Source organism: Halobacteriovorax sp. XZX-3, from assembly GCF_043196495.1.
Lineage (GTDB): Bacteria > Bdellovibrionota > Bacteriovoracia > Bacteriovoracales > Bacteriovoracaceae > Halobacteriovorax_A.
Genome location: NZ_JBEBMO010000001.1, coordinates 1 through 230,686 on the forward strand (window position 1 = coordinate 1; position 230,686 = coordinate 230,686).

Genomic DNA, 230,686 nt, shown 5'->3' on the forward strand with positions numbered 1-230,686 from the left:
CGCTTGCGCCGAAGGTAGTGCCAGGGTCACTTGGTGTGAGACTAGGAAGATGCACCTTCTATATAAAAAGCCAGATCAATGATCTGGCTTTTTTTGTTTGTGGGTAAAAAAAAATAAGTCACACTACTTCAAGATTGAATTTACCTTTTCAAGTACTTCCTCAACAGTAATAAGATTCATCATATCATCTTCTTTTATACGAAAGCGCCAAGGGACATCGTTCTCTGTTTTATGAAAGTAGTGTTCTAAGGCCCTAGGATAGGCATTAATACAGTTTTCTATTTGACCGAATGGTCCAGTGTATTCTGGAGGTACGGCCGTATATAAACCTATTACCGGTGTATTTAGCGCTGCTGCCATATGGGCAGGTCCAGAGTCTGGAGCAATCACCATTATAGCTTTTAAAAAGACATTCTTAAGTCCATTAAGAGATGTTTTTCCACATAGGTTTATGATATCGGCTTGTGATTCTTGTTCAATAGAATCACATATATCTTTATCGCTTGGAATTCCAGTTAGTACAATTGGTATATTATGTAGTTCTTTTATTTTGTTTGAAAGCTCGATGTAGCGCTTTGTGGACCAAGTTCTTTGAAGTGAAGAAGCTTTTGGATGTATAACGATAAAGTCTTTTGGAGGAAGTTGTGAAACTTCTTCAGTCGTAAAAGGTAAGTTGAATTCGATTTCGTTTGAATTGATTCCTAAGTAATCAGCGAAGCCTAAAAAAGCGTCTACAGAATGCTCCTTCTTGAAAGGGATTGATTCATTGATGAATATTTTTTGTAGATCACGTCCTCTTTTTGAGTCAAAGCCAATTTTTCTCTTAGCTTTTATAAATGGGTAGATAAAATTAATTCTAAGGTTTGCCTGTGTACATAGAAGTACATCAAAGTTGTAAGGGGCAAATACACTTTTTAATTTAAAGTAGTCTTTTAACTTCTTTGGCTTATCAATTCTTATAAGTTCAATATCCTCAATTCCTTCGATTAAAGGGGCAAAGGTATTGCTCGTTATAAAATATATCTTAGCTTTTGGAAGGGCCTTGCGAATGCGATTAAGCATTGGAAGTGTCCAAATAATGTCCCCAAGGGCAGATGTTCGCATAATAGCGATTGATTTAATTTGATCTAATTTCATGTGGTTATTATAGTGATTTTTTGTGAAAAAGAAAGGCCCACTTTGCGTGGGCCTTAAAGTATTTAGCTAATAATTAAAATTAGAATTTTAATTGAACACCAGCTGCTGCCATTGATGCATCATTTTGTGTTGCACCAGTATCAACTTCATATGTTAGGTAAGTGATATTGAAGTCAATATTCTTATTAAGCATATATCTGTAGTGAGCTGCAATTTGAGTGTAGTCATTATTAAGATCTTTCTCATCACGATTTTGGTAAGTAACAGAGAAAACATTCTTATTTAGCATATAAGTGATACCAGCAAGAATACGATTAATTTCGCTATCAGCTACTGTCGTGTCGTTGTTTTCGATACTGTAACCAAGGTTGATTTTGAAGCTTCCTAGTCCAAGATTTACACCTGCTAGAGTGTAGTTGCTATCTTCAGTTGAAGCACTTGCCCATTGGTCATAACCAGCGTAAACGTCTAGATCTACCTTATCCATTTTTCTTTGGTATCTTACTAGACCTGAGTAGTGTGTATCGCCGTAGTTAGCTGTTGGGTCGTTATCATTTCCATTTCCACGATCTGTTGAAAGAGCGATTGTAAGACCACCCATACTTGGTGTTTCGTAAGAGAACATGTCTGTTCTTGCACGGTATCTAAAACCAAGACCACCTGATGCTGCTCCGTCAATTCTAGCACTAGTATCAGAACCGGCCATTGAAGCTACTGTTGAGCTTAGTGGATCTGATTTTAGCATTACATAATCAAGTGGAGTATATGTTTGACCCATCTTGAATGTACCAAAAGAAGTCTTTGCTCCAACTGCAGCTTGACGCATTCTGATTCTGTAATCATTACCAGAGTTTGATTTACTTGAGTTAAGGCCCATTTCAAGTACGTAAGTACCTTCAATTCCTTCTGTTCCCCATTTTCCTGTAGCTCCTAGTCTAGACTCAGAAGAATCAACGTCTACAAAGCCAGAAAAAGAAGTTCTGTTTGAGTTTTCGTTGTCAGTGTAAAGTGCAACTCTGTTTAATTTTCCGTAAATTGTTGGCGCATCAATTGTTGCTGTCGCCGCGATTGCTGGAATTGCAACTAGCGTAGCTGCAACTGTCATTAGTTTTTTCATAATTCTCTCCATGAATAAATAATCTAATATAAATATTAAAACGAGAGGTTACAAAATTGGCAAGTTAAATACCTGAAAAATATAATGATGATTTAATGAAGAGAGCATGGTATAAGGCAGCATGAAGAAAAATTTAGAAAATATGGTTTTACTTGGTACGGCAACTAGGCCTCATGGAATTAAAGGTGCTTTTGTTTTTAATCTTGAAAATAAAGTGAATAGTGTCCTTGAAAATGGCTCAACTTTTATAGCTATGCCTTTAAGCGGAAGTAAAATAAGTAAAGATGGCGAAGAGAAAGAGATTAAAACAATTTCTTTTGGTAATAAAGTCATCGCATATTTAAGTGGTGTTGATAATCGTAATATTACAGAAGATATGCTTCCTTTTGAAATCTACGTAAGTCGAGATATTTTTCCTGATATTGAAGATGAGGATGAGTTTTACATGTCTGATATTGTCGGTCTTGATGTTTATGACTTAGAAAAAGAAGCGGTAGTGGGTAAAGTTGATAAGTACTTTGATAATGGAGCTCACATTGTTCTAGTGACAAAAGTAGGTGGCAAATTTGTGGATATCCCATTTGTTGATCATTTTGTTAAATTAGTTAATCTAGAAGAGAATCGTGTGGAATGCTATATTCCGCATCTAATGTAAATGAAGAAAGTTTGGGTCCTTACATTATTTCCACAATTTTTCACTGCCTTTAAAGATAGTGGAGTCATTGGTAAGTTCTTAGGTAGTGAAGTTGAGTTTAACCCTCTTTACCTTGGAGACTTTTCACCAAAGAGTTTTAAAGGTGTTGATGGAGCTCCGTATGGCGGAGGGCCTGGAATGGTTATTCGCGCAGATGTTTTAGAGCGTGGAATTAATCATATCCTAGAGACAGAATCTCTTGATAAGTCTCAGTTAGAGATTATTTATACTTCTCCTCGTGGTGATGTTTTTAATAACGAGGAAGCCAAGTTGTTAGCCAAAGACTTTCAACAAAATAATAAGCAGTATGTTTTTATTTGTGGGCGATATGAAGGGATTGATGAGCGCTTCATTTCTCAGTATGTAACTAAAATAATTTCTCTTGGAGATTATGTGTTATCTGGTGGAGAGTTGGCCGTCATGACTATTGTTGATGCTATGATGAGGTTTTTGCCTAAAGCTCTTGGAAATGAAGATAGCGCAATTCTTGATTCTTTTGAAGATGGACTTATTGAAGGTCCTGTTTATACAAGGCCTTCTGAGTTTAATGGCATAAAAGTTCCCGACGTTTTACTCGAGGGAAATCATAAGTTGATTGATGAGTTCAATCAAAGTAAAAAACTAGAATATACAAAGAAGTATAGGCCAGATTTGTATAAAGCCTATATGAGAAATAAAGATTAAGGATATACCAAAGATGAAAGATAATATTTATCTAGGCTTAGTACACCACCCAATTAAAAATAAAAGAGATGATATTGTTACGACTTCAGTAACGAATCTTGATATACACGACATCGCAAGAAGTTGTCGTACTTTTGGGATTAAGAACTACTTTATTGTAACGCCACTAGAGGCCCAACATAAGTTAGTTAATAGAATCCTAGGACACTGGGAAGAAGATGATGCAGGAGCTTATAATCCTGATCGCCAAGATGCACTTGCCATTGCACGCCTAGTAAACTCTGTTGAAGAGGGAATCAATAAAATCAAAGAGATAGAAGGTGTTGATCCTTTGGTCTGTGTTACTGGAGCAAATTTTGAATCAAATAACGGTGTAGAAACTGACCTAATCAATAATGCGCGCCTTGACAAAAAGCCTATCTTCCTGTTATTTGGTACAGGATGGGGTCTTCATGCACAAGTACTCGAACGGGCACATTTTGCGCTTGAGCCAATTTTTGGTGGAAGTGCTGATGGGTATAATCACTTGTCTGTTCGCTCGGCAGTTGCCATCTATTTAGATCGACTGAATAGTGCCTCTGAGACCATGAAATAGAACTTACTTAAGAACAACACGGTGTTGGTCCTCTGAGAAGTTCAAGACGTTAAAGTAGGAGTTCGTAATGAATTTAGTAGACGTTGTAAATGAAAATTACAAGAACACAAACGTAGAATCATTCCCAACATTTAAAACTGGGGATACAGTTGCTGTTCACGCAAGAATCACTGAAGGTCAAAAATCTCGTATTCAGATTTTCCAAGGTGTAGTTATTGCAATGAAAGAAGCTGGAAAACTTACTGGTCACTTCAGAGTTAGAAAAGTTTCTTCTGGAATTGGTGTTGAAAGGGTATTCCCATTCCATTCACCAAACGTAGAAAAGATTGAGATCGTTCAAAGAGGTAAATCTAGAAGATCGAAACTTTACTACCTAAGAGATCGTTCAGGTAAATCTGCTCGTATCGCAATTGACTACGATAGAAAATAATCAAAACTATTTAAGTCATAGAAGGGCCCCTAGAAATAGGGGCTTTTTTTATTTTAGGGTCAAAAATGTTTGAATCACAGTTTGTCGATAACCATAAATTTATCTTAGCAACAGATGAAGTAGGTAGAGGACCTCTTGCTGGCCCTGTTGTAACCTGTGCTGTAAAGGTATCAATTGATAACTTGAAGTCTCTCGTCGAAAGGCTAGACTCAGTTGGTGTGACAGATTCTAAAAAATTAACACTTAAAAAAATGGAGAGTATTCTCAAAGAATTGGGGGTAGAGAAGTTTTCAAAATTCAATGAACATGAACTATTTCAATACAGTGTTGAGAAAGTTGCGCCAAAAAAAATTGATGAACTCAATATCTTTCAGGCGAGTTTATTTGGAATGAAAAAAAGCTGTCATAATCTTCTTTGTGATTCAAGTTCAGTCGTTCTTGTTGATGGAAAGTTTCCATTCTCTTCAAAAAAAATTAACGATATTCATCCGATTATTAAGGGTGACTCAAAATCATCACTCATTGGACTTGCTTCAATCATTGCAAAAGTGTGTCGTGACCACCTTATGATAAGAGAGGCGAAAAAATATCCTCATTACGGATTTGAAAAAAATGCTGGTTATCCAACGGCCGTCCATCGCAAGGCCATAGAAGATTATGGTATCACCCCGATTCATCGAAAATCATTCAAAGGGGTAAAAGAATTTGTCACTCAGGAAAATAGCTAAAGGAAGTTCATTAGAACTTAGAAAGTCTCGACTTGTTCACTCTGAATCTGTTCCTCTTTTGGTTTGTTCGACAATGCTTCGTAGGCATGGTTGTGGGCAAGTCGATATAGCAGGTATTTATAAGCTAAATGGAGAGTTTCTCATTAAGCTGTTTGAAGTTAAATCGAGCGGTTTTATGTCAGAGTCTCAAAGGTTGAGGTTATTAAATAGTGCTCATTTTATCTCTTCTTATTTTGAAATATCGTGCATAGTGTCGCTAGTTTGAATAACATTTACCTTGCATCGAACGAGGCCTTCTTTTACAATTTTCATATGGTTAAAAAATTATTCTTAATTACTCTTTTTATTTCAACAACTTTTACTAGCTTCCAAGCAAAAGCAGATATGGATCCTCGTGTGAAAATCGTCGCTTTAAATGCGGGATATGGAACCGTTGGAGGAGCTCTGCTCGGTACTGCTGCCATGGCATTTGGTTCTTCGGGACGCTCAGTTGCAATTGGTGCATCTCTTGGTCTTTATGCTGGATTAATTTTTGGTGGGTATATTGTAGGAAGCCATGAGTACAGAAAGAATGATCGTATGCAGCCTAGCCAAGAAAATTATTATTATCCAGATACGAATGATAGTCCTTATCAAGATTCTCGCTACCAGGGTGGTGGTTATAATTACCAGGGATCAATTAATCAGGATGGCTTCTCTTTAGAAGGCCCGGCCGAAATTGGTTTTAAACAAGAGCGCCCAGGCCAAGATTTTTATGTGAATCTTTTAAATTATCAGTTCTGAAAAGTACGTTTTCTCTGACCGTAGAATTGTGAAAGCTCTGTATCGTCAGTTTCGAATTCGTTAATTAGAATATCCATTGCATCAAAGTTATAGATTTTGAAAACTTTTAAAAACTCTGGCGCAACATTTGAAAGTCTAACTTGATCACGTCTTTTATTTAATGCTTTGATTGTATCAACGAATACACCAATTCCTGAAGAGCCAACAAAGTTAAGGGCCGTCAGGTCAAGAGTGATTAATGAAGTAGGGTGAGTGTTAGTGATTGTAGCTAACTCTTGCTTAAGAGGAATGATATTTTCATAATCCATTCCACCTTCGATATGGACAGTGATATTTCCTGTTGAATCTGTACGTACTCTTGCTTGCATTGTCATTTAAACTCCTTCTTCTACAAAATAACAGCATCTAATAATTATTGTAACGCATTGCGTATTAAGATTTTAGATGGAAGTTATTTCTTATGTAAGTTATAAATAAGGGGAATCATTAAATATTAGGACTAACTTTGAAACTGACTCTAGTAACAACACCAATAGGAAACCTTGGAGATATAACTGAGAATATGCGTCAGGCATTTGTGAGTTGTGATCTCGTTTTGGCCGAGGATACTCGTGTTTTTCGCTCACTCTTATCAAAATTAGAAATAGAGCGTTCAGATTTAAAAGTTGTCTCATTTAATGATCATTCACAGGATCGTCTTAAGTATTTTCTTGATTTAATCAGATCGGCACAACACCCAATTCTTGTCTCTGATGCTGGAAGTCCTATCATTTCTGATCCAGGGCATATTCTAGTGAAAGAGCTCATTAATGAAGGCGGTGAGGTTACATCAGTAGCAGGGCCTAGTGCAGTTACTGTTGCACTTGAGTTAAGTGGAATGGCACCAAATCCATTCTGTTTTTATGGATTTCTTCCACGAAAAAAAGGTGAGATTTCGGCAAAATTCCAACAAGCATATCAGACAAATGTAACATCTTTATTCTTCGAATCACCACATCGTATTCATGGGACACTAGAGCAATTGTCACAAGAATTTCCAGAAGCGCAGGTAAGCGTTTGTCGCGAATTAACAAAGAAGTTTGAAGAGTGTGTACGCTTTAAAGCACAAGAATTTAAAACTGATTTGATTAATGCAAAAGGTGAGTTTGTTTTGGTTGTTTCATGGCCTAAGCTAGAAGCTGGAGCAACAGCATCTAATGAAGAATTTGAAAAGTTGGCCCAAAATTATCTCGGTAAGCAAACGCCGAAAAACCTTGCAAAACTTCTTTCAAAGATTACAAATCGAAAAACACAAGAGATTTATCAAGAGCTTACTTCTAAATAAACCTATTTTTTCAGTATCTTATTACTAGTAAAAATTTCTAATCCAAGTTAAAATTAAATAAATTGGAGTTAGAATGATCGTTAAAGTCATTGGAGGCCACGGTGGGGTCTCACCACAGTGTCGGGCCACATCGTACTTGGTGGATGATAAATTATTAATTGATGCAGGATCTGTTGCAACAGGTATCAGTGTAAAAGAACAGATAAATATAGATAATATACTTATCTCACACTCTCATCTTGATCATATTTCTGACTTAGCATTTTTGGCCGATAATTGTTTTGGTTTAAAAGATGACCCATTTTATATTTGGACATCTAACGAGGTTCAAACAAGTATTCAAAAGCATCTTTTAAATGATGAAATTTGGCCGGATTTTACTAAGCTTCCAACTAAAGATGATCCAACTCTTAAGTTTTCAAATATTGAAAATGGTGAAACAAAGAAAATTGGAGAGTATACAGTTCACGCAATTAAAGTGAATCATTTTGCAGGCTCTCTTGGCTTTATTATCGAAAAAGGTGATTGTGCAATCATCTTTACACAAGACACCGGGCCTACAGATGCAATCTGGCAAAAGGCCAAAACAATCAAGAATATTAAAGCAATCTTTTCTGAGGTTAGTTTCCCTAATTCTTATGATCAGTTGGCCAAGGATAGTCGTCACCATACTGCGCAGACGATGGGGCTTGAGATCGCAAAGATGCCTAAAGATATTCCAATTTACTTAGGGCATCTAAAGCCAAATTACTTAGACCAGTTAACGAAAGAAATTGAAAAAATTAATACTCATGGACGAATTAATATTATTGGTTCTGAGAATAAGAGCTATCAATTTTAATAGATTTTTATAGTCAAAAATTTCTTTTCGTGAGATATCTCTTGCCGTGAAAAATACAGATAATTTCCAAAGTCAAAAACTTGAAGAGTCATTTCTAAAACGTCTTACACTTTTATGTGGAAAGGAGAGTTTTAGACCTAAGTTAGATCATATCAGAGATTTTCTTTCTCAAGACAGACGCGTTATTGAAGCAAGGTCTAAGGTTATTATCGTAGGTGGTACTAATGGGAAAGGTGAAACTTCCCATAGCTTAAGTTACTTATATGAACGTGCAGGGTTTACAAGTTGTCTATGGACTTCTCCGCATGTTTTATCAATCACTGAGCGCTTTAAATTGAATGAAAAGAATATTTCGATTGAAGAGCTAACAGAATTATTAGATGAGAATGAAGAAGTCATCAAAAGTTTAAAGCTCTCTTTTTATGAAGCACTATTTGTTCTTTTCATTAAATTTGCACTTAAGCATGAAACTGACTTTGTCATTCTTGAGGTAGGCTTAGGCGGGCGCTTTGATGCAACAAATATCTTCACAAGGCCAATTGCTGCTATTACATCAATTGGATTAGATCATACAGAAATTTTAGGCAACACATTAAAAGAGATTTTATTTGAAAAATATGGAATCACTCGTTTTGGTGGAAAACTTTTTGAAAATATTGAGCAGACATTTCTAAAAGATATTCTTTCTCAGTGGTGTGAGCGCGATGATATCACTTTAACTTCTGTATCTAAACAAAGTGATTTACCATATTTTGAAAGAAATAGGCAGATGGCCGTTGCGCTATTTGAAGAATCAACTCAGCAGAGTCTTGATAAGGATTCGTTGAAGAAAATTGAGTGGCCTCTTACACCTGGACGTTGGGATAGTATGCTGGTTGGAGATAGGGAGTTTGTTTTTGTTGGAGCTCATAACCAATTAGGCCATAAAGTACTTTTAAAAAGTATTTCAGATTGTCAGGGCAAAGAGTCATTTGATGTACTGATGAGTTTCTCCACAGGTCGTGAAGATCAAATTAGTAGTACGATTAAGCTCTATAATACTTATCCTTGTATTATTAAATCAGTGAATATTTTAAGCTTTCAGCACGAGAGAGCAATAAGTAAGGAAACACTTCAACAAAACTTAAAGACTGGCACAAAAGTGTATGAAATACACGATTTTCTCGATACAATATTAAGTACTAATGAGGAAATTGACACAGAAAAACAATCAAATATCGAATCACTTAGATCTGGTTCCAACAAACTTCTTGTTGTGGGCTCTTATTACTTTATCGCTTGTATGCAAAAGTATCTTCGTACTAAGTATTCAAAATAATATCTACGCAGATACTCCAAAAGTTTTAGCTTTTGGAGAAAATGATGAAGTCCAAATTCTTTCTGATAAAGCCTATCGTAAAAGTAGTGATAACTCTTATGAAGCTCACGGCAATGTTATTATCAAGCTTGGTACAGATACAATCTATGGTGAAAAGGCCAGCATCTCTCTTGCGACGAAAATTGGTAAGATTTGGGGAAATGTTCGCTACGCCGGTGCCAAATTTAATCTTTATGGAACACAGATTTCATACTCTCTTCAAAAGGCTGAGTTTTCGGTACAAAATGCAAAACTAGTTGATGAAAACTTTGTCCTAAGAGGTAAGGAAATTGTTCGTCATGATAGTGGAGTTTTTAAAGCGATTGAGGCGGAGTTTACAACATGTAAAGATTGTCCTGAGTCTTGGAGTATTCAAGGGCAAGAAGTCACAGTTGTGCCTGATGATTATATTAGTCTAAAGCATGCATTTGTTAAGATTAATGGTGTGATTATTGTTTATATCCCATATGTTTCACTACCTATTAGAAAGGTTAGAGAGTCAGGGCTCCTTTTTCCAACGATCGGTCTTGATTTTGATGAGGGCTTCTACTTTAAGCAACCAATTTATTGGGCAATTAATGATAATAGTGATGCTACTTTTTCACCGACTGTTTTTGGTAAGCGTGGAAATGGTCTAGCTCTTGAGTATCGTAACTCTCTTGGTAAATATTCTAATATCGAATTTGATGGGAAAACTGTAAACGATAAAATTTGGCAGCCAGGTAAGCTCGATCTTGAACCAAGTGGCAAAGATGAGATTAGGGGGGCGTACAAGTTTAACTATTTTTATCATCCAAATAATAAATTATCATTTTGGGCAAACTCTACTTATTTAACAGATCTTGATATTCAAAGTGATTATGAGGAGTACTTCGAAAAAAATATCTATATGGGTAGTGAGAAAGGCTCTCGTATTTCTACTGATTATATGGGTGATTCAGTTATCGCAAACTTATACTCTAGTTTTATGAGCAATAGTATCTTCAGTGATCCCGAAGGTTTCGATACTGATTATGTACAAAATACTGTGAGACTAGGATTAGGACATAGACCTTTTAATATTTTTAATTCGAAAGGTGTTCTATCAAAAATAAACTTTTATCAAAATCTAAAGTTTGATTACTTTAAACAAGATGTTGTTAACGAAAATCTCTATTATAGAAATATTCAGCGTTTTGACTATAACCCTTCCTTAGAGTTTGTTTTAAGGCCGATCTCTCATATTAATATAAAAATGGAATCGGGTCTCGATGCTCAATACTATGTACTTCCTACAGAGAAACTTGAGAAGCAAAACGGTTATAAGTATGGGAACTATGTTAATACTTCAATGTGGGTCGATATCGAAAAAATTTATGGACGTGCTTATATTCAAGAAGAGATTATCAAGCCTGTTTTAATCGAAGATGAGGAAAGAAACTTAATTGCTAAAATTCCACGTACCGAAAAAGAAGAATTAGACGTAAGAAAGCTTTATCGTTCTTCGTATAAACATAGTTTAAAATTCGGTGTGAACCATTTTTATTACAATGCTCAAAAATATCGTGGAAATAAGAGACTAGGGGATCAATTCGCTCTTCTTGAAGACAATGGGCGTTTTGATGAAAGAGATATTATTAGAGGTCGAAATAATACACTTCAAGATGTATCGACTCGTACTGATTTACCTGAATCAAATACGATTGAATTAGTGTTTAACAATAATATTTTAAAGAAAACACCTAAGCCTAATTATCAGATGTTTAAGAATTTTAATTATCAACTTGATAATTATGAATATTCCAAAATTGCTTATTTCAATATCTCTCAAGGTTTAATCCTAGAAGATAATGAAGAGTCAACGATTGATACTGATGATAGGCTGACAAGGCTTGCAATTTTAAGTGGTCTTAACTTTAATAACTTTTCGCTTAATTTATCAGAGTATTATTTCCATACAGAAAGTAAGCATATTACTTCATTGACAATGAAGCATGATTTGAAAAGATTTCAATATGAACTAGGCTTCAACTACGACTCTTTCTCTGAAGATCGACGTTATTTTACTATTGATGTTGATTTTGAATTAAATGATATCTTTTCATTTAGAACTGGTTATTACTATGACTTCGAATTAGAAAGGGTATATGAATCTTATCTTGGAACTCGTTACAATCCACTTAATAATTGTTGGGTATTTGATATTGAATATCGTCAAAAGGATGAGTTTGTTAATAATAAATTAAATCTTGATCAATCAATCTCATTAAAGATTTTAATTAACTACAATGCTAAGAATTTTGATTCAGTCTTTGGGGTAACTTTGTGAGACTAGTCTTTATCGACTTTGAAGATAGTTTTACAAATAATATTCTCTCTTATTTTGATCAGTTTGATTTTCATATTGATATCGTAAACTTTCGAAATCTTTCTAAAAGCAATATTTCAGACCTCCTAGAAAATCAACTAGTCGTTTTAGGGCCAGGCCCTGGCCACCCAGAGGAATATTTAAAATCCTTTGTAAGTGTTGGTGTCAACTTTAAGGATGAACTTTCAAAGGCCAAGCGGATCATAGGGATATGTCTTGGTCATCAATTAGTTCTTAATATTTTTGATGAACTTCGAGTTGTGAGAAGCTCTAGGCCAATGCATGGTCAGGCCATTACGATGAAGCTTGAAGAAGATGAGGATCTATTTGATTGTTTTAATCGAGAAGATAGGACTGAGCTAATTCATGCTAGGCTTCAGCGCTATAACTCTTTAAAAGTAGAAGTTGATAGTGGAGAGTATAAGTCTGGTAATAAGGAGAGTCTGACTCAATTCATTTTCGATAATAACGATGAATTATTAATGGCATACCGCCCGAACTTCTTTTTTACGATGCAGTTTCATCCTGAATCAGTTGGTACCTCATGCAATAATATCCTCTTTGAAGCAATGAATAAGTTTTTAATGTAGAATTATTAGGATGAGATTTGTACTAGAAGGTATATACGACAAAAGAGGATTTAAATTTGCCAATGAAATGGCAAAAGGGGCCTATGGTTTTGATTTTAGACCTAGGAGTTTTAATTTTATCCAAGGTTATGTCATTGAAGAACTTTTAAAAGAATCACTTCTAAAGCTTGAAGATATTATTGAATTACATTTTGAAAATGATGCTCCATTTGTAGTGGATTCAATTATCGAACAAGTTGCAAAAATTCATCCAAATATCAGAATTAACTATGGTACTAGTGGACTTCACACTAAAGAAGAGTTGGAAAGATCTGGTAAACCTTTTTCTATTATTTTTGATATCTCTGACTCACAAGTTTACGAAAAAATTCAGTCTCACTTATGTCAAAGTGTCGTTTTCCTATATGATGATATTCATCAGATGGCGCAGCAGGGACAATTAAATAGCTTCATTGTTAATTTTTATACAAAGGTTATGTCTTCTAAGAATGAGAAGTTTGAATTAGGTATGAAACTAAACTGGGATTCAAATCTTTCAATTGGAATTATTGAGCAACTAGATCCTGACTATATTAAGTTTGAAATCTCATCTCAAGTTGAACGCTGTTATCGAAATATTGATGTTCCTAAGTTATCAGAATACTTTGGTGCTACGATAAAGGCCCTTGCTATTTAATAGCTTTTGATTAATAAGTAATCTATGAATATTTTACTCTCAAATGATGATGGATACTCTGCTGAAGGAATTCAGTGTCTTTATGAAAGTCTAAAAGATATCGCCAATGTTGCAATTGTCGCTCCTGATAAAGAGCGCTCTGCTACATCTCAGGCCTTAACTCTTCATGACCCAATTCGCGTAGAAAAAATTAATGATTACACATTTAGTTGTAATGGCTATCCGGCCGATAGTGTATTAATTGGAATAAACTCTGTTTTAGACTTTAGGCCAGATTTGGTTATTTCTGGAATCAATCACGGGGCCAACCTTGGACAAGATATCTATTATTCTGGAACAGTTGGTGCTGCAAGACAGGCCGTATTTCAAGGAATAAGGGCCATTGCTGTTTCTACTGTTATGAGATCATCTGATGATGTTAGGCACTTTCAGACGGCCGCTGGAGTCGTTAGAGAGCTCGTTGAAAAGAAGTCTGAAGCATTACTTGCAATGCCTGAGTGCTCACTGTTGAATATTAATGTACCAAATGTGTCGGCCAATGAAGTTGGAGAGATCGTTTGGACAACTCCTCAGATGAGAAGATACAGTGAAGAAGTCTATGAAAGGGTAGATCAAATGGGCCGTCAGTATTTTTGGATTGGTGGATCTCCTTTAGAAATCGATCCAGACACGACATCTGATCACCATGCCATAATGAACGGAAATATTTCGTTTTCTTTCCTAAACCTTTTGAATTTTTCGTCCGATGTATTCCATGAATGGGCGGCAAAAATTTCCAAATAATTTGAAATAATTGATCATTTTTGTCCTCATTTGAAAATTAAACGAATGAGGACGAATGAAGAAGTCATTGCTATTTCTTATAACATTAATGTCGCTACTTAGTTGTACGACCCTTAAAAATGGGCGCTATATTAAGTTAACGGATAATTATAATGCTAAGAAATTAGCAGAGATTTTTAGTATCCCTGAGTGGCAAATCGAAGAGTTTAATAAAGGTGCTGCCTTTAAAAAAGGTGATACGATCTTTCTACCTTATAAGAATGGTATTTTATATAATCGTGTTGAAGGACGATCTATTTCTTCTATTAACTATCAAAAGCTTCGTCAAAGCTCTCGCTTCCTTTGGCCTGTGCCATCATCTAATCGTGTAACTTCAGGTTATGGGCATCGCTGGGGCAGACCTCATGAAGGTATTGATATTGCTGCCCGTAAAGGGACATATATCGTTTCGGCCGATTCTGGTGTCGTTGTTTATAGTGGTAGGAAGTCAGGTTACGGTAATATCACAGTCGTTTCTCATATTGGTGGATTCTTCACTGTCTATGCTCATGCACATAAGAATTATACGAGAAAGGGACAAAAAGTTGCTCGTGGCCAAGTTATTGCTTCAGTAGGAAATACTGGTAAATCAACTGGTGACCACTTACACTTCGAAATTCGACATGACTCTAAGGCCTTTGACCCTCTAGAGTTTTTTCACAAGCACTAGGTTTAATAACTTAAAGTACATTAGAGCAGTGTTAACAGCATCTTCAAGTGCCGTGTGAGCAACATCACCCATATTTAAAAACTTCATAAGTTTTGAGCCTGACTCACATTCTGCTGGTATGATGTCCATATCAATGAGTCCGTAGGCAATACATGAAAGATCAAGTTGACGGTGCTCAAAGTAAGTTCTCATAAAATCCCAGCCAAGATCTCTTGTCATAAAAGGAAGATCAATCGCACTCATCGATTTTCCAAATAGTGTGATTTTTTTATTTCCAAAGTATTCTTTAACTTCTGGTGATTCAAAATATTTAATAAGCTCTTGTTTGAAGTCTTCAATTGCAACACCTTCAGAGTGGGCCTTTTCAATAAGTTCTTTATTATGATCAATAACCCATTGGTTTAGATTTGGCTTTAACTCTTCAAAGCTTGGGCATTTTATATAAAAATGTTTTTGAAGTTCTTTATTAATTGTTTTTGTTTTTGCACAAAAGGGAACCATTGCAAATTCGATGATTAAATCTTTTTCTTCAAGTCCAGTAGCTTCAATATCGAATGATAAGTAACGCATAGTTTTTCCTTTTTTATATAAGTTTATAAATATGAAATAGTAATATTAGAATTATACTTTTGAATGATATCTTTTACTAGTAGGCCACATGCCAATTGATCTTCATTAATTAGGCAGAGTCTACATACTTCTTCACCATCACAACTAGATGCAACAGGTATGTTATGTTTTCTTAGGAATTCAAGAACTGTTAGCTCAAGTTCTGACTCGTTGACCTCTAGGGACCAACTCTTTTGTGAGGCATCTCCCTTGAGTGTTAATTGCATGTAAGTTGACCGTTTCTTGGATCTTTATATGTACTTAATCCATTATTGAGCTCAAGTACCGTAAGCTTACCAAGTGCAGGCGTATAGTATTGTGCCGTACCTTGTTCGTTCTTAGTCGTTCCATATATTTCAGAGATTGTTCTTTTTGGATTTTGAAGAACTAAAGATCTTTTTGTATTCATATACTCTTGCGCCGAGGAAACACTTGGAAAGTTATTAATTAGTTCTGTTAATACTTGAGCATTATATGTGATTCCATTCATGAGTAGGATATAGCGTCTACCTTGCTTTAATTCACTCATACAAAGTGCTGTGTAATTATCATTTTCAAAATTCGATAGTAGAACATCTTTGATTGAATTATTAATCTCAGGTAGGGAACTTGTAATCCCAATAATATAATTATTCTGGTCTTTATAATGAGAAAAAGTATTGTAGTAAGATTTCTTAGGCCTTTTTAAGATGGCCATTTTTGAGTCATGAAGTTTTGAATCAAATGAGCAACTATAATTACCTCTTCTAAACAGGTAGTTGGAGTTGTAGCTATTTATACTATTATGATCTTTAGCAAATTTTGTTAATTTACTTAGTCTTTTTACATAACTAAGTCTTGCAAATAATTCATTCTCACGTACACCTTGAGCACCTCTAAAATACAATCTTTTCAAATCTTTATTCTTAAATAATTCGGCCTGATTATCTTTAATAAATTGTTCCAAAGAGTTTGAGGCGTAGATGTATTCACTAATGTTCTTTTCGATAAGCGTTAGTCGATTTTTGATTGCGAGCGGTTTTTTATAGAAATTTGCCATTTGAGAAATGGCATTCAAAAAAGCGAAATCATTTTGTTTTTGTGGAATACTGTTAATGAAGAAATCTTTTCCTGCAACCTTTGCAATCAATAAGGTATGAGAGTTGAGCGTAGTCGCGTGCGGAGAGAAGTATAATTGAGAGAGTGTAAAATTTAATATCTGATTACGATAGCTTGAGTTTGTTGATTTCGAGCTAATTATCTTACTAATCTCGGGTTCATTTTTTTCGTTATCTAATAAAATATTATTTTTCTTTTCTACAATAGGACAAGTATGGTTAATACTTTGAGAAGTATTTAACTGCTTTTCAACTTCAGAGCATCCGATAAGAGGGATTAATCCTAGGAGTATAATTAAAGTTTTAAATTGATTTGTATTAAGCTTTGTAATTATCATCTTTATGAAACTCTTCATTTTCTTCGTAATAAATCTCAAGCTCTGAATCACTCTCTGTACTGTAACTCGAATTAAAGGAATCATTTAGCTCTTGAATTAATTTTGTAACTTCTTTTTGTTTTCCAAAAATCTCAATTATTACCCAAAGGCCTTTGTCATTAACAGCAGTATGAGCAATATGATAGGCCATCTCTTTTGCATTTAAGAACTGAGTAACTTGATCAAATGCTTTTTCTTGATATGGTGTCGATCTGGCCGGTGGGGAAGGAATAAAATATGTAAATGTTTGTTTGTATTTTTGAGACTCAAAAGCATGAGTGCTATTATTTGCCGCTTTATTCCTGTTGAAAATACTCATCTATTCCCCGTAAGTTTTTGTGATTACGTTTAATTATAAACGTGCTTCAAGGTAAATGGAAATGTTTACCCATTTATTTTTTTTCTGCATTTTTCATTATTGTGCGTTATAATTTAATTGATCGACAGGATGTCGTAGCAAGAGATAGGCATGAAGCCGAAAAAATGGAGGGCCAGTTGCAGGGCCCTCTTTTTTTTACTCAAAAATCTCGTTATCAAAATTCTTATTCAATTCTTTAATAGTTAATCCATTGGCCATATTTAAAACTTTAAATTTTCCATCTTCAATTTTAAAGCTTCCACATTCAGTTACAACGTAATTAACGACACTTTTTCCAGTGAGAGGGAGAGTGCACTCTGGTAATAGTTTAGGCTCACCAGTTTTGCTATAGTGACTCATCATAACAATGATATTTTTAGCGCCATTGACTAGGTCCATAGCTCCACCCATTCCCGTGATTTTCTTACCTGGGATCTTCCAGTTTGCAAGTGAGCCTTGTGTATCAACTTCCATTCCACCAAGGACACAGAAATCGATATGGCCACCTCTAATCATTCCAAAGCTCATCGAGCTATCAAAAAAGCTTGCACCTTTTTCAACCGTAATAGTTTCTTTGCCTGCATTAATTAAAGTAGCCGATACTTCGGCTTCTGTCGGGTTGTCACCTACACCAAGAACACCGTTTTCACTATGAATGATATAGCTATGATTCTTAGGAAGTTGTGATGGGATTATTGTTGGTAGTCCAATTCCAAGATTAATCGTAGAGTTCTCTGTAAAGAGAGTTGTAACTTCTTTGGCCATCTGCTCTTTCGTCCACATTATTATGACTCCCTCGTTTTTAAAAATTCAATAGCATTTTCATAATTTGAACCTTGATAAATTCGCTGAACAAAGACTCCTGGTATATGCACATCTTCAGGTTTGATATCTCCAAGTTCAACTATTTCTTCCACCTCAACGATCGTTGTCTTTGCTGCCATTGCCATAAGAGGGGAGAAGTTTCTAGCTGTTTCTTTAAACCATAGATTTCCATATGGATCTGCTTTTTGTGCTTTGATAATTGCAAAGTCTGCGTGTAGTGCTTCTTCTAAAATACATGGACGATCAAATTCTTTGACTTCTTTACCTTCGGCCACTTCTGTCCCATATCCTGTTGGAGTATAGAAGGCACGAATTCCCATACCTGCCGCTCTAATTCTCTCACTTAGCGTTCCCTGAGGTACTAGTTCGATTTCTATTTCATTTGCAAACATGGCCGCTTCTAGGTCTGGATTGCCTCCTACATATGAACAGAATCCTTTTGAGATCATTTTCTTTTTCAAAAGTTTTACAAGTCCTCGTCCTGAGTTTCCAATATTATTTGAAACAACTTTTAAATCTCTTAGTTCCATTTGAGCTAACTGATTAATTGAGTTTTCCGGGATTCCACAAAGGCCGAATCCGCCACTCATTATCGTTGAGCCACTTGTTACATCCTTGAGCGCTTCTTGGGCACTTGGGTAAATCTTACTGTACATATGAGTCCTCGATTATATTTAATAAATTATTTAAGCAAGCTTCTAGTTCTTTTGGTGCGTAATTTAGATACGGACAAAGGATTAGAGAGCGGTTTGTGATATTAATGAAAAGACCATTTGAAAGTAATTTGTTCCATAATAGAGAACTTTCTATGATTACATCACTAAGGTCAATGGCCATGAGAAGGCCAATATGCCTGATGGACTCTATCGCATGAGAGTTTTCTAATTTGATCTTAAATTGATTTAAGAGCTCATAGTTCTGGTTTCTTATTTTAATAAAATCATTCGATTCAATTAATGACATAACTTCATCAAGAACTTTTAATCCGATAGGGTGTGCAGCATTTGTAAGTCCACAGCTTAGTATATTGTCATCAAAGTAAGCTGCATTATCTTCACTGACAAAGACTGCTCCAAATGGAAAGAATCCACCAGAGATATTTTTTGCAAGACTAATAAAATCAGCTTCTAAATTTGTATAATTTTGAAAACCAAAATTAGTCATTGTTCGACCAAATCCACACACGACCTCATCTAAAATGAGTTTGATTCCATTTTTCTTGCAAATTTTCATGATTTCATCATAGTAACTTTGTGGGGGAATGAAGACGCCATTGCCACCTGTTATAACTTCGATACAAATCGCTGCAATATCACTACTTCCAATGTCTTGAATGACTTTTTTTGTTTTCTCTAAGTCTGGATCATTAAAGAAGTTTGGAATGAAAGCGTGAAACCTTGAAGGAACACCCGCACCATCTCGGCGCCAATCTCCTGTCAGAGCAAGAGCACCCAGTGTCGCTCCATGATAGGAAGTTTCACATGATAGTATAAATTGGCGCCCTGTAATTTGCCTGGCCATCTTTATGGCATTTTCATTTGATTCGGCCCCTGAAGTTGTATAGAAGATTCTTCCGTCAAGACCTATTAGGTTAACGAGCTTTTGCGATACAGTCTCTTTAAGTTCAAATTGACATTTTGGGGTTGCCATTGGCATTGACTTGATTTGCTCAATCATTGCCTTTTCTATTTGAATATTTCTATTGCCGAATGACTGATGATAACTTCCTGAAGAAAGGTCATAAATCTTCTGATTAGAAGATGTAATATAGCCCCATTCAAAAGTATTTTGGATATCGATTTTCTTGGCCTGGTTTTGTTTTGTCCATGTGTGAAAAAAAGGTAGGTGGGCCATAAACTCTCACTTTAAAATCTAATTTCTCATAAAATTAGGGGTAGATGAATTTCTACATATTCAAAATTTTTGTCATATTTTTTGCAGCCTCTCCAGGCCTTAAATATTTGTGTTTGATAATTATAAAGTGCGCCACCACATGTTTGAGAAGGATCACTTGCTCCCTCTGGAGAGTAGTGTGAGCAAATTGATAAAGGATGGCCATCGTGAGACATAAGAAGTTTCATAATAGATGCTTCATCCTTAAGTTCACTTCTATACTTTTCGACAAGATCAAACCTTGCATGTGTCGTTTTACTAATATTGTTTCGATCTTCTACTTTTCTAACTGTGCTACCAAGACAGTGATTTGTATGGAAGATTAGACCTTGTGGGTTTGTATTTAAAATTTCTTTTTGTGTAGGAGTGATCTCATAATTGAAGGCACTTTTTCCATCGCTTATAAGATAATTATGGCCTGATGTAATGGGAGCTTCCATTAGTAATTTTCCCATATCATTGAGGCTTTTTTGTTTCGCTGCTTTTCTAATTAATGCAGGCCAGATAATTCCATTTATTCCATCTAGGACATTAATATTGTTAACACCAATGAATTGACCATGGTTATTTACGGCCATTAATCCTAAACAGCCACAAACTGTGTAGATAAGTTCTTTTGTACCATTATCCTTATCGTCAATTTCAATTAGCATGAGATAATTTTTTGCACTTTGATGCATATCCCATGTCTGAGCAGCGATGCTATTTTTATCATCGATATATGAGACCGATGTACACCCTTCGTCTTGATTCTCACTATCGAGTTGAATATCTCTAAAGTCAGTGTAGTTATTTAGGATAATAATGTCTTTGATTGAAGTTTCACTGCCTTTCGCTATCCCTTCAATCTCTTGTGCTAGACTTGCATCAAACTTCATGGTTTCTTTAAACTGTAAGTTTGCAAACTCATCAAGTTTATCTTTCAAATGCGGTGATCTTTTAAGAAGAAGGCCAGTTCTAATCTCTATAAGTTCTTGTATTGCTTCTTTAAAAGTTTCACCGTGCTTAAGCCCATTTTCGTATGGGCCACAAGCATCGTATTTGAATATAGGTAAATTTAAGTCTGTCATTAACATGTAAAATACCACTTCTTACTTGTTTGGTTACCAAAAATACTTGGCGCTTTTAATGTAAAAGCGTAAGAAGTGTCGTTAATAATTTTAAATTCTTTTTTAGCGTCAGCAGGTGACTCTAAATATGATACAGCTTGAGAAAGAGCATAAGCGTCACCATCCCAAGTTGAGATCATCATTAGAGGCCTTGACTCATAGACTTCTTCTTGCAGCATACAAATACCAATTTGTCCTGCGATGTGAATGTAGCTAGCATCCGGAATAATTCCATGGTCTTTTGAAAAGAGTTTCTTTTTATTATGAAAATAAACACTTTCGTTAAAGACAACTTTTGTTCCGTTGTCATGTGCGATTTTTATAATTTCTTTTAGTTCTTCATTAGTAAAATTGACTAAAAGATCACCAATGAAAAGAGCTAAGTAATCTTTGGTCGCAAGTTTTTCTTTTAGTTGGCCAATCGTATCTACTTTAGAGTTCGGATAAAAGTCTAAGACGCCTGAAAGAGTAGCGGACATAAAGCTTTGCTTACCAAAATAGTCATGGTTAAAAGATATTACTTTTGTTCTTTCTTTTTGGTTTTTGATAAGAATCGATTTGAATATTTTTTCTACACACTCACTATGTCCACTCGCTGTAAAAAAGTGTTGTAGTTCTTTAGGTGCGATATCTTTGAAACGCTTAAGATTTGCCATAAAACTTTCATCAATGAAGTTTGAAAGACAGATCTTGTTTACAAGTGTTGGCATACTCTCGAATGAAGCAGCATTTAAGATAGGGGAAGTTGAGTACTTTAATTTCTCATTACTCCATCTCAGGTTTTGGCGATAGATGATAACATCGCGATGCTCTTCATCATCGAGATAATTCTCTTTAAGTTTCATCTCAATGATGGCCCCAAGAGAACAGTTTATAGAAAGCATTGCTCCTGCGTGAATATCACGGTTTCTTCCGTAGATATATTCGTTGCCATTGGCACTTGCAATAAGTGTTAGCGCATACTTTAGGTATTTTCCCATTCCTTGTGATTGCTCCATATTTATAATTGTTGTATCGAGCATATAAAGAGTTTTTGGACTATTGAAATACTTAACTAAGCGTAGTCCACTCTCATGAGGGAAGTGAGTAATTTTACCTGCAAATGAGATTCCTACCAGTTGTCTTGTTTCGCTTAGTAGGGCCATCGCAATTGAATCTTTACAATGAGCAATTTTTTCGAATTTCTCAATGCTTGTTTGTCTCGTTGGCTCATATGTATGACGTTGGATTTCTTCAATCTTGTGCTTGTAATAGTCGAAGTTTTCACCATCAATTTTAATTAATTCTAAGTTAAATTCTTCATTAAAGAATTTTTGGGCAAAGCTAAATGCCGCTTTGTCTTGAAGGTTCCCACTGAAGGCTTCCACTAATTTTGCATGCCATAAGTATTCATTGGGAGAATTTACTTTAGTCTTTGGAGTATATTCTAGTTTATTTGTTTCACCTTTATAAATTCGGTTAGCAATCTCGTTAATTGCGTCGAATAGATAGTCGATATCTTCGTTAGTCCAGGCCGTATTAAGTCTAAATCTTAGTGTATTATCTCCAGCTTGATAATAGAGTAGTCCTAGGTCAAAGCGGTTTGAGATAAAAGGTGCAATATCTTTTGCATCCGATAGATCAAAAGCAAATGCGACACCAAAGCATCTAGGTGATGAAAGCTGATCCCACTTACTTATAAGTTGATTAAGTTTATTTCTTGTATATTCTTCGATTGTTGCAATTTTGTAGCGAAGTTGATCGATTGCTATTGCTTGATAGTAACCTCTGATAACAGAAGAAGTTTGAAACTCATTATTCTCCCAGCATGGATCTTGTGTCAGTACAATTCCACTTTGGGCTTTCTTTGCACATGTAATATACTCAGGATTAATTTGATTTCCTTGTGAATCTTTTAGATCAAATGTTCTGTGCCAGAAGAAGTCACGTCCAAGTCCAAACCCTGTTTGAACCTCATCATAGATAAGTGCAACTTGATAAGATTTTACGATCAAATTAAGGGCCACATGGAAGCGATTTGTTGAATAGCGATCACCACCTTCGCATTGCATTGGCTCAACTAAAATTGCAAAGTGAGTATTCTCTTTTAGAACTTCATGAAGTTGCTTTAAAGAGGCGATTTCTGATTTAAGTAAATCATCAGCTTTACTTTCAAATTCTTTTAAATTTGCTTCAAAGCTTGGTGAAAATGGATTCTCCCATAATCTAATCCACTCTGGATCTATATCTAAAATAAATTGATCATTCTTTGTTTCAGGATAATCGATGAAAGTTGTTTCATGTCCTTCGATTTGATATGGCTCTCGCTTACTTGGATTCCAAGTCGAGAAAAGTGTTGATAGGAAGCGTCCGTGAAAACTGCCTTCAAAAGCTATGATTTTGTTTGCACCAGTATGGGCCCTTTTCATATAGGCCATAATAAGGGCCGCTTCATTGGCTTCCGCTCCAGAGTTCACAAATACTGGTGTAAGTTTGTCGTTAGAAGCTTTCTCTCTTAGAAGAGTTTTAAAAGACTCGGCGATTTCGATAAAAGTTGAATCGAGATAGTTTCCTGTCCATGCACTTTCATGCATTGTTGTTCCAAAAAGGGCCGTTGCATTGAAACCAAGTCCTAGTGTGGCTATCTGTGAAGCAGCATCGAGGAGAAATTCTGGAGAATTTTCATCTCTTGTTTCCATCGCAAGGTATGCTCCTTGTGAAAATTTATGATGAGGAATATATTCTTTCTTCTCTGCAGAAGTGAAGTTATCCTTGTACATTGTTGCTAGCTTTTCTTTAGCGTGTTCGTGACTGTTTTTACCAATTAAGTTGATTTCCATCTCTTTAACCCTTAAGTGTTTTATATTATCTAACTTCTTTTTGAATCTTCTCTTTTAGAAAATCACTAAATTTGAGTCCTGTGTTTTCTAGCATTTTTGGAAACATTGAAATACTTGTCATACCTGGAAAAGTATTGATTTCATTTAAGTAGATATCCCCATCGCTTAAGAAGAAGTCTATGCGTGACAGATGTCTTAGCTTTAGGCATTTGAATGCTGTCTTAGCTATAATTTGCATTTGAGAGATCTGTTCATTAGTTAACTCTGGCGCCTCAACATAAGTTTTAGCTTTTGATTGCTCACTATATTTTTGCTCATAATCATAAAATTCATCACTTGCATTTACGATTTCACCAGGTTTAGATGCGTGGAGATTTCCTTCTTGCTCAAATACTGCAATTTCTAGCTCACGCCCTTTAAGTGTTCTTTCAATGAGAATATCATCGCTATACTCGAGTGCTTTATTGATTGCATCCACCAAATCTTCTCTATTTGTTACGTGGTAGCAACCTACTGAAGAGCCCTGACTAGCAGCCTTGATGAAAACGTCATTATTTGATTTTTCAAAAAAATCCACAACTTCACTTCGTTCATAAGGTAAATCTTTGTGAATCGACATCCACTTCGTATTTGGTATACCTAGATGATCAAACCATAACTTTGTCGTTACCTTGTTAAAACAAATACTACTTCCTTCATGGCGTGGGCCAAGGTAGGGAAGCTTATGCATTTCAAGGAAGCATTGTATTTCTCCAGTTTCTCCTGGAGGTCCATGAATAACTGGAATGACATAATTGATATATGGCCTTTCTGTTGCCGTTTCTAATATCTGTCCATTTAGGCTAACTTTTTGACCGTTTAAAGTAAGATCCCCCGACTTTGTCATTTCAACGACAATAGGGTTGAACTCTGGATTGATGGCGACTTGCTCTTTTATATATTGAGCAGAGCGAAGAGACACTTCATGCTCAGTAGACCCACCACCACATATGATTAAGATATTTTTCCTTTCCATGGAAACCTTCTTTTAAAGTGAATATATAAAAAACCCTAAAGCTTATGCTTTAGGGTATTTTAAACTATCTAGTGCCTTAAGTTTCTCAAGCATTTCTGCATTCGTCCAATTGAACGAACCTTTTGCTCCATGCTTTCTAACTGCTACGGCATTGTTTTCAATTTCACGATCACCAACAACGAACATGAATGGAATTTTAGACTTTTGAATTTGGCGAGTCTTATATCCCATTGTTTCATTACGATCATCTACGCTTACACGATAACCTTGCGCAAATAATTGCTCTTTAAGTTTGTGAGCAGCTTCCCCGTGTGCTTCATTATTAACTGGAACAATAACGATCTGCTCTGGTGCTAGCCAGAAAGGGAAAACACCTGCAACGTGCTCAGTGTAAACACCAAAGAATCTCTCAAGTGATCCAAGTAGGGCACGGTGTACAACAACTGGTCTTTCTTCGCCACCGTCTGCCGTCGTGAATTTAAGATCAAAACGGTCTGGTAGTTGGAAGTCTAGCTGAATTGTCCCAAGCTGCCACTTACGTCCAATTGCATCTGCAACCTCAATATCAATTTTTGGTCCATAGAATGCACCGTCACCTTCTTTGATAACATAATTGTGACCAGAAGCTTTTAGTGCTTCTTCAAGTGCGTTCTCTGCAATATCCCAAGTCTTATCATCACCAGCTTTCTTTTCTGGACGAGTTGATAAATTAACAGTGATATTATCGAAACCAAATAGCTCGTAAGCTGTGAAGATCATCTTCATTGTTCTTTGAATTTCTTCTTGAACTTGATCAAGTGCTAAGAAGATATGGGCATCATCTTGGCAGAATGAACGCACGCGAGTTAGACCTGCTAGTGCACCTGCTTTTTCATTTCTGTGAAGACGGCCAAAGTCCGCATAACGAAGTGGTAGGTCACGGTAGCTATACTTATAGTGCTTGAACATTAGCATGTGACATGGGCAGTTCATTGGTTTTACCGCATATTCACGATCGTCAATCTTTGAAAAGAACATGTCGTCTTTGTAGTGCTCATAGTGACCAGAAGTATGCCAAAGAGAGCTATCTAAGATTTGAGGCGTGATAACTTCATCGTATTCATAGATACGGTATAGTCTTCTAATATAGTTCACAAGTTCGTTAATAACGATTGTTCCTTTTGGCATAAAGAAAGGAGCACCTGGAGCAACTGGCTCAAAGTGGAATAATTCTAGTTCTTTTCCTAACTTTCTGTGATCACGCTTTTTTGCTTCCTCAAGCATCATAAGATGTTGCTTAAGTTCTTTCTTATCTGAGAACGAAGCAGCATAAATTCTTTGCATAACTTCACGCTTTTCATCACCACGCCAGTATGCACCCGCAATGCTAAGAAGCTTAAAACCTTGTGGTAGGTCAGTTGTATTTTCTACGTGTGGCCCACGACAAAGGTCAATGAATTCACCTTGTGAATAACAGCTAACTTCTTCGTCTTCAGGGATTGCTTCAATAAGTTCTACTTTAAGTTCCTGACCTTGCGACTTGAAGAATTCAACAGCCTCAGTTCTAGTCATAACTTTTCTTTCGATTGGTAATTTTTCTTTGATGATTGTTTTCATCATATCTTCAATTTTTGGAAGATCTTCCTCGCCCAGGGTTCGATCCATCAGAATGTCGTAGTAGAAGCCATTTTCAATAACAGGTCCAACGCCAAATTGAACGCTCTCATTAGGATAAAGTCTTGAAATTGCTTGCGCCATTAAGTGGGCGCTCGAGTGTCTGATTGTGTCTAAATCGTACTTGGGCATGTAATCTCCATAAAATTTTGGAATAATTCCTACTTTAAAGGCCCATAATATCAAATAATTAAAGGGTTCATCAATATTTTGAGTGTAATTATTTTAGTTATTATAAAGAGTTTTGACGGGCAGCGTGATGACATGTTATGAACATGTTGTGGTAAGATTCCACAAAATTCTCACAGCGGAATAGAAATAGGGAGTTGATATGCAGATTGTCGGGGGACAAGAATCTGGAAATAGTGTAAACAGCGGCTTTAAGACTGAGGTTTTAGGCTTTCTTGGTCATGGTGAAGGGCTTATTCCTTCACAAGATATTTTGACTAAGTTAGAGGTTGGTAAGGCTTATTACCAATTAGGAAAACTTCATTATGATAAAGCCGATCTTAATAAGGCCGAAGTAAACTTTTTAAAGGCCATCGACTGTGCTGAGTGTCCTCAGGATAATTATCGCGTTTTAAAAATTCTAAGTTTTCTTATTAGAATTGCTGCTGAAAAGCTTGAAGATGAAAAAGCCGCTAAGTATGTAAATCAGAGTGAGAATATCATTAATGACTTACAAGTAAACCTTGGTAGTCTTTCTGCTGAATACTTCTATTATGCAGGTTTAATCAAGTCGTATCGAAATGATTTTGCAGGTGCATTTAGCGACTTAGAGCTATCTTATAATAAATCTAAAGAAGAAAATGATCCTGATCTTCACTCAAAGTGTTTATTGGCCCTAGCTAATAATGCTTATAATAGAGGTGAATTCGACCTTTCTCTTGATTACATGGCCCAACTGGATAACTTATTAAAGATTATTAATAAGGAATATCTTGGTGGTTCGATGCATATGACTTATGGAAAAATCCTAATTGCCAAAGGTGATGTGGAGGCTTCTTTAAAGCACTTCAATCTTGCTAATATTACACTTCAGAATAAGAAGTGTTGGAATCTTTATGGTTATATTCTTTTAGGAATTGGTCAGGTTGAAAAAGTGAAGGGTGATTATGATAAAGCTACTCTTTACTATAACCTTGCAAAGCAAGCAGTTGATTCAACAACGTTTAAGCGTCTAACTAATGTACTTGATGCTGAAATTCATGAAGTTAATGATTCAAGTGTTGATATTTACCTTGATCGCAATAATAGAAAAGTGAAAGAAAAGAATATTGGTGTTATCGACTTTAAGCACCGTTTTGTTCTTCTTGAAATTCTATTCTTGTTAGCTAAGAACCGTGGTTCTTTTTATGACAAAGAAGATCTGGCACGTGAGATTTGGAAGGACGAGTACAATCCACTAATTCACGACAAACTTATTTATACGTCAATCTCTCGTCTAAGAAAGCTTATCGAGCCGAAAGACAATAGTAATACGAAGAGAAAGTACATTATCCGTGGTAAAGATGGATATACTTTCAACCCAGACGTTAAGATTCGTTATCAGATGGAGACAAAACTTACTGCAGGTAAAGCTGTAGCAAACGTTGACATTAGTTCTCCAGTTTAATTAGCATTATACTTAATGCGATTTATTCTAGTTTCAATATTTTTAATGAATACATGGGCCCTCAAAGATAGGGCCCTTTTCTCTGTAAATGGCCAAATCTATTTCGGTCAAAACACAAATGATCTTTTAAAGGCTTACAATCAAAGTTTGTGCCTGATAGGGAAAAAGAACTATATTGCTAAGTTAACTGGCCTAGCTCCTGCTCTTGAGCAAGTTACAATTGCGCCAGAGTCCCTTAATGCAAAACAGAAAGACTTAATAAAGAGAGTATTATTGCTCTCAAAGTCTATGGATTTAGAAAGTGAGTACGCTTCGTATCCAAAGTTTGGCACTTGTAAAATAAGTAAAGAGCTAACTAAAAAAGTGGTTCAGATTTATAACACAAATTACGAATTGAAGAAGAGATACCAAAATTTTCTAGAAACTCATAAATTAGATAATGGCCCTTATATAGATGAGGAATATAAAGACTTCGTTTTAAAGAATGTTGACTCAAGGTTATTCTTATAAAGATGAAAGAATTCAAAATAGACTTAATAAGTAATATTGACGAAGAGATACTGTCGAATTTATGCGATTTTGAAGCTGCATTTTTCAAATGGCCTTGGTCAAAAGAAAATTGGCAACAATTGGCATCCTCTGGTCGAGACATTTCATGTATCTGGGCCGAAGATGATGAAGTTGTGGGAATTTGTGTGTTTGAGGTGAACCAACCAGATTTTTGTCATTTATATAAAATTATCGTTCACCCTGACTTTAGAAGACGCTCAATTGCCAAAAAGCTATTTGAAGACATGCTGAGTCATTGCAAGAGTGTTTTTAATGGCCAAATATTTCAAGTTTATCTTGAGGTGGAGGCTTCAAATGAGGGGGCCATCAGGTTTTATGAGAGATTGGGCCTTGAAAAAATTCATCTAAAGAAGAATTTCTATGCAGATGGGAGTAGTGCTGTTATAATGCAAGAAGTCGTAAGCTGAAGTTGTTTTCATAAGTTATCAATGACAAACCTTGACAAGATTTCAAAATCTTTGATAATTAATAAGTACTTAGAAATTAGAAAGTTTTTTTCAGGTTTTTGAGTAAATAACGATTAGTTAAATATTTAACAAGATATAATCGGGTAGACTTTTAGGGCTACCCTTTTTTTTTATTTTTATAGGCTTTTTTGTAAAAGCATATGGGATGCGTTTTAATGGATTTAGATATCTCTTATTCAGGTATGGAACAAAAATTTTTCGAACTTGCTACTGAAGTTGTAAGTGGGGAAGGTTACCTTCTTTATGATATGGAGTATATCAAAGGTTCTAAAACTTTACGCGTCTACATAATGAATAAAGAGACAAGAACAGCTGTAATCGAAGATTGTGTGAACGTTGACCGCGCTTTTAGTGAGCCAATGGAAGCACTTGATTGGATTCCAGATGATATTGTTCTAGAAGTTTCTTCTCCAGGAATGTTTAGAAAAATTAAAACAAGAGAGCACTTAGAGTTAAGTATCGGCGAGCGTATTCTTGTTCAACTTAATAAGAAATTTGGGGATCTTTTCCCAGGTGAAAAGTTTGATAAGAAAACAGCAAATGCTAAGAAAGTTATTTGTAGCTTAAATAGCTACGGAGACGACTATATCGACGTGACTCTCGATAGTGATTTTGATTTAAAATTAAACTTAAATGATATTAATAAGATCGCACTTGAACCAGAAGTGTAATTGTTTGAGGTGAAAAATGAGTTTCTCAGAATTAAGTAAAATTATTGATGTGTTAGGTAAAGACCGTGGTATCGATAAGGCCATTATCGTAAACGCAATTGAACAAGCTTTCTTAGTAACTGCTAGAAAGAAGTTTGGAATTCAAGGTGAATACGAAACTCGTTATAACGAAGATGACGATGATGTAGAGATCTTCCAATATAAAAACGTTGTAGATGAAGTAAGAGATTCAATTATTGAAATCAATCTAGGTGATGCTAGAGAGCTTGATGAAGATGTTGAAATCGGTGACCAATTAGGGATCAAAATTGAAAACCCTAACTTCACACGTGTTGACGTACAAACTGCGCGTCAGATTATTATGCAAAAAGTTCGCGATGCTGAAAGAGAAATCCTATTCTCTGAGTTTAAGCACAGACAAGGTGATCTTGTAACTGGTATCGTTAGAAGATATGAGCGTGGAAACGTGGTTGTTGATCTTGGGAAGGCCGATGCTGTTCTTTCAAGAAGAGAGCTAATTCCTGGTGAGCAATTTAACCCTGGTGACAGAGTACAAGCTTACTTAACTGAAGTAGTTATGACTAACCGTGGGCCAGAAATTAGACTTTCAAGGACTTCACCAATGTTCCTTGTTAAGCTTTTTGAAATTGAAGTTCCAGAAATTCAAGATGGAACAATTGAAATCAAATCAGCTGCACGTGAGCCAGGTCAAAGAGCTAAAATCGCTGTTCAATCAGTAGATAAAGATATTGATCCAGTTGGTGCTTGTGTTGGTATGAAAGGATCACGAGTTCAAAATATTGTTAATGAACTACAAGGTGAAAAAATTGATATCGTAAGATGGAATGATGATCTAGCTACATTTGCTATTGCAGCTCTTGCTCCATCTGAAATTGAAAATATTTCTATTGATCATGATTCAAAATCAATGGACGTAATCGTAGAAGAAGATCAGCTATCACTTGCTATTGGACGTCGTGGACAAAACGTTCGTCTTGCAGCAATGCTATCTGGTTACAATATTAACATTATCTCGAAGTCTAAACTTCAAGAAAAAGTTAATAAGTCAGTTGAGAACCTGCTTCAAATCCCATCTGTTACAGATGCAATGGCACAAGTACTTGTACAAAATAGCATCATGGCAATTGGTGACTTCATGGCAACTCCTGCGGATGAAATTGCTACTATGACTGGTGTTGATGCTGCTACAGCACAAACTGCAATTGATGAAGCTGCAAAGTTAGTTGAAGAAGGAACAATTGAGCTTCAACCAGAAGGTGAAGAAGAATTAGTATCTGCTTCTGCAGTTCCTAAGTACCTAGGTATTATTAATAAAGAAGGTGCTGAGCAGGAAGATGAAGGTTCAGACAAATTTAATGAAGCAGAAAGAAGATTAAGAGAAGAATTAGCTGCATTTAAAATTAAGTAATTTTAAAATAGAAAAGTGTAGTCATACTACGGAGATAAAATGCCTAAGAAAATATTTGAATTGGCCAATGAACTCGGAAAGAAGCCATTAGACCTCGTAGAAGAGCTGAAGTCACACGGATTCTCAGTAAGAAACCACATGTCGGTATTATCTGATGAAGATATTACTAAGTGGGAATCACTTACTGGAGGAAGTGCTGGAGATGCACCTGCTGAGAAGGCGACAAAGAAGAAAACGGTCAAAAAGAAAGCTGCAAAAAAGGCGACTGTAAGAAAGAAGTCTGCGGCACAAGCTGACGATGATAGTGAGGAAGATAAACCTGCTAAGAAGACAGTTACTCGTAAGAAGAAGACTGTTGTACGTCGTAAAGCTTCATCAAAATCTTCGGAGGCAACTTCTGATGATGAAAACACTGAAGCTATTGTTGAATCTTCTGAAGATATTGAAGTAAATGCAGAAGAGACTGTAAGTACTCCTGTTGCTGAAGAAGCTCACGCTCCTGAAGTAGAGGAAGAAAAAGAAGTTGAAGCTAAGGAAGCAAAAGAAGAAGTTGCTGTCGAGGCTAAGACTGAAGAGAAAAAAGCTTCTGAAGAAAAAGAAGAGAAGAAAGAATCGACGACTCTAGATGGAAAGCCATTTGGTCTAAGAATTGTTTCAGCTCCAACTAAAGAAGATAAAGAGAAAGCTGCTGCTCGCAAGGCAAAGAAAGCTGCTACTAAGGACGAAGAAGTTCAAGATGATATCAACACTAAAGCAGGTGTTGTTGAAGGTGATGAAGATCGTACAGCTAAGAAGGATAAAAATCGTCTAAGTGGTCTTGCTTCTATGTTAAGTGCTAAGAAGACGGTTAACCGTTCACAAGCTCTTAACGAAGAACGTGCAACTTCAGAGCTTAAGTCTTACTCTTCACTTCAAGGTACTGGACGCCCAATGTATACTCAAGTTAAGAGAAAGCGTCAGTACTCAGGACCTTCGAAATCAACTGAGATTACAGAAGTAAAAGAAGCAAAGAGAATTATTAAGCTTCACGGTGGTGCTTACGCTGAGCAATTAGCGAAGAAGCTATCTATTAAGCTTAAAGATATGATCGATAAGTGTCTTGACCTAAATCTACTTGTTAGAAATGGTGACTATATTGGTCTTAAATTAGCGGGACAAATTGCGTCTCTTTACGATTATAGAGTAGAGGATCAGACTTTTGATGAGGATGCGGCACTTGGGAAAGAATCTCTTTCTGAAGAGCAACTAAATAAGCTTCCACTTCGAGCTCCTGTTATTACAATTATGGGTCACGTTGACCACGGTAAAACAACTCTACTAGATTATATTAGAAATGAATCGATTGCTGCTGGCGAAGCTGGTGGGATCACTCAGCACATTGGAGCTTACTCGGTAGATGTTAAAGACTCTAAGCTTACTTTCCTAGATACTCCAGGTCACGCGGCCTTTGGTGCTATGAGACAGCGTGGTGCTGATATTACAGATATTGTTATTTTAATTGTTGCTGCTGATGATGGTGTTATGCCTCAGACTGTAGAGTCAATTAAATACATTCAATCTGCAGGTAAGCCTTTAATTGTAGCGGTTAACAAAATGGACCGTGAAGGTGCTAACCCAGATCGTATTAAACAAGCTCTAACAGAATTTAATATCACTCCTGAGGAATGGGGTGGGGAAACTCAATTCTGTCATATTTCTGCACTTAAAGGTGATGGAGTTGATGAACTTCTTGAAGCAATTGCACTTCAAGCTGAAATCATGGAGCTTAGAGCTGAACCTAAAGGGCCAGCTGAAGGTGTTGTTATTGAATCAAGAATTGAGCACGGACGTGGTCCTGTTGCAACTGTTCTTGTTCAAACAGGGACACTTAAAAAAGGTGACTCAATTGTTGTTGGAGAAACTTTTGGACGTGCAAGAAGTTTAACTGACCATAAAGGTGTTCAACATAATAAAGTTGGGCCTTCGATGCCAGTACAAATTATTGGACTTGCAGAAGCGCCATCTCCAGGAGATAGCCTAAACGTTGTTAAAAACGAAAGAGAAGCAAAGAAGATTGCTCAAAACCGTATTGATGAAAGAATCAGAATTGAAACTGCAGCTCAGACTCAAGGGCCAAAAGTTTCTCTTGAAGACTTCTTTGCAACTGCTGTATCAGATGAGGGACAAAAGAAAGATCTTAACCTTATCATTCGTTCAGATGTTCAAGGATCTTTTGAAGCGATTAAATCTGCTATTGAAACAATTTCAAATCCAGAGGTTGAAGTTAAAGTTATTCGCGGTGGTGTCGGTCAAATTAGTGACTCAGACATTGAACTGGCAAATACTTCGGGTGCCTTTGTTCTTGGATTTAATATGAGACCATCAACTTCTGCACGTAAGCTTTCTGAGCAGTATGGAATTGATGTTAAGACTTACTCAATCATCTATGAACTAATCAATGATGTGAAACTAGCTGTTGAAGGTCTTCTCGATCCTGAGTTTACTGAAGAGTATATCGGGCGCGCGGAAGTACGTGATACATTCTCTGTTCCTAAAGTTGGAACAATTGCTGGTTCAATTGTTGTTGATGGTGCCATCCAAGTTGGTTGTAACGTACGTCTTCTTAGAGAAGGTAAGATCATGTTTGATGGTAAGATGTCTTCTCTTAAGAGATTTAAAGATGATGTTAAAGAAGTTAAAAATGGTTACGAATGTGGTGTTGGCCTAGAAAATTACAACGATGTAAAAGTTGGCGACCTATTCGAAGCATATAAACTGAAAGAAAAGAAACGTAAGCTTGAGGATGTTTTAACAGCAGACTCACCAATTCTTTAATTCGGTTGGAGATGTCATGAGTGGCAATAAGAAAAAACTTCAATATGAAGAACAAATTAAAAATGAAGTAAATCAATTACTTCGTCGTGGACTAGATAACTCTGCGTTCACATTTTGTTCGATTACTAAGGTTGAGATAAGCCCAGACTTTTCTACGGCAAAGTTATATTGGGATACATTCGATCCTTCTAGAAGAGGTGATATTGCTAAGGCGATGGATACTTCTCTAGGTAAAATTAGAAGTCACCTTGCTAAGACTTTACAAGTAAGACACACACCTTCATTAACTGCTGAGTATGACTCGCAATTTGAAGATGAGCAGGAAATTGAAAAACTACTGCAATCTGAAAAAGATAAAGGAAAGTCTTTCTAATGGCTTCAAGAAATAAGAAATTTAAGGGCCCAATCTTTGGGCCTTTCTTTTTTAAAGTTGATAAACCAAAAGGGATAACTTCCTTTGATGTTATTAGGCGCTTTAAAAAAAACCTTCCTAAAAATATTGGTAAGATCGGACATTTTGGAACTCTTGATCCATTTGCAACTGGTCTACTTGTTATTGGTATTGGACCTGCAACAAGATTAAATCAATACACTCAAATTGATTCAAAAGAGTATATTGCGACAGGAATTCTTGGTGTTAATTCTCCAACAGGTGATTTTGATACTGAAGAAGGTACAATTGAAGAATTAGAGTTTTCTGACGTAAGCTTCGATGAGGTAAAGAGTCAGCTTGAAACTTTTATTGGTCCGTATATGCAAAGCCCTCCCGCTTTCTCAGCAACTAAGCACGAAGGCAAGGCGCTTCATGAGTGGGCACGAGAAGGTGTCTTTATTGAAAAGCCACCTGTTGAGCGAACAATTCATGAAATTGAACTATTAGAGGTTCAGGGCCGTAAGATCGTCTTTCGTGTTTGTGTTTCTTCTGGAACTTATATCCGAGTTCTCTTTGATGACCTTGCTAAGAAATTAGGAACAAGAGGTGCTCTGGAAGACTTAAGACGAACTAATTCAGCAGGAATTGATTTAGAAAATAGTATTGATTTGGCAATCTTTGATGATGAGAATTTCAGCGCTAATGATTTTTTATTGAATTACACAAATCCGATAACTGAACTTATTGGATTTGAAAAAATAGAATTAGACGAGGCCATGAGCCTACGTTTTGTTAATGGCCAAACATTAAAAATGGATGTGGCCGATGGCCACTATTGGATGAGATCGCAAAATCAAACACTTGGACTCGCGGCCGCAAATGGTGGACTACTTAAGAGTTGCGTGGGCTTTAGTCCAGCTGCGTTAGATAAAATCGATTTAACTATGTGTAATTCCTTAGACGAATAATTTTAATTCGTGCTATACTCTAGGAAATTACAAGTGAAATTTAAGGAGATAAAGTGAATACTACTTTAATTGCATTAGCCATTGCATTATTAGTTGTAACAGGGATGGTTGTCCAACTAGGTGTTTTAAGCCTTCTTTCAGGTTCATTCTTCTTCCTATTTGGGAAGTCGAAGTTTGAAGTTCTAAAATCTTCAGATGATGAAAGTTTTGCTTTTGGTTACCGTTGGAATAATTCTAGGCAGCCTGCTAAGTTTAACCACGTTACGGTAAGGCTATTCAACCCATTTGGTAAGAAAACTCAAGTAACTGTTTCAAGTGACTTTGCTGTTCAAGATTCTGACTTTGGTATTGAAGTTAAAATGGGACCGGCTTTTAAAGATATTTTAGAGCTTGAAAACCTTGATTCTTCAACAGTTGAAATCGAACTTAAGTCTAAAGACGGTGTTACTCAATCTCGCACAATGAAGGGACGCAAGTTTATTGAAGCATTCCGTGGTGCTGAAAATACTGTTGAAACATTTAATGAAAAATATGGTTACGTAAAACCAAAGATGTTTTATCACCAAACAACTCGTTCATTTATTGCAGATGCCATTCCACAAGGTGATATTCCTGTAGGACTTAGAATTTCTGCAAACCCACAGTTTGCTGGTGAATTCGCTGGTGCTGCTGGTGCAGGAGCTCCTGCTCAAGAAAACTTTGCTGTTTCTAAGGTATGGATTGAAGAAGGTTGTATTGTTTGTAACGCTTGTGAAGGTATTTACCCTGAAGTATTCGAAGTTACAGATACTAACTGTGTGATTCGTCCAGATGCGCCACTTGATAACGGACTTTTAATTCTTGAAGCTGCTGAAGCTTGTCCAACTGAAGTTATCAAATTCAATAAAGCATAATTCAGATTTTAAATTTTGATATAAATAAGGCCCTCGAAAGAGGGCCTTGTTGTTTCTATTTTCTGTTATAATTATTAAATGGAAGTAGATAAATATTCAACACTCTTATCTCCTGTTGATAACGAGCATTTTAAACGCCGTTTTTTCTTAACTGGAGAACCAATTAACGAATCCCTTATAACCAATGTTTTCTTTGTTCCTAGGGCCGGTGACAAGTGGCTATACCTTGTTAAAGACAGTGGTAAGCTTGACTATCCTGGAGGAGAATTAAGAGAAGGGGAAAGCGTTATTTTTGGTTTAGAGCGAATGCTAGGTCTTGAACTTGGCATTAGTATGAAAAGTATTAACAAACTTGGGCATTGGATCTTAGAAGATAAATACGAGACGCCCTTGCGAGAGCATTTTTCTCATCCTATCTCAGCTGCTGTCGTTTTCACTGGAGATGCAAATTTCGTTAACTCTAATAATTTAAAATCAGCTACCACTGAAGAGGTTTGCCGACTTCTAAAGTCAGAAAACCGCCATTTACAAGCAGATATTTACTTAGCTTGCGCTGAGTATTTAGAGTCTTTGGATTAATTTAAGACGAAGGGGATACATGAATAGAATTACTCTAAGATATTTAACTCATGAGGATAAGGATGAATTCTTTGCTGCTTTCCATGAGGACTGGGAAAACAATTTTGACTTTGTTCATTACTGGGAAACTCTAGCTAATAGAGAGTTTGAGAAATATGTTTCGATAGCTCCGGAGTTTGCAAGGGGAATTCATATTCCAAAAGAGCACGTAGCTGCCGCATTACTTTTTGCCTTCAACGAGGACGGGAGAATAGTAGGCCGTACATCAATTCGTTTTGAATTAAACGATCATCTTTTAAAGGTTGGTGGCCATATTGGTTATGGAGTATGCCCCAGTTTCCGCCGTCAAGGATATGCGACTCAAATCCTTGCTGAGTCCTTAAACTACGTTAGGGCCAATATTAAGGGCCTTAAAAAGGTTCTTGTTACTTGTGATGAAGGTAATATTGGATCTGAGAAGACAATTCGTAAAAACGGTGGCCAGCTTGAGAATGTTATTGAGGTTGATGGTGTGAAGAAGATGAGGTTTTGGGTCGAGTTGTAATTTTTTAGGGACTTTAATTCAATGAGTAGTAGTGTGGTTTTTGAAGTTGGTTACCCGAAGGCTCCCTTTATGTTCAGGAAGAATTGTATGCCTGCAAGAGGCAGGAGCCGAAGCAGGCTGTGGTCGCCTCTGGGTTGTTCGGCATCATTTTGCCATCGTGGTTTTAAATTATAACATTCTTTAATTCAATGAGTAAGTAGTGTGGTTTTTGAAGTTGGTTACCCGAAGGCTCCCTTTATGTTCAGGAAGAATTGTATGCCTGCGAGAGGCAGGAGCCGAAGCAGGCCGTGGTCGCCTCTGGGTTGTTCGGCATCATTTTGCCATCGTGGCAAATGACGCCTCCAAAAAAAGAAACCCGCCTGGACAGGGCGGGTTTCAAATTTAAGAACAATTTATCGGTAGATGGTTCGGATTATTTTCCTTCCATCGGATTAATTAGTCTGAAGTATAATCCAAGAAGTTTTACGTTTCTCTTCATATCTCCGTAGAAGCTATCTACATCTTTAGTAACTTTCATTTTCGTCATCGCTTCACCAACTAGCTGATCCATTTGCTGAATCTGAGCGAAGCTGTTTTCTTGGATATCTCTTAAGAAAACATCTCCTAACTTGATTTGCTCGTTATTATTTAGACCTTGGATGATCTTTGTAATAACTGGTGCGAATAGCTCAACTTGACCTTGCTCGTTCACAGAAGGCATTGAAAAGTTGTTCAGAAGGTTAGTGATCTTATTGTCTAAGTAAGTATCCTTGTTTCCAGTCTTTGCCATTTGAATCATATCAACTGTTGAACAGTATTGCTCAGAAAGACGACATGCTTCAGCTTCAAAAGCGATTGGAGCGATTGCCTGGCTAAGTACTTGGTTAATGTATTCAAGTGACACACCTTCAAGACCAATCTCATTCATCATTGTTGTAAATTGTGCTGATACAAAGTATGAACCAGCTTGTTTTACAAGTGCTCTTTGAGCAAGGAATCCTGCAATCATCTCTTTTTGATTTTGTGAAGCAAGAAGAGCGTTGATCTGAGCGAAGTATTTCTCCATCTCTGATTTAATTGCTGTTGCATCACCAAGAGCTGCTGCCATATCAAGCTCTGTCTTTTGAGCTTTCATTGTATCTTCAGTTGCACCTTGTGCCGCTGGAGTTTGAGCAAGTTGAAGTCCTGCGATTTGTGCCTGCTCCCATTCTTTAAAGAATGTTGACCAACGCTCATCGTGAGAGATTAACTGCATCATACTCGCTTTCTTAATAACGTTACCAGCTACATATGAATCTTGTGCGTAAGGTACATATGCTTTTCTGATATCAGTTTTCTCTGCTACATAATCCTCTGGGATTTGGTAAGTTTGCCCTTCGTGCTCAAAAGTCTCAGTAAGTAGGTCGTTTTGAGAAATGTGGTTTACCCAAAATGCACGAGCAGGGTTAGCTGTTTGTTCAAAAGTATCAATGTTACCGTAAACTAGACCACCGATAGCAGCATAGTTAGTTTCAACTTCACCAACTTCAACTTTAAAAGCTCCGTTAGTTAGTGGGATATTACGTCCAGTTTCTGGGTCATATACTAGTGGTGTAACTTGACCAGAAAGAACTTCTCCAATTGTTGATTGTACAATTGAATCTTTAATATCAATTCCAAATAGGTACTGCTCTAGTAACTGGTATGGAATTCTTAAAGAGTTTGAACGGTACTTATAAGAGTACGACTCTGACTCTGTAAGTGCTACAAGAGCTGCAGCCTTATCATATTCAACACCACGGTTTTTAGCTCTGTATGAATCACTATCTAGTGAGATTGCCTCATTCCACTTAGTTTCAACAACCATTGGTTTTTGCGTTGCTACTTGTAGAACTGTTCCATCTTCAGCTGTTACTTCAGTTTGAGATGGTACAAGAGTCGAAACAAATCTCTTGTTTCTTTGTGCTTCAGTATCAAGTCCAGCACCTGGAGTGATATCTGGAGTTGCAACTACCGACTGTAGGAAGAATAGTGATTTAATTACACCATTAACTAGGTCGTTAGTTGTTGCATCATGAGTTGCTTGATCTGCTTGAGAGTACAACTCTGGAGTATAAATTAGGTGGTAGAATACCTCTTCATTCATCATTCTTAGCTTGTAGAACTTGTCCATTAGCCAACCAAATGCTGCTCCACCGTAGAATTCCTTACGCTTACCTGGGAAGTAGATATACTCATACATCTGACGGTAGTCAGCAATTTGGTAATCTACGATTTCTTCAAAAGATGAACCAAAGTCGTGTCTGTTACACTGAGGAGAGTTTCCAGCGTCCTCATCTGAACAGAATCTAATTCTCTTAAGACCAGCTTCCGCCATAAGTCTATGCTTAGAGATATTTGATGGGTTTCCGTTTTCTCCAACTAGTGCATCAACAACATCTTTAATTCTTACTAGGTGATAGTATAGACCTGGTTCGAATTCAGACTCTACAGAAGATACCTTAACGTCAACACCGTTGATCTCTACAGATTTCTTTCTTGAGTTTGTGTAACCTTCAAGTTCAACCATCCCTGTATAAGCTGCACGTAGTGCGTATACATCGTATGGAGCTAGACCATCGTAAGTAGCGTGGTCATCAATTGTATAATCCATAACAGAAGATGAAGTTCTCTTAGTTTCTTTTTCTCCTGGGAATACCCAGTTCTTCTTATCAAATGATCCAACGAAGTTGTGACGTAGACCAAGGTTGTGTCCAATTTCGTGAGCAAGAGTCGGCATCCAAATATCAATTAGGATATCGTTCTTACCTTCGTCAGTTTGTGCCATCTTTAGAACATCGTAGTTCTTAGCAAGATTACTTAGAGCAAACTCAGCTGTTTCGTGGTTACAAATTGGGTTTTTATTACCTTTTGCATCGTACTCCATTGAGTGCTTGATCTTCGCTTGAAGGGCCTCAATTGAGTTGTCACCATGAATCGCAGCTTGTAGTGCAACATCATCTTTATTAGCAATTGCTTGCCAAGCAGCATGTACTGCTTTTGCTTCTTTTTGGTTAGCTCTTGTGAAGTTAGAAAGAACTTCATCTTTATCAAATGAGCTAGCTCTAAAGTCGTTCTTCATTAGACGGTGAGCATCTTTGATTTTCCCCATCTGTGAAGCGATATTTGGACGCTTAATTGTGTTAAGTAGGCTGCTCTTTAAGTTAGTATGAGCAACACCATGACGGTGAGATTTCATCTCAGCTTTCTTTGTGCTTTGAGATACTGTTTCACCTTCAATTTCAACTTCAACTTCATCAGAGTCAGCAACTTGTGTATTTTGTCCTGCCGCTTGAGTCTTTGCCTTGTGCTCAGCTAGAGCATCTTCAATAGCTTTCTTATTAAGCTCATCAGCAAGGTTTTTAAGCTCTTTAGTTGGAGTAATATTCTTAATAAAGTTCTTCTCTGCGATGGCCTTATCAACCATCCAGTTAATTGAAGACTTCATGTTACCACCGTATAGGTAAACAGAAGCTGATTCAACAACACCATTTCTTGGGTTAAATGACGGTCCACCAAGTCCAATGATTGAACTTGAAGTTGCTTTTTCTACCCAGTAGATGTGGTTACGTTGTAGATCACCAAGGTGAGTTTTTTCTACTACCTCGATATTTACTGAACGTGACTCACCATCAAGATTGTGAGTAAGAGAAAGATTCTTCGTTCCTGCTGGAATTGAATCATCTTTTTCTATTTTAAGAGTGATAATATCACCACGTCCTTCATATTGTGTACCTTTGAAAGCACGCTTGAAGCCTAGGTTGATATCATCAACAACTTTTTGAGAAGAAACGATAATCTTATTTCTTAAATCAAGTTCTGTTTGAGTCAGTTTTCTAATTAGCTTCCCATCTTTATCATATTTATTTGATGGAATACCTGTAAGTACGTACTCGATATTTTTACCATTTCTGATATCAAATACCATTGGTAGATCTACCGTTGTATCAAAGTCACGAGTTTGCTCAGTGTATCCTTTTGGTACTAGCTTAGAACCAGTGAATAGACCAAAGTTAAACTTCTTTTGTACTTCGTAAGAAAGGTTTTGCTCTGGTTCTTCGAACTCTTGATTATACTTCATGAAAGTAGTTCTTTCTTTGAAAGTCATTGTTTCATTCTGTTGTCCCCAGTAATCTCCACCGAAGTCAGCACAGTTAAAGAAGTTTCCTTTCTTATAAGTTGATTGAGTAGAGAAGTTAAGGAATTCATCTCTTCCGTCAACTACTTGTACGATGTCACTTACTTCTGTAAGACCATGGGCCTTACCTCCACCACAAACGCTCATTAGGTAAGGGTCTAGTGACGTAAGAACATCACCAATTTGATCGTTTCCAAGATTAACTACTGCAATTGCTCTCTCATCATTGTGACTTGCTGGAACGTAAACGATTCCACCTTTGTCATTCTTACTTTCACGGAAGTATTCTGCTTCAAAAGCTAGTAATGGTTCAGTGTCAAGATCAGTTGATCCTGTCTTATCAAGTAGTGGTCTTGATCTTTTTACTAGAACACGATCTGGCTCAAAGTGGAACTTAACGATTTCAACGTGGAAAGTCGCTTTAGAACCTGCAAAACTGTAGTTAAAGATATTTGGAGAGTCTTCTAATACTCTTCTAAAAGTGAATTCTTGATTCTTAAATTTTTCAAGTTTTAGCCAAGCTGTCGATAGCTCTTCTCTGATCTCAGTTGGGTAAATCTCTTCTGGTTGAGAGTCTTTTTCTAGTTGAATGAATTTTGCATCTTCAGCAACTGTACTAGAAGAGATTTTCGTCTCAGCTAGGATCTCATCATTATCATCGATATCGTACTTGAATTTAACGTACTTAATTTTTTCAGAAATTTCTGAACGTAGGAAACAGTTATCAAGAGCGATTCTAGCTCTCTTTGCTGTATCAGCGTCACATCTAGAAAATAGTAAGTTAAATCTTTCTGCACGAACTAATTTTTCTTCGTTATCAGTTAGGTCTTCTTTCTTGATAACACGAGCAAAGTAAGCTTTGCTTTCATTGTCATCAAGAATAACCTTGATTAGATCCTTGTTTTCAAAAACATGACCATCATGCTTAGACGTTGTGAAAGCATTTTCGTTATTAAGGATTCGGTCTTCAAGTTGTCCTACTGTGAATAGGTTATTTTCAACCTTGTCACGACGGTAGATTGTCGCGATTTCTTTTTGATCCATTCCGAAAACACCTGTGTAAGTTCTGTTTTCGATTAGGTAGTCAACTTTATAGTGAGTTGATTCCGAACGGTCCTTCTCAACATATCTGATATGTCTTGTTTTCTCATCAAGATCATTCTTTACATTTTCTCTTTGGTAGAAATCAACACCGTATTGAAATAATGGAATACGATCAAGCTTTGAAGCTTTAACTGGAAGAACATCGCGAATGATTTTATTAGAAGCGCTAAGAGTTTGTGCACTAGCATTTACTGGAGCAATATACGCTACTAGGTAGTTTGTTGTAAGATCAAATGTAATCTCAAATTTCTGACCTTCTTTTTCTGCGAAAATAAGAAGATCTTTTACAAGAACATTATAAGTCTTATCATTAGAACTAACGATTTGAGTTGAGTAAAGAGTCTTTGCTTCACTTCCAACACTTGTGTCGATTAGGTCTGTTGAAATTCTGTTTTTAGAAAGCTCTTCTTGAGTCGCAACTGCTTTTGATTCAATAACTAGCTTAGCTGAAGTAACAGAGTTCTTAGTACGGTAACTTTCTTGTGCAAAATCAGGCTCTTTGTCCGGAAGAGTCTTTGCACAACTTGAAAGGATCGCTGCCAATGCGAAAGCATGTGTAAGGCCTCTGAGCATTCCAAACTTGTTTTCATTTTTGATTTTCATTTTTTCTTCTACCTTTGTTCTTTTTGTCATTTGTTCTTCTTTCTCTTTGTCTTCGTTATGTGTGTTCTATATTTTTATTGTTAGTGATGCATAAACTGATGAATCTCTTTCATCAAATAGGTCGATCACAACCTTTTTCCCATCAGGTGATAGGGGAGTTCCTCCAAATTCATGACCTACCTCTAGGTTGTATTTAGGGCCAAAGCTATAGCCAATGGCCTGTGAGAACGAATAAGCATCTTTAGTATTATTCTGGTATGTCCAACCCTTCATATACGTTCCTCCAAGTGATAGGTATAGCGCATCCGACACGCTGTATGTCAGATATGCAACTGATGAAAGACTATATGAAGTATTTGAGCTTCCAGTCATTGTTGTTTCATACTCATGGAAGTTCTTGGATGCACCAAGAATAACTAATGCAGATAGGTCCTTAATCCCAATAACACTATCGGCTATTGATAGGCCTTCACTTAAGCTAATTCCTGCTTGAAGCTTAGAATATTTTCTAGATACCTTACTTGTTGGAAGTTTTAACGATGCCGTACCAAATGAAACAACACCATCAAATGGCTGAGAAGCCTTTCTAGTAAAGGATACTGACGTATCGCTGATTCTACTTTTTCGCTCATCAACAAAGTCTTTTGATACTGTTGTTTTAGCGGCGAAACTACCTTTATCTGTAATAATATTGAAACGAAATGAGTTATACATTCCACTATAGTGGCCTGCCTCAGATGTCTTTAATAAATCTCTTGAAACTGTCGTATCAACTCTAGCTGACCAATTTCTAGTCGCACCTGGTGCTTTTTTGACACCCTGGATATTACTAGTGCTACTTTGGGCAACAACAGATGTTGTTGTAAGCGCAAGTAAAATTAATGAGATACACTTAAATGGTGTCACTCTGTCTCCTTTTTTCGTTCCTGAAAATGAAATTCGTTCAATACTTGATGCAAACGGTATGCCATTTGTTCATCTTCGGACGAGTTCGCATTTGAAGTAAATATATAACAATAGGAGTACGAAGACGCTGACTTTGGAAAATCTACAGGGTTGTTTAGTGAGTTGACGATTTTTGAGGGAAGTATAAAGGGAGGCCGTGGGACGGCCTCCGATTACACCTAGGCCCAAAAGAGAGAGGGATTATGAGGGATATTGGGGCCTAAATGATATTTATACCAAAATATAAACATGGGCGCCGCGATGCAGCACTCTCATTTTGAATATGCCTTATTAACGGATTTAGCGCTATCGAAGATAAGTTAATTTTGTTTAAGAAGAGTAAATTAACCTTTAGAGGAATCGTTTCAGAATTCCTGATGTGATCATTTCTTTGAATCCGACTTCATTTTCTTGCCACACTTCTTCAACAGTTACACCAGTGTCTACTGTTGGGCATTCAAATGTAAGTACAGGTGCTCCAAGCTCAACACTTCCGTAAGTTCCGAGTGAGCCAGGAGTTGGGTAGCCGATATCATCTGCAATTGGATAATTATTGTGTTTGGCCAAAAGCTGCGCAACATCCTTACAGTCACCATTGTAATTTACAATTGGTTTCCATGAGTGAATTGATAAAATAAAGGCCGGTGGATACTCAATAAAGAGCTTATTTAGGAATTGGTTTTCAGGCTCACTTAATGGAGCACTTCCTGGATTGTACTTATCTTCTTCGAATTCACTTTCCCAGCTTTGAGTAGGTAAGTTTCGATTAAGATCAACTCCATTAGCATTAACGCGGGTTCCTGCATTAACACCATCTTTATTGACGATAGGAATAACGACTAGAGGTAGATCTGTTTCAACTTCAGTCTTAAGCCATGAAAAGATTTCTTTTAGGCAGTGAACTCCCTCGATTTCATCTCCATGAACTCCTGCCATCAGATAGATATAGCGAGGTGAATCAACTTTATTTTTAAAAGCTTCGATTTCAAGGTTGTTAACTGTTTTTCCAGACTCTAGTTTAATAAATTCCATAAAGAAATTGTGGTGGAAGTTTCCTTTTTTGTAAATGAAGTTTTATACTTATGACTTTAAAAAGGAATACTTAAGTAATGAAAAAGAAAAACATACTAAAAACTTTAGAATATTTAGAAAGCGTACTTGATACACAAGATGATCATGATGCAATTGCTCAGCTTCGTGAAAGCGTCGAGCTCCTTGAGGATGTCGATAATGGCGTTGCAAGTGGCAATGGACACTTCAGTATACCAATGGAGGCCATGGGAGCCTATACTGTCTATAGTGACGGTGGATGTCGTGGGAACCCTGGACCTGGAGCGTGGGGGGCAATGGGACAAAATCCAGATGGTGTCGTTTTCTTTGAAAGCTCTGGCTTTGAGTATCAGACAACTAACAATCGAATGGAGCTTACTGGTGCCATTGAATCATTGAAGTCACTAGAGAATGAATTGGAAGAGATGGGGCTAGATCATGGACATGCCGCTTTCCTTTATAGTGATTCGAAATATGTTGTTGATGGAATTACGAAATGGGTTCCTGGTTGGAAGGCACGTGGTTGGAAAAAAGCCGACAAGAAGACTCCAGAAAATATTGAGCTGTGGCAAAGTTTTGATGAAGTGGCAGGACGTTTTTCTAATCTTCAGTTTCGTTGGGTAAAAGGACATAGTGGTCATCCGCAAAATGAGCACTGCGATATGTTGGCCAATAAGGCAATGGATGAAAATATTTAAGGCTTGAAAAGCAGACCAAAGCACTTTAATCTATTTATATAAATATTAATTAGTAAAAAGACTTCAATAAATTTAGACAAAGGATGTTAAATGAAGAAACTACTAGCAACAATGGCAATCGCGCCATTACTATTTGTTTCATGTGGTAAGAAAGAGGAAGTAAAGCCTGAGACTGAAAATGATAAAATCTTCTATTCAGTTGGACATGTTTACGGAAAGAGATTTAAGGATTTCAAACTTACTGAAAGAGAAATGAATAACCTTGTTCAAGGTGTTCGTGACGGTATGACTAAAGATGCAACTGATATTGATACAAGACAATTTGCATTTAAATTTAGAGATATCGTAAACCAAAGAATGAGCGAAGTATCTAAAACAGAAAAAGATGCAGGTGCAAAATTCCTAGAAGAATTTGTTGCTAAAGAAGGTGCTAAGAAGACTGAATCTGGTTTAGCTTACAAGATCATTGAAGCTGGTTCTGCAAAGAAGCCAACTGAAACAGATACTGTAAAAGTTCATTACAAAGGTACTCTAAGAGATGGAACTGAGTTTGATTCTTCTTATAAGAGAAATAAGCCAATCGAATTCCCTCTTAACAGAGTTATTAAAGGTTGGACTGAAGGGATGCAACTTATTGGTGAAGGTGGAAAAATTAAGCTAGTAATTCCATCTGAGCTTGCTTATGGTGATCAAGGTGCTCCTCCATCAATTCCTGGTGGTGCAACACTTACTTTCGAAGTTGAACTAATCGAAGTTCTTCCAGCTGCAAAGAAATAATTCTTAATCGAATTAATCAAATAAAAAGTCGATAAAGTATAGGCCTTCTTAAGTTATCTTAATGAAGGCCTATTTTTTTTCACATCAAATGACATTCAATTTTCGTTATGCTTTCCTTTTAGTATTGTTTCTAATTAGGGAGGAAAGATGAAAGTAATTCTACTGATTGCCTTATTGTTACAACCTATCTCTGAAGCTTCTTTCTTTAAGCATAAAAGAGAGAAAGAATCATTCTTTGCTTATATTATTAGGATATTGATTAAGCCTTCAATTCCTCATGATGGTGAAGGTGATACTTAAAAGGCATATCCAACAGATAGGCCAAACATTGTTTGATCTGTCGATTGTTGGAAGCCATCTGCGAATTCTTCATCAGTTTGGATAGCATCAAAATTAGCTTTGAAAATAAGTGATTGAGAAGTTGAAACCTTATACTCAAGACCTAAGCTGACTGATGGAAGAAGCATTGCGCTTCCAACTCTAACTGTATCTTGGATACTCGTTTCAGAACGGCCAAAGCCTGCGCCTAGTGAAATAAAGTAGCTGAAGCGATAACTCCAACTATTATTAAATGAAATTTTTAAGGCCGCTGTCCCCATCATTCTTTTGGTTTCCTGCTCAACATTTGGATTTAGAAGTGTCAGAAGATCTAGATCGTAGCGAAATCCTATGATTGTTTGAAAAGTTTGATTAATAGGGATGGCGTAGTTAAATTGAAACGTGTCACCAGTTCTCGTTCCATCATTATTAATACTAGAACTTGTCGATTCACTTAAGCCTTGATTCTTCCCGTAGAAAAATTCAAATCGATTATCATAGCGTTGAAATTGTTTTTCTCTAAGAGACATCTCTTCTTCTGCTAGCATCTGTTTGTATTTTGCATCTCCAAGAATTTTAGGGATTTCTAACCATACTCGCTCAGGAGAGTAGTTAACTGTAACAATTTGACCTTTTTCAAAAGGCACGCGCATATTATTATCAGTCACAATCCACTGAGAGTATTCTTTCGTTATGGAGATAGCACGGGCCGTAAAAGAAATCTTCTTCGAAGAAAATAGAGAGACTTGTCCCTTTACAATATTATCAACTCGTCCTTTTCGAATAACAAAAGACATTCCATCATTAGCAATATTTTGAATAACAATTAGGTTTGTATTGAGGTCATACTTTTCGGCAAAGGACGCTGTGGCCAATGATAGAAATGTAATTGTGACTAAAAGAGTTTGCAAAAATCTTTGAACGCTATTCATATAAGTATTTTATAACCAATGACAAGTTTAAGAAATCATTGGCAAATACTCCTTATTTGCAATTGATAACCAAGTGCTTTGGTATAGTAATATTAATAGTTTAACTTTATTTATTAATCTCCGATATGAAATTAGGGATTTATGGATATGAAACTTAATAATGCATTTTACATTCTCTTCGTTGTACTTTTTGTCGCGTGTAAGCCGGTGAGTAATACCGCTCGCAATAACGTTGATTCATCAGACACTTCTGATATTACTAAAAGACATCAGATTACACTTATTGAAGTTTCTTCAAATCAATTGATTCTTAATGGGACAAACCTTTCAACAATAAGTGCTGTTAAAACAAAGAATGGCCCACAAGTTATTAATTTAAATATTTTATCAAAGTCAGCAAATATGGTGAGGTTAGGAGTACCTAATGGTTTAAAGATCGTTGGTGGCTTTATTTATGACCTTATTGTTACAGATGCCTTTGGACAAACAGTGACATCTGTAAGTTTTGATGTCCAAAATAGTTCGATTTCTACAAGTAAAATTCAAGATGGAGCAATTACGAATTCGAAATTGAGTTCTCTTGGTGCATCTAGTGCAGGACAAGTTCTACAGTATAATGGATCAGCTTGGGTTGCTGTTGATTACCTTGGTGGCTCAAACTACTTAGGTCGATTAATTCTTGATGCTGGAGGAGGAGTTACACCACCTTCTGTAGCAGGAGTTAATAATGGTGACTTCTATGTTGTTAATGATGCAGCACCAGTTGTCGGTGATCTAAATGGTGATGGAAATATTGAAACCTTCACTGCAGGGGACATCATTCGCTTTAATGAATCGACTAATAAGTGGGATCTGCAATTAAGTAATGGTAGTTATGCTGGCCCTTGGGATATTAGTGGTTCACATATTAGACGAGTAGGTTCAGGTGGAAAAGTTACAATTTCTGATGATCCTTATGAAGGCCCTTCAAAATTAACTGTAAGTGGAAATATTGCAGGCCCTACTACTGCTGAAGAAAGTATTCTACTGCATGTTGGTGGAAATGTTAGTTCTGGTTTAGGATCTAGTTGGGCAAGGGCATTATCATTTGGTTTAAGACAAGAGCATAATGCCACGATGGGAGTATACGGAAGTAACACTAATGTCGGTGGGATGAATTACTTCTTTATCGATGTTGATGGAGACGGAGATAGTTTAACTTCATCTTTTTGGAATTCTGCTGAATTCTATATCGACTCTTCAGGGAGAACTTCTGTTGGTGGTATTCCTAATCCACTATATCTGTTCTACGTTTATGGTAACTCGGGAATAAATGGAAACTTTAATGTTTCATCGACTGTTACAGCTGCTGCATTTGTAGGGGACGGTTCTGGGATTACAAATATTAATGCTATCAATATGACTAATTCTGGAACGACGACAATAACGGCCGGTAGTTCTGGACCTGGTGATATTGCATTTCAATCTGAATCTTCAGATTTTGCTCTCTACGATGCAAATGGTTTTCTTTCATTTGGGCACACATCAAATCTTGGAACATTCAATGCGACAGCTCAAATTGATGTTCGTAGTGACTCTGGAGATGCGAGTGGACAATTCTATTCTTATGGTGGAAATCAGTCATCAATTAATCTTGCAAGTTCACAAGGTCTAATCACTGCACCTTCGATGACAACAACTAACGATGTTCTAGGTCTCTTAAACTTTGGTGGAGATACTGGTAGTGGAATAGTTAATACTGCAAGCATTCGCTCAACTGCGACAGAAAATTTTAGTGCGACAAATCTTGGTACTGAATTGAATTTCTATACAACTGCAAATACTTCTAATACTCAACAAGAAAATATGAGACTGACAAATAATGGAAGGCTATTAGTTGGTAGTTCTGCCGTTTCCAATACATCGGGTTACCAGATGGTTGTTGGTGGAAGTACTCAACTTGCAGGCAATCTGAATGTTACAGGTATTTCTCAGTTAAGTAGTACTGTTGTTTCTGGAACACTTTCTCATACCGGAAATTTATCAACAACAAATTTAACAGCAAGTGGGACAATTCAAGGAAATGGAATTACTTCAACAGGTGGCCTTGTAAATACAGGCGTACTTACAAATAATGGAAATGCTGTTGTAAATGGAGCTCTACAGGTTACGGGTGCCGCTACTTTTGACAGTGATATTACTGTCACTGGTAATGTGGATTTTGGAAATATTTCTGTTAATACGATTGCAGGTGATGCAACGACAAGTTCAGCATTCTTTGGTCAAGTTACTTCAGCACAAAAGATTATTTCTCAAGGTGGAATTGATAATGTTGTTTTTAAAGGTGGAACGCTTAATAATTTTGAAGTTCTTGTAGATAATGGAACTGGTATAAAGCTTGGAAATATGAACTCAGCAGGAGCAGTTGGCTCAAGCCTTCCTGTTACAATCACTACAGCAAATACTGATCGTATGACTGTTACGGCAGCAGGGCGTGTTGGAGTTGGAACAACGACACCTTCAGAGCAATTTCATGTCGTGGGCAATCTAAGAGTTCAAGGTGCAACAGACTGTACGCTTGGAGGTGGTGCCGGTGCCACGAACTGTACATCAGATGAAAGATTAAAAGATAATGTTGTCGAAATTGAAAATGCACTTGATAAGATTAAGGCACTAAAGGGGGTTGAATTTGATTGGAATGAAAAATCACTTTCTCCTGGAATGCACTCAATCGGTGTAATCGCTCAAGATGTTCAAGCGCAATTTCCAACGGCCGTCATTGAGAATGCAGATGGATGGCTATCTGTGGATTATGCAGTCTTAGTGTCGCCACTTATTGAAGCTGTAAAAGAGCTAGATAAGAATATTTCCATGTATAAGCTTATGAGTGAAGGTGTTGAAGTTCAGTTGGCAACAAATACTCGTGAGATAGCTACACTAAAAGAAGAAAATAATAAGCTTAAAGAAGAAAATGAAGAAATGAGGCAAGCACTTTGCTCGCTTAATCAAAGTTTCAAATTTTGCAAATAGAAGAGAGCGCCTGTCAGTTATTTAAGGCGTTTTCATTCTTTAGTGCATATCTAAGTATCCATAATTACATAAATATAGAGGCGGGATCAGCTATCTTCTATAATATTGAAATAACATAAGTGTTTGTTTGTCTTTATTTAAAGTTAAGAAATATTTTGGCGATAAGTTATTGGGATACTTGGGAAAGATAATGAATCGTTTACTTTTATTTACAATATTTTTAAGTGCTTTCATCGGTTGTACACCGCAGATGAATTCTTTGAAGCAGGCAAGCTGTGATGATGGACACTATTTCGATGAGATCACAAGAAGTTGTGTTCTAGATGTATCTCCCAAAGCTCCAGTTATCACGACAACTTCAGTCTCTATGATGGAAGATGCGCTTAAGACAAGTTTTCCAATTTCTTTTACTGATCAAAATGGGGGAATCCCAACTTCATGTACGATCGTCAATAGCTCTTCAGGCCTTAATCAATCGATTACAATTGGATCAATGACTTTTGAAAGAGTTAATACTTGGCAAAATGCAATTAACTATGCTGATCTATATATTGAACTTGTGGATAATCCTTCTGTTATTGCAGGATCAGAACTTGTTTCAATTGCAACAAATACAATCACAGTACAAATTGATTCTGGATTTTCAACTTCACTTCAAATTACGAATGCTATAAATTCTAGTTCATTGATTAACCCAATTATCGTGGCCTCAATTACTGGGCCTAACACAACAGAGAGTCCAACTCCTGGAATAAAAATGTTAGGTGCTACTTGTGAATGTATTAGTGGTACTTGTTCAATGGATATTGAACCATCACGCCATATTAATGGTTCATCATATATTGATTTCTATATCAGTGATGATGATGGTGATAGTGCCGTTTCTAGATTATATGTTGATGTGACAAATGTTGATCAATCACCAAGTGTTGCTGCAACAAGGTCTGCGACAGTAAGCGAAGATGACTTAATTACTTTTGTTTTTGATAGTGAAGTAAACGAAATTCCAGTTTCTGGATATTTTGATTATGATGGAGACTTTGCAACTTTCTGTAGTGCTAACTCAATTCATGCAAGTGTCCAAAACTCATCAATTTCATGTAACTGTTCGCTAGGTAAGTGTACTTTAGCCTTTAGAGCAAATACTGATTACTTTAATGCTTCTTCAGAGGCCATGGTTGAGTATCAAATCTATGCAAATGGAAAGTACTCTAATACTGGTGTTGCTTCTGCAAGAATTGTTGAAGTCGATGATGAGCCTGTTGCTGCTAATATTATCACTGTTACAGTGGATGAAGATAGCACAGGAACGCCAGGTGCCCAAACTGCCGTTGGTTTTTACTTTCCAACTGCATCAGATGATTCTTATATGGGATTTCCAAGTTCAGATCTCCGTTATAAATTTAAAAATTTAACAAATTATTCAGATATCCAAGGTTCATGTACAGGTGCTCCTGGAGATAATTTTCATGCTAATAGTGTTGATGATGCCACTTATTGTAATCTCTTCTTCGATGGAGATGCTAATGGTGTCTATACAGTAGAATATCAAATTTCTGACTCACCATTACCTTTAACGAGTATGGCAGATTTTCATACAACAGGTTATATCAATGTTGTTATCAATGCTAAGAATGATCCGCCAGTTGTTGCAGGTGGGCCATTTACGCATACAATGAATGAGTCTTCTGATTGGAATAGCGTAAGTGAAACGATTTCATTAGGTAGTGTTTCTGATGTCGATAATACAACATCGACTCTTACTGTTTATTTTATCGATGGTAGCGGAAGTCGTATTAATACGATGGCCGGACAAAGCTCTGTCTCAGGAACAGAGGGGACAATTAAGGATTGTGCAATTTCTTCAGGTGGTGCAATTACATGTTTATACGAAACCCTCAATGGTAATAGCGCTAATACGCTAGGTACACCTGATGATTTCCAATTTGTTGTAAGAGATTCAAGTAATGCGGAGTCTGTTGTTCAAACACTTGATGTTGTTGTTCTTGAAACATCTGATGCACCTGTTATTTGTAATTATTCTGTATATAATCGCCGCGCTGGACGTACCGAGTGTGGTGTAAATAACTGTATTGGAAATGGAGCACCTAGCTTCAATCCTACATCACACGTAAGTAATGACCCTGTCATTTATTTTGATCGCACAAACGGCCTATGTTATGAATCAATTGATACAGACGAGTGGTCAGTGGCCTCTAATAACGGTACTCAAAACGCTAGTTACATGAGTGATGTTATCGTTGGTGAAAAAGAAGATATTATTATTGATAATGTTATTATTAGTGAAGGTGGAAGTATCAATGAAGCTTCTCAAACAGTAACGATAGAAAATGTTGTTTCAACTAATAATGTACTGATTCAGCCAATGAATATTCAGTTTTTAAAAGATACTGATCTAGATGGTGAATATAGTGAAGCCGGAGATCTTGCTGCTGTAAATGGTGCTATGGCAAGTGGTGTAATTGATAATGGAATTTCTATTAATGAAACTCTAAGAATAAAAATGATCCCAACGGCATCTCAATTTGGTGAGACAACGATTTCATTTGATCTTGTGGATAATGGAACTGGATCACCGAGAACTTCTGTTTCTTTCAAAGTTAGAGTTGAGCCGCAGACAGTTGCTCATCATGGTTGGGCAGATGTAAAGGCCCTTGGTACAAAGGTTAACCATTTTGGAATTCGTGTTGAATCAAACTTTACTTGTTCACATTCTCTTACTAAGTGTGACGGTGGAAAAGAGTGTTATGGAACGGTTGCTCCAAACACATCAAATGTAAAACCTGATTCTGCTGGTGCTATTTACCGTACGGCAGGAAATCTTTGTTATTATTCAACTGGAACGACTTCAAGTGATTGGGTACTAATTAATAAGTCTGTTGCATGTAATATCTCAGAGGTTAATCGCGACTACACAACTGATGGACTTTTAGAAGATACGACAACAACTTGTGATGATCTTGGAAGTGCAAGTTGTATTGGTGATGTAACATATGATTCAGGTGATGCTAGCTCTGTAAGTGTTGTTTTCAATTCTCAAACTGAGACATTACTTGCAAGTGATAATAACGGAAAATTCTTATTTAATACTGCTTATCAGGCAACTACTGGTCAGGATTGTTTTTATTCAGATGGATCAAATTGGATTCCTTATCATGGTACTTCTAGAGTGAACCTTGAATGGGAGAATTTCACTGTCGGTACTTCTGGAGCAATTCAAGGCTACAATGTATATCGTAAGAAGGCCGGCCCTCTTTATACGTTTAATTATAGCAATCCACTAAATAGAGAACTTATTACTTCGTCAAATACATATGTTGATAACGGTGAGAACTCGCGTTTAGCTCCTGTTCCAAACCACACTTATGTTTATGAAGTTAGACCAGTTCTTAGCTACACTAATCAGCTAGGGGATAATGAATCTCTAGAGATTACAACTAATAATAATGTTGCAAAACTAACTGTGGTTGCACCTCAAGAAAACTTTGCATTTGTACATCGCTGGATGGTTAATAAGAAGGCGTGTGAGATGATGCATTCTGATTCGTTTATCGATAGTAACTATGTATGTGAATATAAAGGCTTTGGTGATACTGCCTCAGCTCTTGGAACGATTGGCTCTGTCTATGACTTTGGTAAGGACTTACTTGTACCTCGTTTTGAAATGGGATGCCCTTATTCAAAAACAAGCTGTGATACAACAGATGGACAGTGTGTGGCCCAAAATCTTGGAGCCTATGATGGCCCTGATGGTTCAATCTTCTATGAAAGATCAACTGGTACTTGTTATGTTAAAAACGGAACTTGGCAAAACTTTTCAACTCAGACTTTAGACTCTGCTGTTGCATTCCAGTCGTTCTTGCCACCATTAACTAATATTACTAACTCTAGTGCTGTTAATGCATGTACAACACTAACTGGCGCTCCAACGATCGTTGGTTATGGTGCTGCTACTACTTATAAGCTGCCAACTCGTGATGAGCAAATTGCTTATAGTGCATGGGATGTTAGAGCGACTTCTGATGCTAATGTTGAAGTTGTGGAAAGAGGACTTGCGCTTAATTCTTCAAGTAAGTGTAATGCTTCATTAGCAAGTGGGCTTGAGTCTTCGTTCATGGATATTGATAACTTAAGCTCATCAGATATTCATACAATCCCTGGAACAAATTCTTCAGGAATTCGCTCTTTGCATACAGGTTCTGTATTCACGCAAGATTGTACATCTGCCTTTGGTGTTCAAGATGCTGTAGGAAACGTTTCTGAGATTTCTAATACGGCCTATAGCTTCAATGCTAATATTTATTCTTTTGCTTCAATTGTTTCAACTAAAGCTGATATCTATGGTGGGACAGGTGATTATCTGATGGATTCACTCATTGGGCCATGTAATGACTCTGATGGCGACAATGATTGTGACCTAGAGCTTGAAAGTCATTTATTTGAAAATGTTTCTGATTATAGTGCAAGATATTTTAACTATGTTTTCGGTATTCCTATTTCAAATGCAGCAAAAGCTACTGAAGATGCTATGCCAGGAAGTGTTATTAATGATTATACTCTAAGAATCGGATCGACTGCTGGTATCACTAACTCACAACTTCACGATGATGAGATCTTTAGAATCTTTGACAATACTGGTGGAGTTAACGGAAGTATGGCAAGTGGTGGTGATTATTCAAGTCTTTCGGGTGCTGGTGTGTACGCATTTGAGTTTCTTCCAGATACTGAGGCAAGTAGTCGAATTGGTCTGCGTTGTGTTATCGAACTTGATCCAAATCAGTATGACTAATTGGTACCCACTTCTAAATTTATGATATAATCTTTAAGCATCATGACAATGAATGATTCTTGGGAGAAGGTTATGTTCTTTGGTCGCAATCGCACAAATACTTTAGAAGATTTAGGTAAAGGAAAGATAATATCTTTTCTTAATCAAAAGGGTGGGGTTGGTAAAACAACAATGTGTTTTAATACTGCCCATGCCTTGGCCCAGAAAGGTCACAAAGTTCTTGTTATTGATATGGACCCTCAAGCGAATATGAGTTACTTGTTTGGTCATGAAGAAAGTAGAGAGAGTATTAGTATTTTCAATCTGCTTCTTAATTCAATTAAAGAACTTAAGCATCTGCATTCTTCAACGATTTTCGAAAAAGTTGTCTTCAAGTCCGAATTAGGAGTTGATCTACTTCCGGCGGCCCAAGAATTATCTGGATTTGAATTATGTGTCGCTGCCATTAATTCTCCAAGACAAACAATTCTAAAAAAATATGTAGAACAAGCGGGATTAAGAAAACGCTACGATTATATTCTTATTGATTGTCCACCAACTCTTGGGCTTTTAGTTGTTAATAGTATTTGCGTCAGTGATGGAGTGATTGTTCCATTTAGACCAGATGATTTTTCAATGAAGGGGCTAGAGCATTTTTATAGGATGTTATCAGACATAGAAGATATGGATATAGTGAAGCTTCCAGAGATCATCACTCATATTCCGAATCTAATGGATACGAGACGTAAGCAAGAAGAGAGTGATCTTGATGAGATTAAGGAACTGATTCGTAAAGTAACTGGAGATGACCGCTTCATTGCTCCATTCTTTAATAAGGCCCAAATAGTGAAATCACAGGCCGCTAAGAAGTCAATTTATGCTTATAATTCTAAGGAATATCAGCCGCTTCATGAACAATTTAATAAAATCGCAAATTTAATTGATTCGTGGAATGATTCGACTTTATAACTATAGTTAAGAGACAAAAAAGGAGCTTTCGTGGCCACTATTAAGAACCCATTATATGTTGTAACAAACGAAGGACGTGACGTGGAAGGTGTCGCTACTTATATCGAATTACTAGTCAAGAAATTTGGTTTGCAGCCGTATCTTGATATTCTGGACTCAATGATTGCGATGCTAACAAATCAGGTTGGAAATTACGGCTTTTTCATTGCCCTTCAAAACTTTATTGACCACATTGCCGCTCAAATTGAAAAAGTAGTGGAGTTTGCTTCACGCATTATCTAAAAAATGCTAGACTCCGACTCATATTGACTTAAGGAGTTCATTTTGCAAATACAAGAAAGAGTTGACGCACTTATTTCAGAATTTAATGGATTTGGTGATTGGGAAGATCGCTACATGCACATCATTTCTCGCGGGAAACAGATGGAGTCCCTACCTGAAGATTTACAACAAGAAGAATATAAAGTTAAAGGATGCCAGTCTCAAGTTTGGCTAATTCCAGAGCTTAAAGATGGAAAAGTTTTTTTTCGTGCCGATAGTGATGCGGCCATCGTAAAGGGGATTGTTTCAATTCTAGTTGGTGTCTACTCAGATGCTACACCTGATGAAATTCTCGCAACTAAGCCTGACTTCTTAGATACTATTGGTCTTCGCCAGCACTTATCAATGTCTCGTGCGAATGGACTTTCAAGTATGATCAAGCAAATTTCAATGTATGCCCTTGCTTATAAAACTAAAATTCAAATGGGATTATAATCTATGTATTTAAATAATATTCGTCCAAGAAGAAATAGAAAGAATCACGCCATGAGATCTCTAATGCGTGAAACAACGCTAACAGTAGATGATCTGATTATGCCACTTTTTATCGTAGGTGGAGAAAGTCAAACGATTCCTGTAACTTCAATGCCTGGGATTAATCGCTACTCACGCGATCTAATTGTAAAGGAAGTGAAAGAGCTTTGGAACCTTGGCATTAAATGCGTTTCTCTTTTTCCTGCGCTTGATGATTCTATTAAAGACCGTTTTGCAACAGAATCAAAGAATCCAAATGGGCTTCTACAAAAGACAATCAAAGATATTAAAAACGCATGTCCTGATATGCTTATCATGACTGACGTTGCCATGGACCCATACTCAAGTGATGGTCATGATGGACTTGTTTGTGAAAAAACAGGTGAGATCTTAAATGATGAAACTCTGGATATTCTAGCAGGGATGGCACTTGCTCAGGCCCAAGCGGGAAGTGATATCATTGGTCCTTCTGATATGATGGATGGACGAATTGCAGTTATCCGCGATGCCCTTGATGGTGAAGGTTTCTCAAATACACAAATTATGTCGTATACGGCCAAGTATGCTTCGGCATTTTATGGGCCATTTAGAGATGCACTCGATAGTGCTCCTAAAGCAGGTGATAAGAAGACTTATCAGATGGATCCGGCCAATGCTATCGAAGCTCTACGTGAGATTGAGCTTGATGAAGCAGAGGGGGCAGATATCTTAATGGTTAAGCCAGGTATTAGCTATCTAGATATCATTGCTAAAATGAAAGAGCGCACTAATCTACCTGTTGCCGCTTATAATGTATCTGGTGAATATGCCATGGTTAAAGCAGCAGCTCAAAATGGTTGGGTTGATGGTGATGCCGTAGCAATGGAGATGCTTACGAGCTTTAAGCGCGCTGGATGCGATATGATTTTAACGTATTTCGCTAAAGAAGTGGCCGTTCAATTTGCCAAAAACTAAATTTATTTGACCTTAATAGGGATGTAGGCCTTAGCTCTTTTCTCGCGGGCCTGCTTCTCTTTCACTGAAGCAATTCCAACTAAAATACCAACGATAATAACAGGAATCCACATAATCACTCCTTGGTTCCTTTCCTAAGGAAATTATATCATTATTATCGGATAATATTTGATAAAACTAAGTCAATTTTTTGTGAACTTACTCTAAATGCTTGAATCTACGTAGTCTTTTAGGCTCTGGGCCGACTCTTTAGTGCCATCTTTAAACCACTTTGCCTCTGGATAACTGACAATATGGATACCTTCACGGCATTTTCCAAGGCAGTCGCTTGAAGTAACTCTAACGACACCTTTTCCATATTTTTCGTTGAAATATGTCTTTAACTCGCTCTTTAATGCCATGGCATCATCAAGCATAGGGCAATCATTCTTCTTACAGCTCTTGCAAATAAAGATGTGTTTTTTAAAGAGATTCGTGTCGTGTTCTTTTGCCATATAGAGTCCTAAGCTGTTATTATAATTAAAAAATTTTAAGGATTTATACTATGGATTTTTGCCAAATTCTATCAGCAAAACAAAAAGCATTACAAATTAATTTAGATAATAAAATTTACGGCAGTTTCGCAGAAATTGGTGCAGGACAAGAAGTTGCTCGTGAGTTCTTTAGAGCTGGCGGTGCAGCAGGGACTGTTGCTAAGACGATGTCTGCTTATGATATGCAAATTTCGGATGCTATTTACGGTGTCGAGACATCTGGACGTTATGTTTCTCAAGGACGTCTACATACGATGCTAGAGACAGAATTCACAAAAATGTACAAGCGTCTTAAAGATCAAAGAGAAGAGGGAACAAAATTCTTTTGTTTTGCTGATACTGTTGCAGCAAAAAGTTACTCTGGTCGCGGAGAGTGTCATGGTTGGCTTGGTGTACGTTTCCAACATCAAGCAGGGGCAGCTCCTTCTGATTTAATCATTCACGTTAATATGCTTGATCAAGAAAATCTTCAGCAACAAGAGGCCATTGGTTTTCTTGGTGTGAATATGATCCACAGCTGTTTTTATAATTCAAATGATTCATCTCATCTTGTTTCATCTCTAATGGATAACTTATCTGCTAGTCGTCTTAAGATTGATATGATTGACGTTAAAGGTCCGGCCTTTGATGGAGTTGATCCTCGTATTCTTTCTTTAGAACTTGTTAAGAGAAAGTTTACTTCTGCTGTTATGTTTGATGAGAATGGTAAAGTTGTTCAAATCAAAGATTACTTATATCGAAAGCCACTTGTTGTTTTAAGAGGCTCTTTTAGGCCGCCAACAAAGGGAAATGTTGATGCGCTTAAAGTAGGGCGTGAGCTTTTATGCACAAGTGAGAAGTGTGAGAATGTTGTGACTCTTTCTGAGATCTCAATGTCAAAATTACTTTCTCGTTCATCTTCAATTGATAACGCTGATTTTTTAGCTCGTGTTGATTTACTTGCAAAAATTAAGCAAAAAGTTTTAATTACAAATTTCGCTTCTTACTTCGAACTCAATCAGTTCTTACAGCCAATTGCTAAGAATCAAATTGCATTTATTACTAACACTTATAATTTAAATGAGATTTTAAATATCAAGCATTATGAGGATACTTCATTTGGGATCCTAGGTGGATTAGGTGAATTATTTGGCCTTAATACTAAATTGTATCTTTATCCATGTGCAGATGATAATGATGCAAAAAATCGCCTAAGCTTTGCTGATGTAACTTATGACAAGTCTCTTGAGTTTCTTGTTAAGTATCTTCGTGAAAATAAGTTAATTGTCGATCTTGAAGGTTATGATCATGAAGCATCAGGAATCTGGTCTCGTACAGTTATTGAGATGATCTCAAGCGGCGAGAGCGGCTGGGAAAAAATGCTTCCAGAAGAAGTTGTTGAATTAGTTAAGAGTAATAATTTATTTAAAAATTAAGAGAACATCATGAAAAAGATTCTAAGTATTATTGCAGGCCTTCTTATATTAATCATAGCAAGCGTCTACTTTATGCTATTGGGATCTTTTCCAGTAATGCATGGTAGTCTTAAAGTTGATGGCCTAAATGGTCTCACTAAGATCTACCGTGATCATGAAGGAGTTGTTCATATCGAAGCAGACTCTCGTCACGATATGAATTATGCTCTAGGCTTTTCAATGGCCAGTGATCGAAGCTTTCAATATGAGCTAATTAGTCGTGCTGGCCAGGGAAGACTTGCAGAAATTCTTGGGCCAGATCTTGTCGCTGTTGATAAATTATTTCGTACTTTAAACTCTAAGTATATTCGTGATGGCATCTTGGCCTCTCTTGATCCGGTTGTGAGAAAAGATCTTGAGTCTTTTATGGCCGGCTATAACTACTATCTTGAAAATAATGTTAGGCCGATTGAATTTTTCTTACTGGGAATAAAGCCTAAGAAAATTGATATCGAAGATATCTATGGTGTCTTCGTTTACTTAAATTATAGCTTTTCGCCATTTATGAGAAATGAAGTTGCTTATCAAAATATTATGGCAAATGTTAAGCATCGTGATTTTAAGTATCTCTTTGCTAATAATGAGGTTGATTTCTCTAAGCGTGTAAGACGTGTCGTTGATGCAAGCTTTATTGACTACGAATCATTATTAAAAGGAATTGGTACTTTTACTGGCTCAAATGCTTGGGCGATCTCTGGAAAGAAGACGAAGTCTGGAAAACCAATCCTAGCAAGTGATCCGCATATCAATTTTTCTGCACCTAATATTTGGTATGAAGCAAATATTAAGAATAAGGAAGAGGGCTTTCATATGTATGGCCACTTCCTACCACTTATTCCATTTCCGGCCATGGGCCACAATCGAAAACTTGGTTGGGGATTAACTATTAGTTACACAGATGATGTTGATCTTTATCAGTTAGAAGATGATTTTGAAATTGTACGAGTTGAAGACTCTTTGATTAAAGTGAAGGGAGAAGAGTCAATCGATTTCCAAATCAAGTGGAGTAAGAAGGGTCCTGTTGTTAATGAAATCGTTCAGGCCGTAAACAAAGACGCAAACAATATTGCGGCCCACTTCAGTTTCTTTCAAGAAGGTAACAAGCCTATTGAGGGATTTTATGGTCTTGGCCGTGCAAAAAACTTTGAAGAGATAAAGAAGGCCACAAGTATCGTTAAGTCACCTGGCCTTAATATTGTCTATGCGGATGCTGATGGGAATGTGGCAAGACTTATCATGGGGGATAGTTACAAGAGATCACATCCATTTGAATCAGATCTTGTTCAAACACCTGATCGCAAGATTCTAGGGGTCTATACATTTGATGAGAAACCTCATGAGATTAATCCTGAAAATGGTTTTGTTGTTTCCGCTAATGATGCACCAAAGACAATGAAAAATGGTATCTATCACCGTGGTGGTTGGCATTCAGATAATCGCTATAATACTATTTTAAAGTCACTTGAGCTTCGAGATAATTGGGATATGGATTCTCAAAAGATGGTTCAAACTGCAAGCTTCAGTACGAATAATCGTAGGATGCAAAAAATTATTAATAATGCGCTAAAGAAATATCCAATGACTGCTCTTGAAGAAGAGGCCTTAAAATTCTTTATGGATTGGAAAGGTCATTCTCGCAAAGAACAGGTTGGACCGACAATATTTCATGAAACAAATATGCGTATTCGTAAGCTTCTAATGGATGAGATGGGTGAGGACTACGTTAAGTATTGTAAGGCCATTAACTCTTGGATTTATTATTACCGCTTACTTGAAATGCCAGATAACTCTTGGTGGGATATTGAAAAGACTGCACCAATTGAAGATCGTGACCAGGTCATTTCAATGGCCTTTAAAGAAGCCGTGAACTATCTAAAGCAAGAGCTTGGAGATGATGTCAGCAAGTGGCGCTGGGGACTTATTCATCAGCTAACAATGCCTCACCCATTTGGAAAAAATGAGTTTCTTGCGAAAATATTCAATCAGGGCCCATATGAGGCCAACGGATCTATCAATAGTATCAACCATATTCGTCGTGTCTCATGTGAAGCAGGACACACTCCAGTGACAGGACCAAGTACTCGTCGACTAATTGACTTTGCTAATGTCGATATTTCTTACGGGATCCTTCCATTAGGAAACTCTGGGCATATGCTTTCTCCTTATTATGATAATCAGAGAGAACGCTTTATGAATGATGAGTATCGTACACAAATCTTTAGTTTTGATTTAATGAAGAAATCAGGCCCTAAAGTCTTAACTCTAAGGCCATTATAGAAGTTTATTTAAGTCTAAATTGTGAAGAGCGATTTGGTGCATTCCACCTATCGCTCACAAGCTCACTTGCAACCTGCTGAGAACGACTGAAGTCCACATTTTCTGGCGCATAAGTTACGCCTGGGTCTTGTTGAACGTGAAGAGTTTGCGTAGGGAAGGCAAAGTTAATACCATGCTTCTTGGCCGCTCTTAAAATATCTAATAAGAATTTATGCTTTTCATTTAATTCGTCATCCCAACTTGGAACTTCCCAAAACATATAGACAAGAATATTTAGAGAGCTTGCTCCCATCGAATTAAAATATACTTGGAAGTTATCCTTTCTTGTCATTGGATGAGCAACGATAATCTGACGGATACTCTCGCAAAAGTTTTCAATCTTTTCTGGAGGAGTCGCGTAATCGATACCTAGAGTTGTATTAAAGCGACGATATCTTCTGCGTCCAAGGTTGTCGATATTGGCATTGATAAGGTTTCCGTTTGGAACTGATAGCAGGGAGTTGTGAAATGTTCTGATACGAGTTGAGCGCATACCAACTTCTTCAATAATACCTTCGATATCATTATTAATCTTTACCCAATCTCCAATTGTAAATGGGTTATCAAAGAGAACTGTAAATGAACCAAATAGGTTAGAGATTGTATCCTTGGCAGCAAGAGCGAAGGCGATACCACCAATCCCCATACCAGCAAGAATTGATTTCATATCTAGCTCGAGTGCATCTCCAATGAAGATGATTCCAACTGCGTAAATAAAAAATCTGGCAGTCTTTCTGATAAGTGGAACGACAATATCATCAAATTTATTTTCTGTTTCACGTGCTTTGTCTTCTAGATAGAGACAAATAACAGTGAGAAGTTGATTTAGGATAAATACCACAGAGATTGCCATGACAATATCACAGGCCTTAACAACAAGAACGAGTGCATCTGCAGGGAGATCAATCCATGTTGCTAGCGTTTGAAACACATAGGCAAAAGCAAGACTACCAAAAGGAGAGGTTAGTCTATTTTGTTGCTTCTCTGTAAAAGTGATATTTCTTTTCTTTAAAATTGAAATTGTTTTTGCTGCAATATAGTAGCGAATGATTCGGTCAACGATAAAGCTTAAAAGAGTAATTACAAGAAGCAGAATCCAGTGAATATTTAAAAGCAGAAAGCGCTGATGAAATGTCCATGCTGGAAGGTATTCTTTTAATCGATCCTTAGGGGATTGGCTGTAAACGACATCCTTAGCAACTTTTTTACCTTTAAGAGAGAGGTCATAGAAGCGAAGGGAGTTCATCGTCTCCTTTGTAAATAGCCACACCATCTTGTCGCCACGTTGTACTTGGCGAATTGATATCTCAACATTGTGATCTTTATTTTCTACTTGGACGACTTCTTTACGGTAGTACCAAACTCCATCATCTACCTTTCGTGGGATCTTTTTTACATCTATATATTCAATACGATCAAAAATAGTGATTAGAGTTCGTGAGAAATCTTTAAGCTTAAAATCTTTTACTGTCTCTGGAATATGGCGGCCATCGAGCGCAAGTATTGCTTGATCGAGTCCTCTTTCATTTCCAAGCTTGTAGGCCTTCATTGACTTTAAAAAATAATTCATCGTCGATCGTGGTGAGCTTAGATCAAGAGGTGGTAGTTTTTGGGCAAATACCTGTGCCTTTAAAATTAAAACTAGGATTAGAAAAATCTGAAGAAAAAATTTATTCATAATAATCTCATTTATTTCGAAAAAAATATTTTGGTTACCTTGACAATTATAAAACACGTCCCATCTTTATAGTAGAAGGGGAAAAATACCTCATAATTTTAGGTGTTTATACCCATAAAATTGCGTGGAGGAATTTTTATGAATAAGTACGATTCAATCGTTGCAGGCAGTCTCGATATTGCCCAATCTCTTCTTATGGAAAAGAAGAATACTCAACTATCTGAGTGGCACCTTGCTTACGGGCTGGTGAAAAATCCTTCTTCTTTTTCATCAAGAGCACTAAAGAATAAATTAAAAGATATTAAGGCCGAAGTTGAGCGCTTACCTCAAGCTTCTCAAGAAGTTTCACTTGATAATGTTAGACCAACTGCTGGCCTAAGTAAGTGGCTAACATTGGCATCTTCCAATGCTATTCAATCAGGCCGTCAGGAAGTAACAGAAACCGATCTTCTAAAGCATATTGTGACAACCCTCTCCAGTCTCAATATTGATCCGAATGTCTTTAACTCTGCTATGAATGAAGACGAAGAAGAGGTTCCTGCCTTCCTGACGAACCTGAATGAAATGGCCCAAGAAGGCAAGCTTGATCCTGTCATCGGTCGCTCTAAAGAGATTCGTGCCGTGATGGAAATCCTAGGACGTCGTGGAAAGAATAACCCTGTTTTAGTTGGGCCGGCCGGTGTTGGTAAAACAGCTATCGTTGAAGGCCTTGCTGAAATGATTGTTAAAGGGACTGTCGCCGATGTACTAGAAGGTAAAACTGTCTATGCCCTTGATATGGGGGCCTTGATGGCCGGAACAAAATTTCGTGGTGAATTTGAAGAACGTTTACAAAAGCTTTTAAAGTATATTAAGCAAAATGCGGCCACTTCAATCCTATTTATCGATGAGATACACCAATTAGTTGGTGCTGGTAAGACAGATGGTGCGATGGATGCGGCCAATCTTTTAAAGCCAGCTCTAGCAAGAGGTGAGCTAAATTGTATTGGTGCAACGACTGATGAAGAATATCAAAAGTATATTCTAGGTGATAGTGCACTTGAGAGGCGCTTTCGTGCGGTACCTGTAAATGAGCCTTCAAAAGAAGATGCAATTGAAATATTAATGGGTATCCGTGAGAAGCTAGAAATCCACCATGGAATTAAGATCTCTGATGATGCAATTTATAACTCTGTCATTTTATCTGATCAGTATATTACGGATAAGAACCTTCCTGATAAGGCAATTGACTTAGTTGATGAAGCAGCAAGTGCTCTTAAACTTTCTGCCGAAGCTATGCCTGCTAAGCTGGTTGAATTAGAAGCGGATATTCGTTCTAAGAAAGTTAATATGCAGATTGATAAGGATAATGAAAAGCTTGCTAAGGAAGTCGAAGAGTTAGAAAAAACTTTCAATGCACAAAAAAGTACATGGGAAGAAGAAGTTCTTTCTCTTAAAAGAGTCTCCGAGTTAAAGAATCAGCGCGATCGCTTAAATTTTGAGCTTGAGGCAGCTGAAAGAAATCAGGACTATGAAAAGGCATCAATGATTAAATATTCTCAACTTCCTGAAGTTGAAAAAGAACTAGAAGCTTGCCATCATGATTGGGTTCTAGCGACAAAGGATATTGCACTTGTGATCTCAAGACAAAAAGGGATTCCTGTTGAGAAAATCCTTAAATCTAAACAAGCGCAAATTTTACAGCTTGAAGGATTCTTAAAGTCTCGTGTTTACGGACAAGAGGAAGCCTTGACTGAAATAGCTGATACAATTGTGTCGGCCCACGCTGGTCTTACTGACCCTTCTCGACCACTAGGTTCATTCCTCCTAAAAGGTCCTAGTGGTGTGGGAAAGACGGAAACAGCAAAGGCCCTTTGTGAGTTCTTGTTTGATACACAAGATAACTTAATTCGCTTTGACCTCTCAGAGTTTAGTGAAAAACACTCTGTGAGTAAGCTCAATGGAGCGGCCCCTGGTTATATTGGTTATGAAGAGGGTGGTGTTCTAACTGAAGCAGTAAGACGTCACCCTTATTCAGTGATCTTATTTGATGAAATTGAAAAGGCCCATCATGATTTTGGCGATATCTTGTTACAGATTCTTGACGATGGAAGGCTCACAGATAACAAAGGTCGCACGATTGATTTTAAAAATACGATTATTCTTGTCACTACAAATGCGAAAGAAGTAGAAACGGCATTTAAACCAGAAGTGTTGGGACGTCTTGATGCTATTCTGACATACAATGCTCTTGATCGCTCAATTATGAACTCGCTAATTGATAAGCAAGTACGCTTACTTAACTCGAGACTTCTTGGACGTAAACTTAAAGTTGATCTATCTGAAAGTGTACGTGCGAAACTTAATGAGCAAGGGTATAGCGAAGCCTATGGAGCAAGACCTCTGGCATCAATCTTTAACAGACTAGTTACTAGGCCTTTATCAAAAGAGATAATGGCACATGACCTAGAAGAAAAAGACTTAAAGATTGATTATAAAGACTCTCAGTTTACAATTAATTAAAAACTTAGGGACTACTTTTGAAAGGAAGTAGTCCCTTTAAATCCTCATGATATTTTTTCACACTCAAGTTTTGATTATGTACATGATTGGCAATTGCTTCATGTAATTGTGCATTTTTTAAATGGTGCCATGACTCAATCTCCACTGGCCTAAAGCCACGATAGAGCTTTTGTTCTCCTTGAGCACCAGCTTCAAAGGTCGCTAGGTTATTTTCAATCGTATACTCCATTGCTTTGTAGTAACACATTTCAAAGTGGAGAAATTCGAAATTGTGTTGGTGTAGTGGGTGAATTCCCCAGTAGCGTCCGTAGAGTTTTGTTTCAGATTCAAAAAAGAGTGCCATTGCAATAATTGAGTCTTCTTTATAGGCCAGGTGAAAAAAACAATTATCTAGTGTATTTAAACCTAAGAAGAAGGCAAGTGTAAGATAGGCGTAAGCCGATTTCTTATCAATTGTTGTTAGATATAAACCATAAATTTGCTTAAGCTCATCTGATGAAAGCTCTTTAGCGAAAATTTTTTTTATCTCAATATCGTAAGAGTGACAGGCCTTGCGCTCTTTCTTAATATTCTTTCTTTTATTCTTTTTAAGTTTAGAAAGATAGTCGTCAAACGATTCGAATTCGTTAATAAAATGATACTGTGTTGTGATTTGCTTAAAGAAGCCAAGCTCCTTAAGTTCAAGATAGCTCTCATCTGTAAAGTAGTAGTGCTCACTTGATAGCTCGAGTCCTTGATACATATCAAAAGACTTCGTTAGAAGTTTACTATCAAATTCTTGAGTGAATTTACTATTATTTACTGGTGTAAAAGGGATGGCATGAATTAGTTTTGGGTAGTATTCAATTCCCATACGGTGATAAAGATCTGCCCAGGCCCAATCAAAGATATATTCACCATAGCTGTGAGATTTTATATAGGAGATGAGTTGATTATTTTCTCCCTCAATGTGGACAGGCTCCCAGCCTCTTTGAGGGCATGCACTCCCACTATCTTCAATTAATTTTAGAAAGTGGGAGTTGGCAAATGTATGCATGTTATTTATTTAATTCTTCTCGGATCTGTAATTCAAGTTGTTGGTAGCTAAAGCGCTCTAGTGGCTTGCCGTTGATAAAAAATGTTGGTGTACCACGAACTCCAAGGGCCTTACCGTCTTCAGCATCTTGTCTAATCCATTCCATAAACTTTGGATCATGCATATCACTCTTAATTTTGTCGATATCTAAATCAAGAGTTGTAAGGTAGTTCCAAATAAGATCTGGTCTCGGGTTATGATGATTTCCCCATGCTGGCTGACTTTTAAATAATAGATCAAGTGTTTCCCAATACTTTCCTTGTTTTCTTGCGGCCTCTAAAATTGAGATTGCATATGCAGAGTTCTTATGAAATGCAGCGTAGCGAACGACTAGTTTTACCTTACCTTCATATTTATTCATGATTTCTTTTACATATGGAGAAAACGCGCGACATGATTCACATTCCGGATCTAGAAATTCTACGAGAACAACCTTTGCATTATCTGGTCCCATTGATGGAGAGTAATCACGTACAAATAGCTTGTGGTTTTCATTGGCCATAAAGCCTAGTTTGGCCGCCTGCTGTTTCTTGTAAAATGTTGCACTAATAGCAAATACTGCAATAACTGTAATAATCGCAGCTATGATCTTATGACTTTTTTGCATTTAAAAATTCCTTGTTGTTATAAATTTCTAATAAGAATAATGATAATAAAATTGTAAAAGCAAAGAATGCCAGCATTGGGATTGAGATGAAACCAAACCAATTAATCCATTTTTCTGAACATGGCACACCACTAACACATGGGCTAGCGCTTTCAGGAATGACTTTAAGCTGGACAAGATTGTGATAAATCGAAATGAGCCAGCCTGCAAAAATGAATGGTGCACTATAAAGTATGCTGCGCTTATCATCTTGATAGAAGCCAATTAATAATATGGCCGCAAGAGGATACATTGCAATTCTTTGCCACCAACAAAGTGCACATGGAACAAATTCCATGATCACACTAAAAAATAGCGAGCCAGCTGTTGCAAGTACTGCAACAATCCACATAATGAAGAGAGTGTTTTCTTTGATTAATTTCATGACAATAATCATAACGAAACTTTAAACAGATGACCAAGTAATTCGTCATCTGCTTAAAGCGTTATATTGTCAATTTTTTGTAAAGTGGTTTTTATTAAAGAGAATATTCAGGATTGAACTCTTGTTGTCCTTCTTCAAGCACAACTGTAGGCTCCGCTACGATATCTTCATTTTGTACTTCTACAGAAGATGTATGATTTGATGTCGTTCCCATGTTAAAAAAGCGCTCAAGATTTTCTTGCATCTTTCTAAGCTCTTTCATAATTGAGTCGGCTTCCTTACCTTCATAAGTTAATTCTTCTAAAAGAATTCGAGTAAGGTTCTTATTCATTCTCTTTGATAGGTTTCTTAGGTGTGCGTATTCAGCTGGTAATGGCTCCATTGTCTCCATTTCCTGTTCTGCTTCTTGAACTCCACCTCGTTTAGCAGCTGCAACGATTTGCTTTACTTCTTTTACTGTCTTATCTGCAATCATTGGAAGAACGCTATCTTGCACTTCCTTGTCTAATTTGATGATTTCATTTGTTACACTTGCATTGATGTGACCAAGCTGGCGTGCTTTCTTAACATGTTCTGAAGCAAGAGCATCTCTTTTGATTGCTCCTTTAATAACACTCTTTGAAAGACCAGTCTTTTGTGCAGTAATGGCAGCAAATGAATCTTGATCTTGCTCTTCTTTAGCTTTTTCCAGCTTCTTCTCTTCTGTTGTTGTTGCGATTACATCAACTTCAATCTTAGTCGCTGTCGGATTAAGCTCTTCAAAGATTTCGCGCCCACGATTAAGGCACTTTTCAAATTCAAGTTTATCAAGTGGTCTTCTCACTAAGTTTTCATCAATTGAAATAAGTTCTTGCTCAAGGCTTTGTCTATCAACTACGTGAACAGGAATCTCTTCAATACCGAGTTCTTTGAGTGCTTGATATCTTCTAGCACCTGCTAGTAATTCATTATCTTTATTAATTGTTAGAGGATTAATTAGACCAATATTTTCGATACTGATTTTTAATGTATCAACATCAGTATTTGTTCTTAGGTATTCACTATTAAGTTTAATATCATTGATATTAACAGTTGTTGTTTGCATGGAGTCCTCTTAATTTTCAAAAATTTGTGTGTTGTGTGGGCCCTAGTTTAATAGGGAAATGTATATCTGACTAGAGGTGTAAGGTATTTTTAGTAACCACGCCCTGTGTTGACGCGCTCAATTATTCTCAGTGTAAGTGTGTGAGGCATAGTGGTTAATAGGGTTTTGAAGATTTTGTTTAGAAAACCTGGGACAATATAAAATTTATTTTTGCTAAGTGCGCCTATCGTCTCATTCACCACTTGCTCTGATGAAATACCACTGAAGTGCTGCTTTTCGGCCTTGCCTTGGTTAATTCGAAATTGAGTGTAAACAAGTCCAGGGCAAACTGAAATAACTTGTTTGTTTGTCCCGCTAAGATCTCTTCCTAGGGCCAAGCTAAATGAATGAATCATGCTCTTTGAGGCCGCATAGACACTTTGTCTTGGAACAGGGAAGAAGGCATAGAGTGAAGCGATATTGATTATTTTAAGTTCTTCTTTTTGCTGTAAAAAGTGATGGCTTAAGCGCATTGGTACTTCGACATGTACTCTTTGCATGCTTACTTGTTTTTCAATATCTGTTTCGGGATATTTTCCAGCTACTCCAAAGCCTGCATTATTAACAAGGTATGACAAAGGTTCTTTGATCTTAGAGATTACGTATTCACAAGCTTCACTTTCGCACAGATCCTTAATAATGATCTCACAATTTACTTGGTATTTCTCTCGGTACTCTTTTGCATTTTGATCGAGAAGAGTAAGGTTTCGGCCATGAAGATAGAGGTCGTATCCAAGAGAGGCAAAATAGTCAGCAAAGGCCTTACCCATACCTGTTGTTGCGCCCGTGATAAGTACTGTCTTTTTATCTCTATGATTGCTTACGTTCATGATACCAAATTCCAATATTTCGAGGGGACTCTACTTCATTGAAGAATGCCATAAGTTTTGCTTCTTTGCCTCGCTCTTGTAACATGATAGCACGATCATAGAGAAGGTAAAGCTCAAGAGCACGGCCAAACTGCCAGCGAACAATATTGGCAAAGAAGAGCTTTTCTAATAACTCTTGATTTTTTGCATAGAGTTCATCAAGTTGCTGTGCTGTTAAATTAATTGGAATATTGTTTTCTGTTAGCTTTGAAATAGCGTATTCACTAAAGGATTTAGCATAGAGTCTTTTATGAGCATCACCAATTGAGATCACATCAATATCACTTCCTAGTACACTATCAATGTAGATTTGAAGGCAATAGCGATAGTTCTTAACTTTTTTCTTTTGCTCGAATTCTTCGAGGCTCATGCTTTGATGGCCACGAGTTGCCAAAGTTAAGCTATTACTCTCAAGCTCTAGTGGCCCAATTTCTTTTGCATAATTTGAAATATTAATATGCTTACTTGGTTCAAGTTTATTATAGCAACAACCAAAATTTAGAAGTCCACGAGTTTGATTTCTACTTGCCACCTGCATATGCTTAACCGCAAGAGAGCCACAAGTGTGAAGTCCTAGGGAGAAAGAGTCATTACAAAAAATACGCGCATTCTCATCTCCATCAAGATCAATACTAAAATCATGATTGATGAAGTTTACGTCCTTTGCCAGATCTGGCCTTGGGTACTTTTTTAAACGATTTTTTCCAATTTCTTGAAATTCACTATTAATATCAAGACTAATCATTTCCATGCCAAAGTAGTGGGCAAGGGTGCGCGAAAGATGACCAACACCACCGCCAATATCAACAGTATGCTTAAAATCGCCTTCCTTATTTCTAAGTTTCTTAAGAAAATTTGCAATGATTAAAATTTCGTCTTGCTTCTTTCCCTTAACTTTATTAAATGCCCAACTCGGAAGCTCATCCACGCCGCGAATGAGTTCTTCATCCACCGTTTCATAAACTTCATTTTCTCTAAGAGAGCATAGTAAAGTTTTTAAGGGGCCATCTTCTAATTTCGAGTAATCACGAAGACAGTCCATCTCATAGAGTTCTTCGTGAGTAAGCTTTTTTAGAGGTGTGAGGAATTCTTCAGGATACAGCTCGTCGATTTCTCCAGCGCGCCATGCTTGGAGAACTTCTCTTTGCCATAGCTTAGTGTATGGCCTTAAAATAGTGGCAAGATTTAAAAAAAGCTGCTGATAATTCATGCACAGCAATGTAGCACTTTTATCCATATTTTGGAAGGTAATAGTCATATGATCATCAATGAATCGTTAAATAAGTATAATAAGATAGCTGTTGTAGGCCTTGGGGTTTCTGGAGTTTCAGCACTTCGCTTGCTGGCCTTCCTAGGTAAGGATATTTATTTAGTTAATCAAGGACCTGTTGATAAGTGGCCTGCCTTTGAAGATTCGACGTGTATTAAGGCGAGACTTCCTCAAGATGAAGCTGCCGATATGCTAGGGGAGATGGATCTGATTATTCTCTCACCGGGGATGTCTAAGGAGTTGCCATTATTTTCAAAAGCATCATGCCCAATATGGTGTGAAATTGAACTTGCTTATAAATTTGCTGATGCACCAATTCTTGGAGTGACAGGAACAAATGGTAAGACAACAGTTGTCTCTTTCCTTGAAGAATGTGGCAAGCAGGATCCAACTGGTGACTACTTTGTTGGTGGTAATATTGGAACACCATTTTGTGACTATATCTATGAGCGCATGAGTGGAGAGCGTGAACCTGCCCAAGGTATAATTCTAGAGCTTTCAAGTTTTCAACTAAACCTCATTGAAGAATTTCAGTGTGATGTTGCAGGAATCTTAAACCTGACTTTCAGCCACGGTGAGCGCTATGATGATCTAAGATCATATGCACTTGATAAATTCGAAATCTTTAAGAATATGGCCAATGAAGGAATTGGATTCTTACCGAATAATTTAGAAGTTAAAAATGAATACCCAATTCGCAACGAGCATCAACTTGATCTCTCTATTGCTAAGGTTAAAGAAGAGCTTTCTGAGGTTATTGATATTGGTTCACTTAAAATCTACGGTGAACACAATCTCGTCAATACATACTTTGTCTATCTTATGTGGGATGCCTTTACTGGCAATATCAAGGCATTTCAAAATGCCTGTGAAGTCTTTGGTGGTGTGGAATACCGCTTGCAGATGATAAGACACACGCAAGAAGGACGCTATTTCTTTAATGATGCCAAGTCCACAAATTGGGAGGCAACTCTTACGGCCTTAAACGGTGTGAAGGAGTTAGGGGAAGTTGAGCTGATCATTGGCGGTCAGCTTCGTGGTCATGGTGATAACCAGCTTGAGAAACTTCTTCCTTTTAAGAGTCAGATTAAGAAGATTCTCTTCTTTGGTGAATCTGGAAAGGTTCTAAGTGAATCAAATTTTGAAATTGAATCTGAGTATTTTGAAAATTTGGATGAGATTTTTAAAGCAGGCTTTAGCACAAGTGTCGTTCTATTTTCTCCAGCGTTTCCTTCTTTTGATCAGTATGCAAATTACGTCAAAAGAGGAGAGCACTTTACGAAATTAGCACTTACTTAAGAACTGAAATTGTTACTTTTTGCGACTTGGAATCCCTCATATTATCTGCAACAGCAATCTTGAATAAGAAAATAATGAGAATTCCAATAATAAATTTACCTGACTTTGATTCCATAATGTGATTATCGGTACTTAGTGATAATACTTTAGTAAATATTATCTTTTGTTAATAAATTTTTGCTTGCGCAAATCTCTTTGTTGAAACTAAGACCAATAATAGCATGCACAGCCCTGCGATCAAGGCGGCGGAATCCTTTGCTGGCGGGTGTTCAGAAAATTCCGTACTTATCTTTTTCTCAATATCCTCATAAATATGGCCATCATACTTGGCACTATCTTTTATCGGTGCAATTGAGCCACACATTGGTATTTGTTCCTTAGGATAAAGGTAAGTGGCACCATCCCAATCGTCTTGCCCAATCGTTTCTCTACCTGTGAGGTTTCTAAAGTACATAAGTGAGCTTTCTTTTGAAGAGTGGCCAAGGCCAAAGGCATGTCCGATTTCATGGGCAAAAAGAGCAATCTTCTGGGCCCTTGTCTGGTCGTTGTAGCGAGTTCCTGCAATGTCATTTAGGCCAATGACAGAGCCTTGGATAACTGTTCCGTTTAGATTATTTGGTAGTGTTACAGCTAAAATTCCTGTGGAAGTAAAAACTGTATTATTACTATTACAAACGATCAGAATCTGTGTGTTAGTACTTGGTACTTGGCTGACACAACCAGCTTCTCCTGCAGCACAGATTTGTTCAGTTGTATAATCATTGTTAACCGTTAAGATATCGCCACCTTTTAGGTGTAAACTACTTGTCGCAATCTTATTCCAATAATCACTAACTGCAATCTCTACCATATCCATGATTTCATCAGCAGAGTCTGTAATATTTGCGCAAGCATTATCCGCTATATCGACACGAATTTCTGGACTTGCAAAGCGAATAGGAATATTTGCGTTGATCGTAAATGCTAAGGTGTATGTTGAAAGAAGTAAGCTTATTATAAATTTCATTAATTATTTCCAAAAGTATAGTTAAGAGATAATGCATAACTAAATGCGCGCTCATCACCATCTTCAAGGTTGAAGACGCTTAATTGTCCATTTACAAAGTAAGTCTTATTGAAGAGATAATCTGCACCAAGAATGACAATATTATTAACTGCTGTTTGGTAATCATCCGGTGTGTAGAATTGTTGTGTTGATGTTCCATTGCCAAGAGTTTGCATTTTTCCATCCATTGCTGTGTAGGTAAAGAAAATACCAACTCCTGCTTGTACTCTAAAGCTTTGATTGAAGGTGTGTTCGATAAGTGCATGAATCCAAAGGTTTGTAACAGTTACTGCACTATCTTCACTCGATTTTGGAAGAGTTAAACCTGTTTCAATATTTAGCTTTTTTTCCCAAGCAATATCTGTGCGATAATTGGCCCTGATAAATGGATTGAAAGTGAAGTAATTTCTCCCGCCATCAATATCGTTTTGAATTTTACCGACGTATTTCGTCAAATTCCCAAATCCAAGTGAGAACTCGCCAGGAATATTAAGTTCCTTTGCCTTTATAGAAAATGGAAGTATGCATATAATGCACAGAAGTAAAGAATGGGCTGCTTTCATGTAATAATTGTTAAGAAGTTTTCAAGCTTTGACAACTTCTTATTTGTTTTCAAATACTGGCATTTTATTTAAAATGCCAAGAGATTTAAAGAAACTTAAAAAGGATTTTAAATATGTTCGAAAATTATAAGATACCTAATGAATTAATTCCTAGTGATCCACGCTTTGGTGTTGGGCCATCTCTTGTTCCAACTGAATTTGTTCAAAGACTTGCTGATACAAAAGCAACGCTACTTGGGACTTCTCACAGAAAACCGGCAGTGAAAAATCTTGTAAAAGAAGTACAAGAGGGATTAAAAAAGTTCTATAACTTACCTGAAGGTTATGAAGTCGTTTTAGGAAACGGTGGAGCAACTTTTCTTTTCGATATGATCGGTCTTGGTCTCGTTAATAAAAAAAGTGTTCACTACACATGTGGTGAATTCTCAAATAAATGGTTTAAGTCACATCATGCAATTCCATGGATTGAAGCACAGGAAATTGCAAGTGAGTATGGCCAAGGTTGTGAGCCACAAGGCTCAGATGCTCATGCTGATGCTGACATGATTTGTTTTACTCTTAATGAAACTTCTACAGGTGTTCAAACGACGACAATCCCAAGTGTTAATGATGAGACACTTGTCGCTGTGGATGCAACAAGTGGTGCAGGACAAATTCCTCTTGATCTAACTAAAGTAGACTGCTATTTCTTTTCACCGCAAAAAGTTTTCGCATCTGAAGGTGGTCTCTTTGTCGCTATTATGTCACCGAAAGCACTAAAGCGTGCTGCAGAGATTGCAAAGACTGATCGCTATATTCCTGGTATTATGGATTGGACTGTTGCTATTGATAACTCTCTTAAGAATCAAACTTATAATACACCAAGTATCTCAACTCTTTTCTACTTAAATGAGCAGGTAAAGCTTATGAATTCTCAAGGCGGAGAAAAGAATGCAGTAGAACTTGCACGCAAGAAAGCTGATATGATTTACGGCTGGGCAAAGGAAGAAAGCTTTCTTGAGGCATACGTTTCTGATGAGAAGTATCGTTCAACTTCTGTTGCGACGATTAATATCGATGATAAGTATGAAGCTGCAGCACTCATTAAAGTACTTGAGCAACAAAATGCAGTTAACGGAATTGATTCGTACAGAAAGTTAGGAAAGAATCAGTTTAGAATTTCTCTTTTCCATAATGTGAAATTTGAAGATCTACAAAAGCTAACCAAAATTATTTCAAGCGCTGTTAATCAAGCAAATAATTAATTAATAAAGAAAAGGGAGTACTAAGTGCTCCTTTTTTATTTCAAAGAAATCGCTCTTAGATCAATTGACATGGAAGAGTTAGTGTAAAACTCTAAGTAATCGCTTCCTAGGTTATTCCAAATCTCTTGGGTTGATAGAGGATTCTTTCTATTTTGGTCAGCTACACCAAAGAAGAGTCCGATGATCTCTCCTGTATCTCGATTCATAATAGCACTTCCGGAATCTCCGGATTGAGCATCACAGGCAGTAAAGAAAACATCTCTTACCTTATCCTTGTTGAATCTAATATCCATATTCCCTGTAAGATAAATGCAGTCAGTATCTTGTGCTATCTTAGCATCATATCTTCTCAGATCGGCCTTACCACCACCAAAACCAACAGTTACGAGCGGATCTCCAGCTACAGGATTTGAAAATTTAGTATTAAGCGATGGAAGTTTTGAGAGAAAGTTTAGTTTCTCACTTTTCTTAATTCGAAAGTAAAGATAATCGCTACCTGATTTAATTGTGCCTATGCTTATAACACCATCACACTTTGCTACTATCTTATTGTGGCCTTCATTAATGAGTAAAAGGGAGGATTCGCTACATTCTTTCTCGCCACTTATTACGTGATAATTAGTGAGAAAGATATAATGTTCAAGTTCTTCTTGGTAAAGAAAAGCAGTTCCAATTTTTCTCTTTATTTTGTTAACGACCTTGGCGGTACGAAGAACTAAGCTCTTTGTGTTTGTATCAAGTGTTTGAAAGAGCTTCTTTGTAACCCTTGGCCTACTCCATTCATCTCCACCAACGTAGCGTTTGGCCATTGTTAGATTAGAAAGCAATATCAATGTAAGTATAAGAATTATCTTGATCTTCCCCATAGTAGGGTTTTAGCTTAGATTATTTTTTGGGTCTAGAAATGTGAAAAGTTTATAAGAAAAAGGGACACCGAAATGTCCCTCTATATGGTTTTATTTTTTAGTTTTTAGCACCATCATCTTTATTGTAATTTTTTAAAAATTCAGTTTTCCACTCGTTGTAGCGATTATCTAAAATTGCTTCACGAGCTTCTTCTGCCATATTCTTATAGAATTCAATATTGTGCATTGTCGCTAGAACTTGTCCTAGGATCTCATTTGAATCAAAAAGGTGCTTAACATATGCACGAGTGAAGTTCTGGCAACAGTAACACTTACAATTTGGCTCAATAGGGAAGAAGTCACGACGATAGTTCTTGTGACGAATTCTAATCTTTCCACGTTTCGTAAATAGCGTTCCACCACGTGCAAATTTTGTTGGAATGATACAGTCACTCATATCAATTCCGTATTCCCAGATCATACATAGGTCTTCTGGATTACCAACGCCCATAACGTAGCGTGGTTTATCTTTTGGCATCTTAGGCCCTGTGTACTTAACGATTTTTTCCATAAGCTCAGGCCCTTCTCCTACGGATACACCACCAATGGCATAACCTGGAAGATCGCGCTTAACAAGTTCATCAAGACACTCATCTCTATAATCATCGTAAGTAGAACCTTGGATAATACCAAAAAGGGCCTGCTTTGGATTTGTCCAAGCATCAATACAACGATCTAGCCAGCGGTGAGTACGATCGATTGAATTCTTTGTATACTCGCGAGTCGCTGGGTATGGAATGCACTCATCAAAGGCCATCATGATATCTGATCCAAGCTCTTGTTGGATTTGAATTGATGTCTCTGGAGAGAGCATAATTGATTTACCTTTATGGTCCTTAAACTCAGCTCCTTCTTCTTTAATGGCCTTTCTTTGAAGTGAGAAAACCTGGAATCCACCTGAGTCTGTAAGAATTGGACGATCCCAATTCATAAACTTATGTAGTCCACCTGCTTTTTCAACCAGTTTTGAACCTGGTGATAAGTGAAGGTGGTACGTATTTGAAAGAATAATTTTAGTGTCCAGATCCTTTAGGAAGTTTGGTGGTAGTGCTTTAATTGCACCGTGCGTACCAACTGGCATAAATACTGGAGTTGGAATTTCACCATGAGGAGTAGTGATAACACCTGCTCTTGCTCCTGAATTCTTATCTTCGTGGACAACTTTGAATTTGAAGTGTTCTTTGACTTGATCTTGAATGCGCATAGATCACCCTTTGTCGTAACTCGACTGTTGAAATATTTCTACTAACTTTAATTATTTAAAGTACTTAGCTTTAATATTTCTTTTGCTGCTTCTTGTCCAACAGTATTTGTGCTACCTTGTAAAAATTTGGCCAGATCTCGGGCAAATTTTGTAAATGAAGCACGGTTCTCTCCGTTATCCTTAATTGAAACGAGCTGATTGATCTCGTCAAGTTGACTCATTAAAATTGATTTATTTGTACCGAGAAATGCCTTTTCAACACTATCTATATATTCAATCTTAACTTTTGGCTTTGCTAAGAATGTTAGGCCTTCAAGTTCACTTGATTTCATATTGCCGCCAACCTTTGAGAACTGCATAACTGAGTCATCTGAAATATAGAGATAGACTTCATCAAGATTGCTTCTATAGAAAGACGTGAATTTATTTAAGTTACGATATTGCTTATAGTTCATTTTAAACTCTGCAAAGGCCTTCTTTGATTGGCCAATGGCAAGTAGGTCAACATGAACTAAATCTTTTGTCGATCGTCCTTTGATGATCTCTCCGGCCCAAAATAATTTTCCAAAATCTTCTCGCGTTAAATAGCTCGATTTTTCATCTTTATAGAAAGAGCTTAAATAAGGATAGCGATACTTGAAGAATGGAATTGAGCTAAAGCTTTTTTGAAAATTTCTAAACGACATTTCATCTGTTAATTTTAAAACATATGTATTTGCTGTTTCCTTATTGATGATAAAGTAGCTTGGCCTTTGCCCTGCAATTCTTAAGATAATATTTTCCTGAGAGAATTTTTTTGAAACTAAAACCTCTTTAATTTTCAGCGGTCGTTTACCTAGCTCTTTTGGCACATTGATTTGTTTAGGAACAGGCGTGTCCGAAAAGCTTTCCTGAATAATAGGATAACCAATTACTAGCATTGTAAAGATTGCTAAGTTGATAAGTGAGATGAACTTAAATCCCTTTATACGATAAGTAATTCGCCCTTGAGTGATAAATTCTTTAAGAGATGGTGAATCAAAGATAACAGGGAGCTCAAATAATGGGATAAGGTGAGCAATAAGATCTAGTGGAGTTCTAAGAACAGCTTTTGCTCTTTTTGTAAGAAATGATCCTGTTGTTGTTGCACCACTTATAAAAAGGGTTGGTGAAACACTTAGAATTAAATTTGAAATAAATAGAATACCAAAAAGTACAATTACAATTTTTGCAATATCTGGGCTTACACTGAATTCGACAAACTTTGCAATTTCTGAATTTAGTAGAGTTGCGAGTTTGTCACTTAGGCTCTCTATTGCCTCAACATCAATCTGAGTTGAAACTATCGTTGTTGCAAAGACAAGTGTTAATGCACTAACGAAGCGAGTAAAAGGGCCTACTAGTTTTCCTTGAGACTGTTTAATTTTTTTCTTTTTTTGTTGTGCTTTTCTGATCTTCGCACCTTCGTAGTCACGGGCAACACCAAGTTTTAGATCAGAGTCTTTATTCGTTGATTTAGTACTCTTTTTTTTCTTCTTCGCTTTCTTCTTTTTTTGACTCGTAAGTGGTCGGCTTACGTGTTCATTATATTTTACCGACTTCTTACTTTGCTCTGCCTCTGCACTTTGAAGACGGGCAACGTTTAGAACTTGAGTAATACTTAAGGAGTCAGTGTCTTCTTTCATTCGAGGTTGTGAAGGCTGATCTCCATTTGTATCAATGACAAAGGAGATATCATCTTCATCGCTATCTGATTCGTCATCTGACTCATCTCTATTAAGCATATCACTACTTGTCATTTCAAACGAAGGTGTATGCCCTTGTGTTTGAGCCTTTATTTCTTCAACGCTTTCTTCTTGCTCATTCGTTGCAAAATTACTTAAGTCATCAAATTCAAGATCATCCTCATCATTTGCTGAGGCAATATCAAATTCATCAGGAAGTTGTTTTTCAAGAGATAGAGACTTGAGTTTAAATTCGCTACTTTTGTAGCTAAGTTTTTCTCCAATCTCCATGAAGTAAGTTGATCCTTCTTGCAGTGGAGTATCTTGTAATTTAGCGTCTTGTATTTTTTGAATTAATTTTAAAACTAGGCAATCGTCATCGACATGAACTTTTATGCTACCACCGTTTTCAGAAATAATGAGTTCATTATTTTCTTCTTTAAAAAAAAACTCTTTATTTGAGATTGTGATTTCTTGATTTTCGTTAGAGTTGCTGTGGATAAAACCAACTTGCATAGTCAACCTTTGTTAATTTTCAATTAAATTCCTTTTTATTTTAAAGGGATTATATAAATTTTCCTACTAATTTTTAGAATTGATTCCGTGTTAATATTGGTAAAGAGAATTAAGAAGATTTAACCACGGAAGGGGACAAATAGATGAAAAAATCTTTTTTAGTAAGAGCGACGTTTGCTACGCTCTTAGCAGGACAAGTGGCTTTTGCGGCCGATGCAGATTACAATGTACAGGAACGCTTTCGCCTAATGGAAGACAAATTCCAAACTCAAGAGTTTCTAAGAGAACCAGGACATGACTTTCTTATTGATATGTCTGTTTATGCTAATACGGATCTAATGGAACTTGTTGGTGATGTATCTGATGCTTCAGATGCTGCTGACCCAGATCAAGCAGCTGCTGATGTTCTTTCAGCTTATGCTGATACTGAACAAAACCTTAGACTGAATGTAGAAGTAGGTGTTCCACTTCCATCATTTAATGCTTTTAAAGGGACAATTAGTCCAAGTGTTAGGCTAGGTGTAAATGTTGGATCACTAATTGGAATTGGTGAAGAGGATATCATGATTGATACTTTCATCTCTGCAGTTCCTGGTGATGCTGAACTTAAAACAGTTCTTCAAGATAAAATCACACAAGGTGTTTTAAATGCCATTATCGGTGGTACAGCGGGTTACCAAAATGTTACAGATTTAGCAGCTACACTAGGTTTAAGTACTGAAGAAGAAACGGCCCTAAGAGATGCCCTTGGTGGTGAAGCTATTCCATTTGCTGGTTCAGGTTCAACTGCTCCAATTATCGATGCATATGTTAAGGCAGACGTTACTGCTGGTTTAAACTTTGATTATAAGAATGAGAGACACTTCGGTTCATTTTCTCTTTATGGTTTATATAGAGCTGACGTAAGACGTGTTCTTGATCAAGATGCAATTGCTGGTGACGGTGATGTAATTGATACTGAAAACCTTGATCAGAATATGACTCTTTATGCGATGGCCGACATTACTTATGGTTTCCACTGGCTATCAAATTTCAGAACGATGTTTAAGATCCAAGATATTGCTCTTGCAACAGTGATTGAAAATGATGAAGGTTATCTTCCATTGTATGAGCCAGAAATCGGCTACCGTATGCACACAGATTATAGCTTTAATCTTTCAAATATGAGACTTCGTCCATTCGTAGGTTTCCACATGAGAGATGGTTATGATTTTGCTGATGGAGTTTATGCTGGTACTGATCTAATGTTCCATGTTTGGAAGGAGAGACTAGCTGTTACAGTAAGAGGGATGGTTGACTCTGAACACCTAACTCTAACTCCAAGAGTTAAGCTTGGATTCATGGATTTCATGTATTCTCTTAAGCAACCAATCACTTCTGAAGTAAAAGGTGTGAAAATCTCGACAATTCACTCTGTAAACTTCAGACTTCACTTCTAATTTAAGAAACATTGTGTTAAATATCGGGGATCAAATTGATCCCCTTTTTTATTTTGTCCACGTTAGGCCAGGGGACCGTGAGTGGATGTGTCTATTTAGGAGAGTATATAATGGCAAGAAACACAAAAGAATTTGTTGATATTGTTGATATGGACCTATTTGCAGGTTTCCTTAAAGAGAATAAACTAACAAAACCAACTGAAGTACAAGCTGAAGCAATTCCTCAGTTTCTAGAAGGTCACAACCTACAAGTACAGGCCCAAACTGGTAGTGGTAAAACACTAAGTTATCTTCTACCACTATTTCAAAAGCTAAAAGAAACAGAAGCAGACATAAAAAATCAAAAGGCAGGCTCGCCTCGCGCGATTATTCTTCTACCAATTAAAGAGCTTGCGATGCAAGTCTCTGATGAGTGTAAGAAGATTTCTCACCATGCAAAGATGCGTGTTCGTCTTGCCCTTGGTGGTGAAAAAGGCAAGAAGGTAAGTACACTTAAAAAACAAACTTTTGATATTCTTATTGGAGGCCCTGGCCGAATTAAATCAATGATTGAGAAAAAAGAGATCCGTCTAGATGAACTTGAGTATCTAATTATTGATGAAGCCGACCAGCTTCTTGATATGGGATTTATGCGTGAGCTTAAGGCCATTCGTCGTCATCTTACGTCTTCGTACCAAGCATGCCTTGTTTCTGCAACGATGGCCGATGACTTTGATATGCTAAAGGCCGACTTCTTCTCAGGTATGGAATTTAAATCAGTAAGCCTAGTTGGCTCACACGGACTTTCTCAAACTATTGAAACTTTCAATATTGCTCTCGATTATACAGAGAAGAATGCCATGCTTGATGTTTTCGTTAAAAAAGAAGCAAAGGGCAGTGGGATTATTTTTGTTAACCAAAAAGAGAAGGCGGTAGAAGTTTATAACTATATGAAGCAAGCAAAACTTCATAAAAACCTTTACGTTTCTCATGGTGATATTACTGCAAAAGAAAGAAGTGAGAATTTTAAAAAGTTTAAATCAACTGGTGGTATTCTTATCACTACTGATATGGCGGCCCGTGGGATCGACATTAAGACTCTGCAATGGGTACTAAATTACGATCTTCCATTTGAAGCAGTTTATTATATTCACCGTTCGGGACGTGTAGGTCGTGCTGGAAGGGCCGGAAGTGTCTATAACTTTGTAACTAAGAAAGATCAAAAACTTATTGGGCAAATTAATGATGCCATTAAGAATCAAGATACTTTGAAGATTGATCCAATCTTTCTTAAGTCGATGGCAAAGAAATCGGGAGCTAAAAAGGTTGCAAAGAAAGTTGCTAGACGTGGGCCAGCACCACAGAAAAAGACTTCAAAAACGACGACGAGATCAACATCTCGCACAGGTGGACGTACACCTTCTCGTACTTCAAAAACTTCTCGCGGCAGACGCCGTTAAATGATAAAATGCTAATATGTTTAAACATATTAGCATTTTCTTTCTTCTATTAACTTCACTTATTACTTCATCATGTTCTGAAAAGGATATTTATACGCCTTTGGAAATGTTTGATATGGCCTATAAATTCGACAATACAATTGAAGAAGTTCGCCTTAGTGTGAAGGAGAAGGAGAGACACCTTGACTGCAAGGATTATCCGGCCGGCTGTATTGAAGGCTCTCCTAAGCGCTTTAAGGTGAGACTAGTTGAAATGATTGTTGTCCAGTACTTATCATCTAATGAAGCATGTTTGGCCGCTTATAAGCTTGGTCAATATTATGCTCGTAATTGGCTCTTTGATGATGTTGCAGATGAGCCTGTTCTTGTTGATTTTGTTAAACAGGTTTATAAGGCGAAAAGTCCTAAGACAAGACAAGAGTGTAATTAAACCTCACTTACTTTAACCACTGCCTAATCTCTTCATAGTATTGTTCTAGTTTTTTATTAGCACCTATAAAGTCACTACTTGTGATTTGAAAACTCTTGTTATTATTTAATCGTATTTGAATTGCATGATTAGAAGCTGTGGCCCCTTTGGTTTTCAAAAGCTCTACACGTTCAATTTCATCAAGTCCAAATTGTGTGATTTGTTTTCTTAGCAATGAGCGAGCGACTAATCTTGCAGTATTTCTCGGTTTACTCATTTCCAAGTGACGGTATTTTATTAAGGATAAGACGACAATGGGTGTGAAGAGAAATAGAAGTAGATCTTTTTGAGCCAGCTTATTATTGAATGTTAAGTAACTTCCAAGCCCAACAACAAGTAGTAAGATACACATAAGTGCTAGCTTAGTTGGAAATGAGTTAAGTGTTAAGTTTTGAAAATTAGTTTCAAGTTTTAACATATCGATCTCCGTTACGCTCTATACTTTATCAGGCCTTAAAGAAGTACTTTTTAAAGCCCGTCTGGAATGCATCAATTTTTACTTCCCAAGCATTAATAAACTCAGGGGATTGCTGTCTATATTCATTTAATGTTTCTTTAAAAAGCATTACCCAACGACCAAGCTCTCCCATATGAATATTTAAGTACTCATGTGCCTCAAGTAAGTGTGCCGCAGGACGAGGAAATTTTATTCCTAGCAATTGTGCCTGCCAAAAAGCATTTATATTAACGAGATGCTCTTGAAAATCATCAATGCTTGAGAGTGGAGCGCTATTAGCAGTTATCTTTCGAAAGTGATAGCCGATGAATACGTCATTAATGGCCTTCTCGTAAAATGACCGAGTAACTTTCTCTATTAATTGAATTTCCAACTGATTGCCTGTCATGACTAAAGTCTACACTAAATATTGCGCTTTAAATACCGATGAAAGTTTATGAACAAAATAATTATATCTTTATTTTCATTACTACTTAGTAAATTTATTTACGCCGGAGCATTAACTTCTGTTAATAACGACACTTGTTGGTACAAGGAAGATGAGGGGCGCACTAAAATAGCTTCCTTTAATGATCAGGTAAGTATTAATACAAATCGTGATGAGATTTTAGGCCACGTTGTTAAGTACTTACATGAACAAAAATTTGCGGCAGACAAGATTGATATGATTCATTCGTTCGGATTATGTGGACCAAGACTTTCTTTGGCCTTTCGTATCTCTTACGATAAAGTCGATTATTGTCTTAGAGCAAATGTAAATAAGAATACTGAGTTAACTTTCTCAGGAGTTGGACTTGCTCAAGATAGCAAAGGAGCTTGTCAGTCAATTGCTAGTGATAAATTGATAGTTTCTATTGATCAGAAAAATATTGTCGATCTACAAAAGCTCTTGGGTGAGCAGGGGATGTCGCCTAAGAAAGTTGATAAACTCTCATCTAAGGTTTACGTTTTATACTTTAACGTTGAAAGAGATGAAATTAAAGATGTAAGAAAGAGTATCGTCACATCAAATCTAGTTAACTCTGCGGAGTATTCAACTGGACAATATCATATTGCAGATGAATTCGAGTTATTAAGTATTAGCTACTTTAGAAAGTAGCTCAAACAAATAAAAAAGCCTCGCGATGCGAGGCTTTTTTAATTATCTTTTTCCAATTTCAGCAATTGTTTTTCCAAGAGACTTTGAACGTTTTAAGTATACGTTTGATCTCTCTTCGTGCTCAGCTTCTTCTTTACATGAAATACAAAGTTCCGCTGTGTTTCTCGCCATTAGACGATCGTAACCAATTTCAATATCACACTCATCGCATAGGCCATATTCACCTTTTTCGATTTTTGTAAGTGCTTTATTGATTTTCTTTACGTAGAAGTTTTCACGATTTCTGAAACGAATTTCCTGCGATGTTTGAACGTTAGCTACTGCCTCATCTAGAGGGTCAAGTAGTTCGTTCTTGTCCATGCAATACTGCTCTTTCTCACTGTTTTTGTTAAGAATTCTTTCTTTGTCAGCAAGTAGCGCATCTTTAAGTGCAGCTATTTGCTTGTCCGATAGATACGAGTTAGCTCTGTTCATTTCGACTCCCTTGTGCCGTGTTTCTTCCAGTGAAACAAGTTGCTTGTAACCTTTAATTTGCGCTTAGGCAAAACAATTACGCACAACAAATATTGTGTTCGTGTGTTGTAGAAAGAATTTACTGGTCGGGAAAGTGTTAGTAAAAGGTATTTTTCTTACAAAGGATTACTTTGTCACGAAATTTCAACAGTTTAGATCTAGTTTTTAGGAAACGTTGCTTCACAATGAGGGCAAAACTTCCAAAACTGCTTATCTACCTCATTTTGACAGCTTGAACATGTGATTAGTGCGCTTAATTCCTCAAATGCTTCGTCATACATATTGGCAAAGAGATCGCTTCTCATGGCCGCTATCGTTGTTGGATGGGCCCTGAAAGTTCCAGGCATGGTTTTATTTGGAATGAATTTGGCCGGTGTTACGCTCTTGTCTGGAAAGATCTGAACCTGAACTTCTTGCGAAGGCTGCATTTGATACATCTGCCTATTTGCAATATTGCGTTCGTTCTTTAGTAATTCAAAATTCTCATTGGAGCTAAACTTTCTTTCCATAAGCTAATTGTAGCACACTACTTCCAGCGACGTTCTAGTAGCTCAATTATTTCCACGCAGGCCTTCTTGTGCTGGTTAAATCGTGCAAAGAAGCCTGGTTTTGCTTCTAATACGGCCTTTTTGAAATAAATTGATTGTGAACCAAGGGATTCAATAAGGCGCAGAGTCCATTCAAAGACCTCAGGGTCTTGATGGCCAATAAGTTTTTCAAGTGCCTCTAAGAAGTCAAAAGGTAGTCTTTCACCTCTTTTGTGGAATTCATCTATTATCTGCTTTCTGGCAACACCTAAACACAGAGTAAGGACTTCTGGATCGTGGCAAAGTGCAAGGCAGTCCATAATCTCTGGGTAGATAATATGATCAAGAGTAATGGTATTATCAAGTAAACACAGTAGAGGGATAAGTGCATCCCAGTTTTCTTCGCGATTTAGCTCCTGAAAACGTAGCTTAAAAACACTGAAATCTTCTTTTGTATAAGTGCAGTTGGGCCTTTTTCCGGCCTGTAAATCAGCGATGACGACGCGAAACTGTTCATCTATATCAATCATATTTCTTCCCTTGGGCCATTTTTGAGATTTTTCATGTAGCAATTACTCGATTTACTTTTAAATATATGACATTTTAAGGCCTTATGCTATATAAATACCCTTTAAGAAGGTTTTCAATGCAGCAGTATCTTATTAACGACATTTACCGTGCTACAGAAGGAGAGGGAGTCTTTGTTGGACGCTCTCAGGTCTTTGTGCGCTTTCAAGGTTGTGCCGTTGGTTGTATTAATTGTGATTCAATGGATACTTGGAGTTTTGATATTGGGCCAACTTCGATTGAGTCGATTTTTGAAAAGATACTAGAAGAATCTTATCAGGGAAAAATAAATTGGATTTCAATTACAGGTGGAGACCCACTTCATCCTAAGCATGTTCCAAGTGTTGTTGCTCTATCAAAATTTTTAAAAGAAAAAGGCTTTAAGCTTAATCTTGAAGCTGCAGGGACACGAGTTGTTGATGAAGTATTTGAAAACCTCGATTACATCTCATTTGATCTAAAAACACCTTCGACAGGTGTACAGACTCGTCTTTCACTTATTGAAAAGCTTGCTCAAAACTATAATGGAAAGTTTCAGCTAAAGGCCGTTATTGCTGATCGTAAGGACTTTGACTACACTCTAGGAGCTTATCGTAAGCTTGAGGAGAGTTTAGGTTCAATTGATTTTCCTTGGGTGCTAACACCGTGTTTTGAACCAAGTGAAGAATTTCCAATGCAAAGATTTATCGATATTCAGGATTGGAATCAGTTAGAGGGTGGACCATTTAGAGTCATCGGACAGCAGCATAAGTGGATCTACGGTGCTGATAAAAAGAGTGTTTAATTAAGCGGCCCTTCTCGTTCTTGCTAAGGTCTCACGTTGCTTGGCCTCGAGTAAATCAACTCCATATTTTTTAATCGTTCCTAAATCAGTAATCGTATAGGAATTAGAGTCGGCCTTAGTTCGATCTTCCTGAGAGAAGTTATCACAAATAACAACAAGTTTTGTGTCTGTAGGAAGTTTCTTAAGAGCAATTTTGATAATCCCTTGAACCTTATCAAGAGAGTTTGTACAGTAGACTACATATTTCTTGTCGTCTTTAGAGACGCTAAAGTGCCAAAGATTGGATTTGTTTTTTGATTCAACGACATGATAATCATATGATTTAAAAACCATCGTACATTGAGTAATAAACCCCTTAATAATTTTTTTAGAATTTGCTATCTTTGCCATTAGATCTCCGCTTAACATCAAGCATATCGGTTAATTGGCCAAAATATTAAGAAATTTTAGAAAGATTATTCCGTATCAATTTTTAGTTAGTTAGAAGTTTTGTGGAGGATTTTTGTCCAATACCTTTACCCATTTTAAATTGTTTACCGGCCTTAGCGCCAAGATTCCATGCATTTGCATCAAAGCTAGTTGCCTGACTTGTTTGCGATGAGACACGAGGGTAGACTCGGTTTCGATGGGCCTCGGCAAGACCTTTAATATGGATTAGTTCACGTGAGCTTATTTGCTTGCTCTGATGACCTTTAAGTTCACTTAGGAATGATTTCGTAAAACTCTTATAATAAGAATTACGAGCACGAACACCTTTTAAATTTGAGTTTTTCTTGGCCTGCTTCCAAAGTCCTTCCATCGCATTTACTGTATAGTCATAGATATAGTGAGCGGCCTCAACATTTTCTTTGGCCCCAATAATTTCGAGGTAGCCCCCGCCACGTCCAGAGCTGAAGACTGGAGAGACTGCATATTCCTTAAGTATATCGTAGAGGCAATCGTGAAGAAGGTTACGTCTTTTAAAAGAGGCGACTCGTCTGACATAAGTATCTTCAAAGTCTTTCATATCAAAATCATCTCGTGCTAGATGATTAAGTTTGAGTTTGTCTAAGTTGTGTTTTTGAATGAGATCATTTGCTTTTTTGGCAGCAAGTTTGGCCTCAAATTCATTTTCTGACTTTGCAAGCTCCAGAAGCTTTTGAATCTTTGCCGTGATATTATCATTGCTTTTTACAAAGGCACTTAAGTTGACTTGCGACTTTGAAAAGTTATCATCCCAGCCAAAGCGTTTAAAAATACCTCTAAATTCAATCCCATGGGCCTGCTCGTGTATGCCACATTCAATATGAACTAAGAAGTGGGCAAGCTCATGCTTGAGAACATTTTCTAGAAGCTTGTCATCGTTAATTGTAAGAAAGCACCTGTTGATTCCAATTTGATAAATAAGGGGATCGTAGAAGCCTAGGATTTTGTCAGAGTCATTTACAACAAATGTAAGCGGGTACATCACTCCTTTGTAGTGGAGGCGTGAGCGCTTAAAAGAGAGACCTATTCCCGCGAATATATCACAGGCCATAAGACGAATCTTTTTTATAAATAATTGGGTATTTTCGTTATAAATAAACATTAATATTTAACACTGCATCCATACGGTTTTGTTCTCGCTGGATTTACTTTCTCATTGTTCTTAAGTTGTTTTAGCGCGTTTTTAACATAGTTTCGAGCGTTTTGAATATCACTTTTGTCGGCCGAAGGAATACTGTCGATGGCCCCCATATAGTCAATTATACCGCTTTCATTAATGATGAAAATCTCTGGCGTTGTCTTTGCATTATAGCGTCTACCAACAGTTCCATCCGTATCAATCAGAAGGTGAGAAGCATTTGATTTTTCGACCTGTAGGCGATTCTTTGCAGCAGCGGCGTCTCTGATATAACCCTGTTTTCCAATATTAGATGAATTAATTGTAAGCCAGTAATGGCCGCTATCTTTTGCAAGCTTCTGTGTCTGCTGCATATTTAGTGAATCATAATGTTTTCTAACAAAGGGACAGCCTTCGTTATACCACTCAAGAATAACTTTCTTGCCTTTAAAAGAGGCCAGTGTAATCTGCTTTCCGTCTTGGTTTACAAGAGTAAAGTTTGGGGCCTTATCTCCTGGAGATAAAGCGAGAGTAAGTGTAGTTATAAAGAGAGAGACGATTAATTTCATAAATGCTCCTTTTGGATATTCTACGCTGTGAAAAAGGAGCATACAATAAATAAAGGCCTACATTTGTAGGCCCTTATTTTTATTTGAATTTAATTTATTAAATTAAACAGTTGGTGTCGTCTTAGATGTTACAGCAGCTTTTAGAAGCTCTCTGTTCATACGAGCGATATTTGTGATTTCAATTCCTTTCGGGCATGAAGCTTCACATTCAGCTTCGTTAGTACAGTTACCAAATCCAAGATCATCCATCTTCTTAACCATGTTTTGAACACGTTGAGAAGCTTCAGCTTGTCCTTGTGGAAGAAGTGCCATTTGAGAAACTTTGGCCGATACGAAAAGCATCGCAGAAGCGTTCTTACATGAAGCAACACAAGCTCCACAACCAATACAAGCTGCAGCGTCCATTGCTAGGTCTGCTTGCTCTTTTGGGATTAGGATAGCGTTTGCATCTTGAGCATTTCCTGTGTTTACAGATACGAAACCACCAGCAGCGATGATTTCATCAAATGCACTACGATCAACCATAAGGTCTTTTTCTACTGGGAAAGCTCTTGCTCTAAATGGTTCGATAACAATCGTATCACCATCAGAGAACTTTCTCATGTGAAGCTGACAAGTTGTTGTTTCAGCTTCTGGCCCGTGAGCTTGACCATTGATCATTAGAGAACACATACCACAAATACCTTCACGACAGTCGTGGTCGAAAGCTACTGGCTCAACACCTTGTGGGATAAGTTCTTCGTTTAACTGATCTAGCATTTCAAGAAATGAAGCATCCGGAGAAACGTTTTCTAAAGTATAGTCGGCCATTTGACCTTTATCTTCACGATTCTTTTGACGCCAGATTTTTAAATGAAGTGTCATATTATTATTGCTACTCATATCATATACCTCTTATTTGTAACTTCTTTGTGTTAGTGGAACGTTAGGGAAGTCTAGTTCTTCCACGTTTCTAATTGGCTCACTAGCTTCACCAGTGTATTCCCATACAGCTGCGTGACAGAAGTCATTGTCATTTCTTAGGGCCTCGTTCTCATCTGTTTGAGACTCTTCTCTGAAGTGACCACCACATGATTCTGGTCTTTCAAGAGCGTCGCGTGCCATTAGCTCACCAAGCTCTAGGAAGTCTGCAAGACGGTTAGCTTTTTCAAGCTCGATATTAATTCCATCTGCTGTTCCTGTAACCTTAACGTCTTTCCAGAACACTTCACGAAGTTTTTTAATTTTATCAATCCCTTCTTGAAGACCTTTTGCATCTCTTGCCATACCAACATGGTTCCACATGATTTGCCCAAGTTCCTTGTGAATTGACTCAACTGATCTTGTTCCATTGATTGAAAGTAACTTAGAGAATCTTTCTTTTGAATCAGTAAGTGCCTTGTCAAATTCTGGGTGATCAGTTCCAACTTTATTACCCATAAGTTTTTCACTTGCTAGGTAGTTAGGAACTGTAAATGGAGCAACAAAGTATCCATCTGCTAGACCTTGCATTAGTGCAGATGCACCTAGACGGTTTGCACCGTGGTCTGAGAAGTTTGCTTCACCAAGAGCAAATAGCCCTGGAACTGTTGTTTGTAGGTTATAATCAACCCATAAACCACCCATTGTATAGTGAACCGCTGGGTAAATTCTCATTGGAACTTTATATGGGTTTTCATCAGTAATTCTTTCGTACATATCAAATAGGTTACCGTAGCGCTCTCTAATTGCGTCTTCACCATCGCGCTCAATCGCCGCTTGGAAGTCTAGGTAAACTGCTTCTTCACCGGCGCGAACTGATTTACCTTGGTCAATTTGTTCTTTTGCATTTCTTGAAGCAACGTCACGAGGAACAAGGTTACCGAATGAAGGATATTTTCTCTCTAGGTAGTAATCTCTCTCTTCTTCTGGGATCTCAGCTGCTTTTCTGTGATCACCTGGAGTCTTTGGAACCCAAACACGTCCATCGTTTCTTAGAGACTCTGACATAAGAGTAAGTTTCGACTGGTTTTCACCATGTCTTGGAATACAAGTTGGGTGAATTTGAGTGAAACATGGGTTAGCAAACATTGCACCTTTTTTATAAGCTTTCCAAGCTGCTGAACCATTTGAAGTCATTGCGTTTGTTGATAGGTAGTAAACGTTTCCGTATCCACCTGTACACATTAGAACGGCATCAGCTGCGTGCTTTTCGAATTCACCAGTGATTACGTTTCTTGTGATAATACCACGAGCGCGACCGTCAACCATAACTAGGTCAACCATCTCACGACGAGTTAGCATTTGAACCTTTCCACGTCCTACTTCTTTCATTAGAGAAGAGTAAGCACCAAGAAGTAGCTGTTGACCAGTTTGTCCACGAGCATAGAATGTACGTGATACTTGAGCACCACCAAATGAACGGTTAGAAAGAGTCCCACCGTATTCACGAGCAAAAGGAACACCTTGGGCCGCACATTGGTCGATAATATTATTTGCAACTTCAGCTAGGCGATAGACGTTAGCTTCACGTGCACGGTAATCTCCACCTTTTACAGTGTCATAAAATAGACGCCAGATTGAGTCACCATCATTTGGGTAGTTCTTAGCAGCGTTAACACCACCTTGAGCTGCAATCGAGTGTGCACGACGTGCAGAGTCTTGAAGGCAGAAACACTTAACATTGTAACCTTGCTCTCCAAGAGTTGCAGCAGCAGATGCACCAGCAAGTCCAGAACCAACAACGATAATTTCAAACTTACGTCTGTTGGCAGGGTTAACAAGCTTCATGTTAAATTTATGTTGAGTCCATACTTTAGTGATATCGTCACCAGCTGGAACTTTTCCATCCATTTTTTTGATATTCATATTAGTCATTACATTCCTCCCTTAACGTGACACCAAATTGCAATTGTAGAGTATCCAACAGTTAAGACAACAGCATATAGTTTCGATAGAAACTTGATTGCTGGCATATACTTAGGGTGGTTAAATCCAATTGATTGAAAGGCCGACCAGAATCCGTGAGATACGTGGATTCCAAGTACAATCATGAAAACTACATACATTCCCACATTAAGAGGAGAAGCAAAGTATACGATTACTGTTTTGTAAAGGTCACGAACTTCCATTCCGTTTAATGTCGTCATATATACAGCACCATACTTAAAGTTAATTAAGTGCATGATGATGAAGAAAAGAATTAGCATACCTGTGTAAGGCATAGTTGATGATGCGAAAGTTGCTCCGCGTCCTGTTGGTTGCTTCATGTAGTACTTAACTGGACGAGCTGCTTTATTTTCCATCGTAAGTTTCAGGGCCATAAAGAGGTGAGTTAAGAAGATTACTAGAAGACCTGCTTCAGCAACATAGATTAGCGGGTTTGAAGTAAGCGTGTAAGCGTACTTGTTAAAAGCGTCTGCTCCAACCATTAGTAAAAAGTTACCAAGCATGTGTGATAATAGGAAACCACATAGAAGAAGTCCCGTAACTCCCATTACTTGCTTTTTAGCAACGGAGTTAGTCAAATAAAAGCGTAATGCTGACATTGATACATTTCCTTTGTCTAATTTAATAAAAATTTTAAAATGTTATTTGAATGGATTATAATCCTTAAATCACCAAAACTTAAGTGAATTTTTAAGTGATTTTCATTTTGTGATGCACAATGTAAATATGCCTCAAGGATTAGGAGAATTTTAAATGTTGATCCACTCTTTTTTTGATAAAGACACTAATACTCTGACTTATATCATTTACTCTTTGGCAACAAAGAAGGCAGTGGTTGTTGATCCCGTTTTAAATTTTGACTACGCTAGTGGATCTGTGTCAACAAAAGAAGTCGAACTCATCGACGAGTTTTTAAAAGCAAATAATTTAGAGCTAACTTATATCTTTGAGACTCATGTTCATGCTGATCATTTATCTGGTGCATCGAGCCTAAAGAAATTTTATCCAAATGCAAAAATTGTCATTCATGAAAATATAAAGCAGGTACAAGTTGTCTTTAATCAAGCTTACCGTTCACAAGTTAAAGAGGATGGTTCTCAATTCGATTTATTAACACGAGAAGGAGAAACATTTAAAGTTGCAGATGATCTTGAAGTTGAAATTATTGAAACACCTGGTCACACGCCTGCTTGTATGAGCTTATATGTAAATAAAGAAGCGTTATTTGTAGGAGATGCGATCTTCATGCCTGATATGGGAACAGGGCGATGTGATTTTCCTAAAGGCAGTGCGGATGACCTTTATGAATCCATACAAAAAATCTATGCCTTAGATGATAATTGTACCATCTACGTCGGTCATGATTATGGGCCTGGTGGACGTGAGATTATGTTTAAGACTACTGTAGGAAAACAAAAGCGTAATAATATACAATGCAAGGCAAGTACTTCTAAAGATGAGTTCTTAAGCTTTCGAACAACTAGGGATGCACACTTAAGCTCTCCAAGGCTACTGATTCCTAGTATTCAGTATAATATGAATGGGGGAGAGTTTATCTTTAATGAAGAGGATGGGGCACCATTTTTGAAAGTTCCAGTTAAATTATAAAATCTAACTAGCTAATTTTATTTAAGTTTATACTTAGAATGTCGATTAGTACTTTGTGGGAGCAAACTAAATGACAAACGAAACTCATCCAGAAATTGAGAACACGATGCAATTTACTAAAATTGGTATCGCCCTTAAAGATTGGCCTTCTCTTTCTGAGTCTGAGCGTCTCTCAACTTTTAATAGTATGTCTGAAGAAGAGGCATTGGATTTCTTTGACTCTCTTGATTCAAACTACCAAGCTGATTTATTTGAACAATTTGACCGCGATCTTAAAAGACGTTGGGCAAATGACTTGGCCTATGATGACTTGGCCGATATTCTTCAACTTCTCGATCGAGACCAAGTAGAAGAAACTCTATCTCTTTTAGCAAAGCATGCGCGTGTTGAGGTAATGGCCCTAATGGCCTATGCCGAAGACGTTGCCGGTGGTCTAATGAACTCCAATTATATTCGCCTGCGTGCAAATATGATGGTGGAAGAGGCCATTCGCTATATTCGTACTCAAACGCTGAGTAATGTTGAAACAATCTATTATACTTATGTTATCGATGCTTCTCAAAAGCTTTTAGGGGTGGTTTCTTTGCGAGAGCTCTTTGGAGCACGTGATGGTCAAAAAGTATCAGAGCTTATGAGTAGTGGACAGGATCTAATTGCGATCCCCGATAATATGGATCAGGAAGAGATTGGGCGTGTGTTTGCCCGTCACGACCAGGTTGTTCTTCCTGTTGTTGATGAAGAATTTCGTATGAAAGGTATCATTACAGTTGATGATATCATTAAGGCGGTAGAAGAAGAGACGACAGAAGATATGCAAAAGATCGGTGCCGTTGAGTCTCTTGATGCTCCTTATCTTGAAGTTGGTTTTTTTGAAATGGCAAGAAAGCGTCTAGGCTGGCTTATCATTCTCTTTATTGGCCAGATGTTAACGGCAACTGCCATGACTCACTTTGAAAATGCCATTGCTCAAACCGTTGCTCTTGTAACGTTTATTCCTTTAATTATTTCATCAGGTGGAAACTCGGGCTCGCAAGCTTCTACACTTGTTATTCGCGCCCTTGCTCTTGGTGAAGTTAAAAATTCTGATACTGTCAGAGTCTTTTTCCGTGAAATCGGCTCAGGACTTTTCATGGGGCTTATTCTAGGGGTTTTTGGTTTTTTAAGAATTTATTTTTGGCCTCATGCAAATGAAATTTACGGCCTAAACTTTGCTCGAATTTCCATGATCGTTGGCTTCAGTATTGTTTGTATTGTGACGTGGGGAACTCTTGTGGGTTCAATGCTGCCATTTATTCTTAAGAAGCTTCGCTTTGACCCGGCCACGGCCTCGACTCCCTTTGTTGCAACAATTTGCGATGTTACGGGAATCATTATCTATTTCTCTATTGCTCACGCGCTCCTTTAGCTTATGGTAAATACTTCAGGGGGGAGTGTTTATGTCTCATCGACCATGCTAAATATCAGAAAAAATATTTAGGAGAGTTTATGAAATTAGCTTTGGTAATTTTAGTAAGTGCATTTAATTTTTATGCAGTAGCTGGTCTACAAACTTTAAGAATTGTTGATTTAGCAACAGTATCTTCAACGAGTTGTTATACGGCCGAACAAGAAGAGTCAGGAAGTATTTCTTCAGTTAGCTTTTATCTTGGTAACTATAGCGGTGAAGGTGAAGATAGAACATTTAATTATTATGAAACTTCAGAGACTTATTATGCATCATCTGTAGTTTGTAAGAATATCAAGTTATTTAATAAAGCATTTGATAGCTCTCTTCCTCAGGAAGAGAAGGTATTTAAGTTATTTGTTGATATGAATGATCACATAAAGGGATTTATGCTGCGAAATAGTGATAAAGTTTTATTTTTTGAAGAGTAGAGTTTTATAAGAAAAGGCCCTCAAGTGAGGGCCTTGTTTTTATTTTGATTTTTTCTTTGCCGTTTTCTTTGCCGTTTTCTTTGCCGTTTTCTTTGCAGTCTTTTTGACTACTTTCTTCGCTGCTTTTTTTGGTGCAGCTTTCTTTGCTGTTTTCTTAGCTACCTTCTTTGCTGTTTTCTTCGTAACTTTCTTGGCAACTTTTTTGGCCGTCTTCTTAGCTACTTTCTTTGCTGCTTTCTTCGCAACTTTCTTGGTAACTTTTTTGGCCGTCTTTTTAGCTACCTTCTTTGCTGTTTTCTTTGCAGTCTTCTTCGCAGTCTTCTTCGCAGTCTTTTTGGCCACTTTTTTCGCAACCTTCTTTTCTGCTTTTTTAGCTACTTTCTTTGTCGCTTTCTTTACAACCTTCTTAGCTTCTTTCTTAGCATCTTGTGCTTTCTTTGTTAGATCATTAGCAACTTTCTTAGTCGTGCGTTTAACTTCGTTTACCGCTTCTTCAACATCATCTGACATCTCTTTTGCGGCCTTTGCAACTCTGTTAATTGCTTTCTTTGTCGACTTCTTAACATTCTGATATGTCTCAATATGACCAATGGCCTCTAATTCTTTTTCAATAAGCTTGTCGTATTCAGCTAGAACTTTCATTGGATCTTTACCCAGGCGATCTAGTTCTTGTTGAAGCTCTTCAAAGAATTTCTCAACCTTATGCTTTTGTACATTTACTTTGTCATAGCGAAAACGAAAGTGAGCATAGAGTTCATCATATTTCTCACTACCTTCTTCTTGAATTCTTTCTAACAGGTGTCTACACTTTTTCACAATCTCATCACTTGATGACGTTAGCGCATGTTTGGCCTGTTTGTTCTTCTTTTTTAAAAAATCGTCTAAACCACTCATTGTTTCCCCCTGTAGCAAGATTATCTTGATACACGTAAATAATATTACGTTATAAAGTGTAACGTATTAGAAAGTATTTTCAACACTTTAATGATGGTATTTTTTTAATATTTACTTGCTTTGAGTCAAAGAATTCTCTATATATACTTATATCAATCAATTGGACGCTTATGGACAACGAAATGGAAGAAGTAAAAACAACAAAATATGACGAATCAGCGGATCGAGCAGGACTGATTGTTTCTGTCCTATGTTGCCTACATTGCATGGCAATCCCGCTATTGATTATTTTTGTTCCTTCACTTGCTAGCTATTTCGAAAATCCATTAATTCATAGTCTTGCGATTTTTATAATTGTGCCTGTTGGTCTTTACGCTTTTATAAAAAATCTAAAGGTTCATAATGATAGAAGACCACTTTTTATTGGAATTCTTGGTATGGCCACTATTTTAGTTGGTCACTTTAACCAGTACTTCCTAGCAGAGCATGCTGGTCATATGCATATGCACACTCATGCACATTCAATTGGTACTGTAGAAGTTGTAGCCTCAATTATTGGTGGTCTAGCTCTTATTGCAGCACACTTACTTAATATCAAACTATGTCGCTGTAACCACTGCGAGCACTAATAACGTAAGTTTGTTCTTTGTGAAATTTTTAACGATGAGTTGCTCATATAAAGATCAATGGCATCGTTATATTCTTTGGCCGTCTCTAGTGCAAAGAGCTTTTTTGTAAAGCTATGCCCGAAGTTTAGCCATACATGTCCGACTTTTAAAAAGAAGCGAATGCGTTTAAGTGCTGCTTTTTTATCAAAGTATTTAAAACAAGCGTTCACGTAAGCCTTCACAAACTCACCATAGTAGCTAGCATGAAGATAAGGGTCTTCACTTAGAAATTGCTGTTGAAATTCATTAAGTTCATGACCTTGCTGGGCCGCAAACTGTGTTATTAACCAGGGCTTGGCCGTTAAAGAGCGACCTAACATCACTGCTTGGCAACCTGTCTCTATAAGCATTTGAGAAATATCGCCGTGATCTTGAATATCTCCATTCCCAATAATAGGAAGATCGATACTTTCTTGTAAGTATTTAATTTGTTCCCAATCTGCGACACCCTTTCTTTTTTGGGCCGCAAGTCTTGGATGTAAGATAAGCCAATCGGCACCAGCTTCTTTAAGGGCATGGCAGAAGTCTAAAAGAAAGCTCTTATCATTTTGATGGCCCGCCCTAAGCTTTACCGAAACAGGTACTGTGGCATGTCTTTTAACCATCTCTACAACACTTGCCGCGTATTTAGTATCTCCCATTAAAGAGACGCCGTAATTGTGTTTTAAGGCCTTCTTTACCGGACAGCCCATGTTGATATCGATTGCACTTGCTCCCCAGCTCTCAAGCTTAGGGATGGCCTTTTCAATATATCTCTCTTCGTTGCAAAGAATTTGCGGATAGAGGCCGTAGTCGAGCTCACTTTTAAATGTCTCAGGAGTTTCACCTAGAATTTGATCAGGGAGCCTTCTTGAATTTAACATCTCTGTGGCCCACAAGGTCTTCATCTCACTTGGAAAGTAAGGTCTTAGTGCATCTCTAAGGGCGACATGTGATAAACCAACCATTGGCGCAAGAAGGGCCTTGAATTCTATTAAGTCGTTAAATTTCTGCCAAGAAGGCGAGATAGGTTGTGCCAAATTCTTTCCTTTAGATCTGTTAGCTCGAGCTCTTGTCTAGTGGCAAACTCTTCATAAATATGAGAAATCTCCACATCGCTACGATCATCAGTTTCAAAGAAGATATACTCTAAGTCCACTTTATTATTCAAGATGGTGCTGCGTATTTTCGCATTAGAGGATTCATAGAAGCGTGGACCTAGGCTTGTATAAATCTGGCGCTCATGACAGTCATTCAAATCCTTGAACGTGCCGTTAAAGTCATGAAGCACCCAGGCAGTATGTCCTTGATAGAATTTATGAAGACGAAAGATATCAGATAGACATCTCACATTATGAATAATTAGAGGCTTTCCAAGTTCATTGGCCAACTCGATATGCCAGCTAAAGATTTTTTCTTGTTCTCTAAGATCTGTTTCAATGGCACGGTCCAGGCCTGCTTCTCCAACCATAAGGCAATTGTCTAAGCGACACATCTTCTTTACCTCTTCAAAGCTAGTTACCGCATCAGAGAGCTTCCATGGGTGGACTCCTGCGCTGTAATATTGACCATCTACAGGTAAGTCATTGATTTGCGGTGAGTAGGAATAGATGCAGAAATCCTCAATAGAGGTCGTTTTATTCGGTCCCGAATGGCCGTGAAGGTCGATAAATTTTGCACTTTCGCTTTCTTTGCTTGTCATATGGCATATATTTTAATACATTACCGTTCTAATTAAAAATTTGAAAAAAGATATTGCTTATCTTTTTAAAATCAATTATTTATTTAGGAATTATTTAATATATTTATTATAAGCGTTACAAATTGATGTAGGAGTACTTAATGTTAACAATTAGATTACAACGCGGTGGTAGAACTCACATGCCTATTTACACAATCGTTGCAGCTGACTCAAGAAATGCAAGAGACGGAAAATTCAGCGAGAAGTTAGGTCAATATAACCCACAACTTAAAGAAAATAACCTTATCGACGTTAAAGCTGAGAGAATCACTGAGCTTGTTGGTAAAGGTGCTACAATTTCTGATACTGTAAGAACACTTCTAAAGAAGAACAAAGTTACTCTTAACTAGTAATTTTTTGTTTTTCATTTAAAAAAGCATAAACGGCATTTTTGTAGAAGGAGTTCATGATGAGTGAGTTAAAAGACTTAATCAATACAGTTAGTCGCGCATTAGTTGATATGCCAGAGCAAGTAGAAGTAAACGAGATTGTTGGTGAACAAACAACAGTTATCGAACTTAAGGTTGATAAAACTGACCTTGGTAAAGTTATTGGGAAGCAAGGGAAAACAGCTCGCGCACTAAGAACAATTCTTAATGCTGCTTCAACTAAGTTGAAAAAAAGATCTGTTTTAGAAATTATAGAATAATTTACTTGAATCAATAAATATTGTGTTTTAAAAAGACCTATCGAAAGATAGGTTTTTTTATTTTTGTTTAAACGAAAGCGAGCACATATATGATTGAAACAATGACGATGTCACAGAATCCTGAAGTAAAGCGTATTTTACTGGTTGATGACCAAGTAGAGATACTGGAGCTCTTACAAGATGCTCTTCGTATGGAAGGTTATGAAGTCGATGCATGTGCTGATGCTAGTGCTGCCTTAAGTGCACTAGGTGAGCATACTTATTCACACGTTATTTCTGATTATCAAATGCCCGAAGTAAATGGAATGGAATTGGCCACAAGAGCACAAGGTGTTCTTAAGGAGAAGATGCCTCCATTTATTCTTGCAACAGGTGATTGTTCGATTAATTCTGATACGATTAAGGGCAAAGGTGTTAGTGGTATTCTACCAAAACCATTTACCCTTAAGCAGGTAATAACTGTTCTACAGAGCTAGAAACTAGCTATTCTTATTTTCGTTATTTGATTGGTCTTCGATTTTACTAGCAGTATTAGTGTTATTCTGCTCATCTTCCTCTTTAAGTCCATGCTTAAAGCCTGTGATGGCCTTTCCAAGAGACTTTCCAAGTTCTGGAAGCTTCTTACCTCCAAACAGTAGAACAATAATAGCTAGGATAATTAAACTTTCAGTAATTCCAAGGCTCATATTTTCCTCATTTTACGCTAAATTAATAAATTTTAGATAAGTCCATTGTATACTTACCTGGAGCATATTCGCTAAACCTTTTTGCACGAATATCCTTATAAATCTTCTTATTGTTGGAATTTGAGGCATATGGATAGATGCAAATTCCACCTCTTGGCGTAAATTCACCAATAACTTCAACGTATTTTGGCTTCATTAGCTTGTTTAAATCGTCACAAATTTTTTGCACACAATCTTCATGGAAATCACCATGATTTCTAAAGCTAAATAGGTATAGTTTTAATGATTTAGATTCAACCATCTTCTTGTCCGCAATATAGTTAATATAGATACGAGCAAAGTCTGGTTGTCCTGTTTTTGGGCATAGTGAAGTGAACTCTGTACAGACAAAAGTAGTCCATGCATCACTTCCAGGGTTTTTGTTGTCAAAAGCTTCTAGAACCTCTGGAGCATAAGTATCCGGGTATTCAGTGTTGGCCGAACCAAGAGCAAATGCGTCTAGCTCTTTTACATTTCTTCCTTTTGGAGATTGTTTAGGTTTTGACTTTGATTTTGTTTCAGTTTTCTTGATAGATTTTTTCGATGCTGACATTTATCGACTCTCTTGAATTATTTTGATAGGTTATATTTACTTAATTTAACATTATCAAGGAACAATGGCAATGCGTCATGATCATTTAACATTTCCAGTTGGTAAAAAAGGTGAGCACAAGGTCACTAAAGTTGTTCTTGTTCAACTTGGTTCTCCAAAGTCACCATCAACTTCAGATGTACGAAAATATTTAAAAGAGTTCTTGGCCGATCCACGAGTTGTGGATATTGATCCACGAGTTTGGAAAATCATTTTAAATCTCTTTGTTCTACCTTTTAGGCCAAAGAGGTCGGCAGCTCTTTATAGTAGAATATGGGAGGGAAGTGAATTTCCTCTAACTAGAATCACGCGTGAGTTTACCCATCGAGTAAATGAGCTAACGCCTGAGCATATCGAAGTTGAGCACGCGTTTCTACTTTGTGAGCCAAAAGTTGCAGACGTTTATGCTAAGTGGGAAAAAGAGCTTGATGAGAGAAGAGATCCAGCTCAAAAGTTAATTGTTATTCCAATGTTTCCACAATACTCGGAATCGACAATTGCAAGTGGGATCGATTTCTTTGGAAAGCTTTTAGAAACTAAGGTTAGGATTCCAAACTTTGAAGTCATTACAAACTTTCATCGTCTACACGCTTTTATTGATAATTCAGTTGCAAAGATCAATGAGAAGTTGGCCAATGAAAATATCGATGATCTCGTTATCTCTTTTCACGGGATTCCAAAGAGGAGAGTCATCTATAAGAAAGATCCATATTATCAACACTGTTTTGAAACTTTCGAGTTAATCAAGAGAGGCGTCGTAGGGATTGATCCAGAAAAGATTCATATGACTTATCAATCTCGCTTTGGCAGTGAAGAGTGGCTAACTCCTTATACAGATGAGTATACGGCCAACCTTGCAAAAGCAGGTGCAAAGAATATTGCTGTTTATTGTCCAGCGTTCGTTGCGGATTGTTTAGAAACGATTGATGAGATTGGAACTGAGTTACAAGAAGAAGTTGAAGAGTATGGTACTCACATTCATGCAATTGAATGTTTAAATGACGACGAAAATTGGGCCAAGGGTTTTGCTAATTACGTTGAAACTCTTTGTGAGAATCCAAAAGAAGTTGAAAAAATCGAATACCAAATAGAAGAGGAAAAATACATGGATATGCCAAAGCAAACAATGGAATCAGAGCCATTAAGTGATAATGCTAAGAAGTCGCTTAAAATTGTCTTTTTAACATTATTCTTAGATCTTGTGGGATTCTCAATTATCTTCCCTCTATTTCCAGCACTTGCTAAGTATTATTTAACAGTTGATGCCGATAACGTTTTCTTAAAAGCAATCTTTGGCTCGATTGACACGCTAACACAAGCAGGAGGAGCAAGTAACTTCTCTGCCATCGTACTTTTTGGTGGTGCACTTGGTGCACTTTATTCTCTGTTACAATTTGTTGCAGCACCTATTTGGGGAACGATCTCAGACCGTATTGGAAGAAAGCCAGTTCTGCTAGTTTCTGTGTTTGGTCTTTTTATCAGTTATGTCCTATGGGCCGTTGCTGGTAATTTTACAATCCTAATTATTGCAAGATTCATTGGTGGGATCATGGGTGGAAATATCTCAACAGCAACTGCTGTTGTGGCCGATGTGACAACTAATAAGAACCGCTCTAAAGGAATGGCAACAATCGGTATTGCCTTTGCACTAGGTTTTATTATTGGGCCAGCAATGGGGGGAATTCTTTCTCTATTTGATCTAACAAAGTTTTATCCAGTTCTTGCTGACTATGGTGTAAACCCTTTTTCAATGGCCGCAATTGTCGCTGGTGTTCTTTCGTTATTTAACTTAATTAATTTATTTAATAAGTTTGATGAAACACTTCCTGAAGCGAAGCGCGGAAAACATGAAAGTGAAAGAAGTGCTAACCCAATTACTCTTTTTAAGCCTCTTCCGTACAAAGGTGTTAACCTTACAAACTTTGGTTACTTCTTATTCTTACTAGCATTTAGTGGGATGGAGTTTACATTAACTTTCCTTGCAGCAGAAAGACTAAGTTACTCATCAATGGATAATGCTTATATGTTTATCTTTATTGGTTTAATCTTAGCTCTTGTTCAAGGTGGTTATGTTCGCCGTAAGGCACATACTGTAGGTGAGAAGCGTATGGCACTTCAAGGCCTTGTGACAATTATCCCGGGTCTTATTCTTATTGGATTTGCACAATCTTCTTGGTTAGTTTACGCAGGTTTATTTTTCTTAGCAGTGGGATCATCTTTAGTTATCCCTTGTCTAACTTCACTTGTTTCAATGTATTCTCCGGCACAGAGTCAGGGACATGTTATTGGTGTTTTTAGATCGCTTGGAGCATTAGCAAGAGTGATTGGGCCAATTGTTGCCTCTCTTGTTTACTGGCGCTATAGTTCGGCAGCACCTTACTATCTTGGAAGTATCTTTTTGATTATTCCAATTCTTATGATTGCAAGACTTCCAAGTCCACAAGAAACAAACGAATAGTCTGCCATACAGATAAAAGAAAAGCCTCGCTTTGCGAGGCTTTTATCATTTTGGACTAGTGTCCCGTTTTCATTTCAATTTGCGATTGCATGTAATTTTCGATGCCAACTTTCTCAATTAAAGATAGTTGAGTTTCTAACCAATCCACGTGCTCTTCTTCAGAGTCAAGAATCTTTGAAAGAAGATCGCGAGAAACATAATCTTGCTTCTTTTCACAAAGTTCAATTGCTTCTTTAAGTAATGGTACAGTTTCAGCTTCTGTTTCAAGATCAGCTTCGATGATCTCTTTTACATTTTGACCGATTCTGATTCTTTCAAGCTTTTGAAGATTAGGAAGTCCCTCTAAGAATAGAATTCTCTTAATTACTTCATCAGCATATTTCATCTCATCAATACTTGCTTTGTATTCAAGATGGCCAATCTTATCGAGTCCCCAGTCTTCTAGCATTCTTGCATGAAGAAAATACTGATTAATGGCCGTTAATTCTTTTGTAAGAACATTATTTAATGCTTTGATTACGTCTTGATCACCTTTCATGATTAATCCCTTTCATTAATTTACTATGGATTAATGCTATAGAAGATTGGGATGTGTTTCAAGGATTTTATTTTTTGACAGGAGTTAAGTTATTCTTAACCTCATTGCCTTGCTCATTTTGATTCGATTTGAGGTTCTTCTTAGCAAGACCGGCAGAGACTTGTTCTAATAAGCAAACACCGCATGAGTTACCGATTCCAAGGCTGTTGATTACCTCTTTCTCTGTTTGTCCCTGCTTTATCGCATTATCGAGCATATCTTGTGTAATGGCGTTACAAATACAAATATACATTTACTTGTCTCCTCATTTGATCTTATCGTCAAAAGTTTTGTTAATCAAACAAAAAATTGAAGAATGATATAGAAATTTTGAGAGTCTAATATAATTTCAGTAATTTATGACTTTTTCAACGAAGTATTGGGCCATCGTTGAACGGTATTGGGAAGATAATAGTAGCTCATCGCTGTGACTCATTCCGGGACATCCGTTCACTTCAACAAGCTTATATTGGCCATCTATGGTCTCAAGAATATCAATGCTGATGAAGTAGAAATCTAAGGCGTTTGAAACGCTCGTGGCCAATTCTAAAACCTTAATTGGGACATTCTCTTCGTTAACTAGAATTGTGTTACTAGCGGCAAAGTTTAGAATGTGAAATGCTTCTTCACTTGCCTTAGGCGTCTTCTTTATAACGAGCTTTTGAATTTTTTTAGAATGAATATTTTTAAAAAGCAGCACGCGCCATTCTGCGCACAACTCAATATAGGGCTGGATAATATAATTTAGATCTCCCTTGCGCAGTAACTCTTGTCGATCTTTTAGAATATCTGTTGAAGGGAAAACTCCCTTTGCCTGTAGTCCTCTAGTCGTTTTAATAATCCACTTCGATTGCGTGTCACAATAATGGGGCCCTTGTTGCAGTGAATAGGTTTGTATTAACTGTGAAGGCGCTAGAACTTCCTTAAAAAACGGCCATTGTTTATACTTATCTCTAAGGATTCGTGAACAAGTGATAGGGTTGATGACTTTTTTATTGCTAAGTGTGGCCAATTTTTCAAGGTCATCATCATTATAGCTTAGTCCCGTGTTACGATTAATCACGAGATCGGCCCAGGCCAACTCTTCATAACTTACGGAGTAAGGATCACTGAATCGGCACGAATGAGTTGCTTCTGTGATCGCTGCTTCGAGTTGAACACAAGCATAAAGCTTTGGGTTCGTGGTTAAGATGAGTAAGTTTAGACTTTCCATATTGCGTAATATCTCACTAAAATATTGAATATCTATAAATTATATATGATATTATAACACTATACTAATTTGGCCTTAATGGTAGCTATGAATCGATTATCAAAATTTAATTACACAATTTTATTCTCATTAATTATCTTTTTACTTTCTTGCTCTGGTGTTGAGGTTATTGAAAATGGCCAACTCAATAAGGAAGTTGTCGTTACCAATAGTGCTGAGCATAGTGATCATCAGGGGGAAGTGGCCAGAAAGAAAATCGAGCACCCGAAAAATGATGTTAAAAGTGATAAGTTCAATTTTACTGACCACTCACATAAGAATGAATTTTCTGCAGTAAAGAATACAAAGCGCGTTGAGTCTTTTTGTGGCGATATTGATGACAAGTTTAAAAAATATGGTTGGGGTAAGTCTCATTGTGATTCATATAAATGGATTCATGTAAGAGATACTCATCAGGGCCGTCCTATTATGTGGACTGTTTTTGGTGATGAAGAAGAACACAAGCAAGAACCTAAGAATATGACATTAGTTCTATGTGGTGTGCATGGTGATGAAATCACTCCAATTAAATTCTGCTTTGATATCCTTCACCATCTCTATCACGAAGTAGCGACAATTGAAGGTCAAAAAAAGCTTAAGGATAATCTTGTGGCAGTTGTTCCAATTGTTTCTCCTGATTCATTCTTTAAGAAAAGACCAACTCGAACAAATTCTCGTGGCATTGATCCTAACAGAAATTTTCCAACTAAAGATTGGGAGAATAAGGCCCTTCATCTTTGGAAAACTCGCTACGGAGCTGCTAAAAGAAGGTTCCCTGGTAAGGTGGCAAATTCTGAGCAGGAAACAATATTCCAAGTAAATATTATTGCTCGTTATAACCCAAATAAGATCATTACTGTTCACGCACCTCTAACTATTCTCGACTATGATGGACCGGTTGTTTCAAATCATATTCATGAAGAAGATGGCCTTGCTCTAAAGGCAGAAGAGCTTCTAAATACAATGAGTGAAAAGGCCAATGGTTACCGCGTAAAAAATTATCCTTTCTTTCCTGGAAGCTTAGGAAATTACGCTGGAAATGAGAGAAAGATTCCTACTTACACACTTGAACTTCCTTCAAGTGATAACCGCAATCATAAGAAGTATTGGAAGATGTTTCGTGAGTCAATTGACTTCGCTGTTTTCCATGCTCCAATGACTCGATCGGACGTTACGGCCAGAAAGAACCGAATTGATTAAAGTTTAGTCATTTTAGTTACTTAATGGGCCTTTAGGGGCCACTTTTTTACACTTTCATATCAATTTAAATTGACTGAAATTCCATTAGGATTTATTAGTAGCCTATGGAAAAGAACTTATGGAAATTAGCGGGCCTAGAGGCTCCAAGTACCCCTTATGATATGGCAATTGTTACTGACGAAGTTAGGCCTCACAGCGTCAACCTTGTTGGTTTTGGTTTTGATGGAACGGCCTGTTTTAGAAAAGGAACACGCCTTGGGCCAGATGCCTTAAGAGAAGTCTCGGACGGTATTGAAACGTATTCACCATATCTCGATCTTTCGACTGAAGATTGCACTTTCTATGATCTTGGAAATCTTCCTGTTGCTGATCAGCAAGAAGAGAGTTGGAAAGTTGCAACTGCTTGTTTCGAAAAAAACTTCGACCATATTAATTTAAAAGAAAATGATATTAAGATTATGACTCTTGGTGGAGAACATTCAATTTCTTATGCACCAATTAAAAAGTACCTTCATGATTTTGACGATCTAATGCTTATTCATCTTGATGCGCATGCAGATCTTCGTGATGGTTATTTAGGCTACCATTACTCACATGCTTCAATTATTAAAAGAAGTCTTGATCACTTTGGTCCAAAGCATAACCTCATTCAATATGGGATTCGCTCTGGAACGAAAGAAGAATATGATTATATGAATGAGCATGGAACAATTGCAAAGTCTCGCGCAGAGTTCTTAGACCGAGTTCGTGCGATTCCTGCAGATCGTCCTGTTTATTTAACTCTGGATCTTGATTATTTTGATCCAAGTTTCTTTCCGGGAACAGGAACACCTGAGCCTGGTGGAGAGGATTTCCATTCATTCATCAGTTTTGTTAAAATCCTACTAGAAAAGAATATAGTAGGTTGTGATATTGTTGAGCTTGCCCCTGAGATTGACTCTTCTGGGAATAGTTCTGTTTTTGCTGCGAAAGTTGTAAGAGAGATGATCCTACTACTGACTAGTAAAACGAAGTCTTAATAAGAAAAGGAAATTTAAGTAATGACAAATGAGACTTGGACAATTCAAGATTCTGATCGCCTCTACAACGTAAGTAAGTGGAGTAACGGTTATTTTAAAATTGAAGAAAACGGACAACTTAAAGCAACTCCAAATCCAAATAAGAATGTTGGAATTGTTATTAATGACGTTATTGAAGAAGCTAAAGAACAAGGAATTCAATTACCACTAGTAATTCGTTTCCATGATATTTTACGCTCACAAGTTAAGCTTTTAAATAATACCTTTCAAAAGGTAATTGATGATGAAGATTACCGCGGAAAATTCTTTGGTGTTTATCCTGTTAAGGTAAACCAAATGAGAGAAGTTGTAGAAGAAATCGTTGATGCAGGCTCTCGTTATAATTATGGACTAGAAGCTGGTTCAAAGCCTGAGCTTTTATCTGCACTTGCATATAATAATAATGCTGATTCTCTTACTGTACTTAACGGTTACAAGGATCGTGATTATCTAAAACTTGCTATTCTTGGTGCAAAACTAGGACGCAAGGTTTTTGTTGTTATTGAAAAATTCTCTGAACTTCGTATGCTAGTAGAGTTAGGCAAGGAGCATGGAGTAATTCCATTTATTGGTATTCGTGGACGCATGTCTGTAAAAGGCCGTGGTAAATGGGAATCAAGTGGAGGCGATAAGGCCAAATTTGGTCTAACGACTTCTGAAATTATCTTAGCTATTGAATATTTAAAAAAGCATGATCGTCTTGATATGCTAAAACTTTTCCACTTCCATATTGGATCTCAAATCACTGATATTCGCTCGATTAAAGAAGCAATTGAAGAGGGTTCTCGTATCTATTGTAAGATGCAAAAGATTGGAGCTCCTCTGCAGTACTTTGATGTTGGTGGTGGACTAGGTGTTGATTACGATGGAACAAACTCGACAAATGATTCATCAATTAACTATTCAATCACTGATTATATTACTGATATCGTTTATGGACTAAAGTCTGTTTGTGATCTTGAGGGTGTTGAGCATCCACATATTATTACTGAGAGTGGCCGTGCAATTACTGCACACCACAGTTGTGTTATCACTAATATTATCGGTGAAATCGATAATACAAAAATTGAGTTTTCAACTAAGCAAGAAACTGGTGAGCATAACCTTGTTACAGAAATGAGACAAGTTGGTGAAGTTCTTGCAAAGACTAAAAATTGGCAAGAAGCATATAACGATGCAATGAAGATTAAGTCGGATTCAATTCATGCATTCAAACTTGGTATTCTAGAGCTTGAAGAGCGTGCAAAAATTGAGACAATGCACCTTCGCATCTTAAAGGAAATTAGTACATTAGTTCCAGAAGAAGATTTTCAATCAGAGCTAATGGAAGATTTAGAAAATACTTTAAGTGGCCAATACCTTTGTAACTTTTCAGTTTTCCAATCTGCATGTGACAGTTGGGCAATTGAGCAAGTGCTACCTGTTGTTCCATTGACTCGCTTAAATGAAAAGCCTGGTAAGAGATCAACACTTGCTGATATTACTTGTGATAGTGATGGTAAGATTGATCGCTTCTATGACCCAGATGAAGGGTTTAAGAAAACAATTGCTGTACATCAACTAACTGAAGGTGAGGAGTACCGTATTGGAATCTTCCTAACAGGTGCTTACCAAGATGTAATGGGTGATATGCACAACTTATTTGGGCGTGTAAATGAAGTTCACGTTTATGCAGATAGCGATGATCCAAAAGGATTCTATATCGAAGAAACAGTTGAAGGAAACTCTGCTCGTCAGGTTCTTTCAACAATGCAATATAACCCAGAGTTTATGGCATTTAAGGTTAAGCGTTATATCGATCGCCAAGTTTCTCGTGGCCGCATTCGTCCACGTGATGGTGTATCACTTGTAGACTTCTATGAGGATTGCCTTAAGAGTTACACTTATCTTAAATAAAACGGCCGTAACTTATTAGTTACATTGTAAAATTATCGGTCCCTGATAATTGACTTACTTACTTTAGTGTTTGATAATTATTGTATTATTAAAAGAAAGTTTGTCAGGGATCGATAACATGTCTTTAAAATTTGAAAAGAATTCAACCAAAACAGCTAAATCACCAACATCTAAAACTAATTATTTCATTATATGTACACTGTCTTTAATGACACATGGTGTATTAATTTACAATTGGCTCATCACAAGAAGCTTATATAACTTAATCTTCATGGTTGCTGCCATTGCTTTTGCTATCTTTGCTATGATTCCAATGATCAAAGAGTATTACGCAAAAGTAAGACTCTTTAATGATTCAGAGTTACTTCGTTTAGAAGTTGATCGACTAAAAAATGATATCAAGGATTTGAAAGATAGTAAGAAGTCTCTTCAGATTAAACTTTCTCAGGAAATGGATATTGTTTCTGGTCAAAAAGAACAAATCTCTGAATATGAACTAATGACGATTGAACTTCAAAATACAATGGAAGATATCAAGGACCAGCTGCTTGTTGTTAATGATGGCCATAAGGGTATGGAATCAATCGTTGATGCAGTTAATGAGTTAAGAGAGAAAGGTCTTGAGTTCATTAAAGAGCTACCAAAGCAAAAAGATGCACAACTTCAAGCAGAGCAAGGGGATGTGAAGTTCAAGGAAACATTTGAAAAGTTCATGAGTGAATTCCAAGATATGAAAGATATCATCTTTCAACTTAAAACACTTAGCTTTCGCGTTGATGTTCAAGCAAGTCTTCTAAATGACTCAGAAATGACTCAAAGTAGTAGCGAACTTGAAGGGCTAAGTCGCAATCTTGCTAAATTCTTCAATAATGTTATTGGCCTACTTTCAAACCTAGAAGAGACATATCGTGGAAATCAAGATGAGCTTATTGAGAAGCTTTCTAAATGTCGTGATGAAATGGACTCTTTCCTAGATTCAAAGCAAGACATTGCTTGTGAAATAGAAGAAGTAAGAGGACAAATAGAGGCCGCTAGCGAAATTATTGCAACTAAAATGGATTTAGTTGAAGAAACTATTGGCAGTGAGGAGAATTCTCTTTCTGACTTTCTAGACGATGAAGACGTTGATGCAGACTCTGAAATCGTAAAAGAAAATACAATGATTTCAGCTACTAACGCTCAAAATTTAGATTCTCAAATAATTCAATAATTCATATATTAAAATATTTTAATCTTTTTACCGATACTTCTCATGTCAGCGACAAAGCTGATGTGAGGAGTAACGGGAAATGCCAATTCAGGACCTATCAAATGTCGATCTAAGTGCTGCCGATAGTACACAAGAATCAAGTGTGCAGGAGTATAAATTTGGTGGTGTTCATGGCCATAACGACCTCTCACATCTTTCTCTCTATTATAAACAACCTATTAAAGCTCTTATTGGACGAACAGGAATTGTTATTCTTAGTTTTTTTACAATAGGGTTTATCTTGTCATTTGTGACTTTATTCCTTAGTTATACAACCTTTGGAAGAGAGTTTTTACAAACTCTAGTCTTTAAAATTTTCTAAGAAATATCTTTTAAAATAGTGCTCGCAATTTGTTTGGGAATAGGCATGATTGAAAGGCGAGAACCCTTCTTTACAAGAGGCATCTCATCGTAGCGAGGATCTGCTTTCATCTCTTTAAGGGTTAGTGCTTTTGAAAATTTTTCGACAAATTTTACATCCACAAGAAACCAACGAGGATTATCAGTCGTGGCCTTAGGGTCAAAGTACTTTGATTTTTCATCGAATTGAGTTTTATCTGGATGAGACTCTTTGACAACTTCAGCAAGTCCCACAATTGCTGGCTCCTTACAACTTGAGTGATAGAAGAAGACCTTGTCTCCAAGCTTCATTTCATCTCTCATGAAGTTACGTGCCTGATAATTTCTCACACCATCCCAAGACTCCGTTTGTTTCGGTCTTCTTGCAAGGTCATCAATTGAGAAAGCATCAGGTTCGCTTTTAAAGAGCCAGTACTGCATGAACTAAGTCCTTATGGGTTTTGGATTAAACCTTCAAGATTCTTCTTCATAAATGTTGGCAGATAGAAAGCTGCCTTATGAAGTCCTGCATTGTAGTAAGAGAACTCAAGTCCAGATTCTGCTACTGCTTCTTCTCTAAAGTCATTAATTGGGTGAGTGTCGCCTTTAGTTGCAAAAGTAAAAGACCACAGTCCACCTGGGTAAGTTAGGTTAGAGAAGTTATAGATAAATGTATTTTTGAAAATATCATTTAAAACACCAAGCATACTCTTTTGAATCTCTGCTTCAAACCAAGGTGATTCACCTTGTGAAACAACGATACCATTATCTGCAAGACACTTATTTACGTTTGTGTAAAATTCTGGACCAAATAGAGGGGCCGCTGGACCGATTGGATCAGTAGAGTCGATGATGATAACATCAAACTTTTCAGTAGTTTCTTGTACAAATTTAACACCGTCACCGATGATAAGGTCTAATTTTGGATGGCCTTTAAGTACTTCAGCAGTTTGTGGAATGAATTCCATACATGCTTCACATACGGCGCCATCAATTTCAACCATTGTACACTTCTCAACAGAAGCGTGGCGAAGAACTTCTCTTGCTGTACCACCGTCACCACCACCGATAACGAGAACGTTTTTTGGATTAGGGTGAACAAATAATGGAACGTGAGAAATCATGTCGTGATAAGCGATTTCATCTCTTTCCGTTACCATTACTAGACCGTCGTTAAGAAGCATTTTTCCATGCCCTTTTGTTTCTACAACGTCTACCGTTTGGAATTCTGTTTTTTTCGAGTAAAGAACGTTCTCTACTTTATATCTCATTCCGTAAAAATCTTTATATCTTTCTTCAATCCATAGGTTACTGTGCATAGTTGTCTCCTAAAATATTTAAATTAATTAAAGTAATTTGTAAGGTTTTAAGCGGTTTGTACGTAGCTTGTAAAAATGAGAAAAGTACATGATGTATCCACATTTTAAGAAGCTTTCAACTTGCGTCTTTGCCTTGTATTCACCTGGGTTAACATTTAAACCACAAGTCCCGTCTTGATTAGGGCAGAACTCGATGAAGTCATAAGAAATTGGTTCCATGGCATCGATTAGAACACTTGCAATTTCTTTCATATCAATATCAGTTTCAAAACTAATATATGGGCACTCTTCTTGCGGAGTAATATGGCAAGTGAAGTAGTTATCATCTTTAATCGCATTTAAAGAATATCCGTAAGGATTGAAAACAAAATCATCTAGTTCAAATCCTGGAAGAATCTTATCAAGCTTTAATAAGTCTCTAATTTGATCTTTTGTCACATTCTCATCTGTAAGAAGTTTTCTTGCTTCACAAGAGATCTCATACATTAGAAGCTCATAAGTATGATCATCTGCTGAAGGAGTGTATTCTTGATCTAGGAAATAAATATAATTGTGATGGTCGTCGATATTTCCAAAACGAAGCGCTGTTCCATTAAATTTATTTTCTAATAATTTTATATCATCCATAAAAGTTGAGTGCTGCATATGTGAGAAGTACTCATTCTTTCTTTGAAATATAAGTTGTTTAATTGAATCCTTGCCATATTCACTTGTGAAGAAATCAATGGCCTGAATCAATGTCGTTTGTCCACAAGTGATGATAAGCATACGATCTTCCCAAACAAATAGGGAAGATTCTGAAAGTAGGAAAGCTTTCAGTTTGTCATTCTTTACACTAGATAGGATTGTCGCTTTCGCTTTTTCAACTAGCTGGGCCCAAAATGTATCAGGGATTTCTAGTAAGTTAAGGCCATCTTTAACGATAATTTCGGCCTTCTTTTCTGAACCTTCAAAAATCATAATTCATCCAATTTAAAATGCATTTATACCTGCTTACTTTACGCAAGTACTCAATATTACAACTAATTTTAATATCACATCTTATTGCTTGTGGGCCCATCAGGCAAGTAATAAGGAGCAAATGCGGCCAATCATATAGATTTTATAGCCAATAATTTTGGGCAACAGCCTAAAGTTTTAACCAAATTTTACCGATTAATAACTGTATAGCATTAATGAGGGGATTATCATGCTCGCCAGTTTTTCAGAATTTAAGTTCTTTCAATCTTTCAGAATACCTGTAGAGGAAGCAGATAACCTACGTTTTCTTATTCAAAAAGAAGATGAAGTAGGACATCTAGAATATATCGATGATGCAAAGCTTGTTGATATTTCAATAACAGGTTTTGGCTTTAAAACTCATGAGAGAATTTCTGTAGGAACGGAGCTTGAAGTTTCTTTGCAATTTAAGAAAAAGCATCTTGACCTTACGGGGCGAGTTGTTCGCGCTTTCTCAAATGTATTAGAAGACGAAGAAATTATCTACGGTGTTGAGTTAGATGTTGAAAAGGGAATTAATAAATTCCTCGAAAGCTATATCATGAGCTTCTCTTCAGAAAGACTTAAAGACTGTTTAATTCAATCAGCATTAAAAGAGCGCTATACAGATCCTAATGAAGGATTTGAAATGTTCTCTCTTTTACTTTCTCTATTTAAAGACATCACTCACTTTGGTGACAAAGAAGGGTTTCTTGATACTATGCTTGAAGAAGTTATCCGCATTTTAAATGCACAACGCTCTTCAATCTTTCTAATTAATCCAGATACAAATGAGCTTGAGGCCATTGCAGCGTTAGGGCTTGATAAGACTGGTTTAAAGTTTGATTACCGTCTAGGTGTTGCTGGATCTGTTTTTACAACAGGTGTTGCGCTAAATATTTGTACGGAAAGTGATGAGTCACGTTTTAATAATGCTTTTGATGAGCAAAATGGATTTACGACAAAATCGATTATCTGTTATCCAATTCATAACCGCGAAGACAAAATTATTGGTGTCATTGAAGTAATTAATAAACGTAACGAAGACCGTTTTACAATTGAAGATGAAAAAACAATGAAGGTTCTTGCCCTTGTTTTCTCTTCAGTATTTCATAGCTTCAACCCGATTTCGAATAATTCTAAAATTCGTAGGTTCTCAGCTCCGTATGATCGTCAGTATGCAATTATTGGAAACACAGCTGGTGTTAAGTCGATGAGAAATTCAATCTCAAAACTTAAAGATCTAGATAGTCCTGTATTAATCACTGGAGAGAAAGGTGTTGGTAAAAATCTTTATGCAACTGTTTTACACTTTGAAGGTAAGCGCGGTCTGCATGAAGTTAATACAGTAAATTGTAAATTACAAGATATGCAAAAATTAGAGGCCCAGCTATTTGGTCCTGATGAAGAAAAATGCGTTTTTTCAAAGACTCAAGGTGGAACAGTAGTTCTTAACCACATTGAGAACCTATCTTACGAATGGCAAGAGAGGCTTTTTGATGTTATTTCAAATAGAGGAACTCCTGGTGGTATCGTAAGTATTGATTGTCGAATTATGGCAACTTCTATTAAGGATTTAGGAATTCTAACAGATGAAGGTTTATTTCACCGTGATCTTTTTGAATTCTTATCACAAGCGCAAATTAATATTGACCCACTAAGACGTCGTGAAGATGATATTGAAATGCTTGTTGAGTATTTCTTAAAAGTTGAGTGCAAGAGACAAGGCCTACTTCTTAAGAGCTTCTCTAAGAAGGTTATGGAGCAAATTCTTCAGTACGACTGGCCAGGAAATGTTTACGAGCTAAAAAAATGTATTGAGAGAGCTGTGCTATATCATCCGAAATCACATATTATCTCTGATATTGAAATCAATGATGGTGTATCACCTTTAGTTGATATCTCAATGAAGCAAAAACAGTTTGGTCAAATTGATCACGTAACGGATTTTACTTTACCTCTAAAAGATCGTCTTGCACTAGTTGAGCGTGAGATGATTCTTAATGAGATTAAGAGAAATTTTGGTAACAAATCTAAGGCCGCAAAAGAGATGGGAATTTCAAGAGAGGCACTTCGTAAGAAGCTAATTTTCTCTCAGGAAGTACTTGATGCTCTTGAGAGTCCAGCAGAAATTACGAAAGAAAAGAAAGTTGCTTAAACTTAGTAATAGTAGAAATAAAAAGGCCTCGCTATGCGAGGCTTTTTTATTATAATTTATAGTTCAATAATAGGTTTCCATTCAAGCCAATCTTTATCGGCTTTTTTATGAATTCTAAAATAATCTTTTTTACGCTGTGAAAACTTCTCTGGGGTTGCAAACTCAACTCCACCCGATAAAAGCGTTTCTAGTGATTGTGTGCTGATCTTTGCGCCTGAAAATAATCCGAATTCAACATCAACTCCACTTACATTCCAAAACTTTGTCTCTTCTTTCAAAAGTCTGTGGTATGGAGAATTCACAAAGATGTCTGCGATAACATTCTTAGCGCGTGTATTAAGTCTTACGTCTGTAATAACTCCCACTTGAATGCCACGATAATAAACACCTTGGCCTTTTGCTAGAGAGTTTCGACGATCACTATAAAGGCTGAGTCTTTGTCCATATTTATTATGAACTTCTTTGAGTGGAGCTTGTTTCAAGGCCTTAAATCTATCAGTTTCTTTACTCTTTCTATATCTTGAGCGACTGATATCAACAGCTATATAATTTCCTGTAAGTGCATCTAGTGACTCAATCCCACTAAGAGAAATTTTTGGTTTAACTTCCCAAAACTGTGCACCTTTAACTACAACTTTTTCAAACTCTTTCTTTATATTGGCCTGTACTGTTAGTGTTGATTTATTACGATCAACTTTTGAGCCTGTCACATAACCAATAATGATACTTCTAAATTTAATAGGTGTTTTAATCTTTGAAACAGCACTTCCCAGTGGGAACTCTATTGAAATTTCTTTACCTGGAATTGTTTCTTCGTACGATGAGTAGAGCTTATAGCTCTTTTCGAAGTTTTCTTTTAAGATTGTTTCATCATCACTTTCAAAATTAACAAATGAAATTCCTCCTCTTACAAGAGAAGCTAAAGATTCAGTTCTAACTTTTACTCCAGCAAGTGAAGCATCAACACTTATTCCGCTAACATTGTAAAACCTAGATGTTGAGTGAACAAGATTTTGGTAACGATCTTCAATGAAAACAGTAATATCAACACCATCTCTTTCCATATCCAGATCATAGCCTGTTACTTCACCAACTTGAATCTTGTTATAGTAAATAGGTGAGCCTATTGAGATAGGGCCAAGTTTGTCGGCGTTTAGCTTGATATAGATACCATCTTTTCTAAGACTTCTTGGTGTTTCATTTAGGGCATCAAATTTTCTAATGAACTTGCCTTTAGCTGGATGCATGTTGATAAATTTACCACTAATAATTGTGCTTAAGCCTGAGATACCTGAAAGATTAACAGTTGGGCTTACTAGCCAGAACTTTGTATCCTTTGAAAGATACTCACGCATGCGTGGATTCATCTCAACATGAACGGCAACACTTGTAAGGTTTTCATTTAGTTCCGTATCTTTTACACGTCCTACAATTGTTCCTTTATAGATAATTGTCGTTTTACCTGGAATGATCCCATCAGCATTTCTGAAGTTGATTGTGATATATGAGCCACGGGCCATTAAGTTTGTATACAAAAGCCAGATTCCAATAGAAACCGCAGCAACAGGAAAAAACCATATTGGATTTATTCCTTTTTTGTTAACAACTTGAGGTTTTGCATTACTCATATCTTTCCTTATCATCCCAGATTAATCTAGTGTCCACTTCGTTTGAGGCCAGGATGGTTAGTATTACAACTGCTGTAAAGTAGAGCACTGCGGGCTCTGCCTTTATTTGAGAAATGAATTCAACATTAACAAGAATAACGAGTAGGGCGATGACAAAGATATCAAGCATAGACCATTTTCCAACGATATGAACAACTCGATATAACTTTGTTAACTTCTTCTTTTTTCTCTCATCTAAAGTATTTATATTATCAATGATATACCAAAGTGAAATGATTTTAAATATTGGGACAATTATACTTGCCGCAAAAACAATCATGGCAATGGGATACATTTTTAAATTGATTAAGTTTATGACACCACCAAGAATTGTTCTTGGTGTACCTCTGTTAAATGTAAGAACGGTCATCATGGGAAGTAGATTCGCTGGAATATAAAGCGCGATGGCCGCAATTAAATAGGCCTTACAACGTGAGATCCCATCATAGTTTCGAAGCTCTATCTTGGCACCACATCGTGTACACGTAAGAATTGAATTAACTTTTTTACACTTCGGGCACAGGGCCTTTTGATGATCAATTCCTCTCATAAAGCCTCTTCCATAATTCATCAAAATGAGTAACCGATTGAAGTAGAATGTTATTAACCATGAGGAGGATTAAGCTCAGAGTCCCAATTGTGAGCTCAACATCTGAGCGGTCGACCATTTTGGATACGGTAACAATAATCCCCATAAAGTAAACATCAACCATAGACCACTCATGTGAAGGTGCAAGGTACTTCAAAAGAGGCCTACCAATATTTCGATTAATAAATTTGTTTTTAAAAATTATTGATAAATATACAAGCAGTCTAAAAAGTGGAATAAGGATAGCGAAGAGAACCACGGAGATTGCTATTGGCCAATAAGCTTTAGTGGCAAATGCGAAGACTGACTGATAAGTCGATGTTTCTAAATTACTACCTGCCATATGAATTTTTAATACTGGTAGAAAGAATGCCGGATAAAATAAGAGAAGGCCTGAGATTGTAAGAACTCTTACCATGCGAATCGTGCTATCTCCGCGGTAAAGAGTGTAGCCACAACAGTGGCAAACGGCCTTTTGTCTCGGGGCGATTAATTCAAATTCATAAAGTTCATCACAGTCAGGACAGAGGATTAATTTTGAATTATCCTTTAGCGTTTCCTCATCAATTGGAAGAGACGTTTTGTCTGTGTCGTCTAGAATTATGGCCATACTAATATTAGGCCATAAATTACTGATATTTTTAAGAGAGCAAACCTTGCACTATGGACTAAAAGGCCTTGTGAGAATCAATTAACTTACCATCGAGGTAGTGTTGGCATGAGCCATCTGTGCGAAGTTCAATATAGCCATGAATAAGCTTTGGCGGCTCATCCGATTCTTCATTACCTGACTCATCTAAGCTGGCATCAGTACTTCCTAGTGCTGCAGCACGGACACCTGCAGTCATGGCCGTGGCATTATCATAGAGGTTTTCGATGGTTTTAGAGTCGTAAAAGCTTAGAGTTCTCTTCTTTTCACCACCACCAAGTTGTGGATACATAATTGATTCAACAGATTTTGAATTAGTATGTTTTAATCCAATAAGGTGACCTAGCTCGTGTAGGATGACTGAAGGCATGTCGTAAAACGAATTGGCCGTTTCTGTATTATCGAAAGTAAACCAGTAGTCACGAAGATTAACGATAATATCACCGTGAACCATTCGAAGGTAATCACCTTTGTGTTCAGCAAAGTATGAAGTAATGGCCAGAACGCCATAGCCAACTTCTGGGTACCAGTCTTGAGTGATATAGATTCCGACTTCGCCGTCATAGAAGTCATTTAGATTTGAAGAAGGTGTGCGAGAAGCCGCTTGCCCATGGCCAAGAACAAAGTAGTCTCTCTTTGAGTCTGCATCATTCCATGCCTTTTGCATCTCTTCCATTAGATCATACTCTAGGTAATCGCCATCATCTTCGGCCGCTAGAGGCAGACTATCTGATCCACCATCCAGCTCATTTATAATATTGAAGTCATTGTGAACTTTTACTGTTAAAGGCAGGGCAGAGGCATTCCAACGAAGGGGTAATGCTGCTAGGGATGGGCCTTTTTCTGGCTCAGCAACACACGAGATTGTAGCGGTACAAAAACACGCTAATAGAAAAGTTGATTTTAAAAAATTCATCCCAAACCTTTACCAAAAATAAAAGAGCGAAACGCTCGGATATGTGCTGGTAAGCACTATTTTAATAGATATCGGTCTGTGGGAATTTAAATTTAGAAAAAATGAAGAAACGGGGAGCATAACTCCCCGTAATCACAAATATTATTTATAGATATTCTTTAGATGTGATAACTGCTGATTATTTCTGTGACTTCGCGTGATCGGCCAGAAATTGTGCCAGTCCTTTTTCAGTCAGTGGGTGAGCGAAAAGTGACTTGATTACACCAAATGGCATTGTTGCGACGTCTGCACCTACCATTGAGCAGTGCTTAACGTGATCAGCGTGGCGAACTGAAGCAGCTAGTACTTCTGTTTCAAATCCATAGATATCATACATATGGCGAATTTCTTGGATAAGAGTCATTCCATCTGCACCGATATCATCTAGTCTTCCGATGAATGGAGAAATATAAGTTGCACCATTTTTAGCTGCTAGTAATGCTTGGTTTGAGCTAAAGCATAGAGTTACGTTTGTTTTGATTCCGTTCTCACTGAACCATTTACATGCAGCAATTCCATCTTCAGTTAGGGGAAGTTTAATGACGATATTGCTGTGAATTTTAGCAAGCTCGCTTCCTTCCTTAATCATACCTTCTTTGTCAGTTGCAATAACTTCAGCTGAAATAGGCCCGTCGATAATTTCACAAATATCTTTGATAACATCAACTTGTGAGCGTCCTGTTTTAGCAATGATTGATGGGTTAGTTGTTACACCATCAATGATGCCCCATTTTGCTGCTTCTTTGATTTCGTTAATATCACCTGTATCGATAAAAAATTGCATTCTTTGCTCCTAAGGGAAATATAAAAATTAACTAGTGAAATTTATCATGGGCAGGGGTAATGGACAAGTTTTCTGCCTCTTTTAGTAAAGACGTTTTGCGCTATAATGAACATATGAGATTAATACTTCTAGTATTTTCATTGATTATTGCCCAAGCTCAGGTCGTGGCCAACGCTGATGGTTTTATCATCAAAAAAGATGATGTTCGCAATAAGAATATAAAAAAGGACTATAACGCCTACGAAAATTATATTAACGATCATGGCTTTGATACTTTCTATGATCCAAGTGTCGATTATTCAAAATTTTCAGGACGTGTGACAGATAAGGATCCATCTTCAACAGTTTTTAAAATTCAGGTCGAGTCTCGAAATGTTAAATTTCTAAAACCATCTGATACAGTCTTTTTTAATGTTGCAAGAAATATGGATAATGATCGCTGTAAAGGACATGTGCGCTCTAGTGAAGATAAGTATATAACAATCTATGCTAAAGACCTTGAAGACTGTTGGGGTGAAAACTCGACTTTAAGAAGAGGTACGATTCTTGTTTTTGAAAGCAAGATGCTCTCGGCCCGAATCAAGGAAGCATCACGCTATCGCTTGTCTCTACTTGCTAAAAAGAGAGATTTTACATTTCAGTTGAATGACGTGAATAAATTTGTCTGGGGATTTTCTCAAAAGCAAGTTGAAGTAGCGGCCGATTATGATAAGCAAATTCTTGAGCTTCAAAGAAAGAAAGACGAGGCCTTAAATTTACTACTTTCAAAAAAGAACGATCAAGTTCGTCTGCAGGCTGAACTCATTTATAAATTGGATAAACTTGATCAAGACCTTAACTTTTACCGCGTTGAAAAAGATGAGCTCTACACTGATCGCTGGCATCTTGATAAGGATGCAGGCCTGCCTGTTTATGACAGACCAGTTCCAATTAAAAACTCTTATTAATATTTTAGATTAATTTATCTTCATTCATTGCCAATTCAATAAATTGGTCGTTGTAGAAGTGCTTATCCATATGTTCTTTATATGGCCTTAGAGAATATGCTGGCGAAACTCCTAACCATTCCTTCATTGTTGTCTCATTAACTCCATTATGAAGCCAAGTGAAAATACAAGACTGACGAAGTGATTTAGGTGTTATTTGAATCATCAGTTGGCTGCGCCACTCTTCGAATAAGAGCTCCATTCCACGTGCGGAAAGCCCTCCTGAGAGGATTTTGTGTGCATTGGCATTAAAGAGTAAGTGAGGGAAGTTATGTCCCTGCTCTTTTTTAACTTTCTCTAAGAGCTCAACATATTCATAAAATAGTCGTCCAAATATAGCTGGAAAAGTAACAGTATAAGGATCACGCTTTTCATGGGTGATAACTGCTTTTATTTCATCTCTAAAAGAGAAACTAGAAACTTTAATTTTTGAAAGCTCGCTTACTTTAAGACCACCAAGGTAGATGGCACTAAAGATAATCCCATTTCGCTTGGCCTTTAGTCTTTCTAGGTCATTCTTGGCCGTACGCTGATCATTTAAGATTGTATGCCACAAGCTTTTAATGTGGGAGAATGTCGCAGGTCTGGGAATATCTAAAAACTTTGGTGAAGTTGGAATCTTTCTAACAGGATTCGCGTTAAAAATACCTTCTTCAACTAAGTGATCAAAAAAGATTCTTAGTGCCTGTACTCGACGGCGACGAGAGTTATCTGAGTTATACTTGGCCTCTAGAAATTTACCGTATTCAAGAATCTCAAGGATTGAGTATTGTTCAATACTGGTTTGCTTTGCACTTTCTGTAACATATTGGTTAAAACAGGCCAAGTCTGTTCGATAATTCTTAATTGTGTTTAGGCTTCGGCCCTTGGCCTCTATCTTCTTGAAGAAGGCTTTTTGCCACTTTTCTAACTTGTTTTTATTGGCTGTAGTGATTTCCATATCCATCCTTAAACTACGTATATTACTGAATATATTAACGAACCTGTTATTATTTCACAAGAAGAAGCTTAGGCTTGCTTTTGGTGGGATAAAGCATTATAAATGGCCTTAACAATTTAATATTAGGTGATTTATGCTCGAGACGACCTCACTCGCCCCGCAAGGGAAGAGTAATCCATTTGCCCATGCATTTTATGTGCACACGATTGCAAATTTTAAGCAATCTGGTGACGCTAATGCTACTGGTGCATCTGAGCAAAATCACAAATTCTTAATCGATACATTCCTTAAATATTCAAATATTGAAGAGAAGCTTCTAGCTACATTCAATTTAAATTTTACAGACAACGCACTTCTTATGCGTGCTTTTACGCATAGTTCATATGCTCACGAGGCCAAAGTAAAAGTGAAAAGCTATGAAAGACTTGAGTTCTATGGTGACTCTGTTTTAGGTGCTTTTGTTACTAAGAACCTCTTTTTAAATTTCGAAAATATGAATGAGGGGCAACTCTCTAAGCTTCGTAGTGCTCTTGTTAATGAGGAGAGTCTAAGTGCTCTTTCGAACTTTCTTGGTCTATCAAATTTTCTGATTGTTGGAAAAGGTGAGCTAGATGAGGAAGTGAACAGTGGGATTCTTTGTGATCTTTTTGAATCTCTTCTGGGAGCGATCGCAATTGATCAAGGTGTTGATCGTGCCGATCAGTATTTAAATACATTACTATCAATGTATGAAAAAGAAGTTGGTGAGAAGTTTTTTTGTGAAAAGAAGCTTTTGGACTTTGATCCTAAGACAAAGCTTCAAGAAGAAACACTAGCGCGTTTTAAATGTTTACCAGAGTATCGCGCCACGAAGATTGAGCAAGAATTTAAAATTGAGCTCTATGTAAATGAGCAATATATCTGTGAGTTAATCTCTCATAGCAAGAAGAATGGAACAAAAGAAATTGCAAAAAAATGCTTAAAAGATAATTTATTAGATCGACTTTAATAGGTTTAATTTGACGGAGAAATTATGTTATTAGAAAATCAACACCCAGACAACAAATCACTTATGGCAGCAATCGTTGGAGCTCCAAACGTAGGAAAAAGTTCACTTGTAAACTACTTACTAGGAATGGATTTATCAATTGTAACAAGCAAGCCTCAAACAACTCGTAATAAATTTCACGCAGTATTTACAGTTGATCATACTGAAGTTGTTTTAGTAGACACTCCAGGTCTACACAAAGCAAGTCAAGAACTTAACAAAAGAATTAATCAACAAGCAGTAGAAGGTGTTGATGGTGTTGATGTAAACCTTCTTCTAATTGATTTAACAAAGGATATCCTTGGCCAAATTAAAGACTTTAAAGAATATATTGGTGGTAAAGAGTTATCAAAAACTTGGTTAGTATTCACGAAATCTGATCGTGTTGAAAATGCTGAAGCTCTTCCACTTGATAAAGTTTTTGAGCAAGCAAAAGAAGTTATTCCAGCACTTGAGAAGTTTTTCTGCATTTCAACTAAGTCAGGGGATAATGTTCACTTACTAACAGCTGCTCTTTGTGATGACGCACAACCAGGATCACACCTTTACTTAGATGGTGCAATTTCAAATAAGTCACAAAGATTCTTCGCAACAGAATATATCCGTGAGCAAGCTTTTGAATTATTAAAAGATGAGCTTCCATATGAGATGGCCGTAGTAATTGATGAGTACAAAGACTTTAAAGATAAGACAGGGGAATTTGCTGCTCACATTTCGGCTTCAATTCTAGTTAACCGTCCTTCTCAACGTGCAATCGTTGTTGGATCTAAAGGTACAATGATTAAAGAGATCGGTATGCGTGCTCGTAAGAAAATTGCTGCAATGACTGACGGGACAGTTCACTTAAACCTACACGTTAAAGTTTCTCCAAAATGGTTTAAGAATAACTTCGTACTTGAAGAGCTTGGTCTTCCAAGAGCAACAAACTCTGCACGTGTTTGGAAGAAAAAATAATTTAATTTTAAGAAAATAGGACTTTAATATGCAAAAACGATCAATGATCATTTCATTAATTGGGCGACCGAATGTTGGAAAGAGTTCCGTATTCAACCGATTAATGAAGAAACAATTTAAGGCCATTACGCATGATATGCCAGGTGTTACTCGTGATCGTCACTATGGAATTACAACTTTTAGTGATGCCGATGAGGATCGCCCATTAGATGCTATTCTTGTTGATACTGGAGGGTTTTACCCAACACAAGTTGATGAACAAGGTAAGAATGAGCAAGAGATTAATGCTAATAAATTCTTTAATATCATGACGGATCACGCACATCAGGCAATCGAGGAATCAGATCTGGTTCTTTTTGTTGTTGATGTTAGAGAAGGCGTACTTCCATTTGATAAAACGATTGCTAATTTCATTAGAAAACAAAAAAAGAAAATGTGGCTTATCGTTAATAAGTTTGATTCAAGCGCTCAAGATGGTGATGAGTATGCTTTCTATGAGCTTGGTGTAAATAATGACGAAATGTTTGTCACTTCTGCGGCCCATGGCCTTGGAATGGAGAACCTTCGTGAGAATATTCACCGTGAAATGATGGCATTTTCTGAATCTAATAATGTAATGAATGTTTCAGCACTTCAACGTGGTGTTACTCCACGTGAAAACGTTGTTGCCAAACTTGCTCTTATTGGTGCTCCTAATGCTGGTAAATCAACTCTTCTAAATCAGCTTCTTGGAAGTGAGCGTGCGCTTGTTTCTGATATTGCTGGAACAACAGTTGATCCAATTGATGGCTACTTTGATCTTTTCCTTGGGGAAGATGCAAGGAAGCTTGATGAAGCAAAGGCATTCTTTAAAAACGATAACCTTCTACGTTCTCAGTATGAAGATTTTAAAAAGAATAATCCTGATCTTTATAATGAGCTGATTTCATCATATGACCTTGAAGAAGAGATTGAGACTGAGCTTGACGAGTTCGAACTTGAAGGGCTTGAAGATGTTATGCTTGAGCAAGACGAAGAACTTGATGAAACTTCTGCGACTCGTATGGAAGCACAAGTCTTCGGTGATGATGTTGAAGCTGAATCTTCTGAAGAGGCAAGTGAAGGCGAAGCCGAAGCGTTATATGAAGCAGAGGTCGAAGGCAGCCACTGGCGCTCAATCCACATCGTGGACACTGCGGGAATTAGAAAGCAAAAGAAGATTGATGACTTTGTTGAGTCTCAGTCTGTATATCGCTCCCTAAGAAGTATTGCAGATAGTGATGTGTGTATCTATATGATTGATGCTGTAAAAGGTGTTTCACACCAAGACAAGCGTCTTCTAGATATCGCAATCGAAAAAGGTGCTTCTGTAATTGTATGTCTTAATAAAGTTGATCTTATGGGGGATACTTTCAAGGATCAAGAAGCACGTAAAGAGTGGCTTTTAAATATTCGCGATAAAATGCCTTGGCTTAACTACTGCGATATTATTCCTATATCGGCAAAGCACAAAAGAGGACTTAAGCGTCTTAAAAAGATTCTTGCAAAGACAATCTTCATTAGAAGACAGTCAATTGCAACTGGTGCTCTAAACCGTTTTGTTTTTGAGTTAATTGAACGACACCCAATTATTCTTAAAGGTTCACGTGGTAAGAGATTCCGTGTTAAGTACGCATCTCAAATTAAGGCAGATCCACCAACTTTCTTATTCTACACGAATAAGTCTAAGGGGATTCCTGAGAACTACCGTCGTTATCTTAAGAATGGTCTACGTGGAGCTTTCCCACTTGATAACACACCAATTCACCTGATCTTTAGAACAGGGACGGATTTACAAAACCGCATGAAAAAAGTTTCAAAATAAAACCAAGGCCCTCGATTGAGGGCCTTTTTCATTTAATAAATTCTTAATTATTCTCTAGATTTGACTTTACTTGCAATTACTCGAACGGCTTGCCGATAAGTGAAGGTATGAGTAGTGATTTTCCTTTCTCTCTATTTAGAAAACTTCCTGTAATGAATACGAGCGCTAATAAGTATAGCTTTGGCCATGTTGTCATTATTGGTGGAAATCTTGGTTATGCTGGTGCTGCCAGGCTTGCTGCTGAAGGGGCGCTTCGTTCAGGTGCCGGGATGGTCAGTGTTTTAACACGAAAAGCAAGTGTATCAGGTATCATTTCAGCTCGACCAGAAATCATGGTACGTGGAATTGATGCTAATGATAGAGGACTAGCTCATGCTAGCGCAATTTTGGAAAAGGCATCGTCTGTTGTTCTTGGCCCTGGTCTTGGGCGAGATGAATGGGGCAAATTTATGTGGGATCATTTTTGTCATCTTAATCTAAAAAAAGTTGTTGATGCGGATGCTCTTTGGTTCTTATCTCAGGCACAAAGTACTATGAAGCTTGTTAATTCTATTATTACTCCTCATGAAGGAGAGGCAGCAAGACTACTTAATGTACCGAGAGAAGAAATTTCAAAGCATAGACTTTCAAGTGTAAAAAAAATAATGAAGTTTTCAAATGTATGTGTACTAAAAGGTCATGATTCCTTAGTCTCCTCACAAAATGAAGTATATGTTAATAAAACAGGAAATCCCGTTTTAGCAATGGCCGGAACAGGGGATATCTTGGCCGGTATAATAGGTAGCTTTATAGCGCAGGGACTTAGTCTTGAAGAAGCAGCTTGTCTTGGTGTCTGGGTACATGGCCGTGCTGCCGATATATTATATGAAAGTGAAGAAGGAATAAGGGGAAGTGTGGCCAGTGACCTCTTCCCCTATATTAGAAAAGTTATGCTTTAACTGAGTACTTCCCACCGTTTGAAAAGAAAATTGCAATGTATACTACTGCATACATCAGTGCTAGCTCTTTTGCTCCAAAAGGATCTGCTCCGTGTACAACGAACGCCGCAATAATCATTGTGAATGCAGAAATAGCTGCAAACCAACGCGTCTTAAATCCTACAATAATGAAGACCTGGCAGAATACTTCTGCAAAAACTGTTGCTGTTAGTGAAAATGGAATCCCTAGTCCAATTGGGTCAGGGAATTTTGTTAGTAGTGTTGTGAAGTTAGCAAGCTTGCCCCAGCCATGAGCTAAAAGCATGATTAGAGCTGTTGAAACTCTGAGTACAAGCCAACCTAAATCTGAGTTTAATCTGTTCATTTAACTGTCCTTGTTATACGTTATTTTGTGTTCTATTTTTTTCTCAACTCGCTAAAGCTCGTTGAGATTAATGTTGCTACGTCATTGCAGACCACTGCGCACGCACCGCTCAAAATGGTGCATATTAAGTTTGCGCTTTGCAATCATCAACTCGCTAAAGCTCGTTGAGATTAATGTTACTACGTCATTTCAGACGACTGCGCACGCACCGCTCAAAATGGTGCATATTAAGTTTGCGCTTTGCAATCATCAACTCGCTAAAGCTCGTTGAGATTAATGTTACTACGTCATTTCAGACAACTGCGCACGCACCGCTCAAAATGATTATTAATCATTTTGCAGCGGATGCGCTACCAATTCCAAACATATCCAACCATCAGCGTGAATGCAAAACCAGTCAGATCACTCACGCCTGGACCACCCTTCGTTGCTGGGGCATATTTGATTGTACGTACATCTTGAAGAGCAACTGAGTGAACAAGTGCCTCAACATTTACGTATGATTCTTTTATTTTAATTGGGAATTCAAGTCCTCCACCAAGAGCGATACCGACCCCTCCGTAAGAGTCTTCAACTTCACCGTCTTGATTTGAGATTTTTTCCTGCTCATACCAATATTCAAATCGAGCTGTTAAGTAAGGATTTGAATAAGTGATGGCGGTTCCTAAATTTGATGTATCAATATAATAGCGGTAACCAAAATAAAATCTAAGCATTGAGATATCAACAGAAGTTGGAAACTGCTGGATCCCCTGAGTTGGATACGTCAGTGTAATATTGTGTTTTGAATAAGCAAAACCTATATTCCAGGCCGATTGAAAATCAGAAAAATATTGGATTGTTAAACCAAAAGTAGGAGGAAGGTCTTCATATAACATTCCACGGTTTCCTGTCCAAGTTGTAAAACCGATTGCCATTGAGAAAGAGAAGAAGCGCCCATATTTATAATAGCGTTCGTCTTCATAAATTTGAGATTCTTCAAGGTCTTCATTGAAATCAGAGAAGATATCTCCACCAATATTTAGGTCATCATCAGCACCGACCATTCCCTCTTGGGCAAGAGATAGGCCTTGCAGGCAAAAAAGTGTGATGAAGAAAATAATTTTATTTTTAAACATTAAATTGTCCGTATTTTATAGGTAGAAGTGAAAACCTGCTGTGATAAAGTGTTCACCCATTGTTGTCACTTCAAACTCGTCGATATTCTCAAAGCGAATACCAAATTCTGCACTAAGGCCAATGCTATCCACTCCCTGAAACGAAAACTCTGTTCCAAAGCCTAGGTCTCCTTGAAAACCTGAGTCTGAATCTTGTCCCGGTGTTTTGTTATTCAAGAGAACAGCTGCACCAACAGCATAGAAAGTTAAGTATGGTTCATCAAAGATATTGCGGTAGAGGCGCACACCACCGTGCCAGCCACCATTTTCCGCCGTATTTACACCAAAAATCGCGCCATATGCGAACGTTGTACTGCGTTGAACTTTAATCGACAACGATGGGATATCATTGTTAACTGTATTAGAGAAACCAATCCCCAGACGTCCAACACGCTCTAGAGCGAAAGTGTTTAGTGAGATAATAAAAGCTGCTATTACTAGTGAAATCCTTTTCATGGTGCGTAATTTTCCTTTTTCCTAATTATGAGTAAATATATTTTAACAATACTCATGTATTTTTGACAACTTTCAATGTTCTTTATTAAAATGATAAAAATTTTTAACCAGAGGGTAATGGATGACAACACAGGTAGCGCCAAATGAAGGCCTTAATTCTGAATTAAATTCAACTGAGCTTGGAGCGTTTATCGCTCAAAACAAAGCTTTATTTCTAGGACTGATTCTATTAGTTGTAGCTGCTATTGGTGGATACGGAATCTTTTCTTACACAAAAGCACAAACAAATGAAAAGGCCGCAACTGCTTTTTATCAATTTGAGCAAGGGTCATTAAAGAAATATCAAGAAGGTGGACTTGATGCGAGTGCAATGAGTGCAGAACTTGGGCTGCTTCTAAATGACTTTGCAGGTACTTCGGCTTCTTTCGCAACTAGCTTACTTGCTGTTGATTACCTTACAAATAAAGGTGAAAACAAGATTGCATTTGAAATTCTTACGAAGATGCAGCCGGTAAACTCTCTACAGTCTTACTTTGTAAACTTAAGAAAGGCCGTAGTTCAAGAAGACTTAAATGATATTGATGGTGCAATTGCTTCATTAACTGAACTTAAGAATAATGAAAATAACCTAACAATGGGACGTGTAGAGTTAGACTTAGGACGTATGTACTTTCTTAAAAATGATATGGCACAGGCCAAAGCTCATTTTGAAAAAGTTCTTACATTAACTACTCAAAACGTCTACAAATCACTAGCGAAGAGCTATTTAGCAAAAATTAAGTAATTCTATGATAAAAATTCTAACGGCCACAACAGTGGCCATTCTTCTTACTTCTTGTTCAACACTAAATGGTGTTAAGACTAAAATTTCTGCTGATAAGCTAGAAAAAAAGCCGCTAACACTTGCTTGGGCAAAGAATTTAGAGCCAAGATATGAAAGTGGAAATCTTCCAATTTCATTAGCATCTCCCTTAATCCATGATGGACAGTTATTTGCAGCTGATGGCCGTGGCCACTTTAATGCATATAATGTTGAATCAGGTAGACTCCTTTGGACTTTAAATATTAAAGGACAAATGACAAGTGCACCTATTGTTTACGAGAATCTTTTGATTTTTGGAGACAATACAGGCCGTGTTTATGCTTACGATCTAAACAAAGGTGAGTTGGCATACGAGTTTGACTTAGACGCAGGTGTTGACTCAACTCCAATTGTTCATAACGGAAGACTCTTTATCCATACAAGAAATCATAAGCTATTTAATATTGATGCCTATACTGGGAGAGTCATTTGGTCTTATAAAAGATCAGTTCCTTACTACTCAACAGTACAAAGAACATCGACTGCTTTAATTTCTGGTAACAAGGTTTATGCAGGCTTTGCTGACGGCTACTTCATTTGTTTCTCACTAGAAGAAGGACAAGTTCTTTGGGAAAGACGTATGAGTACTGGACAGAAATTTGTTGATGTCGATATGAGGCCAACAATCTTTAATTCCAAGATTATTGTAGGATCTGTTGACGATAAAATGGAAGTTATTGATCAGAAATCTGGTGTTCTTTTTAAGAAGCTAGGTTTTCAGTCTAATCGTAAAGGCGTTCTAATTGATGGTGGAAAGCTTTCTGCTTTCGGTAGTGTTAATGGTGAAGTCGTTTATATCGATTCAACTTTTAATGAAGTTAAAAGAGTTAAGGTTGATGATGTTGCAATCTCTTCTCTAGCTGCTTGGAAAGATGGACTTGTTGTAACGACAGTTGGAAAAACTGTATACTATATCGATTCTCGTGGGCAAATTTCTCAACGATTTGATCTAGGATCTGCTTATTCAGCAGTATTTGGAAATATGACACAGGACGAAGATTTTATCGCATTTATTTCATCGCGATTTCGTCTGTACACCTTCAAATAAATCCAAGACATAAACTCTAAAAATTACCTTGTGCGTGTTATTTCGACAATGTTATTATTTGCTCGTTATAACACACACAAGTTTCTAATTTCAGGGGAGAGTAATGGATTTAACATTCAAATCAAATGGTATTCTAAGTCGTGGTAAAGGTCTTACTTTTGACGATGTTTTATTAGTTCCGAGATATTCTGAAATCTCTTCTCGAAGACATACTGATTTAAAAACAAAAATTACTAAGAATCATACTATTGATATTCCAATTATTGCGGCCAATATGGACACAATTACTGGGCCAGAGATGGCCATGGAAATTGCTCGTCTTGGTGGTGTTGGAATTCTTCATCGCTTTATGTCACCTGAACAACAAGTTGAGGATGTGAAAGCGATCCAAAAATATTTTAAGGAACACTCGATTACTCTACCTATTGCTGCTTCTGTTGGTGTTAAGGAAGAGGGGATGAAAAGAGCAGATCTTTTAGCTGCACTTGGTGTTGAAATTCTTACCGTTGATATCGCTCATGGTGACTCTATTATGATGATGGAGGTTCTTGAGTATATTAAAAAGAACTATCCTCAAATTGACGTTATCGCTGGTAACGTTGCGACTCCAGATGGTGTTAAACGCATGATTGATAAGGGTGCAGATGCTGTAAAGGTTGGTATTGGACCAGGAAGTATGTGTACAACAAGAATCATCACAGGACATGGTGTTCCTCAGTTAACAGCTGTTGCAATGTGTGTTGCTGAGGCCCAAAAAGCGGGAATACCTGTTATTGCCGATGGTGGACTTAAGAACTCAGGTGACATGGTAAAGGCCCTTTGCGCTGGAGCTAGCTCATGTATGGCCGGATCTCTCTTATCTGGTGCACTTGAAACTCCAGGTGAAGTTAAGGGTGGTATGAAAGAATATCGTGGGATGGCGTCTAAGGCCGCTCAAGTTTCATGGCGTGGAGAGCTTCCTAAAGGCATGGCCGCAGAAGGTGTTGATACAATGATTCCTTGTAAGGGACCAGTTGAAAATATTATCAATGAATTAACTGGTGGTATTCGATCTGGAATGACTTACCTAGGTGTTGATAAACTTGCAAACATGAGTGAAGCAGCACTATTTATGGAAATGTCTTCATCTGGTATGGCCGAAAGTAAACCACACGGTAAACACTAATAAATTTTAAAAAGACGATAAGGTCATCGATTATGGAAAATACTATTCTTGACGATTTATTAAGTTATCCAAAACTTATTAAAAGAATTGAAGAAAGTGATAACCCTGAACAAACTAAGAAGAAGGTTGTTGCTAACTTTAATGAAATGCGAGCAGATTATTCTCCATCTTACCTAAAGTCGATGGCCAAGTTTTTCGATGCAACTCTTCCTCGTTTATACGATGGGGTGAGTTTCAATGAAAATGGAACCGACCTTAAGGCACTCTTAGAAGAGGCCAGTGTTGTTCTAGTTCCAAATCACCAATCTCACGCTGACTACATTGCTATCAATTATAAATTCTTTAAAGAATATAAACGAATGCTCTATGTTGCTGGTGGTGATAACTTAAATATTTTCCCAATTGGAAAGATTTTTAGAAAGTCAGGTTGCTTCTTCATTAGAAGAAGTTTTCAAAACGACATTCTCTACAAGTTCACAATGGAAGCGTATCTCTTTGCGTTGTTAAAGCGTAAGGAGCCCATCGAATTCTTCTTTGAAGGTGGAAGAACAAGATCTGGAAAACTTAGACCTCCAAAGTATGGGCTATATCAAATGCTACTTGAGGCCCACTCGCATCTTCCAGATGCGAAAGAAAAAGGTCTTGCCTTCGTTCCTGTAAGTATCGCACATGAATATGTACCGGAACAAAAAGCATTAGCTAAAGAGATGATGGGTGGCAAGAAGGTTAAGGAATCAACAGGGCAACTTTTTGGTCTTTTTAAACTTATGGCCTATCAGTTTGGAAAAATTCATATCTCTCTTGGAAAACCACAATATGCACATAAACTTGATGATGAGCATGAAAACAAAGTTAACGTGAGAGAGCTTGCTTTCAAGTGTTTCAGAAGTGTTGGTGACCAAATGGTAATCACACCAACGAATCTCTTGGTTTTAATCTTACTTGATGAGCCAAGTGGTGCCTTAAAGTGGAATGATATTATTTTAAAAGCACAAGCTATTTTAGAATATTGTAAGCGTTATGATATTCCTTTTACGGAAGGTCTAAAGGCAAATAAATTAGAAGATTCTATAGGTCGCGCTATGGATATTCTTATTGGTAATAATAAAGTTGATGTTATTGGACAAAGTGAAGGAACATCTCTTTTTTATGCGATTAAAAAGAATTGTCGCGGCGAACTTTTATTCTTTAAAAATACGATTGTTCATCATTTCATCATTCCTTGGACGATTTCACTAGCGTGGTTTAATGTCTTCAGCGGCGAAATTGATAATGTTGATGATCTTAAAGCATTCTTTGTTAAACAACGAGATATGCTTAAGATGGAATTCTATCTTCCAACTGTCAAAGAATACTATGCAAAGACATTACGCATTTTAAGTAACGCCGTTGGCAGAGATATTACAAATCTTCAAGATGCCATCGAATTCACAAATAAAGACCTATATGAAGTTGCTTCAAAGCTTAGCCTTTTTGCTCGAAGCCTAACTTATATTAACGAAGCTTATTTTGTATCAGCACTAACACTTGAGAGTTTTCAAAAAGATGGTGTGGATCACTTTAAGTCGGCAGACTATATGAAGCGTTTTGTTGAAGTATTTAAGGCCGAAATTCAAAGTCAGCGCATTATCCGCTTTGCGGAAAGTCAGAATGTTGAGCTTATGAAAACTGCTCTGACTTATTTTGAGCAAATTGGTGTTCTTGGTTACGAAGATAATTCTTATGTAATTGCTGATAGAACAAAACTTGATGATTTTATTGAATCAACAGAAAAGACATTGAAAGACCAACTAAAATTAAATTTTAAAGTTGTCTAAATAGGAGATCTTTTGCATTTAGAGCTATCTAAGAGAGAAAAAGAAATAAAGAAGGTTTTAATTATTACTTTCTTTTTAAATTTAATTGTCGCTCTAATTAAGATTCTTGCTGGAATCGAGTTTAATTTTATATCTCTACGTTCTTCAGGTATTGAATCTATCTTTGATGGAACTTCAAATCTCCTAGGCATCGTGACTATAGCACTTGCTTCAAAACCACGAGATCGCAGACATAACTATGGCCACCATAAATTTGAAAATATTGGGGCATTAATCATTGCTTTCATGCTTTTTGGCTCTGCAATTAAATTAGGGCTTGATTACCATGATCTTATTCTTGGTACACAAACTAAGTACGGACAATTCGGACTTGTTCCTGTTTTATCAATTCTTATTTCAATGGCAATGAGTTTTGGAGTTTCGACCTACGAAGGTAGAAAAGGGCGTGAGCTTAATTCTCAAATATTAACTGCAGATAGTAATCACACCTTTGGCGATATGATTATCAGCTTTGGTGTTCTCATATCAATTATTGCTGCATATTTTAAAATTTACATTATTGACTATATTGTCGGTGGATTGATTATTTTATATTTGATTTACCTTGGTATTCAAATAACTTTAGAAAATTTAAATGACCTTTTAGATGTAGCTCCTATATTAAAAGATAAGTACATTTCTTCACTTGAGGATATTAAATATGTTCGAGATATTCACAATTTTCGAGCACGTGGAAATTCTACGTGGATGCAAATTGATTTTCACTTGTTACTCGAACCTGACTTATCACTGAGTCAGGCCCATGATATAGCTCACACAGTAGAAGATCGACTTAGGTTGATGCTAAAGGATTATTGTCGCGATATCGATATACTGATCCACATGGAGCCAGATGATGAAGGTCATAAGGATTAGAAGATGAGAAATAAAATAAACAAGAGAAAAGTTGGAAATATTAGACTTGCAATCGGTCCGTGGGAAGAAGATTTTACGAAATTATTTTCATCTGCTGCAAAGCTGATGGCACTAATTGTTCATGGACAGCTGATTCATTTCAAAAGTGACGAGATCTTTGTTTTTGCTGATAAAGAGCTTAAAAACTTTCGTGTTGGTGTTCCAATGATAGGTAATCTTAAGGATAAATACCTAGAAAGCTTTGATCTTCACTCTGGTGAAGTTGAGAGTACTGAGTTTGGTATCGAAAAACTAAAGGAATTCGAAAGAATTAAGAATTTATATACTGATCTTTGCTTATCTGAAGAGTATTTTATAAGAATTACGTCTCACGGCGGGCAATATCTGTCATTTTATGAGAAATATCTCATTCAATAATGTATACTGTGGGTATATTTTTTGTTATGTTTGCAATCCTAATAGCTAGATATTAGAATTGAAATTATTGAAAATAACTAATTCGCTAATAATTGGTTTATTTCCGGAGGTGATTTATTAGCAACAATTTTAAAGGTGGAAGGGTTAAAAAAGAAAGAGGCCCAAGAATTAACGAGCAAATTAGAATTTCTGAATGTCGATTAATGAGTGATGAAGAGCAGTACGGAGTTGTATCAATTGATAGAGCACGTGAGATTGCGGAAGAACTTGGTGTCGACTTAATTGAGATTGCTCCAACAGCTAAACCACCAGTTGTAAAGCTAATGGACTACGGAAAGTATAAATATGCTCTTCAAAAGAAAGCTGCAGAAGCTAAGAAGAAGCAGGCCAAGGTTCAGCTAAAAGAAATTCAACTTCGTCCAAATATTGAAGCACACGATCTTGAGACTAAACTTAAGAGAGCCTATAAGTTCTTAGAGGGTGGTGACAAGGTTAAATTTGTTATGCAATTTAGAGGTCGTGAAATGGCCTATAAGGACATGGGAAAAGAGAAATTTGAAGCGATTCTTAATGGCGTATGCGAAGAAGCTGATGGAGTTATTGAGTCTCCAATTAAGATGATGGGTAATAGAATTATCACAATCGTCGCTCCAGGAAAGAAAAAATAATAATTCTTTTATAAGTGCCTGATATTACTTCAGGCACATTCCATTTATTCTGTCTAAGTACCCGATATTTTTTCACTTATTTTAAATAATCCTTTGCATTAATAGCTTGAAGCTGTTAAAAATATGCACTTATAGTTTTGTTGTATTTTGTTGAATTCTCAACTTGCTTTCGAGTGAGTAAAATTCAAGGAGTAAAAAATGCCAAAAATGAAGACTAGAAGAGCTGTTGCTAAAAGATTTAAGCCAGTAGGTAACGGTAAGTTCAAAAGAAAAAGAGCTAACCTAAGACACATTCTTGAAAAGAAGCCAACTGATGCGAAGAAGAGAGCAGGTAAAACTGACTACGTACACGCTTCAGATGTTGCTCGTGTAAAGAGATGTCTACCTTACGCTTAATTAGCGCAAGCGATTCAAAAAAAAGATTGAGTTGGTCGAAACTTTAAATCGACAAAATTGTTTTTTTAACCTGATTTTTGGGAAAGAACGAAAGAACCATTAGCTTGGTCCCCAAACGTCAAAAAAATGGAGTAAATTATGTCTAGAGTTAGAAGAGGTTTTAAAGCAAGAGCGAGAAGAAATAAAGTCTTAAAACTAGCAAAAGGGTTTCACTTTTCTAGAAGACAAAAGTACTATCACGCTTCTGAAACAGTAAAAAGAGCATTACACTACAGATACATCGGTAGAAGACTTCTTAAAAGAGATATGAGAAGACTTTGGATCGTACGTATTTCTGCAGCTGCTAAGCTTCTTGGTACTTCTTATTCAAAGTTCATGGGACAGCTTAAGAAGAACAATGTTGAAATCAACAGAAAGATGCTTGCTGAAATCGCTGCAAGAGATTTCGACGGATTCAAAGCAATCTACGAATCAACAAAATAATTCATTAAACTATTTGATTTAATAAAACACAAACAAAACTATATAGTGCTTGGGCCTCATTTTTGAGGCCTTTGTCTTTTTGCGGCATCTGCAGGAGCAGATGAAGCATAAAGTCCAGGGAGTCCCAGGATGGGACGAGTCGGAAACAGGCCTCGCATACTCACTTAACTCTATCCTTTCATGAATTTAACTTTCACTTTCCTCGTATGAGGAGCATCTCTGAATTCACAAAGATAAATTCCAGACCATCGGCCAATATCAAGTTCACCATTTTCAATAATCATTGTAAGGGAAGTTTGCATAAGAATTGACTTCATGTGAGAAGGTGAGTCATCAGGCCCTTCAGCTGTATGAGTGATAAAAGAGAGGCTTCTTGGGGCCAGATGCTTGAGGAAGTTTTCCATATCAACTTTTGCACTTGGGTCAAAAGCCTCGTTTATACATAGCGCAGCACTAGTGTGTTGTATTTGACACACTAGGATACCATCTTCATCACTAGGGTTGAGTTCTTCTAAGCATTGTCGCATCTGGGCCGTTATGTCGTAAAAGCCTTCACCTGATGTGTTTACTATCTGCGTTTTTATAGGCATCATTAAACTCCTAACATTTTAAATATTTAGCAGTTTATATATTATGACATTATTTTCAACGCTTCTAAAGCAATTAAGCATTAAAGATTTTTTCGACATGGGCATTGTCGCCCTGATGATCTATCAGGTTCTAAAGATCGTAAAAGGGACAAGGGCCATTCAGGTATTACTTGGTATGGTTTTTCTCGCTATCCTCTATACTCTTGGGATTAAGTACAATCTCTACACGGTAAATTGGATCCTTGAGCACTTCTTTGATTATATCTTCATTATTTTCATCGTTATCTTTCAAGACCAGCTTCGTGCTGCTCTTGCAACAGTTGGTACGGGAAGAAAGATGTTTAACTTCTTTGATCGCTCTCCTGTTAACTATGACATCGAAGAGGTAATTAAGAGTGTAACGGCCCTTTCTAAAGAGAGAACAGGTGCTCTTCTTGTCATTGAAAGAAAAAACGGTCTACAAAACTATATCGATACTGGAACAATTATCGATGCAACGATTCATTCAGACTTAATCTATTCTATCTTCCAAACAATTTCGCCTCTTCATGATGGTGCCATTATTTTAAGAGATGGAAAACTTCTGGCCGCAGGTTGTTTCTTGCCATTATCTAAGAATATTGAAATTGATCGCCACTTCGGAACTCGCCACCGTGCAGCTCTTGGTGTTTCAGAAGTATCAGATGCCATTGTTATAATTGTAAGTGAAGAAACCGGAAAGATTAAACTGTGTATTAATGGCCAGTTCTTCTATTCTCATAACGAGAATGAGCTACGTATGATGCTTAAGAAGGCGTGGGCAGGCAAGAGACTTGATCTACAATCTCAAATCGTAGGGCAGGTATAAGATGTTAAAGAAAATTAAAAGCAATAATTTATTTGAATTAATTCAAAATCAGCTACTAACTCTACTGAGTATTATTCTTGCAATTTTTCTTTGGTTCTATGTTGTAAACTCGGAGCCAATTACAACTGAAAGAATCTATAACCTAGAAGTACTTCCAGCAACAAGTATGGATGTTACTTCAGTGTCTGCTCACGAAATTCATGTGACATTAAAGGGAGCTCGTGCATTCCTAAAAGACTTTCATGGCGATGATCACTTGAAGCTTCAAGTTGACCTTAAGAAAATGAAAGTTAATCGCACAACGAAACAAGTAAAATATTCGATTAGCGAAACGGATTTAATTGTTCCTTTTGGTGTTGAGGTTGTGGATATTAAGCCAAAGCATATAGCCATCAAGCTAGATAAATTAATTTATAAGAATGTTCCTATTAAGGTAAATTACATGAATAACTTACCTAAGGAATTAAAGCTCATTTCTTCATCTCTTAGTCGCAATCAAGTTAAGATTGAGGGAGCACGTGATATCATGAGAAATGTGGGGCAGGTGAAAACACGCCTAATTGATCTATCGGAGTTATCTGGTCAGGGGGAAGTTCCGATTCAACTTGAAGATCTTCCAGAGTTTCTTCGTTACGGTGAGAATGACACTCTTTCGTTTAAGTATGATATTAGGCCACAAAAAGCTAATCTCACGTTAAAGAATATCCCAATTTTATTTATTGCGCCTAATATGAAATTTCGTTCTCGCATAAGAAAGGTCTCTTTAGATGTACTAACTACTGGTAGAGATGATATAAAGGCAAGCGAAGTTAAGGTTTATGCAGAAATTCCTTCTGATATGGGAAGAAGTGCAGATATTCGTCTAAGGGCCGAGCTTCCTGAGGACGTTCATTTATTAAAAATTCATCCAGAAATAATTAAAGTGAGTAGATAATGACTGAAAGAAAACTATTTGGAACTGATGGAATTAGAGGTAAAGCAAATATTTATCCAATGGTTCCTGAAATTGCGACAGCACTTGGACGTGCAGTAACTTTCTATTTTCAAAAAAAGAATAAGAATAAGAAAACACCTCTAATTATCGTTGGTAAAGATACAAGACTAAGCTGTTATATGATTGAGCAAGCTTTTTCGGCAGGTGTACTATCTCAAGGTGGACGAGTGATTTTTACTGGACCTCTTCCAACTCCTGGTGTTGCTTTTGTGACAACTTCTATGCGAGCGGATGCTGGTGTTATGATTTCAGCTTCACATAATGATTACGATGATAATGGTATTAAGTTATTTGATGCCCACGGATTCAAGCTTCCAGATGAAGTTGAATTAGAGCTTGAAGAGTTAGTTCTTAATCCTAAACTTATTCCACCAAAAGTTGGTGCCGAAATCGGTCGTGCAAAAAGACTTGAAGGTGTTGAAGGCCGCTACGTTGTTCACGTTAAGTCAGCAATTGATGAAGAGTGTGACCTAAGTGGTATGCGTGTGGTTGTGGATTGTGCAAATGGTGCTAGCTATAAAGTTGCTCCTCTTGTCATGAGTGAATTAGGTGCAGAAGTTTTTCCATTAGGTGTAAATCCAAATGGCCAAAATATTAATTTAAATTGTGGAAGCTTACACCCTGCTCTTGCAAGTCAAGAAGTAGTAAAGCTTCGTGCAGATATGGGCTTTTGTCTTGATGGTGATGCTGATCGTATTCAAGTAATAGATAAAGACGGTGGACTTATTAAAGGTGATAAGCTGATTGGAATTTTTGCGAAGCTTTTACTTGAGCAAGGTAAGCTTAAAAAAGGTGACACTGTTGTTGGAACGATTATGTCTAACCTTGGGCTTGAGAACTACCTTAAGAAGTTAGGTCTTAAATTTCATCGTACAGCAGTTGGTGATCGCTATATTATGGAGTATATGAGAAGTGAAAATGCTCTTCTTGGTGGTGAACCATCTGGGCATATTATTTTTCTAGAGCATGCAACTACTGGAGACGGGACTCTTGCAGCTCTTAAGTCAATTGAGGCCACTTATTTCTTTAAGAAATCAATTAATGAACTGTCTCAAGAAGTAGAATTATATCCACAAGTTTTAAAGAACGTATCTGTTTCTCAAAAGAAGAAGGTTGAAGAAATGCCTACATTTGCGGCAGAACTTAAGGCCTGTGAAGAAGAATTAGGTGAAGAAGGACGTGTGATTTTCCGATACTCAGGAACTGAACCTCTAGCACGTGTTATGGTTGAAGGACGTTGTGAAGATAAGATCAATACAGTTTGTGATCGTCTTGTGAGCGCTCTTAAAAAGGAAATTGCATAATGACTGATAAAATGATTCCAAGACTTGGTGTAAATATTGACCACGTAGCAACTCTTAGACAACAAAGAGATGAAGGCTACCCAAGTGTTGCAAACGCCGCTCAAGATGTTTTAATGGCCGGTGCTGATCAAATTACTATTCACTTACGTGAAGACAGAAGACATATTCAAGATACGGACTTAACAAGTGTTATGGCCGTAACAAAGCGTTTTGAAAAACCATTAAATCTTGAAATTGGCTGTGCTAAAGAGATTGTTGAAATTGCAGCTGATTTTAAACCAGATTGGATCTGTCTTGTTCCAGAAAAAAGAGAAGAGAAGACAACAGAAGGTGGACTAGATCTTTCTGCAGCTAATTTTGATAAAGTATCACAAACTATGTCATACCTAAGAGAGCATTCTCCAAAAACAAAAATCTCTCTTTTTGTTGAAGCCTCGACAGATGTAATGAAGAAGGCCATCGAATTAAAAGCAGATGCTGTTGAAATTCATACGGGAGCTTATGCTATCGACTTCCTAAAAGAAGGAGATCTTAATCCTCATCTTAATAACTATGTTGATTGTTTTAAAGTTCTAGAGGGGACAGGTGTTGCTTTCCATGCTGGCCACGGATTAACAATGGAGAGTGTAAGACCTCTTCTTGAGCAAGGTCTTTTTGCTGAATATAATATTGGTCACTGGATTGTGTCTCAAGCTGTATTTAGTGGAATCTCTAATGTTACTAGAGATATGTTAAATTTGTTTAGAAACCATCCAGTTAAGTAAGGTATGGTTTGCCTTTGATTGCTAATTGATTTTTATCGTGGAAAATAAATATCTAAGCAATTAATTCTAAGGAGCACCTGTTGTTTGACTATCAAGATGTTAGGCATTGGAAAAAAGTATACCAAAGTGATATTTCAAATATTATTGTCGAACTAAAAGAGTCGTTAAATGAGCCATCTGTTGTGATTTTAGATGGAGCAGTTGGCGCGGGAAAGACAACATTCACTAACGTCTTCTTAGGTGAAGACAAGTCAGGTTCTCCAACATATTCCCTTATCAATGATTGCGGCGATGTTGTCCATGCAGACTTCTATCGTCTTGATTCGCCAGAAGAGATCATTCATCTTGAACTTGCAATGTACCTCGATGAGAAAAAATACTTTCTTGTTGAGTGGGGCAAGGACTATATCAGAGATATTTACCGTGAACTTTCTGATGACTTCAATTATTTTCAACTAAGCATTGAGGCCAATGACAAGAAAGATGATGAAGAAAGTGCATCTCGTAATTATTTTTTAAAGAAAATTATTTTTTAACATCTTCTAACAAGTGGGCAGAAATAACCGATTAACTCTGTTTGGCATATCTTGTCATTGCGGTTGAATAATTCCCTAACATATAGATATTATTGATATTGTGTGCTCCAGCATTGTCTCCAGTAAAGAAAAAATATTTTTTTATAATAATTGATTAAATCAAGTTGACTTTAAGACTTGTGGGCTGACATAATATTTAGGAAGAAAGATTTTAACGGAATAAATCTTTCAACAGAAAGGATAGCACGGAATGCGAGTCCTAAATTAGCACACAATTTATTTGCTTTAAGTTTAAAACTATTTTTTTATTTAACATTTGGATTTATGGAGGAAGACCAATGAGACTCACTTCGAAAGGACGCTACGCAGTTAGAGCAATGCTTGACCTAACTACTCACAGCAACGGAAACCCTGTAAGACTTCAGGAAATTTCAGAAAGACAAAACATTTCACTTCACTACCTTGAGCAACTTTTCAGAAAGCTTAGAAATGGCCAAGCTGTTAAGTCAGTAAGAGGACCAGGTGGTGGTTATGTTCTTGCTCGTTCGATGGAAGAAATTACAATTAAAGATGTACTTGAATGTGTTGGTGAAAATATCAACCCAGCAAAAGACATCCTAGGAACAGAAGCAGAGCAAGCTAGCACTGTTGAATTCCACCTGTCTAAGAATTACTTTCAAAACCTTGGTTTCATTATGAGCGAATACCTAACAACTACTTCTTTAGGTGACCTTGTAAGAAAATCTGGTGAAGTTGAGTCAGAAGTTAGAGGTGAAGAAGCTTCTAATGAACAAGCTACTCAAACAGTAGAAGCAGCTACTCAAAACACTTCAAATGAAAGTGCATTTAGCGAGTACGCTTCAGGAATCAGATCAGGTTTAGGTGAAATTAATCAATAATTATCTCTACTTAGATTATAATGCTACGGCCCCCTTAGTTAAACCAGTCCAAGATTGGCTTTGCGAGGGGGCCGTCTACTTTGGTAATCCAGCTTCGATTCACCAGGTAGGAAAGATGTCAAAATCTCTCATTAATCAAACAATCAAAAAGATTCAAGATACTTTCAATGCGACAAGCTACGATGTTTTTTTTCACTCAGGTGCCACAGAGGCAATCAATAGTGTAGTAAAAGGTTTTTGCTTTAATGCTCTAAAGCTTAAATCAAAATTCCACGTATTCTGCTTTGATGTTGATCATTCGAGTATGGTGAATCAAAGAGAACATGTAGAGCTTCTTGGTGGTACTTTTCACGTGTTAAAAACACATGGAGGCGACTTTGATAGACAAGAAGTAATACAAGCTCTAAACGAGCTTGAAGGAGAGAAGCTCATTAATTTCACTTATGTGAATAATGAGAATGGTGTCGTGTGGGATCTGGCCGATGTTTTAAAAATCAAAGATGAAACAGGCGCTTGTGTTCATGTTGATTGTGTACAAGTTGTTGGAAAAATCAAAGATTGGAATGAGCTTACCCTAGGACTTGATTACTATACTTTTTCTGGACACAAATTTGGTGCTCTTAAAGGTGTAGGTTTTACACTTGTTTCAAAGGATGCGAGTTGGACTCCACTTATTCGTGGTGGTGGTCAACAAAAGGCAATGCGCTCAGGAACTGAGAATGCTTTTAGTGTTCATACAATTAATCTCGCTCTTGATTACAATCTGTCACACTTAAATATTGAGCGAGCTCAAAAAGTAAAAGATGAGCTTGAAACGTGGCTTCTTGAAAAATTTGGTGAAAGAATTACTCTTATCGGTGCCAAGGCAAAGAAGAGAAATGCGACAACTATTTTCTTTAGTGTCCATGATAAGAATATTAATACTGTTATGATGGCCCTAGATATGGCCGGAATCTGTGCTTCTAGTGGTTCTGCTTGTGCATCTGGAATCATTAAACCATCACGAGTTGCAAAGGCATATGAACTCAGTGATGAGGCAGCCACTAATGTTATTCGATTTTCTTTATCTCCATTTTCAGAAGAAGCGGCCCCGATTATTTCAAAATTAGAACCTGTTCTAACAAAATTTCTATCTTAATTCTTTATTTAAAAGATATACGAACGATGCGGCGCAGTGTGCACTTTGGGCTCTTTTGTATTTACTGTAACGAGTTCATTTTGACCTCAGTGACCTTTTTACTCCAGTAATAAGTGGTTGATTTTATTGAAATTGATGTCTTTGGATATTGTTCAAAAGTTGGCACGATCATTGCTTTATTAATAGTATCAATGGTTGGACGGCCTTGGTTCTTTAAAAAGAGTCCCAATAACACTTCTACCGGCCATGCTGAAAAACAGGAATCTGTTTTTTTCTCTTGTTCTAAAATCCTATCTTTTCTTCTTTAAAGTAAAAACCAAGGCCCAATTTTTTTCTTTAGATCGCACCTGAGTCGTTTAGAATTTTGATACAATCTTCATTGCCATTTCTTTTTGCATAGTCAAGAGCGCTTCTTCCGTGAGTGTCTTTTATCTTTAGGTCTGCTCCTGCATCAATAAGAGCTTTTAGAACAGTGGGGTTACAATTTAAGCTCTTGTCCATCGCCATTGTAAAACGTCTATTGTTAAAGATGATATTTGGGTTTGCTCCCTTGTTTAGAGCTTCTATAACTAAGTCCTCGCGCTCATCTGCAAGTGCGGCCATTAGGATGTGATTAGCTTCTTTGTTTTCTTTCAAGGCCTTAGGAGCTTTTCGTGTAAGAGCTGCTCTTTTGTGAACGATTTGTGATTCAATTGCGTTTATCGGGGCCGGTTCATCGTATTTGTTTTGAACAGACTGTGTGCTCTCTTTTGAGATATAAGTAGCAAGGGCCAAAAGTATTACGACGATGGGGATAACTGATTTGTTCATTTATAACTCTTCTATTGGTCCTTCTAGAGGCAGGAAAGATTGTGGTTTGGTGTAGTTTGTTATTTTCTTTGCACCAGCGAATTCTTCAATTAAAAACTCTGTCATAAGATCTTGAACTATCTTAGCATTGTACTGATCTTGTCCATTTGATTTAAAGACTTGATGAAAAAAGCCGAAGTAGATCGCTCCTGACTTTGTCGACAATTTACCTGCCAAAGACTTGGTATTCATAAGAGTGCCTGTCTTTGCAAGGATAGAGCCTAAGTTTCTTTGAGAGTTTAATCTTTTCGATAGAGTCCCAATATCTATTCCTGCAATAGGTAGGACTTGTTCAAGCTTATGGCCACTTTGATTCAAGTTATTTTCTAGTTCCTGGTAAGAGCTAATTACAATAGCGCAAGTTGCATAGTTGTCGACGCGCTTTCCATCTATTTTTGAATCCAGGCCTGATCCTGTATAAAGATAAGTATTTTCTTCAGTATCGTTAAACCCAATTCTTTTTTGAAAGTAATCATTACCAAGTTTTTCTTCAATAAGATTTTGAAGATACCACTTTGAGTATTCTTGAGCACCAAAACTTTTATAAGTTATGTCAGAGAGCCAATTGTGAGAAACTGAGTTTTGAAACTTTAGATAAGTTAGAAGCTTAGGAGATTGAACTAAGTAAGTTTTTTTGATGTCTTTAATAGGATTCGCTGCGGAATACACAACATTATCGACAGTCATTCTATAGGCCGATACTTTTAAAGGAAGACCTAGTTCTTTAAGTCTTTCTTCTTTGGTACTTTTTAAAAACTCTTTAAGTCTTGTTTTTATTTTCTTATTGTTATCAAGGTTAAAGTATTCTTTAAGCTGTTCGATGTTATATTCTTTCGAATACCAGGCTTCGCTCATACTCATATAAGGCCTTAGGGCAATTGCAAAAATAGGAGTATTAGCATCAAAGCTTATGGTGTTGAGTTTAACGATTCCATTTGCATTGAGGGCAGCGATTAAGTAGAAGATTTTTTCTTCACTAAACATTCCATCATTTGCTCCTTCAAGGTGGATATTTTCTCCATCAGAAATCACTTTTGTTTCATATTGAAAATTTGGGCCTAGAGTTTCGAGTGCCATTAGTGAAGTTATGGGCTTTGTCGTTGAGGCAAGTCGGCTTTTTAAGTGTGCTGTTGTTCCAAAGATTTCACCTTGGTACATATAACAAAAACCGTGCTCATTTGGATTTAAGTTGAACTCTTTAGATAGTGATAACCATTTCTTTTCGATAGTGTCGTGATTAGCTCCAAGGACACTGGTAAAAGTTAAGAATAGTGGGAGTAAATACTTAATAATAAACATGAAGTTTAATTCTAAAGAATTAGAATAAGTCGGTCAAGAAAGGGGAGCGCTCTGTGTTATTTATCGAGCTAGAGCTTTGCTTTTAAGATAGGAAGAATATTTGAAAGTCCATGAGTGATCATCTGAATTGACATGGCCAGTAGAATTAGCCCCATGATTCGTGTTGTTACGTTTACTCCAAGCGTTCCTACTTTTTGACTAATACGATTTGCATTAATAAGAACAACATAAATAGCTAGGACACTAACAAAGATAATTGGAATACTAAGGGCCCAGTCAATTGGAGAATCTAATTTTTGCGCGTAGATAATTGTCGTTGAAATAGCTCCTGGACCTGCTAGCAGAGGAATGGCCAAGGGGACAATTCCTATCTCACGGATTTCATCATCATCAATTTCATCTTGTGTTAGCTTTGATTCAACATCTTTGGCATTGATCATGGAAGTTGCCATGGAAAAAATAAGAATCCCTCCACCAACAGTAAATGAGGCAATCGAAATTCCAAAGAAGCTAAGAATTTTTTCTCCAATAAAAAGAGAAACTACAAGTGTGACAAAAACAGCAATCGAGCAAACTCGAACCATGCTTCTTCTTTGTGTCTCAGATAAGTTTTGAGTCAATGACATAAACATTGGCAGGGCACCAATAGGATTTACAACTGAGATTAAAGCAATAAAGAAAGAGGCCATGATACTAGATTCCATTGGTTCATTATGACTACTTTCATAAATTATTCAAGTTAGTTTTTTGTTAGCGTCATCTGCAGCATCGTGTGGCAAAAGTGCCCCAACGGGCAGTTTTGACTCACTGATGTATGTGACTTAAGAATCAAAGAGCGCAGCTCGCGTGATTCGGTTATGAACCTAAAAGACACCTTAATAACTCTCTTGAGCTAAAGTTTAGAGTTGTGCCTCAACCATCTAATAGTACATAAACAATGAAAATAAATAATGTTTTCTAAACATCTCGAAATGAAAAAAAATATATTTTCTTAAAGTGTTTTTGTTTTAGTTCGATAAAGAAATAACATGTTCATTTGCTGAGGTATTTATTAATTATCTAATTTTTCTTTTGTCTGTCCTTTTTTTAACTTCTTGTGTTTCCCATGTCGATTTTAATTTTGATGATGATAAGCCGGCCCCTTCCTCTGGAGATGGAGTTGGAAAGGTTATTACAACATCAGATTTTTCATTCTTAATGATTAACGATACTGGATCTGGTAATGAAGTTTATCTAAGCTACGGACTAGCAGCTGACACGGTTCAAGTCCCTAATGCTAGCTTTGCTTATTCAAAGATGACTAATCCAGACACGCAGGCAACTGACTCAGTAGGAAATCACTACACATTTTCTAATGGAATGATTGTAGCTGGTTTTAATTCTCCTAATTACGACATCATTCTAATTGATAAGAGTAATAACTTTAATGTTCTGGCAACAATTCCTGGTTTTGGTGATACACAGTCTGATCCAATCTTTGTCAATCGAGTTGGAAATCAGCTCTTTTTTATCATCAAGTCTACTGCCACAACTTATGATCTTTGGGTGACTGATACGACAGTTGCTGGAACTAAGATGCTAAAAACTGTTTCAAATACTTACTATAGTACTTTAAATATCAGGGAACGAAATGTCCTCTTTAATAACAAGATGTATTTTAAAGGTGGCGACGCTGTCAATGGACCTGAGTTATGGGTTACAGATGGAACAGTTAGTGGAACGAAAATGGTTGATGATTATATTGCTGGAGCTTCTGGGCTTGATCCTCGTAGGTTTAGCGTTGCTAATAATAATCTCTATATCTTTTCACAAACAAATCAGACAATTTATCAAATGGGAGCAGATGAAGTTATTTCTGAAGTTACATCTCTTCCGGCCTCAATGACTTCTGCAACCTTTAATGAAGCACAGGTCGTATCTAATGATTCCTATTTCTGTTTTAAGCTGTCTGTTTCTTCAACTAAGTATCTCACTTGCATCAATACAGATACTCAAGTTGCAGAGTCTAGGCTTTATACGAGATCGGCAGATTTTCTAGGTGAGGATGGAGGAAAAATCTACTTTGCTGATGTTGTTGATGTAGACCCTACTGCAGCGACTGACTATACGGCCTATATTTATGAAACTTCTGGAGCGATATCATCACAGGCTCCGAGCCAAATTCATGAAATGTCTGTTCCTGTAGAGATTCTTAGAACGAGTCAAATTAATTATGATAATAGTAACGGGGCAATAAGTTATCTTAAGTATGATCATACTGATGATGGTGATAAACATATGTTTGTTAAAATCAAGGACTCAGTGGTTACAGAAATTGATAATATAATCTATCCATTTAGTACTGATCCAAATATTACTCAAATCAATCTCTATACGTCTTATAGTGCGTACCGATCGACTACACCAGGAACCTTTGTCTATTTGGTAAATGATGCTGCAATGATGTTAACGGTGTTGCAGTCAGACGGAACGCTGGCCGGTACACAAGTTCTCACACAGGTAGATTTGGCCGATATTATGGCAGATATTTCAGGTGGGAATGCAGCACAGGGATATGCTCGATATATCGTTGGCCTACTTGATGGGATGTCAGTTGTGCGTCCTTATGACTTTAGTGTGGATCAATACTTTAATCCGAATACTAGTGGGTTGAATTAGATTATTACTGTTTTATCAGTTTGTTTTATGAATTGTTTTATGAATTGTTTTATGAATTGTTTTATGAATTGTTGCTTATTTTTCACTTCGTGAAAAATGGCGCTTTTTCTATTCGATTGCTTTCCCATTCGTCAGCGCTGAGACAACAAAGCCGGGCTTGAACCCGGCTTGTTGAAGATATATTTCATTTCAGGCGACGTGCGCTATCGGCGCGTCCAATAGATTGCCTTTGGGCAATCAATGCCGCGCCTATTCATCAATAGCGTCCCAATCAAGGTCTTTCGAGATTGTGACACCAGAGATCGTTTTTTGGATTTCTTTCTTAATAAAAGGGAAGTTGATTGCTTCAAAGTTATACTCATTCAACAGGCCTTCTTCCATGACCTCATCAAATGCAATTAAAATATTCTTTGGTGAAGCATCAACAAGGTGTGTGAAGTAAAAGTCTTCTGGTAGCTCAGGGATATCGACTTTCGCTTCTTCGTGTCCTTCAAGAATGGCCTCATTCATTGCAGCTTCTGCTTGGAGGGCCATGATTTGTTTAGCAGGAGATTCTTCACTAGTATCGCGTACGATTAGAGATCCCTTGATATTGGCCGGGTTTAAATCTCTAGTGATATTCCAACTAGCAATATTAAAGAAGTCTAAGTAGAAAGTTGATTTTCCATACTTGATCTTTCTTGGAATTTGCAATTGCGTAAGGAATTTACGCGTTGATTCATCTTTTGATTTTCGAGCAAGTTTTTGGGCCAGTTTTGCGTCTTGGACACGGATTATATAGGCACCAGCTTCCTTCGTAGACTTAAATAACATATATTGGAACGCCACACTAAATAGCGTATATAATTTATGTTGACCTAAGTGGATTCGTGACGCGTCGCTTTCGACAAGGGTTTTAACAGACTCATATAGGTCTTGTTTGCTAAGTTGTGAAGACATTCAGTTTATTCCTTTTATTTTGTGCGAAAGATTTTTTAAGAATTAGGTCATTTTTTGTCAACACGTTTGTCAAAAATAAATACTTAAATATTCTTTATTTTAAGCTCAAAAAAGCCTTATAACTCGTTGACTTGAATGGGTTTTTTCTCTAATATGCAACACTGATTATTTTATCTTATGAACGTTACTTTATAAATTTGGTCATCCATTTTTATTTGGACTCAATTAAATATTAACAACCTCAAAACGGAGTTAAGAATGATTAACAACAAGCTGATGGCGAAAACGAGAAACATCGGTATTTCGGCGCACATCGACTCTGGTAAGACTACTCTTTCAGAGCGTATCCTTTTTTATTGTGACATGATCCACAAAATCGAAGATGTTCGTGGTGGTGGAGCTGGTGCAACTATGGACCACATGGAACTAGAGAAGGAAAAAGGGATTACAATTACATCTGCTGCTACGACAGCACACTGGAAAGGTATTAGCGGTAAAGGGACAACTTTTGCTGACGGTGTTGAAAAAGACACTCGTATTAACCTAATCGATACTCCGGGTCACGTTGATTTCACTGTTGAGGTTGAAAGATCACTACGTGTTCTTGATGGTGCAATTCTAGTTCTTTGTTCTGTATCAGGTGTTCAGTCTCAGTCAATCACTGTAGATAGACAGATGAAAAGATATAGCGTTCCAAGAATGGCCTTCTTAAATAAGATGGACCGTATGGGAGCAAACCCATTTAATGGCCGTGACGCTCTTAAGGAAAAACTAAACCACAATGCTGTTCTTATGCAAATCCCTATTGGAGCAGAAGATCAGTTCACAGGTGTTGTTGACCTAGTAACTAAGCAAGCGCTTTACTTTGATGGTGATAACGGTGAAAACGTAAGAATCGAAGAATGTCCAGCTGATCTAGTAGATCAAATGGAAGAGCTAAGAGCTGAAATGATCGACGCTGTAGCTGAGTACGATGATGATGTTATGGAAGCATACCTAGAAGGTAATGAGCCAACAGAAGAACAACTTCACCTATGTATTAAAAAAGGTGTTCAATCACTTCAACTTACTCCTGTATTTATGGGATCTGCATTCAAGAATAAAGGTGTTCAAGCACTTCTTGAAGCGGTTGCAAGATACCTTCCTTCACCTCTTACTTGTGCACTTCCAACTGCACAAGATGCAGATACAGACTCTAAGATTGAGATCATTCCTGATCCAGCTGGTGACCTACTTGCTATGGCATTCAAGATCACTGATGAGCAATTCGGTCAGCTGACTTATACAAGAATCTATAGAGGTACACTAAATAAGGGTGATACTGTTTATAATACAAGAACTGGTAAGAAAGTACGTATCGGACGTATGGTTCGTATGAACTCTAACGATAGAGAGAATATCGATTCAGCACACGCTGGTGATATCATTGCTATCGTTGGTATCGACTGTGCATCAGGGGATACATTCGTAGGTAACGACGATAACTTAAACCTTTCTCTTGAAGGTATCCACGTTCCAATCCCAGTTATCGAGCTTTCGATTTCTTGTAAGGATAAGAACGAGCAAGCGAAGATGTCTAAAGGTCTTGCTAAATTCATTAAAGAAGACCCGACATTCCACGTTTACACTGACGAAGAATCAGGTGAGACACGTATCGCTGGTATGGGTGAGCTACACCTTGAAATTTACGTAGAAAGATTAAAGCGTGAATTCGGTGCAGAAGTACAAGTTGGTGCTCCTCAAGTTAACTACCGTGAAACAATTAGAACTGAAGCTACTTTTGATTATACTCACAAGAAGCAAACAGGTGGTTCTGGTCAATTCGGTCAAGTTGTTGGTTTACTTAGACCTCTATCTGATGAAGATAAGGACAAAGAAGATCAAGTATTTAAATTCAATAACGAAATTAAAGGTGGTTCGATTCCTAACGAATTCATCGGTGCCTGTGAAAAAGGTTTCCAAGACGTTATGGATAAAGGTCCTCTTGCTGCATTCCCAGTTATTAACTGTGAAGTATTCTTAAGAGACGGTAAGTCACACGACGTTGACTCTTCAGATATGGCATTCCGTATTGCTGCAAGACAAGCGATGAGACAAGCTATCAACAAAGCACAACCAGTTCTTATGGAACCAGTTATGAAAGTTGAAGTTACAACTCCAGATGAATTCCAAGGTTCTGTAATTGGTGACCTTTCTTCAAGAAGAGGGATGATCCAAGGTTCAGAAACTGATCCAGGTGGAGAAGTTATCATCAATGCTGAAGTACCACTTTCAGAAATGTTTGGTTACTCAAATGACCTAAGATCTATGTCTCAAGGTAAAGCATCATACACGATGGAATTTGCTCGTTACGTAGACTGTCCTTCAAACATCCAAGAGACAGTTATGAAAGAACGTAAAGAGAAACTTGCGAACGAAGATTAAGCCGATATTTAAAAATATTGATTTATATTCGAAGGGCCGTATTTATACGGCCCTTTTTTTATCTTGCGTGAATTACTTTTAGGATACTACTCGAAAGTGTTTTAGCATCAACCCAGATCTGTCCCTTCTCATCAACTTCCCAGGCCTGATCATATTTACGATAATCACCCCAGCTATTTCTAACAAGGTATTGGCATGAGTTATCTTGGGCCTTACGTTGTCCAATAACAAGGACAGAGTGATTGCTACAACTTCCATTCATAGCAGGAAGAGAGCGTTTAAAACTTTTGTTTTTTTCTGTTAAAACTTCTGCACAGATATCGACGATAACTGGTAAGTTGTTTCCTGATTCAAGACTATCACTTATGTTTTGGATAGCGTTTTGGTTAATTTCATCAACTTGAAATCGCTGTTTGAATTCTTCATCAGTTTCATGAAAACCAATGTCACTTGGAGAGTAGTCATGGTATTCAAGCTCTGGCAGATTTAAGTTTATCTTGTGGCCTTCACATAGTTTTTCAAAAACAAGTTGTTCTCTTAAGTAAAAACCTTTTTTCGAAACGGCCTGGGCCAACGTTTCATCTTCAACAATATTAAAGAATTCATCTGCTACACCACGAAGTTTTAGTTCGTTTTTTAAAGTAGAAACTTTTTCTTCAATTGATTTATTTGCATAGAATTCGTAAACAAACGGCTCCCAAAAAGTATTAGGGTCTTTGATTCCAATTGACGTAAGAAAGTTTTGATCACAGCTATATCCTTGCTTCATCTGTTTAAAGAGAATATTAATTTGTCCGACACCAAGGCCTGAGCGGCCGGCCCCTCTTGATATATTCGAAAGGAGATTAACGCTACTTCCATTGTCTCTTGTTGGTGATAGCTTTGTTTGTAAAGCTGTCGTGATAGGGGAAGTTATATGCCCTTTTGCTTTCATATCATTTTGAATAACAGCATCAATAAATTGTGAGCCAGCAAATGCATAACACATTTGAGAGTCTGTCTTCTTCCCATACATTTGGTCGTGTATAGGGAGGTCTTTAAAAGGAGCATTCTCTCCATTATCAAGACGTATCTCTTGGCAATCATTTGCATAAATTGTTGTTGATAGGAGTGTTAGTGATGTGATGAATAGTTTTTTTATTTTTATCATTTGATAAATATACAGTGGAATAGTTTCTATTCTTTGTTTGATGTAGAAATTTCTAGCGTGTTAAGTAATAAGACAGAACTCATTTCAAATTTAATGTCATCTTATAAAAGCGTTTATATTATTGACTCTTTTGCGATAGTGTTCATTTTTTAGACGGCCTAAGTGATTGAATGCCTTATAATAAATTGGCACTAGCATTGCTTTATATATCCATGTGAAGAAACTTATTATCGCTCTATTCTTGGTCGCAACTAATGCATACGCAATGAATCTTACATATATTTATGGAGGCATTACACCGCATATTCAAAAGCCAACAGGGCCTAATGCAAGACCACTATGTAATGAGTTATCAGAAGGTAGTGGAGTAATTTTTAATGAATTGCACTCAGTACGATTCAACTATGCCCATGACTGGTCCACTGGACTACTTGTTGGTGAGAATTCGTACTGTGAGCCAATTTGGGGAGTAACCCAAAGCTATAACTTTTACCGCAATAGATATGTAGAGATCAATGGAACTGTAGGGTTTTATCACTTCGATGAAAATGGTTTCGATTTTAGCGAGGGTGCATACTTTGCTAATATTGGTGACTTCTACTTTGTTCCAATCGTAGGTGCGGAAGTAAATTTTAGTCTTTACAAAGATAAGGACTTTCAAATATCTTTCATGAACCTGCTTACTCCGGTTATTACAAATCATTCTTTTGGAGTAACGTTTTTCTTCTAATTTACAATTATTTGACAGAGTTCTTATTTACAAATGTTCATTTTTGGTATAAGGTATAACTTATACTTAAGATAAGGTTGAAATTATGTTAGAAACAAGCCAATTACAAACTCTCGTGGCCGTGGCCCGTGCTGAAAGCTTCTCTCGTGCAGCTGAGGATCTCAATGTGACTCAATCTGCTATCTCTCAATCAGTTAAGAATTTAGAGACTAAAATAGGCGTTAAGGCCTTCAAGAGGACTGGTAAGAAAGTTGTTCTAACTCAAGAAGGTGAGAAGCTCTATGAGCTTGCGACTAACTTTTTAAATGATATGGATGAGACTCTTGTCCAGATTAAAGATAATAAAGATGAAATGAAGGGAAAGATTCGTATTGGGACACTTACCGGTGTTGGTAAATCCTGGCTTGCTAACGAGCTTCTAACATTTGCTGAGCAAGAGAAAGACCTTTCAATTCATATTTCTTTAGGTTTCCAAGAAGACCTAATTAAAAGTTTTGAAGAAAATAAAATCGACTTTTTAGTGCTTCCTGAAGGAGCACTACCGAAGGCCGGTGAGAAGCTACTATTAAGTGAAGAGGCCGTTACTCTTGTTTATCCGAAAGGGAATCCTTTTAATATAACTGAGCAAACTTCTCTTGATGAGCTCACTAAGATGCCTACTGTTCTTTTTGAGCAAGGTGATCGTCTTTACTATAACTGGTGTGTTGCAAAGTATGGGAAGAAGCCTAAAAAGGTAAATGTTCGCTACTCAATTAACTCACATGGAAATATGCTACAGGCCGTAAAGAGTGGCCTTGGTATCGCTGTTGTTCCTAATCACGTTTTAAAACGTTGGTACTATAGTGATGAAATCGAAACTTTAGGCAAAGCATTTGAAGTTTCTAATGACCGTTTCTACATTGTCTATCATAAGGAATCGACAGAGCTAGTACGTATTAGAAAGACAATTGAAATGCTTACTAAAGAGGTAAATCCATTTCTTTAGACTCTGCTATGAAGAAATATGACCTCTCTAATATTCCAAACTCGATACAACTTTTCATTAGAAAGAGTTGGGAAAAAGGCTTTAGGCTTTGTCTTGTCGGTGGAAATGTTAGGGACTGGTATCTTGGTAAGAAATCTACAGACTTTGATTTTGAAATCAGACATCTTGATCGCTACGAAGGGGAGAGTTGGATTCAATTTCTAACTGAAAGCTTTCCTGAGGCCAAGTATATTGGAATGGGAGTTTTTCGTATCAATCTCGGTGAGGCCGAAATCGAATTCTCGTCTGCTCGTCTTGAAGTATTTAATGAAGATATAGGTCATAAGAACTTTACCCCATTTTTCTCTAGTAATTTAAGCTATGCTGATTCATTTAAACGAAGAGATCTTAGGCTAAATGCCATTGGTGTTGAGTTTAATATCGTTAATGACGAAATTCAGTTGAACACCATCGATCCATTTGAAGGCATTAAAGATATTGAAAATAAGGAGATCAATTATATTGATTCCGATTTCTTTAATGATCCTGTAAGGCTTCTTAGAACAATTCGCTTTAGTATCAATACAGGATTTAAAATTATTGAAGATGATAATTATCGAAAGTTTGATTTGAGAAAAATTTCTCTTCATTATCTAAAATATGAATCATCAAAGTGCATTAATTGTCAGCTTTTTGTTGAAACACTAGTGAAATTAATAAAACGTTTTAATATAAAACTACCAATTGCTCTAAAGGATCTTCCTTTGTTAGAGAATCATTATCTTGTAAATGATCTACACTCGATTGAGGAAGTTGTTTTGTATAACTATGCAGGCTTTAGTGAAGAACTTTACTCTTTCTTTGCTATTAAGAAAAACCAATACAAGAAAATTTTAAGCTTTATCAATGCTAAAGAAGAGCTTTCTAAATGTGATAGCATCGAATCTCGAATCGATTTTATCAACTCTATTTGTCGTTTAGATGATGATAGTAGACTAGAAAACTACGACTTGTTTACAAAGATAAGAAGTTATTTAAGTGAACATCGTTCGAAAGATGCTAGAAATAAGGCAATCAGCTCTTTGGCCAAAAGTGAGCTAGGCAAAAACCTCCTAAATAAATAATGCACTAGATTTCTACAGGAATTTCATGTCATAATAAAAGAAGGAAAATCCTTCTTGGGGGAGTTATGGTTGACATACATTCAATAATTGCAACTCATAAAAATAAAGAAGTTGATTCAAGTAAGATCGATACGAACTCTTATCCTATTCCTACGTTTTCTGATATCCCTGAAATATTTTTTGATGAGATTCTTGTTAACTATCGTTTAACAAGAGTTGAAATAGTTGTTTTAATGTATCTCTATCGTCGTGTTTGGGCGAAAACAAATCCATATCGTGAACATGGAATCTCTCAACTAATGTCTTTGTCTGAAATAGTTGAAAGGCTTCAAATATCTTTAGAGGAAATTCATCAATCAATTCTTAAGCTTGAAAACTTTGGATTCATTTCTACTATCAGAGTTGGCCAATATTTTGTCAGAAGATTCTTTACGAAAGAATATGACGAGTATTATGGTCAAAATTATGATGACTTTGAAGTTTAGATTTTGTGTCAAACTTATAATCCCTGTAAAACCAATATGTTGTGTACTCTTTTTTAAAACATGATATCATGTAGATAAGATTAATTTGCTGGAGCTAATTTGTGTCAAAAAAGATTGCTTATCTAGGACAGGATCTTGGTTATTGGGATGACCTAAAGAAAGTTTACGCCAAGACTTATCCTGATGAAGAAAAGAGTTTTCATCATTTTTCTTATAATGAGAAAAATATCAATCTTTGTATTTATGATCTCTTTGAGTTGGCCCCTTCAATTATCTATATCGACATAAAGAAAGAAGAAGTTTTTGGACATAATTTAGGAATGATTCTTAAAAGAATTCATTTTTTTAGATCGATACCTGTCGTTGCAATTGTTAGTAATTTAGATGAAGTTAAAAAATTAATATCAATTCATTTTGACTTCGTATTTGTTAAGGGGATTGAAGTTCACGATGTTGTACACCACCCTTATAAGCTTCGCTATCCTTCAGAAGCTGTTTCTTCAGAGTTTGCTTTAGCTAAATTAACAGCACCTATTAAATTAAAAGAGATTGCTCGTGTTGGTTTTTACGGACTAAGCACAATGCACATTGAAAGTAATAATATCGCACAAGAAGGTAAGCTTGTTGAAGTCGAGCATTCTTTAGAAAAGAATTTAATGGCGACAAATTACTTCATTGCTCGCAAGCACGGGTTTGATAATATCTATTATGGAGCAAATGGCTGGTCAGAGTTAGAGTATTTATTCGTTGATCCTGTAAAGCGTGAAGATGGAAGCTTTAGTTTTAATGTAGAAGATTTATCAGAAGATGAGCTTAATAAAAAACTAAAGATTGGTAAAACGTTTAAGTCTTGGGTTAATGATAACTCTTCATATGGGTCACAAAAGCGTACAAAGCTATTTATGGTCGATCCTCAATTACATTATTTCAAGCAAAGTGAAAAGTTAATCGATACTTATGATTTTGTTTTCCGTATCAATGAAAAATTTGATCAGGACTATACTTATGTGGGCCGTTTAAATCCAGATATAATTGTCTATTGTTATCCTGATTTTATTTCAGATGTTGAGATGGAGGATGCTAAGGATAATCAAGATGTAGAGCAGATGGCCAATGTTGCTCAAAATCTTGAAGAGTTCCACAAGAGGCAAGACGAGATTCTTAAAGATGCGATTAGCAATATTAAAAAATTAAGTGATAACAATCCTTATTTTATCGTCATAAATTGTGATCGATATGATTCAAAGGCCTTTCAAGAAAGATTTAATTATCAATTTGCTCTCGTAAATCCAACAATGATTGGTATGAATGTTCTATCTCAAATGGTACATCAGTTAGAAGAAAGACGCCTTGTTAAAGAAGAACAAGAGCTTAATACTAAAATTGCAGCATTAAGAAAGAAAGATCCAATTAAGTATGCTAAATTGAATAAGTCATACTTTGATCCACCTAAATACTTCATTAGTAAAAAGTCACCTTTAAGTCATGCTCTAATTATAAGAGACGCTAAGTTAATTGAAATTTCTGAATCAATATGTTTCTTTTCTTTAGATCAAGAACTTGTTCTAGGGAATTACTATCTAACTCATCCTTTTAATTTTGCAGTAAAAATCATTCCTCAAGATGGTAATGTTTTTATCAAGGACGGCAATACTTACAAATATAAGGGGCTGATACACGCCATTGGCGAAAAAGAAAAGATGCGTCTTCGACAATTTGTAAATGATATCTACACTCAACATAAAAAAGAGATCCGAGAAAAAGAAGCACTTGAAATGCAAGAGGCCAATGCTCGATTCTTAGAAGAACAAAGAAAGGCCGGTCTAACTGAAGAAGAGGCCGCGGCCGAGGCTGAAGCGCAGGAGCAAGCTCTTAAGGAAGAAAAGCTTAAGAATACGGCCCCTGAGAATATGGATCTTTTAAATGATCTTGATGCTGCTATCACTAAAAAATCAGGACAGTAGTCTGAGTAGTTTGTTCAACTAAGTTGCTAAACATTCTCTTCTTTTCTTACATCTTGTGATTTATTTTCCAACTGCCATTAAAATGAAAGGATATTTTCATGGAGGAAGATAATGAGAAATCTAATGCTAGCATTGATGCTATTAGTATCGAGCAATGTTCTTGCGCTAAATTCAGATACAGTAAATGAGAAATTCAATAATAGATTCTCTTTTGAAAGAGATGACTCTGGAAAGCTTATTGCTGTAAGAGACCGTACTATTCGTACACAATTCAAATTCAAGGATTATGTTGAGTATATTAAAAACTCAATCCTAAATGAACAGGCCCTGATGTCGCAAAGTGGCTTAACTGGAAATTATGAAGCAGAAGTTGAAGGTCTATTTGAAACTGGTCACAGCTTTTTAGGAAATGATTTTCAAACTCAAAAAAATGTAAAAAGAGTTGTTACATCTATGCGTGCATTTGAAGGTGTTGACTTCAATGCAATTTTTGCTGATGAAAACTTTAATAACTTAATTGAAGAGTTTGGTTCAAAGATTAAAGATGCTTTCTATTATATTGATCCAACAATAATTGCTAAGCCTGATAATGCAACTTTCTTTTATCGTAAAAATGTAACTTATAAGATTGTAAATTGGGCGCTAAATCAAGCGCGTAAGCGTTTATCAACTGTTCCAGCTCTAAATACAGCTTTTTATGTAATTACAGAGACGGAAAAGCTTTTTAGAACAAGACGCTTTTATCACCAAAACCTTCTATTACATTATCTTGAATTTGCAACTCCTGTGGAGCTTGGTCTATCTAAGGAAGAAGCTGATCTTATTTATTCTTCTATCTATGAATCAAGAATTGATTGGATTGCATTTTGGGAGTCAAATAGTGCTAAGTTAAACTGGTCAAGATATGGAACAGCAAGCTTTTATTCTCAATTTAGAACAGCTACAAATCGTTTTAGATCTTATAAGTCAAAGTATTCAGAGGTTGGCGAAAGAATTAACTATGGTTTCCAAGAGGTAACACTAGATGGCGAAAGAGTTATCGTTAACTTATTCGACGGTAATCATACATTTGATAAGTCTCCAGCGATTGCTTACTCGTTTGATCGTCCTAATCGTGTAAAGAGACTTAGAAGCGTACTTACTCTTGCTAGCCTTGGCCTAAGTTTTGTACCACTTCCTGCAATTATTAAGGATAATGTTGATGGTTTTATTAAGTCATACTATAAGCAGCAACAAATCACTGAAGGAGCGCTAATTGGATACTTCGAAATGAATGATGACCAATTTATGCTTCAAGAAATTAGATCTCAATATATCAATCCATTTATGTAATAAAAAAGGGCCTCTTAGAAGGCCCTTTTTTTATGCTGCTTTATGATTTGATTTTATGACTGTTAGAATTAAAAAGATCGTTTGCACTGCAAAGAATGTTCCTAAGAAGTAGGCACCACCTTGAGAGAATCCATAAGAGTGAAGTCCTGTTGCTAGGATGTAGTTAACTCCAAACCATGCCATCATTACACTCATGAAAGCTGCTGCAACTAGTACTGAAAAGCTCTTATTTGTGATCCAATTTGTATACTTTCCGTGAAGGATTGCCATGTAGATACAAAGTACAATTAATGACCATGTCTCTTTTGGATCCCATCCCCAGAAACGTCCCCAAGAGTAATCGGCCCATACACCACCAAGGATAATTCCTGCTGCAAGCATGATGATACCGTATTTAAGAGTCGTATAGATTAGATCGTTATAATATGTCTCATCTTCAACTTTAAAGTCTGTGAAAGCTCTTTTGAAAAGAATTGTATTTGCTAGAATCCAACTAAGAGCAAGGGCACCATAAGACATGATAATTGTCGTAACGTGTGTGCTTAGCCAGAAGTTATCTCTTAGAACGGGAACAAGTGGACTAATCGATGGTGAAACCATATTTGTCGCAAATGTAATCATCATAAGTGTACATAGGTTGTATGCAAGTCCCATGTATAGGTAAGTCTTTTCATTTTTCAGGTGACCAATGATCATCGATAGAAGTAGAGCACCATAGCCTGAAAAGATCACTGTTTCATACATATTTGTAATTGGCGCACGTCCTGAAATATAAACTCTTAATGCGATATAAACAGTTTGAACAATGATTGTAAGTGTTGATAGAGCAAGAGCTACACCAAATTTCTTGAAAAGAACTAATGCTGCCAAGCCAATTAAAGTAAGAGCGAAAGCGATTTTAGTTAGTTGTAGCTTATCGAATAAGAATTCTGTTAAATACTTCTCTCCTTTAACTTCGATATAGTCTTTCTTTGCTTTAGCAAATACATCTTTAAATGGAGTTGAAGATACTTGCGCTAGAGCGTCTACTTTTTCTTTTGTTAGAAAGTTTGTTACAGGCTCCCAGCTTATCTCATTACCCATTTTTACAGGTAACTGCCAGTTGTTCCCACTTGTTATATCTTGATAAAGAGCGATCTTGTTAAGGAGTCTATTAAGCTCCTTCTTGTAACCCGACTCAACCTTTTCTTTCTGGTAGGCCATTCTAATCGTTACATTTTCATCGATTAAGTCATCAAGTGCCATTGAACTCTTGCCGCCAAGAAGTTCCTTTGCGTTCTTGTGTTCAATCTTTGACTCAAGCTTAAATGGGGCCTCTAGGCCAAATGCCTTAGAACTAAGAAGACAAAATGTATCTACTGATGAGTATCCTTTTGCCTTGTACTTTCCTGTTAGGTGATGAATTACTTCTTTTGCATGTACAGTAAGCGGCTTAATTCTTCCATCTTGAAGAATTGGAAGCTTACCTAATTCATCATTACAAAAATTAACGTTTGCAAGTGTACTTGTTGCAATAAGTAAACTTAGTAGTATCTTAATCATTTCTTATCTCCTAGTTGGCCATTATCTGCTACTTCAAGACCTAATAGGTCCTTAGTTTTTCTCTTTGGGCGATAATTTAAGTAGTAATGCCATAGAGAGCCTAATACGAGTAGGATTGAGCCTAGGTATTTAATCCAGCGTCCTTGATCAAGGTTAACTGATAGGGTTGAACTATATTGTCCAGTTTCTGGGTCCTGTGAGTAAGAGGCCTGGTAAAATGTGAAGCCATCATACTTAAGGGGGTTATTCATATAGATATGATATGGAGATGTCTCTCCGTCTGTGAATAAGTTAACAAAACTCTCATAACTCGCTGGACGGTTAGTACCAGGGTCTTTATCCATCTTAAATCGAGTTAACGTAAACTCGAATGGTAGAAGAAACGATCTCTTTGTTAAGTAAACATTAGTCTTTACACCATCGATTAGAACAGAAACAGGCTTGTCATCTGTTAGCCAATATTCCTTGTCTCTAACTTGGATTTTTGCAGCTCTCGTAATACCTTTTACAAGGCCTCCGTTTTGCTGAATAGGAAGAGTTGATTCTGGAACCATTGTTGGAACAAGATTTTGTTCATTACGTACAAGTTTTAAAGTAAAGCCCATCCAAGGAAGTGACATTAGGCCTTGGCCATCAAAACTTTGGCTTACCCATTTATCTGCATCCTTATCAAAGAAAGATGCTGAATCTCCAAAAAGGAATAGGTTCGGTTTTTCTTTAAAAAGATTTTTTGAAAATACTCTAATTGGAGCATTCATTGCTGGCTTTAATTCTTGATCAAGTGCCCATGGGCTTAAGTCTGGAAGAAACGAGTAAACATTTTCTCCATCTTTAATGACAAAGAATCGTTTATTTGTTGCTGTCTCTTCTACCTTGATATTTTTCTCTTCAGCTGTGTAGCATTGAGATGTTCTTGAGTCCCATAGAATTAATCCACTATCACTTGGTGTAGAAAAGCATGGAGCAAGTGTCTTTGGTAAGTAAGTGATGCTTAGAAGTCCCATGCTTAGAGAGGCTTGAAAATCAAATGCTTCAGGATGAAGACTTAGAGTGAAGTCTTGGGCCACGTTATCATTAGAGATGATATAGCTTGATGAATGCATATTCTCAGAGTCATTTACGCTATCTTTGGCCGGCTGCCAACGCATAACTTTATCAGCAAATGGAATGTACTCTTTAATTTCAATTTCTTTATATGTAACATCAATACTACTATCAAATGCACTATAAGGTAGGGGAAGAACAGCTCTTGTATTCTCATCTGGACGAGTGATCTCAATTACATCTTCATTTAAAACAACTTGCCTCGATGGGCTCATTGGTTGTAAGTGAATTGTCCCGTCGATACCTGCGATATATGTGACAAAAGAGCCAATACCAATAATGATAAGGCCGGCGTGAATTGTATAGAATCCGTAAAGTCTTTTTTTAACTGGAAGTCTGATTAATGCCGCAAATAGAATACTTAGGCCCATGAAGAATTGGATGGCCATAAACCACCATGTCTTATAGATAAGTCTTCCAACAAAATCTGTTCCGTAATAACTTTCAACGAATGTTCCTACAATCATTGCAAGTGAAAATAGTGAGATAATAAAAACTGCGAATTTCATTGAGCCAATCGAACGCTCAAAGTACTTGTAATTGAACTTGTTACTTATCATTGCTTTTTAGCCTTTTTCCTTTGCTAAATTAAATAGCATAGTTGGTAAAGAGAGGCTATGGATTTCAAAAAGTTTTCAAAAACCTTACAAAAGTGGCGCGCTTTTTATGATCATGTACGCAATATAAACAATTGAGTAGAGAAAGAGTTGATGAGTAACATAAATGATGAATGAGTGCTTACCTAAGAACTGAATAAAGCGCATAATTTTCCACTGAGGATAGTCGATTTGATGCCATTTTAGATGAAAGAAGGTGATACCAAGCATCGAGACTGCGGCCCATGGAAAGACTGCTATATAATCTAGTGAAGCGTGACTCATTTCTGGAAATGGAATGGCATATGGAGTCATTTGAAGCACGAGAATTACCAATGCAAGTAATGCGCTAAGCCAAGGTTTTTTTCTTATAGGAGTCACTAGGATTGTTGTGAAGAAGATACAGTGTAATGTTCCAAAATAGATCCAATTTTTTGGGAACATAAAATATGTTGAGATACTGATAATTAGTGCCGCTATTCCGATCTTTGCAAGGCGAATTAGGTAGGGACGTGGGTGAATCTTTCCAGGGTGTGCCATGCACATTGAGACACCTACTGAAAACATAAAGAGAGTTACAATAAGGCGTGGAAGATAGTACCAAAACCCTGGTCTAAAAAATTCAACATCCACAAAACCAAAGACATCAAGATCATAAGTAAAGTGGAAGATAATCATTAAAATGACGGCAACACCTCTGGTCAGGTCAATTAGGTGGTATCTCTTTTTTACTGTTTGTGAATCTTGTGTCATTTCTAAATGATAGCATAATCTCTTAATTTATGGTCAAAAGTATTCAAAGCTGATAATTTGATCCATACAAAAAGGTGGATAATGACAATTTCAAATAAAGCACATGAGCTTCTTAGGGAGCTCGATCCTGCACAATTTAATCAATATATTTCTGCAAACTTCTTTGATGATAGCTTTATGGCAAATGAAGAGGATGCATTGAAGAAAAAGGCCCTACTCTATAGTGCTCTTACTATTATAAAAAAAGTTGGCCCGGCATCACTATTTGTTATGACTTTTAGAGAAGCCGAAAGTTTTCTAAGAGATAATGCTAGTGAGCATAGCTGGCCTAATGTTTTGGATTTAAAAAAGTGGTTTGAAACAATCTTGCAAGAGATTCAAAAAGAATTTTTTGAAAATGCACTTATGAATAATAAGATTGAGATTCTTAATTGGGAGAAATTGTCTTTGCAAGAGCGAATTCAGAAAATGGCCCTACTTATAGATAATGTGAATACTACATTGGAGAGTTATAATTTAGGTCAAATTGAATTATTTAGCATTGAAGAAAATGAGGTCTGTGTAGATGATGGGATAGCTTTTGGTGGCTTGCGTCAGTTACAGGCCGATAGTTTAAAAGAAATTATTTACGATGGAATCGCTAAGTATTTGAACTTTAGCTTTCAATCTCAGCGTATAAAATTAGTTGCGCAGTGATGTATAAGCAGTTAATATTAGATAGCTATACGGTAAAGAAAATTAACAAATTAGATATTATAAAAGAGGAAGTAGAATGAAGTTAACGGCCCTTGCACTTATCACACTAGGTATTTTTTCAATGAATACTGCTCACGCTCAAAGCGCGGCCAAAGGTAAGACTCTATATTCACGTTGTATTTCATGCCACGGGGATAATGGGGAAGGAAAGAAGTCGATGAACGCTCCTCGTATTGCTGGACAATACGACTGGTATATCTATTCATCACTTGTTCAGTTTAAAACTGGTGAAAGAAAGAACCCAGATATGTTACCATTTATTAAAGGTCTGAACGACTCAGACTTTAAAGATCTTGCTGCTTATATCTCTACGCTATAATTGTAGAAAGATCTCAGTTTTTTACAATATTATTTACTAGGAAGGAATCATGGTAAAGGCCATTCAATTAGGTGAACTAAGTTTTGAGTCAGTTACATCTCAAAAGAAAGTAAAAGACGTTTACGACTATAACGTTGAGGCATTTTCTGATAGTCCAGATTTCAAGTGGACATTAGATGATATTAAGAAAGAGTTGTCTGATGGTTGGCAGCTTTATTCAGTAAAGTTATCTGAGGAGATTATTGCAGCTGCTTTCGTTAAGAAAGAGGGTGACAAACTTCTTTGTAAGAATACATCGATTAAGATGCAACATAGTGGAAGTGGTTTTTCTCACAGAATCATGGACTTTTTTGAGCAAGCAGCGAGAGAGTTTGATGTGAAGGAAATTGTTCACTTCTGTTCAATTGATAATTTCAGACAGTATTCACTAAATGAAAGTCACGGTTATGAGAAGACGGCCCGTCGTCTTGGAAATAACGGACACACTACTGAGTGGATTAAGCAAATTAGTAAGTAGTAGCAGGATAATGTCTTGTGCTTAGGGGAGACTCGTAGCGAGTCTTCCCCCAACTCTTTTCGATTCTTCCCGTCTTATTATCGATAATTGCTGTAAATGATTGCGGCATCCCATTTACATCACGATTTACAATATAAATACTCTTATCTGTTATTTTTAACCTCTTTACGATTTCGAATTCACTATCTGCAAGGATAGGCAGGTTCTTTTTAACTTTCTTAATTACAGCGATGTCTTCTTTTGTGAGCTCTTTAGCAACTTCTGCGAGTGAGTCTGATTCGCTCACTTCTGTATTTGGCGTTGCTGTAGAAGGGATCGATGCAATTTTTCGTGAGTGATCGCTATGGCCGTGGTGATGCTTGCGCGCTTTAAAGCGTGTCTTCTTCATACTGTCTGTAGGTGAGTATTCTTTAGAGATCGTTTTTGCATCATTTTGATATGAAGAAATAATAAATAATGCTGCTAACGATATACTGCAAAATATTAAAAACTTTCTCATCGAGGCCTTCTTTTGATTGCGTCTATTGCTCAATCGTAAAGTTAATATTTAAAATACTAAAAGGTTCTTCACCCGCAAATTCATAGTCTTTAAAATCGTCATAGTTCGAACTACTAAGATCATGGTAACAGTCTTCACAATTTGCAAATGTCATACGTAGACGACAAGATACTTCTGTTCCTAGTGGTATATTTTTATTGATTTCAAAGAACATAATATTTGAGTCAGTAAAGAGTGGCGCTCCTTGCTCGGCCTGCATTGTTTCTTGCCAGTTTGACTTTGGTGCCATGAATGGAATGTTTTGAACATTTGTGCTTGGAATTGCTTTTACGAAACAATTATTTAAGTCATTCTGAGTGCGGTCTTCACCTTGACCTAAACAGTCTTTTTCAAGAAGTCCAATATCTGACTTCATTTTCTTTAAGAATTCATGTTGGTTTAAAAGTTTTGTACTTGTTCCATCATTATAAGTAAGCATACAAACAGGCATGATTCTTCCTGTGTCGTTGTAATTAGTTTCATTTATAGGGTCACAAGCTTTTCCACCTTGTGAAACAGAAGGGTAGCCATCACTTAGATTTGAGCATGGAACTCCATCTTGCATATGGGCCCAATCTGAAGCAAGGATTCGTGTTCCTGCCATGATTGAACTAGAATTGTTATAGACGCTAACAAATAGACCTACGATCTCTCCAGGTGAAACTTTACCGTTTCCATTATTATATCGTGCATCTACTGTTGTAACTTCTCCAACATCCATTTGATTTTGAATTGTTTGATACACTGAAGAGCGAATATCAAATACACTTAATGATGAGTAAGAAGAGCGTGTGTCTTTAATAAGTAGATTCTTGTTAATAAGCTCTGACTTTTTACGATTAAGAGGATTAACAGTAATATTTGTCGTTGAAACTGAGTTTAAGTTATTATTGTAAGTTCTAAAAAGTAGCAGCCCGTATGAATCAAATAGTTGTTCTAAATTGTCTTTAGAAAAATTTTGGTATGTGCATAGGTTGTATTGGCTATTTGTAATATTATAAACATTTCTAGCAAGTGATTGCGAAAAACGTCTGAAGTTAATTGGATTCACTGATTTAAGCCATTCTTTTGCATATTGTTGATCAAGGTTGATTTGGCCACTAAGACCATCTTTTGCCTGTGCTGATAGATCTCCTAATTCTCCTAATGATTCAACAAGTGCGTAGAATACAAGTTTCTTTGCACCGTCAATATTACCTGTACAACGTGTACTAAGTTCCTTTGTTAAAGCAACAAGAAGGTGACTGATGATTTGGCCATCGACGTGAATATCGTCAACTCGGCTTTCCGTGTTGTAAACGTCGTAACCTAAGTATTCAGGATAGCTTAATCTTGAGTCTTCATCTGTTGAAATACCTGCAATGTGCATTGAATCGTCTTCTGAGATCGGGCGTGAAGCATTTGCAAATTTACCTAGTCCCCATTCACCCATGTGTTCTCTATTATTTGTGAAGTATGAGAAGTAATCTGCAATACCTTCATTTATCGAATAGGCCTCATCGTGACCAAAGTAGCCTAATGCAGATTCTTCAAGACAAATTGGATTTGATGTATTTAAACAAAAGGCAGCGTTAAATGCTCTGTTTCTGTGGTTCATTAAACGATCAACAATTGCATGTCCAAATTCGTGATAAATGACAGAAGGGTCTTGGGCCATCTTAATATTTTGATAACCAGGAATATAACCTAATTTGATTAGGAAGTTACTAGGATCAAAACTAGCATTTTTTCTAAGGCTAGCATCTGCGTGGACAACTAGTTTTGCTTTATTAGAAGCATTCCAGTACGCCTTATGTAGGTCTGTGTTTGTCGGTACTGAAGTATCATATGAAACTTCATTTAAGCGGTCGTAGACATAAGTTGTCACATCACCTAGATAAGTATCGATTACTTTTGCTGTATGATAGAAAGCATTGATTTGTAAGAACTCTGTAGTCGTAACAGGAAAGGCCCATTTTCTCGATTCATTTTGAAAAGCTGATACACCAGCATCTTCAGTTACTTCGAGGCAATCTCCAATAAGTGAGCACGACTTTGTTAAGTATTCATTGCTTGTAATGTAAACAGGTGAGCGAGTTATTAGCGTTGATAGATCAGTATTCTCATCAGCAGCATAATCGCTTAGAACTAGTGGGTTGGCCGTTAAGATACGGCCATAATTTGCTGATACAGTGTCTTGTGTATTATTTAATGCTGATCCACCAGATCCTTCTCTTGATGAAGATGCTTGATCGACTACACATGAAGTTGCAAGGATACTGATACACCCTAAAGTCCCTAGTGTATGAAGTAGTTCTTTTCTTTTTTTAACTATACGTACCGCAAATTTCAATTAGGCCTCCCATGCCCTTGAATCAATATAATCTTTTATTCTTTTCGTCTTATTGAATCATTCCATCTGACGCTAGGTCACGATCGATCTTTTCAATAAGTCCTGGAATAAATCCTTTTTGACCGTATTGAGAACCATTGATGGCCGCACAAGCAGTTCCACTATATTTCTCACCAATACGGTTCCATTCACTTTGTAGTCCTGGAGAGCTAATTTGAGTAATAATCTTGGCCTCGTAAGCAACTCCTAAAGCGACTAACTTATCTTTTTCAAAGTCTTTTCTTTCTCTCGTAATACATTCTTCTTTTGCTGTATCGGCCTTGCTGTCACATAGTTTACCAACGTATTGGTCACGCCCAGAAGAGAGCATTTTACAAAGACCTTTTCCATCATAATCACCACTAATTTCTGATGCTCTATTCTTAAGAGACTGAATCTGTTGAGCGATAATTAGGTTCTTATCAGAAATCTCCTTAAGAGCATCATCACTCATTTGAGTATCTTCTTTGATAAAGTTTTGAATCTCTTCTTTATACTTACTCTCATCTTCAGATAGGTTGTCTGTTAACTTGTCTGTTAGAGATGTAATAAGTTGCTCATCATTTTGTCCACTATTAGAACAAGCGCTTTGTAGCTGAGCTAGAGATTTACCACTATTTGTTGACTCTTTAGAATCTCCATCTGATGGAATACTTCCTTCCGCTGATGCACTTGCACATAACTTCTTATACTCAGAGATTTGTTCAAAAATTAGTGTACTTGATGATCCACCATTCATTGCCATTTGAAGAGGTGACTGTCCACCTGCTTGGGCCTGTAGGATTGAAGCGATCTCAGTTGCATCTGAATAAAGATCACTTGCATTATTGTCTCCAGTACAACCTGGTCCTGGACTAGAGTCCTGTAGACCTTTTAACTTGTAACAGAACTCAACCTGTTGTTGTGATGCCTCGGCAGCTTTCTCTGCACCTTCTTTCGCTGCTTTTTGAGCTGCTTGATTTCTGTCGTTAATTGCAGTGGCACAGTTCGATACGAACTCTTGCCATTTTCCTCTTTCTTCTTGAAGGCTCTGGTTAATTTTTTCAACTTGAGAAGCTAGGTGAGTATTTTGATTCTCAAACCATTTGTTAAGGTCTGCTCTCATGCTTGCACTGTTGCCATTCATTCCAGCAAGAAGGTCACGCATAAAGACTTCAGGATCTTTTTCTAATAGAATACCTTTCGTTTCAGCTTCATCCATTGCTTGATCAAGGTCTTGAAGTTTTCCAAAAGTTAAACCTGAAGAAGCTGGAATACCATATGCTCTTGCCATTTCTGGTGTTAGGTTAGGGAACATATTTTTGTATGCATGATCCGAAACTTTTTGCATATGTGCTTGCATTTGCGCCATAAGTGCTTTTGCTTTATTTTCGTATTGCTGCATTTGTGCGTTGTAGACGTCTGCTTTTTGCTTAAGTTCTGCTGTTTTTGCGTTTACTAATGTTTCTGTAAAAGTAGCACATGTATTAACATTGTCTGAACAAGCTGCGGCCTGTGTTACACAAAATGATTTACTAGAAGTTTCGTAAACATCTGGGCCACACTTGCTAAGCTCAACTGCATTTCCATTACAGTTGTAAATAAGCTCATCGATTTCGGCCATGATACTTCCACTTCCTTCAGAGGCAAGTGTTCTCTTTGTAAGAGACTGAAGTTCTTTAGCTTCTGCCTTAAGCGCTTTCGCTTCAGCACGGTATGTTTCAAGGTTTGCTACATCACCAGCTGGCTTAAGGTCACCATTGTAGATTGCCACACATTCATTTTTAATATCGCTATAGTATTCTCTAGCTGTTTTTGTCACACTTTTTCCACTGCTATTAGAAACAGTGATTCTAATATCATTATTATTAAATGAATTTGCTACGCTATCTAAAGAAGATAATGAAGTCGGATCAGAGAAGGCATTTGAAGCAGCTCTTTTAAAAGATGATAGTGTATCACCTTGGTTCCCAAGTCTAACGTTATCAAATGAGTTAACTGCTTGGTTAATTGGAGTCGAGTAGGCTGCGGCATTTTTACCTGTCATACATTCGATAATGAATTTTTCTTTGTATGAGTCTTCTGATTTTGAAGCTAAGCGATCAACTTTAATTAAAAAACTTGGATCATCAAATTTTGGAAGGTCTGCATCGCTTACACCAAGACTAGAAAGCATTGTTTGAACTTTCTTAAGTTTTGCTGTTGTATTTTGAGCAGCAAAAGTTCTTGCAGATGAGAATAGGTTAGCAAATTGAGTACCTTTGAAAAGGTCTTCTCTTAATGCTTCATCATATCCACCTGTAGCAAGTCTTTGAGCAACTTTCTTCTTATCAGACTCAATTTGATTTCTCATTGTGATAAGAGAGCTTCCTCTAAAGCGCTTTGCTTTACGGTCATCACTGCTCATTCTATCTTTTAATCCTACTAGGCCACCTTGCTTCTTGATGATTTTATTTACATCATATGCTTCTACACATGAAGCAGGCATTAATTTGTTAAAGTCAGTATTAATAAAGTCCTGACTTACGTTATTTCCACCACCATTTAGTAGGGCATGGATTTCTTTAATTTTGATTCTATTCTTCTTTTGAATTTCTGCTACTTGCTTAAGCTCTGCTTCGAATTGTTCAATCATGCGATCATACTGAGATGTCATTGAAGCAAAGTTATCTTGAATACTCTTCATACCATCTTCGATACATTGAGATCCAATGTAAGGAGGTGTGTTTCTTGGTTTTAGAAAACTTGTGTATTCGTTTAAAATATTTTGTCCAAACTCTAGTGCCTGCTCTGGAATTTTTAGATTCCCACCAATATTACAAGCTCCGTTTGGTGCAAGGATTGGCTCAGGTGCAAGAGGACAATTAAATGCAGGGTGCATTCTTCTCGACTGAAGCTTTTGTTGAGCATCGGCCTTTGACTTGTTGAAAGCTTGAAGTGCTTGGATCTCTGTATTTGAAAGACGTCCTTGGTTGTACATTTGTTGAGAGATATCCCCAATCATGTTTAGACCACCAATAACCGTCTTCATACCTGAACCAGACGTGAACTCTGACCAAGACTCACCATTTTTCTTAAAAGCGAATGCGCTCATTGGAATAGATGAATGAATAAGAGTCAGTGCCATTACGCTAACTTTAACTTTTTTGAAAGAGGAACTCGTTCCTTTCTTTCCTAAGTTATTTTGCTCTTTGGCCTTCGTTAATCTTTTCACTTTACTTCCCCTGTCAATTCAATGCTTTATACTTATCGACATTTTAGTAATTTTCTTTATTTTATTAATGAATCGATGCCTGACCTAATAAATTGGTTAATAAAATGGCCAGGGGTGCAAATAAGTCGCTGATTTTATGTGATGGAACATGAGATTTCATAGTGTTAAAATACTTCTATAATTGAGAATATTTAAAATTTCAGTGCCAAAAATAGTGGCCGTTGGTTGATTTATCTATGACGTTTTATTCAAATCGCTACCTAAGAATTACTGCTACCATCATCGATTTATGCCTGTGCTTATTTATAAGTTATGCTCTACTTGGTAGTGAATTTATCTTATCCATTACAAATGCTATTTTTTCGATAAAAAATCTAAGCGCTTCACTACAGCATCTCTATGTTTATCTGATGACGTATTTTCTCTACGTTTTCTATTGCTCATTATTTTTCAGCATAACAATTGGACAATACTTTTGTGGTGTAAGGATCATTGCTAATACGGCCATGCAAAAGAGATTGGGTGCAATCATGCGCTTGATTCTCTTACCAGTACGCTTATTACTTGATGTTTTTGCAAAGGGGATTGAGTCTCCATTTAGTGTGAGGCTTACAGCATCCCGAATTACATATAAGTCAAAAGTAGTCTCTTATCTCATGGCCACAATCATCTGCGTTGTTGCAATTGGAGTAACTCCATTTAGTGCCTTAATGTATAAGCAACAATTGTTTAGCTCGCAGTTTGTTGATTTCGGCCTAAAAACTTTTGTTGAGGGTGAAATTACTGATTTTGAATCTTTTGCTGAAATTGGCTCAACATCTTTGGGATTTTCAAGTTTTACAAATTTAGATAATTCGAGATTTACAATTAGGCCTAGTTTTGAAATTAGAAAAGTTGATTCGAAAACGATTTATCGTCCACTAATTTCTATTTGGGATACGAAGCTTAATAATAAGGGAATCTTTAAAATTTCTTCTCGCTTTGATCTTTATTCGTTGGTTAAGATTGCTCGTGATAATCTGTTTCTATTTGATCTGTATTATCCCGAGTTGAGTAAAGTATTGGAGTTATCAAAAAGGGGAGATGATGAACTTTACTATTTAAGTAGTAGAGCTAGTTTGGAGTTATTTGAATTGATTTCAAATGCATTTCTCGTTAACTATAAAAGTATTCCGAGTTTACTATTAAGGGGTCATTTTCAATTCCTTCCTTATCTTCAACTTAAGTTAGAATTAGAGAAGTTACTTGAAATAACTAATGATAATTATATCGACTTTATTAAAAGTGGTGAAAATATCCTGATTAGAAAAAAAGATTATTCAGGTGAAAATATAATTTACCGTGAGACTTTTTTCAGCCTTTCACTTCTAAGGCCTGTCGTTTATAAAAGCATTTGGGACAGAAACCTTGATAATGATAAAGCGCAAACTGCTTTTGCAAATGCTCTTTTTTTTAAAGCAAGATGGGGAGAGCAAGTAAGTGAACGCTTAGCAATTTGGGTAAAAGATCAGATTTTTAATCCATTGGCAGGTTTTGATCTTATCTCTAATAATTCACAAGTCGAGATCTCGAAAAACTACTCCCGTGGACTAGAGAACTACCTAGTTGAATATTACAAGAAAGATGCAATTAGAGCGATAGAGTCTGGAAATGATAATTATATTTCTAGTGTACGTTCGGCCTTACAGCGATTTGCATTAGTTTTTCAACTAGCAATGGAAAAAAATGTAAATTCTTATTCAAAGGCAACAATAAAAGGTTTTAATGATATCTTACTTGCTCTAAAATTAAAGGATGCAAAAATGCTTTCAGAATTAAAGAGTAATTCTGAAGACAAGAAAAAAGATACGTCAAAAAATACTAAAAAGAATAAAAGTAAGCGCAAACGCAAGCGTTAAGAAGTAACAAAGGAAGTTGAGAGATGACATTATGGATGGCAGTCGTCTATGGAATTATTCAGGGGCTAACAGAATTTTTACCAGTTTCTAGCTCTGGACATCTCGCTCTACTACCTTTTATCTATGAGTTTAAAGACCCAGGTATTTTCTTTGATTTGGCCATGCACGTAGGGACTGCTCTTGCGGTTGGTATCTATTTTCATCACGATGTGAGAAGAATTGCTAAGAACTCTTTCTTATTTTTTATTCCCGGAAGAAGCTGCGATAACTTTACTAAGAACTTTATTATAGCAACTTTCTTCACGGGCTTTTTTGGCCTAATTTTAAAATCTACGGCCGAAACTTATGGCCGAAACGAAGTCTTTATTGCATTTAATTTGGCGTTCTTTGGTATTTTACTTTTTATTTCAGATCGAATCGGTAAGACGAATAAAAATATGGAAGGCTTTAGGGCATCTTCTTCAATTGTAATAGGCCTTTCGCAAGTTCTATCAATCTTTCCTGGTGTTTCTCGTTCTGGAATAACTATAACGGCAGCTCGATTTCTAGGGCTTTCAAAAGAGGATGCTTCTTCTTTTTCATTCCTTTTATCTCTTCCCTTAATCTTTGCCGCATTCTTATTAAAGTCTTACAACTTGATTGGCAATCCACAAGACGCTCAATTTGAGGTTTTAAATTGTGCTATTGGCGTTCTTGTTTCTTTTCTTGTAGGCCTTGCGACAATACATTTCTTTATGAAATTGATTAAGCGAATTCAATTCAGCTACTTTCTGATCTATCGCTTAATCTTAAGTGCTTTAGTTTTTTATCTTCTCAATTGATTCGTCGATTGAAATTCTTGGAGAATAGCCAAAATCATTTAATGCGTTATTGTGTTTAAAATAATGAGATGTTCCCATTTGAAGGGCCACAAATCTTGTCATTGCCGGTTGGCCATCGTATTTACCGATTAACTTATAGATGAACTCACAAATTGCACCAATAATGTAGACTATCCTTAATGGTACTTTCTTTGTTAAAGGAGCAACTCCTTTTGCCATAAGTAGTTCATTAATAAAGTGCCATAGATTTACTGGTCGCTCTTGACCAATAAAATAGGCCTTACCTTTATTCTTGGCCTCTCCAACTAGCTCATTAAGGGCCATTACATGCGCATAAGAGGCATTCTCGACATAGTTAATATCGACGAGATTATCTCCATGACCAATTATTTTTAATCGCCCACTCTTGGCCCTTTCAACTAGAGTAGGGATGATATTCTTGTCTCTTTCTCCGTAGATTAAATGAGGGCGAATTGCTGTTGTTAGAAGATCTTGAGTGTTTGCTGCAAGGACAAGCTTTTCCGCAATAGATTTTGTCCTGGCATATTCATTCAAATAATTTTCTGGATATTCTAAGGCTTCATCACCATTTTTTATTTCATCTTTTCCAAAGACAACACTTGGGGTACTCGTGTAGACAAGATATTTAACACCTGCTTCTTTCATTGCATTTAAAAGATTTTTTGTTCCTTCAATATTAATTCTTTCAAAATCTTCTTTTCTTCCCCACATCCCAACTTTTCCGGCAACGTGGAAAACAGCATCGATTTCAGACAATGCGTTTCTGATATCTTGATAATTGGTAAGATCTCCTTGGTGTGTTTTTATACCCAGCTCTTTAACTTCATCAGTTTCACGTCTAGAGAAGTTAAATACATCATGACCTGCGGCCAAAAGATCCTTTGCAATATGATAGCCTAAAAAGCCTGTTACACCTGTGACGAGTATTTTCATTTAATTACCTAAGTTTTCCCTGTTGTGCCATTTGGGCCAGTGCTTTGCGATCAATTTTTATATTATGTCTAATATCTACTGGAAATTTAGAACAGATGTAGATCTCATCTATATCTTTAGTATGACTATATTTATTTGCCATAATCTTAAGCTCTTGCTTAAGGCGTGATTTATTAAGAACTCGTCCTTTCGGTTCAATACTCAGGGCAGGACGAACACGGTTATTTCTTAAAATCCAAATCAGTGCCGATTTATTTACTTGAGGGTGCTTATTGAAAATCGCTTCCGTTGAAATAGGGTAGTATGTCGTAGCGTGGGCCTTTACCTGATGGGCCTTTCTTCCATAAAACCATACACGCCCTTGTGCATCTATCTTTCCAAGGTCTCCCATTCGGTGCCAGAATGTATCACCATCATAAATTTTAGCTTCTCTCGTTTTGTTTGGAAGCTCATGATAGGCCGCTGTCGCAGTTTTTGTACGAACAATAATTTCCCCAACAACACCTTTTGCTAATTGCTTAGTATCTTGAATGTCTTTGATAACACCATCAACATCTTTAATGATTCTAATTTCGACACCAGGACAAGGTAGGCCTATACAAGTTCCACCACCTTGTGCCGTCTCAAATTGTGTGTTCGTTAAGACTTCTCTTCCATTAAAGCAGCTCACAGGCAAACACTCAGTTGCTCCATAAGGTGTATAAGTGTCAGCATCCTCTCGTTCAAGGCGAGCGATTAGTTTTTCATGGACTTCATTTCTAACTGGCGCACCAAACATGACGACATATTTCACCGTCTTTAGTGTTTGGTTGGTTTTCTCTAGGTAGTCCCCAACGCGCTCCCAAATTGCTGGTGAGCCAGCAATGAAAGTGGCACCATTATCATTAATATTCTTAACAAGTGCTTCAGGATTACATTTTGCAGGCTTGCTTGGGTTCATATCTGGAATGACACTCGTCATCCCCATCGACATTGTAAAAAATGAAAAGAGGGGAAAACCTGGAACATCGACATCTTCCGGTGTAAGGCCAAAGAGTTCTTGTAAGACATCAGTTTGACGATTAAAGATCTCATGAGTGTATTCTACACCCTTAGGTCTTCCTGTTCCGCCTGATGTAAAAAGAATTGCTGCAAGATCAGAATTTTCAACTTTCTCAGTATCATATGTTAGCTGATCTTTTTCTTTTAGTGACTTGATTGTTGTTAAATGTGAAAATAGTTTACCTTCAGTCGTAAAATATTTTTTTATACTTTTGAAGCTATCCTTTTTAAACATTCTTAGGATATGAACAATATTTACTGCAATTAGGTAGTCAGGTTTTGCATCTTTAATCGCTTTAAAAAGGTTTTTAAGTCCCATTCCAGGGTCAATTAAAATTGGTATTGCTCCAATTTTAAAAAGTGCAAATGTTAGGGCAGGAAAGTCAAAAGATGGCCTTACAAATAAAAGAACCTTGTCTCCTTTTTGAATTCCTTCCTGGTTTAATGCAGCTGCATAGTGAGAGCTTAATTGATTAAATTCTTTAAATGTCAGCTCATCATAGTGATAACCACTACCAGTTTTTTTAGGGAATTTTAAACAGATTTTATCAGGCGTCTTTTGGGCCCAATTTTCGATCCTATGCGCGATATTCATTTAAGAAACCTTTTATTTCCTTAAGACAATTTTCTTTCTCATCTTCAATCACGTAGTGGCCAGCATCTTGGTATACTACATACTTGCTGTCAGGGTAAAAATCTTTCCAACGCTTTAGGAAATCCATATTAAAACAGAAGTCTTGAGCTCCCCAAAGAAACATCTTAGGGCATGTTACATTTTTCAAATTGTCTTCAATTTGAGAAAGCTTCGCATATGTTGGATGTTTACTTGATAAAGGGATATCCTTTACAAAGCGAGCTGTCGCAATACGATTTGCATAGTTATTGTAAGGATGAAGGTATCCTTCTTTAATATGCTTTGCTAAAGGCTTTGTCGTCGTCATAAAAGTTGCAGGCCAAGCGAATGCATTAAATGCACGCACCATTGGCTCTCCAATTACAGGCAGCTTACAAAGGGCAATTCTTTTTGGAATATCAAGAGATCTGAATGCTGCTGTATTTAGTAAGATTACACCAGTTACATCTTGCGGGCGTGATGTTGCAACACCCATTCCAATCGCACCACCCCAATCATGAACAAGTAGTTTAAATTTTTTCACTCCCAATTTATCTAGGAGAGTCAATACATTGTTAATATGATTTTCTAATGTATAGTCATAATCTTGTGGCTTATCAGATAGGCCGCAACCAAAATGATCTGGCACAATACAGCGGTATGTATCTTTTAATTCATTTACAATATTTCTGTAATAGAACGACCATGTTGGGTTTCCGTGAAGCATAACAATGACTTCAGCATCTTTATTTCCTTCGTCTAGATAGTGATAATTCTTATTCTCAATTTCGATGAAGTTACTCTTATATGGATATTCTGTTTTCCAGTTCATTACCAACTTACTCCTAGTACTGAGCATGATAGCCCAGACCCAATGCCTACAAGGGCAATTTTCTTACCTTTTTCAATTCCTTCAATGTCATTCATCTTTGCAAGAGTGATTGGTAGTGCGGCAGAGCCGGTATTTCCCAATGTATCAAAGGTATCAAAAGTTTTATGATTAAGTAGACCAAGTTCTCCCAAGACTATTTCTTTGTGGGCCTTTCCTACTTGATGGCCAATCACAATATCAATCTCGTCTTGATTAAGTCCTGAGTCAGTAAATGTCTTTTTTGCAAGGGCCTTTCCATACTTTAGTAATTCCTCTGAATCCGTCTCCATTACTAAAGATTCTGGATTCCCATCACCTTGACATAATTTATTTGCCGCTGAATCACTACGATTTGTAATAGAAGTAATTTGCGGCGCACTTGGTGCTTCGCTTTTGTGAGCAAGGCAGTAGGCGACACCTGCTGAACCAATTGTTAAATTTGCAAAGAATTTCTTCACAGACTTTCTTGTAATTGACTCGTCTTCATTTAAAGTTTTGATAGTATTTTCTAATAAAGGGGCGCTGTTTTCACCTGAAACAATAATGGCCCTTTTAATCGCACCTGTTTCAATCATATTGGCAACCACTTCCCAAGCACTCACCATTCCAAGACAAGCATTTGAAATATCAAAGAGCATGCACTCGCTAGGCATCTCTAAATTTGAGTGTATTACTGATGCTGTTGATGGCTCAAGAAAGTCACGACATACACTTGAGTTGATAAGAAGATTTACATCTGCTTTTTTAATTCCTTTCTTAGATAATTTATCTAAGAGTTTATTTGCAGCTTCTGTTGCAATTGAACTTGGCCTAGTTGAGTTAGGCCAAAAACCACGTGATTTGATTCCCGTCATAAGCTCAAGCCTTCCTTGTGGAAGCTTTAGTCTCGTGTAAAGAGGTGAGAGCAGCTCTTCAAGTTTATCACTTGTTAGAACCTCTGGCGGTTCGATGTATGCATAGTCTTCTATTACAACATTATTATATTTCATATGGTGCCTTTTATTCCATTAGTCCATGTAGGTTTGCCATGGAAATTCCACTTAGCATGGATCCGATAATCCCAAGGAAGCCTTGATCCGTTCCGCATAGATAAAGTCCTTCAACTGGAGTTCTTCCATCTCTTAGCTTATCTGTTGATCCATATACACATCCACGAAGGTGTCCAGTGTAGCGCTCAATTGTATGTGGAGTGAAAACATCTTTGAATTTCACATCAAGTGAGGCATTTGGATATATATTTTTTAAAGTTTGAAGTGATTGCTCATAAACTTCATTTTTCATCGCAAGGTAGGCCTTGCGATCTGAGTTTACTAAATCTTTCCATTTTTCATAATTTGCCATATAGGTAAGGCGAATAACTCCCTCATCACTATCATCACTTGCAAAATTATTTGGAAAGCAGATTACGGCGCTCTTATTGTCAATAAAGTCGCTTGGCCCGCGATACTGATAATCTTCTCTCTCATTATAGAAAAGAATGGTGTCATTCATATCAAAGTCTTTTGGTCGCTCATCAAGACAAAGAATTGTTTCACAAAAAGTCATCGGTCCTACTGCAACCTTTTGTGCGCTTTGACCTTCTGTAATGGCCATCGTTTCTGGATGTCCCATGCTTGAGATAACCTTGTCACATTCAAGGATTTCACCATTTTCAAGAGTTACACTCGTTACTTTATCTGAGTTAGTGTTAATAGAAGCAACACCTGCACGAAAACGAAGTTCTCCGCCAAGTCCTTCATACTTATCAAGTAAGAGGTTAATGATTTTTCTAACCCCACCATCAGGTCTTGCAAAACCTTCAAGGTAGATACTCTTAAACATGATAACAAATTGAGAGAAATCCATATCATCTTCCCATGCTGATCCGTAAATCAACAGCGGAGCAAAAATCATGGAAATTAGTTTTTCATTCTTAATATATTTTCTGGCAACATCTTTTGCCATATAAGTTTCATTATTTAGGGCGACTTCGTTGAAGTCTCTAATATAGGCAACAAATTGATTAAACTCATCAATTGATGCTGGGAATTTGTCTGCAATTTCTTGCGTAAGAACTGCAAAGTCATTTGTAAATGTCAGTGTTGTCTCAGGGAATATAATCTTTGATTGTTTCTGTTCAATAAGATCAAGTTCTGACCAAGGTATTCTTAGTTGTTTAAGAAGTTTTGTTAGAGGTTTTCCTCTTTCTCCTCTGGTCGCAAAATTTGTTAGGGCATGAAGGCCAACATCGAAATTTCTTTTACCGCGACGGTAGTACGAGTTAAGCCCTCCTGAGATTGAGTGTTTTTCTAAGCACACAACTTTCTTGCCAAACATAGCAAGGCGAATGCTTGCTGCAAGTCCACTCATTCCAGCGCCAATTACAATTACATCATATTTTTGTGTCATAGTTTTTACTTTATAAAAGGGCCACGGTTGTGGCCCTTATTAAATTTATTGAAATTTTGGTGTTAGGTAAGCAACACAAGAGTTCATTGAAGCTAGCTCAGGGTAATCTTCTTGAGGTACTTCAATTGAGTGTTGTTTCTTAAGTTCCATTACGATATCAAGGAAGTCCATTGAATCTAGGTCTAGTTGATCTCTTAGTGGAGTTGCATCATCGATTGAAGTTACATCGTCATCAACTGCGATGTCTGCGATAATATCAACTACGATTTGTCTTACTTGTTCTGGTGTCATATTTTTCTCCTGTGATAATTTAAAGTTAAGCCTTAGCTTCGTATTTTTTTATAATTAAAGTTGAATTAATTCCTAACATCCCAAATGAGTTGTTAAGGATATATTTAACGTCTTTCTTTAGTGGTGCTTCAAGTACAAGCTGATCCATTGCACACTCAGGATCGATTTCATCAATCTTGTGACATGGGTGTACTAGGCCATCTTCAAAACTAGGTAGGTTCCCTGCAAGCTCAAGTGCTCCGGCCGCACCCATTGCATGACCAATTAAACCTTTGGTGCAATTTACTGCAACTTCTGGTGCATCTTTAAAAGCTTCTTTTATTCCTGCTACTTCTTGGATATCACCCATCTTTGTACCAGTTGCATGAAGGTTCACAATATCGATATCATTAATTGTGATACCTGCTTTTGCTATTGCTTTGTGGACACATTCCATCTGGCGCTCAGGATTAGGAAGAACAAAGTCTGTTGCATCACTATTTGTATGATAACCTGCAACTTCTCCGTAAATCTTAGCTCCACGAGCTAGAGCATCTTCTAATCTTTCTAAAGTGTAGACACATCCACCTTCTGAGATAACGATTCCATTTCTATTATTATCAAGTGGGCGCGAGGCACGCGTTTGATCTTCTGGAAAATCTGCTAGTGCACCTTGTGCTTTGAAAGATACATGGTTACCAAATGAGTTCGATGACTCTGAAACTCCACCAGCAAGTGCAAGATCAACTTCTCCAAGTTGAAGCATTTGAACTGCTTGAATTAGTCCCATATTTCCTGCCGCACACGCAGCTCCAATTGTATAGTGAGGTCCAGTAATCCCAAGGTTTAGTGAAACTTCCCCTGCAGGGTTATTTGCAACTGTTCTTGGGTTATGGTGATGAGTCCAAAGCTCAGGCTTTTCTTCATTGTTTTTATAAAATTGGAAAAGCTCTTCTTCAGTTTCAACAGGTCCGTGCTCTGTAATACCTAAGTAAATACCAATTCTTGATTTATCTAGTGTTGCAAGATCAAGTCCTGCATCATCGAGCGCTTCTTTAGAGCAGTAGACAGAGATTCCACCGACGCGAGTTCCACGTTTTCTCATTTTTCCTTTTTGGTGCTTTCTTTCGTCAAAGTCACATTTTCCTACAGGGATCTGGCCCATAAAACGTACTTCTTCATAAGTGATTCCCGACTTTTGCTCTAAAAGAGCGCAGCGGAATTCATTTAAGCTATTTCCATTTGGTGCAGTAAGGCCTACACCCGTGATGACAACACGAGATAAGTTCATTCATTAACTCCATTATTACTATGTTTTTCATTTTCTATTTTTGAAACAATATTAAGGAAAGAGTTCCTTAAACCAGATGTGATCCCTGACTTTATTTGATTAATATCTGTCAGTGAGTTCTTTAGCACTTTAGTGACCATTGGAAACTTTTCAATGGCCATATAAGGATTATCAAGCTCCTTGCTAATAGAGATGATAAATTCACTTAGAGACCTAGCAAATCGAGTCGTTGTTAGGATGTTAGTTAAGCGCTTCTTTCTTTTTTCATCGTGAACAAATTTAAGAGATTCTTGTGTGATATTTTCAAATTCTTCGATTATTTCGAGCTCACGCTTCTTTACGATATTTGAGACAATATTGATGGCATCATCATTGGCCTCATGTATCTTCATACGTTTAATTTCTGGGTGATCATGAGTGATGATCATTTTATAAGTCGCAAGAGTCTTTAGAGCACTAGAGACTGCAGGCTGAGATAAGCCTAAGATTTTTTCAATTTCATCAGAAGCTAGTGGCCTAGATGAATAGACAAGTACACCAAAGATGGCACCTTCAATTCTTTTAAAGCCAACTTTTGAAAAAAATGCTTCATAATGAGGTAAGTACTCAAGTAGCTTCTTTTCAACAATCTCAATGTCCATATCAACAGCTTCTTTCATCTTGAAATAACCTTTATATTTTAAAAATAAAATATAAGTAATATTGTCTAAGTGGTCAATCTTAAAAGGATCCTAAATCTTTATTGGTGTGCACAGTGTCTTTATTTTGCGATGCAAGGTGCATCTTGGACCTGATATTTCTAACAGTTTCTTAAAGCACCAGTAAATAATCCAGTTTAGGGCCAATGTGGTACTAAAAACATCAACTTTATGAGACAAAAGTTGGCATGAATCTTGAACTAGTTTCATTATTCTAATTTTAAAATCACGAAGATTTTATTAATGACTGGCCTTGCTGAATAGCAAAGGTTTCAATTTTTTTGAGGGAGAGTATAAATGAAAAAATTATTAGCGGTTGCAGCACTTGGTACGTTACTTGTTTCTTGCGGTGGGAGCGGAGGCTCAAGTTCATCGTCTACTTATGGAAGATACACTTCTCCATATGTGACAGCACAAGGTTTTGTATCGGCACTTAATAGTGTTGATCCTTATTACTATGACCTAAACACTCTTGAGAAGGATCAGTATGATTCTCTTAGAGAAGATTTCTTTGTTTATTTCGATGCTAAGTATAATGAGTTCGTAGCAGTCGATATTACATATTTAAGAACACTTGCTTATTGGGATTATTACTCAAATAACCAAGGTTTAGCTGATGAGTTTCGTGACATCCAATCAGATGATGCTTGGGACTATGGAATTATCGGAGACGGTTGGGGTGATAACTACGAAATCGTTGATTATGTAGGCTCTGATGTATTTGGTGATCCAGTATTCCAAGGTTTCGATACTGGTTACTACTATGAAGATGAAGAAGAGACAATGGATACAGGTCTTATGGCCGCAAATGATGAAGAACTACAGATGTTTAATAAAGCATCTCTATACTCACAGGCCTTCAAACTTCCTGCTGATAAAGCACTCTCTCTAGTAACAATGGAAAAAGAAGTTAAAAAGATGCTAGATAACGCTAAAGACGGTGAGCTTCTAGAGCAAGATCAGCAAGCAATTGCAAACAATATCAAGCACTTTACTGGTAAATCAATCGAAGAGTTCATGGCAGCTAAAAATGATCTAAATGCACGTGAACAAATCATTGATGATGTAGCTGGACACTTAGGAACTACGACTCAAAATATCGAAGACGTCATTCTTCCAGAGCTACTTTCAATAGAATTATAAGTCATTGAAATTATATCCAAATACCACACATTTAAGAGGGCCTGAATAGGCCCTTTTATTTTGAACTTGTACATCGCTTAAACAGCACTTGTAGATCTTTCAAAAGATCGGTCTCAGGCACCAAATATTGTTATTTTATAACGTAATGAAAATATTAAATTTAAGTATATTGATTTTACTGATCTCGATCTTAACGGCCAAAGTTTACGCCGCCGATGGACTTGTTGCCATTAATGGTGAATCACTTCCAGCAGGTGATCTTTATAGTATTGAATATGGGCCAATTGATTCAGAACAAGCATATGAGCTTCAGGCCGAAGGAGTTGATCTTTCAACACTGTCTCCCGTTTTATCTAATCTTTGGAATGGAGCCAATAATTTCTCCGATTACAAAGATGATCTGAACTTACCAATTAACGACTTTGAAACTTTGAATTTTTCTGGTGTGATTAGCTCTCCTGCGGGAGTTTTGAGGTTTAATGCACAAAATGGAGAAGGAAATTTTCAGGTACACTTATCTAAAACACTTCATACGATTCTTCTTAGAAAGAATATGCTTAGAAGATTAGGTTATGTTGTTCCAGCTTCGAAGTATCTTAAAAATATAAGAATTAACTTCAAAGATGAAAAGCAAAAAGATTACTTCAAGGATGTTGAGCTAGTAATTAAGTTGGGTGCTTCTTATAAAAACTGGCTAGTTGAAGAGGGAAGTGATTTTCTTGTTTTAAAAGATATCTTTGTAAGGCAGCCTAAAGAAGACGATTTCTATGATGTTGCTCTTACATCAATTAATGATACAAAAGACTTAAGAACACTAAGAAGTCTTATCGTGGTTTATTCACTTCTAAATCTTGAAGAATCGATTAATAAGTATTCTTTTAATTTTCTAAAAATAAAAAATGATCACTTACTTTTTGAGTATCCTAGTTCAACTGATTTCAGTGCTACTTATGATGATGTAAAATGGATTTCGCGATTAATCGGTGATCTTAATCGCCACGAGATTACCCAAGTCGTAAAGCAGTCACACTATCCGGCCGTCGTTGAAAAACTATTAGTTGAAAAGATTATTGGCCGTCGTAATAACCTTATATCAACACTTAAATTAAATGCACCACTTATTGAATATAGTAAGGATATTAAAGACCCTCTTGTTAAAGATGGATTTCTAATTCCACATGAATTTGAAGGTTACGCTGGCCAGTTTAGCTTCGGTGCTAGTAAGTCGCCAATGGATGATATTCCGGCCTTTCTCTTTTCTGAAGCGCAAAGTAGTACATTCAAATGGATTACGGGCAAAATTAGTGAAGGACTTAGCGCATTTGATCTATCAAAGGCCAAGGTTAAGTGGTTACAAGAAGATTTCCTTGCAAATAAAGACTACGCTATTAATTATTTTGCTGAACATGGAGAGTTTCCACCTCTACCTTTCTCATCTTGGAAGTCGCCAGTTGTTAGAGGAAATATTATATTTGGCCGAGATATCGTTGTTGGTCAAAGCCTTGGTACGGACAACTTTGTTCAGCTTGCTGACACAATTGGCTTCACAACAAACCTTGGCCTATTTATTGGCCTAGAAAGATTTATTTCTCAAACAACAGGTGGGTCAGTTTTTCCAAATATTGGGATTAATACAAGTTACACGCATGTAAGGCCAGTTCAAGACCTTAGAGTGGCCGTAAAGACTCCATATAAGAATATGCTAGTTGGTAAGACACTTCGTAATATTGAAGAAAAGCTTAAGCAGTCAATCAATATCTCAGACCTTGATAATGAAACGAGAAGAGAGGATCTTCACGCAATTTATAATGAAATTTCTCAGCAATTTGGTGTTGGTGAGTCCATTATTATTTCGACTTCAGTTGTACCTGATGTAACTCTTTCTTTAAATGCACCTTTATTTGGCGTTGCAAACGGTTACGGTTCAATCAGTACAAAATATAAGGAACTTTCGAGAATTCATATTACAAGAAAGTCAAAGTACATGTTTCAAGTCTACTATGATGAGGCCAATGTTAGTGAGGTTAGGGCACGTGGTGGCCTTTCATATTTAATTCCAATTATTATGAGTGAAGCGGCCGCAATAAAGTCAAAGCTTGATTTAAAGTTTTATGAAATCAATATGGACCCTGAACAAGAAGATTTAGAATTTTCTAAAAATGCGGTTAAGTTCCTTTCTATTCTAAGAGATCGTTCTAATGAAGCAATGGGGCCAGAAGATATTCAAGTGTATAATCATTCAAAGGATTCTACTTTTAACCTAAATCTACTTTTCTTTGTTTCACGTACTTTAAAGTCTATTACAGAGCTTTTTGTGAAAATTAAGGATCAAGTCAATATTAAGTTAATATCATCGACTTATGGTGAAATGGATGGGATCGCTGCTGGAAAATTCTTAAAGAATATTGCCTCTTATCATCTAAAGAAATTTATTAATAATTTAGAAGTAAGCTTTGATAAGAGCTATATCCCTATGATTGAAGAGGCCAAGCACTACTATCAGAACCCAGGTAAAGAGCTTTTTGGGGCCGCAACGACTTATGAAACTAAGTTTGAATCTAAACTAAGTGATATAAATGCCAAGGCAAGCTTTGATAACATGAATGAGCTATATCTTCACTATCGTAAAACTCATGAGAAGGCGATCATGAAGGAGAAGACAATTAAGAAGTATCTTAAAAAAGAGAATGAAGCTTTCAATCTTGATTTCTATACGCCTTCAGATGCGAATGATGCTGGTGATATGCACTTTGTTCGTCTTGAGAGTAAAATTCACTTCTTTGATAAGTCAGTTAAAAAAATTCTCTCAATTACTTCAAGAGATTTAGATAAGATTTCTCAAAAAATGAAAGTAAGAAATTGTTTTAGAGGTGGAAATCGAGACAATGATAACTCCGGGCGAACGATATCTGAACAGCTACGTTGTGGCGACCTTGATCCTATTAAGAGTAAGCTCTATTGGTGTAATAAGTATTTAAATAAGGCAAAGACTGAAAAAGGCCTTAAGTGTCTAGCTCATGTTGGTCACTACTTTGCTAAATACGTTGATGCAAGAACTTTACTCGAATTTTTCGGTGAAGATAATATGTATATTGAATCTCAACTTTCTGGCTACCGTGTTGGAAGTGAGCTAATGACTAAGCCTATTGTTGGAAATTCGTATGGGAAGATTAATTCTCGAAATTTTGGTGGGCCAATTAATAAATTAGTTACTGTCCTTGGAATGATTAAGGCCGAAGTTTTAGGTCTTTGGTATAGGGAGACACTAAAATGATAATGAGAAATATAATGCTCCTTTTTATCATGTTATATGCTCTATCAAGTCAGAAGGCCTTTGCAGTAGATCTTTCTGGAAGACAGTGGAATATCAAAAATACTGGTCAGTCTTATATTAGGAAAATTTCTGAGCTTGGATTTGAAAATATAGAGGGTATAAAAGGTGTTGATGTAAATTACTTTACAGAGAAGCAATTAGCTTCATTTGGTTCTAAGAAAATTATCGTAGCGGTTATAGATACTGGTGTAGACGTTGATCATCCTGAGCTAAAAGACAATATTTGGAATTATCCAGGCTGTATCGGTAAGAGTGAGGAAGAGAAAAAGGCACTACCATGTCGTGGCTATAATGTTCTTGATGGAAATGGAAATGTTTCAGATGATATTGGACACGGTACTTTTGTGGCCGGGCTATTGGCCGCTAAAAAAGATGGGCTCGGCGTTGACGGACTCCTTCCTGAAAATATTGAAATTATGCCAATTAAAGCGATTACTAATTTTAGAGGCTTTACGCATGAGGGAAGTGTTGTTTCTAGCTATATTGCAAAGGCCATTGCTTTTGCCGTTAATAATGGTGCACAAGTTCTCAATCTATCACTTGGTATTCCTAAAGTCATTGAAACTCCACAGATCGTAAGTGCCATTGAATATGCACTTAAGAAAAACGTTATTATTGTAGCTTCAGCAGGAAATAATAATAAGAGAAGAAATATATTTCCATGTAATTATAATGGTGTAGTTTGTGTTGGAGGTTATGATATTCAGGGACAAAAAGTATCCTCGTCAAATTATGGACAAACTGTAGATATATTTGCTCCTGGAGAGAAGCTTGTTGGGACGATTCCATCTAGTATGGAGTCGACTGTACTACGTGTCGGAAATTATGATATTAAAACTGGTACATCATTTTCTATTGCTCATGTCACGGCCCTGGCTGCAGCAGCAAAGCTTAAAGAAGTTAAGACAAATAGTTATGAATTTCTTGCAAGGCTTAATGCCACTTCAAGAACTCTAGAGGCATCAGAATTAAATTCTCCTGATTATCAACGTTTTCATAATTCATTTAATGAGATTTCTAATACTCTTCTTTCTCCTTTATTTCTAACAAAGAATATCGATAGTATTTCAGTTTCATTTGATAAGAATAAAAGGCCGTTCGCTAAAATGAGTTTTGATATTCATTCAAATCAGATTTTAGAAAATGTGGATATTTGTTTGTCCTCAATTGTTTTTGATCCCACAAGAAGTTGTAAAAAGAATAACTTAAATAAGGGCCTTAATCGAATTGAGTTAAGTTCTTATTTAAGTGGCCTAGATATTGAGAGCTGGCAAAATCTTCATTTGGAGCTCATTCATGATGGAGTATCTCTTTCTTCAAAATCTTTTGAAGCTCAATTCTTCATTCCACTACCTATTGTTGAAAGTAAAAAGATTTCTAAAATTGCAGCAGGTGCCCTTTTAAGAATCGCTCCAAATATTAAGAGTTCCCAACTTCAAAAAGTTATCGAGTTCAATGCTAGCAAGAGTGAACAGGACTATTTTGTTTTAAATAGTCGCTCATTAAAAAGCATATTCTACCTATCTGAAGAGAAAAAATCATTTGAGCCTTTTCAAATCAATTTCTCGCAAGACATAAAAGTTATTAGTGTCATGAAAGTCGATATGAATGTTGATGGTAAATTAGATATTCTAGTTTATGGAACTTCTGCTAATAATAGAGAGTATATTCTTGAGTCATTTGACTCAAGAGGTAGGCCGTTATTTGGCAAATATTCAAGCTGGAGCTTAAACGCGACTCAATTTGGTGGTCTTGATTTTAATCGTGGTAGGCCATATTTCAATTTTATCAAGGCCCAAACTAAAGAGTTGGGAACAGTCTTGGTTCCGCTTGTTAGTAAGGTATTTGAATTACCGCAAATTGATAATAATGCAGATCCAATTGATTTTATGAATAATATCCAAAAGAAAAGGCCATATTATCTTCTACCTTCTCTTGAAGAGGAAAAATTGAAGCTGCAGATTCGAACTCTAGAATCATATAAATTTGATTCTAAATTAAGAAAGATGCTCGATCTTCCATTCTTCAAAAAACTACAATTCGTATCTTATCTTGAACAAGATAAATCCTCTCAAAATAGTGGGCGAGTTAGGCTTGTTTACGCCGTTGGAGAAGTTACATTTAATGAATATTATGAAATCGTATTTGATGATATCGACTCTTTTACAATTGATAAAAAGGGAAGATCTCTCCAGATTCATCAATCTAATATTGCAACAATAAGATCGACGGCCAATGGTGATTTTATTGATGAGTATCTTATTACACGCCAGCAGGAGTTGAATAAACTCTCATTTAAGCTCTCTGATGGAGGAAGAACTCTTCGTTTCCAAAGTGACTGGAATGATCCTTTAGCTTCAATTCTGGCCGTCTATAAAGAAGATGAAGCCTACTCTGTTTACATTGAAGGTCGTTATCATATTCATTTAGTTGTTACTGATGGTAAAAAAATTATTAGAACTTCGAAAACGGCCATTAACCGTGAATCAAGTTTTCCGGGTGGGAATTTTTCTCAGCTCTTTCAAATGGGCCAAATCAGTCCGTCTCAAGGTGCTATCTATACTGATATGCAAAGACTTTTCGGTGATAATATTCGTTTGATTACAAGTGAAGATCAGAGTTTAAGTAAGATGCTAAAATATAATTATGCAGTACCTTCTCAATGTGCACTGATAGGGCACACACAAGTTGAAAAGTATATGCAAATAAGGCTTCATTGCCTTGGCCCTGATAATTTGTCATCTGTACTCATTTCAAATGGTGCAATTAATTAGTGAAAGGAAAGAAGAGTGTCGATAATGTAAAGATTTGATGCTCTTCACTGTTGCCATTTTCGCAGTCAAACTCTTCTGTAAATTCATCGATAAACTGCATGATCTTTTTCTTAGCATTTGAAAGCTCAGACTTTTTCACATTGATTAGAAAGTGTTCTAAGACCCTTTGTTCTTTTGGAAGGTAATAGCTGTCACTTGATAGTTCACAAATCTCTTTATGAAGAGGTAAGAACTGTGACATATCAAGTTTGTATTGTGGGGTATAATCTTTGTTCAGATAGATTTTAGAATTTTCTATATTGATGATTTTTGCACTCTTCATTTGTTTGATGATTTGTGCGTAATCTTCATGACCTTTATAGATTAATTTTTTAGAATTAAGATCCTTAATCGTATTAAAATCACTCCATTTAAGCATTTCTCTTAAAAGGGCCATTTCCCATTTAAATTCAACCTGTCGATCAGATCTTGTTACATCAGAAGTACGTTTTTCTACTATGGCCTTAAAGGTTTCTTCATCTCCTTTAGAATTCTTTTTAGCATCAACTAAGGTTTGAAAGAATTCGGCCTCTTTCTTATTGAGTTCAAGATTCTTAATGAGCATGGCCGTAATTTGTGGGCCTGGATGCCTTTGACCTTTTATAATCATGGTTAGGCCTGAGACACTTGATATTCCAAGCTCCTTGGCCCAACGGCCAAATGTATACTTTTTATCGACTGCTTTACGACTTAGATAGATATCTTCTAAGTATTGACGATAATCAATATAGCTAAATAGGTCTATACCCCTAATTTCCATGGTTTACGTATCGACATCTCTTAGAAAACATTTAGTAAGTACCTAAATATATTACACACATACTTGATGAAAATGCTTGAATATAGGATAAATATCCCCATCATACATAAGGGACTGAAATGCTAAAATCAATTTTACTATCTATTCTTATTTCATTTAATACTTTCGCACTTATTTCAAGTGAGAACCCTTTCACGTACAAAGGAAATCAAATTGATATTGATTTTAAAACTGGATGGGGTGCTAAGACTGGTTGGGGTGCTGATGAAATTGAAGATATTGTAATCGATGTAATCAAAAGAGATTACAAGAAAGTATGTTTAGATGGACAGAAGTCAGCTTTATCGATTGCCGAAGATGAGCTGAAATTTAATATTTACTCTCTTAATAACTTCGATCAAGAAAGTCCTAGTGATAGTACAATTTATCTTTCTGTTTTTGTTTCAATGAAAAGTCGTTATATGTTCTCAGGTGTATTTGACAATTATCTTGTTAAAGTAGATTACGATGAGAATCTTGATCAGATTTTTATTAGTTATAGAAATGAAAACGGCGAAAATAATTCAATTAAATGCTTCTAGCTCTTTGAGCTAGAGGCGAAAGCTTATTCCAGCACCGATTGTCACACCACCTACAGATGAAACAGTCTCTGTGACAAGAGTATCCATTGAACTAGTATATAAAGTCGATATCCCGGCCTGTCCGTAGAAGCCAATTCTTGAGTACGGAGCAATCCTTATACGGCCACCAATATTATAACCATAGGCCATACCTGTTGCTTTTTCACCGAAGTTCTCTTGTTCAAAATCACCCGTTAAGATTGCACCAAAGTAGCCTTCTGCTACAAAGCTATTTCGATTAATGAAGCGATATTGGTACTGTAGTTCACCGAGAATGCTGTTGATTGAGCTATAAGTTGCGGAGGCGAAAAGATAGCCAAGAGAAATTTTAAAGCCATGGCGATGTTTTGGGTCTCTGTATTCAATCGCAAGATTTATACGATTAAAAGCAGGTGAAGTCTCGTTGGCATATTGTGCTTGAAAGCTATCCCAGTCAGTTCCAACTTCAAGTCTAGAATAGTCTAGCGAGAAGAAGCTATTTTCTCTTAATCTTTGAGCATCATTAGTGAAAATCGTTTTTACATCGTGGTCTGTTAATTCTGGAACGTGCTCGAGTTTAGTGCCATCTATTGAGTAACTAATATCATTAGTTCTCACATATGCAATCTTTCCTGATACAACTAGTGGTACAATCGTGCCTTGTTTTAAGTCATTGTCACCAACTTTGATTTTACGGCCACTTCGAATGTAGCCAATTGGTGCCGATAAATTTACATCAGCATAAACAATTGTTTGGCGTGATTTTGTCACAGCAAAACGATAGGCGAGAGAACTTAATTGAGTAAGAGAAAAAATTAACACTAAAAGTTTTTTCATATATCTATTATAATCAAAATAGAATTTTTGACTACATTAGTTTAGGATTATTTATGAGATTTCCAGGTAAGAGAAGATCAAAGCATTATTTCCCAGTAAGTGCTAAAGGTCGACTTTCTTTTGAAACAGATTTTAACCGCAAAGAAAATGTTTATATTGTTGGTATCGATCAACTGCTTGTTGATATCGAAGTCGACGCTTCATTTGAGCTTCTCGAAGAATTTAAGCTTAAGGCCGGAGAGTCTTATGTTCTATCAGATAAGGACGTGGAAGACTTGTATCAGCGCTCTTACGAAGAGGGAAGAATACTTGGCCAGTATGCTGGTGGAGCCGTTGGTAATACATTACATAATTACTCGGTATTATCGGACGACCAATCTTTTGCTCTTGGAACAATTTGTGAAACGATTAAAGTAGGTGACTACGCCTTTAAATATATTTGTAGCACTTCTTCAAAAGTAGACTTTAGCTATCTTCAGCCATGTGCAGGTAAGATGGCGAGGGCAATGTGTCTTATTACTCCAGATAAGGAGCGAACTTTTGCAATTGGTAAGGGGATTATGAATCAACTTACTGAAGAGTTTATTCCTGATGATCTTATTAAAAATTCTAGTGCATTACTTGTGACGGCCTTCTTATTAAGAGATCGCAATGCGCCTCTATTCAAGGCCACTCTTAAGGCCGTAAATATTGCTAAGGAAAATAATGTACCTGTCGTTTTTGCTCTTGGAACAAGCTCTCTTATTGAAAGTGATACACACTTTTTCAAAGAATTCATTAGAGAGAATGTAAATGTTCTAGCGATGAACCGTGATGAGGCCCAGGCCCTTCTTGATATTGATGATCCACTTCTAATAGGAGAATCTATTTTAGATTATACTGATCTTGCTCTAATCACAGATGGGGAAAGAGGGCTTTATATTGCCTCTTGGGCCTGTCAGACAAGGGCCCGTGAAACAAAAGATAAGCTACATTCTAAGTCGATTGAAAATTATAACCAATTCGAATATTCACGTTCTCAGTTAAAAGTTGATTGCCAAGAGCCTATGAAAATTTACTCTCATATTAATCCTTTTATGGGAGGGCCTGAGAATATTGAAAATACTAATGGTGCAGGGGATGCTGCTTTATCGGCCATCCTTCACGATATTGCGGCCAATGTTTATCACCAAAAGCTGCTTCCTCATTCAATTAAGCATGACGGGAAATACCTTACTTATTCTTCGATTCACCAACTTTGTAAGTATGCTAACCGAACAAGTTATGAAGTTTTGAAACAGAAATCTCCTAGACTTTCTCATAACCTACCTGTTAAGGAACAAAGTCTAGAAGAGAGCTACTGGGATATGTAAGAAAATTTTCAAGGAAAGAGGTTTTCTCGTAAAACCTCTGGATTCTTTGTAATCGGTCTGCCAACCACAAGATAGTTAGCACCCGCCTTTATGGCCGCCTCTGGTGTCATGACTCTAACCTGATCGTCATGGTCTCCATCAAGTCTAATTCCCGGACATACTTTAGAAAAGTTGAGATTACTTTCATTTTCAAAGTAATTAACAATCTCAAGATCAAGACCTGAGCATACAATCCCTCTAACACTTGAGGCCTTAACTTCCTGGAGTAAGTTTATAAGCGCATCTTTGTGACATCTTCCCCAGATATTTTGAATATCATCTTGATCGTGAGAGGTTAGGATTGTTACCGCCAAAATCTCACAACCTGGAATTACTTTTGAAATACTTTCTTGAGCAAGACTTAGCATAGCGGCGCCTCCCGTTGCATGAACAGTGAGAAAGCGAATATCTAATCCCTCAAGAGCATTGCATGCTTTAGCAACAGTTGTTGGAATGTCATGTAGCTTTAGATCAAGAAATATTTGTACTTTAAATTTTTCCTTTATTTCCTTAACTAGCTCTCGTCCGTAGCGGAGAAATAACTCAAGGCCAATTTTGACATTTTTTATTTGTGGATACTTAGACAAGAGATCTAAGACCTCTTGTCTACTCATTCCATCAAGGGCAACAAAGGTTTTATTCATTCGTCATCTCCTGAAGGCTAACCGGTGTTGCCTGAGCTTTGTTGGCCGAAATAATGGCCTTACAGACAGCATTGATATTTTCAATTCTCGTAAAACAAGGGATTGCATATTGAATGGCCGTGTTTCTAATGAATTCACCATCTGATTTTGAGCGTCCTTGATTTAGAGGCGTATTTAAAACCATCGCAAGATCTTCATTCTTAATGGCCTCTAGCATTCCAATATTACTCCCATCATCTGAAAGTTTATCTACTAGTGTTGCCTTGATTCCACATTCATCACTTAAGAATGAGTAAGTTCCCTTTGTGGCAAAGAATTTAAAACCTAGAGAATTTAGCTCTTTTATATTTTGAATCAATTGCTCATCATCTTTTCTCGCAAGAGATAGGAGAACAGACTTCTTAGTTAGAAGATCTGGGTAATTTCCAAGATAAGACTTAATCATGGCGATATCTCCATTCTTATCAATCCCTAAAGTTTCACCAGTTGATCTCATTTTTGGACCAAGAATAATTGAGTCTTGTACGAAACGGTCAAATGGAAAAGTCGATTGTTTAATAATCTTATAATCACTTTTGAAATTGTGATGGTTTTTAATCTCTTTGCCTAGAAGTGCTCTCGTTGCGATGGCCGCAAGGTTTACATCATAGGCCTTTGATAGAAATGGGATTGTTCTTGAACCTCTTGGGTTGGCCTCGATACAGTAAATCTCGTCATTTTTAAGAGCAAATTGGAAATTAATTGGTCCCGTTATCTCCATTGTATTGGCCATATCAGTGGCAAGTTTTCTCATTTTATCCACTATTTCATCTCTGGCCTTTACAGGAGGAGAGATCATTCCTGAATCCCCTGAGTGAACTCCTGCATATTCAATATGCTCACAAATAGTAAAAACAGTATTTCCATTTTTGTCTCGAATAAGATCGACATCATACTCAAGAGCATTCGAAATATAATTTTCAACTTGGAAAGTGATAGTGTTTTCGTGAAGGGATTTTAGAATTTCTTCTGGAAGGTTTTCAATGTCCTGTGGCCCTTCAAAGATAAACATACTTTCACCACCAATTACATAACTAGGCCTTATAATAACTGGATAACCGATTTCTGTAATTGTACTGATAAGGTTTTTATAACCTCTAACTTCTCTTGATGTTGTATGTGCAAGATCGATCTCTTTGGTTAGAAGATCAAAGCGCTTACGGTCCTCAACTGTATCGAGAAGTTCAAGGCTTGGGCCTAGAAAATTAAATTCTTGGTGTTTTGTTCTAAAAGGTGCCTCAAGATGAGCACGTATGTTTATTCCTGTCTGCCCACTAAATGATGTAATAACATGAGTAGGGTTTTCAAAAGCTAGAATCTCATAAAGATCTTCTGAAAATAGTGGGCTCAGGTAGAGTCTGTCTGAGCTATCATAATCTGTTGAAACTGTTTCAGGATTAGAGTTAAGAAGAATTGATTTAATACCTTGCTCTTTAAGCTCTTTAGCACTTTTTACACATGAGTAATCAAACTCAATACCTTGTCCGATTCGGTTTGGCCCTGAGCCAAAAATTGCACAACTCTCTTCGCTAATTCTTTGAACATCATTAAATTGTGTATAAGTCGAGTAGAAGTATGGTGTTAGGGCATTAAATTCCCCCGAACATGTATCAACGGCCTTAAAGACTGGCCTTATTCCAGCTTCAATTCTTTTGTCGAGAATTTGCTCCTGGCTTTTTCCAGAAAGAAGGGCCAGGTACTTATCTGAGAAACCGAATTTCTTTAATTCATAGAGTTCGTCTTGGTTGTTGATTATTTGTGAATCTTCTTTTAGCTGCAATTCCTTATCTAAGAAGCATACCATTTGATCGATAAACCAAGGAGTAATCGCACTTACTTCATGAATCTTTTGTGGCGATATCCCAAATCTTAGTGCTTCTAAAACAGTAAGTAGTGATAATTCTCTTTGATTCTTTAATCGCTCTAGTAAGTAGTCTTGTGTTATCGGATATGGTGTCGTCTTAAGCTGCTCAAGACTTGGAATCTCAAGTCCTTGCTCTGTTGCTCTTAAAGCTTTCATAAAAGCTTCATTGAAACTTCCTCCAAGAGCTAAAACTTCTCCAACTGATCTCATTTGGGGACCGAGGATTTGAGAGCTTGAAGGGAACTTATTAAATGGGAAGATTGGAATCTTAATCGCCACATAGTCTAGCGTAGGCTCGAATGCAACAGGTGAGATACGTGTAATATCGTTAAGAATTTCAAATAGTGTTAAACCTACAGCAAGTCCGGCCGAAATTTTTGCAATTGGATATCCTGTTGCCTTTGAGGCAAGTGCCGATGAGCGTGAAACGCGAGGATTCATTTCAATAACAACGATATCATTTTCATCTTTTGGATTAACTGCAAATTGTACGTTGGCGCCACCTGCAACAACATTCATATGCTTGGCAATGTTTAGCGACATTGTTCTTAATTGCTGATAGCAGTGATCTGAAATCGTTTGTGCGGGTGCAACAGTAATTGAGTCTCCTGTGTGAATTCCACAAGGGTCGATATTCTCAATTGAGCAAATGACAACACCACAGCGGTTCTTATCAACCATAACTTCGAGCTCAAGCTCTTTCCAGCCCAGTAATGACTTCTCCATAGTGATTGGGAATTTAATATCACTTGAAGAAAGAGTTTGTGCCAGTTCTTCTAAATTGTGAACAAGTGCCGCTCCTTTACCTCCAAGGGCAAAGTCTCTTCTTATAATCAGTGGAAACTTCACTTGGTCATCAGCTAACTCTAGTGCGTGATCAAAACTTTTTGCACTAAATCTCTTTCCAGATTTGTAGCCAAGCTTATCCAGCTCTTTTGCAAAGAGCTCACGATCTTCAGTTTTCTCAATAGTATCAATATTGGCCCCTAGGAGCGCAACTGCGTGATCTTTTAGGAAGTTTTCCTTCTCTAGATCAATACACATATTTAGTGCTGTTTGGCCTCCCATTGTGGAAAGAACAGCGTCAACCTTTTCTTTTAGAATGATTTTTTTAATCGTCTCTTTGGTAATTGGCTCGATATAAGTACGATGACTCATATCCTTATCTGTCATGATTGTTGCAGGATTTGAATTAAGAAGTACTACTTCAAAACCTAGCTCTCTTAATGACTTAAGGGCCTGTGTCCCACTGTAGTCAAACTCTGAAGCTTGTCCAATTTTAATAGGGCCTGAACCAATTAATAGGATCTTCTTATATGGAGAGTTGAGTTCTCCTTCGTGATACTCAGGAATATCCTTGATTTCTTCAGGAGTAATTTCCTGTGCTCCATTTTGGAGATAATCCTTGATCTCACTAAAGAATATGGATGCATCTTTTGGGCCAGGGTTTGATTCTGGGTGAAATTGTACACTTCTAACTCTTGAGTCATAACTTCTGAGTCCTTCAAGAGAGCGATCAAATAGTGAAGTGTACTCACAAAATAACTTAAGCCCAAATTGATTTTCCAATCTCTTGCTCTCAAAAGATTCTTTTTCAATTGCATAACCATGATTTTGACTTGTGATAAGAAGTTCTTGGTTATAATGAGAATAGACAGGGTGATTAGCGCCTCTTTGTCCGAAAGGAAGCTTGATTGTTTCCATTTCACATGCCAGACCTATTAGTTGGTGGCCTAGGCAAATTCCACGAATTGGAATATCTGTTTTAAGTAAATCTCTTACAGTATTGATTTCTTCTTTATAAAGCTTAGGGTCTCCTGGGCCATTGGATAAAAAGACCATCCTTGGTCTATATTCCTCAACTTCATGTGCTGGCGTATTATGTGGTACAACCACAAGAGGGTAACCTAAATCTTTTATATAATTTACGATGGCCTTTTTAATTCCGTAGTCGATAACGACAATTGGATTATCTCCATCTGTAATAACTTTCTTCACTTTAGATGAAACTTTTGAAAGCTCATTGCACTCTAGGTTGTAATCTGAAAAATTTGGCGCTTGCTCTGTTGTCGTTATTAGGCAGCGATGATCTTTTGATTTACATGAAAGATATTTTGTTAGCGCCCTTGTATCGACATCACTTATAAGTGGTAAGTCACAATTTTCTAAAAATTTATTATAAGAGAAGTTTCTTGCAATTAGGCTTGTGGCATAAGGTTTTGTGGAGTTTAGGCCTTGAGAGACTTCTTCATTGAATTCATAATTTCCTACGTGAGCAGTTGTATAAATAATATGTTGACCTAGAAAAGATGGATCAGTTGCTGTTTCTTGATACCCACTCATTCCTGTTGTAAATGCGGCCTCTCCAAAGATGCCATCTTTTAGACGAGTGTCATTTTTGTCGAGATTAATATAGGCTTTAAAAATTGTTTGGTCAGGAAAATGAAGGAAAATAGGAGTCGTTTTAAGAGATTTTTGAAAGAGTAATTCTTGGGATTGAGATAGGAGTGCGTGCCTATCAAACTTTGCTTTCGTCATTTTCCGTTAGTCCTTTTAGTGCTGAGATATGATTATAACGAGCACCAATTTTAGTGTCGCCATTAGTTATCATGGCCTCAATAATTGCCATTCGAATATAGATAGAGTTTTCAACTTGCTTATGGGCCATCCAGAGGTCTGAGTTAACGATTTCACTGTCAACTTCAATTCCAATATTTGCAGGGCCTGGGTGAAAAATTGGTGCGGTCTTTCCAATACTTAAAAGACGCTCCACATTGATTCCCCATTGAAGGTTATATGTCGACATATCAAAGCTCTTCTCATGTCGCTCATTTTGAATTCTAAGAAGATAAATCGCATCACTATTCTTTAGCGTTTCATTAAGATCATCACTTATTTTAATTAGTTTATTATCTGGCAGTTGGGCAGGCATAAACTCTTTTGGTCCACACAGTGTGATCTCGATGCCAAATAGTGGAAGTAAATCCATAAGTGAATGAGTTACTCTTGAATGAGTGCAGTCGCCAACAATACAAATTTTCTTACCAGCAAGCTCGCCTTTGAAATATTCTTTTAGCGTGAATAAGTCGAGAAGGGCCTGGGTTGGGTGCTGATTTGTTCCATCTCCACCATTAATTATCTTAATTGGCGGGTAATCCTTAAATTGCTCCAGTAGCTTTGTCTCTGTTGTACGAACAATACAAATATCAATACCTTGATAGAAGAGAGTTAATAGAGTTTGTTCGAGAGATTCGCCTTTTTTGAGAGAAGATTTCTCAGCATCGAAATTAATATGAATACCTTCAAGTTTCTTGATGGCCATTTCAAATGATAATTTTGTTCGTGTTGAATTCTCAAGAAAAGATGTTGCGACTGAAATTTTTCTTTTAAGGGGAAGTCTTGCCGGGGAACCTAATTTAAGTTCCTGGGCGCGGTGGAGGAGTTGCTCAACTTGCTCGCGGTTTAAATCTTCTATTCCTTCCAGAATAGATGGAAATCCAATCATGACATTCCAGTAGTGTTGAGATACATTTATTGAAGAAAGAATAATAAAGAGATACTCACTTGGCCACAAAAAAAAACATATTTTTTTGCAGCTTAACGAGTTAAGGAAATTAAGTGTCTACGAGCTCTGGCAATAACCAATTCATTAATAATTTCAAAGAAATTCATAACCGTACACAACTTGAAGCTTTGAAAAACGAGATCAAAGGTAATCTTTTTGAGTTTCTCGTTGCCAAGGAAATTTCCGTTTTAAATAAAATAGAAGCAAATTTTCTAAAAAATATTGATCAAGAGCTAATGAGAATGATGCGCGAATATGAAAGTTGGTTAAGGCTTCATGCGCGTACTCTTTTGGATGAACTTCCAAAACTTGCTAGAGAGATGACCAGGGCAATAAATGTAAATATAAAAGGTGATATTACCAATATTACAGTTGTTGGAAAGTTAAGTGATCATCTGATAAAGTCACAACTCCATGAAGCAGATATTGTTGCTCAAGTGAAAATTGATGATGAAGTGCGAATTATTCCTATTAGCTTAAAGTTAGTTAAGAGTGGGGCCAATATCACAACTAAATCGGCCGGAGCTAAAAGTATTTTCCAAAAGTATTTCAAGTCTTACTCAGATATTGATTTTACTCAACATACATTGAATGAATATATCGATCAGGAATTTTCTCGCTTTAATAGAAAGCTCTATGAACGCTATGATCTTGAGTACAGTGGACGTTTTGACTCGCAATGGGAGATGACCCAACTTCCTGGGGAGCTTGAGGGAGAGGACCGCGAGGATCTATTTGAACTGTATCGAAGCTTAATCAAACATTATCACGATATATTTTCAGGATTACTGGAAAAGGATAAAGATAAATTTATTTCGTCGCTATTGCCACTTATGGGCCTAGGGAATAAAGATGTTGTCCAAGGGATATGTTTTTATAAACACAATAGTTATAAATTAGATTTTTGCCACGTTGTCAATTATGCTCAGGCCGCTAAAATCTCTATCTGTGAACTTAATCCGGAGATCTCTTCATTCAATATTGAGATTGAAAACGATAAACTACAGATTCGCGTAAAACCTATGAATAAGTTTACAGCGCCATCGTACAAGATTAATTGCTCGATGAAATTTGATTACAAAAAGGATTAATATGTTTGATATTGTATTATGTCAGAGAGACTTTCAAGAAATTAAAGAATGCTTTGGTGACTCTGGAAAATTTGAAATTCATGAATTCTCTGGCGACTCCCAATTACGAGCATACTTGAATGATAATAAAACAGTACTCTTAATTACGACAAAGAGTAGTGTGAAACCTGATCTTTTTAATCTTTTTGAAATGCCAAAAAAAGGCAATTGCGAATACTACTACCTTTCTAAGTTAAATCTCGATAGAGATGAGCTTGAGGCCTGTGAGAAGTTCTTTCCAGATGTGAGAGATATCTCTGTTTGTGCTGATTATTATAGTGCTAGTGGTGTTTTTTATATCGATCAAATTGATCCTGTGGGAATGCCAAATTTTTCAAAAGAAATTATGCCTGTTCTAAAGCGCTACTTTAAAGATAGCGATTATAAAGAGGCGCTCTTTCTAGATCGTGATGGAGTATTAAATATCGACCATTCTTATGTTCATAAAATTGAAGAACTCGAATTAGTCTCAGGGGCCTACGAGTTTCTATTAGATGATTACAATAAGACTAGGCTTAAGATTGTTCTGACAAATCAGTCAGGTGTATCAAAAGGTATGTTTGAGTATACTGATGTTGAAAAATTTAATAGTGCATTAAATGAATCACTTCATCATTTAATTGATGCTTTCTATATTGCTCCATTTGAGTTTCTAAAGGGTGTTGGTCAGTATAAGTACCATTCTCTTTTAAGAAAACCTCACCCTGGGATGCTGCTAGAAGCTTGTTTTGACTTTGCTGTTGATTTGAAAAAATCATATATGGTAGGGGATAAACAAAGTGATCAACTCAACTTTCCTCTTCTCGAAACGATTCATCTAAAGAATCGCTATCCTTTAGAAGGTGTGAAATATTTGGCAAATAATTTTGCGGAAGTATTAAAATTTGCCAAGACGTTGCCAAATAAGACAAATTGAGTCAAAATAGCAGCTATGTAAAAGGAATTACATATGAAAATAATAGACTCTATGGGCCTAGCTAGATTTAATAATTTAAGTACTCTCTTTGCCCTATTTTTAACATTCATAACTTCTGCAACTTTTGCTCGACCTCTAATGAATACTGAGCTCGAGTTATCACGTCAGTTAGACTCTCTTAAAGAAAAAAGTAAAGAGTATATCTCTGTTATTAGTTCTCGCACTAATCTTGAAGAGCTTCCTATATCTAAGTATCTTTCTTTCGTTATCTTAAAAAATGGTTGTGCACCTTTTGAGCAAACAATCGAAGAGATTCAATTACAGGATGAGTCTTTTCCTGATCAGAGTGAAGGATTACTTGAAAAGCTAAACTTATGTCGTAAGTCAACTCGTGCGCTTAAGGAATTTGATGTAAGTGGCCTGGATGCAAGTGTCATTGAACGCTTAAGTGAGGAATAATAAGCTCATCACATGGCCTCTACTCCAATTAAATTCTACTATATCCATTCAACTAATCCCTATGTCAATTTAGCATTTGAAGATTATTTGTTTCGTAAACATCAGCTTGATAATAGTCATGAGCAAATTCTCATTCTTTGGAAGAGTGCTCCAAGTATTGTGATGGGGAAATTTCAAAATCCATGGATTGAGTGTCAGGTAAAAAAAATAAGAGAGCTTGGGATTAATCTTGTTAGAAGACAAAGTGGTGGTGGCTGTGTTTATCATGACCTAGGTAATTTAAACTACTCCTTCATTTGCCCTAAGTCTGCTTACGATAAATCTAAGAACGCTTCCATTATTGTATCAGGACTTAAGTCTTTGGGCATTGATGCTTTTGAAAATCATCGTCATGATCTTAGGCTTATACATAATGAAGTGGATTATAAAATATCAGGTTGTGCCTTTAAAGAAACAAAACATAGTGCCCTTCATCATGGAACGCTTTTAATTGATGCTAACCTTAATCAGTTAAATGATCTTCTGCGCTCGAAACTTACGGCCGAAGCGGCCATGGGAGTTAAGTCTGTTCCTTCACAGGTGATAAATCTGAAGCAAGTAAATGCTGATATTAATGAGTCAGTTATTGTTTCTGCCATTAAGAAGTCTTTTGAACTCAATTATAATACCCAGAGCGAGGCCTTTGAATTAGCTGAACAAGATATTTGTATGATCGATTCCCTGATGGAAAAGATTCAGTCAAATATGAGTTGGGACTGGGTTTACGGCGCAACTCCTAAGTTTTCATTCAAGGTCGCAGACTACTTGGTAACAGCTAAGTATGCTAAAGTTATTGCTTGTAATCCAGAAAATCCTTCTTTAATTGATCTAATTGTCGACAAGGATTATTATTTATCAAGACAAGATTTTAAACTTACTCAGCAGCAAAGCGAATTTATTAAGGAATGTCACCGTATTCTCTTTGTTTAGCTTATCGGAGAAGAAATGAGAGAGACTATTCATATTATTCCAGGTGAGGCCATCATCAATGAAGGCGAGGAAAGTAGTTGTATGTACCTCTTAAAAGAAGGCACGCTGGCCGTCTATAAAGATGTTGAAGGTGAACAGAAACAGATAGGAACGATTTATAGTGGTGAATTTGTCGGTGAAGTAAGTTTTCTTGATAAGAGAACTCGTTGTGCCACTGTTAAGGCCATTACTGATTGTGAGCTTGAGATTTTTGATGCACAAAAATTCAATGAGTTTATCGAGTCGAGGCCTAAATGGTTACAGAGTATGATGAAGACCTTGGCCGATCGCCTTCGTTCAACTAATGAAAAGATAAAAGTTTAAAAGGATAGTGATATGAGTAGCCCAACTAATTTATTCATTAATGCTAATCAATATCTTATTCGTGAAGGTGATGAGAGTACAGAAATCTATATCCTCGAAGAGGGAACTCTTGGGGTCTATAAAGTTAGAAATGACCAAGAGGTTAAGATTGGAACGATCTTTCCTGGAGAGTTAGTTGGTGAGATGAGTTTCTTTGATCGAGGCCCACGTTGTGCCACGATCAAGGCACTGACAAACTCAAGGCTAATAGTCATCCCTTCAGTTAAATTTGAAGCTTATTTAAGTAAGCAACCTAAGTGGTTTAGAAATTTATTAGAAACTTTAATTGATCGAATCCGAAAAGCATCAAGTCGTATTAGGCCAGAAGTTTAGCTATTTTTGAGTCTTCTAAAATCATAAAGATTTTCATCAGTGATTTCATTATTGTCACATGAAAGGTGGTGTAGCTTCTCTATTGTTGCAAGGACTCGTGGCACTTGCTCAAATTTGTTGTTATCGATATTTAAGCGTCTAAGTTCTTTGAGCCACTCAAATTCATTAGGAAGAGTTGTTAGTTGATTGTTTTGTAGTTCAAGGCTTTCAAGCTTGCTTTGTTCCACGCACCAATTAGGAAGTATTGTAAGATTGCAATTTGCTAATTGGAGTATTTTTAAGTTTTTAAGATGACTTCCTGCTAGCTCTTGTAAGTTGCATACTCCCTTGAGCTTTAAGATTTCAAGATGTTGAGCATTACTCAGTGTAAGTTTGCACTGAGCTTGGGCGTAGATATATAGCTTTCTTAAAGACGATAGTTTTGCACAGTCGATTATGATGTGACACGAGTGCTTAAGTGAGAATTCGAGATTTTCTACGGATAAGTAATTATCAATATTTTTGCTGGCCTCAAAGAGGTCATGCTTCTTACTTAGCTTTAGTAACATAACTACTATTGTAGCATAGCTAAAAAAATTAGAGGTATTGAATAAATTTATTATTCTTATCGACTAAGATCTGTTTTGGTCTAATATCTTTTTGGTCAGTCATTTGAAAACCAATAATGATAACTTCGTGGCCCACATTTATAAGATGAGCGGCAGCACCATTTAGACAAATCTCTCCTGAACCGCGTTCGCCTTTGATAACATAAGTTTCTAAGCGCGCTCCATTCGTATTAGAGACGATAAGAACTTTTTGTCCTGGCCATAAATCGACAAGCTCAAGTAACTCTTCATCAATCGTAATTGAACCGATGTAATTTAAGTCGGCCTGTGTAACCACGGCCTTGTGAATTTTTGATTGTAACATTTCACGCATAAGAGCTTTTTATCAAATTAGTCTTGGCCCGCCAATGAAAAATTAAGGTTTTGTTAACTAGTTCACCTATAAAATTTCTAACAATCACAATACTTATTGTTTTGAATCTGGCCCTGGAATACCTAGGAAGTACAAGATAGATGTCATTGGTCCGTGACTCATGTGATTTTGAGCATTTTTACGCACGATGTCTTTTGCATGGAAGGCGATCCCTAGGCCGGCCTGCGCTAGCATTGGAAGATCATTTGCACCGTCCCCAATAGCAACAACTTGTTCAAGTGAAATATTTTCTTGTTGAGCAATAAGGTTAACAAGAACGGCCTTCTGGTCAGCGTTAATAATTGTTCCTTTTACACGCCCAGTGAGCTCGCCACCCTCAATTTCAAGTTCATTAGCAAACGCATAATCGAGGTCTAATTTCTCTTTTAGGTAATTAGCAAAGTAAGTGAAACCACCAGAGATGACAGCAACTTTGTATCCATATTTCTTTACTGTGCGAATAAAGTCTTCAACACCATCTGTAAGAGGCAGATTTAAAGAAATATCTTGTAGTGTCTTCTCGCTTAAGCCTTTTAAATGTGAGACGCGTTCAATGAGAGATTGATTAAAATCAATCTCACCATTCATTGCTCTTTCTGTGATTTCTGAAACCTTGGCCCCTATTCCGTGCACCTTTGCAAGCTCATCAATGACCTCGGCCTGAATTAGTGTTGAGTCCATATCAAAGACGATAAGTCTTTTCGAGCGTCTAAAGACGTCATCACGGATGAAAGCAATATCTGTATGATGACGATTGCTTATATTAAGTAGATCGGACTTTACCTTATTTAAGCCAACTTTCTCAGGTACGTCAGTTAGAACCTCAAGAGAGTTAAAGCCTTCTTTTGATACATTATCAATTCGGTAAATGTTAATATCGTTATGTGCTAAGCATTGGGCAACATCAGCGATAAAATTTGCAGAGATCTTCTTTGGCGCAACACAATTTAAGATAAAGCTATTATAAGGAGTTTTATAAGTTGTCTCTGCACTTACAATCGAATACTCAAGTTTGAGTCCCATTTCATGGGCCGTGAAAAGTAGTTCTTTAAGAACATTTTGATTTTCACCTTTCTTCTCACTCATCTTAATAACAAAAGATAGCGACAATAAGTTATGTGTAATTGCTTGGTTGATATCAGTTATATCAGTATTGTTCTCACTGATAACTTTCATGAGGCCAGCTGTAATACCTGGACGGTCTTGTCCTGATACGGTGATAATGATTTCTTTTATTCCGTTTTCTAAGCTATTTGGCATGGCTGATCCTTCTATTTATTTTTGCTTTCGCTCTTTTCTTACTTCTGAAATCTTCTTAAATAAGCCGAAGGTATAAACTAGGGCCGAAAAAACAGAAAATACGAACGAAAGGTAAATAAGTATTGTCCCTACTAATGGGAATGAGAAACCAAATGGTTTATCCCAGGCCATAAGCATTGGAATGGCCATCATCTGAAGTGTTGTCTTCCATTTTCCAAGTTGGTTAACACTTACTTTTAGGCCTTTTTCCATCGCAAGTAGACGAAGCGCTGTCATATACATTTCACGCAGAACTAAAACAATGACAACAATCACGTTGACGCGATCGAGGGCCTGTAAAAGAATAAGAGATGAGACAACAAGGAACTTATCTGCAATTGGATCAAGAAATGAGCCAAATACAGTAACGATATTTCTTTTGCGAGCTATATAGCCATCTAGAAAGTCTGTGAATGATGCGAGGACAAATGTCCATGCCGCAATATAGCCAAGTGTTTTAACTGTGGCCTTAAAAATATTTTCTTCGAATAAACAGAGGTAAAGGGTCAGGCAAATAACGGGGATGAGTGCAACTCGGAAAATTGTAAGGCGATTGGGGAGATTATCGATTTCCCATTCACTGAGAATTTCCTTTTGTGAGACAGTATTATGTGAGTTTTGCATTTTATTTTCCGACATATTTACTCAATGAAGATTTTTCCTATTTATTAAACTTTAAACCTTCGGCCCATAAACGTCTATAATAATTAACATAAATTACTTAAATCGAATAAAAGGATAACTCGAGCTATGAAAAAGCATCTCAATCTTATTAAAACAGGTCACCAATCTATTGAAAAGCGTGTGTTTCCACGTTTTCCTTTTAGTTACTTAGTTTTTAAAAGAGAAGATAATTCGAAAAATTATCAAGTTCGAGATATTTCATATGGTGGAATGAGTCTAACACTTAGTGATGGTGATTTAGGCGCGCAGATGGAAGATAAATTCTCTGGAGAGATTCACTGGTATGACCAAAAAGTAAAAGTAAAATGTATTGTAAGAAGAGTTGAAAAAGACAATCTTGGAATTGAGTTCATTAAAGATGATATCTTTGACAAGACGCTTTTAAACTTTCTATCAGTTGCTAATGTTTCAAAAAATCTTAGACCAATTCACGAATATGATGAGCAGCTTGAGCTTCCTGTGGGACTTAAGACTTGGCTTCGTTGTGATGGGCCATTTGAGATTTTCATATGGCACCACAGAGATGGTGAAATTTCAAAAATTCAAATCCTTATGATGGACTCTATTCTAGAGTGGACTGATGGCGAAGGGATTCAGACAGGAAAAGTTCTTAATGTTAGAAGCTCTGACAAGCCATTAACGCACGAAGAAGAATTTGAATTCCTTATTGATACTCCAGTCGATCAGGATCGTTTAGACTTTGCACGTGAACTTGTTGCCCACGTTCCAAAGAGTCTTATTTCCGAAGGTGATCTTGAGTTTCTAACGCGAAAAGTTATTGGTTAATATAACCTTAAGCGCTTAATCGTTAGTTTAATTCATTTATTTCAAAACGAAGCTTTTCAATTGAGGTTTATCTCCTTAAAATAATGCTAAATGTTTTGAATTAAAAGGATTGATAATGAATAGAAACCTCGCTTTAGAATTTGTAAGAGTTACTGAAATGGCCGCTATTAGCTCAGCTAGGCTAATGGGACGTGGTGATGAAAAGGCCGCAGACCAAGCAGCAGTTGATGCCATGAGAACAATGCTAGACTCTGTTGAGTGTAATGCAACTGTTGTTATTGGTGAAGGTGAGCGCGATGAGGCACCGATGCTCTACATTGGCGAAAAGGTTGGTTCGGGCAATGGCCCAGAGCTTGATATTGCTCTAGATCCTTTAGAGGGAACGACAGTATGTGCAAATGGTGGTTGGAACTCAATCGCAGTAATGGCCATTGCTGAAAAAGGTAATTTCCTAAATGCTCCTGATACTTATATGGAAAAAATCGCTGTAGGTCCTGAAGGAAAAGGTCTTATCAATATTGATGATACTCCTGCCGAGAACTTAAAAAGACTTGCTGAGGCAAAGAAGTGTCGTATTCAAGATCTTACTGCTGTTATTTTAGATCGCCCTCGCCACGAAGAATTAATTAGACAGGTAAGAGACGCTGGTGCTCGTATCCAATTAATTGGTGACGGTGATGTTTCTGCTGCAATTGCTTGTAGTGAGCCAGATAGTGGTATCGATATCCTTTTTGGGACAGGTGGTGCACCTGAAGGTGTAATCGCTGCAGCGGCCCTTCGTTGTATTGGTGGAGATTTTCAAGGAAGACTTAAGCCAAGAAATGATGAAGAAATCGCTCGTGCTAAAACAATGGGAATTGATGATATCAATAAGATCTACACAATCGATGAGCTGGCTTCTGGAAATGTAATGTTCTGTGCAACAGGTGTTACAGATGGAAGTTTTTTAAATGGTGTAAAATTCAAGTCATGGGGTGCGATTACTGAATCAATCGTTATGAGAAGTCAGTCGGGAACGATTAGAAGAATCGTTGCTGAACATAGATTTGATACAAAACCACGCTACTAATTTTTTAAATAATAATTACAAGGAAGTTGATTATGGCAAAGGCAAGCCGCACTGAAGTTTTTGATATTGATATTAATAAACTATATGACGTTATTGTTGACTTTGAATCTTACCCAGAATTTGTTCTTGGTGTGAATGAAATTAAAGTTCATGATATGACTGAAGCAAGTGGTGTTGTTGAATACTCAATCGATATGATTAAAAAATTAAATTACCAACTTGATATGGAAATGAGCCGTCCTAATAAGGTTGCTTGGACATTCAAGAAAGGTGATTTATTTAAAGTTAACGACGGTGGATGGGATTTAAAAGATCTTGGTGAAGGTAAAACTGAAGTAACATATAGTTTAGAGATCGAAGTCAAAGGATTTATCCCAGGCGCTAAGATGATCGTAAATAAGCTTACTGAAACATCACTGCCTTCTATGATGAAAAGCTTCTACGAGCGCGCAAAGAACTAGTGAGTCGATTATGAGCGAGTCTAAGAAAACAGATAAGTCAGATGGAATTTTAGGTGATACGATAAAGAAAGTTGTCTCAATTGGCATTGGGGCAGCTTTTATGACAGAAGAATCTGTAAAGAAGGTTCTAGATGATCTGCCTTTGCCAAAAGATATTGTATCTGGACTTATGACAAACGCTAAAAAGACAAAAGAGGATTTTGTCATTTCTGTTCGAGAAGAACTTCGTAGTTACCTAAAGAATGTTGATCCTAAAACAATTGTAGAATCAATACTTGAGGATTATGAAGTTACTGTAAGTTTTAAGAAGAAAGAGAAAAAATCTGAAAAATGATTTCTGAAAATTATCAAAAAATTCTTACTCAAGTTGGTGACAAGAATAAACTCTTGGCGGTAACCAAGTATAGTGAGTTTGAAGATATCATAACTGTTTACGAATTAGGACATAGAGACTTTGGTGAGAATCGTATTGAGTCACTTATACCTAAGGCCCAAAAGGCACATGAATTAGGTTTTCATGATATTAGATGGCACTTCATTGGTCATATCCAATCAAATAAAATTTCAAAAATTTGTCAGGTTCCAAATTTAAAATGTATTCAATCTCTTGATAGCTTAAAGCATATGCGCCTTTTCAATGAAAAGCTTCAGTCTCCTTGCGAGTTTTATATTCAAGTTAACACTAGTGGTGAAGAACAAAAAGGCGGCCTTTGGGATCGTGACTCTGTTAGAAATTTTATCGACGAGGCCAAAGAACTTAGCAATATTCATATCGTGGGCCTTATGACCATGGCCGCTGCTAATGGAGCTGCTCCTCGTGATAGCTTTAAAAAGTTAGTAGAAATTCGTGATGCTGTCGATAAAGAGCTAAAGCTTTCAATGGGAATGAGCGGTGATATGGCCTGTGCTCTTGCATTAGGCAGTGATTGTATTCGTGTAGGAAGTGCTATTTTTAAGGCATAATTATTGTATCCTTACTATCTAATTTCTCAAAATACCTTTCTAACTATATGTAATTGCACTGTGTATTAGTCGTGACTTATAATTGTCATTATTGACTTTAATTTATGCGCACTGTAATAAATTTTTATCTACTAAAATAAATCGACATCAAAAATGGAGAGTCATTATGAGTACTGCAAATAATAATGAAAGAAGAGTTCCAGAATTAAGCCTTACTTCTTACACTGAAGGCTCGACTGCTGATCAGATTAAATTTGTCGACGACTTAATGTACGGCCTAAAAGAATACGGTTTTATCATTCTAGATAATCACACTGTTGATCAAAATAAAGTTGATGAAGCATATGATATGGTAAAGAAATTCTTCTCTCTACCTGTGGAAACTAAGCTTAACTACCAAGGACAAAACGGTGGTCAACGTGGCTACACTCCATTTGGAATGGAGCACGCAAAAGATAGCAAGCACCCAGACCTAAAAGAGTTTTGGCACGTTGGGCGTGAGCTTGCAGCGACATCACAATACAAAGGGGTTTATCCTGAAAATATTTGGCCTGCAGAAGTTCCTGGCTTTAAAGAAAAATTTCTTTCTCTCTATGAATCTATGGATGCTACTGCAAATGTTCTTTTAGAAGCAATTGGAAAAGGGCTAGACGTACCACAAGGCTTCTTTGCAGATATGGTTAATGATGGAAATTCAATTCTAAGAACGATTCACTACCCGCCAACAACTGGTCACGATACAACTAACTCAATTAGGGCCGGTGCACACGAGGATATCAACCTTATCACAATGCTTGTTGGTGCAACTTCATCAGGTTTACAGCTTTTAGATCGTGATGGAACTTGGCTAGATGTAGATTCTAAACCAGGACAACTTGTTGTTGATTCTGGAGATATGATGGCAAGGCTTACGAATAATGTACTTCCTGCAACTACTCACAGAGTAATCAACCCAGACAATTCTGGTGAAGAAAGATACTCTATGCCATACTTTGTGCACCCGCACTCAAAAGCATCTCTAGCTTGTTTAGAAAGCTGTGTAGGAGAAGGCAAGAAGTGGGAAGATATCACAGCTGGAGATTTCCTAAATCAAAGACTAAGAGAAATTGGTCTAATTAAGTAATTTTAATAAATACTGGGGAACCAGAACAACAACACTACGAATAATAAGAATGTAAAGGCCTCGCAATAGTGGGGCCTTTTTTATTTGTTGATTAAATGTCTATTTGTCTAAATTCTGAACACTTTCTAAACTCTAAATGCTTATAATTTAATCAAAATGGGTGGCACTTTTTTTGCATATTAATTGCCATGCAAAACCTAAAGAAATCGACTTTAATCAAGTTCGTCACTATTCTTGTATTCAATTTCACGATCCTAGCATCTGCTTCAACGCAATTTAATCGTGAAATTTTATCAATGAAGAGGGCATCTTCTAAGATTCTTGTTCGCTTAAGAAATATGGCCAAAATCCATAATTCAGAATATCAGCGAAATGGATATACAGAAGCCTATTACCAATATGAGAATATTCATTCTGCTATTAGAAAGTTTCACAAGAGAGTTTTAAAGAAGGGCCAACTAGGCACAGATAAAGAAGGTGAGTACACAGATGAGCTTGCCTATAAAGAAACACTCGAGTTCATTCAATACTTAGATAAGCTTATCCCAACATTTTCTAAGACAAAGGGATACGAGAAGCTCCCATCTTCTCGTAAGATTCTTATCTCTCAAATTTCAGCATCAGCGCTTAATTTAGCAGAAATGTTAAAAGAAGAAGATATTTATATTCAAATTTCAAAACCACTTAGAGAGGTTGCAAGGGTATATCAAAAGCAGGAAGAGTTCCTTAAGCAAAAAGAAGAATTACTAGGTGACTTCTATAATGCACAAGATGAATTAGAGATTTCACTAACTAGAATGATTGATCATCTTTCACTGTTTATTAAAAGGAATCATGGGCCAAGAAAAGAATATCGTCGTCCATATACTGCCGAATCCTATGACTATATCAAATATAAGAAGATCTTAAAGGAAGTAGAAGAGCTTCTCGAAGAATTTGATATCAATGATGGAGCACAGTTTGCAAAGCTTACACAGTTAGTGTCACAGACTAGACAGCTAGTAAATCTTACAAAGACAAATACAAAAAATGCGCGCGTACTTTTATCTCGTGTATATAAGACGTTCAACTTATTTTCTTTAGAAGCTAAAAGCTTAAATAAGAGATTAGTAGTGATTGAGCTTGATCCAACGCTTGGTCTTAAAGAGATGGAGTTTAAGTATTATCGTGCTACCCAAGTATGCTCACTACTTGGCGGGCCAGGAAATATTCTCCTTAGAAGATCACTAGAAAGTGATATCGATCTTTTTGAAGACTTTAGTCCTCGAACTTCAGGGGCCATCAAGCTTGTCGAGTTTTTAAAGTTTAATGATCGAAGTCTAGAGTTTAGACACGCTGAGATCATTACAGAAATAGAGCGTGATACGCGTATAAATACGATGGGATTTTACCCTCTTAGCTTTAATTGGGGAAAGGAAGAGGAAGATAAAATGCCTCCTTTTCTCGAGATAAAGAAGGGATATCGCAAGTGTCATTCTGATGGCTGCGATACTTATGATGATTATCGCACAAATTTTGCATGGCTTCGAGTTAATGAAAAGAGTGCAAAGAAGATGACTCGTACCAAAGAGAAGGCATTAAAGAAAGTTGAAAATAAAGAGGATTATTCAAAGCTAGGTGTTTGTTCTGACTTTGTGAATTGGGCATTTGGAAATGTCATAACTTCAAATTGGAACCAGATTCCAATAGTTAGAAATCTTATTCAGATTATTTATCCTCCAGAAGGATTGCAGACACCAGATAATCTTTATGACTCTTACAAGACTGATGTTATTTGTGAAGTGGAAAGAAGAAAACTTAAGTATCCACATTATATCAATGCCCACCATTTAAAGGATCAGGTATTGAGAGACTTAAATTCGCAAAACCCTGCGATAAGCACTCATGCGAAGAATACGTTAAATGAATTAATTAAGAAAAATATAATGGATAACGAATTAAATTTGAACTATGACGTTATTAATTTTGAAACAAAGTAAGAATAAAAACGAAAAAGGAGAGAAGAGAATGAACAACAAAAAACAAAAACTTCTAGTTGCCGCGTTCTTGATGACGCAAGCACCTGCTGTTATCGCGGGTTATTACAATTCTTCAATCGAAGGGATTTCTTTAGATGGTATTTATACACCGGAGAACCTAAGTAATATTTCTAAAACTGTTTGTAAGAAAGTTTATGATGATCCAAATATGGATAAAGAACACACTCAAATGTGTGAGCGTGGAGTTCAGTCTGCTCAACGCATGGCCGCTGTGTATGCCGCTGGAGAAGGGACACATTTAGGTTGTGTTGATGGTTATCAACAAGGTCTATATCGTGGGTTTAATGTGACTTCAAACCCGTCGGTTGATATCTTAAGAGACGAGCAACGTGCTCTTAAAGGTGTGACAATTGAAAACGCTGTAGCACTTGGTAAAGATAAGGCCGCAAAGGATTCACGTTATTCAACAGAATCTGAAATCATCTCACGTTTTAGAGATAATGTAAGAGATGATGCTTCTCAAACTGTAACAGCTCCATCAAAAGATTATTCTAATGTTCTTAAAGTTCCACGTTTTGAAGGTTTTGATGATGGTTATGCAAGAGATGGGAAAGGTGGATCATTTAGTGATGTAATTAACGCTGGGTGGGTTTCTTCTTCATCTGCAATCTCTAAGAGAATTCACGCTCGTGCTGTTGCTAGACAATTTGGTCTTAGATCAAGTTTAGCAGATAAGTGTTCTTCAACACCTATTCTATTCGATAAAGGTCTACACACTGTTTCAATGTGGGATCTATTCTCTGCATACGGAGAGTATAACTTCAAAGACTATGGTTGGAAGTCAACAACTCGCGCATGGAATAAGTTTCAAGCATCTGATGAACAAGAAGCAATTGCTTACCGTAATATCCAAGATGTTAAAGAAGCATATCAGCAAAGAATTGGATATCACCAAAAAAGTGTAGCTGTTGAAATCGATGAGATCGGTGCTGATGGACAGCCAACAGGACGCAAAGTAGTAAAAAGAGATGCAAACGGAAATATCGTTTATAAGCAAGTTGATGACTTAAATCGTCCAATCTTTGAAACTCGCTACCGTACTGTTTCTGGAAAGTCTGCTAAAGACCTAAAGGCCGTATATGCTGACGCATTTGCTGAGTCTTATAGAAATCTTGCAAAAGAGCACTTTGGTAAGGCCTTCGTATCAACACATACAATGGCACGCAACCTTGGAGAAGATTCTGGGAAGGCCGTAGGTCTAATCGTTGCACGTGACCTTGCGAAACAACAAGCTTATGATGAAGTTTATAAGGCACAGTCGGCAACTTCATTTGCTAAAGAATACGAAAACCTATTTGTAGCTTCTTGGAATAAGAATTTCGATTACTTTGTAAATAACCCAATGGTAGAGATCACTGGTTTCGATCTTTCTGGTGACGGAAATGGAATCTTTACAAGAGGTGAGTCACTTAAGTCTGTATTAGGTTTAAGAAACTTAGGTCTTAAGTCTGGAAATATTAAAGTTTCTCTTGATTCAGCTTCATTTGAATCAGGTTCAAGTCGCTCAGAGTACGTAACTGCTCCAGCTTCATTGAACTTTACTCACACTTCAGCAAAAGCTCAAGGTAAGCTTTCAAATAACCTAAATGTATTTGATTCAGCAAGACTTACAGTAAGTATTGATGGAAGCGATATCAAGAAGGTTTACGAACTTAAGAGTACAGATAGCAAAACTATCGAAATCTTAGATGTAGCACCAGTTTACCATGCACAAACTCAGATTAACTCTGTAGTAGCTGGGGACGCAACAGTATACGTAACTGTTAAAAACCCTTCAAACTCAGAAACTTCAGCTTCTGTTGATATCTCTGTAGCAATGAATGATGGTAAGACTTATACAGCTACAACAACAGCTCTAAAAGCAGGTGAGTCAAAGAGAGTTCCTGTTCGTGTTACAGGAGTTGATCCATTATTCATTATCAATAATGGGCTTTCTGGTAAGGTAACATCAAAAGTTGGTGGAAGAATCATGAATACACGTAGTGCTTCTTTTGATAATGTGAACTTTGATAAGTCCGTTGCGGATTACTTCAACTCAATCCTTACAAACTCAACAACTAACTACGGTGATGATGGGTATAAAGAAGATAGAGTTGAAACTTTAATCTCTATCATCTTAACTGCTACTGAAAGAGAAATTAAAACTGATTGGGATAACAACGCAAAAGTTGCTAATACAATGATCGGTGCTCTACAGAAAGAATACAAGGCATCTTCAGCTGCTGGTAAGCTTAATGAAGAAGCAAAAGAAACATATAAAGTACTAGCTCAAGAACTAGAAGCTTTATATGACTCGACTTTTGGATACAAAGATTACATCAATCAATTAAAAGTATTCAACGGTGATCTTGAGACTCGTTCAAAGAAAGATCGTAAGAAAGACTAATTCATAGTCCATTAAATAAGAAAGGCCCGCATCTTGCGGGCCTCTTTATTTTCAATAATTTAATTTTTAATTATTGTGCTTCAACTACAGCTTGACCTGGTTTGAACCAACATAGTGGTCTTAGTCCAGTTGTGAAGTTTTCAGTTCTGTTACAAGTACCGATGTTTGCATCGTTTTGATCTACATCTGTGTAAGCGTCAACAGTACATAGAGCACCTTGGTAGTAAGTATCTAGACGACACTGTGGTGCTGGGTGGTTGTCATTAGTTTTAGAAACTACAGCTGGATCTGGAGTGTCAAACTTAAGCTCAGAAGTCATGCTTCTTAGTGCTCTGAAAAGGTTAGCTAGTGACATACCTGCCATTGAACCTCTTAGACACATTGCATATTCGTTTTCGTTAACAAAGTTTTTCTCACAGTTCTTAACTGCTACAGCTGGAACTTCAACTTCGCTCATGATTGAAGCGTTATCATCGTTTTCCATGAACTTTCTTAGACACTTAGAAGTAGCGAAGTAATCAGCTTGACCTTCGTTTGAAGCCCATGAAGATCCCCACCAGCTAGCTTTCTTAGGTGCTCCACCTAGGTGGTGACCAAGCTCGTGACATACAACAGTTGCAAATCCGTCTCTTGTGATTGTTTCGTGTCTTGCAAGACCACCAAACATACTAACACGCCAAGTGTTACCAATTTGCTGAGCGTATGCGTTAACAGTTCCATCTTCCCATTTTCTTTCGATTTCTAAAGTTTTACCTTTAGCAGCGATAATCGGTGCATAGATCGCTTCAATCTTATCAATGATTGAGTTGAACTCACCTTCTGAAATTGTGTTGATACTTTTAACATTTGAAGGAATCCATAGGTTGTTGTCTTCTACGATTCCTGTTGTTCCGTGCTCGTCACATGCGAAAGAAAAAGTCGATACACATGCAAGTAGTAGAGCTAAAATTCCTTTTTTCAAATCAGTCCTCCCTGAAAAGTATATTATTGATTTGCCAATTCTTTTTCTGGTTTAGCGTAGATATGATTTTTCTGAATTTTTTACACTATGTAAAAGTCTTTTTTTGATTTGGGCCTTAATGTAAGATTTTGTTGGTTTCTAGATGCTGTGCTGCATTGTGAATGTGTTAAAGTTTTTCACCACTCTTTGGTTAAGTCATTAAAATTATGATAAAGTTTTAGCATTATGAAGAAGATAATTTGTATCACTTTTTTTCTACTTTCAGTTGTAAGTTATGGCCAAACTAATGATCCACTGGTTGATCAAATCACACAAATGCGTGATGAGATGTTTAAGCAGATGCAAGCAGGGGATAGCTTTGATGCCGAGATTCAAAAGATGTTTGAGCGATTGCAGAAGTTAGGCCAGATCAAAGGACTTCCTGATCGCTTCAATCGTCATGTGAATATGGTGGAATACTTTTGGCAGGATGCTGACACTCTCGTTATCAAAATTTCTAAAGATGATGAAGTCAATGTCGAAGTGAAAGAAAACATTATAGTTATTAGTGGTCAAAAGGTCATTAAATCGCCAAATGGTATTTCAAAATCATCTTTTTCACAGAGTATCCCATTAAGAGCTAATCTTGACTCGACTTCAGTTAAGATGAGTATGAAGGATGGTAATATCGTCATGGACTTTAGGCCTTTAAAGAAATCTAAGCAGCTATAATTTCTCCATTTAAGTTTTCGAGAATTGCGTAGAGCTTATGATTGAAGTCCTGGGCGTTAAATGGCTTTGTCAGAACTTCTTCTACATTTATCTTTGAAGCATCATGAATCTTGTCGACATCGATATCTCCCGAAATGAGCATGATATGTGGATATTTCTCACGTTGCTTTTCTTCGAGGTGATAGAGTCGTTCAATATATTGTAATACTTCTTGGCCACCCATTTCTGGGAGATTTAAGTCGATCACAATGAGATCATAATTATCATTTTTAATCATCTGACAGGCATCGACTCCATTTGAGGCCATTGATACATTTGCAAAATAGCCACTGCTTGCAATTAGTGACTTAAGGGATTCTGATATTGTTCTTTTGTCGTCAATGATGAGAGCTTTCATAGGTGATTTCCTTATCAGTTACAAATGCAGCGTTGATTCAAAATTATAAACAATATGAGCTTATTTTAATTCGTCACATTATTTTTTATAACTAAATTAATCTATAATATTTGTTAATGTTACTAAACTACTGAAATAACGAGCAAAGTAGTCGGCTAAATTTGAGTAGACGACTAAAGTATCCACTATAAGATACCGATAAATAATTTATGAAAAGCTTCGTTGTGACGTTATTGACATTGATTATTACATCCTTTGCCTTTGGCATCCAGGAGACTTACTTTCATAAGAAAGAGGAATTTGAGATTCCTAAGAGAGATCTGTCGATTATCGCTACAGATAAAGGTTTTTTTCCTTCAAAGGTTACGGCCTTCGTTGGTGAGAAGTTAAACCTTTATGTTACATCAGCGACAAAGCAGCCTAGTTGTCTAATATTAAAAGAGCACGAAGTATATGTTGAGGCCAAGACTGGTGAAGTTAGGGAAGCTTCAGTTTTTCTTGATACGCCTGGACGCTTCAAATTTTACTGCCCGTCAGGACAAATCAGTGGAATTTTAACTGTTATTGAACATCCACGAGAGAAGGCAAAAAAAGACGAGCAAAAAAGAGAAATCGCATCTCGTGAAAGTGAGCGAGTGCGTGTTTGGCGTCCAAAAGACGACTGATTTATATTTAGAGATTGATTGTGAGGGATTATGTCTTCGGTATTTAACGATGCGATTAAGAATTTACTTTATCCAATAGGCGACCTTTTGGAAGATGAAGGTGTTTCCGAAGTTATGATTAATGGGCCCCATGAAATTTTTGTTGAAAAGAAAGGTCTCGTTTTTAAAGTTCCAAATCAATTCGAAGACGAATCATCACTTATCTCTGCAATGCGTGCCATTGCTCAATCGGTAAATCGAACAATTGATGAAGATAACCCGCGCCTAGATGCGCGTCTGCCAGATGGTTCACGTATTCACGTGGTACTACCTCCAATGGCAAAGAATGGAACGACAGTGGCCATTCGTAAATTTTCTAAGGAAAGTCTAACTCTTAAGGACCTTATCTCATTTGGTTCTATGTCTGATGTGGCCGCAAGGTTTCTGGATATATGCGTTTATCTTGGAAAGAATGTTCTTGTATCTGGTGGTACGGGTTCTGGAAAGACGACGATGCTAAACGTTTTAGGGGGAAGAATTCCTAAAACACAACGTCTCATCATTATCGAAGATGCGGCAGAACTACAAGTTGATGCCGAACACGTCGTAAATTTTGAAACGAGAAAGGCGGATGAGTTAAAGGGGATTGAGGAAGTTTCAATTCGTGATCTCGTTATTTCTGCCATGAGGCTTCGCCCTGATAGAATTATTGTTGGGGAGGTTCGTGGAGATGAGGCCCTGGATCTTGTTCAAGTTATGAATACTGGTCACGATGGTTCAATGGGAACTGTTCACGCCAATAACCCAATTGATGCCTGTACTCGTCTTGAGACACTTTGCCTTATGGGTGATACAAAAATTCCACCAGATGCTGTTAGGAAAATGGTTGGGAGTGCTCTGCAAATTGTTGTTCAGTGTAGTCGTTATCATGATGGGGGACGTCGTACGTCGCATATTTCAGAAGTATTAGGTGTCGATAATAATGGGAATTATATTGTTCGCGATATCTTTCGCTGGGTTCAAACTGGCAAGGATCCGCAAACTGGTAAGTATATAGGAGAGATGGTGCCGTGTAATTATGTACCAACTTTCTTTGAAGATATCGTTGTCCATAAGCTACCATTTCCAAAATCTAATTTCCTTGCCCCAGATTGGGTGAAGGATATGGTTAAGAAAAAGGTCGCTTAATTATTAGATATCAACTTCGATACCATCCTCATAGATTTCAACGATAAATCGGTTCTGATCTAGCTCTTTAGTCTTGTCGACGATTTCCTTGATATCATCCACTTCAAGTTCTGGCTCAAGCTCCATATCAGCGCTAAAAACCTTGATGATAGCGATGCTCATCTTAAAATCACTTAAGTCATTGAATTCAGATAGGGGGAATGTTACCTTGTAACCCCCTGAAAACTTGTCAATATCCACGTCTATTTTCATATAATTAATTGTAATTACATTAGAGTAAAAAGCAATAAAATTTAAACTACGTAGATTCCTGTTGTGTTGTCTAAAATTTGGTGCATAGAAAATGAACATGGCATTACTATTTTTCAACTAGGCCCAATAAAGTCATTTCTGCTGATATTATTGAAGGCGTCAAATAGCTTAATTTTATTTTTGAGGGAAAAATTAAATGAGAAATAGAACTACTTCATTCATCAAATCAACTCTTGTGATGACAGCGATTGCTCTATCTGCAAATGTTTTTGCACTAGAAACAATTCAAGATGATATTGATTCTATTCGCTTTCAGCTTAAGTCTGAGCAGATCTACACTCTTAAAAATTATGGGCAGGGACAATATAAAGAACTTGCTTTTACTCGAATTGAAAAACCAAATCTTAAAGTTGGCCTAAATAAGAAATCTGCAACAGAAACACTAGAAGTTGCAATTGATGAATCTCTTTTAGTTGAAAAGAATTCTCTTGTTCACATAAAGTTAGAAAAAAATAACTTAGTAAATATTGAATCTGCCAATGATAAGGCGGCGGTTTTAACAAAGCTTAAAAATAACGGACTTGGCCTTGATAAAAATCAGGCGGCAAAAATACTAAAGAAAGATATTATTGCAAATCTTAATCGTGTTATTGCAAAAATTGGATTTCGCGATAATACAAAAGTTAGTTATGAGATTAAAAACCTTGCATTTAACTGTCCTTCACTAAAAGGGCGTATCACAAATTGTCGTGGTAAATATGATGTTATTGCTACACTAAAGAATGAAAAGAAGAAGACTTCAAATCTTTCAGAGATCCTTATTAACTCTACTAAGAATTTGAATAATTTTGGTTCTGAAATTGATATTAATGCATATATTGGAGAACTTCGTTCAATCAATAAGCAGCTTAATAAATTATCGGAAGGTAAGCCTAAGGGTGTTGATCTAAAGAAGCTTTACGCTCTTAAAAAAGATGTTCAATCAGAAATTCTTGATTCGTACCAGTACACTGCGATTGCAACATCAAGTGCAAGGGACTTCCTAACAAAGCTTAATTCAAAGCTTAACTAAAACTAGCTGACGCTTTGTTTTAAACTCACAAATAAATTAATTATTTCATTTAATACATCATTATGAAGCTGGCCAAAACTAGCTTCATATTTTTTTGCTTGAGAATCAAATTCAGCTCGATTCTCTTTATTTTTAACTTCTAGCTTTAACTGATCCTTATTGAAAATTAGCTTAATATCAAGATTGTAAATCATGACTCTAAGAATAGGGGATTGCTCCCATTGTCCAAAAAACACCTTGTAACTTAAAATTGTATTTCTATGATCAATACGGGCCAGTGACTTTTTTAGCGTTAGTAGAGTTACTTTTAGCCACTCAAGTGATTTGTCTTCGTTTAGTCCTGTCTTTGGTGGGATTGATTTTAAGTTCTCAATTGAACCATCGATCATGGCCTTAACGGCGTATTGTTCAAATTTCTTTGCATCAAAATTTTCGACTTCGTTTTGATATTCGATAAATTCTTTATCCACTAAATTGAGAATGTTCATTTGATCAAAGTGCAAAAGTAAATTATGGTCATTGCTCTCAACGTGAAGGTAGGTATCATGAAGATTTTTTCGATCATCACGCAAAGGTGTCTTTTCAAAAACATTATGGGCCAAGCAAATTCTCACCGGACTTTGTAGCGACTCTTGCATAGACTTTAAGAGCTTGTCTCTGCTATCATCATTAGATAGACGGTTTTTATTAATTCTAGTGAAAAAGTTTACGAATTTATTTTTAATACCCATAAGGGATAAAATAACGACTTTTTTAGGGATGTCTAGCATTTAAGGTGAAATATTGAAGATAGGTATTTTTGATTCTGGCATTGGTGGACTTAGCGTGTTGCGTGAAGTCGCAAAACTTATGGATCGTTGCGAAATTTATTACTTTGCAGATCGCCTGAATGCACCATATGGCAATAAGACAAAAGAAGAAGTATTTACTTTTTGTCAGAGTATTGTCGAAGACTTTATCTCTCATGGAATTGATACCATTTTAATTGCATGTAACTCTGCTACGGCCATGGCCATTAATGAATTACGCACTAATTACCCAAATATTCGCTTTTTTGGGATTGAACCATTTATTAATGTCATTAACCTGCGCCCAGAGCTTAAAAAGCAAAAGGGAGTGGTTTTAACAACTAAGATTACTGCAGATTCTATGCGTTTTCAGAGCTTGAAAGAGCGCTATGATCCAAAAGAACACTTGGTTTACCGCGTATCAAAGAATTTAGCTAAAATTATTGAAGACAGTTTTGATAGTGGAAGGCTCAATGAAGATGAGATTTCTAAAGAGATAGTTGATTCAATTTTTCCTTCAGGCCAGAAAGAGAGTTATGATTATATAATTTTAGGTTGTACTCACTATCCTTTCGTCAAAGAGCTATTTAAGGCCAATGTTGGGGCCCAAAGTATTTCTCCTTGTTATCATGTGGCCAAGCATATGGCAGATCAATGTGTCATAAACGAAGATGCTCAAATCGTCGATTTCTTCTATTATCGTGATAGTCGAAGCCCAGATTTATGGCGCAAAGTTAAAAAGCAAAATTTAGAAGGTTTTCCCTTTTTCTAAGTGACGATCCTTAAAAGCGTAAGTTAAAATATGGCAAATTTTAAACTAACGAAGGATTGGTATATGTCTAAAATTAAATCTATTACTCCACGTCAAATCTTAGACTCACGAGGAAACCCAACTGTTGAAGTTGATTTAGTAACTGAAAATGGTTTTATGGCCCGTGCAGCAGTTCCTTCTGGGGCATCAACTGGCTCTAAAGAAGCGCTTGAGTTAAGAGACGGTGACAAGTCTTACTACCTTGGAAAATCTGTTAGAAAGGCAATTTCAAATATCAATGAATATATCGCGCCAAAAATTATCGGAATGGATGTTTTTGACTTAAGAGCTGTTGATCAAGCAATGCTTGATGTTGATGGAACAGAAAATAAAGAAAAGTTAGGAGCTAATGCTATTCTTGCTGTTTCAATGTGTGTTGCTCGTGCAGGTGCTCTTGAAAAAGGAAAGTCTCTTTATGCTTATTTAAGAGAAGATCTAGGTGTTCCAGTGGCAAGTGATAAGTATCGCTTACCAACTCCTATGATGAATATTATCAATGGTGGGGAGCACGCTTCAAATAATCTTGATATTCAAGAATTTATGATTATTCCTCATATGGAAAAGTCATTTAGTGAAAACCTAAGAGCTGGTGTTGAAACTTTTCACGCTCTAAAAAGTGTTTTAACAGAAAAAGGATATTCAACAAATGTTGGTGATGAAGGTGGGTTTGCACCATCTCTTAAGTCACACGAAGAGGCCCTTGATCTAATTCTCAGCGCTATTGAGAAGGCCGGTTATAAACCAGGTCAAGATATCTCGATCAGCCTTGATGCAGCTGCTTCAGAGTTCTATAAAGATGGAAGCTACAAAATGCAAGGTAAGAGCTATTCAAGTGAGGATATGGTTGAATATTACTCAAATTTAGTTTCAAAATATCCGATATATTCAATTGAAGACGGGCTTGATGAAGCTGACTATTCTGGTTGGGTAAAACTGACTGAAAAGTTAGGGGATAAATGCTTACTAGTTGGAGATGACTTATTTGTAACAAATAAGAAGATCCTAGCTGAAGGTATTGAGAAAAAGCAGGCAAACTCAATCTTAGTTAAGATTAATCAAATTGGTTCTCTAAGTGAAACATTTGATACGTTAAAGCTAGCTTTTGAAAATAACTTTAGAGCAATTATCTCTCACCGCTCAGGAGAAACAAGTGATGCCTTCATTGCTGATCTTGCTGTAGCAACTTCGAGTGGACTTATTAAAACAGGTTCTGCTTCAAGAAGTGATCGTCTTGCAAAATACAATCAACTACTAAGAATTGAAGAGGCCCTTGGTAGTGAAGCAAAGTACGACGGATTAATCTAAGTCAAAATATAAAGGCCTCGTTTTAAGAGGCCTTTTTTTATGTCTAAAAATATACCTAAGTCAGATAACGAAGCACTACATTTTCTCCATGATCTTCTCAATCACACACATGGCCTGAAGCTCTATTTAGAGTCTCGTCATGGTCAGATGGAGCAAGCAAGTCTTAATCTTATTTATAATGAAGTTCAGGCCTTAGAAAATCAAATATCATCCCAATTTAAGCGTTTAAAGGATACAGATTCATATAGTGTCGAAAGTCTTATTGATACTTGTAAGAGACAATTTGAAATTTATCAATTAAAGGTCGACTTAAAAGTTTCCATTTTTCAAAGTGATCTGGCCCCTATTGAATTTTCTTGTGATGGACAAATTTTTGAACGCCTAATAAAAAATATCTCAAAAAATTTATATCTTTGGTCGAGTCCCAAAAGTATGATTGAGTGTCACATCAGTGAAGTTGATGAGAAGATTCAACTAACTTTCTCAAATGAAATTAATGAGCACACAGACTTAGAACAACAATCAAATGGCATTGGCCTACTCTCAATGAAGCGTCTTGCTAGTGAAAATGGCATTACATTTCAAAGTTACTTAGAGAATGAGAAATGGATAACGATAATCCTGATTAATAAAATCGGACATATTAAACAAAATATCGCCTGCTAGGTAAAAGAATTCTATCTATATTAAAAAGTAATAAAGAAGGTTATTCTATATAACATATGGAATTTATAAAGATCTTTATTTCGTTAACGATTTTGTTTGCCTCTGGCCTACAGGCCTTAGCAAACCCTCGAATCTATCAATCAGACGCTACTGCACTAAATAAAGGTGCATCCAAAGTTAAGATTGAAGGCAGCTTTTCTTCGACACTTTCTCAAGTTGATAGTGAGGGTAATGAAGTGGTTTACAATGATGATGTAAGCTACAATTTACTTGATGCAAATATTGATTATCAATATGCCATCATGCCTAAGTTTCAACTTCTTGCTGGCCTTAAAGGACGATATGTAAGTAGTGGTGATACTCTTGAGACGCAAACGACAGCTGGGCTTGAGTCTTTTTATGTCGGAGCATTCTATGCTTTTGATAAAATGCATGGAAAAGATTTTGCTGTAAACGCATTTTATCGCTTCAGGCCTTATACTGTTGATACGTATTCTGGTTCAGCGCCAAGTGATGAATTAATCTTAGGTGACGGTGGAAATGATCTTGAGCTCAATTTCCTAGCTAAATTTGAATCAACAAAGTGGACATCATACGACTTCAAGGTTGGTTACCGTATTCCTGGGGCCCCTATTTCTTCAGAGATCATTTTTGATGCAAGACTTGTAAAGCATTATGTTGATTGGGCCTTTTGGCTTTCTGCAAATGGTGTCTACTCATTGGGTGGTGATGAATACACTGATAATCCGAACGCAAAGCCTGTTGTTGCTAGTGGTTACACTTCAAGGTGGAATTCGATTAATCGCCAATTCCTAAACTTAGACGTTAGTGCTCAAACTCTATTTGGAAAGAAGTATCTTGCTTATGCAACAGTTGGTGCAAAGGTTGTTGGAACTTCAACTGATAAAGACTTTTATACAACTCTAGGTCTTACTTGGACTACTGGTGGTGTAACTGCTCAGCAGAAATTTGAAGAGAGTTTTAAAGAGTACTCTGTCGAGGCCAATGTTATTAAGGTTTCACCTAGGGGAGTTTTCATTAAGATTGATCATGGCTCTCTTGACGATATTCAAGTTGGAAATATTGTTGATATTTATAAAACAGACTACTTCGGCGGAAATATATTAGTTGCTCAAGGCAAGGTTTATGAAGTTTCAAGTGCTTCATCAATTATAAAAGTTGTGGCACGTTACCGTAAGGTGCCAATAGAAAAAGGCTTTGCTGCCAGGATTAAGTAGTTGAAATGAGGAAATATTTAGTAATTGATATAATTGTAAGTTAAGCTAAAATATTGAATATAAACATAAAAAGGATATTATCGATGATGAAGCAAATTCTAATTGCTTTCTACCTACTGGCCACATCAGCTGTAATTGCAAAACCTTATACTTCTAACTTTCTTGAGTTCGAACTACCAAATGGTTGGGAGTGTTCTATTGAGGGAAGTGAGTATGTTTGTCAGTCGACAAATGATAGAAGAAAGAAAGAGGCCATCATTATTTTCGCGGCCAAGCACCGTGGTAAACAAGATGACTTAATTCAATACAAGGCCTATTTAGAGCAGGCCAAAACATTTAAGCTACCTGGTGGAAAAACACAAATTTCAGAACCTTCATACACGAGAATGAAGAAGATTCAAGGTCAAGGTCATACTTGGGTTGATTCACTTCACTTATCAAGTGAGGTTCCTGGCTTTTATACTCGTTATCTTGCGACTGTAAAAGGAGAGTTAGGTGTAGCTGTAACGTTCTCAGTTGCAAAGGAACACTACCAAACTTATAAGCCAATTTTTGATAAGATCATTGAGACGATGCAGGTATTTTCTCGCATTAAGAATGATGCTGATGGGCTTAAGCTCGCTGGTAATAAAGGTGAAGCAGTTCCGGGTGCTTCAGGTGACTTCTTAGATAACGAAGCAGGTCTTAATGATATTGGCGTTGGTGGCCAAAGACAAAAAGGTAAAGGTGCCGGTGGTGATGATATGACTCTTTATCTGATCCTTGCGCTTGTTGTTGGTGCTGGAATCTTTATCGCTAAGAACCGCAAGAAGAAAGGTACTAAGAAAAAGAAAGGTAAGAAGAAAAAGAAATAAATTAAAAAAATAAAGCCTCTCTTATGAGAGGCTTTTTTTATTCTGAATCAAGACAAGCTTGAATCGCTTTATTGAATGATATATTTGTCGAAACACTTGTTCCAAGATTTGTTGTATTACTATAGTGATTGATTGAGCAGCCACCATGTGAGTGAACACCAACAATTTTTCCCGATTTTAGATTAATAATACTTGAGCCAGAATTACCACCAGTCGTATCAACCTTATGGCGAATTAGGCCAGTTCTTCCAATACTCTCTATATAACCGATGCCGTTTTGTTGAGCAAAAGATCTTTCTGCTTCAGTATCGACTCCGTAGCCAGTAATACTTATAAGTGATTTACTTGCTGCAACAGAGTAATCTAATTCATAAAAGCCTTGAACATCTCCAGCGTACTTTTGTGTCGTCTCATTTGGTAGTATTTTCATAACGGCCCAGTCATTTCCTGGTCCAGCATCACTAAGAGTAATTGAGCTTTGATCTACTTTATATGTGTCTTCTTTAGATGAGTAGTTTATGCCATTTTTGTCAGACTCAGGCGTATTGAATTCGATGATATTAAAGTACTTCTTGCAGTGACCTACTGATAGGGCGCAACTTTTTGAAATCATCGTAACTGTACAGGCATCAGTTGCAGTTTCATTACGAAGAGCTCTACCTACCTTGGGTTCATTTGAAGGAATTCGATCATCATTACCACATATTGATTTTTCTAAGGCAAATATTGAAGGCGTGATAAGTAATATAAAAATAGGTAATAATCTATTCATGGAAATCCTTGTTGCTGTGTGATGCGTTAATTTAAAGGATTTCTGAATTGTTATCAATGCTTAGTGTAGAGTTTATAGAGATAAAAAGGCCTCTGACTTAGCAGAGGCCTAATATTGTAGTCAATAGAATTAGTTTTCTTCATTCACTTGCTAGGCAGTTTTCAACGGCCGCTTTAAACTCTGCATGTAGTTGAAGAACAGTTCCAGCATTCGCATTTGATTCATCACTTCCGTAGCATCCACCGTGAGAGTGTACTCCAACGATTTCACCTGTTTCAAGGTTAAGTACGCTTGAGCCAGAGTTTCCACCCATTGTATCAACTCTGTGGTTTAAAATTGCAGCACGATGCTGTCCATAATAGTCACCACCGATTTCAGTTAATGGGCCAATATTATTTTGTTGAGCAAACTTTCTTTCAAATTCGTTATCGTTTCCATAACCTGTGATTGAAAGAATTGTCCCAACTGCAGGAATATCTTTAGCGATAGGGTAGAAGCCTTGTGCTTGACCCGGTAGTAGACCTGTCGTTCTATGAGGCTTGATTTTGAAAACGGCCCAGTCATCTCCTTGGCCATTGCTCTTATATTTAATAGTCGCTTTATCAGCTTCGTAAATATCTTTAGGGTCTGGGTGTGCAATTCCTCTTCTTGTTGAAGCAGGAGTGTTGAATTCAATAACATTGAATGTAGCAGCACAGTGACCTACTGAGATAGCACATGAGTTTGATACAAGTGTTACTGTACAACCTGCTTTATCTCTTGCTCTTTCAAGTGAGCGACCAACTTTTGGATCACTTGAAGGTACTCGATCATCCATTCCGCAAATTGTCTTATCCGTGGCAAAAATTGAAAATGGTAAAATCGCTAGTAGAAATATTTTTTTCACTCTTCTCTCCTTAGTTCGTGAAGAAATATATTAGGTCGTCAAAAAGTAAACGACAAATATGTATTTGAGATAGTAAGAAGTTGTTAGAAAGTTAAGATTTGAATATTTTTTTAAGAAGATTTGAATAAGTCTCTTTATTCATAAAGTGTATATTATGAGAAGTATCATCTATTATATAGCTATGAAATTTCACGTGATCAGATTGTGTGTAGGCGTTAGAGTATGCCTTGTACTTTGTGTCTAGAGCGCCGCAGAGGTAATGATATGTGATGCCTTGTGGTAATTCGTTAAGATCTCTTAAGTCCCTTTGCATAGCAACAGAAAGTTGTGGTGATACCTTAGACCAGGCTTGAGCGTACTTTACATATTCTTTCTCTTTGCGAGTAAGCATTTCATCTATGCCAAGACAATCGTTCATTCCTTTAAAGACGCCTTGATCATACCAATTTCGGAAGAATGTTTTTTCATTCTTTCCATCAAAAAGGCCAGAGTCATGTGCGAGACGTTTTTGTCTTTCTTCTTCATTTCCTAGAAATCCTGGAGCGCCGCTTTCATTTATAAAATTCTTAATATTAGTAAGATCTGCTAATTCATTGTCTCGAAGAATCTCGTTAAAGATTCGCCCGGACATCGAATATGTAATGAAATGTACATTCTTATCTCTATCAATTTTCTTAAGAGAAGAAATTAATTGTTGCTTAAATGTTTTAAGAGAATTTAATTTGTAATTCTTTCCGTGTCCCGGTAGGTCGAGATAGATAAGTAGGTAGTCCTTTGCCAGGCCATTTGTGGCCTCTTCTAGCTCTAGTGCATTTCCCATAAAACCGTGAGAAATGAAAATAAGATCACCATTAGGGTTTCCTTGAACGCTGATTGCAATTTCTTCATCAAATTTTAAAAAGAGTTTATTAGTGAGCTCTTTTATTTTTTCTCGATTTATTTTCACCGCCACTTGCACGTCTTTGAGGTCCATGGCCTTAAATAGTAGGTGTGGTCTCTCAAAAGAGATAAGCTCTCGCTCAATAGTCTCTTGCGCATCTTTTAATGAAATGTCATCGCAATAAGTAATGGCAATAAGATTTTCATACCTTTCGTTTTTTAAGGGTGACACATAAATATTCTTGAAGAATTTAGAAAGTTTCTCTTCAATGATTTCAGGATTTATATTCTCTGCAGCTTTTTGGAAAACGAAATCACTTCGCCCTTTGATTGTGTAATTACCGTCTTGATCAACTTCGATCAGGTCATTAGTATAATACTTCTGATTGAAGTCTTGGCCGTGTAGGTAGCCAAGAGCGATGCTCTTTCCCTCTAGAACACATTTAGCATCGATAATGCTAATTTTGCCATCCATGGGTTTGCCACATGTGCTTAGAAGTTTTTTGTCTCTTGTAAAGGGGGTTGCCAGAAACTGCGCACAAGACTCACTTGCCCCAAATGAGTTTGATAAATAAATCCCTTCTTGTGTTGCTTTATTTATCAATGCTGTTGCCACTTTTGATCCACCAAGAACGACACCCTTCATTTGACTCATTCTCGAAATCATTTGAGGATCATCGATTAATCTTGCTAGTTGAAGTTGAACCAGAGAGCAGATTGTAATTTGTGTATTGAGTATTAAATCATTTTCTAATTGTGCGGCGTTAACAATAGTAAGTGAACTGGCCGCAATAAGGCTGCGCCAAGCAATCATGATTCCACCGATGTGAAAAAGTGGAAGTGATAAGGCCCAGTTGTCATTAGGGGCTATATGATAATGTTCTACGGTTGCTTGTGCACTATTTAAAAGTGACTCAAGACTTAGTCTTACACCTTTTGGACGGCCCGTGGAGCCAGAGGTGTAAATGACACTTGCGCATGATTTCTCGTTAAGAATTCCCTCAAGCTTTGCATTTATTAAACTATCGAGATCATAGTCTTTGGGTGAAGCTTCTAATCTTCTTGCATCAACTAGGATTGGAGTTATTCCATGCTCGATTAAGCGAAAGTATTCAATGAGGAAGCAAATATTATTGTCTGGACGCCAGGATAAAACTTTGTAGCTTAAGTTTTTACCATCGGCCTTTGATGCTTCGTCTAGTTCTTGTATTTGAGATTTTAATTCTTCATAGCTAAGAACAC

General features: G+C 36.9%; 219 protein-coding genes (1 of these 219 cut by a window edge). 120 read left to right on the forward strand and 99 right to left on the reverse strand.

Going from position 1 to position 230,686, the window contains the following annotated elements:
• Positions 1–123: 123 nt before the first annotated feature.
• Positions 124–1,137 carry a glycosyltransferase family 9 protein gene (locus ABMA70_RS00005; RefSeq protein ID WP_392992264.1) on the reverse strand — a complete coding sequence of 338 codons (1,014 nt, stop codon included), beginning with the start codon at positions 1,135–1,137 and terminating at the stop codon, positions 124–126.
• A 79-nt stretch (positions 1,138–1,216) separates the two neighbouring features.
• The gene (locus ABMA70_RS00010) at positions 1,217–2,254 is read right to left on the reverse strand and encodes a porin (RefSeq protein ID WP_158246790.1); all 1,038 of its coding nucleotides are present in this window, start codon (positions 2,252–2,254) and stop codon (positions 1,217–1,219) included.
• 121 nt (positions 2,255–2,375) lie between these two features.
• Here ABMA70_RS00010 and rimM point away from each other — a divergent pair, with 121 nt between their 5' ends.
• From rimM to ABMA70_RS00040, 6 genes are all read left to right on the forward strand, one after another.
• Positions 2,376–2,909, forward strand: a complete 534-nt coding sequence (rimM, locus tag ABMA70_RS00015) for a ribosome maturation factor RimM (protein ID WP_103216953.1) — start codon at positions 2,376–2,378, stop codon at positions 2,907–2,909.
• Positions 2,910–3,632 carry a tRNA (guanosine(37)-N1)-methyltransferase TrmD gene (trmD, locus tag ABMA70_RS00020; RefSeq protein WP_392992261.1) on the forward strand — a complete coding sequence of 241 codons (723 nt, stop codon included), beginning with the start codon at positions 2,910–2,912 and terminating at the stop codon, positions 3,630–3,632. It abuts the gene before it with no gap.
• A 13-nt stretch (positions 3,633–3,645) separates the two neighbouring features.
• Entirely contained in the window at positions 3,646–4,227 is a 582-nt protein-coding gene (locus tag ABMA70_RS00025; protein WP_103216955.1) for an RNA methyltransferase, read from the forward strand.
• A gap of 67 nt (positions 4,228–4,294) precedes the next feature.
• A complete protein-coding gene (gene rplS, locus ABMA70_RS00030; protein ID WP_103216956.1) occupies positions 4,295–4,657 on the forward strand; it encodes a 50S ribosomal protein L19 in 363 nt (120 codons plus the stop codon).
• Positions 4,658–4,722: 65 nt separating this feature from the next.
• Positions 4,723–5,385: a ribonuclease HII gene (locus ABMA70_RS00035; RefSeq protein WP_392992259.1), complete on the forward strand. Its 663-nt coding sequence runs from the start codon at positions 4,723–4,725 to the stop codon at positions 5,383–5,385.
• 312 nt (positions 5,386–5,697) lie between these two features.
• Positions 5,698–6,168 (forward strand): hypothetical protein, encoded by a 471-nt coding sequence (locus ABMA70_RS00040; protein ID WP_103216958.1) that lies wholly within the window; start codon positions 5,698–5,700, stop codon positions 6,166–6,168.
• Here ABMA70_RS00040 and ABMA70_RS00045 read toward each other — a convergent pair.
• Positions 6,159–6,542, reverse strand: a complete 384-nt coding sequence (locus tag ABMA70_RS00045) for an STAS domain-containing protein (protein WP_103216959.1) — start codon at positions 6,540–6,542, stop codon at positions 6,159–6,161. The genes ABMA70_RS00040 and ABMA70_RS00045 overlap by 10 nt on opposite strands.
• Positions 6,543–6,673: 131 nt before the next feature.
• On the opposite strand from ABMA70_RS00045, the gene rsmI reads away from it, so the two are divergent.
• The 8 genes from rsmI to ABMA70_RS00085 all read left to right on the forward strand — a co-directional run bounded on the left by rsmI (position 6,674) and on the right by ABMA70_RS00085 (position 14,795).
• Positions 6,674–7,492 carry a 16S rRNA (cytidine(1402)-2'-O)-methyltransferase gene (gene rsmI / locus ABMA70_RS00050; RefSeq protein ID WP_158246791.1) on the forward strand — a complete coding sequence of 273 codons (819 nt, stop codon included), beginning with the start codon at positions 6,674–6,676 and terminating at the stop codon, positions 7,490–7,492.
• Positions 7,493–7,565: 73 nt separating this feature from the next.
• Positions 7,566–8,333 carry an MBL fold metallo-hydrolase gene (locus ABMA70_RS00055; RefSeq protein ID WP_392992256.1) on the forward strand — a complete coding sequence of 256 codons (768 nt, stop codon included), beginning with the start codon at positions 7,566–7,568 and terminating at the stop codon, positions 8,331–8,333.
• A gap of 46 nt (positions 8,334–8,379) precedes the next feature.
• Complete coding sequence (locus ABMA70_RS00060; RefSeq protein WP_392992254.1) at positions 8,380–9,651, forward strand: hypothetical protein; 1,272 nt, start codon at positions 8,380–8,382, stop codon at positions 9,649–9,651.
• Positions 9,587–11,998: an LPS-assembly protein LptD gene (locus tag ABMA70_RS00065; protein WP_103216963.1), complete on the forward strand. Its 2,412-nt coding sequence runs from the start codon at positions 9,587–9,589 to the stop codon at positions 11,996–11,998. The genes ABMA70_RS00060 and ABMA70_RS00065 overlap by 65 nt, the downstream gene beginning before the upstream one ends.
• Positions 11,995–12,627 carry an aminodeoxychorismate/anthranilate synthase component II gene (locus ABMA70_RS00070; protein ID WP_392992252.1) on the forward strand — a complete coding sequence of 211 codons (633 nt, stop codon included), beginning with the start codon at positions 11,995–11,997 and terminating at the stop codon, positions 12,625–12,627. The genes ABMA70_RS00065 and ABMA70_RS00070 overlap by 4 nt, the downstream gene beginning before the upstream one ends.
• 10 nt (positions 12,628–12,637) lie before the next feature.
• A complete protein-coding gene (locus tag ABMA70_RS00075; RefSeq protein ID WP_103216965.1) occupies positions 12,638–13,303 on the forward strand; it encodes a hypothetical protein in 666 nt (221 codons plus the stop codon).
• A 24-nt stretch (positions 13,304–13,327) separates the two neighbouring features.
• Positions 13,328–14,086, forward strand: a complete 759-nt coding sequence (gene surE, locus ABMA70_RS00080) for a 5'/3'-nucleotidase SurE (RefSeq protein ID WP_103216966.1) — start codon at positions 13,328–13,330, stop codon at positions 14,084–14,086.
• Between the two features lie 55 nt (positions 14,087–14,141).
• The gene (locus ABMA70_RS00085; protein ID WP_103216967.1) at positions 14,142–14,795 is read left to right on the forward strand and encodes a M23 family metallopeptidase; all 654 of its coding nucleotides are present in this window, start codon (positions 14,142–14,144) and stop codon (positions 14,793–14,795) included.
• On the opposite strand, the gene ABMA70_RS00090 is transcribed toward ABMA70_RS00085, so the two are convergent.
• From ABMA70_RS00090 to thrS, 11 genes are all read right to left on the reverse strand, one after another.
• A complete protein-coding gene (locus tag ABMA70_RS00090) occupies positions 14,772–15,365 on the reverse strand; it encodes an exonuclease domain-containing protein (protein ID WP_392992249.1) in 594 nt (197 codons plus the stop codon). The genes ABMA70_RS00085 and ABMA70_RS00090 overlap by 24 nt on opposite strands.
• Positions 15,366–15,388: 23 nt before the next feature.
• Positions 15,389–15,631, reverse strand: coding sequence for a hypothetical protein (locus tag ABMA70_RS00095; RefSeq protein WP_103216969.1), 243 nt, complete (start codon positions 15,629–15,631; stop codon positions 15,389–15,391).
• Positions 15,622–16,857: a hypothetical protein gene (locus ABMA70_RS00100; RefSeq protein WP_158246792.1), complete on the reverse strand. Its 1,236-nt coding sequence runs from the start codon at positions 16,855–16,857 to the stop codon at positions 15,622–15,624. The genes ABMA70_RS00095 and ABMA70_RS00100 overlap by 10 nt, the downstream gene beginning before the upstream one ends.
• Entirely contained in the window at positions 16,820–17,197 is a 378-nt protein-coding gene (locus ABMA70_RS00105) for a hypothetical protein (protein ID WP_103216971.1), read from the reverse strand. Before ABMA70_RS00105 ends, ABMA70_RS00100 begins: the two co-directional genes overlap by 38 nt.
• Before the next feature lie 195 nt (positions 17,198–17,392).
• The gene (locus tag ABMA70_RS00110) at positions 17,393–18,019 is read right to left on the reverse strand and encodes a 3-oxoacid CoA-transferase subunit B (RefSeq protein ID WP_103216972.1); all 627 of its coding nucleotides are present in this window, start codon (positions 18,017–18,019) and stop codon (positions 17,393–17,395) included.
• Positions 18,020–18,021: 2 nt separating this feature from the next.
• The gene (locus ABMA70_RS00115) at positions 18,022–18,717 is read right to left on the reverse strand and encodes a CoA transferase subunit A (protein WP_103216973.1); all 696 of its coding nucleotides are present in this window, start codon (positions 18,715–18,717) and stop codon (positions 18,022–18,024) included.
• On the reverse strand, positions 18,707–19,915 hold the full coding sequence (locus ABMA70_RS00120; protein ID WP_392992246.1) for an aminotransferase class III-fold pyridoxal phosphate-dependent enzyme: 1,209 nt from the start codon (positions 19,913–19,915) through the stop codon (positions 18,707–18,709). The genes ABMA70_RS00115 and ABMA70_RS00120 overlap by 11 nt, the downstream gene beginning before the upstream one ends.
• A 26-nt stretch (positions 19,916–19,941) precedes the next feature.
• Complete coding sequence (locus ABMA70_RS00125) at positions 19,942–21,024, reverse strand: C45 family autoproteolytic acyltransferase/hydolase (protein ID WP_392992245.1); 1,083 nt, start codon at positions 21,022–21,024, stop codon at positions 19,942–19,944.
• Positions 21,024–23,882 (reverse strand): aminotransferase class III-fold pyridoxal phosphate-dependent enzyme, encoded by a 2,859-nt coding sequence (locus ABMA70_RS00130; protein WP_392992243.1) that lies wholly within the window; start codon positions 23,880–23,882, stop codon positions 21,024–21,026. The genes ABMA70_RS00125 and ABMA70_RS00130 overlap by 1 nt, the downstream gene beginning before the upstream one ends.
• Positions 23,883–23,907: 25 nt before the next feature.
• Complete coding sequence (locus tag ABMA70_RS00135) at positions 23,908–24,897, reverse strand: D-alanine--D-alanine ligase (protein ID WP_103216977.1); 990 nt, start codon at positions 24,895–24,897, stop codon at positions 23,908–23,910.
• A gap of 42 nt (positions 24,898–24,939) precedes the next feature.
• Positions 24,940–26,682: a threonine--tRNA ligase gene (thrS, locus tag ABMA70_RS00140; protein ID WP_392992242.1), complete on the reverse strand. Its 1,743-nt coding sequence runs from the start codon at positions 26,680–26,682 to the stop codon at positions 24,940–24,942.
• A 199-nt stretch (positions 26,683–26,881) separates the two neighbouring features.
• On the opposite strand from thrS, the gene ABMA70_RS00145 reads away from it, so the two are divergent.
• The 11 genes from ABMA70_RS00145 (at position 26,882) to ABMA70_RS00195 (ending at position 37,473) form a co-directional block, all read left to right on the forward strand.
• Positions 26,882–28,165 (forward strand): winged helix-turn-helix domain-containing protein, encoded by a 1,284-nt coding sequence (locus tag ABMA70_RS00145; RefSeq protein ID WP_392992240.1) that lies wholly within the window; start codon positions 26,882–26,884, stop codon positions 28,163–28,165.
• Between the two features lie 15 nt (positions 28,166–28,180).
• Positions 28,181–28,675 carry a hypothetical protein gene (locus tag ABMA70_RS00150; RefSeq protein ID WP_392992238.1) on the forward strand — a complete coding sequence of 165 codons (495 nt, stop codon included), beginning with the start codon at positions 28,181–28,183 and terminating at the stop codon, positions 28,673–28,675.
• Between the two features lie 2 nt (positions 28,676–28,677).
• A complete protein-coding gene (locus tag ABMA70_RS00155; protein ID WP_103216981.1) occupies positions 28,678–29,142 on the forward strand; it encodes an N-acetyltransferase in 465 nt (154 codons plus the stop codon).
• Positions 29,143–29,357: 215 nt separating this feature from the next.
• The gene (gene rimP, locus ABMA70_RS00160) at positions 29,358–29,873 is read left to right on the forward strand and encodes a ribosome maturation factor RimP (RefSeq protein ID WP_392992236.1); all 516 of its coding nucleotides are present in this window, start codon (positions 29,358–29,360) and stop codon (positions 29,871–29,873) included.
• 16 nt (positions 29,874–29,889) lie between these two features.
• On the forward strand, positions 29,890–31,302 hold the full coding sequence (gene nusA / locus ABMA70_RS00165) for a transcription termination factor NusA (RefSeq protein ID WP_103216983.1): 1,413 nt from the start codon (positions 29,890–29,892) through the stop codon (positions 31,300–31,302).
• Positions 31,303–31,341: 39 nt separating this feature from the next.
• Complete coding sequence (infB, locus tag ABMA70_RS00170; RefSeq protein ID WP_103216984.1) at positions 31,342–34,116, forward strand: translation initiation factor IF-2; 2,775 nt, start codon at positions 31,342–31,344, stop codon at positions 34,114–34,116.
• 16 nt (positions 34,117–34,132) lie between these two features.
• A complete protein-coding gene (rbfA, locus tag ABMA70_RS00175; protein WP_103216985.1) occupies positions 34,133–34,489 on the forward strand; it encodes a 30S ribosome-binding factor RbfA in 357 nt (118 codons plus the stop codon).
• A complete protein-coding gene (gene truB, locus ABMA70_RS00180) occupies positions 34,489–35,457 on the forward strand; it encodes a tRNA pseudouridine(55) synthase TruB (RefSeq protein WP_392992233.1) in 969 nt (322 codons plus the stop codon). Before rbfA ends, truB begins: the two co-directional genes overlap by 1 nt.
• Positions 35,458–35,510: 53 nt before the next feature.
• A complete protein-coding gene (locus ABMA70_RS00185) occupies positions 35,511–36,350 on the forward strand; it encodes a ferredoxin (RefSeq protein WP_199177516.1) in 840 nt (279 codons plus the stop codon).
• A 78-nt stretch (positions 36,351–36,428) separates the two neighbouring features.
• Positions 36,429–36,929, forward strand: coding sequence for a hypothetical protein (locus ABMA70_RS00190; protein WP_392992230.1), 501 nt, complete (start codon positions 36,429–36,431; stop codon positions 36,927–36,929).
• Positions 36,930–36,948: 19 nt separating this feature from the next.
• The gene (locus ABMA70_RS00195; protein ID WP_392992229.1) at positions 36,949–37,473 is read left to right on the forward strand and encodes a GNAT family N-acetyltransferase; all 525 of its coding nucleotides are present in this window, start codon (positions 36,949–36,951) and stop codon (positions 37,471–37,473) included.
• A 412-nt stretch (positions 37,474–37,885) separates the two neighbouring features.
• Here the strand turns inward: ABMA70_RS00195 and ABMA70_RS00200 are convergent, their stop codons facing one another.
• The 3 genes from ABMA70_RS00200 to ABMA70_RS00210 form a co-directional block, all read right to left on the reverse strand.
• On the reverse strand, positions 37,886–43,345 hold the full coding sequence (locus ABMA70_RS00200) for a zinc-dependent metalloprotease (protein WP_392992227.1): 5,460 nt from the start codon (positions 43,343–43,345) through the stop codon (positions 37,886–37,888).
• Between the two features lie 36 nt (positions 43,346–43,381).
• Entirely contained in the window at positions 43,382–44,221 is an 840-nt protein-coding gene (locus ABMA70_RS00205; protein WP_392992225.1) for a hypothetical protein, read from the reverse strand.
• A 390-nt stretch (positions 44,222–44,611) separates the two neighbouring features.
• Positions 44,612–45,292 (reverse strand): M14 family murein peptide amidase A, encoded by a 681-nt coding sequence (locus ABMA70_RS00210; protein WP_103216991.1) that lies wholly within the window; start codon positions 45,290–45,292, stop codon positions 44,612–44,614.
• 245 nt (positions 45,293–45,537) lie between these two features.
• Between ABMA70_RS00210 and ABMA70_RS00215 the strand changes: the two genes are divergently transcribed.
• The 3 genes from ABMA70_RS00215 (at position 45,538) to ABMA70_RS00225 (ending at position 47,085) form a co-directional block, all read left to right on the forward strand.
• Positions 45,538–46,008 (forward strand): ribonuclease H, encoded by a 471-nt coding sequence (locus tag ABMA70_RS00215; RefSeq protein ID WP_103217557.1) that lies wholly within the window; start codon positions 45,538–45,540, stop codon positions 46,006–46,008.
• 90 nt (positions 46,009–46,098) lie between these two features.
• Positions 46,099–46,785, forward strand: a complete 687-nt coding sequence (locus ABMA70_RS00220; protein ID WP_103216992.1) for an FKBP-type peptidyl-prolyl cis-trans isomerase — start codon at positions 46,099–46,101, stop codon at positions 46,783–46,785.
• Positions 46,786–46,932: 147 nt separating this feature from the next.
• Positions 46,933–47,085 (forward strand): hypothetical protein, encoded by a 153-nt coding sequence (locus ABMA70_RS00225; RefSeq protein ID WP_392992223.1) that lies wholly within the window; start codon positions 46,933–46,935, stop codon positions 47,083–47,085.
• Here the strand turns inward: ABMA70_RS00225 and ABMA70_RS00230 are convergent.
• A complete protein-coding gene (locus ABMA70_RS00230; protein ID WP_103216993.1) occupies positions 47,082–48,035 on the reverse strand; it encodes a hypothetical protein in 954 nt (317 codons plus the stop codon). The genes ABMA70_RS00225 and ABMA70_RS00230 overlap by 4 nt on opposite strands.
• Before the next feature lie 147 nt (positions 48,036–48,182).
• On the opposite strand from ABMA70_RS00230, the gene ABMA70_RS00235 reads away from it, so the two are divergent.
• The 6 genes from ABMA70_RS00235 (at position 48,183) to hemB (ending at position 58,551) form a co-directional block, all read left to right on the forward strand.
• Positions 48,183–51,044: a tail fiber domain-containing protein gene (locus ABMA70_RS00235; RefSeq protein ID WP_392992221.1), complete on the forward strand. Its 2,862-nt coding sequence runs from the start codon at positions 48,183–48,185 to the stop codon at positions 51,042–51,044.
• Positions 51,045–51,234: 190 nt separating this feature from the next.
• Positions 51,235–55,854 (forward strand): hypothetical protein, encoded by a 4,620-nt coding sequence (locus ABMA70_RS00240; protein WP_392992219.1) that lies wholly within the window; start codon positions 51,235–51,237, stop codon positions 55,852–55,854.
• A gap of 42 nt (positions 55,855–55,896) precedes the next feature.
• Complete coding sequence (locus ABMA70_RS00245; RefSeq protein WP_392992217.1) at positions 55,897–56,802, forward strand: ParA family protein; 906 nt, start codon at positions 55,897–55,899, stop codon at positions 56,800–56,802.
• A 30-nt stretch (positions 56,803–56,832) separates the two neighbouring features.
• Complete coding sequence (locus ABMA70_RS00250) at positions 56,833–57,084, forward strand: hypothetical protein (RefSeq protein WP_103216997.1); 252 nt, start codon at positions 56,833–56,835, stop codon at positions 57,082–57,084.
• 42 nt (positions 57,085–57,126) lie between these two features.
• The gene (locus tag ABMA70_RS00255; RefSeq protein WP_103216998.1) at positions 57,127–57,558 is read left to right on the forward strand and encodes a SufE family protein; all 432 of its coding nucleotides are present in this window, start codon (positions 57,127–57,129) and stop codon (positions 57,556–57,558) included.
• Between the two features lie 3 nt (positions 57,559–57,561).
• Positions 57,562–58,551: a porphobilinogen synthase gene (gene hemB / locus ABMA70_RS00260; RefSeq protein ID WP_392992215.1), complete on the forward strand. Its 990-nt coding sequence runs from the start codon at positions 57,562–57,564 to the stop codon at positions 58,549–58,551.
• A 203-nt stretch (positions 58,552–58,754) separates the two neighbouring features.
• Here hemB and ABMA70_RS00265 read toward each other — a convergent pair whose 3' ends face one another.
• Entirely contained in the window at positions 58,755–59,045 is a 291-nt protein-coding gene (locus ABMA70_RS00265) for a (2Fe-2S) ferredoxin domain-containing protein (protein ID WP_103217000.1), read from the reverse strand.
• A 50-nt stretch (positions 59,046–59,095) separates the two neighbouring features.
• Between ABMA70_RS00265 and ABMA70_RS00270 the strand changes: the two genes are divergently transcribed.
• Together ABMA70_RS00270 and ABMA70_RS00275 are read left to right on the forward strand one after the other, a co-directional pair.
• On the forward strand, positions 59,096–60,499 hold the full coding sequence (locus ABMA70_RS00270; protein WP_392992213.1) for a TonB-dependent receptor: 1,404 nt from the start codon (positions 59,096–59,098) through the stop codon (positions 60,497–60,499).
• A 9-nt stretch (positions 60,500–60,508) separates the two neighbouring features.
• Positions 60,509–62,815 (forward strand): penicillin acylase family protein, encoded by a 2,307-nt coding sequence (locus ABMA70_RS00275; RefSeq protein WP_392992211.1) that lies wholly within the window; start codon positions 60,509–60,511, stop codon positions 62,813–62,815.
• 4 nt (positions 62,816–62,819) lie between these two features.
• Here ABMA70_RS00275 and ABMA70_RS00280 read toward each other — a convergent pair whose 3' ends face one another.
• Positions 62,820–64,532 (reverse strand): mechanosensitive ion channel family protein, encoded by a 1,713-nt coding sequence (locus ABMA70_RS00280; protein ID WP_103217003.1) that lies wholly within the window; start codon positions 64,530–64,532, stop codon positions 62,820–62,822.
• A 138-nt stretch (positions 64,533–64,670) separates the two neighbouring features.
• On the opposite strand from ABMA70_RS00280, the gene ABMA70_RS00285 reads away from it, so the two are divergent.
• A complete protein-coding gene (locus ABMA70_RS00285; protein WP_392992209.1) occupies positions 64,671–67,034 on the forward strand; it encodes an ATP-dependent Clp protease ATP-binding subunit in 2,364 nt (787 codons plus the stop codon).
• A gap of 4 nt (positions 67,035–67,038) precedes the next feature.
• Here ABMA70_RS00285 and ABMA70_RS00290 read toward each other — a convergent pair whose 3' ends face one another.
• The 6 genes from ABMA70_RS00290 to ABMA70_RS00315 all read right to left on the reverse strand — a co-directional run bounded on the left by ABMA70_RS00290 (position 67,039) and on the right by ABMA70_RS00315 (position 72,342).
• Complete coding sequence (locus tag ABMA70_RS00290; RefSeq protein ID WP_392992207.1) at positions 67,039–68,070, reverse strand: peptidogalycan biosysnthesis protein; 1,032 nt, start codon at positions 68,068–68,070, stop codon at positions 67,039–67,041.
• 1 nt (position 68,071) lies between these two features.
• Positions 68,072–68,716, reverse strand: coding sequence for a thioredoxin domain-containing protein (locus ABMA70_RS00295; protein WP_233189690.1), 645 nt, complete (start codon positions 68,714–68,716; stop codon positions 68,072–68,074).
• Entirely contained in the window at positions 68,700–69,140 is a 441-nt protein-coding gene (locus tag ABMA70_RS00300; protein ID WP_103217559.1) for a disulfide oxidoreductase, read from the reverse strand. The genes ABMA70_RS00295 and ABMA70_RS00300 overlap by 17 nt, the downstream gene beginning before the upstream one ends.
• A gap of 94 nt (positions 69,141–69,234) precedes the next feature.
• Positions 69,235–70,224: a ParB/RepB/Spo0J family partition protein gene (locus tag ABMA70_RS00305; RefSeq protein WP_392992206.1), complete on the reverse strand. Its 990-nt coding sequence runs from the start codon at positions 70,222–70,224 to the stop codon at positions 69,235–69,237.
• A gap of 89 nt (positions 70,225–70,313) precedes the next feature.
• On the reverse strand, positions 70,314–71,093 hold the full coding sequence (locus ABMA70_RS00310; RefSeq protein WP_392992204.1) for an SDR family NAD(P)-dependent oxidoreductase: 780 nt from the start codon (positions 71,091–71,093) through the stop codon (positions 70,314–70,316).
• The gene (locus ABMA70_RS00315; protein WP_392992202.1) at positions 71,074–72,342 is read right to left on the reverse strand and encodes a methyltransferase; all 1,269 of its coding nucleotides are present in this window, start codon (positions 72,340–72,342) and stop codon (positions 71,074–71,076) included. The genes ABMA70_RS00310 and ABMA70_RS00315 overlap by 20 nt, the downstream gene beginning before the upstream one ends.
• Positions 72,343–72,390: 48 nt before the next feature.
• Between ABMA70_RS00315 and murD the strand changes: the two genes are divergently transcribed.
• Positions 72,391–73,701 carry a UDP-N-acetylmuramoyl-L-alanine--D-glutamate ligase gene (murD, locus tag ABMA70_RS00320; RefSeq protein WP_392992200.1) on the forward strand — a complete coding sequence of 437 codons (1,311 nt, stop codon included), beginning with the start codon at positions 72,391–72,393 and terminating at the stop codon, positions 73,699–73,701.
• Here murD and ABMA70_RS00325 read toward each other — a convergent pair.
• The 3 genes from ABMA70_RS00325 to ABMA70_RS00335 are packed head-to-tail and all read right to left on the reverse strand — an operon-like array spanning position 73,694 to position 75,201.
• Positions 73,694–73,816 (reverse strand): hypothetical protein, encoded by a 123-nt coding sequence (locus ABMA70_RS00325; RefSeq protein ID WP_255407609.1) that lies wholly within the window; start codon positions 73,814–73,816, stop codon positions 73,694–73,696. The genes murD and ABMA70_RS00325 overlap by 8 nt on opposite strands.
• Before the next feature lie 51 nt (positions 73,817–73,867).
• The gene (locus ABMA70_RS00330; protein WP_392992198.1) at positions 73,868–74,707 is read right to left on the reverse strand and encodes a matrixin family metalloprotease; all 840 of its coding nucleotides are present in this window, start codon (positions 74,705–74,707) and stop codon (positions 73,868–73,870) included.
• On the reverse strand, positions 74,707–75,201 hold the full coding sequence (locus ABMA70_RS00335) for a hypothetical protein (RefSeq protein WP_103217011.1): 495 nt from the start codon (positions 75,199–75,201) through the stop codon (positions 74,707–74,709). Before ABMA70_RS00335 ends, ABMA70_RS00330 begins: the two co-directional genes overlap by 1 nt.
• 221 nt (positions 75,202–75,422) lie before the next feature.
• Here ABMA70_RS00335 and ABMA70_RS00340 point away from each other — a divergent pair, with 221 nt between their 5' ends.
• Positions 75,423–76,553, forward strand: a complete 1,131-nt coding sequence (locus tag ABMA70_RS00340) for an aminotransferase class V-fold PLP-dependent enzyme (RefSeq protein WP_392992196.1) — start codon at positions 75,423–75,425, stop codon at positions 76,551–76,553.
• Between the two features lie 35 nt (positions 76,554–76,588).
• Here ABMA70_RS00340 and ABMA70_RS00345 read toward each other — a convergent pair whose 3' ends face one another.
• From ABMA70_RS00345 to ABMA70_RS00355, 3 genes are all read right to left on the reverse strand, one after another.
• Positions 76,589–77,362 (reverse strand): serine protease, encoded by a 774-nt coding sequence (locus ABMA70_RS00345; protein WP_393022079.1) that lies wholly within the window; start codon positions 77,360–77,362, stop codon positions 76,589–76,591.
• A 154-nt stretch (positions 77,363–77,516) separates the two neighbouring features.
• Positions 77,517–78,662 carry a tRNA guanosine(34) transglycosylase Tgt gene (gene tgt, locus ABMA70_RS00350; protein ID WP_103217014.1) on the reverse strand — a complete coding sequence of 382 codons (1,146 nt, stop codon included), beginning with the start codon at positions 78,660–78,662 and terminating at the stop codon, positions 77,517–77,519.
• Between the two features lie 47 nt (positions 78,663–78,709).
• The gene (locus tag ABMA70_RS00355) at positions 78,710–80,881 is read right to left on the reverse strand and encodes a hypothetical protein (RefSeq protein ID WP_392992192.1); all 2,172 of its coding nucleotides are present in this window, start codon (positions 80,879–80,881) and stop codon (positions 78,710–78,712) included.
• A 143-nt stretch (positions 80,882–81,024) separates the two neighbouring features.
• Here ABMA70_RS00355 and ABMA70_RS00360 point away from each other — a divergent pair, with 143 nt between their 5' ends.
• The 3 genes from ABMA70_RS00360 (at position 81,025) to ABMA70_RS00370 (ending at position 84,189) form a co-directional block, all read left to right on the forward strand.
• Positions 81,025–82,320 carry a hypothetical protein gene (locus ABMA70_RS00360; RefSeq protein ID WP_103217016.1) on the forward strand — a complete coding sequence of 432 codons (1,296 nt, stop codon included), beginning with the start codon at positions 81,025–81,027 and terminating at the stop codon, positions 82,318–82,320.
• 110 nt (positions 82,321–82,430) lie between these two features.
• Positions 82,431–83,759 (forward strand): DEAD/DEAH box helicase, encoded by a 1,329-nt coding sequence (locus tag ABMA70_RS00365; protein WP_392992190.1) that lies wholly within the window; start codon positions 82,431–82,433, stop codon positions 83,757–83,759.
• A gap of 16 nt (positions 83,760–83,775) precedes the next feature.
• A complete protein-coding gene (locus ABMA70_RS00370; RefSeq protein WP_103217018.1) occupies positions 83,776–84,189 on the forward strand; it encodes a hypothetical protein in 414 nt (137 codons plus the stop codon).
• Positions 84,190–84,196: 7 nt separating this feature from the next.
• Here ABMA70_RS00370 and ABMA70_RS00375 read toward each other — a convergent pair whose 3' ends face one another.
• Both ABMA70_RS00375 and ABMA70_RS00380 read right to left on the reverse strand, forming a co-directional pair.
• Positions 84,197–84,646: a hypothetical protein gene (locus ABMA70_RS00375; RefSeq protein WP_103217019.1), complete on the reverse strand. Its 450-nt coding sequence runs from the start codon at positions 84,644–84,646 to the stop codon at positions 84,197–84,199.
• A gap of 28 nt (positions 84,647–84,674) precedes the next feature.
• Positions 84,675–85,073, reverse strand: a complete 399-nt coding sequence (locus ABMA70_RS00380; protein WP_146037779.1) for a hypothetical protein — start codon at positions 85,071–85,073, stop codon at positions 84,675–84,677.
• A gap of 48 nt (positions 85,074–85,121) precedes the next feature.
• Between ABMA70_RS00380 and ABMA70_RS00385 the strand changes: the two genes are divergently transcribed.
• Positions 85,122–85,784 carry a hypothetical protein gene (locus ABMA70_RS00385; protein ID WP_392992187.1) on the forward strand — a complete coding sequence of 221 codons (663 nt, stop codon included), beginning with the start codon at positions 85,122–85,124 and terminating at the stop codon, positions 85,782–85,784.
• 42 nt (positions 85,785–85,826) lie between these two features.
• Here the strand turns inward: ABMA70_RS00385 and ABMA70_RS00390 are convergent, their stop codons facing one another.
• The 3 genes from ABMA70_RS00390 to ABMA70_RS00400 form a co-directional block, all read right to left on the reverse strand.
• On the reverse strand, positions 85,827–86,258 hold the full coding sequence (locus ABMA70_RS00390; RefSeq protein WP_103217022.1) for a TraR/DksA C4-type zinc finger protein: 432 nt from the start codon (positions 86,256–86,258) through the stop codon (positions 85,827–85,829).
• 197 nt (positions 86,259–86,455) lie between these two features.
• Complete coding sequence (locus ABMA70_RS00395; protein ID WP_392992185.1) at positions 86,456–86,806, reverse strand: hypothetical protein; 351 nt, start codon at positions 86,804–86,806, stop codon at positions 86,456–86,458.
• A gap of 17 nt (positions 86,807–86,823) precedes the next feature.
• Positions 86,824–87,354 carry a hypothetical protein gene (locus tag ABMA70_RS00400; protein WP_103217024.1) on the reverse strand — a complete coding sequence of 177 codons (531 nt, stop codon included), beginning with the start codon at positions 87,352–87,354 and terminating at the stop codon, positions 86,824–86,826.
• A gap of 116 nt (positions 87,355–87,470) precedes the next feature.
• Between ABMA70_RS00400 and ABMA70_RS00405 the strand changes: the two genes are divergently transcribed.
• Positions 87,471–88,175, forward strand: coding sequence for a 7-carboxy-7-deazaguanine synthase QueE (locus tag ABMA70_RS00405; protein WP_158246799.1), 705 nt, complete (start codon positions 87,471–87,473; stop codon positions 88,173–88,175).
• On the opposite strand, the gene ABMA70_RS00410 is transcribed toward ABMA70_RS00405, so the two are convergent.
• From ABMA70_RS00410 to ABMA70_RS00435, 6 genes are all read right to left on the reverse strand, one after another.
• On the reverse strand, positions 88,176–88,565 hold the full coding sequence (locus ABMA70_RS00410; RefSeq protein WP_103217026.1) for a hypothetical protein: 390 nt from the start codon (positions 88,563–88,565) through the stop codon (positions 88,176–88,178).
• Positions 88,566–88,647: 82 nt separating this feature from the next.
• A complete protein-coding gene (locus ABMA70_RS00415) occupies positions 88,648–89,691 on the reverse strand; it encodes a DUF2786 domain-containing protein (protein WP_158246800.1) in 1,044 nt (347 codons plus the stop codon).
• Positions 89,692–89,741: 50 nt separating this feature from the next.
• Positions 89,742–90,326 (reverse strand): redoxin family protein, encoded by a 585-nt coding sequence (locus ABMA70_RS00420; protein ID WP_392992182.1) that lies wholly within the window; start codon positions 90,324–90,326, stop codon positions 89,742–89,744.
• 102 nt (positions 90,327–90,428) lie between these two features.
• Positions 90,429–91,190, reverse strand: a complete 762-nt coding sequence (locus tag ABMA70_RS00425; protein WP_103217560.1) for a succinate dehydrogenase/fumarate reductase iron-sulfur subunit — start codon at positions 91,188–91,190, stop codon at positions 90,429–90,431.
• 30 nt (positions 91,191–91,220) lie between these two features.
• Positions 91,221–93,161, reverse strand: a complete 1,941-nt coding sequence (locus tag ABMA70_RS00430) for a fumarate reductase/succinate dehydrogenase flavoprotein subunit (protein WP_233189692.1) — start codon at positions 93,159–93,161, stop codon at positions 91,221–91,223.
• The gene (locus ABMA70_RS00435) at positions 93,161–93,832 is read right to left on the reverse strand and encodes a succinate dehydrogenase cytochrome b subunit (RefSeq protein WP_103217029.1); all 672 of its coding nucleotides are present in this window, start codon (positions 93,830–93,832) and stop codon (positions 93,161–93,163) included. The genes ABMA70_RS00430 and ABMA70_RS00435 overlap by 1 nt, the downstream gene beginning before the upstream one ends.
• 154 nt (positions 93,833–93,986) lie before the next feature.
• Here ABMA70_RS00435 and ABMA70_RS00440 point away from each other — a divergent pair, with 154 nt between their 5' ends.
• The 3 genes from ABMA70_RS00440 to ABMA70_RS00450 all read left to right on the forward strand — a co-directional run bounded on the left by ABMA70_RS00440 (position 93,987) and on the right by ABMA70_RS00450 (position 96,716).
• Positions 93,987–94,841, forward strand: a complete 855-nt coding sequence (locus tag ABMA70_RS00440; RefSeq protein WP_392992180.1) for an MBL fold metallo-hydrolase — start codon at positions 93,987–93,989, stop codon at positions 94,839–94,841.
• Between the two features lie 70 nt (positions 94,842–94,911).
• On the forward strand, positions 94,912–96,246 hold the full coding sequence (mgtE, locus tag ABMA70_RS00445; RefSeq protein ID WP_103217031.1) for a magnesium transporter: 1,335 nt from the start codon (positions 94,912–94,914) through the stop codon (positions 96,244–96,246).
• Positions 96,247–96,326: 80 nt separating this feature from the next.
• Entirely contained in the window at positions 96,327–96,716 is a 390-nt protein-coding gene (locus ABMA70_RS00450; RefSeq protein ID WP_392992177.1) for a hypothetical protein, read from the forward strand.
• A 39-nt stretch (positions 96,717–96,755) separates the two neighbouring features.
• Here ABMA70_RS00450 and ABMA70_RS00455 read toward each other — a convergent pair whose 3' ends face one another.
• The gene (locus ABMA70_RS00455; protein ID WP_392992176.1) at positions 96,756–97,610 is read right to left on the reverse strand and encodes a hypothetical protein; all 855 of its coding nucleotides are present in this window, start codon (positions 97,608–97,610) and stop codon (positions 96,756–96,758) included.
• A gap of 170 nt (positions 97,611–97,780) precedes the next feature.
• On the opposite strand from ABMA70_RS00455, the gene ABMA70_RS00460 reads away from it, so the two are divergent.
• Positions 97,781–98,239, forward strand: a complete 459-nt coding sequence (locus ABMA70_RS00460; RefSeq protein WP_392992174.1) for a MerC domain-containing protein — start codon at positions 97,781–97,783, stop codon at positions 98,237–98,239.
• Here ABMA70_RS00460 and ABMA70_RS00465 read toward each other — a convergent pair.
• Together ABMA70_RS00465 and ABMA70_RS00470 are read right to left on the reverse strand one after the other, a co-directional pair.
• Positions 98,236–99,297, reverse strand: a complete 1,062-nt coding sequence (locus tag ABMA70_RS00465) for a tRNA-dihydrouridine synthase family protein (protein ID WP_392992172.1) — start codon at positions 99,295–99,297, stop codon at positions 98,236–98,238. The genes ABMA70_RS00460 and ABMA70_RS00465 overlap by 4 nt on opposite strands.
• Positions 99,252–99,959, reverse strand: coding sequence for a TatD family hydrolase (locus tag ABMA70_RS00470; RefSeq protein WP_392992171.1), 708 nt, complete (start codon positions 99,957–99,959; stop codon positions 99,252–99,254). Before ABMA70_RS00470 ends, ABMA70_RS00465 begins: the two co-directional genes overlap by 46 nt.
• A 140-nt stretch (positions 99,960–100,099) precedes the next feature.
• On the opposite strand from ABMA70_RS00470, the gene rpsP reads away from it, so the two are divergent.
• From rpsP to ABMA70_RS00485, 3 genes are all read left to right on the forward strand, one after another.
• A complete protein-coding gene (rpsP, locus tag ABMA70_RS00475) occupies positions 100,100–100,348 on the forward strand; it encodes a 30S ribosomal protein S16 (RefSeq protein WP_392992170.1) in 249 nt (82 codons plus the stop codon).
• A 59-nt stretch (positions 100,349–100,407) separates the two neighbouring features.
• Positions 100,408–100,647: a KH domain-containing protein gene (locus ABMA70_RS00480; protein WP_392992169.1), complete on the forward strand. Its 240-nt coding sequence runs from the start codon at positions 100,408–100,410 to the stop codon at positions 100,645–100,647.
• Between the two features lie 89 nt (positions 100,648–100,736).
• A complete protein-coding gene (locus ABMA70_RS00485; protein WP_392992167.1) occupies positions 100,737–101,123 on the forward strand; it encodes a response regulator in 387 nt (128 codons plus the stop codon).
• Between the two features lie 3 nt (positions 101,124–101,126).
• Here the strand turns inward: ABMA70_RS00485 and ABMA70_RS00490 are convergent, their stop codons facing one another.
• Positions 101,127–101,333, reverse strand: a complete 207-nt coding sequence (locus tag ABMA70_RS00490; protein WP_103217038.1) for a twin-arginine translocase TatA/TatE family subunit — start codon at positions 101,331–101,333, stop codon at positions 101,127–101,129.
• Positions 101,334–101,355: 22 nt separating this feature from the next.
• A complete protein-coding gene (gene queF, locus ABMA70_RS00495; RefSeq protein WP_392992166.1) occupies positions 101,356–101,925 on the reverse strand; it encodes a preQ(1) synthase in 570 nt (189 codons plus the stop codon).
• A gap of 64 nt (positions 101,926–101,989) precedes the next feature.
• On the opposite strand from queF, the gene hemH reads away from it, so the two are divergent.
• Positions 101,990–104,422 (forward strand): ferrochelatase, encoded by a 2,433-nt coding sequence (gene hemH / locus ABMA70_RS00500; RefSeq protein ID WP_392992164.1) that lies wholly within the window; start codon positions 101,990–101,992, stop codon positions 104,420–104,422.
• A 55-nt stretch (positions 104,423–104,477) separates the two neighbouring features.
• Here hemH and bfr read toward each other — a convergent pair whose 3' ends face one another.
• From bfr to ABMA70_RS00515, 3 genes are all read right to left on the reverse strand, one after another.
• The gene (bfr, locus tag ABMA70_RS00505; protein WP_103217041.1) at positions 104,478–104,960 is read right to left on the reverse strand and encodes a bacterioferritin; all 483 of its coding nucleotides are present in this window, start codon (positions 104,958–104,960) and stop codon (positions 104,478–104,480) included.
• Positions 104,961–105,027: 67 nt separating this feature from the next.
• The gene (locus tag ABMA70_RS00510; RefSeq protein WP_103217042.1) at positions 105,028–105,252 is read right to left on the reverse strand and encodes a bacterioferritin-associated ferredoxin; all 225 of its coding nucleotides are present in this window, start codon (positions 105,250–105,252) and stop codon (positions 105,028–105,030) included.
• Positions 105,253–105,348: 96 nt separating this feature from the next.
• Entirely contained in the window at positions 105,349–106,212 is an 864-nt protein-coding gene (locus tag ABMA70_RS00515) for a RimK family alpha-L-glutamate ligase (RefSeq protein ID WP_392992163.1), read from the reverse strand.
• An 87-nt stretch (positions 106,213–106,299) separates the two neighbouring features.
• On the opposite strand from ABMA70_RS00515, the gene ABMA70_RS00520 reads away from it, so the two are divergent.
• The 5 genes from ABMA70_RS00520 to ABMA70_RS00540 all read left to right on the forward strand — a co-directional run bounded on the left by ABMA70_RS00520 (position 106,300) and on the right by ABMA70_RS00540 (position 111,976).
• Positions 106,300–107,451 carry a M14 family zinc carboxypeptidase gene (locus ABMA70_RS00520; protein ID WP_158246802.1) on the forward strand — a complete coding sequence of 384 codons (1,152 nt, stop codon included), beginning with the start codon at positions 106,300–106,302 and terminating at the stop codon, positions 107,449–107,451.
• A gap of 104 nt (positions 107,452–107,555) precedes the next feature.
• A complete protein-coding gene (speB, locus tag ABMA70_RS00525) occupies positions 107,556–108,470 on the forward strand; it encodes an agmatinase (protein ID WP_199177519.1) in 915 nt (304 codons plus the stop codon).
• A gap of 21 nt (positions 108,471–108,491) precedes the next feature.
• Positions 108,492–110,405 carry a biosynthetic arginine decarboxylase gene (speA, locus tag ABMA70_RS00530; RefSeq protein ID WP_103217045.1) on the forward strand — a complete coding sequence of 638 codons (1,914 nt, stop codon included), beginning with the start codon at positions 108,492–108,494 and terminating at the stop codon, positions 110,403–110,405.
• A gap of 208 nt (positions 110,406–110,613) precedes the next feature.
• Positions 110,614–111,615 carry a hypothetical protein gene (locus ABMA70_RS00535; RefSeq protein ID WP_146037782.1) on the forward strand — a complete coding sequence of 334 codons (1,002 nt, stop codon included), beginning with the start codon at positions 110,614–110,616 and terminating at the stop codon, positions 111,613–111,615.
• A 79-nt stretch (positions 111,616–111,694) separates the two neighbouring features.
• Positions 111,695–111,976, forward strand: a complete 282-nt coding sequence (locus ABMA70_RS00540; protein WP_392992161.1) for a hypothetical protein — start codon at positions 111,695–111,697, stop codon at positions 111,974–111,976.
• Here the strand turns inward: ABMA70_RS00540 and ABMA70_RS00545 are convergent.
• Genes ABMA70_RS00545 through ABMA70_RS00555 form a run of 3 tightly spaced genes read right to left on the reverse strand, consistent with a single transcriptional unit; the run spans position 111,973 to position 114,272 of the window.
• Positions 111,973–112,434, reverse strand: coding sequence for an EVE domain-containing protein (locus ABMA70_RS00545; RefSeq protein ID WP_103217048.1), 462 nt, complete (start codon positions 112,432–112,434; stop codon positions 111,973–111,975). The genes ABMA70_RS00540 and ABMA70_RS00545 overlap by 4 nt on opposite strands.
• 11 nt (positions 112,435–112,445) lie before the next feature.
• The gene (speE, locus tag ABMA70_RS00550) at positions 112,446–113,312 is read right to left on the reverse strand and encodes a polyamine aminopropyltransferase (protein ID WP_103217049.1); all 867 of its coding nucleotides are present in this window, start codon (positions 113,310–113,312) and stop codon (positions 112,446–112,448) included.
• A gap of 27 nt (positions 113,313–113,339) precedes the next feature.
• On the reverse strand, positions 113,340–114,272 hold the full coding sequence (locus ABMA70_RS00555; RefSeq protein ID WP_392992159.1) for an adenosylmethionine decarboxylase: 933 nt from the start codon (positions 114,270–114,272) through the stop codon (positions 113,340–113,342).
• A gap of 229 nt (positions 114,273–114,501) precedes the next feature.
• Between ABMA70_RS00555 and ABMA70_RS00560 the strand changes: the two genes are divergently transcribed.
• Positions 114,502–116,448, forward strand: coding sequence for a sigma 54-interacting transcriptional regulator (locus ABMA70_RS00560; protein WP_103217051.1), 1,947 nt, complete (start codon positions 114,502–114,504; stop codon positions 116,446–116,448).
• Positions 116,449–116,504: 56 nt separating this feature from the next.
• On the opposite strand, the gene ABMA70_RS00565 is transcribed toward ABMA70_RS00560, so the two are convergent.
• The 5 genes from ABMA70_RS00565 to fsa form a co-directional block, all read right to left on the reverse strand.
• Positions 116,505–118,076, reverse strand: a complete 1,572-nt coding sequence (locus ABMA70_RS00565) for an intermembrane transport protein PqiB (RefSeq protein ID WP_392992157.1) — start codon at positions 118,074–118,076, stop codon at positions 116,505–116,507.
• Complete coding sequence (locus ABMA70_RS00570) at positions 118,069–118,665, reverse strand: paraquat-inducible protein A (protein WP_392992155.1); 597 nt, start codon at positions 118,663–118,665, stop codon at positions 118,069–118,071. Before ABMA70_RS00570 ends, ABMA70_RS00565 begins: the two co-directional genes overlap by 8 nt.
• Positions 118,652–119,314 (reverse strand): paraquat-inducible protein A, encoded by a 663-nt coding sequence (locus tag ABMA70_RS00575; RefSeq protein ID WP_103217054.1) that lies wholly within the window; start codon positions 119,312–119,314, stop codon positions 118,652–118,654. The genes ABMA70_RS00570 and ABMA70_RS00575 overlap by 14 nt, the downstream gene beginning before the upstream one ends.
• Before the next feature lie 58 nt (positions 119,315–119,372).
• Positions 119,373–120,269, reverse strand: coding sequence for a matrixin family metalloprotease (locus ABMA70_RS00580; RefSeq protein ID WP_392992153.1), 897 nt, complete (start codon positions 120,267–120,269; stop codon positions 119,373–119,375).
• Positions 120,270–120,447: 178 nt separating this feature from the next.
• Positions 120,448–121,092 (reverse strand): fructose-6-phosphate aldolase, encoded by a 645-nt coding sequence (gene fsa / locus ABMA70_RS00585; RefSeq protein ID WP_103217056.1) that lies wholly within the window; start codon positions 121,090–121,092, stop codon positions 120,448–120,450.
• A gap of 113 nt (positions 121,093–121,205) precedes the next feature.
• On the opposite strand from fsa, the gene ABMA70_RS00590 reads away from it, so the two are divergent.
• Positions 121,206–122,039, forward strand: a complete 834-nt coding sequence (locus tag ABMA70_RS00590; RefSeq protein WP_392992151.1) for a hypothetical protein — start codon at positions 121,206–121,208, stop codon at positions 122,037–122,039.
• A gap of 4 nt (positions 122,040–122,043) precedes the next feature.
• On the opposite strand, the gene ABMA70_RS00595 is transcribed toward ABMA70_RS00590, so the two are convergent.
• Entirely contained in the window at positions 122,044–123,018 is a 975-nt protein-coding gene (locus tag ABMA70_RS00595) for a tyrosine-type recombinase/integrase (protein ID WP_392992150.1), read from the reverse strand.
• Positions 123,019–123,151: 133 nt separating this feature from the next.
• Here ABMA70_RS00595 and rnc point away from each other — a divergent pair, with 133 nt between their 5' ends.
• The 4 genes from rnc to ABMA70_RS00615 all read left to right on the forward strand — a co-directional run bounded on the left by rnc (position 123,152) and on the right by ABMA70_RS00615 (position 127,780).
• Positions 123,152–124,006, forward strand: a complete 855-nt coding sequence (gene rnc, locus ABMA70_RS00600) for a ribonuclease III (protein ID WP_392992148.1) — start codon at positions 123,152–123,154, stop codon at positions 124,004–124,006.
• Positions 124,007–124,030: 24 nt separating this feature from the next.
• Positions 124,031–124,999 (forward strand): GTPase Era, encoded by a 969-nt coding sequence (gene era / locus ABMA70_RS00605; protein WP_392992147.1) that lies wholly within the window; start codon positions 124,031–124,033, stop codon positions 124,997–124,999.
• Between the two features lie 28 nt (positions 125,000–125,027).
• Positions 125,028–126,842, forward strand: coding sequence for a GTPase (locus ABMA70_RS00610; RefSeq protein ID WP_392992145.1), 1,815 nt, complete (start codon positions 125,028–125,030; stop codon positions 126,840–126,842).
• A gap of 107 nt (positions 126,843–126,949) precedes the next feature.
• The gene (locus ABMA70_RS00615) at positions 126,950–127,780 is read left to right on the forward strand and encodes an NAD(P)H-hydrate dehydratase (protein WP_392992143.1); all 831 of its coding nucleotides are present in this window, start codon (positions 126,950–126,952) and stop codon (positions 127,778–127,780) included.
• On the opposite strand, the gene ABMA70_RS00620 is transcribed toward ABMA70_RS00615, so the two are convergent.
• The 3 genes from ABMA70_RS00620 to ABMA70_RS00630 form a co-directional block, all read right to left on the reverse strand.
• Positions 127,770–128,144, reverse strand: a complete 375-nt coding sequence (locus ABMA70_RS00620; protein ID WP_392992141.1) for a DoxX family protein — start codon at positions 128,142–128,144, stop codon at positions 127,770–127,772. The two genes, ABMA70_RS00615 and ABMA70_RS00620, sit on opposite strands and share 11 nt — an antisense overlap.
• A gap of 350 nt (positions 128,145–128,494) precedes the next feature.
• Positions 128,495–129,262: a hypothetical protein gene (locus ABMA70_RS00625; RefSeq protein ID WP_103217063.1), complete on the reverse strand. Its 768-nt coding sequence runs from the start codon at positions 129,260–129,262 to the stop codon at positions 128,495–128,497.
• 15 nt (positions 129,263–129,277) lie between these two features.
• A complete protein-coding gene (locus ABMA70_RS00630) occupies positions 129,278–129,757 on the reverse strand; it encodes a hypothetical protein (RefSeq protein WP_103217064.1) in 480 nt (159 codons plus the stop codon).
• Positions 129,758–129,878: 121 nt separating this feature from the next.
• On the opposite strand from ABMA70_RS00630, the gene ABMA70_RS00635 reads away from it, so the two are divergent.
• The 9 genes from ABMA70_RS00635 (at position 129,879) to rplT (ending at position 137,528) form a co-directional block, all read left to right on the forward strand.
• Entirely contained in the window at positions 129,879–130,541 is a 663-nt protein-coding gene (locus ABMA70_RS00635; protein ID WP_392992139.1) for a YfgM family protein, read from the forward strand.
• A gap of 4 nt (positions 130,542–130,545) precedes the next feature.
• Positions 130,546–131,667, forward strand: coding sequence for a PQQ-binding-like beta-propeller repeat protein (locus ABMA70_RS00640; RefSeq protein ID WP_392992137.1), 1,122 nt, complete (start codon positions 130,546–130,548; stop codon positions 131,665–131,667).
• Positions 131,668–131,770: 103 nt separating this feature from the next.
• Positions 131,771–132,832 carry a guanosine monophosphate reductase gene (locus ABMA70_RS00645; RefSeq protein WP_392992136.1) on the forward strand — a complete coding sequence of 354 codons (1,062 nt, stop codon included), beginning with the start codon at positions 131,771–131,773 and terminating at the stop codon, positions 132,830–132,832.
• 32 nt (positions 132,833–132,864) lie between these two features.
• Entirely contained in the window at positions 132,865–134,649 is a 1,785-nt protein-coding gene (locus ABMA70_RS00650; protein ID WP_103217068.1) for a glycerol-3-phosphate acyltransferase, read from the forward strand.
• Between the two features lie 12 nt (positions 134,650–134,661).
• Positions 134,662–135,564, forward strand: a complete 903-nt coding sequence (locus ABMA70_RS00655) for a cation diffusion facilitator family transporter (protein ID WP_392992134.1) — start codon at positions 134,662–134,664, stop codon at positions 135,562–135,564.
• A 3-nt stretch (positions 135,565–135,567) separates the two neighbouring features.
• Positions 135,568–135,981, forward strand: coding sequence for a hypothetical protein (locus ABMA70_RS00660; RefSeq protein WP_103217070.1), 414 nt, complete (start codon positions 135,568–135,570; stop codon positions 135,979–135,981).
• A gap of 116 nt (positions 135,982–136,097) precedes the next feature.
• On the forward strand, positions 136,098–136,649 hold the full coding sequence (gene infC, locus ABMA70_RS00665) for a translation initiation factor IF-3 (protein ID WP_103217071.1): 552 nt from the start codon (positions 136,098–136,100) through the stop codon (positions 136,647–136,649).
• A gap of 198 nt (positions 136,650–136,847) precedes the next feature.
• On the forward strand, positions 136,848–137,045 hold the full coding sequence (gene rpmI, locus ABMA70_RS00670) for a 50S ribosomal protein L35 (protein WP_021267185.1): 198 nt from the start codon (positions 136,848–136,850) through the stop codon (positions 137,043–137,045).
• A gap of 138 nt (positions 137,046–137,183) precedes the next feature.
• Positions 137,184–137,528 (forward strand): 50S ribosomal protein L20, encoded by a 345-nt coding sequence (gene rplT, locus ABMA70_RS00675; RefSeq protein ID WP_103217072.1) that lies wholly within the window; start codon positions 137,184–137,186, stop codon positions 137,526–137,528.
• Positions 137,529–137,698: 170 nt separating this feature from the next.
• Here rplT and ABMA70_RS00680 read toward each other — a convergent pair whose 3' ends face one another.
• Complete coding sequence (locus tag ABMA70_RS00680) at positions 137,699–138,118, reverse strand: secondary thiamine-phosphate synthase enzyme YjbQ (protein WP_393022082.1); 420 nt, start codon at positions 138,116–138,118, stop codon at positions 137,699–137,701.
• A gap of 43 nt (positions 138,119–138,161) precedes the next feature.
• On the opposite strand from ABMA70_RS00680, the gene cdaA reads away from it, so the two are divergent.
• The 7 genes from cdaA to ABMA70_RS00715 all read left to right on the forward strand — a co-directional run bounded on the left by cdaA (position 138,162) and on the right by ABMA70_RS00715 (position 144,600).
• Positions 138,162–138,965: a diadenylate cyclase CdaA gene (cdaA, locus tag ABMA70_RS00685; RefSeq protein WP_103217074.1), complete on the forward strand. Its 804-nt coding sequence runs from the start codon at positions 138,162–138,164 to the stop codon at positions 138,963–138,965.
• Between the two features lies 1 nt (position 138,966).
• Positions 138,967–139,899 carry a YbbR-like domain-containing protein gene (locus ABMA70_RS00690; RefSeq protein WP_103217075.1) on the forward strand — a complete coding sequence of 311 codons (933 nt, stop codon included), beginning with the start codon at positions 138,967–138,969 and terminating at the stop codon, positions 139,897–139,899.
• Positions 139,899–141,263 carry a phosphoglucosamine mutase gene (gene glmM / locus ABMA70_RS00695; RefSeq protein ID WP_103217076.1) on the forward strand — a complete coding sequence of 455 codons (1,365 nt, stop codon included), beginning with the start codon at positions 139,899–139,901 and terminating at the stop codon, positions 141,261–141,263. The genes ABMA70_RS00690 and glmM overlap by 1 nt, the downstream gene beginning before the upstream one ends.
• Positions 141,263–142,027, forward strand: a complete 765-nt coding sequence (locus tag ABMA70_RS00700; RefSeq protein WP_103217077.1) for a pyridoxine 5'-phosphate synthase — start codon at positions 141,263–141,265, stop codon at positions 142,025–142,027. Before glmM ends, ABMA70_RS00700 begins: the two co-directional genes overlap by 1 nt.
• An 80-nt stretch (positions 142,028–142,107) precedes the next feature.
• The gene (locus ABMA70_RS00705; protein WP_158246807.1) at positions 142,108–142,563 is read left to right on the forward strand and encodes a tRNA (adenosine(37)-N6)-threonylcarbamoyltransferase complex ATPase subunit type 1 TsaE; all 456 of its coding nucleotides are present in this window, start codon (positions 142,108–142,110) and stop codon (positions 142,561–142,563) included.
• Between the two features lie 338 nt (positions 142,564–142,901).
• Positions 142,902–143,462 (forward strand): Rrf2 family transcriptional regulator, encoded by a 561-nt coding sequence (locus ABMA70_RS00710; RefSeq protein WP_392992130.1) that lies wholly within the window; start codon positions 142,902–142,904, stop codon positions 143,460–143,462.
• On the forward strand, positions 143,446–144,600 hold the full coding sequence (locus ABMA70_RS00715) for a cysteine desulfurase family protein (protein ID WP_392992129.1): 1,155 nt from the start codon (positions 143,446–143,448) through the stop codon (positions 144,598–144,600). Before ABMA70_RS00710 ends, ABMA70_RS00715 begins: the two co-directional genes overlap by 17 nt.
• Positions 144,601–144,936: 336 nt before the next feature.
• Here ABMA70_RS00715 and ABMA70_RS00720 read toward each other — a convergent pair whose 3' ends face one another.
• The 3 genes from ABMA70_RS00720 to ABMA70_RS00730 all read right to left on the reverse strand — a co-directional run bounded on the left by ABMA70_RS00720 (position 144,937) and on the right by ABMA70_RS00730 (position 147,452).
• Positions 144,937–145,410 carry an ankyrin repeat domain-containing protein gene (locus ABMA70_RS00720; protein ID WP_392992128.1) on the reverse strand — a complete coding sequence of 158 codons (474 nt, stop codon included), beginning with the start codon at positions 145,408–145,410 and terminating at the stop codon, positions 144,937–144,939.
• Complete coding sequence (locus ABMA70_RS00725; protein ID WP_392992127.1) at positions 145,411–146,748, reverse strand: D-alanyl-D-alanine carboxypeptidase; 1,338 nt, start codon at positions 146,746–146,748, stop codon at positions 145,411–145,413.
• A 68-nt stretch (positions 146,749–146,816) separates the two neighbouring features.
• Positions 146,817–147,452: a MarC family protein gene (locus ABMA70_RS00730; protein ID WP_103217083.1), complete on the reverse strand. Its 636-nt coding sequence runs from the start codon at positions 147,450–147,452 to the stop codon at positions 146,817–146,819.
• Positions 147,453–147,819: 367 nt separating this feature from the next.
• Between ABMA70_RS00730 and ABMA70_RS00735 the strand changes: the two genes are divergently transcribed.
• A complete protein-coding gene (locus ABMA70_RS00735; RefSeq protein ID WP_392992126.1) occupies positions 147,820–149,406 on the forward strand; it encodes a hypothetical protein in 1,587 nt (528 codons plus the stop codon).
• Between the two features lie 249 nt (positions 149,407–149,655).
• Here the strand turns inward: ABMA70_RS00735 and ABMA70_RS00740 are convergent, their stop codons facing one another.
• Positions 149,656–150,345, reverse strand: coding sequence for a hypothetical protein (locus ABMA70_RS00740; protein WP_103217085.1), 690 nt, complete (start codon positions 150,343–150,345; stop codon positions 149,656–149,658).
• A 258-nt stretch (positions 150,346–150,603) separates the two neighbouring features.
• On the opposite strand from ABMA70_RS00740, the gene fusA reads away from it, so the two are divergent.
• Entirely contained in the window at positions 150,604–152,769 is a 2,166-nt protein-coding gene (gene fusA / locus ABMA70_RS00745) for an elongation factor G (protein WP_392992125.1), read from the forward strand.
• A gap of 58 nt (positions 152,770–152,827) precedes the next feature.
• On the opposite strand, the gene ABMA70_RS00750 is transcribed toward fusA, so the two are convergent.
• On the reverse strand, positions 152,828–153,919 hold the full coding sequence (locus ABMA70_RS00750; RefSeq protein WP_392992124.1) for a hypothetical protein: 1,092 nt from the start codon (positions 153,917–153,919) through the stop codon (positions 152,828–152,830).
• Positions 153,920–154,133: 214 nt separating this feature from the next.
• Between ABMA70_RS00750 and ABMA70_RS00755 the strand changes: the two genes are divergently transcribed.
• From ABMA70_RS00755 to ABMA70_RS00780, 6 genes are all read left to right on the forward strand, one after another.
• The gene (locus tag ABMA70_RS00755) at positions 154,134–154,649 is read left to right on the forward strand and encodes a hypothetical protein (RefSeq protein ID WP_146037784.1); all 516 of its coding nucleotides are present in this window, start codon (positions 154,134–154,136) and stop codon (positions 154,647–154,649) included.
• Positions 154,650–154,734: 85 nt separating this feature from the next.
• Positions 154,735–155,634, forward strand: a complete 900-nt coding sequence (locus ABMA70_RS00760) for a LysR family transcriptional regulator (RefSeq protein ID WP_103217089.1) — start codon at positions 154,735–154,737, stop codon at positions 155,632–155,634.
• 8 nt (positions 155,635–155,642) lie between these two features.
• Complete coding sequence (locus ABMA70_RS00765; RefSeq protein WP_392992123.1) at positions 155,643–156,737, forward strand: hypothetical protein; 1,095 nt, start codon at positions 155,643–155,645, stop codon at positions 156,735–156,737.
• A gap of 65 nt (positions 156,738–156,802) precedes the next feature.
• Positions 156,803–157,222, forward strand: a complete 420-nt coding sequence (locus tag ABMA70_RS00770; protein WP_103217091.1) for a hypothetical protein — start codon at positions 156,803–156,805, stop codon at positions 157,220–157,222.
• A gap of 101 nt (positions 157,223–157,323) precedes the next feature.
• Positions 157,324–159,186: a hypothetical protein gene (locus ABMA70_RS00775; RefSeq protein WP_392992122.1), complete on the forward strand. Its 1,863-nt coding sequence runs from the start codon at positions 157,324–157,326 to the stop codon at positions 159,184–159,186.
• A gap of 111 nt (positions 159,187–159,297) precedes the next feature.
• Entirely contained in the window at positions 159,298–160,518 is a 1,221-nt protein-coding gene (locus tag ABMA70_RS00780; RefSeq protein WP_103217093.1) for a hypothetical protein, read from the forward strand.
• A gap of 30 nt (positions 160,519–160,548) precedes the next feature.
• Here ABMA70_RS00780 and ABMA70_RS00785 read toward each other — a convergent pair whose 3' ends face one another.
• From ABMA70_RS00785 to ABMA70_RS00795, 3 genes are all read right to left on the reverse strand, one after another.
• Positions 160,549–162,060, reverse strand: a complete 1,512-nt coding sequence (locus ABMA70_RS00785) for a cytochrome c biogenesis protein (protein ID WP_392992120.1) — start codon at positions 162,058–162,060, stop codon at positions 160,549–160,551.
• Positions 162,057–163,673, reverse strand: a complete 1,617-nt coding sequence (locus ABMA70_RS00790) for a cytochrome c biogenesis protein ResB (RefSeq protein ID WP_392992118.1) — start codon at positions 163,671–163,673, stop codon at positions 162,057–162,059. The genes ABMA70_RS00785 and ABMA70_RS00790 overlap by 4 nt, the downstream gene beginning before the upstream one ends.
• 135 nt (positions 163,674–163,808) lie before the next feature.
• Positions 163,809–164,513 (reverse strand): heparan-alpha-glucosaminide N-acetyltransferase, encoded by a 705-nt coding sequence (locus tag ABMA70_RS00795; RefSeq protein ID WP_392992116.1) that lies wholly within the window; start codon positions 164,511–164,513, stop codon positions 163,809–163,811.
• Positions 164,514–164,594: 81 nt separating this feature from the next.
• Here ABMA70_RS00795 and ABMA70_RS00800 point away from each other — a divergent pair, with 81 nt between their 5' ends.
• The 3 genes from ABMA70_RS00800 to ABMA70_RS00810 all read left to right on the forward strand — a co-directional run bounded on the left by ABMA70_RS00800 (position 164,595) and on the right by ABMA70_RS00810 (position 166,105).
• A complete protein-coding gene (locus ABMA70_RS00800; protein ID WP_103217097.1) occupies positions 164,595–165,209 on the forward strand; it encodes a hypothetical protein in 615 nt (204 codons plus the stop codon).
• 76 nt (positions 165,210–165,285) lie between these two features.
• Positions 165,286–165,588, forward strand: coding sequence for a cytochrome c (locus ABMA70_RS00805; RefSeq protein WP_021267353.1), 303 nt, complete (start codon positions 165,286–165,288; stop codon positions 165,586–165,588).
• A 49-nt stretch (positions 165,589–165,637) separates the two neighbouring features.
• A complete protein-coding gene (locus tag ABMA70_RS00810) occupies positions 165,638–166,105 on the forward strand; it encodes a hypothetical protein (protein ID WP_103217098.1) in 468 nt (155 codons plus the stop codon).
• Here the strand turns inward: ABMA70_RS00810 and ABMA70_RS00815 are convergent.
• The 3 genes from ABMA70_RS00815 to ABMA70_RS00825 are packed head-to-tail and all read right to left on the reverse strand — an operon-like array spanning position 166,095 to position 172,207.
• Positions 166,095–166,604, reverse strand: a complete 510-nt coding sequence (locus tag ABMA70_RS00815; protein ID WP_103217099.1) for a hypothetical protein — start codon at positions 166,602–166,604, stop codon at positions 166,095–166,097. The genes ABMA70_RS00810 and ABMA70_RS00815 overlap by 11 nt on opposite strands.
• 22 nt (positions 166,605–166,626) lie before the next feature.
• Positions 166,627–168,975 carry a hypothetical protein gene (locus ABMA70_RS00820; protein WP_392992114.1) on the reverse strand — a complete coding sequence of 783 codons (2,349 nt, stop codon included), beginning with the start codon at positions 168,973–168,975 and terminating at the stop codon, positions 166,627–166,629.
• 49 nt (positions 168,976–169,024) lie between these two features.
• Complete coding sequence (locus ABMA70_RS00825; RefSeq protein WP_103217101.1) at positions 169,025–172,207, reverse strand: hypothetical protein; 3,183 nt, start codon at positions 172,205–172,207, stop codon at positions 169,025–169,027.
• A gap of 236 nt (positions 172,208–172,443) precedes the next feature.
• Between ABMA70_RS00825 and ABMA70_RS00830 the strand changes: the two genes are divergently transcribed.
• Both ABMA70_RS00830 and ABMA70_RS00835 read left to right on the forward strand, forming a co-directional pair.
• Positions 172,444–174,105, forward strand: a complete 1,662-nt coding sequence (locus ABMA70_RS00830) for an RDD family protein (RefSeq protein ID WP_146037785.1) — start codon at positions 172,444–172,446, stop codon at positions 174,103–174,105.
• A gap of 23 nt (positions 174,106–174,128) precedes the next feature.
• Complete coding sequence (locus tag ABMA70_RS00835; protein WP_103217103.1) at positions 174,129–174,926, forward strand: undecaprenyl-diphosphate phosphatase; 798 nt, start codon at positions 174,129–174,131, stop codon at positions 174,924–174,926.
• Here the strand turns inward: ABMA70_RS00835 and ABMA70_RS00840 are convergent.
• The 8 genes from ABMA70_RS00840 to ABMA70_RS00875 are packed head-to-tail and all read right to left on the reverse strand — an operon-like array spanning position 174,903 to position 183,013.
• On the reverse strand, positions 174,903–175,880 hold the full coding sequence (locus ABMA70_RS00840) for an NAD-dependent epimerase/dehydratase family protein (protein WP_103217104.1): 978 nt from the start codon (positions 175,878–175,880) through the stop codon (positions 174,903–174,905). The genes ABMA70_RS00835 and ABMA70_RS00840 overlap by 24 nt on opposite strands.
• 4 nt (positions 175,881–175,884) lie before the next feature.
• A complete protein-coding gene (locus ABMA70_RS00845; RefSeq protein WP_103217105.1) occupies positions 175,885–177,516 on the reverse strand; it encodes a fatty acid CoA ligase family protein in 1,632 nt (543 codons plus the stop codon).
• Entirely contained in the window at positions 177,500–178,366 is an 867-nt protein-coding gene (locus ABMA70_RS00850; protein ID WP_392992111.1) for an alpha/beta fold hydrolase, read from the reverse strand. The genes ABMA70_RS00845 and ABMA70_RS00850 overlap by 17 nt, the downstream gene beginning before the upstream one ends.
• The gene (locus ABMA70_RS00855) at positions 178,366–179,394 is read right to left on the reverse strand and encodes a 3-oxoacyl-ACP synthase III (RefSeq protein ID WP_392992109.1); all 1,029 of its coding nucleotides are present in this window, start codon (positions 179,392–179,394) and stop codon (positions 178,366–178,368) included. Before ABMA70_RS00855 ends, ABMA70_RS00850 begins: the two co-directional genes overlap by 1 nt.
• A 10-nt stretch (positions 179,395–179,404) precedes the next feature.
• Positions 179,405–180,793, reverse strand: coding sequence for a phytoene desaturase family protein (locus ABMA70_RS00860; protein WP_392992107.1), 1,389 nt, complete (start codon positions 180,791–180,793; stop codon positions 179,405–179,407).
• 45 nt (positions 180,794–180,838) lie between these two features.
• Complete coding sequence (locus ABMA70_RS00865) at positions 180,839–181,084, reverse strand: acyl carrier protein (RefSeq protein WP_103217109.1); 246 nt, start codon at positions 181,082–181,084, stop codon at positions 180,839–180,841.
• A gap of 25 nt (positions 181,085–181,109) precedes the next feature.
• On the reverse strand, positions 181,110–182,354 hold the full coding sequence (locus ABMA70_RS00870) for a beta-ketoacyl synthase (RefSeq protein ID WP_103217110.1): 1,245 nt from the start codon (positions 182,352–182,354) through the stop codon (positions 181,110–181,112).
• A complete protein-coding gene (locus ABMA70_RS00875) occupies positions 182,351–183,013 on the reverse strand; it encodes a GbsR/MarR family transcriptional regulator (RefSeq protein ID WP_103217111.1) in 663 nt (220 codons plus the stop codon). The genes ABMA70_RS00870 and ABMA70_RS00875 overlap by 4 nt, the downstream gene beginning before the upstream one ends.
• Before the next feature lie 336 nt (positions 183,014–183,349).
• Here ABMA70_RS00875 and ABMA70_RS00880 point away from each other — a divergent pair, with 336 nt between their 5' ends.
• The 3 genes from ABMA70_RS00880 (at position 183,350) to ABMA70_RS00890 (ending at position 190,303) form a co-directional block, all read left to right on the forward strand.
• The gene (locus ABMA70_RS00880) at positions 183,350–184,195 is read left to right on the forward strand and encodes a hypothetical protein (protein ID WP_103217112.1); all 846 of its coding nucleotides are present in this window, start codon (positions 183,350–183,352) and stop codon (positions 184,193–184,195) included.
• A 145-nt stretch (positions 184,196–184,340) separates the two neighbouring features.
• Complete coding sequence (locus tag ABMA70_RS00885) at positions 184,341–187,469, forward strand: hypothetical protein (protein ID WP_392992105.1); 3,129 nt, start codon at positions 184,341–184,343, stop codon at positions 187,467–187,469.
• 2 nt (positions 187,470–187,471) lie between these two features.
• Positions 187,472–190,303: a S8 family serine peptidase gene (locus ABMA70_RS00890; RefSeq protein ID WP_392992103.1), complete on the forward strand. Its 2,832-nt coding sequence runs from the start codon at positions 187,472–187,474 to the stop codon at positions 190,301–190,303.
• Here ABMA70_RS00890 and ABMA70_RS00895 read toward each other — a convergent pair.
• On the reverse strand, positions 190,296–191,102 hold the full coding sequence (locus ABMA70_RS00895) for a TIGR02147 family protein (RefSeq protein WP_103217115.1): 807 nt from the start codon (positions 191,100–191,102) through the stop codon (positions 190,296–190,298). The genes ABMA70_RS00890 and ABMA70_RS00895 overlap by 8 nt on opposite strands.
• Before the next feature lie 119 nt (positions 191,103–191,221).
• Between ABMA70_RS00895 and ABMA70_RS00900 the strand changes: the two genes are divergently transcribed.
• The gene (locus ABMA70_RS00900) at positions 191,222–191,683 is read left to right on the forward strand and encodes a hypothetical protein (protein ID WP_103217116.1); all 462 of its coding nucleotides are present in this window, start codon (positions 191,222–191,224) and stop codon (positions 191,681–191,683) included.
• 9 nt (positions 191,684–191,692) lie between these two features.
• Here the strand turns inward: ABMA70_RS00900 and ABMA70_RS00905 are convergent, their stop codons facing one another.
• Positions 191,693–192,538, reverse strand: coding sequence for a hypothetical protein (locus ABMA70_RS00905; protein ID WP_103217117.1), 846 nt, complete (start codon positions 192,536–192,538; stop codon positions 191,693–191,695).
• 53 nt (positions 192,539–192,591) lie between these two features.
• Here ABMA70_RS00905 and ABMA70_RS00910 point away from each other — a divergent pair, with 53 nt between their 5' ends.
• On the forward strand, positions 192,592–193,890 hold the full coding sequence (locus ABMA70_RS00910; RefSeq protein WP_103217118.1) for an inosine/guanosine kinase: 1,299 nt from the start codon (positions 192,592–192,594) through the stop codon (positions 193,888–193,890).
• 8 nt (positions 193,891–193,898) lie between these two features.
• On the opposite strand, the gene pyrF is transcribed toward ABMA70_RS00910, so the two are convergent.
• The 3 genes from pyrF to ABMA70_RS00925 are packed head-to-tail and all read right to left on the reverse strand — an operon-like array spanning position 193,899 to position 199,981.
• A complete protein-coding gene (gene pyrF / locus ABMA70_RS00915) occupies positions 193,899–194,573 on the reverse strand; it encodes an orotidine-5'-phosphate decarboxylase (RefSeq protein ID WP_392992100.1) in 675 nt (224 codons plus the stop codon).
• The gene (gene carB / locus ABMA70_RS00920; protein ID WP_392992098.1) at positions 194,566–199,014 is read right to left on the reverse strand and encodes a carbamoyl-phosphate synthase large subunit; all 4,449 of its coding nucleotides are present in this window, start codon (positions 199,012–199,014) and stop codon (positions 194,566–194,568) included. The genes pyrF and carB overlap by 8 nt, the downstream gene beginning before the upstream one ends.
• Positions 198,995–199,981 carry an aspartate carbamoyltransferase catalytic subunit gene (locus tag ABMA70_RS00925; protein WP_392992096.1) on the reverse strand — a complete coding sequence of 329 codons (987 nt, stop codon included), beginning with the start codon at positions 199,979–199,981 and terminating at the stop codon, positions 198,995–198,997. The genes carB and ABMA70_RS00925 overlap by 20 nt, the downstream gene beginning before the upstream one ends.
• Before the next feature lie 113 nt (positions 199,982–200,094).
• On the opposite strand from ABMA70_RS00925, the gene ABMA70_RS00930 reads away from it, so the two are divergent.
• From ABMA70_RS00930 to ABMA70_RS00955, 6 genes are read left to right on the forward strand one after another with little or no spacing between them, the layout of a single operon-like run.
• On the forward strand, positions 200,095–201,132 hold the full coding sequence (locus ABMA70_RS00930; RefSeq protein WP_392992094.1) for a hypothetical protein: 1,038 nt from the start codon (positions 200,095–200,097) through the stop codon (positions 201,130–201,132).
• Between the two features lies 1 nt (position 201,133).
• Positions 201,134–202,087, forward strand: coding sequence for an HAD-IIIA family hydrolase (locus ABMA70_RS00935; protein ID WP_392992092.1), 954 nt, complete (start codon positions 201,134–201,136; stop codon positions 202,085–202,087).
• Between the two features lie 33 nt (positions 202,088–202,120).
• On the forward strand, positions 202,121–202,546 hold the full coding sequence (locus ABMA70_RS00940; RefSeq protein ID WP_103217124.1) for a hypothetical protein: 426 nt from the start codon (positions 202,121–202,123) through the stop codon (positions 202,544–202,546).
• A gap of 12 nt (positions 202,547–202,558) precedes the next feature.
• A complete protein-coding gene (locus ABMA70_RS00945; protein ID WP_392992089.1) occupies positions 202,559–203,515 on the forward strand; it encodes a lipoate--protein ligase in 957 nt (318 codons plus the stop codon).
• Positions 203,516–203,530: 15 nt separating this feature from the next.
• Positions 203,531–203,878, forward strand: a complete 348-nt coding sequence (locus tag ABMA70_RS00950) for a Crp/Fnr family transcriptional regulator (protein ID WP_392992088.1) — start codon at positions 203,531–203,533, stop codon at positions 203,876–203,878.
• Positions 203,879–203,890: 12 nt separating this feature from the next.
• Complete coding sequence (locus ABMA70_RS00955) at positions 203,891–204,250, forward strand: Crp/Fnr family transcriptional regulator (RefSeq protein ID WP_103217127.1); 360 nt, start codon at positions 203,891–203,893, stop codon at positions 204,248–204,250.
• Here ABMA70_RS00955 and ABMA70_RS00960 read toward each other — a convergent pair.
• From ABMA70_RS00960 to pgsA, 4 genes are all read right to left on the reverse strand, one after another.
• Positions 204,247–204,798, reverse strand: a complete 552-nt coding sequence (locus tag ABMA70_RS00960; RefSeq protein ID WP_392992085.1) for a leucine-rich repeat domain-containing protein — start codon at positions 204,796–204,798, stop codon at positions 204,247–204,249. The two genes, ABMA70_RS00955 and ABMA70_RS00960, sit on opposite strands and share 4 nt — an antisense overlap.
• Before the next feature lie 28 nt (positions 204,799–204,826).
• Positions 204,827–205,171: an aspartate 1-decarboxylase gene (gene panD / locus ABMA70_RS00965; protein WP_021267374.1), complete on the reverse strand. Its 345-nt coding sequence runs from the start codon at positions 205,169–205,171 to the stop codon at positions 204,827–204,829.
• 93 nt (positions 205,172–205,264) lie between these two features.
• A complete protein-coding gene (gene serB, locus ABMA70_RS00970) occupies positions 205,265–206,470 on the reverse strand; it encodes a phosphoserine phosphatase SerB (RefSeq protein ID WP_103217129.1) in 1,206 nt (401 codons plus the stop codon).
• 15 nt (positions 206,471–206,485) lie between these two features.
• Positions 206,486–207,133: a CDP-diacylglycerol--glycerol-3-phosphate 3-phosphatidyltransferase gene (pgsA, locus tag ABMA70_RS00975; RefSeq protein WP_392992083.1), complete on the reverse strand. Its 648-nt coding sequence runs from the start codon at positions 207,131–207,133 to the stop codon at positions 206,486–206,488.
• A 126-nt stretch (positions 207,134–207,259) separates the two neighbouring features.
• On the opposite strand from pgsA, the gene ABMA70_RS00980 reads away from it, so the two are divergent.
• The 8 genes from ABMA70_RS00980 (at position 207,260) to ABMA70_RS01015 (ending at position 216,020) form a co-directional block, all read left to right on the forward strand.
• Positions 207,260–207,979 carry a PilZ domain-containing protein gene (locus ABMA70_RS00980; protein ID WP_103217131.1) on the forward strand — a complete coding sequence of 240 codons (720 nt, stop codon included), beginning with the start codon at positions 207,260–207,262 and terminating at the stop codon, positions 207,977–207,979.
• Positions 207,980–208,094: 115 nt separating this feature from the next.
• A complete protein-coding gene (gene glpX, locus ABMA70_RS00985) occupies positions 208,095–209,048 on the forward strand; it encodes a class II fructose-bisphosphatase (protein WP_103217132.1) in 954 nt (317 codons plus the stop codon).
• Positions 209,049–209,080: 32 nt separating this feature from the next.
• Positions 209,081–209,509 carry a type II toxin-antitoxin system RatA family toxin gene (locus ABMA70_RS00990; protein WP_103217133.1) on the forward strand — a complete coding sequence of 143 codons (429 nt, stop codon included), beginning with the start codon at positions 209,081–209,083 and terminating at the stop codon, positions 209,507–209,509.
• A 10-nt stretch (positions 209,510–209,519) separates the two neighbouring features.
• On the forward strand, positions 209,520–209,843 hold the full coding sequence (locus ABMA70_RS00995; RefSeq protein WP_103217134.1) for a hypothetical protein: 324 nt from the start codon (positions 209,520–209,522) through the stop codon (positions 209,841–209,843).
• Positions 209,840–210,472: a YggS family pyridoxal phosphate-dependent enzyme gene (locus tag ABMA70_RS01000; RefSeq protein WP_392992080.1), complete on the forward strand. Its 633-nt coding sequence runs from the start codon at positions 209,840–209,842 to the stop codon at positions 210,470–210,472. The genes ABMA70_RS00995 and ABMA70_RS01000 overlap by 4 nt, the downstream gene beginning before the upstream one ends.
• Before the next feature lie 166 nt (positions 210,473–210,638).
• Positions 210,639–211,595, forward strand: coding sequence for an isopenicillin N synthase family oxygenase (locus tag ABMA70_RS01005; protein WP_103217136.1), 957 nt, complete (start codon positions 210,639–210,641; stop codon positions 211,593–211,595).
• A 188-nt stretch (positions 211,596–211,783) separates the two neighbouring features.
• A complete protein-coding gene (locus tag ABMA70_RS01010; RefSeq protein ID WP_392992077.1) occupies positions 211,784–213,574 on the forward strand; it encodes a hypothetical protein in 1,791 nt (596 codons plus the stop codon).
• Positions 213,575–213,602: 28 nt separating this feature from the next.
• Positions 213,603–216,020: a hypothetical protein gene (locus tag ABMA70_RS01015; RefSeq protein WP_392992075.1), complete on the forward strand. Its 2,418-nt coding sequence runs from the start codon at positions 213,603–213,605 to the stop codon at positions 216,018–216,020.
• A gap of 70 nt (positions 216,021–216,090) precedes the next feature.
• Here ABMA70_RS01015 and ABMA70_RS01020 read toward each other — a convergent pair whose 3' ends face one another.
• Positions 216,091–216,981 (reverse strand): ImmA/IrrE family metallo-endopeptidase, encoded by an 891-nt coding sequence (locus ABMA70_RS01020; protein WP_103217139.1) that lies wholly within the window; start codon positions 216,979–216,981, stop codon positions 216,091–216,093.
• Between the two features lie 225 nt (positions 216,982–217,206).
• Here ABMA70_RS01020 and ABMA70_RS01025 point away from each other — a divergent pair, with 225 nt between their 5' ends.
• Entirely contained in the window at positions 217,207–217,692 is a 486-nt protein-coding gene (locus ABMA70_RS01025) for an Hsp20/alpha crystallin family protein (RefSeq protein ID WP_392992073.1), read from the forward strand.
• On the opposite strand, the gene ABMA70_RS01030 is transcribed toward ABMA70_RS01025, so the two are convergent.
• Entirely contained in the window at positions 217,679–218,089 is a 411-nt protein-coding gene (locus ABMA70_RS01030; RefSeq protein ID WP_103217141.1) for a response regulator, read from the reverse strand. The two genes, ABMA70_RS01025 and ABMA70_RS01030, sit on opposite strands and share 14 nt — an antisense overlap.
• A 209-nt stretch (positions 218,090–218,298) precedes the next feature.
• Between ABMA70_RS01030 and ABMA70_RS01035 the strand changes: the two genes are divergently transcribed.
• Both ABMA70_RS01035 and ABMA70_RS01040 read left to right on the forward strand, forming a co-directional pair.
• A complete protein-coding gene (locus ABMA70_RS01035; protein ID WP_103217142.1) occupies positions 218,299–218,754 on the forward strand; it encodes a cupredoxin domain-containing protein in 456 nt (151 codons plus the stop codon).
• Positions 218,755–218,784: 30 nt separating this feature from the next.
• Complete coding sequence (locus ABMA70_RS01040; RefSeq protein ID WP_103217143.1) at positions 218,785–219,921, forward strand: CpaF family protein; 1,137 nt, start codon at positions 218,785–218,787, stop codon at positions 219,919–219,921.
• 3 nt (positions 219,922–219,924) lie between these two features.
• On the opposite strand, the gene ABMA70_RS01045 is transcribed toward ABMA70_RS01040, so the two are convergent.
• Positions 219,925–220,173 carry a hypothetical protein gene (locus ABMA70_RS01045; protein ID WP_146037789.1) on the reverse strand — a complete coding sequence of 83 codons (249 nt, stop codon included), beginning with the start codon at positions 220,171–220,173 and terminating at the stop codon, positions 219,925–219,927.
• Positions 220,174–220,369: 196 nt separating this feature from the next.
• Between ABMA70_RS01045 and ABMA70_RS01050 the strand changes: the two genes are divergently transcribed.
• A complete protein-coding gene (locus tag ABMA70_RS01050) occupies positions 220,370–221,245 on the forward strand; it encodes a hypothetical protein (RefSeq protein ID WP_103217145.1) in 876 nt (291 codons plus the stop codon).
• 2 nt (positions 221,246–221,247) lie between these two features.
• Here ABMA70_RS01050 and ABMA70_RS01055 read toward each other — a convergent pair whose 3' ends face one another.
• Positions 221,248–221,976, reverse strand: a complete 729-nt coding sequence (locus ABMA70_RS01055) for a hypothetical protein (RefSeq protein WP_392992070.1) — start codon at positions 221,974–221,976, stop codon at positions 221,248–221,250.
• Positions 221,977–222,028: 52 nt separating this feature from the next.
• Here ABMA70_RS01055 and ABMA70_RS01060 point away from each other — a divergent pair, with 52 nt between their 5' ends.
• The 5 genes from ABMA70_RS01060 (at position 222,029) to ABMA70_RS01080 (ending at position 226,907) form a co-directional block, all read left to right on the forward strand.
• Positions 222,029–222,805 (forward strand): glutamate racemase, encoded by a 777-nt coding sequence (locus ABMA70_RS01060; RefSeq protein ID WP_158246810.1) that lies wholly within the window; start codon positions 222,029–222,031, stop codon positions 222,803–222,805.
• Between the two features lie 63 nt (positions 222,806–222,868).
• Positions 222,869–224,149, forward strand: a complete 1,281-nt coding sequence (gene eno, locus ABMA70_RS01065; RefSeq protein WP_103217148.1) for a phosphopyruvate hydratase — start codon at positions 222,869–222,871, stop codon at positions 224,147–224,149.
• A 39-nt stretch (positions 224,150–224,188) separates the two neighbouring features.
• The gene (locus tag ABMA70_RS01070) at positions 224,189–224,815 is read left to right on the forward strand and encodes a hypothetical protein (RefSeq protein WP_392992068.1); all 627 of its coding nucleotides are present in this window, start codon (positions 224,189–224,191) and stop codon (positions 224,813–224,815) included.
• Between the two features lie 56 nt (positions 224,816–224,871).
• A complete protein-coding gene (locus tag ABMA70_RS01075; RefSeq protein WP_392992066.1) occupies positions 224,872–226,053 on the forward strand; it encodes a hypothetical protein in 1,182 nt (393 codons plus the stop codon).
• 83 nt (positions 226,054–226,136) lie between these two features.
• The gene (locus ABMA70_RS01080; RefSeq protein ID WP_103217151.1) at positions 226,137–226,907 is read left to right on the forward strand and encodes a hypothetical protein; all 771 of its coding nucleotides are present in this window, start codon (positions 226,137–226,139) and stop codon (positions 226,905–226,907) included.
• Between the two features lie 37 nt (positions 226,908–226,944).
• On the opposite strand, the gene ABMA70_RS01085 is transcribed toward ABMA70_RS01080, so the two are convergent.
• The 3 genes from ABMA70_RS01085 to ABMA70_RS01095 form a co-directional block, all read right to left on the reverse strand.
• Positions 226,945–227,679: a serine protease gene (locus tag ABMA70_RS01085; protein WP_103217152.1), complete on the reverse strand. Its 735-nt coding sequence runs from the start codon at positions 227,677–227,679 to the stop codon at positions 226,945–226,947.
• A gap of 139 nt (positions 227,680–227,818) precedes the next feature.
• Positions 227,819–228,565 (reverse strand): serine protease, encoded by a 747-nt coding sequence (locus ABMA70_RS01090; RefSeq protein ID WP_103217153.1) that lies wholly within the window; start codon positions 228,563–228,565, stop codon positions 227,819–227,821.
• A 91-nt stretch (positions 228,566–228,656) separates the two neighbouring features.
• A protein-coding gene (locus tag ABMA70_RS01095; RefSeq protein ID WP_392992064.1) for an AMP-binding protein crosses the window boundary here: on the reverse strand, positions 228,657–230,686 show its 3' portion. 73 nt of this gene lie beyond the right edge of the window; only the last 2,030 of its 2,103 coding nucleotides appear in the window; its start codon lies beyond the right edge, outside the window; the stop codon is at positions 228,657–228,659.

Excerpts from the sequence above, each read along its gene's own strand:
- murD (WP_392992200.1), top strand. The coding sequence starts at position 72,391 with ATGATCATCAATGAATCGTTAAATAAGTATAATAAGATAGCTGTTGTA.
- eno (WP_103217148.1), top strand. The coding sequence starts at position 222,869 with ATGTCTAAAATTAAATCTATTACTCCACGTCAAATCTTAGACTCACGA.
- ABMA70_RS01025 (WP_392992073.1), top strand. The coding sequence starts at position 217,207 with ATGAAGAAGATAATTTGTATCACTTTTTTTCTACTTTCAGTTGTAAGT.
- ABMA70_RS00830 (WP_146037785.1), top strand. The coding sequence starts at position 172,444 with ATGACGTTTTATTCAAATCGCTACCTAAGAATTACTGCTACCATCATC.
- serB (WP_103217129.1), bottom strand. The coding sequence starts at position 206,470 with ATGCCAAATAGCTTAGAAAACGGAATAAAAGAAATCATTATCACCGTA.
- ABMA70_RS00700 (WP_103217077.1), top strand. The coding sequence starts at position 141,263 with ATGACTGATAAAATGATTCCAAGACTTGGTGTAAATATTGACCACGTA.
- ABMA70_RS00925 (WP_392992096.1), bottom strand. The coding sequence starts at position 199,981 with ATGATTGGATTTCCATCTATTCTGGAAGGAATAGAAGATTTAAACCGC.
- ABMA70_RS00025 (WP_103216955.1), top strand. The coding sequence starts at position 3,646 with ATGAAAGATAATATTTATCTAGGCTTAGTACACCACCCAATTAAAAAT.
- ABMA70_RS00860 (WP_392992107.1), bottom strand. The coding sequence starts at position 180,793 with ATGACACAAAAATATGATGTAATTGTAATTGGCGCTGGAATGAGTGGA.
- glpX (WP_103217132.1), top strand. The coding sequence starts at position 208,095 with ATGAATAGAAACCTCGCTTTAGAATTTGTAAGAGTTACTGAAATGGCC.
- ABMA70_RS00560 (WP_103217051.1), top strand. The coding sequence starts at position 114,502 with ATGCTCGCCAGTTTTTCAGAATTTAAGTTCTTTCAATCTTTCAGAATA.
- ABMA70_RS00660 (WP_103217070.1), top strand. The coding sequence starts at position 135,568 with ATGAGAAATAAAATAAACAAGAGAAAAGTTGGAAATATTAGACTTGCA.
- ABMA70_RS00990 (WP_103217133.1), top strand. The coding sequence starts at position 209,081 with ATGGCAAAGGCAAGCCGCACTGAAGTTTTTGATATTGATATTAATAAA.
- glmM (WP_103217076.1), top strand. The coding sequence starts at position 139,899 with ATGACTGAAAGAAAACTATTTGGAACTGATGGAATTAGAGGTAAAGCA.
- ABMA70_RS00295 (WP_233189690.1), bottom strand. The coding sequence starts at position 68,716 with ATGCAAAAAAGTCATAAGATCATAGCTGCGATTATTACAGTTATTGCA.
- ABMA70_RS01070 (WP_392992068.1), top strand. The coding sequence starts at position 224,189 with ATGTCTAAAAATATACCTAAGTCAGATAACGAAGCACTACATTTTCTC.
- ABMA70_RS00960 (WP_392992085.1), bottom strand. The coding sequence starts at position 204,798 with ATGTTACTAAAGCTAAGTAAGAAGCATGACCTCTTTGAGGCCAGCAAA.
- ABMA70_RS00780 (WP_103217093.1), top strand. The coding sequence starts at position 159,298 with ATGAGAAATCTAATGCTAGCATTGATGCTATTAGTATCGAGCAATGTT.
- ABMA70_RS00555 (WP_392992159.1), bottom strand. The coding sequence starts at position 114,272 with ATGATTTTTGAAGGTTCAGAAAAGAAGGCCGAAATTATCGTTAAAGAT.
- ABMA70_RS01045 (WP_146037789.1), bottom strand. The coding sequence starts at position 220,173 with ATGAAAATAGACGTGGATATTGACAAGTTTTCAGGGGGTTACAAGGTA.
- ABMA70_RS00435 (WP_103217029.1), bottom strand. The coding sequence starts at position 93,832 with ATGTCAGCATTACGCTTTTATTTGACTAACTCCGTTGCTAAAAAGCAA.
- ABMA70_RS00090 (WP_392992249.1), bottom strand. The coding sequence starts at position 15,365 with ATGCGTTACTTATCATTCGATATTGAAGCTACTGGACTTGAAGAAAAA.
- speE (WP_103217049.1), bottom strand. The coding sequence starts at position 113,312 with ATGCACAGTAACCTATGGATTGAAGAAAGATATAAAGATTTTTACGGA.
- rplS (WP_103216956.1), top strand. The coding sequence starts at position 4,295 with ATGAATTTAGTAGACGTTGTAAATGAAAATTACAAGAACACAAACGTA.
- ABMA70_RS00630 (WP_103217064.1), bottom strand. The coding sequence starts at position 129,757 with ATGAAAAGGATTTCACTAGTAATAGCAGCTTTTATTATCTCACTAAAC.
- ABMA70_RS00785 (WP_392992120.1), bottom strand. The coding sequence starts at position 162,060 with ATGATTAAGATACTACTAAGTTTACTTATTGCAACAAGTACACTTGCA.
- ABMA70_RS00010 (WP_158246790.1), bottom strand. The coding sequence starts at position 2,254 with ATGAAAAAACTAATGACAGTTGCAGCTACGCTAGTTGCAATTCCAGCA.
- ABMA70_RS00425 (WP_103217560.1), bottom strand. The coding sequence starts at position 91,190 with ATGACACTTCATTTAAAAATCTGGCGTCAAAAGAATCGTGAAGATAAA.
- ABMA70_RS00565 (WP_392992157.1), bottom strand. The coding sequence starts at position 118,076 with ATGAGTAATGCAAAACCTCAAGTTGTTAACAAAAAAGGAATAAATCCA.
- ABMA70_RS00845 (WP_103217105.1), bottom strand. The coding sequence starts at position 177,516 with ATGAATATCGCGCATAGGATCGAAAATTGGGCCCAAAAGACGCCTGAT.
- ABMA70_RS00890 (WP_392992103.1), top strand. The coding sequence starts at position 187,472 with ATGAGAAATATAATGCTCCTTTTTATCATGTTATATGCTCTATCAAGT.
- ABMA70_RS00085 (WP_103216967.1), top strand. The coding sequence starts at position 14,142 with ATGAAGAAGTCATTGCTATTTCTTATAACATTAATGTCGCTACTTAGT.
- ABMA70_RS00790 (WP_392992118.1), bottom strand. The coding sequence starts at position 163,673 with ATGAAATTCGCAGTTTTTATTATCTCACTATTTTCACTTGCAATGATT.
- ABMA70_RS00040 (WP_103216958.1), top strand. The coding sequence starts at position 5,698 with ATGGTTAAAAAATTATTCTTAATTACTCTTTTTATTTCAACAACTTTT.
- speA (WP_103217045.1), top strand. The coding sequence starts at position 108,492 with ATGACAAATGAGACTTGGACAATTCAAGATTCTGATCGCCTCTACAAC.
- ABMA70_RS00680 (WP_393022082.1), bottom strand. The coding sequence starts at position 138,118 with ATGCCTATAAAAACGCAGATAGTAAACACATCAGGTGAAGGCTTTTAC.
- ABMA70_RS00910 (WP_103217118.1), top strand. The coding sequence starts at position 192,592 with ATGAGATTTCCAGGTAAGAGAAGATCAAAGCATTATTTCCCAGTAAGT.
- thrS (WP_392992242.1), bottom strand. The coding sequence starts at position 26,682 with ATGCCCAAGTACGATTTAGACACAATCAGACACTCGAGCGCCCACTTA.
- ABMA70_RS00355 (WP_392992192.1), bottom strand. The coding sequence starts at position 80,881 with ATGCAAGTTGGTTTTATCCACAGCAACTCTAACGAAAATCAAGAAATC.
- ABMA70_RS01085 (WP_103217152.1), bottom strand. The coding sequence starts at position 227,679 with ATGAATAGATTATTACCTATTTTTATATTACTTATCACGCCTTCAATA.
- rnc (WP_392992148.1), top strand. The coding sequence starts at position 123,152 with ATGCTCGAGACGACCTCACTCGCCCCGCAAGGGAAGAGTAATCCATTT.
- ABMA70_RS00395 (WP_392992185.1), bottom strand. The coding sequence starts at position 86,806 with ATGGAAAGAAAGTTTAGCTCCAATGAGAATTTTGAATTACTAAAGAAC.
- ABMA70_RS00575 (WP_103217054.1), bottom strand. The coding sequence starts at position 119,314 with ATGGCCATAATTCTAGACGACACAGACAAAACGTCTCTTCCAATTGAT.
- ABMA70_RS00095 (WP_103216969.1), bottom strand. The coding sequence starts at position 15,631 with ATGCAATTAACACTCAAGGGAGATGCCTCACAAAAGAGTTGGTCCCTA.
- fsa (WP_103217056.1), bottom strand. The coding sequence starts at position 121,092 with ATGCAATTTTTTATCGATACAGGTGATATTAACGAAATCAAAGAAGCA.
- ABMA70_RS00895 (WP_103217115.1), bottom strand. The coding sequence starts at position 191,102 with ATGGAAATTAGGGGTATAGACCTATTTAGCTATATTGATTATCGTCAA.
- ABMA70_RS01050 (WP_103217145.1), top strand. The coding sequence starts at position 220,370 with ATGAGAAATAGAACTACTTCATTCATCAAATCAACTCTTGTGATGACA.
- ABMA70_RS00105 (WP_103216971.1), bottom strand. The coding sequence starts at position 17,197 with ATGAGTATTTTCAACAGGAATAAAGCGGCAAATAATAGCACTCATGCT.
- ABMA70_RS00365 (WP_392992190.1), top strand. The coding sequence starts at position 82,431 with ATGGCAAGAAACACAAAAGAATTTGTTGATATTGTTGATATGGACCTA.
- panD (WP_021267374.1), bottom strand. The coding sequence starts at position 205,171 with ATGCGTGAAATGTTACAATCAAAAATTCACAAGGCCGTGGTTACACAG.
- ABMA70_RS00100 (WP_158246792.1), bottom strand. The coding sequence starts at position 16,857 with ATGAAGAGTTTCATAAAGATGATAATTACAAAGCTTAATACAAATCAA.
- ABMA70_RS00270 (WP_392992213.1), top strand. The coding sequence starts at position 59,096 with ATGGATTTTTGCCAAATTCTATCAGCAAAACAAAAAGCATTACAAATT.
- tgt (WP_103217014.1), bottom strand. The coding sequence starts at position 78,662 with ATGCGCATTCAAGATCAAGTCAAAGAACACTTCAAATTCAAAGTTGTC.
- ABMA70_RS01055 (WP_392992070.1), bottom strand. The coding sequence starts at position 221,976 with ATGGGTATTAAAAATAAATTCGTAAACTTTTTCACTAGAATTAATAAA.
- ABMA70_RS00490 (WP_103217038.1), bottom strand. The coding sequence starts at position 101,333 with ATGAGCCTTGGAATTACTGAAAGTTTAATTATCCTAGCTATTATTGTT.
- rimM (WP_103216953.1), top strand. The coding sequence starts at position 2,376 with ATGAAGAAAAATTTAGAAAATATGGTTTTACTTGGTACGGCAACTAGG.
- ABMA70_RS00380 (WP_146037779.1), bottom strand. The coding sequence starts at position 85,073 with ATGACAGGCAATCAGTTGGAAATTCAATTAATAGAGAAAGTTACTCGG.
- carB (WP_392992098.1), bottom strand. The coding sequence starts at position 199,014 with ATGACGAAAGCAAAGTTTGATAGGCACGCACTCCTATCTCAATCCCAA.
- ABMA70_RS00385 (WP_392992187.1), top strand. The coding sequence starts at position 85,122 with ATGAACAAAATAATTATATCTTTATTTTCATTACTACTTAGTAAATTT.
- ABMA70_RS00950 (WP_392992088.1), top strand. The coding sequence starts at position 203,531 with ATGAGAGAGACTATTCATATTATTCCAGGTGAGGCCATCATCAATGAA.
- ABMA70_RS00005 (WP_392992264.1), bottom strand. The coding sequence starts at position 1,137 with ATGAAATTAGATCAAATTAAATCAATCGCTATTATGCGAACATCTGCC.
- ABMA70_RS00795 (WP_392992116.1), bottom strand. The coding sequence starts at position 164,513 with ATGACACAAGATTCACAAACAGTAAAAAAGAGATACCACCTAATTGAC.
- fusA (WP_392992125.1), top strand. The coding sequence starts at position 150,604 with ATGATTAACAACAAGCTGATGGCGAAAACGAGAAACATCGGTATTTCG.
- ABMA70_RS00240 (WP_392992219.1), top strand. The coding sequence starts at position 51,235 with ATGAATCGTTTACTTTTATTTACAATATTTTTAAGTGCTTTCATCGGT.
- ABMA70_RS00225 (WP_392992223.1), top strand. The coding sequence starts at position 46,933 with ATGAAAGTAATTCTACTGATTGCCTTATTGTTACAACCTATCTCTGAA.
- infB (WP_103216984.1), top strand. The coding sequence starts at position 31,342 with ATGCCTAAGAAAATATTTGAATTGGCCAATGAACTCGGAAAGAAGCCA.
- ABMA70_RS00545 (WP_103217048.1), bottom strand. The coding sequence starts at position 112,434 with ATGCAGTACTGGCTCTTTAAAAGCGAACCTGATGCTTTCTCAATTGAT.
- pgsA (WP_392992083.1), bottom strand. The coding sequence starts at position 207,133 with ATGCAAAACTCACATAATACTGTCTCACAAAAGGAAATTCTCAGTGAA.
- ABMA70_RS00470 (WP_392992171.1), bottom strand. The coding sequence starts at position 99,959 with ATGACAAGCAAAGAAAGCGAAAGTGCAAAATTTATCGACCTTCACGGC.
- ABMA70_RS00900 (WP_103217116.1), top strand. The coding sequence starts at position 191,222 with ATGCTAAAATCAATTTTACTATCTATTCTTATTTCATTTAATACTTTC.
- ABMA70_RS00615 (WP_392992143.1), top strand. The coding sequence starts at position 126,950 with ATGAGTAGTGATTTTCCTTTCTCTCTATTTAGAAAACTTCCTGTAATG.
- ABMA70_RS00485 (WP_392992167.1), top strand. The coding sequence starts at position 100,737 with ATGATTGAAACAATGACGATGTCACAGAATCCTGAAGTAAAGCGTATT.
- ABMA70_RS00405 (WP_158246799.1), top strand. The coding sequence starts at position 87,471 with ATGCAGCAGTATCTTATTAACGACATTTACCGTGCTACAGAAGGAGAG.
- ABMA70_RS00115 (WP_103216973.1), bottom strand. The coding sequence starts at position 18,717 with ATGTACAGTAAGATTTACCCAAGTGCCCAAGAAGCGCTCAAGGATGTA.
- ABMA70_RS00235 (WP_392992221.1), top strand. The coding sequence starts at position 48,183 with ATGAAACTTAATAATGCATTTTACATTCTCTTCGTTGTACTTTTTGTC.
- ABMA70_RS00410 (WP_103217026.1), bottom strand. The coding sequence starts at position 88,565 with ATGGCAAAGATAGCAAATTCTAAAAAAATTATTAAGGGGTTTATTACT.
- hemB (WP_392992215.1), top strand. The coding sequence starts at position 57,562 with ATGTATTTAAATAATATTCGTCCAAGAAGAAATAGAAAGAATCACGCC.
- ABMA70_RS00595 (WP_392992150.1), bottom strand. The coding sequence starts at position 123,018 with ATGGAAATCACTACAGCCAATAAAAACAAGTTAGAAAAGTGGCAAAAA.
- ABMA70_RS01080 (WP_103217151.1), top strand. The coding sequence starts at position 226,137 with ATGATGAAGCAAATTCTAATTGCTTTCTACCTACTGGCCACATCAGCT.
- ABMA70_RS00230 (WP_103216993.1), bottom strand. The coding sequence starts at position 48,035 with ATGAATAGCGTTCAAAGATTTTTGCAAACTCTTTTAGTCACAATTACA.
- mgtE (WP_103217031.1), top strand. The coding sequence starts at position 94,912 with ATGACAAACGAAACTCATCCAGAAATTGAGAACACGATGCAATTTACT.
- ABMA70_RS00120 (WP_392992246.1), bottom strand. The coding sequence starts at position 19,915 with ATGGCCCACCTACCTTTTTTTCACACATGGACAAAACAAAACCAGGCC.
- trmD (WP_392992261.1), top strand. The coding sequence starts at position 2,910 with ATGAAGAAAGTTTGGGTCCTTACATTATTTCCACAATTTTTCACTGCC.
- ABMA70_RS00510 (WP_103217042.1), bottom strand. The coding sequence starts at position 105,252 with ATGTATATTTGTATTTGTAACGCCATTACACAAGATATGCTCGATAAT.
- ABMA70_RS00200 (WP_392992227.1), bottom strand. The coding sequence starts at position 43,345 with ATGACAAAAAGAACAAAGGTAGAAGAAAAAATGAAAATCAAAAATGAA.
- ABMA70_RS00635 (WP_392992139.1), top strand. The coding sequence starts at position 129,879 with ATGACAACACAGGTAGCGCCAAATGAAGGCCTTAATTCTGAATTAAAT.
- ABMA70_RS00875 (WP_103217111.1), bottom strand. The coding sequence starts at position 183,013 with ATGAAAGAAGCTGTTGATATGGACATTGAGATTGTTGAAAAGAAGCTA.
- ABMA70_RS00135 (WP_103216977.1), bottom strand. The coding sequence starts at position 24,897 with ATGGAAAGGAAAAATATCTTAATCATATGTGGTGGTGGGTCTACTGAG.
- ABMA70_RS00720 (WP_392992128.1), bottom strand. The coding sequence starts at position 145,410 with ATGAACAAATCAGTTATCCCCATCGTCGTAATACTTTTGGCCCTTGCT.
- ABMA70_RS00075 (WP_103216965.1), top strand. The coding sequence starts at position 12,638 with ATGAGATTTGTACTAGAAGGTATATACGACAAAAGAGGATTTAAATTT.
- ABMA70_RS00045 (WP_103216959.1), bottom strand. The coding sequence starts at position 6,542 with ATGACAATGCAAGCAAGAGTACGTACAGATTCAACAGGAAATATCACT.
- ABMA70_RS00220 (WP_103216992.1), top strand. The coding sequence starts at position 46,099 with ATGAAGAAACTACTAGCAACAATGGCAATCGCGCCATTACTATTTGTT.
- ABMA70_RS00805 (WP_021267353.1), top strand. The coding sequence starts at position 165,286 with ATGAAGTTAACGGCCCTTGCACTTATCACACTAGGTATTTTTTCAATG.
- ABMA70_RS00440 (WP_392992180.1), top strand. The coding sequence starts at position 93,987 with ATGTTGATCCACTCTTTTTTTGATAAAGACACTAATACTCTGACTTAT.
- ABMA70_RS00110 (WP_103216972.1), bottom strand. The coding sequence starts at position 18,019 with ATGTGGACGAAAGAGCAGATGGCCAAAGAAGTTACAACTCTCTTTACA.
- ABMA70_RS00345 (WP_393022079.1), bottom strand. The coding sequence starts at position 77,362 with ATGGCCAAACGCTACGTTGGTGGAGATGAATGGAGTAGGCCAAGGGTT.
- ABMA70_RS00940 (WP_103217124.1), top strand. The coding sequence starts at position 202,121 with ATGAAAATAATAGACTCTATGGGCCTAGCTAGATTTAATAATTTAAGT.
- ABMA70_RS00245 (WP_392992217.1), top strand. The coding sequence starts at position 55,897 with ATGACAATGAATGATTCTTGGGAGAAGGTTATGTTCTTTGGTCGCAAT.
- ABMA70_RS00835 (WP_103217103.1), top strand. The coding sequence starts at position 174,129 with ATGACATTATGGATGGCAGTCGTCTATGGAATTATTCAGGGGCTAACA.
- ABMA70_RS00800 (WP_103217097.1), top strand. The coding sequence starts at position 164,595 with ATGACAATTTCAAATAAAGCACATGAGCTTCTTAGGGAGCTCGATCCT.
- ABMA70_RS00885 (WP_392992105.1), top strand. The coding sequence starts at position 184,341 with ATGAAAATATTAAATTTAAGTATATTGATTTTACTGATCTCGATCTTA.
- ABMA70_RS00650 (WP_103217068.1), top strand. The coding sequence starts at position 132,865 with ATGGAAAATACTATTCTTGACGATTTATTAAGTTATCCAAAACTTATT.
- ABMA70_RS00315 (WP_392992202.1), bottom strand. The coding sequence starts at position 72,342 with ATGAATTATCAGCAGCTTTTTTTAAATCTTGCCACTATTTTAAGGCCA.
- pyrF (WP_392992100.1), bottom strand. The coding sequence starts at position 194,573 with ATGAATAAAACCTTTGTTGCCCTTGATGGAATGAGTAGACAAGAGGTC.
- rbfA (WP_103216985.1), top strand. The coding sequence starts at position 34,133 with ATGAGTGGCAATAAGAAAAAACTTCAATATGAAGAACAAATTAAAAAT.
- truB (WP_392992233.1), top strand. The coding sequence starts at position 34,489 with ATGGCTTCAAGAAATAAGAAATTTAAGGGCCCAATCTTTGGGCCTTTC.
- ABMA70_RS00370 (WP_103217018.1), top strand. The coding sequence starts at position 83,776 with ATGTTTAAACATATTAGCATTTTCTTTCTTCTATTAACTTCACTTATT.
- ABMA70_RS00460 (WP_392992174.1), top strand. The coding sequence starts at position 97,781 with ATGGACAACGAAATGGAAGAAGTAAAAACAACAAAATATGACGAATCA.
- rimP (WP_392992236.1), top strand. The coding sequence starts at position 29,358 with ATGGATTTAGATATCTCTTATTCAGGTATGGAACAAAAATTTTTCGAA.
- ABMA70_RS00980 (WP_103217131.1), top strand. The coding sequence starts at position 207,260 with ATGAAAAAGCATCTCAATCTTATTAAAACAGGTCACCAATCTATTGAA.
- ABMA70_RS01035 (WP_103217142.1), top strand. The coding sequence starts at position 218,299 with ATGAAAAGCTTCGTTGTGACGTTATTGACATTGATTATTACATCCTTT.
- ABMA70_RS00515 (WP_392992163.1), bottom strand. The coding sequence starts at position 106,212 with ATGGAAAGTCTAAACTTACTCATCTTAACCACGAACCCAAAGCTTTAT.
- ABMA70_RS00580 (WP_392992153.1), bottom strand. The coding sequence starts at position 120,269 with ATGAATTTTTTAAAATCAACTTTTCTATTAGCGTGTTTTTGTACCGCT.
- ABMA70_RS00625 (WP_103217063.1), bottom strand. The coding sequence starts at position 129,262 with ATGTTTAAAAATAAAATTATTTTCTTCATCACACTTTTTTGCCTGCAA.
- ABMA70_RS00330 (WP_392992198.1), bottom strand. The coding sequence starts at position 74,707 with ATGAAATTTATAATAAGCTTACTTCTTTCAACATACACCTTAGCATTT.
- ABMA70_RS00810 (WP_103217098.1), top strand. The coding sequence starts at position 165,638 with ATGGTAAAGGCCATTCAATTAGGTGAACTAAGTTTTGAGTCAGTTACA.
- ABMA70_RS00300 (WP_103217559.1), bottom strand. The coding sequence starts at position 69,140 with ATGAAATTAATCAAAGAAAACACTCTCTTCATTATGTGGATTGTTGCA.
- ABMA70_RS00840 (WP_103217104.1), bottom strand. The coding sequence starts at position 175,880 with ATGAAAATACTCGTCACAGGTGTAACAGGCTTTTTAGGCTATCATATT.
- ABMA70_RS00420 (WP_392992182.1), bottom strand. The coding sequence starts at position 90,326 with ATGAAATTAATCGTCTCTCTCTTTATAACTACACTTACTCTCGCTTTA.
- ABMA70_RS00305 (WP_392992206.1), bottom strand. The coding sequence starts at position 70,224 with ATGCAAACAACAACTGTTAATATCAATGATATTAAACTTAATAGTGAA.
- ABMA70_RS00195 (WP_392992229.1), top strand. The coding sequence starts at position 36,949 with ATGAATAGAATTACTCTAAGATATTTAACTCATGAGGATAAGGATGAA.
- nusA (WP_103216983.1), top strand. The coding sequence starts at position 29,890 with ATGAGTTTCTCAGAATTAAGTAAAATTATTGATGTGTTAGGTAAAGAC.
- ABMA70_RS00945 (WP_392992089.1), top strand. The coding sequence starts at position 202,559 with ATGGCCTCTACTCCAATTAAATTCTACTATATCCATTCAACTAATCCC.
- ABMA70_RS00850 (WP_392992111.1), bottom strand. The coding sequence starts at position 178,366 with ATGAACTGGAAAACAGAATATCCATATAAGAGTAACTTCATCGAAATT.
- ABMA70_RS00955 (WP_103217127.1), top strand. The coding sequence starts at position 203,891 with ATGAGTAGCCCAACTAATTTATTCATTAATGCTAATCAATATCTTATT.
- rplT (WP_103217072.1), top strand. The coding sequence starts at position 137,184 with ATGTCTAGAGTTAGAAGAGGTTTTAAAGCAAGAGCGAGAAGAAATAAA.
- era (WP_392992147.1), top strand. The coding sequence starts at position 124,031 with ATGTTATTAGAAAATCAACACCCAGACAACAAATCACTTATGGCAGCA.
- ABMA70_RS01000 (WP_392992080.1), top strand. The coding sequence starts at position 209,840 with ATGATTTCTGAAAATTATCAAAAAATTCTTACTCAAGTTGGTGACAAG.
- rpsP (WP_392992170.1), top strand. The coding sequence starts at position 100,100 with ATGTTAACAATTAGATTACAACGCGGTGGTAGAACTCACATGCCTATT.
- ABMA70_RS01010 (WP_392992077.1), top strand. The coding sequence starts at position 211,784 with ATGCAAAACCTAAAGAAATCGACTTTAATCAAGTTCGTCACTATTCTT.
- ABMA70_RS00995 (WP_103217134.1), top strand. The coding sequence starts at position 209,520 with ATGAGCGAGTCTAAGAAAACAGATAAGTCAGATGGAATTTTAGGTGAT.
- ABMA70_RS00535 (WP_146037782.1), top strand. The coding sequence starts at position 110,614 with ATGACACATGGTGTATTAATTTACAATTGGCTCATCACAAGAAGCTTA.
- ABMA70_RS00690 (WP_103217075.1), top strand. The coding sequence starts at position 138,967 with ATGTTAAAGAAAATTAAAAGCAATAATTTATTTGAATTAATTCAAAAT.
- ABMA70_RS00935 (WP_392992092.1), top strand. The coding sequence starts at position 201,134 with ATGTTTGATATTGTATTATGTCAGAGAGACTTTCAAGAAATTAAAGAA.
- queF (WP_392992166.1), bottom strand. The coding sequence starts at position 101,925 with ATGTCAGCATCGAAAAAATCTATCAAGAAAACTGAAACAAAATCAAAG.
- ABMA70_RS00340 (WP_392992196.1), top strand. The coding sequence starts at position 75,423 with ATGTTCGAAAATTATAAGATACCTAATGAATTAATTCCTAGTGATCCA.
- ABMA70_RS00275 (WP_392992211.1), top strand. The coding sequence starts at position 60,509 with ATGAAAAAGATTCTAAGTATTATTGCAGGCCTTCTTATATTAATCATA.
- ABMA70_RS00815 (WP_103217099.1), bottom strand. The coding sequence starts at position 166,604 with ATGAGAAAGTTTTTAATATTTTGCAGTATATCGTTAGCAGCATTATTT.
- bfr (WP_103217041.1), bottom strand. The coding sequence starts at position 104,960 with ATGAAAGGTGATCAAGACGTAATCAAAGCATTAAATAATGTTCTTACA.
- ABMA70_RS00190 (WP_392992230.1), top strand. The coding sequence starts at position 36,429 with ATGGAAGTAGATAAATATTCAACACTCTTATCTCCTGTTGATAACGAG.
- ABMA70_RS00750 (WP_392992124.1), bottom strand. The coding sequence starts at position 153,919 with ATGATAAAAATAAAAAAACTATTCATCACATCACTAACACTCCTATCA.
- ABMA70_RS00480 (WP_392992169.1), top strand. The coding sequence starts at position 100,408 with ATGAGTGAGTTAAAAGACTTAATCAATACAGTTAGTCGCGCATTAGTT.
- ABMA70_RS00870 (WP_103217110.1), bottom strand. The coding sequence starts at position 182,354 with ATGAACTTATCTCGTGTTGTCATCACGGGTGTAGGCCTTACTGCACCA.
- ABMA70_RS00265 (WP_103217000.1), bottom strand. The coding sequence starts at position 59,045 with ATGGCAAAAGAACACGACACGAATCTCTTTAAAAAACACATCTTTATT.
- ABMA70_RS00430 (WP_233189692.1), bottom strand. The coding sequence starts at position 93,161 with ATGACTAATATGAATATCAAAAAAATGGATGGAAAAGTTCCAGCTGGT.
- ABMA70_RS00150 (WP_392992238.1), top strand. The coding sequence starts at position 28,181 with ATGCGATTTATTCTAGTTTCAATATTTTTAATGAATACATGGGCCCTC.
- ABMA70_RS00390 (WP_103217022.1), bottom strand. The coding sequence starts at position 86,258 with ATGAACAGAGCTAACTCGTATCTATCGGACAAGCAAATAGCTGCACTT.
- ABMA70_RS00055 (WP_392992256.1), top strand. The coding sequence starts at position 7,566 with ATGATCGTTAAAGTCATTGGAGGCCACGGTGGGGTCTCACCACAGTGT.
- ABMA70_RS00375 (WP_103217019.1), bottom strand. The coding sequence starts at position 84,646 with ATGTTAAAACTTGAAACTAATTTTCAAAACTTAACACTTAACTCATTT.
- ABMA70_RS00710 (WP_392992130.1), top strand. The coding sequence starts at position 142,902 with ATGAGACTCACTTCGAAAGGACGCTACGCAGTTAGAGCAATGCTTGAC.
- rpmI (WP_021267185.1), top strand. The coding sequence starts at position 136,848 with ATGCCAAAAATGAAGACTAGAAGAGCTGTTGCTAAAAGATTTAAGCCA.
- ABMA70_RS00905 (WP_103217117.1), bottom strand. The coding sequence starts at position 192,538 with ATGAAAAAACTTTTAGTGTTAATTTTTTCTCTTACTCAATTAAGTTCT.
- ABMA70_RS00450 (WP_392992177.1), top strand. The coding sequence starts at position 96,327 with ATGAAATTAGCTTTGGTAATTTTAGTAAGTGCATTTAATTTTTATGCA.
- ABMA70_RS01030 (WP_103217141.1), bottom strand. The coding sequence starts at position 218,089 with ATGAAAGCTCTCATCATTGACGACAAAAGAACAATATCAGAATCCCTT.
- ABMA70_RS00540 (WP_392992161.1), top strand. The coding sequence starts at position 111,695 with ATGCCAATTCAGGACCTATCAAATGTCGATCTAAGTGCTGCCGATAGT.
- ABMA70_RS00145 (WP_392992240.1), top strand. The coding sequence starts at position 26,882 with ATGCAGATTGTCGGGGGACAAGAATCTGGAAATAGTGTAAACAGCGGC.
- surE (WP_103216966.1), top strand. The coding sequence starts at position 13,328 with ATGAATATTTTACTCTCAAATGATGATGGATACTCTGCTGAAGGAATT.
- ABMA70_RS00740 (WP_103217085.1), bottom strand. The coding sequence starts at position 150,345 with ATGTCTTCACAACTTAGCAAACAAGACCTATATGAGTCTGTTAAAACC.
- hemH (WP_392992164.1), top strand. The coding sequence starts at position 101,990 with ATGGCAATGCGTCATGATCATTTAACATTTCCAGTTGGTAAAAAAGGT.
- ABMA70_RS00610 (WP_392992145.1), top strand. The coding sequence starts at position 125,028 with ATGCAAAAACGATCAATGATCATTTCATTAATTGGGCGACCGAATGTT.
- ABMA70_RS00310 (WP_392992204.1), bottom strand. The coding sequence starts at position 71,093 with ATGAACGTAAGCAATCATAGAGATAAAAAGACAGTACTTATCACGGGC.
- ABMA70_RS00620 (WP_392992141.1), bottom strand. The coding sequence starts at position 128,144 with ATGAACAGATTAAACTCAGATTTAGGTTGGCTTGTACTCAGAGTTTCA.
- cdaA (WP_103217074.1), top strand. The coding sequence starts at position 138,162 with ATGACATTATTTTCAACGCTTCTAAAGCAATTAAGCATTAAAGATTTT.
- ABMA70_RS00455 (WP_392992176.1), bottom strand. The coding sequence starts at position 97,610 with ATGAGTGGTTTAGACGATTTTTTAAAAAAGAAGAACAAACAGGCCAAA.
- ABMA70_RS00125 (WP_392992245.1), bottom strand. The coding sequence starts at position 21,024 with ATGACAGACTTAAATTTACCTATATTCAAATACGATGCTTGTGGCCCA.
- ABMA70_RS00290 (WP_392992207.1), bottom strand. The coding sequence starts at position 68,070 with ATGCATACATTTGCCAACTCCCACTTTCTAAAATTAATTGAAGATAGT.
- ABMA70_RS00210 (WP_103216991.1), bottom strand. The coding sequence starts at position 45,292 with ATGGAATTTATTAAACTAGAGTCTGGAAAAACAGTTAACAACCTTGAA.
- ABMA70_RS01040 (WP_103217143.1), top strand. The coding sequence starts at position 218,785 with ATGTCTTCGGTATTTAACGATGCGATTAAGAATTTACTTTATCCAATA.
- ABMA70_RS00880 (WP_103217112.1), top strand. The coding sequence starts at position 183,350 with ATGAAAAAATTATTAGCGGTTGCAGCACTTGGTACGTTACTTGTTTCT.
- ABMA70_RS00155 (WP_103216981.1), top strand. The coding sequence starts at position 28,678 with ATGAAAGAATTCAAAATAGACTTAATAAGTAATATTGACGAAGAGATA.
- ABMA70_RS00865 (WP_103217109.1), bottom strand. The coding sequence starts at position 181,084 with ATGACACCAGAACAAGTAAGACAAATCGTAGTTGATATTATCGCAGAC.
- ABMA70_RS00770 (WP_103217091.1), top strand. The coding sequence starts at position 156,803 with ATGGTTGACATACATTCAATAATTGCAACTCATAAAAATAAAGAAGTT.
- ABMA70_RS00285 (WP_392992209.1), top strand. The coding sequence starts at position 64,671 with ATGAATAAGTACGATTCAATCGTTGCAGGCAGTCTCGATATTGCCCAA.
- ABMA70_RS00725 (WP_392992127.1), bottom strand. The coding sequence starts at position 146,748 with ATGTTTATTATTAAGTATTTACTCCCACTATTCTTAACTTTTACCAGT.
- ABMA70_RS00035 (WP_392992259.1), top strand. The coding sequence starts at position 4,723 with ATGTTTGAATCACAGTTTGTCGATAACCATAAATTTATCTTAGCAACA.
- ABMA70_RS00215 (WP_103217557.1), top strand. The coding sequence starts at position 45,538 with ATGGGAGCCTATACTGTCTATAGTGACGGTGGATGTCGTGGGAACCCT.
- ABMA70_RS00730 (WP_103217083.1), bottom strand. The coding sequence starts at position 147,452 with ATGGAATCTAGTATCATGGCCTCTTTCTTTATTGCTTTAATCTCAGTT.
- ABMA70_RS00855 (WP_392992109.1), bottom strand. The coding sequence starts at position 179,394 with ATGAAATATAATAATGTTGTAATAGAAGACTATGCATACATCGAACCG.
- ABMA70_RS00280 (WP_103217003.1), bottom strand. The coding sequence starts at position 64,532 with ATGAATAAATTTTTTCTTCAGATTTTTCTAATCCTAGTTTTAATTTTA.
- ABMA70_RS01015 (WP_392992075.1), top strand. The coding sequence starts at position 213,603 with ATGAACAACAAAAAACAAAAACTTCTAGTTGCCGCGTTCTTGATGACG.
- ABMA70_RS01075 (WP_392992066.1), top strand. The coding sequence starts at position 224,872 with ATGGAATTTATAAAGATCTTTATTTCGTTAACGATTTTGTTTGCCTCT.
- ABMA70_RS00360 (WP_103217016.1), top strand. The coding sequence starts at position 81,025 with ATGAAAAAATCTTTTTTAGTAAGAGCGACGTTTGCTACGCTCTTAGCA.
- ABMA70_RS00640 (WP_392992137.1), top strand. The coding sequence starts at position 130,546 with ATGATAAAAATTCTAACGGCCACAACAGTGGCCATTCTTCTTACTTCT.
- ABMA70_RS00520 (WP_158246802.1), top strand. The coding sequence starts at position 106,300 with ATGAATCGATTATCAAAATTTAATTACACAATTTTATTCTCATTAATT.
- ABMA70_RS00130 (WP_392992243.1), bottom strand. The coding sequence starts at position 23,882 with ATGGAAATCAACTTAATTGGTAAAAACAGTCACGAACACGCTAAAGAA.
- ABMA70_RS00400 (WP_103217024.1), bottom strand. The coding sequence starts at position 87,354 with ATGATTGATATAGATGAACAGTTTCGCGTCGTCATCGCTGATTTACAG.
- ABMA70_RS00415 (WP_158246800.1), bottom strand. The coding sequence starts at position 89,691 with ATGGCCTGTGATATATTCGCGGGAATAGGTCTCTCTTTTAAGCGCTCA.
- ABMA70_RS00325 (WP_255407609.1), bottom strand. The coding sequence starts at position 73,816 with ATGGAATCAAAGTCAGGTAAATTTATTATTGGAATTCTCATTATTTTC.
- ABMA70_RS00590 (WP_392992151.1), top strand. The coding sequence starts at position 121,206 with ATGAGATTAATACTTCTAGTATTTTCATTGATTATTGCCCAAGCTCAG.
- ABMA70_RS00570 (WP_392992155.1), bottom strand. The coding sequence starts at position 118,665 with ATGAGAGGAATTGATCATCAAAAGGCCCTGTGCCCGAAGTGTAAAAAA.
- ABMA70_RS01005 (WP_103217136.1), top strand. The coding sequence starts at position 210,639 with ATGAGTACTGCAAATAATAATGAAAGAAGAGTTCCAGAATTAAGCCTT.
- ABMA70_RS00645 (WP_392992136.1), top strand. The coding sequence starts at position 131,771 with ATGGATTTAACATTCAAATCAAATGGTATTCTAAGTCGTGGTAAAGGT.
- ABMA70_RS00760 (WP_103217089.1), top strand. The coding sequence starts at position 154,735 with ATGTTAGAAACAAGCCAATTACAAACTCTCGTGGCCGTGGCCCGTGCT.
- ABMA70_RS00765 (WP_392992123.1), top strand. The coding sequence starts at position 155,643 with ATGAAGAAATATGACCTCTCTAATATTCCAAACTCGATACAACTTTTC.
- speB (WP_199177519.1), top strand. The coding sequence starts at position 107,556 with ATGGAAAAGAACTTATGGAAATTAGCGGGCCTAGAGGCTCCAAGTACC.